This is a genomic window from Tenacibaculum sp. Cn5-46, from assembly GCF_022347705.1.
GTDB lineage: Bacteria > Bacteroidota > Bacteroidia > Flavobacteriales > Flavobacteriaceae > Polaribacter > Polaribacter aiptasiae.
In genome coordinates, this window is the sequence record NZ_JAKRGD010000003.1 from 288,358 (window position 1) to 519,043 (window position 230,686).

The window sequence follows — 230,686 nt, forward strand, 5'->3', positions numbered from 1 at the left end:
TAACTCGCTTAAAAAATGCAGGATTATTAACATATAGATGGGAAGAATCAACCTCTGGACCACCAAGAAAATACTATGTTTTAACAGAAAACGGTGGGATGTTCTTAAAAGAATTAGACAAAACATGGAATAATTTAGTAAATGCAGTAAGCCAAGTAACAAGTACAAAATCAACTAAAAATGAATAAGACAATAAATATAAATTTAGGCGGGTTTTTCTTCCATATAGATGAAACTGCTTATCAAAAACTAAAACGCTATTTAGACGCCATTTCTCGTTCTTTAAGCGATGATCCTCAAGGAAAAAATGAAATTATTTCTGACATAGAAGCACGTATTAGTGAGTTATTATCAGAGAGAATTACTGACGCTCGTCAAGTGGTTAATGAAAGTGATATTGATGAAGTTATTACTATTATGGGACAGCCAGAAGATTATGCTGAAGCTGAAGATAGTTTTAACGATAGCACTTCTTATTCTCAAAGAAGAAACAGAACTAGTAAAAAACTTTTTAGAGATGGTGATGATAAATTTTTAGGTGGTGTTTGTGCTGGTTTAGCTCATTATGCTGGTATAGATGTAATCTGGGTAAGATTATTAACTTTAGTTTTAATGTTTGGAGCTGGATTTGGTTTTATCGCTTATTTTATCCTTTGGATATTATTACCTGAAGCTAAGACCACAACTGAAAAATTACAGATGGAAGGTGAAGCTGTAAATATTGATAACATTGAAAAAAAAATTCGTAACGAGTTTGAAAACCTATCATCAAAGCTAAAAGATGGTGCTAACGACCTATCTGATAAAATTTCAAGTGCAGATTATGAAAAATTAAAGTCTAAAACCTCTTCTGGATTTCAAGATTTTATAGATACAATGGGCAAAATATTACTAGCAGTATTTAAAGTTTTTGGAAAATTCATGGGAGTTTTACTAATCTTTATTGCAGGTATAACAATCATATCATTATTACTAGGAATATTTTCAATTGGAAGTTTAGAATTTTTGGACTTTGATAATGATATGGTTCATTACCCTCCATTCTTCTATGGATCAACTTTACCTAAATGGTTATTATCAATATTCTTATTTGTTTTAATAGGAATTCCATTTATAGTTCTATTTATCTTAGGATTAAGAATCTTATCTCCTAATGTAAAAAAACTAAGCACTCCAGCTATCTTAACTTTATTCGGAGTATGGTTAGTATCATTATTAGCTGTAGGTTTCTCTGGTATAGAATATGCTACAACACATGCATATGAAGGAGCCAATGTAACTAAACATAGTATAACTTATACTAAAGAAGAACCTTTAAAACTACGAGTTGTTAATGATGATAATATATATTACAATCATAATTTACGTAACAGAAGTAATTCTGTAGGTGTATATGTTAACGATAAAGAAATGAAATATTCTAACGACATTAATATTGATGTTCGTAAGAGTGAAACAGGAAATGCTTATATAGAAATTAAGAAAACATCAAAAGGAAGAAGAAGAAGCAAAGCGAACGATAATGCTGAAACAATTCAGTATAACTTTAAATCTGCCAACAACACTATTGTTTTTGATGCATTCTTTTTAAGTGAATATAAAAACATGTGGAAAGATGAAGAAATTAGAGCTACTTTATTCATTCCAGAAGGTACAACAATTTATTTTGAAAATTCAACTCGTAGATTTTTAGACGATGTTAGAAATACTCAAGATATTTATGATAGAGATATGGCTAATCATCATTTCAAAATGACTTCTAAAGGTTTTGAATGTACAGATTGTGACTATAATAACAATGATAGTAACGAAGAAGAAAACGACAGAAATTCAAATAATGATGAAGATATCAGTTTTCTATTCGATAGCACAATTAATGATTTGAAAGCTGAATTTATTATCAGTAAACAAACAACTAAAAATGAATTAGAAAAATTAGTTACATGGTTTAAAAACAAAAGAAACATTGATATTGAAGTTATCAATCCGAAATATGATTTAGACAATATGATAGACAAGGTATTGTTAAAAATAAACTGTAACGATGGATACATTGGAGAAATCAGGATTTCTAACAACACTTTAGAAACTATTCCAAAAGGATTTAGAAGACTTTATAACGAAGACGGTCAATTAGCCTTTAAAACTTGGTAACAATTTAAAATAAAAAACTATGGATGCTATTTTCGATTTCTTTTTTAACGGAAACTTTTTTCTAAAAATCTTAACCTATATATATACGTTTTTTATATCATTTTTTATGAATGGACAGATTAAAGAAATCCCTAAATACAAACCTGCTGATGTTAATTTACATAACCAAATTGTAAAAATGGATAGCATCTATTTTAATGCTTACAATACATGTGATATGAAAACACAAGCAAATATTATAGATGAAGATATTGAGTTTTTTCATGATAAAGCTGGATTAGCTACTTCTAAAAAAGAACTATTAGAAGCTTTAGAAAAAAATATTTGCGGTAAAGTTACACGTACTTTAATAAAAGGAAGCGTAGAAGTATACCCTATTGAGAACTATGGAGCTGTTCAAATAGGATACCATAAGTTTTTTAACAAACAAGAGCCCAACCAAAAATCAATACCAAGCAAATTCATTAATATTTGGAAAAAAGAAAATAATAACTGGAAAATAACAAGAATTATTAGCCTACATTAAAATATAGTTCACGCTAAAAACATTAGTTCATTAGTTAGCTAACTCTAATGATACTAATACTTGGTTTTATTAGTTTACTAGCCAAAGCTTTACAGCTTTGGCTTTTCTTTTTCAATCTATTTCAGTAAGTAATTAGCTAATATTACTCCAAAGACCACTTGTTTTTTGAAGCTGAGTATACGTTTTTAACACCCCTCTGTGTTCTGGTTTAGACAAAGCAGGATCTTCTTGTAAAACCTTTATAGCCATTTGCCTTGCTACATGTAAAATAGGACTATCTTTAACTACATCGGCAATTTTTAAATTAAGCACACCACTTTGTTGAGTACCCATAATATTTCCAGGTCCTCGAAGTTTCAAATCTACCTCTGCAATTTTAAATCCATCTGTGGTATCAACCATAGTTTGCAGACGAGTTTTACCGTCTGAAGACAATTTATAACTGGATAATAAAATACAATAACTCTGTTCTGCTCCACGTCCTACTCTACCTCTTAATTGATGCAACTGACTTAAACCAAAACGCTCAGCACTTTCTATAACCATTACCGATGCATTAGGTACATTTACCCCTACCTCAATAACTGTAGTAGCCACCATTATTTGCGTTTCACCATTTACAAAACGATCCATTTCATATTCCTTATCTGCAGGTTTCATTTGACCATGAACAATACTGATTTGATATTTTGGAGAAGGAAAATCGCGAACAATACTTTCATAACCATCCATCAAATCTTTATAATCCATTGCTTCAGATTCTTGAATTAGTGGATATACTACATATGCTTGACGTCCTTTGGCTATTTCATCTTTTAAAAATTTAAAAACTCCTAAACGATTACTATCATATCTATGAACTGTTTTAATCTCCTTACGTCCTGGAGGGAGTTCATCAATTACAGAAATATCTAAATCGCCATACACAGACATTGCCAATGTTCTTGGAATTGGTGTAGCCGTCATTACCAATACGTGTGGAGGTAAATCGTTTTTTTGCCACATTTTTGAACGTTGAGCAACCCCAAAACGATGTTGTTCATCAATAATAGAAATACCTAAGTTTTTAAATTGAACTTTATCTTCTAAAATAGCGTGTGTACCAATTAAAATATGTAAAGTCCCATCTTCTAACCCTTGATGAATTTCTCTTCGCTTTTTAGTTTTACTCGAACCAGTTAATAACTCTACTTTTATGGAAGTTTCCGATAATAATTCAACAATTCCATTATAATGTTGAATTGCCAAAATCTCTGTAGGTGCCATAATGGTCGCTTGATAGCCATTATCAATTGCAATTAGCATCGATAATAACGCTACAATTGTTTTTCCAGAACCTACATCACCTTGCAATAATCTATTCATATGAGCTCCAGAACCAACATCTTTTCGAATTTCTTTTAGTACTCTTTTCTGAGCATTGGTTAAACTAAAAGGTAGGTGATTATTATAAAAATTCGTAAACTCTTCACCAACATGTTCAAAAACATATCCTTTTATTTTTGATTTTCGTATCAGCTTCTTTTGCAGCAACTGTACTTGAATAAAAAATAGTTCTTCAAACTTTAATCTATATTGAGCTTTTGCTAATAATTCCTGACTCTTTGGAAAATGAATATTTAATAATGACTCTCTTTTTCCTAATAACTGGTTTTCATTTAACATATAAGTTGGAAGCGCTTCTTCAATACTATTATAAACCTGTTGCAACAAGTTTTGAATCATAGTACGCATCATTTTATTGCTAATCCCTTTGTTAGTCAATTTTTCGGTAGAAGGATATACAGGTTGCATAGACATTTGCAACTTACTTTTATATTCTCTTACCGTTTCCATCTCTGGGTGAGGCATACTAGCATTACTATTATACCAGTTTAGCTTTCCATAAATTACATAAGGAGTATCAATTTTTAAACTATCCTTTATCCATTTAGCTCCCTTAAACCAAACTAATTCAATAGAACCAGTTGCATCATAAAATGTAGCAACTAACCTACTCCCTCTTTTTTGCTTTACAGTTTTAACACCTCTTATCTTCCCAACTATCTGAACTTCTGATGAATTTTGCTGTAGTTGATTAATTGTATAAAATTGAGTTTTATCAATATATCTAAAGGGAAAAAGGCTTAATAAATCATTGCAAGTTCTTATACCTAGTTCAGAATATAACAACTCTGCTCTAGCTACACTAACACCTTTTATATATGTTATTGGATGATTTAAATTCATTAAAAACGAAAATACAAAAAGCCATTAAAATCAACTATCTTTGCACTCTTAAATTCATCAAATGAGATTACATAGAAATTTAGTTTACGCAGTAATAGATAGTTTGCGTGACGTTTTTAATGAAGATGTTTATGCTGATAAAGCTGTAGAGAAAGCATTAAAGAGAGATAAGCGATGGGGAGCACGTGATAGAAAGTTTGTTGCTGAAACAATTTATGACATTGTACGATGGAAACGATTATATGCAGAAATTGCCAATGTAAAGGCTCCATATTCGAGACCAGACCTTTGGCGTTTGTTTGTTGTTTGGTGTGTATTAAGAGGTATTAAATTACCAGATTGGAATCAAATTGAAGAAACTCCAACTAGAAGAATTAAAGGAAAATTTGATGAACTTTCTCAGATTAGAAAATTTAGAGAATCTATTCCTGATTGGATTGATGAACTTGGAGTTCAAGAATTAGGAGAGGAAGTTTGGACGAAAGAGATTGCTGCTTTAAATAAAAAAGCAGATGTTATTTTACGTACCAACACTTTAAATATATCTAAAGAAAGTTTACAAAAACAGTTAAAGTCTGAAAATATAGATACTGAATTTGTTAAAGGATGTGATGATGCTTTACGTTTAGTTGAAAGAGCTAATGTATTTAAAACTGAAGCTTTTCATAATGGACTTTTTGAAGTTCAAGATGCTTCTTCTCAGTTAGTAGCTTCTTATTTAGATGTTGAACCAGGTATGAAAGTAGTGGATACTTGTGCTGGAGCTGGAGGAAAAACATTGCACTTAGCTTCTTTAATGAAAAACAAAGGGCAAATTATTGCTATGGATATTTATGAAAGTAAATTGAAAAAGCTAAAAATTAGAGCTCGTAGAAACAAAGTTCACAATATTGATACTAAAGTTATTGATTCTACCAAAGTAATTAAAAAGTTACACGGTAAGGCCGATAGAGTATTAATTGATGCTCCTTGTTCTGGTTTAGGTGTTATTCGTAGAAATCCAGATAGTAAATGGAAATTACAACCTGAATTTTTAGATAACATTAAAGAAGTACAACAAAAAGTTTTACAACAATATTCTAAAATGGTAAAACCTGGAGGGAAATTAGTTTATGCTACTTGTTCTGTTTTACCTTCTGAAAATCAGCAACAAGTTGAATTCTTTTTAGCTTCTGACGAAGGGAAAGATTTTACTTTTGTAAAAGATCATAAAGTCTTAGCACATCAATTTGGCTTTGATGGTTTTTACATGGCTTTATTAGAAAGAAAATAAGAATTAAATTATTTCTACATAAAATAAAAAGGCTCGAGATTTCTAAATCCCGAGCCTTTTTTCAATCAACTATTAAAAACTAACTAATCACTAAACTAACTGTTAAGTAATTACACTTATATGACGACAACTTTTTCAAATTGTTACAGTTATTGTTTTTAGTTTAACACTATTTTAAGATTGATTATTTAACTCTTAATTTTTGTCCAACCATAATAGTTGCTTTTTTTAAGTTATTTAGTTTTTTTAATTCTTCTACCGATAATTTATAATTCATAGCCACTCTATATAATGTTTCTCCTGATAAAACGATATGATACTTAAATCCAACATTTTTTTTCTCTGTTTTATCGTAATATTCATAATCATCGTCGTGATCATGATCATGGTTTAAAACACTAACATCTCCATTATAAAAAGCTTTCTTTTCTTTCTGATTGTGAGCGTATCCTAAAATTACTTCCTCTCCTACTGCTATTTTAGATTTAGAAAAACTATTCAACTCATGAAGCTTTGCAATATCAAAACTATATTTTTTTGCTATTGAAATTAGAGTTTCCCCCTCTTTTACAACATGGATTATTGTTGGATCAAATACAGTGTCTTCTATAGGTTTTAATGCTGGAGTTTTTGGATATCTTTTGGAAATTTTACCTGTTACCAAATTTTTATAAGCTCTTTTTCCATTTTGTTGAATTCTGATCCATCCTTCTGGTAATCCTTTTTTTTGTGCATAACTATTAACCCCTATTAGTAGCAAGAGTATAAAACTCAATTTTATTTTCATTGCTTTATTTTTTAATCCCCTTTTGTTGTTCTTCAAATATATAATAATTTTTAAATTTTGATTTATAGCTCTTTATAAGTATTTTTAGAAATCAACTAACGTAAATTTCAACTTATGACTAATTCAAACAAACCTCAAAAACGATTCTGGGTTATTGCTGTTATTTCTCTACTATGGAATGGTATGGGAGTAAATCAATACTTACAACAAGCATACAATACCGATGCTTTTAAAGCAATGTACCCTGATGAAAAAGTAATGGAAATGGTACAAAACACCCCCTCTTGGGCAATGACTGCTTTTGCTCTTGCTGTTTTTGGTGGCTTTATAGGTAGTATCTTTTTATTACTTCGTAGAAAACTAGCGAAACCTATGTTTTTAATTTCTTTAGTAGCTATTGTAATACAAATGTTTTACAATCTTTTTATGAGTGGAGCTATGGAAGTTTATGGTCCAGGAGCTGTAATTATGCCTATTATGGTTATTGGTTTTGCTTTATTTATCTTATGGTATACTAAAAGATCTGAAGCTAAAGGGATATTATCTTAAAAAATTATAAAATATAAAAGCTGTCTTGTAAAAGACAGCTTTTTTATTCTAGTAAAACAAAAATAAACTCTGCAACACAGGCTGGTTTTTCTTGTCCTTTTATTTCTACTAAACAATCAAAAGTTAGTTTTTTACCATTGTTAAAATCTTCAATTTCCTTTAAAGAACTTAGCAATCTCAATTGACTATTAACTGGGACTGGGTTGGGAAAACGAACTTTATTTAAACCGTAATTCAATCCCATTTTTACACTTTTAATTTCTATTAATTCAGAAATTAACTCAGACAACATTGAAACTGACATAAATCCGTGTGCAATAGTTGTTCCTGTTGGTGAATATTTAGCTGCTTTTTCTTCATCTACATGAATCCATTGTTTGTCTAAAGTAGCATTTGCAAAATCATTTATCATTTGCTGAGTTACTGTAAACCATTCTCCTACTGGTAATGGCTTTCCCTTTAAACTATGTAGTGCATCTAAATTTTCAAATACTAATTTCTCCATTTGTTACAACTAATTATTTACCAAGTATATCCTTTTTTATTTTTGGTAACTCTAACTCATACTTAACAACAACGGTTCTTATTATTATGATAGCTGCTGCCGATAAAATAAATCGCAAATCTTCATTCAGATTAAAATTACCTAAAATTAAATATATAACTCCTCCTGCCAAACAAGCAGAGGCATAAATTTCTTTTTTAAAGATTAGAGGAACTTTTCTAGTAAGAACATCTCTAATAACTCCTCCAAAAACAGCAGATACCATTCCCATAACTAAAGCTACAAACGGATGCAATTCATAGCTCAATCCTTTTTGCAAACCTAATAAAGTGAACACACTAATTCCAATAGTATCAAACAGAAACATTGTTTTACGCAAAGGTGCTATTTTACTTCTAAATAAAAATGTTGCTCCCACAGCAGTTAGAATTGTCCAGATATAATTAATATCACCAATCCAATTTATAGGATGTGCATTAATTAAAACATCACGTATCATCCCACCTCCTACTGCGGTAACAAAAGCAATAATAATAACTCCAAATACATCGAAGTCTTTTTTCATTGCTACCAATGCTCCACTTATAGCAAAAGCAAAAGTTCCTGCGATATCTATAGCATAAATGATACTCATTTATATATTTATTTCAGAAAATTCAATTTTTAGTTTTCTTTCAACTTCTTTAATATTATTTCTTTCATTGTTAAGAATTAATACTAAAGAAACTCCTTTTTTACCAGCTCTGGCTGTTCTTCCACTTCTGTGTGTATAATATTCTAGTTTTTCTGGCAATTGATGATGCAATACAAAGCCTAAGTTTTGTACGTCAATTCCTCTGGCAGCAACATCTGTAGATACAATAACTTGAAGATTTTCCTTTTTAAAAGCACGCATTACTTTATCTCGCTCTTTTTGCTGCATATCTCCTTCTAAAGCTTCAACTGAAAAACCTTCCTCTTTCAACTCTTTTGCTAACTTTTGTGCCCCCGCTTTTGTTCTTGAAAAAATGATTCCTCTTTCCGATTGTCTTTTTTCTAAAAACTTAATAATTACATCTACTTTCTCAGGTATTGTAGTTTGTACAAACTGATGAATTATGTTTGCATTTACCAATGAGTTTTTATTTACTTCAACTTGTTTTGCTGAAGCATTCATATATTTTTTAATTATACTTCTTATCTCATCGGGCATTGTTGCAGAAAACAACCACGTTTTTCTAGTTCCTGAAGTATATTTTAAAATACGATTCAATTCTAATTTAAACCCCATACTCAACATTTCATCAGCCTCGTCAAGTACTAACATTTTAATATCCTTTAAATTTACCTCACCTCGCTCTATCAAGTCAATTAAGCGTCCAGGTGTAGCTACTATTACATGTGTAGTTCTTTGTAAATTTTTAATCTGGCGATCTATTTTCTCTCCTCCATAAACAGCTTCAACAAAAATTTTACCATCTACATATTTAGTAAACTTAAATAGCTGTTTTTTAATTTGCTGAACTAACTCTCTTGTTGGCGATAATATTAAGGCTTGAGTTGTATTTTTTGAAGGATTTATTTTATGCAAAACTGGCAAACCATAAGCAGCAGTTTTCCCTGTTCCTGTTTGTGCTAACCCAATAAAATCTGAATTATTTTCTAATAAATATGGTATCGTTTCTTTTTGAACTTCGGTAGGAGTTGTTATTCCTAACTCTTTTAATCCTTTAACATATTCCTTTCGTACTCCTAAAGCTGTAAATGTTGTCATACTATTAATTTATAAGTGCAAAGATATCGCTTATTTTTATCCTAAAAGTAGGTTTGTTACTTCTTTAGTTATTCTTCTAGGTCTTTTCGTTTCTGCATCTAACAAACAAAATGTTGTTTGCGATTTTACAAGTAATAATTCTTCTTTATAAATTTCAAAATGACGCACCGATTTAATACCTTCAGTCTTTCCAACCCAAGTTCTTACAGTTATCTCATCTCCTAAAACTGCTTGATTTTTATAATCAACTTCATGTCGAATTACAAACCAAACATAATCAGGTTTTGGAACATTTTTTATAAGTTGATTCCAATGTGCATTTGAAGCATCTTGCATCCATTGTACATAAACTACATTATTCACATGATTATACTCATCAATATCTTTTGACGTTACAATAAGTTTTTTTTCGTAAAGATTCATTTAACAAACTTACAAGAATGATGTTAATTATTACTTAAAACTTTGTTTCATTTCTTTCAAATATGATAATATTTAAGATATTCGAATGCTAGATTTTAATTATGAATAAAATAACCAACAAATTTGGTACTGAAAAAATTAGTAAACTTCTTTTAAAGCAAGCTATCCCCGCTTCAATTGGGATTTTAGTAATGTCTTTAAACATGATTGTAGATACCATTTTTGTTGGTAGGTGGATTAGCGTTATGGCTATTGCCGCTATTACTGTTGTATTACCTATTGCTTTTTTCATCTCTTCTATTGGTATGGGAATTGGAATTGGAGGTAGCTCTATCATATCAAGAGCTTTAGGTAGAAAAGACACTTTTAAAGCTTTTGAAGTTTTTGGAAATCAAATAAGTTTAACAGTTGTTTTATCTTTTCTATTTGTTTTAATAGGAACCTTTTTTTGTTTCCCTGTTTTACAATTATTTGGTGCTAATGGAAATATTGTAGCTCCAGCTGCAGAGTATTTTCATGTAATCATATGGGGAGTTCCTTTTTTAGCCTTTGCTATGATGGGAAACCCAGTAATTAGAGCCGTCGGCAAACCTAATTACGCTATGTTTACTTTAATATTTCCAGCTATTTCAAATATTGTTTTAGATATTTTATTTATAAAAGTTTTTAACCTTGGAATGTTTGGTGCTGGACTTGCTACATCTATTTCTTATGGAGTAAGTGGTTTATTCGTTTTATGGTTCTTCTTATCGAAAAACACCGAATTAAGAATTATTCCTAAATTCTTTATAATTAATCCAGTAATTTTAAAAGAAATTGTTGCTTTAGGAGGAATTACAGTTGTACGTCAAGGAGTAATTAGTTTACTTATAATTATTTTAAACTTTACATTATTCAAATATGGTGGTGAAATAGCAATTGCTGTTTATGGTATTATCAATAGAGTAATGATGTTTGCACTATTCCCTGTTTTGGGTGTCACACAAGGTTTTTTACCTATTGCAGGTTATAATTATGGAGCTAATGATTCTGAAAGGGTTAAAGAAACCATTAAAACTTCTATACTATTTGGTACTATTATAGCTTCTGTAATTTTTATTCTAATTATGTTATTTCCTTCTCAATTAGTGGGGCTTTTTACAAACGATAAAGAATTATTAAACAGTACTCCTAATGCTTTAATTATTGCTTTCCTAGCTACTCCTGTTATTACAACACAATTAATTGGATCGGCTTATTTTCAAGCTGCCGGTAAAGCTTTACCTGCCTTAGTATTAACTTTATTAAAGCAAGGTATTTTCTTAATTCCATTAGTATATATTTTACCAAGATTCTATGGAGTAAATGGTGTATGGATGTCGTTTCCAATTGCTGATATTTTATCCACTTTAGTTACTTTCTTTTTCTTACAAAGAGAAATTCGATTAAACCTACAAAATAAAAATTAACACTTCTTTTTAATTTAGTATTAAAAAAACACATATCTTTGAAACGTTCATTTCAAATAAATGCCAAAAGTAGAAACATTTAATAAAGAAGAAGCTATAAAGCAAGCTACTGGAGTTTTTCATCGTAAAAGCTACAGTTTGGCTTCTATGCAAGATTTGGTAGATGCTACTGGTTTAAACAGATCTAGTATTTACAATTCATTTGGTAGTAAGCTCGATCTTTATATACTGTGCTTAAAATATTATCAATCAATATTTAAATGTAATGTTGATGAAGTTACTAGTAAAGCAGCAACTCCAATAAAAGCTATTGAAGCTATTTTTTTATTGAATGTTAGAAACAATATTGATAATAAAAATATAGGTTGTCTTATTAATAATTGTACTTCTGAAATGGCCAATCAGGAAACAGTTATTGAAGGTTTTTTAAATAATAATTATAATAATATGATTCAATTATTAGGAGACCTTATAGAAAAAGGACAGTTAGAAGGCTCTATTAACACTAATAAGTCTTCAGATCAATATGCACATTACTTACTTAACTCTTTACAAGGCTTAGGTATTTCTGGTATCATAATGAATGATTATAGTCGTTTAGAAAGTATCGTAAAAACAACACTTTCTATATTAAATTAATTTTTTTTAACTCAATTTGAAACGAACGTTTCAAATAAAAACAACTAAACATGAATAAATTACAAAACAAAGTAGCAGTTATAACAGGAGCTAATAGTGGAATTGGATTAGCAACAGCAAAATTATTCTTAGAAAACGGAGCTAAAGTAGTATTAGCAGGAAGAAGAGAAAGCGCTTTAAAAGAAGCGACTACAGATTTAAACGGTGACTTTATTACTGTAGTAGCTGATGTATCAAAAGATGAAGATAATACACAACTAATAAAAAAAGCTGTTGATAAATATGGAAGTATTGACATTTTATTTTTAAATGCTGGTATAGCTCCAGTTACTCCTACTACAGATATCACAGCTGAACATTACAATGAAGTTTTTGATATTAATGTAAAAGGACCAATACTAGCTACAAAAGAAGCTTTACCTTTTATGAATGATAAAGGAAGTATCTTATTTACAAATTCTATAGTACATCAGAAAGGCTTTGATGGACTAGCTGTATATTCAGCAAGTAAAGGAGCATTAAGAGCTTATGCTAGAGTTCTTACTTCAGAAGTAAAATCGAGAGGTATACGTGTAAACTCTATTGCTCCAGGACCAATTGACACTCCTATTTATGGAAAAATGGGATTACCACAAGAGGTAGTAGAAGAAATGGGGAAAGGTTTCGCTACACAAGTACCGTTAGGTAGATTTGGAACTTCGGAAGAAATCGCAAATACTGCATTATTTTTAGCTTCTGATGAAGCATCATTCATTAACGGGGTAGAATTAGAAGTTGATGGTGGTTTAAGCCAAATATAATTCTATAAAAACAAAAAGCTGAGATATATTCTCAGCTTTTTCTTATAATAATGACTCTCCATTTAAATTTGTGGTAAGAATATCACTCATCAAATTAAAATAAGGTCGCAATGCTTTAAATGAATTATCTACTTCTTCTGCAAAATTACTTGACAATACCTCTTCATCAGTAAAATTTCTGATAGCTATAAAACCTTTCTTTTTAATTAAATCAATTGCTTTATGCTCTTTATCAAATCCTTTGGGAGCTGTTTTTAACTCATCTCCTTCTAATTTCCCTCCAAAATATTTAACAAATTTCTCTTCAGATAAAATTTCTCTAATTTCACTATCATCCAGTTCAAATTCTTTTCTTATTCGAAACAAGTCTTCTTTTTCTGGTTGCCAAAAACCACCTCCTAAAACAGTATCACCTGGTTTTACTTGTAAAAAATAACCTCCTCTTAATTCTTTTCCATTTCTTGAATACGAAACTGCAAATCGAGGATTGTAAGGTGTTTTATCTTTTGAAAAACGTACATCTCGATAAATTCGATATATTTTCTGTTTAGCTATATCATCATGCATTTCTAAATTTTCATAAATTTTAGAGAATACATCTTTAGCGTTACCAAGAGAGGCATCGTATAATTTTTTATTCTCAGCAAACCAATCTCTATTATTATTAGCTTCTAATTTTTTTAAAAACTGAAATGTTTGTTTTTCAAATTGCATAAATCCTAAATTAAAAAATCTAAGGTACAAAAAAACTCTATCGAATTGCTTCAATAGAGTTTGTAATATTATCTTAAAATTGATTACACATTAAATCTGAAGTGCATTACATCTCCATCTTTAACAATATAATCTTTTCCTTCAATTCTCATTTTTCCAGCTTCTTTTACTTTCGCTTCACTACCGTAAGTTTCATAGTCATCAAAAGCAATAGTTTCAGCTCTAATGAAACCTTTTTCAAAATCGGTATGGATAACTCCAGCAGCTTGAGGCGCTGTAGATCCAACAGGAATTGTCCAAGCTCTTACTTCTTTAACACCAGCAGTAAAATATGTTTGTAAATCCAATAATTTATAAGCCGATCTAATTAAACGAGAAACACCTGGCTCTTCTAAACCGATATCAGCTAAAAACATTTGACGCTCTTCATAATCTTCTAATTCAGTAATATCAGCTTCAGTTCCTACTGCTAAAACAATAACCTCAGCATTTTCATGAGCTACAGCTTCTTTTACTTTAGTTACATAATCGTTTCCAGACACAGCTGAATTTTCATCAACATTACATACGTATAAAACTGGTTTCGATGTAATGAACTGTAATGGCTTTACAAATTCCTCTTCTTTTTCTGTAAACTCAATAGAACGAACAGATTTACCTTCTAATAAAGTAGCCTCTACTTTCAATAAAATTTCTAACTCAACTTGAGCTTCTTTATTTCCAGTTTTAGCAGTTCTTTTTACACGCTCTAAACGTTTTTGAACTGTTTCTAAATCTTTCAACTGTAACTCTATATCAATAGTCTCTTTATCTCTAACTGGATCTACAGAATTATCTACGTGTACAATATTATCATTATCAAAGCAACGTAATACATGTAAAATTGCATCAGTTTCTCTAATATTTGCTAAAAACTGGTTTCCTAATCCTTCTCCTTTACTTGCTCCTTTTACCAATCCAGCAATATCTACAATCTCTACAGTAGCAGGTATTACTTTTTCAGGAACAACTAATTCTTCAAGTTTTTCTAACCTAGCATCAGGTACGTTTACTACTCCTAAGTTTGGTTCAATAGTACAAAAAGGAAAGTTTGCACTTTGTGCTTTTGCATTTGATAAACAATTAAACAATGTTGATTTTCCTACATTTGGTAGTCCTACAATTCCAGCTTTCATTCTATTCTTTTATTGAAAATTTTGCGATTGCAAATATACATATTTGGTTTCTATTTTTATCTAATTATCAATTCTGAATTCTCTTAATTTTAGTTTTAAATATATATCCATTACATTTTTTTTATTTTTTTGTGTACTTTTAACTGCAAACTAACTTCTCTATAATGAAGAATTTATCTGATGAAATCTTATGGAAATCTTTAAAAGATGGAGATTTAAAAGCCTTTGAAGCTCTCTTCAAAAGTTATTATAGTGCGCTTTATTCATATGGTTTAAAAATTTCAAAAGATTCTATTTTAACAGAAGATTCTTTACAAGATTTTTTCATTTACATTTACGAGCATAGACAAAACCTAAGCGATTTAAATAGTATTGCTCCTTATTTATTTGCTTCTTACAGAAGACTGATAATTAAAAAATTACAAAAAAAACAAAAAAGGCGTTTTGTTAGAGATATTGATGAGAAAATGGTTGATATTCAATTTACTGTTGAAGAAACATTAATTCACCAAGAATCTGAATCTTTTAGAGATAAAAACTTAGCAGTGCTTTTAAACAAATTGCCTAAACGACAACGAGAGGTTATTTTTTTAAAATTTCATTGTAATCTTAAAACAGCTGAAATAGCTGACACCATGGAAATTAACTATCAGAGCGTTGTAAACACATTACATAAAGCTTTAAAAAGCTTAAGATATAACATAAAAATTTCTCAATTATTTAATTCGTAAATTTGCCCTCCCAAAAAGAGTATATAATTTATTAGAAACTCTTATTGTAGATGCAGGGAAACTTGTTAAGTTAAGAATATGACAAAAAAAACATTCAATATTATAACAGACTTTATAGAAGATCCTTCTTTTGTAAACTGGGTTAAAAAAGAAAAGCTTTCTGACGAAACTTTTTGGGAATATTGGCTGGAAAACAACCCTGATAAAAGAGAAATTGTTGAAGAAGCTAAGGACATTGTTTTAGGTATTCAATTAAAAAAAGCAGTTGTTTCAGAAGAAAAAATTGATTTTGAATGGAATAAATTTAGATCCGCGATAAAAGAAAAGCAAGAAAAAAATACAGTTAAAAAAGAAACAGTCTCTAAATCTAATTATAATAAGTGGATAGGTATTACTGCCAGTTTTATTTTAATTTTAAGTGTTGTTCTTCTTAAATTTTCAGGTTCTAGTACCATAACTCATGAAACTGGTTATGGAGAAATTTTAGACTTAAAATTAAAAGATGGAAGTTTAGTTACATTAAATGCAAACTCTTCTCTCTCCTACAAAAAGGATAATAGTAGAAAAATTTGGCTGAAAGGTGAAGCTTATTTTCAAGTAGACAAAAAACAAACTACTAATGCTAAGTTTTGGGTAATTACGAACGATTTAGAGGTTGAAGTATACGGAACTGTTTTTAATGTTAATTCTAAAGAAGAAAAAACACAAGTATATTTAGAAGAAGGAAATATATGGTTAGCCTTAAAGAATGGTGACTCCAAAAAAATGCTTCCTGGCAACTTTATATCTTACTCTTTTAAAGAAAATAAAATCTTAGTTGAACAAGAAAATATTTCAGCTGAAGAACAGACTTCGTGGAAGAATGGTACTTTAACGTTTAATAATTTATCATTAGAAAATGCTTTAAAAAAGGTTACTGAAACTTATGGTTATGAAGTAATCTTTAGAGATAATGAAAGTAAGCATAGTTTAATTACAGGAACTGTACCTACAACCAATATTGATATTTGCTTACAAGCCATTAAAAAATCAGTAAATGTTGAAATAATTAAAGAAAACAGTAAATTAGTCGTTACTAAAAAATAATTATGTAACCTATTTAATGTCTTTCAATAAACATTTTTTCTTTTTATTACTTTTAATAGGTTTAAACTCTACTCAAATCTTTTCTCAACAAAAGGTATTAGTCACTCAATTATTAGAATCATTGAGTAAAAAACATAATGTCCATTTCACCTACAAATCAGATTTACTTAAAAATAAAACAGTCAATTTAAATACTTTTAATAATCTGTCTTTAGAGAAATCAATTGAATTACTAAAACAAACTACCTCTTTAACATTAGACTACTTAGGCAACAATTATTATGTTATCTATGCTAAAGAAATTTCAAAATCTAATAATACTTCAAAAGTATACGATACCTCAACATTAAATCAAATAATTAGTGATTCTATTCAAAAAACTAATAGTATTTTCTTAGTAAAGGGGATTGTACTAAACAAAAACCTACAGCCTATTGAAGGAGCTAGTATTATTGAAAATAGTACACAAAACGGAACCATTAGCCTTTCAGACGGAACATTTTCTCTAGCTCTAAAAAATGTAAATAATTTAATAAGAATTAGTCATGTAGGATACCTTAATCAAACTATTGAATTTCAAAAAAAGCAACTACAAATTATTCTTAAAGACGATTTATTTTTAGACGAAGTACATATTGTAGGATCAAGAAATAAAAACAGGTCTAAAAAAGATGCACCTGTTGCTACCGACATTATTAATATTGACAAGACAATAGATAATAGTGGACTCACAGAGGTTAATGAACTCTTAGAATTTGCTGTCCCTTCTTTTAATGCTACTAAACAATCAGGTGCCGATGGTGCCGATCATATTGTTCCTGCAACTTATAGAGGTTTAGGACCAGATCAAACCTTAGTATTAATTAACGGTAAAAGAAGACATCAAGCTTCTTTAATAAATCTATATGGAACAAGAGGAAGAGGAAACTCTGGTACCGATTTAAACGCTATCCCTAGTTCGGCCATCAAACGCATAGAGATTTTAAAAGATGGTGCTTCAGCCCAGTATGGTTCAGATGCCATTGCTGGAGTTATTAATGTTGTTTTAAAAGACACTACTAATGTTTTATCAGCCAATACAACTTTTGGCTTTCATAATGCAAATCCAAACATTCAAAATGTAGCACCTGTAAATACAATAGATGGTCTTACTTATAAAGTAGATGTTAATTATGGTGTTAAAATAAAACAGGAAGGATTTATCAATTTTAGTACAGAATTTCTATCAAAAGACCACACATTTAGAGCTCCGACTGAATTAAGACAAAAATATGGAGAAGCAGCCTCTCAAAATGTTAGTTTATTTTTTAATTCTGAAGTTCCTATTAAAGGAAATACTTCACTTTATGCTTTTGGAGGTTATAACTATAGAAATACAGAAGCTTTTGCTTTTTCTCGAGATGCAGATAGTGAGAGAAATGTTTTAGCTATTTACCCAAATGGTTTTAATCCTTTAATTACTTCTGATATTTCAGACAAATCTATGTCTGTAGGTATCAAAACAAACTTTAAAAATTGGAATATTGACTTTAATAACACCTATGGAAGTAATAACTTTCATTACACCATTAAGGAAACCTTAAATGCTACATTACAAGAAAACTCACCTACAGAATTTGATGCTGGCGGACATCAATTAATGCAAAATACCACCAGTATAGATTTCTCTAGATATTTTATGCAGTCATTAAAAGGTATAAATGTTGCTTTTGGTTTTGAACATCGAATTGAGAATTACCAAATCTTTGCAGGAGAAGAAAGTTCTTACAGTGCTTACGATGTAAACGGAAACCTTGTAAATTCTCTAACCTCAAACTCAGACTTAGTAACTTATAATGGTTTTATAAGACCTGGAGGATCACAAGGGTTTCCTGGGTACTCTCCTATGAATGAAGTTGATGAAGACAGAACCAATTTTAGTTTCTATATTGATACTGAGTTTGACTTTACAAAAAAATGGATGTTAGCCACAGCTATTCGATATGAATACTATAATGATTTTGGCAGCACATTTAATACCAAGCTTGCTACTCGAATAAAATTATCTCCTAACATAAACATACGAAGTTCTTTTAGTACAGGTTTCAGAGCTCCTTCTTTAGCTCAGATTTATTATAATTTAACTTTTACAAATTATCTAGGAAATTTACCCGTTGAATCTTTATTAGTAGCTAACAACAATCCAATCACACAAAAACTAGGAATTGATAAACTGAAAGAAGAAAAAGCGATAAACACTAGTTTCGGTTTTGCTGCAAATTATAAAGACTTTAGTTTTTCTCTAGACTCTTATTATATTTCTATTAAAGACAGAATTATTTTAAGTGGTATTTTCGATGCCACTAATTTAAATGTAGGTAATGTAGATAATATACAATTCTTTGCAAATGGAGTTGATACAGAAACTGTAGGTTTGGATTTAAAAGCTAGATGGTTAAAAAAAATTGGTGATTCAAAATTATCCATAAACTTTAATGGTAATATTAATAGAATGTCTATTAGTAGAATTAAAAATCAAAATTTAGACAAAGAAACTTTCTTTGGAATTAGAGAACAACATTTCTTATTAGCCTCTGCTCCTAAAAGTAAATTCAACTTAGGTATAAATTATCAAAAAAATAAGTTTAGTTCTAATTTGAATATCACAAGATACAGTGGCTTAAAACTTATTGATTGGCAAATTCAAGAACCTATTTACTACTTCAATAATTCTGAAGAAGAGAGAATTGCTGCGGCTACAGATATCTATGAACCTAAATATACTGTTGACATTAATTTTAGATATCAATTATTTAATTTTTTAAACTATCAATTAGGAATTAATAACTTATTTAATACCTACCCTACTGTTCAAGGAAGTCATGTAGATAGTGGAGGTCTATGGGATGCTACTCAAATGGGAACAAACGGTACATTCTTCTATACTAAGGTAAGTTTTAAACTTTAAAATATTTTTTTCATAAAAAAAGAGTATAAAAAAATATTCTTCACTTATTAATAGTATAACGTATAACTCAATTAAGAATAAACTTCTTAAACAACTAACGTTTTTTCTATTAATCAATCATATATTCATGAAAAAAATTACATTACTAATTTTCACAATACTATTTACTAGTGTCACTTGGGCTCAAACAAAAATAACTGGGACAATAAAAGATACTAATAACAATCCATTGCCTGGAGCAAATATTTTAGAAAAAGGAACTCCTAACGGAACCAGTTCAGATTTAGATGGAAATTTTAGCTTAACAGTTAAAGACGGAGCAATATTAATTATTAGTTTTTCTGGTTTTGAAACCAAAGAAGTCCCTGTAAATGGAGAAACTAGTTTTAATATTACTTTAAATGAAGGATTACAATTGGATGAAGTAATCATAGTAGGGTCAAGAAATGCTAAAAGAACTGCTGTTGATACACCTGTACCTGTAGATATTATTGACGTACAAGATCTAGCTACTAAAAATGGTAAGGTTGAAGTAAATGACATTTTACAATTCGCAGCTCCCTCTTTTAACGCTACTAAACAATCTGGTTCAGATGGAGCTGACCATATAGTTCCAGCATCATTACGTGGTTTAGGACCTGATCAGACATTAGTTCTTATTAACGGAAAAAGACGTCATCAATCATCATTAGTAAATATTTTCGGTACAAGAGGACGTGGAAACTCTGGAACAGATTTAAATGCTATTCCTGCGGCTGCAATAAAACGAATTGAAGTATTACGTGACGGTGCTTCTGCTCAGTACGGTTCAGATGCTATTGCTGGAGTTATCAATATTGTTTTAAAGGACAACACAGACGGAGTAACTGGAAGTTTCGGATATGGAGTATACAGTACAAACGTTGGTAGTGGTTGGGAAGCTGCAACAGGAGAAACTTTATACAATGTAAATGGTAAAAACAGATTAGACGGAAAAGATAAAAGTTTTGATGGAGGTACCTTTAAATTTGACTTAAATTATGGAGCTAAATTAAATGACAGAGGTGGTTTTGTTAACTTTACTACTGAATTGTTGTCAAAAGATAGAACCTTGAGGCCTGGATTTTCTTGGAGAAAAGGATATGGTAGCGCAGCTATTGATGGGTTTAACTTCATGGTAAATTCTAGTTTACCTATTAATGACAATACAGAAGTTTATGCTTTTGGAGGCAGAAACTTTAGAGATACTGATGCTTATGCTTTTTCTAGAAGTAGTTTTGCTGATGGAGATAATAGATCTGTTCCTAGTCTATATCCTAACGGATTTACTCCTAGAATTACTTCTAATATTACAGATATTTCTATTTCTGCGGGTATTAAGCATAAATTGAACAACGGATGGGAGGTCGATTTTAATAATACCTATGGAGAAAATAAATTTCATTACTTTATAAAAGATTCAAATAATGCTTCTTTAAAAGATGCTTCTCCAACAGATTTTGATGCCGGAGGTCATAGTTTATCACAAAATACCACAGGTATTAATTTTACTAAATACTTAGAAAATACTTTAAGCGGTATCAATCTTGCTTTTGGTATCGAATATAGAACTGAAAACTTTATTATATTTTCAGGTGAAGAGGCTTCTTACGGACTTTATGACAACAACGGTGTTTTAATCACAAATCCTGCTACTCAAACTGTTGCTACTGATAGTAATGGAAACGATTTACCAGGAGGTTCTCAAGGATTCCCAGGGTATAGTCCAGATAATGAAATTGACAGGTCTAGAAGTAATGTAGGTATGTACTTCGACTCTGAATTTAATTTTTCAGAAAAGTTTTTAGTAGGAGCTGCTCTTAGATATGAAGACTATAGTGACTTTGGAAGCACTTTCAATTTTAAACTGGCTTCTAGATTTAAAGCAAGTGAAAACTTAACTTTCAGAGGATCTATTTCATCAGGATTTAGAGCTCCTTCATTAGCTCAATTATATTACAACTTAAAGTTTACAAATATTGTTAATGGACAATCTTTACCATCTTTATTGTCTGCTAATAATAGTACTGTTACAAGAGCTTTTGGTATTCAACAATTAAAAGAAGAAAAAGCTTTTAACACAAGTTTAGGTTTCACATATAAAATTGGTGGATTTACTGCTACTATTGATGCTTATTCTATTACTGTAGACGATAGAATTATTTTAACTGATAATTTTGATGCTTCAAGTTTAAACTTAGGTGTTGATGCTGCTCAATTCTTTGCAAATGGTGTTGATACAAAAACACAAGGATTAGATATTGTTTTAAACTATAAAAAGAGCTTTAATGATCATAAAATTAACATTGGTTTAGTAGGAAACTTCAACGATACAAAAATCAAAAGCATAAATACTCCTACAACTTTACAAACAACCTTGGGGTTAAGCGCTGAAGAAGCTGAACTAACGTTCTTTAGTCCTTTCTCTCAAGCTTATTTAAGAGCTTCAGCTCCAGATCATAAATTTAATTTAAACTTAGGATACTCCTATAAAAAATTCGATACTAATTTAACTTTTACAAAATTTAGTGAAGTACAATTATATGATTTCCAATGGGTAGATACTCCCCCAAAATCACAAGCAGACGTTGCTGCTTTATTAGATCCTGCAAAAGGTTCAGTAGATACTTATGAATCAGCTATTACAACCGATTTAAGTTTTAGTTACGCTTTTACAGATAAGTTAAAATTTACCATTGGAGGTAATAATATTTTTAACGTATACCCTACTCCACAATTTGATGGATGGACTGACCAAGGAGGTTTAGCAGACTCTGTGCAAATGGGCTCAGATGGAGCTTACTTTTTTGCAAGATTAGGTTTTAAATTATAATCCCCACTTCTCATTTACTTGTGTTATTATATGTAATGAAAAACACCCAAACTAATTAGTTTGGGTGTTTTCTATTATTAGATGGATAATAAATTATCTATTCATTATGCATAAAACTTTGTTTTGCTAATAATTCTTCTTCAGTTTCAACATTATCATCATCAGGCACACAACAATCTACAGGACAAACTGCAGCACACTGAGGCTCTTCATGAAACCCTTTACATTCTGTACATTTATCAGCTACGATATAATAAATTTCATCAGATATAGGTTCTTGTTCTTCATCTGCATTAGCATTTTTACCATTAGGTAACACTATATCTCCTTCCAAATCAGTACCGTCTGCATACTTCCAATCTTCAGCTCCTTCATAGATAGCTGTATTTGGACATTCTGGTTCACATGCACCACAATTTATGCATTCATCAGTTATTATAATTGCCATAATTAATCTGTTTCAGTTTTTGTAACTTTGCAAGCGCAAAAATAGTTCCAAATTAATTTAGAAACAAAATAAATGGATACAATCCAAAATAGAATCGCTGCTTTTGTAAAATTAGGAGAATTTTTAAGTCAATTCACTCAAAAGAATGTAGCACAAAAAGATACAGTTGAATTTAACGACATTTTTTTTGATGGTTTTAAACATCAATTAAAAATTTCTGGAGAAAATAATACTTGGTTTACGAAAGATCAATTATTATTCGCTACCGAAAATTGGTCTAAGGCATTAACTGAAACTTCTATACAAAAATGGATTTCTAATGAAAATTTAGGTCATAATGAAACTAAACAAGTTGCTATTATTATGGCTGGGAATATTCCTTTAGTTGGATTTCATGACTTCTTATCTGTTTTAATAGCTGGACATTCTGTTTTAGTAAAACAATCTTCTAACGATAAGCATTTATTACCTTTTTTAGCTAAATATTTAGAATTTGTTGAACCAGAATTTAAAGGTAAAATTACTTTTACCGAACAAAAACTAACTGATTTTGATGCTGTAATAGCAACAGGAAGCAACAATACTGCTCGTTATTTTGAATACTATTTTAAAGACAAACCAAGTATTATCAGAAAAAACAGAAACTCGGTTGCTATTTTAACAGGAAATGAAACCAAGGAAGATTTTGAAAAATTAAGTGAGGATGTTTTCCGTTATTTTGGATTAGGGTGTCGTTCAGTTTCTAAATTATTTGTTCCTAAAAATTATGACTTTGATTCTTTTTTTAAAGGAATGTACAATAAACATGAAATCATCAACAATGTTAAATATGCTAATAACTACGATTATAACAAAGCGGTATATTTAATGAGTGAATTTGATATTTTAGAAAATGGGTTTCTTATGATTAAAGAAGATCAAAGCTATGCCTCTCCTATTGCTTCAGTTTTTTATGAATATTATGAAAATGCTGATAATTTAAAAATCAAACTTTGGGAAGATAAAGATCAAATTCAGTGTGTAGTTGCTAACAATTTTATTGATAATGAAATTGCATTTGGCCAAACACAACACCCTCAATTATGGGATTATGCGGATGGTATAAATACTCTTGAATTTTTAGCAAAAATTTAAAGATTAAACTCTATAAATTTGCACCTTTGCTATTAACAAACACAACTACAAAATGAAAAAGCATAACTTTAGCGCAGGACCATGTATTTTACCAGAAGAAGTTTTAAAAAAAGCTTCTGAAGCGGTTATAAATTTTAATAACGATAATTTATCATTAATTGAAATATCGCATAGAAGCAAACCTTTTGTTGATGTTATTGAAAATGCAAGAAGTTTAGTTTTAGAATTATTAGGCCTTGAAAATAAAGGATACAAAGCTTTATTCTTACAAGGAGGTGCCAGTAATCAGTTTTTAATGACAGCTTATAATTTACTAAATAAAAAAGCTGCCTATTTAAATACAGGAACTTGGAGTTCTAAAGCAATTAAAGAAGCAAAGTTATTTGGAGAACTAGTTGAAGTAGCCTCTTCAAAGGATGAAAACTTTAATTATATTCCTAAAAATTATACAATTCCTACCGATGTAGATTATTTTCACTGTACTAGTAACAATACTATTTACGGAACGCAAATGAAAAGTTTTCCTGAAACTAATGTTCCTTTAGTTTGTGATATGAGTTCAGATATTTTTTCACGTCAATTAGATTTTTCAAAATTTGATTTAATCTATGCAGGAGCACAAAAAAATATGGGGCCAGCGGGTACTACATTAGTTGTTGTAAAGGAAGAGATATTAGGAAAAGTAGAAAGAATTATTCCTTCAATGTTAAACTACCAAGTATTTATTGATAAAGAAAGTATGTTTAATACACCACCTGTATTTGCAGTATATACTTCTATGTTAACATTAGAGTGGTTAAAAGATTTAGGAGGAATAGAATTTATTGAAAAAGTAAATCAGCAAAAATCAGCACTTTTATATAATGAGATTGATCGCAATCCTTTATTTAATGGTAATGTAGCAAAAGAAGACAGAAGTCACATGAACGCTACTTTTACTCTAGCTGATGAAAAATTAACAGAAAAATTCAACACTATGTGGCATGAAGCTAATATAAATGGTTTAAATGGTCATAGAAGTGTTGGTGGATATAGAGCAAGTATGTACAATGCATTACCCTTATATAGTGTGCAAGCTTTGGTAGATGTAATGCAAGAACTAGAAAGAACAGCATAAAAAGTTATTGGAAGAATTAGGTTAAACTATTTCTCGTAATAACAATATAGATTTAAGATGAAGATATTAGCAAATGACGGAATTTCTAAAAACGGAATAGAAATTTTAGAAAGTAAAGGATTTGAAGTAATCAGCACAAAGGTTGCTCAAAATCAGTTGGAAAACTATATAAACGACAATAATATTGATGCTATTATTGTTAAGAATAATACACAAGTTCGTCAAGAATTAATTGAAGCATGTCCAAGTATTAAATTAATTGGTTGTGCAGGTGTTATTATGGATAATATTGATGCTGATTATGCGGTAGATAATGGTGTTCATGTAATAAACACTCCCTCTGCAATTTCAAACGCAATTGGAGAATTAGTTTTTGCACATCTTTTCGGAATTACTCGTTTTTTACACCAATCAAATAGAGATATGCCTTTAGAAGGTGATTCTCGTTTTAACACCTTAAAAAAACAGTATGCAAAAGGTACTGAGTTAAGAGGTAAAACAATTGGTATTATTGGTTTCGATAGCATTGGACAAGCCGTAGCTAAAATAGCTTTGGGAGTTGGTATGAACGTAATAGCAACAGATTCAAATGTAGAAAGAGCTACAATTAATATTCCTTTTTTCAATGGACAATCAGCAAATATTGAAATAGAAACTACTTCTTTTGATGAAGTTATCAAAGAAGCCGACTTTATCACCTTACATCTTTCTAACCAAGAAGATTATATTCTTGAAGAAACTCAGTTTAACAATATGAAAGATGGTGTAGGAATTATTAATACTTCACAAGGAAATCTTATTAATGAAGTTGCTTTAGTAAACGCTATTGAAAGTGGTAAAGTAAAGTATGCTGGATTAGATGTATTTGATAACGAACCTACTCCTGCAATTCAATTATTAATGAATCCTGAAATTTCATTAACTCCACATATAGGTTCTTTAACTCTAGAAGTTGAAGAAAGAACAGGAGTTGAATTAGCAAACCAAATTATTAAATTACTTTCTGAATAATTTATGGCAATTGTAAAACCTTTTAAAGCAGTAAGAGCTACTCGTGATAAAGTAGCTATGGTTTCATCTAAATCATATGAAATTTATACTTCAGAAATGTTAAAAGCTAAATTAGCGTTTAACCCTTATTCTTTTCTACATGTAATTAATCCTGGATATAAATATCATAAAGAAGATATTAGTGGAGAACAACGCTTTAAATTGGTACACAATCGTTATTTAGAATTTAAAGAAGATAAAATTTTCACTCAAGACGAAGCACCTGCTTTTTATATCTATCAAAAAACAACTCCTACAAATTCTTTTTGTGGAATTATAGCTGCAACCTCTGTTGAAGATTATCATAATGATGTTATAAAAAAACACGAAGGAACTCTTAGAGAACGAGAATTACTTTTTGAAAACTATTTAAAGAATACAGGATTCAACTCAGAACCTGTACTCCTTACCTACCCTGATAATGATGTTATTGAATCTATCATTAAAAAATATCAGGCTGAAAGAGCTGAATATGAATTTTCAACTACCGACAAGGATCATCATTTATTATGGATTGTAAATGATAAAAATGATATTAAGCAAATAACAAAAGCATTTGACAATGTAGATACTTTATATATAGCAGATGGGCATCATAGATCTACTTCTTCTTGTTTACTTGCTAAAAATTTAGCCAAAGAGAATCCAGATCATACTGGTAAAGAAAAATACAACTCATTTATGAGTTACTTACTACCAGAAAGCCAATTAAGTATTTATGAGTTCAATCGTTTTATAAAAGACTTAAATGGTTTAACTCCTGATGAATTTTTAATTGAATTAGATACTTTTTTCAGAATTGAAAATAGAGGTCAAGAATTGTACAGACCTAAAGAGAAACATCACTTTAGCATGTATTTAAATGGCGAATTTTATGCATTATACCTTAGAAAATCTGCATATGAATTTACCGATTCTTTAAGTCGACTAGATGCACAAATTCTTTATACAACAGTCCTAAAACCAATTTTAGGTATTAATGATATTAGAAATGCATCAAAAATTATCTATTCGCAAGATAAATCAGATAGTTTAGAATTAAAAACAAAAGTTGATAGTGGCGATTTTAAAATTTCTTTTGGAATGTTACCAACCACTATTGAAGAACTAAAAAGCATTGTAGATTCAGGAAAATTAATGCCTCCAAAAACTACCTACATTGAACCAAAATTAAGAAGTGCCTTAACTATTTATGAATTCTAATATGATTACTGGAATTAAAGAAAATCTTCAAAAAATAAAAAATAGTATACCAGAAAACGTAACCTTAGTTGCTGTTTCTAAAACAAAGCCTATAACTGACATTCAAGAAGCTTATGAGGCTGGTCAACGTGTATTTGGTGAAAACAAAATACAAGAAATGGTTAATAAGTACGATAACTTACCTAAAGATATTAAATGGCACATGATAGGTCATTTACAACGAAACAAGGTTAAGTACATGGCTCATTTTGTTGATTTAATTCATGGTGTAGATAGCTTTAAAACCTTGAAAGAAATTAATAAACAAGCTAAAAAACACGATAGAGTTATCAATTGTCTTTTACAAGCTCGTATAGCTAAAGAAGACACTAAATTTGGATTATTATTTTCTGATATTGAAGAAATATTATCTTCAGAAGAGCTATCTGAACTAGAACACATAAATATTGTTGGTTTAATGGGAATGGCTACATTTACTAATGATCAGCAACAACTTCAAGAAGAATTTTCATCATTAGCTAATTTCTTCAAGAAAAATCAGGAAAAATACTCTAATCTAAACACACTTTCAATGGGAATGAGTGGTGACTATCAATTGGCTATTGAAAATGGAAGTAATATGGTTAGAATTGGTAGTTCTATTTTTGGAGTTAGAAATTATATTGTTTAAATTTACATTAATCAGCTAAAAAGAGAAAAAGAATTGTACGCAATTTTAGACATTGAAACGACAGGAGGTAAATTTAACGAAGAAGGCATTACTGAAATTGCTATTCATAAATTTGATGGACATCAAATTGTAGATCAATTTGTAAGTTTAGTAAATCCTGAAAGAGAAATTCAAGAATTTGTTGTTAAACTAACTGGTATTAACAATAAAATGCTTCGTAATGCACCTAAGTTTTATGAAGTAGCTAAACGAATTATTGAAATAACTGAAGGTTGCATTATCATTGCCCATAACGCTAGTTTTGATTACCGAATATTACGTACAGAATTTGATCGTTTGGGGTTTAATTACCAACGTAATACCCTATGCACTGTTTCACTTAGCAAAAAATTAATTTCAGAAGCGCCATCTCATAGTTTAGGTAAACTATGTAGATTTGTTGGGATACCAATGTCTGATAGACACAGAGCTAATGGTGATGCTTTGGCTACTGTGCAGCTTTTCAAACTACTATTAGAAAAAGATGTTGATAAGGAAATTATTCAACAGTCTATAAAATATACTGATAACCGACACGAAAAGCAACGTTTCTTAAAAATACTAGATAAACTTCCAGAAAAGCAAGGAGTATTTTATGTTCATAATGAAGAAGGTAAAATCATATATATTGGTCGAGGAAAAAACATAAAACAGGAAGTAAATAAACTCTTTTTAAAAGAAACACCTAAAGCTCAAAAAGTACAAAAGAGAGTTGTAGAGATAACTTATGAAGAAACTGGAAACATTCTTCTTACTCGTTTGAAATATCATACAGAACTTCTTAAATTAAAACCTAAGTTTAATATTATTCGTAGAAGAAAAGTAAATGATAGAAATTTCAATCACGATAATTTTTTAATTGTAGATAAAGGGAGAATACCTGAAGAACATGGTGTTATTTTAGTAGAAAACAATCAAGTAATTGGATATACTTTTACCAATTTGGCTTTTCAAGAAAATCAATTAACTGTTTTAAAATCTATGGTGACTCCTATTGAGGACAAACAGTTAGCTAAAACGATAATTAAAAACTACTTACTTAAAAACAAAGTACCTAAAATAGTAAGACTACAAGTAGAAAATAATTTGTAATATTGTCTTAAATCAACTTTTTTCATTTGAAAACCGAATCAAAAAATTGGAAAGAAAAACTTCATGAAATAATTTATGAAGCGGATACACCTGCAGGAAAATTATTTGACATCGTATTATTAATTGCAATTATAGCTAGTATTGTGTTAGTTATGCTAGAAAGTGTTAATAGCATTAATGAGAAATATGGAGTAATTTTAAACCTTTCTGAGTGGTTGATTACAATTCTTTTTTCTGTTGAATATATAGTTCGTATTGTTTCTATAAATAGACCTCAGAAGTATATTTTTAGTTTTTATGGTATTATTGATTTACTTTCAACATTACCTAAATATTTAGCTATTTTCTTTACTGGCACACATAGCTTAGTTGCTTTGAGAGCATTACGATTACTACGCGTTTTTAGAATCTTAAAACTTGCTCGTTTCATTGGGGAATCTAATAACTTTATGAAAGCACTTAAAGCAAGTAGAGCTAAAATAGCAGTATTCTTATTTTTCGTTTTAATTTTATGTATCATTTTAGGTACTGTGATGTATTTGATTGAAGGAGGAGATAATGGTTTTACAAGTATTCCTAGAAGTGTATATTGGGCCATTGTAACACTTACTACTGTTGGTTATGGAGATATTGCTCCTCATACACCTTTTGGTCAATTGATAGCTAGTATTATTATGATTCTTGGTTATGGTATTATTGCTGTTCCTACGGGTATAGTTAGTTCGGAAATGGTTAAAGTGAATGATATAAACTTAAACACACAATCTTGTCCTAGTTGTTCTTATGAAGGACATGACGATGATGCCTCTTACTGCAATCATTGTGGAAGTAAATTACATGATTAAATGAAAAATACTTTAATTACCATTGTTGGTGCAACAGCTATTGGAAAAACTGCACTAAGTATAAAACTAGCACAACATTTTGGTTGTGATATCATTTCATGTGATTCTCGTCAATTTTATAAAGAAATGAGTATAGGAACTGCAGTTCCTGACACTGAAGAACTGGCTTCTGCAACACATCATTTTATTCAAAACAGAAGTATTTTTGAAGATTATTCTGTTGGACAATTTGAAAAAGATGCTCTAACTAAGTTAGATGAATTGTTTCTTAAAAATCCTATTCAAATTATGGTAGGTGGAAGTGGTTTATATGTTGATGCAGCTTTAAAAGGTTTAGATTATTTTCCTGATGTAGATTCTGCTATTAGAGTTAGTCTTACTAAAGAATTAGAAGAAAAAGGAATTGAACATCTTCAAAGTAAATTAAAAGACTTAGATCCAGAAACATATAATTCTATTGCCATAGACAATCCTCACAGACTTATTAGAGCTTTAGAAATTTGTATTGGCACAAATAAAACATATTCATCTTTTAAAAATAAACCTAAAACACCACGTAATTTTCAATCAATCAAAATAGGATTAACTGCTGATAGAGAAATTATGTATAATCGTATTAATCAACGAGTTGATATTATGATGAACAACGGTTTATTGGAAGAAGCTAAAAAACTGCACCCTCATAAAAAGCTAAACGCGTTACAAACCGTTGGATATAGAGAGCTTTTCGAATATTTTGATGGGAATTTCACTAAAGAATTTGCTGTAGAAGAAATTAAAAAAAATACACGTCGTTTTGCTAAAAGACAAGGTACATGGTTTAGAAAAGACAAAAGTATTATTTGGTTCGATTTTCAAGATGATATACAGCATATTATACAAGAAATAGAAAATAAAATTTAACTACTTTTAAGTTTTTCAATTTATTCTCTTTCATATATTTGTGAAAATTAATTAAAAAAACAATGAAATTTAAATTTATACTCTTTACAATAACATTATTTACAACATTATCGTATGCACAAACTAAAGTAGGTACTGTTAATAGTGACTATATTATTGGTAAAATGCCACAAATGAAAAATGTTATTCGTAGGGTTGAAAATTATGGAAAAAAATTAGATTCTTCTTTTCAATTAAAAGCGAAAGAATACCAAACAAAAATCGAAGCTTATAAAACCGCTGAAAAAACACTATCTGAAGAAGATAAAAAAACTAAAGTTCAAGAAATCGCTACTTTAGAGCAAGAAATTGGAAATTTCAGACAAAATGGTGCTAAATTATTACAACTTCAAAGAGATGATAACATGCGCCCTTTATATAAAAAATTAAGCGAAGTTATAGCTGAAGTTGCAAAAGCAAACGGATATACTCAAATTTTAACAACCAATGGCAACCAATTTGGGTACATTGATAAACGTTACGATATAACTAAATTAGTTTTAGAAAAATTGGGTATTAAAGAATAAGCTCTTTTAATGGATAAAAAATCAAAAGACCTATTATTACAATATAAAGGATTTTTAGAAACACCTTTTCTATGGTATGGAAAAGGTGTTTTTGATTTCATACAGTTTGAAAATCTAAATACAAAAACTACTTCTTTCAACTCTCAAATTACTCAAAAACTTCGTTTAGGAAAACTAGTTGAACGTTTTGTTTCTTTTTATTTACAACAAAATCACAACATAAAAATCCTTACAGAAAACTTACAAATTCAAGATCAAAAGCGTACTACAGGAGAATTAGATTGTATCTTATTAAAAAAAGGTAAACCAATTCATTTAGAAATTATTTATAAATTCTATTTATATGATTCTAATGTAGGAAATACTGAAATTGAGCATTGGATTGGACCTAACAGAAGAGATAGTCTTCATCAAAAACTAACTAAATTAAAAGAAAAACAATTACCCCTACTCTATTCCAAAGAGTGTGCTACTTATTTACAAGATTTGAATTTATCTGCTCATGAAATTGAACAACAAATATATTTCAAAGCTCAATTATTCACTCATTTAAAAAGTTATAATAAAGATGAGTTTCCAATTATAAACAATGAATGTATTGCTGGATTTTATATTCATGCTAATGAATTAGAGCAATTTAAAGATTCAAAGTTTTATATTCCAAACAAACATAATTGGTTAGTAGTACCTCATACTAACATTAACTGGCTAAATTTTGATGATTTTACTTCTAAACTTCAAATCTATTTAGACGAAGAAAACGCTCCGTTATGCTGGCTTAAAAAACCTAATGGTGAACTTTTTAAATTTTTTGTGGTTTGGTGGTAACTTTATTTTTGGCTATTCTTTTCCTAGAAGTAATAAAATATACTCCAGTTAACAATACTACAGAAGCTATTATTGATTGACGAGTTAATTCTTCATCTAACAAACTCCAACCTAACACCAAAGCTATTACTGGATTTACATAAGCCGAAGTTGCTACTTTTTCTGGAGATACCATTTTTAGTAAATAATTAAATGCAGTAAAAGCAACTATTCCTCCAAAAATAATTAAGAATACCATTGACATTTGAGTTTTATATGACCATTCAAATGGAGAGATCCATGTTTCTTTAAAAATTAAACTTGCTGTTCCTAACATTATAGCAGCAAATAACATTTGATATCCTGTACTTACTAAATAGTTTTTAGGCAAATCGGCCTTAGCTACAAAAACACTTCCATAACTCCAACTTAGTACACAAGTTAGCATCATAAAAATTCCTAAAACACTTCCTTCTGAAGTTGAAATTTCTTCCTGACTTACCAATAAATACATCCCTATCATTCCTAACAGAACACCGATCATTGATTTTCTTTGCATTCTTTTCCCATCAATCAAACGCAATAAAAACAATACAAATAAAGGCTGAGTTGAAGCTAACAACGCTGCAAAACCACTATCAACATATTTTAACGCCCATACAAAAACACCGTTACCATATACCAAGAATAAAAAAGCCGCTATTAATGAATTAACAAACTGATTTTTTGATAATTTTGTAGGTATCTTCAGCAACTTAGCTATCAAAATAATTAATAAACCAGCCATTAAAAAACGTATGGTTGCTAAAAATAAAGGTGGAATTTCTGTTACTGCTATTTTATTAAATAAATAGGTAGATCCCCATATAATGTATATAGAAAAAAACGCTCCAATTATTAATAGTTTTGATGTTTTCATATTTGCTTGCCTTCTAGAGATAAAAGTACAATTATACTTTCAATTTATTCAAACAAAAGGAATTTCATTTTCTCTATTAACTATAAACTACAATAAACATTAAACTCGCATGCATATTACCATACATACGAGTTTTCTTAATTAATGATTCCCTTCTTCTCTTTCATTTTCCTTTATATAAGCAATATCCCTTGTATTTTTTTGTACAGATATGGCAGCGAAAAGACTTAATGTAAAAGACATACCATAAAATCCTTTTTCACTCAATAATAAATCTGCATTCCAAAGTCCAACTACTAACAAAACAATAGATGTTATAGTGGTAAACCAACTCATTCCGTAATAAATCTCTGTTACTTGTATTCCCTCTAATTTATCTCTAATTGTTTTCTGTATTGAGATAACCGAGAATAACGCAAAAAGCAATACTGTAAAATAATACCCTTTCTCATTCAATTCCATCTCCGCATTCCATAGTCCAATACAATATGCTGAAATCCCTATTATTAATACTCCCCATGAAGCTCCCACAAATGCCGATGTTGGTTTTTGATCAAAAACTTTAACTGTTTTATTCTTTTTATTTTTAACCTCTTTAGTATGTTCAAAAGTTTCTATTTGGTTATTCATAATTTTCATTTTTAATTACAGGTCAAAAATGCAATGACTATTATTTTTTTTAAAAACAAAATACTCAAAAAACCAACGATATAGTTTAACTCAAAAACTAAAAATAAACTATATTTACTGTATTTTAAAAACAAATAACCAACGATATAATGATAGATTTAAAATCTATAATTTCTACCTTATCTTCCGATGAGCAACATAAGTTTATACTTTACTTAGAGAAAAAGAATAAACGAAAAGATGCAAAAAACATTCAACTATTTAAACTTATAACAAAGGGAGAAACATCGATTTCTATTATTTGTAATGACTTATATAAAAGTCAAAAAAGAGATGCTTATTATACTCTAAAACAACGTTTAATAGATTCTCTAATTGATTTTATAGCCAATAATAAATTACAAGGCGAAAACTCTATTGATATTCAAATTGTAAAATACATTCTTGCTGCTAGAGACTTTTTAATAAACAAAAACTATAAAACGGCTTATAAAATTTTAGATAAAGCTGAAAGTATTGCTAAAGAATATCAACTCTTTACAATACTTAGCGAAATATACCATACTAAAATTCAATATGCATATACAATTCCTAATACTAACATAGATGCTATTGTTAGTGACTTTAAAGAAAATCAAAAGAATCATTTTCTTGAAGAAGAGCTTAACATTGTATACGCTAAAATTAGACAAACTCTAAAAACAATGAACTACGAAGGTGGTAGTCATTTAAGTTTCCAAGAAATTACCAATACTATTTTCAAGGAACATAATATTAGCATCAACAATAGTATGTCTTTTAAATCTTTGTATCAGTTAATAACGATTGCGAGTATTTCAGCTTTTGTAAGTAAAGATTTTATCACTGTTGAAGCTTTTCTTATTGATACTTACGAAACTCTTAAAAAGAAAAAGGAAAATGAAAAACAACTCTACTATCATATTAGAGTACTATATTTAATTTCTAATACCTTATTTAGGAATAAAAACTTTGACAAATCTATGTATTACCTCAATATAATGCATGAGTATATGCTTCAAGGTAAAAGAAAGTACTACAACTATTTTAAGTACAATTATTCGCTATTATTTGCCTTAAATAAAAACTATACGAACAAACAAGCAGAAGCTATACATATTTTAGAAAACCTAATTGACAAAAAAAATACTGATGTAAAAACTATGTTAGATATCCGCTTAAGTCTAATTATGTTTTACTTTCAAAATAATCAACTACAAAAAGCGCTACAATTATTTTCTAAATTTTATCATTCCGACAATTGGTATATTGAGAAAAATAGTATGGAATGGACAATTAAAAAAAATCTTATTGAAATTTTACTTCATTTAGAATTAAATAATATTGACTTATTTGAATCCAGATTATTAAGTTTTAAAAGAAAATACTACGATTATTTAAAAGATATTGGACAACTTCGTGTTATTAATTACCTAGGTTTGGTTGAAAAGATTTATAAAAATCCAGAGTCAGCTACTTCTACTGATTTCTTTAACAAAGTTGAAAACTCTTTTGACTTCATAGGCGCTAAACATGAAGATCTTTTTGTAATGAGTTTTTATGCTTGGCTGAAAAGTAAAATGTATAAAAAGAGTGTATTTGATGTTACTTTAGAATTAATTAATCAGGTTAAAGCTTAAATATAATATTCTTATAAAATCTAAAAATCACCTTTAAAAGGTGATTTTTGTTTTTTTTATATACACATTTATATAAGTGTTTCTAAATAATGATTCTCTATTGAATAAGCATTTTTCAAACTTGAGATTTTGTCTTCAATTTTTGAAACATCATTCTTTTTAGAGGATTTAGTACCAACTAGCATTACATTCTTACGAGTATGCTCATTACTTATAAACTCAAATACTTTAGTATTATAATTATTCTTTTCTAAAATAAGTGCTCTTATAGTATCTGTTACCATTTCAAACTGACGTTCTTTAAAAATACCATACTTTAATAATGGACTTTCTTGCTCTTTTCCTTTTACTTGCTGACGGATTTGTTTATGACAACATGGAGCGCATATAATTAACTCTGCTTTTGAAGACAGTCCTTTATAAATAGCATCGTCAGTTGCAGTATCACATGCATGTAATGCTATCAAAATATCTATCTTATTATTATCGTATTCTTGAATTGGCTGTGCTACAAACGATAAATTTTTAAATTCAGACTTCTTAGCAACATCATTACAATAGGTAACTAATTCCTTTCTTAACTCAATACCAGTTACTGTAGCGTTATACTTTTTTTGATTTACTAAATAATCATACAAAGCAAAAGTCAAATATCCTTTTCCAGATCCCATATCAACAATATTGATTTTCTTTGGAAGTTTTGTTGATTTTAGCAATCCTTCTATAATTTCTAGATACTTATTTATTTGTCGGTATTTATCTGCCATTTTATGAATAACCTTACCTGACTTATCTGTAATACCTAAATACTGCAAATAACTTCCAGCTTCAGCTAATCGTTCTTTTGGTTTATCGTGTGTTTCAGGCAACTTATTTTTAAAACTTGGTCCATTTAATTTATAAGACACCTTTTTCTTTTTTGATATAAACACCAACAAATCATTAGACAATGTAAAAAGTGTTGCTGCTCTAAAATTATCCATTAATAAGATTTCTAATTCTGATATTGCTTCTTTTAATGTATAGTTTTTTACTTTATCATTAGTTGTATAATGATAAGTAAATTGAAACATTTCTGTTCCTTTTATTTTTATCAATCTAACATATACATTTGGCAATCCATCACTTTTTCTAATAGGCTTACTTAAGGTAAGCTTCACAAAATTAGATTCTAAAACACTTTGATTTAGTGTATCTCTTAACTGTTGAAATTCATTCATTTTGCAAAAATAGTCAATTAACTTAGTTAAGTATAAATTGTATTAAAGTTTGAACAAACAAAAACACATAAAACACTCATTTAAAATATTTTAACTAAATTTAATAACATTTAAATCATAGAATTATGAAAAATTTATTGTTAATTATCATTTTCTTAGGGTTTAGTATTTCTTCTTTTTCTCAAAAAGAGAATTTAAAACTAAAGAATATTAAAAACAAGTACGCCAATATTTTCTTTAAATCACCAAATAAATACGATAATAAAGAACAACCTTTTATGGTTTCAAAAATCATCTATTCTACAAGTTTTAAAGAATCAGAATCAAAAAATAAGTATCAAATTTCTATCTACGGTAAAGTAAGCAATAACAAAGAACAAATTCTTTTCAATGCCAAAAACATTCAAGAGTTATCTTATTATAGAAAAGTTTTCAAAGGAAAATATAAAAAAATTCTAGTCTTTAACTATGGATATTATAAAGGGAAAAAGAAATACTACGATACTTCTCTTTCAGTAGAATATTAAATAAAAAGGTGAATATTAAAAATATTCACCTTTTTATTTATGAATTTCTAGAACTTAATGTTTCTTCTATATCTGACAAACTTAAATCTTTAGCTTTTAATAAAATTAAAAAGTGATATAATAAATCTGCTGCTTCATTTTTAAACAATTCTTCATTATTGTCTTTTGCTTCAATTACTAATTCTACAGCTTCTTCACCTACTTTTTGTGCTACTTTATTAATGCCTCTTTTATATAGTTTATTAGTATAAGATGTTTCAACATTATCATCTATTCTATTATTTATAGTCTCTTCTAACTCGTACAAAAAACCTTTTGATGTTTCTTCTGCAAAACACGATGTTGTTCCTTTATGACAGGTATGACCTTGAGGAACCGCTTTTATCAATAAAGTATCTTCATCACAATCAAGTTGAATACTTTTTACTTCTAAAAAGTTACCTGATTCTTCTCCTTTTGTCCACAATCTATTCTTACTTCTACTATAAAATGTAACTCTTTTTTCTTTTTGTGTTTTTAAAAAAGCTGCTTCATTCATATATCCCAGCATCAAAACCTGTAAGGTAAAGTTATTTTGAATAATTACTGGAACCAATCCATTTCCCTTTGCAAAATCTATATTCATCGTATTGCTATGTTTTGTTCTTTTAAATATTGTTTAAGTTTTGGTACTGGTATTTCTGAAAAGTGAAAAATACTAGCTGCTAGCCCTGCACTTGCTTCTGTTTTTGTAAAAACTTCTTTAAAATGCTCTTCTTTCCCTGCTCCTCCTGATGCTATTACTGGTATGTTAACCTTTTTACTTACTAAGTTTGTAATTTCTATTGAAAACCCCTCTTTAGTACCATCACTATTCATAGAAGTTAATAAAATTTCTCCAGCACCTAAACGCTCCACTTCCTTTGCCCAACTAACTGTTTTTAAATCTGTTTCATAAGTACCTCCTTTGGTAAATACCTTCCACTCATCATTTACATTTTTAGTGTCTATAGCTACTACTACAAACTGACTTCCAAAACGATTCTTTAAATCAGTTATTAACTGAGGTTTTTTCACTACCGATGAATTGACGCTTATTTTATCTGCTCCTGCTTTAATCAAAGCTAATGCATCATCTACTGTACTTATTCCTCCTCCTACAGTAAATGGTATATTTATTTCTTTGGCTATTTTCTCCACCAATTCTACCAAAGTTTTTCTATTCTCTAGAGTTGCAGTAATATCTAAAAAGACCAATTCATCAGCTCCTTCTTCTACATATTTTTTTGCAAGTTCTATTGGATCTCCTGCATCTCTAATATCTATAAAATTAACTCCTTTAACTGTTCTTCCATTTTTGATATCCAAGCAAGGAATTATTCTTTTTTTCAACATAACTCTTGTAATTCTTTTAAACTTATTTTTCTTTCATAAATAGCCTTTCCTAAAATAGCTCCTTCGCAACCTATCTCTTTTAGTCTTACCAAATCTTCAATAGTAGCAACTCCTCCGCTTGCTATTAAATTTACTGCACTTTTACTCAAAATCTCTAGATATAAATCTACAGAGGCTCCTTGAAGCATACCATCTTTAGTTACATCTGTACAGATAGTACTTTGTACTCCAATTTCTTCATATTCTTTTATAAAGTCTATCACATCTATCTCCGAAGTTTCTAGCCAACCCTGTGTTGCTATTTTTCTATTTTTACAATCTGCTCCCAGAATAATTTTTTCGCTTCCATACTTTGTTAACCACCCTATAAAAACATCTGGATTTTTAATTGCTATACTTCCTCCTGTTATTTGATTTGCTCCATTTTCAAAAGCAATACGTAGATCATCATCAGACTTTAAACCTCCTCCAAAATCTATCTTCAAATTAGTCTTTGTTGCTATTTCTTCTAATACCTTATAGTTTACAATATGCTTTGATTTCGCTCCATCTAAATCTACTAAGTGTAAATATTTTATTCCATTATCTTCAAACTCTTTAGCTACTTCTAATGGATTTTCGTTATATATTTTTTTGGTTGAATAATCACCTTTAGTAAGCCGAACACATTTTCCTTCTATAATATCTATCGCTGGTATAATTCTCATTATATCTATTTTATAATTCTAAAAAATTCTTTAGCAATTTCTCGCCTATACTAGCCGATTTCTCTGGATGAAATTGCATTGCATAAAAATTATCTCTTTGCATCACAGTACTAAACAACTCTATATAATTGCATGTAGCAACTGTATCTTCTGAGAGCTCTGCATAATAACCATGAACATAGTATACATCATCATTAACATTTATACTTTCTGTTATTTTTGATTCTTTTATTGTTGAAAAATTATTCCATCCCATGTGTGGTACTTTTTTCAACGGAGGAAACTTTTTTGTTTCAGCATCAAAAATCCCTAAACATTTTGTATTTCCTTCTTCTGATGATTTACACATTAGTTGTAGTCCTAAGCAAATTCCTAATACTGGTTGTTTCAATGATATCAATATTCTATCTAGCCCTTTATCTTTAAGATACTTCATTGCTGAACTAGCCTCACCTACTCCTGGAAATATTACTTTATCTGCTTGTTGTATTTCCTCTAAATCGTCGGTTATAATACTCTCGTACCCCAAACGACTAATGGCATTTTGCACAGACCTTATATTTCCTGCATTGTATTTTATAATTGCTATCATTTTATAATGCTCCTTTGGTTGATGGTAAAATCATTTTACTAGAATCTCTCTTAACAGCAACCTTAACGGCTTTAGCAAAAGCCTTAAATATCGCTTCTATTTTATGGTGTTCATTTACTCCTTCTGCTTTTATATTCAAGTTACATTTAGCTCCGTCAGTAAATGATTTGAAGAAGTGAAAAAACATTTCTGTTGGCATTTTCCCTACCATTTCTCTTTTGAATTCTGCTTCCCATACTAACCAATTTCTCCCTCCAAAGTCTATAGCTACCTGAGCTAAACAATCGTCCATAGGAAGACAAAAACCATAACGCTCTATACCTAGCTTATTTCCTAAAGCTTTATTAAAAACCTCCCCTAATGCTATTGCTGTGTCTTCAATTGTATGGTGCTCATCTACCTCTAAATCTCCATTTACTTTTATAGCCAAATCCATTTGTCCATGACGCGCTATTTGATCTAACATATGATCAAAAAAAGCGATTCCTGTACTTATATCACTTTGTCCTGTTCCATCTAGATTTAATTGAATACTTATTTTTGTTTCATTCGTATTTCTAACAATACTCGCTACTCTTTCCTCTAGCTTCAAGAACTCATAAATAGCATTCCAATCATTGCTTTCAAGCGCTATAAATTCATCCAATTCACTTCTTTTTACTGTAATTTCATCAGTCCCTAAAAAAGTTTCGTCGTTTATATAAATTCCTTTGGCTCCTAAATTTTTAGCTAACTCAATATCAGTTAAGCGATCACCAATTACAAATGAATTTGTTAAATCATAGTCCTCTGAAAAAAACTTTGTCAATAAACCTGTATTAGGTTTTCTTGTTGGTTGATTATCTCTTGCAAATGTTTTATCTATAAATTCTTCTGAAAAAATTATTCCTTCTTCTTTTAAAGTATTCATTACAAAATTATGTACAGGCCAAAATGTATTTTCTGGATAAACCTCTGTACCTAGTCCATCTTGGTTAGTTACTAATACCAACTCAAAATCTAACTCCTTTGCTATTTTACCTAAACCTTGAAATACTTTTGGATAAAATTGAAGTTTCTCAAATGAATCTGTTTGTTCATCTGCTGGTTCTTTAATTAAAGTTCCATCTCTATCTATAAATAATACTCGTTTCATATTATAATTCTTGTAATGCGTTGATTAGTTTTTGATTTTCTTCTGGGCTGCCTATTGTTATACGTAAGCAATCATTAATTACACTATTTCTGTTTCTTGTAATTATTTTCTTTTTTACCAAGTCCTTATACAATTTATTTACTTTTTCTACTTCAACCAATACAAAATTAGCTTCGGTAGGATAGATTGTTTTGACCATTGACAATTGAGATAATTGAGTTATTACTTTTTCCCTCTCTATTAAAATGATATTCTTTTCAATTTCGAATTTTGTTTGATTATTCAAACTCACCAAAACCGCATTTTGATTCAAAGAACTTACATTATATGGAGGCTTTACTTTATTATATAAATCAATAATTTTTGAACTTGCATAAGCTATTCCAACCCTAGCTCCTGCTAATCCCCATGCCTTACTAAATGTTTGACTCACAATTAAGTTTGGGTAATTTTTAATTTCAGCAACTAAAGATTCTTTTGTGCTAAAATCAATGTAAGCTTCATCAATAATTACAATTCCATTAAAATTTTCAAGAATGTATTCTATATCTTCTTTATTAATTATATTTCCTGTAGGGTTGTTTGGAGAACAGATAAAAATTAACTTTACTTCATCCATTTCCAAATAAGGCTGTAACTGATTTAAATTGATTTGAAAATCTGCTAATAGTGGTTGTTTAATTAATTCTATATTATTTATCCCTGCTGAAACATCGTACATTCCATAAGTTGGTGAAAAAGTCAAAGCTTTATCTTTCCCTGGTTCGCAAAATATTCTGAATGCCAAGTCAATTACTTCATCACTACCATTGCCTACAAAAATTTGATTCGTATTTATTTCTTTAATTTCTGAGAGTCTCTCTTTAATACTTTTTTGTTGTGGGTCTGGATAACGATTTAAAGTACCAAATGGATTCTCATTAGCATCTAAATACACTTCTGCCTCTCCTTTAAATTCATCTCTTGCAGAAGAATACGCTTTCAAACTTTGGATATTAGGCCTAACTATTTTTTCTAACTCAAACATTCTATATAGCTTTTAATCTTAATGTTACTGCATTTTTATGTGCTTGTAAACCTTCTGCTTCAGCCATTAACTCAATAGCTTTTCCTATTTTAGAAATCCCTTTTGCTGTTACTTCTTGAAAAGTTATTTTCTTTACAAAGCTATCTAAAGAAACGCCACTATAATTTTTAGCATATCCATTTGTAGGTAACGTATGATTTGTTCCACTTGCGTAATCACCTGCACTTTCACAACTATAATTTCCTAAAAACACAGATCCTGCATTAACTATTTTACTTATGTATTGAGTTGCATTATCAGAAGCTATAATTAAGTGCTCAGGTGCATATTCATTACTAAATTCAATAGTTTCTTCAATAGTATTTAAAACAACCGAAAAACTATTTTCTAATGCTTTTTTTGCTATTTCTTTTCTTGGCAACTCTTCTAATTGACTCTCAACTTCTTTTAATACCTCTTCTACTATTTTGGTTTTAGTGGTTACCAATACAACTTGACTGTCTGTTCCGTGTTCTGCTTGCGATAATAAATCTGCTGCTACAAATGCTGGATTCGAGGTTTCATCTGCAATAACCAAGACCTCACTTGGTCCTGCTGGCATATCAATAGCAACTCCTTTCTGTTGTACTAATTCTTTTGCCTTAGTTACATATTGATTTCCTGGCCCTAAAATTTTATACACATTAGGTATGGTCTCAGTACCATAAGCCATAGCTCCTATTGCTTGTGAGCCTCCTATTTTAAAAATTTTAGTAATTCCAACTAACGATGCCGTATATAAAATCGCCGGATTTATTTCTCCCCTTTTATTTGGTGGTGTACACAAAATAATTTCTTTACATCCTGCTATTTTTGCTGGAACTCCTAACATTAGAATTGTTGAAAACAAAGGCGCTGTACCTCCAGGAATATATAGTCCAACTTTATCTATGGCTACACTTTTACGCCAACAAATAACTCCTTCTGATGTTATTACCTCTTTTTCTTCTTCTTTTTGAGAAGTGTGAAAAATCTCAATATTTGATTTTGCTAACTGTATTGATTCTTTTAAATCGTTACTTACTTTTTTCTTAGCAATCTCTATTTCTTCTTCAGTTACTTCAAAAGAAGTGATATCTAATCCATCAAACTTTTTCGCGTACTTTGTTAAAGCTTTGTTTTTATTTCGCTTAACATCTTCCAAAACCTCTTTAACTACTTCGTCTAAATTACTTTCACTTAAAGTAGCTCTCTTGCAAAGGTTTTTCCAATCTTCCCTATTAGGATATTTTATAATCTTCATTTTTATTCCTTAAAATTTAAACTACCATTTTTTCAATTGGACACACTAAAATTCCTTCAGCTCCATTGTTTTTCAACTCATCTATTATTTCCCAAAATTCATTCTTGTCTAATACCGAGTGTACAGAACTCCAGCCTTTTTCTGCTAATGGCAATACTGTTGGACTTCTCATTCCTGGTAAAATATTGATGATTTTATCAAGCTTATTATTAGGTGCATTTAGTAAAATATACTTAGACCTCCTACCCTTTAAAACCGATTGTATTCTGAATTGAAGCTTATTTAAAATTTCTTGTTGCAATGGTTCTAATTTCGGTGAAACTGCTAAAACTGCTTCGGATTTTAGGATGACTTCAACTTCTTTTAAATTATTTTTGAACAGTGTAGAACCACTAGAAACGATATCACAAATACCATCTGCCAAACCAATATTAGGAGCAATTTCTACCGATCCATTAATAATGTGTAACTGAGAATCAATATTGTTTTTGGTTAAAAAGTTTTGTACTGTTTTAGGATATGATGTTGCTATTTTTTTATTCTGAAAAAAAGACAATCCGTTATATTCTTCTCCTTTAGGAATTGCTAGAGACACTTTACATTTCGAAAATCCAAGTTTCTCTATAAACTCGATTCCTTCTCCTTTTTCTATCAATAAATTTTCTCCAACAATTGCTATATCAATAACTCCATCTTTTAGGTATTGTGGAATATCACCATTTCTTAAATAGAAAACCTCTAATGGAAAATTACTTGCTGAAGCTTTCAATTGATCTTTACCATTATCAATAGAAATACCGCAGTCTTTTAATATTTGTAAGGAATCTTTATTTAGTCTTCCTGATTTTTGTATGGCTATTTTTAATTTACTCATTTTCTTAAGTTTGGTTTGAGTAAATCTTTATAGAGAAGATAATTTCCTGGCGCCTATGGAAACAAAAAACCCGTTTGATTTACTCAAACGGGTTTTAAATATATTTTATTTTTAATCAATACATCTTCACTTCGCTTGAGTGCAAATATGATGATGATGATGATGTAATTGATTAAAGTTCATGTCTTTATTTCTGTTTCACAAATATTTGAAATAATTTTTTAATTTTCCTAATTAAATTAATGTTAATTATAAATTACTCAATAAATCGTACAAACTTTCTTCTTTTTCTAATCCCATTTTTTTCTTAATTCTATACCTAACAGTTTCCACGCTTCTAGGAGAAACATTGACCAACTGAGCTACTTCCTTACTTTTCAAATTCGATACAATATAAGTACAATGCTTCAGATCGTTAACCGATAAATTTGGTGCTACTTTTTTTAATTTATTATAAAAATCTGGTCTAGTTTTCTCAAATTGTATTCTAAAATCTTCCCATAATTCTTCTTCTGAGATTAAATTCAGTAATTTTTTATTTATAGTTATAAAGTAACTTGAAGCATCTAAATTGTTCTCCAAATGAGTTTCTAAATCTTTGCATATTTTTCTAATAGCATCGTTATACGTTGAGATTTTTAAGACTCTTGAAAATAACGCTTGTTCATTTAATTTTAATAGGTTCTCTATTTCTTTCTTATTTTCAGAAAGCTCTTTATTCTTACCTTTTAAATCTACTATTAAGCCTGCTAATTCTTTGTTTAACTCCTTAATTTCTCTATTTTTTTCTTTATTCTTCTTCCAATAAAAAATTTGAGTTAGGATTAGAACTACCAATAAAACAATTGTCAAAACACTCCAAAGTATAATTCTATTTTGATCTTTTATTATTTCCTTTCCTTTTTCTTGTAACTCATTTTCTAATTCTAATTCTCGAGTATAAAAATCTTCTATTCTCTTTTCAGTTTCTTTATTTGCCTCTCTTAAGTTATTAGTTACATTTTTATATCGTTCTAAAGCTTTCTTATACTCTTTTTTCTCTTCATGAAGCTTCCCATAAGTTTCATTAATCAAACTTGTAGTAAAACTAAAGCTATCATCTTTAAAAGTAATTCCTTCTGCTATTTTTAAATTCCGAAATGCATCATCATATTTTTTTAGTCTTAAATAGTTATGACCTATAAAATAGTGCATTCTTCTTAAACCTGTTATTTTCTCTTCGTACTTATTTAATAACTTTAAAAACTCAAAAGCATATTTATTAGATTCTTCCCACTTACATCTTCTTTTTGCATTTACTGTTAAGTTATAGTAAGCATCTATCTGTTGAGGAATTTCATTTATTTTTTTATACTCAACTACTGCTTTTTCAAATAAAACTTTCGCTTTTTTGTAATTAGCACTTCCTTTTGTAATTGTTACTCCTCGAGAGTTAAAAATAGTTCCCTTTAGAAGAATATCGTTTGTTTTTTCGGCTAACTCATAAGATTTTAAAAAAGTTTCTTCAGCTTTATCATATCTAGTTAAGAATAAATTCTTAACTCCATTTAGATAATATATTTTACTTTTTATAGTGTCTTCTTCTACGTCAATTTTATTGAGCTTAATAAAACGCAGAATACTATCTAATAGTTGACCATCTTCAGTTCGTTGAAACCTGTAATAGTCTTTTATTACTTTTTCTTTATAATCTTTTACTGTTATTGCCTTTTCTTGGCTTAGTATAGCTAGGGGAGCTATTAAAAATATTATTAAAAAAAATAAAAATGTTTTATTGTTTTTCACTTTAATTAATGGTTTTTCAGGTACTTCATTTATACTACAAGCAATTTATTTAAAAAATTTAGCTTTAATTTTCATCAGATTTTAACTCAAAAATACATCAATTCTACTACAGGCTATTTTGTTCTGTTTTGAATAAATATTTTTGTCTCGAAATTATTAGTTCTTTCCCCTTACTATAATTTTATTTTTGTTCAAAGTTACCAAAGTATAATGATGTTCTTTTTCCCCTTATAGATTTCCTCGTTTATCATTTTGGTAACTTTTCCTTTTCAATACTATTTTAACATTCTTTTGTATTTTTTTTTAGTCTCTTCAAGACTTCTAATTTAACTTTTGTTTATTTTACAACTTGTAAATAAAACGCAATAATAAAAATTTACTAGCTTAATTCAAGGTTTATGACAATCTATTTTTAATTAAATCAAATAAAACAGCTAAAACACCATTTAAACAAACCAATACTATTTTAACATAAATAAAGATTGTTTTAATTAATCAAAATAAAAAAGCCACCTTAATAGGTGGCTTTCATTATAAATAATATTTTGTTGCTTTAAATCTATCTAAAAGAGATTTTACGCATACGTAAACTTTCTGGAGTTACTTCTAAGTACTCATCAGGTCTAATATACTCCATACACTCTTCTAAAGAGAAATCAACTTTTGGTGCAATTTTTACTCCATCATCAGAACCAGAAGCACGTACGTTAGTTAATTTCTTTCCTTTAATTAAGTTTACAGCTAAATCTCCATCTTTTGAGTTTTCTCCAACAACTTGTCCTTTATAAATCTCTTGGTTAGGATCGATAAAGAAACGTCCTCTGTCTTGTAAACGGTCAATAGCATAAGCTGTAGCTTTACCTGTTTCAGAAGAAACAATAGCTCCTTTTAACTCATCACTAAATTCACCTTTATAAGGACCATACTCACTAAAACGGTGGTTGATGATCGCTTGACCAGCAGTTGCTGTTAAAATTTTATTACGTAAACCGATTAATCCTCTTGAAGGAATATTAAATTCTAAATGCTGTAAATCTCCTTTTGGCTCCATTACTAATAAGTCTCCTTTACGTAATGTTACTAAGTTAATAGCTTTTGAAGCTACATCTTCTGGAAGATCGATTGATAATGTTTCGTATGGCTCACTCTTTACACCATCAATATCTTTTAAAATTACTTGTGGACGACCTACTTGTAATTCATATCCTTCACGACGCATTGTTTCAATTAATACTGATAAGTGAAGAATTCCACGTCCGAAAACATTGAATTTATCTTCTGTATCAGTTTCGTCTACACGTAATGCAAGGTTTTTCTCCATCTCTTTAAATAAACGATCACGTAAGTGACGAGATGTTACATATTTTCCTTCTTTACCAAAGAAAGGTGAGTTATTAATAGTAAATAACATACTCATTGTAGGTTGATCTACTTCAATTCTTGGTAATGCTTCAGGATTTTCTAAATCTGCAATTGTATCTCCAATTTCGAAATCATCAATACCAGTTACTGCACAAATATCTCCACTACGAACTTTCTCTGTTTCAGCTTTACCCATTCCTTCAAAAACGTGTAATTCTTTGATACGAACTTTTTTCGTAGTTCCATCAGCTTTACAAAGCATGTAATCTTTATTCTTCTCTAAATCTCCACGGTATACACGTCCGATAGCAATTCTTCCTTTAAAAGAAGAATAATCTAACGATGTAATTTGCATTTGTGGTGATCCTTCTCTGTACGGAGCTTCAGGAATAGTTTCAATTACCGCATCTAATAAATCGATAATATCAGTTTTCTCATCCTTCCAGTCAGTACTCATCCAACCATTTTTAGCCGAACCATAAATTGTTGTAAAATCTAATTGTTCTTCTGTAGCTTCTAAAGCAAACATTAAATCGAAAACTTTTTCGTGTACTAAATCTGGTGTACAGTTTTCTTTATCAACTTTGTTTACAACTACAATAGGTGTTAAACCTAACTCAATTGCTTTACCTAGTACAAAACGTGTTTGTGGCATTGGTCCTTCGAAAGCATCAACTAATAATAAAACACCATCAGCCATTTTTAATACACGCTCTACTTCACCACCAAAATCGGCGTGACCTGGAGTATCAATTACATTAATTTTAACTCCTTTATAGTTTACAGATACGTTTTTAGAAAGAATTGTAATTCCTCTCTCACGCTCTAAATCGTTGTTATCTAACAATAAATCAGTACGTTCCTTACGTTCATCTAAGATTTTTGCCTGATCTATAATTTTGTCTACTAAAGTCGTTTTCCCGTGGTCAACGTGCGCTATAATAGCGATGTTTCTAATTGATTGCATTCGTGCTTATTTTGAAGCTGCAAAAGTAGTGTTTTAAAAATGAATACTATAGGGAAGTTGAATTATTTTTCTTCTTCTGAAGATTCATCGTCTCCTCGGAAGGCACTTGGGAGTATATCTGGAATAAATTTTATTAGTAATGGTAGTAGTAAAGCTCCTCCTGGTAACATAAAAACTGTAAACGCAGGAATAGCTTTACATATATCTAACATTTGCTCTTTTACCTTTATCTTTTCTTCTTCAGATAAATTTGTGGTAAGAGACTTTTTTATCAAAAAAACTAGCTCTTTGCTTTCTTGAAGCTCTTTAGCTAGTCTTTTTTTATTTTTTTGAATAGCTTCTTTTATTTCGTCAACCGTACTCATTACAGTTTACGACGCTTTCTCTCGGTTTTCAATAAATTTAATTCTCTTGAAGTTTGACCTGCTACTGAAGTATTTTCTTCTGCTCTACGAATTAAATACGGCATTACATCACGTACTGGTCCAAAAGGAACATATTTGGCTACATTATATCCTTCTTGTGCTAAATTAAAACTAATATGATCACTCATACCATATAATTGACCAAACCACATACGCTTATCCGTCGATTCTATATTATACTCTTTTGCTAAATCCATTAACAAATAAGAACTTTCTTCGTTATGAGTTCCAGCAAAGATTGCCATGTTCTTATGCTCCATCATAAAACGAACAGCTTCATTATAATTATCGTCTGTTGCTTGTTTATCTACACAAATTGGTGATGGATATCCTTTTTCTTTTGCTCTTTCTCTTTCTTTTTCCATATAGGCACCACGTACTACTTTCATACCTATATGATATCCTTTTTGATGTGCTCTTTGATACAAACCTCTTAAGTATTCTAATCGGTCATGTCTGTACATTTGTAATGTATTAAATACAATAGCTTTTTCTTTATTGTAAATTTCCATTAACTCTTCAATCAAATCATCAGCTGCATCTTGCATCCAACTTTCTTCTGCATCTATTAATAATGGGACATCTTTCTCTGCTGCTGCTTTACATACTATATGAAAACGCTCTACAACTCTTGCCCACTCTACTTTTTCTTCTTCTGTATGCTCTACACCCTCTGTTAATTTTTGGTATAAAGCAAAACGTCCAAAACCTGTTGGTTTGAATACTGCATATGGTATTGACTTTTTTTCTTCAGCAAAATCAATTGTTTTTAAAGTCATTTGTAAAGCATCATCAAACTGTGCTTCATCTTCTTTCCCTTCAACTGAGTAGTCTAAAATACTATGTACATTACCACGATCATACATTTTTTCTATGTTAGGTAAACAGTCATCTTCTGTTACTCCTCCACAAAAATGATCGAAAACTGTTGAACGGATTAAACCTTCAACTGGCAAATGTGCCTTTAATGCAAAATTAGTTACCGCTGTCCCTATGCGAACCATTGGCTGGTTCTGTATCATTTTAAACAAAAAATATGCTCTTTCTAACTCTGAGTCAGATTTTAATTTAAAAGCAGTTTCGGTGTTGTCAAAAAGTCTCATTATCGAGGTAATATTATTATTTGATTTTAAAGACAAATATAACAGACCCATATGATATATTTTAATTTTTTCTATTTAATTTCGCCTTTAAATTATAGATTGAAATGACTTCTATTCAAGCAGCAACATACCCTATCCATTTTGAAGAAAAAGCGTACATCGAATTAGCTAATTTAATTCGCAATAATAACTACTCGTCTATTTTTGTTCTTGTAGATGACAATACCATAGTACATTGCTATACTCGATTTATGCAATTACTAGAAACCGATAAACCCATTGAAGTTATTCAAATTGATGCTGGTGAAATTTATAAAAACATCGATACTTGTATTGGTGTTTGGAATGCTATGACCGAATTAGGTGCCGATCGTAAAAGCTTATTAATTACTCTTGGTGGTGGTGTAATTACCGATTTAGGTGGTTTTGTTGCCTCTACATTTAAACGTGGAATTGATTTTGTAAACATCCCTACCACTCTTTTAAGTATGGTAGACGCTTCTGTAGGTGGGAAAACTGGTGTTGATTTAGGTGTTTTAAAAAATCAGATTGGTGTTTTTGCTAATCCTGAATTGATTGTATTAGACCCTGAATATTTACATACGGTTACTCCTAGAGAAATTAGATCTGGTACTGCTGAAATTATTAAATACGGAATGACACACGATATTCGTTTATTTAATGAAATTAAAGACAACCCTGAGTTAAACATTATAGACTTAATTCATAGATCTATTGAAATTAAAAATGAAGTTGTTTTAGAAGATCCTAAAGAGAAAAATGTTCGTAAAGTTTTAAATTGGGGTCATACCATTGGACATGGTGTTGAATCTTATTTTTTAGAAAGTGATCATAAAGAAAACCTAACTCATGGTGAAGCTATTGCTATAGGTATGGTTTGTGAAGCATATATTTCTTCTGAAACTTTAGGTTTTTCAAAAGACAAACTTGAAGAAATTAAAAAAGCTATTCACACTATATATGGCAAAGTAGAAATTTTAGAAGATGACTTTTCTGCTATTCTTGAATTAATGAAACACGATAAAAAGAATATAGGCGGTGAAATTAACTTTGTTCTTTTAAAGGACTATGAAGATTTCAAAATCGATTGCAAAGTCCCATCAAACTTAATTATAGATAGTCTAAAATACTATAACATATAATAAAAAAGGCGAGAAAATTTCTCGCCTTTTTTATTTATGCTGTTACCGAACAGCTTTTATATATTTCTTCATATACCGGTAAAATATTTTCTAGAGAAAACAACTTTATATGTTCTTTGGCATGTTCTTTAAATTGATTTAATATAGCCTCATCTTTTAAAATCTTAATAGCATTTTTAGCCATATCATCTACATCACCTAAGTCACTTAAATAACCTGTTTTACCGTCTATATTTACTTCTGGAAGGCCACCTGTATTAGTTGATATTACAGCAGTACTTGCCGCCATTGCTTCCAAAGCTGCTAATCCAAAACTCTCTGTTTCTGATGGTAATAAAAACACATCTGAATAACATAATATTTTAGCCACCTCATTACTATTTCCTAAGAATAACACCTTATCCTCTAAACCAAATTCTTTTACTAAGTTCTCTGCTTTTAAACGTTCTGGTCCATCCCCCACCATTAATAATTTTGATGGAATTTCCTTTTGAACTTGATTAAATATTCGAATCACATCGTCGGTACGCTTAACTGGTCTAAAATTACTTACATGCGTTAAAATTCTTTCTTCTGGTTTTGCCAAACCAATACGTTTGCATTCAGCTTGGTGCGCTTTGTCATATTTTTCACCATCAATAAAGTTATACACTACTTTTATATCCTTATCAATATTGAACAAACGTAATGTATCTTCTTTTAAACTATTAGAAACTGTAGTTACTTCATCCGATTTATTAATACTAAACTCTACAGCTGTTTTATACGTTGGGTGACTTCCTACTAAAGTAATATCTGTACCATGTAATGTAGTAACTACTTTTACATTGATACCTTTTTCTTCTAACATCTTTTTAGCCATATATGCTGCATATGCATGCGGTATTGCATAATGTACATGTAACACTTCTAATTGATGCTTTTCAACTACTTCAACCATCTTACTAGACAATGCTAATTCATAAGGCTGGTATTGAAATAAAGGATACTCTTCTAATACTACTTCATGAAAGTGTATTCTGTGTGAAAAAAAGTCTAATCGAACTGGTTGATTATATGTTATAAAATGTACTTCATGTCCTTTATCAGCTAATGCCATACCTAGTTCAGTTGCTACTACTCCACTTCCTCCAAAGGTAGGATAACATACAATTCCTATTCTCATTTATTGGGTTTTATTATTTGGTATTATTGATGACGTAAATTTACGTTTTTACTTACGTTTTAATGTGAAGAAAAACATAAAAAAATCCCGCATAAAAGCGGGATTTTGAATATTATTTTAAAAACTATTTCTTAGTAGTCTCCTAATGTTTCTGGATTTTGTGCTAACGAGGCTTCTAATTGCTCATCGTTTGGAGCTTTACCATGCCATGCATGCGTATGCATCATAAAGTCAATTCCATTCCCCATTTCTGTATATAATAATACACAAACTGGTTTTCCATTTCCTGTACGAGATTTTGCATCAGCCATTCCTTTTAAAATAGCATCAACATCATTTCCTTCTTTAATTTCTAATACATCCCAACCAAAAGCTTCAAATTTAGCTTTTAAGCTTCCCATTGCTAAAACTTCGTCAGTAGTACCGTCAATTTGTTTTTCGTTTACGTCTACAGTAGCAATTAAGTTATCTACTTTCTTTCCTGCTGCATACATTGCTGCTTCCCAGATTTGACCTTCTTGTAATTCTCCATCACCATGTAATGAATATACAATTTTATCATCTCCGTTTAACTTTTTTGCTTGAGCTGCACCAATTGCAACACTCATTCCTTGACCTAAAGATCCAGAAGCAATACGAATACCTGGTAAGTGTTCGTGTGTTGTAGGGTGACCTTGTAAACGTGTATCTAACTTTCTAAATGTTGCTAACTCAGCAACTGGAAAGAATCCGCTACGTGCTAATACACTATAATAAACTGGCGATATATGTCCGTTTGATAAAAAGAATAAATCTTCATTATTTCCGTCCATTTTAAAATCAGTAGAATAATCCATGATTTCTTGATATAAGCAAGTAAAAAATTCTGCACATCCTAAAGATCCTCCAGGGTGTCCTGAGTTTACTGCATGTACCATACGAACGATATCTCTACGTACCTGTTGTGTAAATTCTTGAAGCTGTTGTGTTGTCGACATTATTTTTTGTTTTATCTCGACAAAAGTAATAGTTTAAAAAATAATTGCCAATTACTTTTTCAATTCTTATTTAAAAAAGGGTTCGATAATTTTTAGTCTTAATTTTATCTTCTTTAAACCTTCCTATTTCATCAAAGAATTAAACAAGTAAACACTGCTCATTTTAACTTAAATTAACATAATTAGGTACTACAATTTAGTAGATTGCACAAAAAATTAACTAAATGAAGTACCTATCAATATTATTCGCGTTTTTAACGCTACAGCTATTCTCTCAAGAGAATCCCAATTGGCTGAGACACTCCTCAATTTCGCCAGATGGAAAAGAAATCGTTTTTACTTACAAAGGTGACTTATATAAAGTTCCTTCTACTGGTGGAAATGCAACTCAATTAACTTTTCATAAGGCACACGATTACAAAGCCGTTTGGAGTAAAGACGGTAAAAAAATTGCCTTTGCTTCTAATCGTTATGGTAATTTCGATATTTATATCATGGACGCCATAGGTGGCGAGGCTAAAAGATTAACGTTTCACTCTACTGACGAAGTTCCATTTTCTTTTTCAGCAAACAACAAAGAGGTTATTTTCGGAGCACAACGTCAGGATGAAGTAAAACATAGACAATACCCTACCAATTCTCAACCTGAACTTTATGCTGTACCTGTAACAGCTGGGCGTGTTAATCAATTAATGACGGTACCTGCTGAATATGTACAGGTATCTAAAAATGGTAACACCATGTTATACCATGATAAAAAAGGTGGTGAAAATGAATGGCGTAAGCATCATAAATCATCAATCACTAGAGACATTTGGAGCTACGATACTAAAAAGAAAACTCATAAAATGCTTACTTCTTTTGCTGGTGAAGACAGGCATCCTTTTTTCTCTGATGATGAAAAAAGCATTTATTATTTAAGTGAAAAAAGTGGTTCTTTTAATATTCATAAAATGAATATTGATAATGCTAACCAAGATCAACAACTAACAAATTTCAAATTACATCCTGTACGTTTCTTAAGTGCTGGTAATGGTATATTAAGTTTTGGTTACGATGGTGAATTATATACCATGAAAGAAGGTGAAAAACCTTCAAAAGTGAATGTTATTATAAGAACACAAAGCAAAGACAATAAAGATAAATTCATCTCTATTAATGGAGGTGTTAATGAAATGGCTATCTCTCCAAATGGAAAAGAAATTGCTTTTATTTCTAGAGGTGAAGTTTTTGTAACTTCTGTTAGTGAATCTTTTACTAAAAGGTTAACCAATACAACAGAAAGAGAGCGTTTTGTTACTTGGACTCCTGATGGAAAATCGGTAGTATATAGTAGTGAAAGAAATGGAAAATGGAGTATTTATAAAACAGAAAAAGTACGTAAAGAAGAACCTTTCTTTTTTGCAGCAACTTTATTAAAAGAAACTCCAGTTATTGAAAATAAATTTGATAATTACTTACCTGAGTTCTCTCCTGATAGTTCTAAAATAGCTTTTGTTGAAGGAAGACGTACTTTAAAAGTAATGGACTTAAAAACTAAAAAACAAGTAACCTTATTAACTCCAAAAGATTTATTCCATATGAGAGATGGTGATAAATACTACACTTGGAGCCCTGATAGCAAATGGTTATTGGTTGGATGGAGTAAAACACTAAGCAATAGTGAAGCTTTATTAATGGCTGCTGATGGTAGCAAACGTATAAACTTAACTGAGAGTGGTTATAACGATTACTATCCTAAATGGGTGAACGGTGGAAAGCAAATGTTATGGTTTAGTAACAGAAATGGGTTAAAATCTTATGCTACTAGCGGACGTTCTCAATCGGATGTTTATAGTATGTTCTTTACACAAGAAGCTTGGGATGAATTTAACCTTAGCGACGAAGAGTTTAAATTGATGGAAACAATTAAAGCTATTCAGAAAAAAGAAAAGGATAAAAAGAAAAAAGAAGCTGACAAGAAAAATAAAAAAGACAAAAAGAAAAAGGATAAAGACAAGAAAAAAGTAAAACCTCTTACTTTCGATTGGGATAGTATGAAAGATCGAATTAAAAGATTAACTATTCATTCTTCTAGCCTTGGTGATGCAGTACTTTCTAAAAAAGGTGATGTTTTATATTACTTAGCTCGTTTTGAAGGAAAAATGAATCTTTGGAGTACTAATTTACGTACCAAAGAAACCAAAATGGTTATGCGTTTAAACGCTAATTACGGTTCATTACAATGGGATAAAGACATGAAAAACCTATATCTTTTAAGTGGTGGAAGAATTTCTAAGATAGATCCTGCTAAAAAGAGCAAAAAACCAGTAAAGATTAGTGGTGAAATGATGTTGGACACTGCAGCTGAAAGAGAAGCTATGTTCGATCACGTATGGATAAGAACCAATGCTATTTTTTATCACCCAGATTTCCACGGAACTGACTGGAACAAAATGAAAAAAGAATATAAAAAGTACTTACCATCTATTGGTAATTCTTTTGAATTTTCTGAAATGCTTTCTGAAATGTTAGGTGAATTAAACGTTTCTCATGCTGGAGCTGGATATAGTAACAGTATTAAAAATGCTGATGCAACTGCTTCGCTTGGTATTTTTATGAATTACAACCATAAAGGAGACGGAATTTTAATTGATGAAGTTATTAAAGACGGACCTTTAGATAAATCATCTTTTAACGTTAAAGCAGGGATGATTATTGAAAAAATTGATGGTGTTACAATTGATAAAAACGAAGATGTTGCTAAATACTTAAATAGAAAAGTAGGGAAATTTGTTTTGCTTAATATCACAAATCCTAAAACAAAGGAAAAACAAACCATTACTGTAAAACCTATTTCTTTAGGTCAAGAAAACCGTTTATTATATAAGAGATGGGTAAAAACTAACGAAAAAGAAGTAAATAAATTAAGTAATGGAAAGTTAGGTTATGTTCATATTCCAGGAATGAGCGATGGTCCATATAGAAGTATTTACAAAGATATTATGGGTAAATTTTCTGATCGTAAAGGTATTATTATTGATACACGTTTTAATGGTGGTGGTGACCTAGTTGCTGATTTAGCTATGTTCTTTACTGGAGTTCCTTTTATTTCATACGAAACAGAAGCTAAAGTAGTTGGAGGTGAACCTACTTCACGTTGGACAAAACCTACATTATCTATTTTTAACGAAAGTATGTATTCTGATGGACATTGTTATGCTGCTGGATATACTGATCTTAAAATTGGAAAAACAGTAGGTATGCCAGTTCCTGGTACTTGTAGTTTTGCAGGATGGGAAGGATTACCAAATGGAAGCTACTGGGGTGTTGTTCCTATTAGTGCGAAAGATAAATCTGGAAGATGGATGGAAAACAACCAAACAGAGCCTACCATTAAAGTAAAAAACATGCCTGGTATTATTGATAAAGGTCGTGATCAACAATTAGAGCGATCTGTATCTGAAATGCTTAAAGACATCAAATAGTTTTAAATACATTCAATTTTAAAAAGGTTAAAGTTCATTATACTTTAACCTTTTTTTGTTACAATACATTCAGCTTGCTAAGTATTATAGTTTTTTTTCTTTCAACGAAGCTCGCTGATAGCTCTGCATTAAAACGAAACCATCAGCGAAGCTCGTTGATTGAATTGCACAAAAACAAAACGCTCAGCGAAGTTCGCTGAGCATTTCGTCGAGTTTCGAAACCACCAGCGAGCTTCGCTGATGGTTTCGTTGAGTTTTTATTGAGTCAGCGAACGTCGCTGACACTTTCAACTAAAAAATGTTTAGGTTTTTTGTTTTTTCTTTTTTGCCGCTGGAAAAAGTACATTATTTAAAATCAAACGATATCCTGGAGATGTTGGATGCAAGTCTAACTCTGTTTTTGGATCTCCTACTCTATGCTGATAATCTTCTGGATCATGACCTCCATAAAAAGTAAACATTCCTTTTCCTTTGGTTCCATGAATGTATCTACCTTCTCCATTGGTTTTATTTTCACCTAAAACCATAATAGTAGGTTTGATTGTTTTGCGATCAAAAGAAGTAGTTTGCCCCATAAAGGCTTTTACTAACTGAGTATGGTTTTGTGTTAGCATCGTTGGCACTTGATCCCACTTAGCCGAATATTCTTTTAACGTAAAGTAATCTACTTCCTTTTTTATTCTACGTTTACGAGTCATATCTATAGAAGAAAACTCATATGTTGTTGGATTACGAATTAATTCAAAATCTCTAAAAGCAAAGGTTTTATTAAAATCTATTTTCGATTGATAGTTTGGCTCAGAAGCATCTCCATCAAACATTCCTTCACAAATATCAACTCCATCTGCTGCTAAAGCAATATCAAAACTATCGGTAGCAGAACACATTGCAAACATAAATCCTCCTCCTATTACATAGTCACGTATTTTTTTGGCAACAGCTCCTTTTTGTTCTGAGACCTTGGTATATCCTAACTTTTTAGCCAACGCTTCTGCATCCTTTTTTTGTTGTATATACCACGGTGCTGTTCTAAACGCTCCATAAAAACGTCCATACTGCCCTGTAAAATCTTCGTGATGTAAATGCAACCATTCATATAACAATAGCTTGTCGTCTAATACTTCTTCATCATAAATAACATCAAATGGAATTTCTGCATAGGATAATACCATAGTTACAGCATCATCCCAAGGCATTTTTCCTTTAGGTGAATACACCGCTATTTTAGGGGCTTTTTCTAAAGTTACCGCTTCTTGATTTTTAGATGGTGATGAAATTTCTTCTAATATTAATTTCGATCTGGCATCGGAAATTATTTGATAAGAAACTCCCCTAATTTTACATTCCTTTTCAACAGCCTCATTATTCTCCATTAAAAAAGCACCTCCATCATAATTCAACAACCACTTAGCTTTCAAACCATTTTGTAATGCATAATAAACAATTCCATATGCTTTTAAATGATTCTTTTGGTTATCATGACTCATTGGTACATAAATAAATGATGCCCAAATTGAATTTGAGAATAACAATAATGCTATTATGTATATATATTTTTTCATATGTAAAAACTAAAATACACAATTACTATTTAGCAATTGTGTATTTTAAATTATTTTATGAATTGTTTAATATTCTAGAACGGTACGTCGTCATCACTTGGACCGAAAGCATCTTCTGGTGAAGTGAAGTTATTTGATGAAATTTCATCATTAAAACTTGAGTTCATACTCGACTGGAATTCACTACTAAACCCTTCTTCTAAATCCGAGAATTTTGCTAAGTGTCCAGTAAACTTCAAACGAATATTATCTAAACCACCATTACGGTGTTTTGCTACTATAAACTCTCCTTGTCCCTCACATGGTGAATGATCATCGTCATCCCATTCTGTCATTCCATAGTATTCTGGTCTAAAGATAAACGATACGATATCGGCGTCCTGCTCAATCGCCCCAGATTCACGAAGATCGGATAGTAACGGACGTTTTGAACCTCCACGAGTTTCTACCGCACGTGATAACTGTGATAACGCAATTACTGGTACATTTAATTCCTTTGCTAGTGCTTTTAAGTTACGTGAAATTGTAGAAATTTCCTGCTCACGGTTTCCTCCTGCTCCACCAGCTGTCATTAACTGTAAATAATCAATAATTAAGATACGTACATTGTGTTGTGACACTAAACGTCTTGCTTTTGCACGTAAATCGAAAATTGAAAGTGCCGGAGTATCATCAATAAAGATTGGCGAATCTGATAACCTCTTTACTTTTACGTTTAACTGCTCCCATTCGTGTGGTTCCAAGTTACCTTTACGTAATTTCTCCGAAGTTAATCCAGTTTCTGATGATATCATACGAGTAATTAGCTGTACCGATGACATCTCCAGTGAGAATATGGCTACTGCATGATTAAATTCAATCGCCATATTTTTAGCCATTGAAATTACAAATGCTGTTTTCCCCATACCAGGACGTGCTGCAATAATAATTAAATCGGAAGGTTGCCATCCAGATGTCAAAGCATCTAGTTTGGTAAATCCAGTGGCTAAACCACTCATCCCTTCTTTACCTGATATCTCTTGAATTTTGTTAATCGATTGCTGTACTAAAGAATCTGCTCTTTCTGCTCCTTTTTTAAGGTTTCCTTGTGTTACCTCAAATAACTTTCCCTCGGCGTCATCTAATAAATCGAATACATCTATTGTTTCTGTATAAGCACTCTCTATAATTTCAGAAGAGATAGTAATTAACTTACGTTGTATAAACTTCTCTAAAATAATACGTGAGTGAAACTCAATATGTGCAGACGATGCTACTTTTTGTGTTAATCCTATTAAATAGAAATCTCCGCCAGCGACATCTAATTTTCCGTTTTTCTTCAATTGATTCGATACAGAAAGTAAATCAATTGGCTCTGAGTTTTGGAAAAGCGTATAAATTGCAGAATATATTTCTTGATGACGTTTATCGTAAAAAGCTTCAGGATGTAAAATATCAATTACTTCATCAATCCCCTTTTTATCAATCATCATAGCACCTAAAACTGCCTCCTCAAGTTCTAGAGCTTGCGGTGGTAATTTTCCTTTTTCAAGACTTACTATTCTAGCCTTATCAACTTTTGTTCCCCTAACAGAGTGCGTTTTTTCCATGAGAACAAAAGTATATTTTTATGCTGATATTTATATCAGCATTACCTAAATTTCTTTTTACACAAATTCGCCAATAAAATTGTTATTAACTTGTTGATAACGTTTCAACTTTCTTATTTTTGACACTATGAGGCACTCAAAAAAACATTTAATTCTAGCGTTAACTCTTCCATTTCAAATCATATTCATTCATTTTTTAAGTCAGCAAACGCAATGGATAGAACAATATTACAGTAATGGATTGTATCCTTATATTTCAAAATTCTTTAGAATTCTTCTAGGATGGCTTCCTTTTTCTTTTGGTGATGTACTTGGCTTCTTTTTATTGTTTTTATTTATCAAAGCTATTTATCGTTTGTTCAAAACCAAATTTAAATTCATACTACCTCAGTTAATCAAATTTGTTTCCATTTTAGCAGTTGTTTATGCTTGCTTTTATGCTTTTTGGGGATTGAATTATTTTCGCGAACCTTTAGCTAAAAACCTGAACTTGCAACAATCTACTTATACGACTGATGAGTTAGTTTCAACCACAAAAAAAATTGTTTCTGAATTAAATAGAATTCATTTGCTTATAACTAACAACGACTCTATTGAAGTGAAAGTACCTTATTCTCAAAAAGAAATTTACAAATTAGCACCTAGTGGTTATAATAAGTTAACTAAATCCTATCCACAGTTGGCTTATACAAATCCTTCTATTAAAAATTCTCTGGTAAGCTTATTTCAGTCATACAATACAACTTCAGGCTACATCAATCCAATAACAGGGGAAGCTCAAGTAAATGATATGATTCCTAAAACTGGTTATCCAGCCACTACTTGTCATGAAATGGCACATCAAATAGGTTGGGCTGCTGAAAATGATGCCAATTTTGTTGGCTTTTTGGCTTGCATAGCCAACGACGATTTATACTTTCAATACTCAGGTTACAGAATGGCATACAACTACTGTTTTGGTCAAATATATAAACGTGATAAAGAAATAGCACAGGAAATAAAAAAAACGGTAAACAAAGGAATCTATAAAGATTACCGAAATAGTTATTTACACTGGAAACAATATCAAAACCCTATTGAACCTTACTTTAAAAAAGGCTATAACTCTTATTTAAAAGCTAACAACCAAACAAAAGGAATTGATTCTTACAGCTATGTGGTAGACTTACTAATTGCATACTTTAAACAAGCAAATTAAACTTCAAATTTATTTATAAAATACTATTGAAATAGCTATTTTTGATGCTGATAAAATTAACAACAATGAACAAACAACATATTATTGATAGATTTGTAAAGTATGTAACTATTGATACTGAAAGTGATCCTAATAACCCTGCTTTTCCTAGTACTGAAAAACAATGGGATTTAGCTAGAGTTCTTGAAAAAGAATTGATAGAAATAGGAATGGAAGATGTTGAGTTAGATGAGAATTGTTATTTAATGGCAACATTGCCTAGTAATTTAGATTACGAAGTACCTACTATAGGTTTTGTAGCTCATATTGATACTAGTCCTGATTTTACTGGAGCTAATGTTAAGCCACAAATTCATGAAAACTACGACGGAAAAGACATCGTTTTAAACAAAGAAGAAAACATTGTTTTATCTCCTGATTATTTCGAAGACTTATTACAGTATAAAGGACAAACAATTATTACTACTGATGGTACTACTTTATTAGGTGCCGATGATAAAGCTGGTGTTACTGAAATTGTTTCTGCTATGGAATACTTAATTCAGCATCCAGAAATTAAGCATGGTAAAATTAGAGTTTGTTTCCCTCCTGATGAGGAAGTTGGTAAAGGTGCTCATATGTTTGATGTTGAAAAGTTTGGTGCACAGTGGGCATACACAATGGACGGTAGCCAAATTGGTGAGTTAGAATATGAAAACTTTAATGCTGCGGGAGCTAAAGTTACTATTGATGGTAAAATTGTACATCCTGGTTACGCAAAAGGTAAAATGATTAACTCTATGTTAATTGCTAATGAATACATTAATGCTTTACCTGAAGATGAAGTTCCTGAAAAAACTACTGGTTACGAAGGATTCTTTCACTTACACCACATGGAAGGTTCTGTTGAAAAAACAACATTACACTATATTGTAAGAGATCACGATATGGATCAATTCAATAACCGTAAAAAAGCCATGTTAGATTTAGCTGAAATATTAAATGCTAAAAGAGGTCAAAAATTAATTTCTGTTGATATTAAAGACCAATACTATAACATGAAAGAAAAAGTTACTCCTGTAATGTATATTGTTGATATTGCTGAGGAGGTGATGAAGGAAATGAACATTACTCCAATTATCAAACCTATTAGAGGAGGTACTGATGGCTCTCAATTATCTTACAAAGGTTTACCTTGTCCTAATATTTTTGCGGGTGGTCATAATTTCCACGGACGTTATGAATACGTACCTGTTGAAAGTATTATCAAAGCTAGTGAAGTAATTGTAGGTATTGCTCAAAAAGTAGCTACTAAATTCAAATAAATAGTATATATACTTAATTATAAAAATAAGAACTCTAGCAATAGCTAGAGTTTTTTATTTCTAAATCTATTTTTCAAAAAAAGAAAAGCTCTAGTGAAACACTAGAGCTTTAATTTAATGATATAATCACCCCTTAAAGAAAATATCATTTAACTGCGAAATAAATCCCCTACATTTATTTCACAACAAATATGTCTCTTTTTCAACACATTACATTAGGAAAACCCCCTTTTCAAGATATGTAAATAACCTTTTTTTCACAAAAAGAACAGATATGTTTATTTCTTATATATAATTTGTTAGCACAAACCCATTATCTAATTTTGAGGCATTAAATAATAATAAAAATGGATAGAAAAGCCTTATTAGAGTTAACTGGGAAGTATCAATCCCCACTTTACGTTTATGACACTGAAAAAATTATTAGTCAGTATAAAAAGATTACTGGTGCTTTTTCAAAGGTTAAGAACCTAAAAATAAACTATGCTGCGAAAGCTTTATCTAACATCAACATTTTAAAGGTTTTTAATTCTTTAAAAAGTGGATTGGATACTGTTTCTATTCAAGAAGTAAAACTTGGCTTAAAAGCTGGTTTTGCTCCTGAAAACATTATTTATACACCTAATGGAGTTTCTTTACAAGAAATTGAAGACGTTGCCAAATTAGGTATTCAAATAAACATTGATAACTTATCTATACTTGAGTTATTTGGACAAAAACATCCTAAAGTACCTGTTTGTATTCGTATTAACCCACACATTATGGCTGGAGGAAATAGCAAAATTTCTGTAGGTCATATTGATTCTAAATTTGGTATTTCAATTCACCAAGTACCACACATTAAAAGAGTGGTAGAAAATACGGGAATGCGCATAAATGGTGTGCATATGCATACTGGATCTGATATTTTAGACATTGATACTTTTTTAAGAGCATCAGAAATATTATTCAATACAGCTAAAGAATTTGATAATATTGATTTTATTGATTTTGGAAGTGGTTTTAAAGTTCCATATAAAGAAGGTGATATTTCTACAAATATTGAAGAGTTAGGTAAAAAGCTTTCACAACGTTTCAATAGCTTTTGTAAAGAATACGGTAAAGATGTCACTCTAATGTTTGAACCAGGTAAATTCTTGGTAAGTGAAGCAGGGTACTTTTTAGCTAAGGTTAATGTTATAAAACAAACAACTTCTACTGTTTTTGCGGGTATTGATAGTGGTTTAAACCATTTGATTCGTCCTATGTTTTATAATTCTTACCATCATATAGAAAACATTTCTAATCCAAAAGGAAGAGAACGTTTTTATAGCATTGTTGGTTATATATGTGAATCTGATACTTTTGGTTCTAACAGAAGAATTAATGAAATTTCAGAAGGAGACATTTTATGCTTCCACAATGCAGGAGCTTATTGTTATTCAATGGCTTCAAATTACAATTCGAGATACAGACCTGCTGAGGTTATGATTTATAAGGGGAAAGATTACTTAATAAGAAAAAGAGAAACTTTTGAGGACATCTTAAAAAACCAAGTAGAAGTATCTGTATAAATAAAAACTCTGACTTTAGAAGTCAGAGTTTTTTTAAAATATAATCAACCCCTCAAAGACTATATCTTAAAACGTTGTAATAAAGTCCCCTATCTTTATTAACTGATACAAATATGAAACTTTTTTTTAATTAAATTCATAGGTAAAACCCCCTTTATTAATAAATTTCATTGAAAAAAATAAAAAAACCTCCATGAAATGAAGGTTTCTGTCGTTAAACTGCATCTTTTAAAAGATGTATCGCAATCCTAGTTGCATTTGCCAACGAGAATTTAAGCTCGTATCATATACAAATGTTTCTGTTAAATTTGGATTAAATGAGTATGTTGGTGCTTGAGTATAATCAGGAACATAGTTTGCTGGATTGGTATTTGCTGGATTTACATCTGGAAATCTTACTCCAACTGGCTGTACATTTCCTACTTGTTGAACAACTCCCCAATCTGAATTAATTAAATTACCTACATTTAATATATCTAAACTTACTTGAATCGTATTTTGCTTATTTTCTGAAACATTAAAATTAAAATCTTGTAAGATTTTTAAATCCCATCTTCCTCTCCACGGTGCTAATGCTCCATACCTTTCTACAAACTGACCTCTTCTTGAGCTTAAGTACTCATCTTGGTTTATATAAGCTTCAAAAGCTGTAGCTTCAGCTGCTGAAGCAAAATTCATTTGAGTTAATTCTGATGCAGTTGGAACATATAATAAATCATTTAATGCAGAACCATCATTATTGATATCTCCTCCATATGTATAATTAAATCTTCCTCCTTTAGCATACTCAAAGAATGTAGAAATAGTGGTTGCGTATTTACCTCCACCATAATTAAACTTCTTAGAAGCTACACCAATAATTCTATGAGTATCTCCATATTTAGAGAAAGCTAATACATCGTTATTTGCATTCCCTACTACTGGATTAAAGGCAAAAGCATCTCCTGTAATTTCTGCCTCTATTGAATTTACATCTTTTGAATTTAAATAACTATAAGCAACGTTGGCATACAATCCGTTTTCAAAAGTCTTTTCTATTTTAAATGAAGCATTGAAAGTTCTCCCTTTATCTGAATTTGTAAATACATAGGCATTGTTTCCTTTATCTGAATTTGCATAAATCTCTCTGTTTCCTGTACCTACTCCTTGTAATGTTCCTGTTGGATTACGCAATCCCCAATTTTGAACATGCGCTCCATTAATATCTTTAGTATATGCAATATCACCAGAAATTACATAACCACTTTCAAATTTATAGTCTGCTCCAATATTAGTTCTCCATACTTGTGGAAATTTAAAATCTGGATCTACCATTTGATAGAAAAACACATTAGGATTCGCTATTTGGTTTCCTAACCATACAAAAGGTAAACGTCCTGTAAACACACCTGTTCCACCTCTTAATTGTAATGTTTTATCTCCTTTTGCGTCCCAATTAAATCCAAATCTAGGTGACACTAACCATTGATTGGTTGGCATTTTTCTGTTATCTAATCTTACTGTTTCTCCTGTATTTGGATTAAAATAATCTATATTAGGAGCAAAACAACATGCATTATCTATTACATCCTGTGCTTTCTCTGCAGTATCGAAAAATAATGGCTTATCAAATCTAATTCCGTAAGTCAATTTAAGGTTATCATTAACTTCCCACTCATCTTGAACATAAAACGCTAATTGACCTACATTAGTTTCCGCTAACGCCCAACCTCCAGGGTTTCCTATACCTGCACTATTTAAAGCATTATGAGCTGAAATTGCACCGTTAAATTGTGTTTGAAAATTTGCAACTAATGCTGCTTCTGCTGTTGGGTTTCCTACAGTATTTCTAAAGTCTGATATGCTTCCTGTTGGGAAAAATACTCCTTGTGCACCATAAACACCTAAATTGAATGAATTATCAAATTGAAACTTTTCAAAAGAAAAACCTACCGTAAACGTATGGTCTCCTTTAAAGAAATTCATGTTGTTAGTTAATTGAAATACTTTTTGATCTAATTTATTGTGAATTGAGAACGGTTCGTGTCCTGCAATAATATAATTTGAACTTCCTGTATCATCTAAAATACTTATCGATGGTGCTGGTGAAGATAATGCGTTTCTGAAATCATCAAAATGTGTATACCCTATTTGCAATTTATTTGTTGTTTCATCATTAAAAGATGAATTTAACTCTACTAAGAAAGAGTTTATATTGTTATTGATTTCATATCCTGCATTTTCAAACTGTAAAGTAGTTGCACTTGGTCCTCTAAACCCTAATGCTGTTGGATGAGCTGGTTTCTCTTTTTCAGCTCTTAAAAAGTTATAAATAAAAGCTAAACGATGTTTCTTATTTATATTCCAATCTAATTTAAAAATACCTTTTGTTGATTTAGAATCGTATGTAAAACCTTTATAAGCTCCCGTATTGTAAAATACATTTCCGCCATTAGCATCTTGCCCTACTACAACTTGAGATAGTATATTTTGAACTAACTGTAAATCTGATTCTAAAACTCTTGATTCACTAATTCCTCCACTTCCAGTATTTGGCGTCCACCCAGCAGTTCCTAGGTCCGTACGATCATCTTTTTCAAAGTTTGCGAAAAAGAATAATTTATTTTTGATAATTGGACCTCCTAAACTTACTCCATATTGCGCTTGATTTAATTTAGGTTTTACCACCGACTGTCCTTTAATTTCACCTCCAGTCATGTCTTCATTTCTATAAAAACCATAAACTGTCCCTTTAAATTCATTCGTACCACTTTTTGTTACTGCATTTACAGATGCCCCTGTAAATCCTGATAATGTTACATCATAAGGTGCAGTAGATACAGAAATTTGCTCTATTGCATCTAATGAAACTGGTTGTGAATCTGTTTGTCCTCCTGGTGTTGCTGCATCTAATCCGAATGGATTATTAAAAATAGAACCATCTAAAGAAAAATTATTGAACTGGTCATTTCTTCCCCCAAAAGAATTACCACTTGCTGTTGGTTCTAATCGCGTAAAATCAGAAGCTGAACGCGATATTGTTGGTAATGTTTTTAATTGAACTGAGCTTACACTAGTTTGCGCTCCTGTTCGATCATTATTAAATATTTTACTTTTAGAAGCTGATATAACAACTTCATCTAACTGCTCTCCGTCTTCTGATAATTTACCATCAATATTGGTTGTTTTACCTAAAGTTAGAAATACATTATTTACTTCTTGAGATTTGAAGCCCACATAACTAAACGTAACTTTATATGGCCCTCCTACCCTTAAGTTTGGTATTGTATATCTTCCATTATCTTGAGCTACTGCTCCAGATACGGTACCCGTCGGTACATGAAGTATTACAATGTTTGCCCCGAATAACGGTTCCCCTTGGTTATCGGTTACTGTCCCCTTTATTTTAGATGTTGTTACCTGAGAAAAAACAGATACACTTAGTAAAATAAAAGAAAATAAAATCAATTTCTTCATAATAGTACTAATTTTCATTAAGTTATCTCTCAAATTTACGCAATAAAAAAATCCGCTCAACAGAGCGGATTCATACTTTATTAACATGTATTTAACAATAAATTACTTTTCAGCAACTACTTCAAACACGATGTCAGCTACAACAGTTCTGTGTAAACGTACAGCAGCGTTGTATTTTCCTAATCTTTTTACGTTTCCTCCAGTAACTTTGATAAACTTCTTATCAATCTCAGTACCAGCTTTAGCTAAAGCTTCAGCAACATCAATGTTATTTACTGATCCGAATAATTTATCACCAGAACCTACTTTAGAAGCTATCTTTAACTCATAACCTTTAACAGTATCAGCTAATTTAGTAGCATCTTCAATTAATTTAGCTTCTTTAAAAGCACGTTGCTTTAAGTTTTCAGCTAATACTTTTTTAGCTGAAGAAGTAGCTAAAACAGCATATCCTTGAGGAATTAGGTAGTTACGACCATAACCATTCTTAACAGTTACAACATCATCTTTAAAACCTAAATTTTCTACGTCTTGTTTTAATATCAATTCCATGTTTCTGCTTCTTTATTATTTTAATAAATCACCAACGTATGGCATTAATGCTAAGTGACGAGCTCTTTTGATAGCTTGTGCAACTTTACGTTGATATTTTAATGATGTTCCTGTTAAACGTCTCGGTAAAATTTTACCTTGCTCGTTTACTAAATACATTAAGAAGTCAGCGTCTTTGTAATCGATATACTTAATACCGTTCTTTTTAAAACGACAGTACTTTGCTTCTTTTTTTGTATCAATATCAAGTGGAGTTAAGTAACGTACTTCTCCTTGCTTGCTTCCTTTTGCTTGTTGATCTATTGATGCCATTTCTTACTTTTTTGCAGATTTAACACGTTCTCTTCTCTTCTCAGCCCACGCTGCAGCATGCTTGTCTAACTTTACAGTTAAATAACGCATAACGCTATCATCTCTTCTGAATTCTAATTCAAAAGGAGCGATTGCTTCACCTGCTACTTTGTAGTCGAATAAATGGTAAAAACCACTTTTTTTCTTTTCAATTGGGTATGCTAATTTTTTCAATCCCCAATCTTCTTTAGAAATCATCTCTGCACCTTTAGAAAGTAAATAGTCCTCAAACTTTTTTACTGTCTCCTTTATCTGAGTTTCAGATAAAACGGGATTCAAAATGAAAACAGTTTCGTAATGATTCATAATTAAATTGTTTAAAATTTATTTTTAAGCCTGCAAATATACTTCTTTTACTTCTAATAAAAAAGCAAAATTACTCTTTAATTAAACGCTTCATTTTTAGTATGTTTGTTAGGTAACAAAAACTCTTCATTTCTATGCAAATACCAGATCTTCCTAATTTAATCCATTATGCCATTCCTTTTTTTATCCTTACTATTATCATAGAAGTAATTTTAACTGTAAAAATAAAACTAGAAGATTATGAGTTTAAAGATGCTATGACATCTATTACTATGGGATTAGGAAATGTTTTTATTGGTTTATTTACCAAAGCATTAATATTAGGGTTCTTTACTTTTTTATATAAGTATCGTGTATTTACTATTCCTTTTACATGGTGGGCTTGGTTTATATTACTTTTTGCTGAAGATTTTATTTATTATTGGAATCATAGAATTGCTCATGAAAGTCGTTTATTTTGGGCTAGCCATGTAGTTCATCACTCTTCTACAAAATATAACTTAAGTACTGCCTTGCGACAAACTTGGTCTGGAAGCTTTTATACTTTTATTTTCTGGGCACCTTTGCCTCTATTGGGTTTTCATCCTATAATGATTTTAATGCAAATGAGCATTAGTTTGTTATATCAATACTGGATTCATACTGAATTGATTGACAAGCTACCTAAATGGTTTGAAGCTATTTTCAACACACCTAGTCATCATAGAGTACATCATGCTACAAATCCTCAATATTTAGATAGAAATCATGCAGGTATATTTATCATATGGGATAAGCTCTTAGGAACTTTTGAACCAGAAGTTGAAAAACCTGTTTATGGTTTGGTTAGTAATATTAATACTCATAATCCTATTAAAGTTGCCTTTATTGAATGGTATTATATGTTAAGAGATGTTTTTACGAGTAAAACAAGCTTTAGTAAAAAAGTTTTATACCTTTTTAAACCTCCTGGATGGAAACACGACGGAAGTGGGAAACTTTCCTATCATTTACGACAAGAATGGGAAAAGAATAAAAAAGGAGATGTTTAAAACATCTCCTTTTTTATTAATTAATATCAAATCGAACTCCTAATGAAATATTTCTTGTACTAGTTCCTTTAAACAATGGGTTTAAATCGTACTTAGCATATAAACCACAACCTTTGTAAGATGCATAGGCACTTAATCCATAGTTTATAACATTGGTATTAAAACCTGCTTTTTGTACTTCTTCTACTTTTACACCTTGAGCATTTCTATATTCTAAATATTGGCGTGTTCCTAATTTGAATCCGAAAAAGCCTCCTATTCCAAACTGAAATGAATCATGTGTATTATCTATAACTTCTTTATCGGAATTGGTCTTATTCTTAGATAAATCAAGTTCTATATGCATTGGAAAAGTCATTTGTACATGCCTTAATCTACTTTCTGAAAGATTATTAATATGCGTATTTAAAACAGTCTGATCTCCATTAACCACATGATATTGATTGTTTTTTGCTCTCAGATTATTCCATAAGAATGAAATTCCATATTTGAAGTATAATTTTGATGGATCCTTAGAAAAACGTGTTTTCCAAGTAAAACCTAACTCATAAAAATGCGATTGCCAAAACTTATAATTAGAATCGTTTAAAGAACTAAACTCATTATTAGTCAACACATTATTTACTCCCATAGCAAAAACAAACTGTGTGGTAGTTCTTTTATCTCGCTTCTTTTTCTTTCTTCTTTCTGTTTCTCCTAAAAACTTAAATTTTGCTCCCCCTACTCTGAAAACAAAACTTTCATCTTCTTCAGAGTTACTAGCTATTCTTCCATTGGTTTTATCTTGTACTAGTTGTTGTAACTTACGTTCTTGTACACTTACTCTAGTTTCAATACGAGTTGCATGTAACTCTGCTGCTTCTTTTTTTAATTTTTTAGCATCTTCTTGAGTTATTATTTTCTTCTCTAACTTGTCATTAATTGACTTTACTTTTAGTTTTAAGCTATCTTTTTCTTGCTTTGTTATTTTCTCTATTTTTTTTGCAATTTTACTTACTTCTTCTTCAAAATTTTTCTCTTGAGAATGGGCAATAGTTGTTACAAACAACACTAATAGTAGTATTCTTTTCATTTTTTTATTTTTAAATTAAACAGGTATTAACTTGGAAGTTTAATTATCGATAATTAATAAGCGCTTTTATTTATTTCTATCTGCAATTGCAACAATTACATCAGATAATTTTAATTTTAATTTACTCATGAAGTCTTGCTTAAAATCAGACTCTTGTATGCTAAGCTCAACTTCTGCTAGAATAGTTTCTGGATTTATTTTTAGATTAGATTTTGTTAATTCGTCTTGTATCACATCTAAAACATCTTCCCTATTTATTTCATACTTTGCATAATACTCTTTAACTTCTTCTGGCGAGTGCGTTACTGCATATAATAAATAATCACTATTTACTTTTATTCGTGATTTAACTTTTTGTTCAGGCTTATTTTTCTCTCCTTCTTTAGTTATAGATTTATCAACATTAGGCAGAGGTATTTTTACTTCTTTTAGTTCTTCCTTTACAGTATTAGCAATCAAATTTCCCTTTAAAACACGACTTTTTTTTATGCTCTCTTTTTTAACTTTTTTAGAAATTTCTTTCTTTTTTAAACCTTCATCTATAAGGTTTGCTACAGCTTTTTCATTTACTACTTCTTCTTTGATGTTTACTTCATCTATTTTGAAAGTATCTAAAGGAGCTTCTACAATAGTTTCATTATTAGGAATAATATGCTGATCATCACTTAAAGTTCCTTGATATAGTATACCAATACTAACTAATAAAATAACACTAGCTACATAACTTAAAAGTTGAATTCTCTTCTTCTTCTTTCGAGCCTTTTCTTGATCTAACTGAATACTTAAACGTTCCCAAGCTGAAGCTGATGGTTTCAGTTCTCTGTTTTTCAGTTTATCTTTTATATTTCTATCAATATTATTTGCTTGCATCTTTAATTTCATTCATTTTTATATAACTCTCCTGCAAATATTTACGTGCTTTAAATAATTGAGATTTTGATGTCCCTTCTGAAATATTCAGTTTTTTTGATATCTCAGAATGTTTATATCCTTCTATTGCATATAAATTAAAAACTAACTTATATCCTTCTGGTAATTGATCTATTAACTTTTGAATATCTTCAACTGAAGTATTTTCTAAACTTTCCGTTGCTGCATCATTAAATACAAAATCTTCTTCTGCTAACTGAATTGGATTTTTTTTCCTTAAATAAGTAAGACAAGTATTTACCATTATTCTACGAATCCAACCTTCAAAACTTCCTTTGTTTTTAAACTTATTTAAATTAGTAAAAACCTTAAAAAAACCTTGTAACATCAAATCTTCTGCATGATGTATATCTTTTACATATTGCCTACACACACCTAACATTTTAGGTGAAAACTGTTCAAATAAAGCCTGTTGCGCTTCTCTATCGTCTTTTCTAGCTTTTTTTATCAGTTCTGCTTGCTGATTATGTAAATGAATAATTTTCAATTCAAATTCTCGATTTTGCGTCCTTACAAATATATAGACTACAGATTTTTAAAAATGGTTGCTCGTTTATATATTTTTTGTTTTTTTGTTTTAAATTTTCAAAAAAAAGGAACTATGAAACTACCTAAAAACATCAAACCTATTAGTTTATTTTTACTAAGATTACTTTGTAAATACTATTTAGCCTATTACTTATTCTCATATGCCTTTGCTAAAATTTTAAAAACACAATTCAGTTTTGGACCAGTTTGGGGTGCTGATTATAATGTAAGTAATTATAATGGTTTTATGCTTACTTGGTACTACTATGGATACTCAAGAACATATGGGTTAATAATTGCTGGTAGCCAAATCTTAGCTGGAATATTAATACTATTTAGAAGAACAGAACGTATTGGTGTTATTTTACTTTTATCTTTTATGGTAAATATTCTACTAGTAAATATTTTTTATGAAATAGCTTTTGGTGCTATGGTTATGGCTATTACACTAACAGTTATGGGATTGTTCTTGTTAATTTCAGATTGGCAAGGCTTTAAAAACTATTTCTTTAAAATCCCTAGTAATAAAGAAAACTCATTGGATAATCTACCTAAAATATTTACCAAATATTACTGGCTACCTTTTTTAATACTTCCTATATTACTTTACATTAGATATGATTATATAAATGATCTTGCTAAAAAATATGACAAAACAAACGAGTTGGTTGGCGTTTGGAAAGTTATAGAAAACAAACCTTCACAAGAGCTGTTTAAAATATACTTTGACAAAAGAAGTAGTATTAAAATTAAAGACTTTGATAGAAAAATATATTATGGTAGCTACTCTTTAAATGATAGTTTAAAATCTTTTAGTTATAAAATTAAACATTCTACTGAGGTAGGAGCATTTAAAGTTCAGGACAGTTTAAATAAAATGAATTTGCACAAAGACAGTATTAAACCTTATAGAAAAAAACTGATTGAGCACTATAATAAAGAAATGAATATAATAGAACTTGAAAGTAAATTCAATTATTCTATAAAAAAGGATACTTTAACCTTAACTGATAGTCTAGGTGTAAAACAATACTTTTTAAATATAACAAAAGAATATCCTGCCTTAAAATAAACACCTGTTTTTTGTAAATAAAGAATCTCCGACTTTAAATAAAGTAGGAGATTCATATATCACACTTGAATGATATCCAGGGGTACTTTATATATAGCAAAGTTTTATACCACTGAATTATAATACAAATGTATGCCTTTATATTAAAACGATGTATAGGAAAAACACTTGTTATTTATAAGTCCTACCCTTTTTTTCAACTCTTTTTCAAGCATTTAACCTTCTGAACATAAAACTCTTTACTTATTTATTCAAAAACCTATAAATAATCAAGGTTTAATTAGCTTTAAACATTTCCTTCTAAAACTTGCTCAGTATGTTTGTTTATACTACTTTTATTTTGAAACATATTCATTCAAAAGAGTTTTAAGTGTATGAGTTATAATGCAACGATAGAAGAAGAAAACAAAGAAATAGCTAACAGGTACAAAGATTTATTAAAAGGGACCTATCAAACTTTATCTGATGAAGATAAAAAATTAATACGTAAAGCTTTTGATATAGCTGTTGAAGCACATTCCGAGCAACGTAGAAAAACTGGTGAACCTTATATTTATCACCCTATTGCTGTAGCTAAAATTGTGGCTGATGAAATTGGACTTGGTGCAACTTCTATTGCTGCTGCTTTGCTTCATGATGTAGTTGAAGATACACATTATACGATTAACGATATGGAGCGCTTGTTTGGCGAAAACATTGCGCGAATAGTTAGTGGACTTACCAAAATATCTAATTTAAAGAAAGAGCAAGATTATTCTATACAAGCTGAGAATTTTAGAAAAATGCTACTTACCTTACATGATGATGTAAGAGTTATTTTAATTAAGATTGCCGACAGATTGCACAACATGCAAACCATGGACGCAATGCCAGCTCATAAGCAAGTAAAGATTGCTTCTGAAACTCTATATATCTATGCTCCATTGGCACATAGATTAGGTCTATATAATATCAAAACGGAATTAGAAGACCTAGGTTTAAAATATACTGAACCAGATGTATACAAGGATATTTTAAATAAAATTAAAGATAGTAAAGAAGAACAGCAAAAGTATATAGATACTTTTACAGGTATTTTAAAAGAAGCCTTAGATAAAGAAGGTTTTAAATATGACATTAAAGGACGTTTTAAATCAATTTTTTCTATTCGAAGAAAAATGCGAAAGCAAAATGTAACTTTTGATGAAGTGTATGATAAATTTGCTATTAGAATTATTTACGAACCTAGTTCTGGTGATGAAAAATTTGATGCTTGGAAAATATACTCTATTGTAACAGATTTCTTTAAACCCAACCCTGCTCGTTTGCGAGATTGGATTTCTCAACCAAAATCAACAGGATATGAAGCTTTACACATTACCGTTATTGGTCCAGAAGCTAAATGGGTTGAAGTACAAGTTCGTTCTGAAAGAATGGATGAAATTGCTGAAAAAGGATATGCTGCTCACTTTAAATACAAACAAGGAGCTGTAAAAGAAAACGGTCTTGAAGGGTGGTTAAACCGTTTAAAAGAGACTTTAGAAAATCAAAGTTTAGATGCAGTAGATTTTGTTGAAGATTTTAAGCTGAATCTATATGCAAAAGAAATATACGTATTTACACCTAAAGGAGATTTAAAATCACTTCCAAAAGGAGCCTCTGCTTTAGATTTTGCTTTTTCTGTACACACCGATGTGGGTTTAAAATGTAGAGGTGCAAAAGTAAATGGTAAATTAGTTCCATTAAGCTACGAACTTAAAAGTGGTGATCAGGTAGAAGTACTTACTGCTAGTAACAATAAACCCAATGTTCGTTGGTTAGATTTTGTCTTAACTGCAAGAGCCCGTACTAAAATTAAGTCTGCTTTAAAAGCCGAAGAAAAGAAAATAGCCGAAGAAGGAAAAGCTATATTACTTAGAAAGCTTCGTCATTTAAAAATTGGTTCCAGTGAAAAAGTTATTCACGAGCTAGCTGGTTATTTTGGATTAAAAACTAGTTTCGATTTATTTTTCAGAGTTGGTAACGGAGCCATAGATAATACTCAATTAAAAGAATTTGTTGCGCAAAGAAGTGGGCTTATCATGGGCTTCATTAAAAATACTTTCCGCCGTAACCCTTCTAAAAACATTTCAGAAAAAGAAGAAGTTACTAACAAATTTGACGCTTTAGTTTTTGGTAAAGAAGAACAAACTTTAGATTATACAATTGCTAAATGCTGTTCCCCTATTCCTGGTGATAAAGTTTTTGGTTTTGTAACTATTAATGAAGGAATCAAAATTCATAAAAACGATTGTCCAAATGCTATTTCATTACAATCAAACTATGCTTACAGAATTATGTCTGCAAAATGGATTGATTCTACCAAACAAGAGTTTACAGCAATTTTACATTTATCTGGTATTGATAATAAAGGAATTGTAAATAATATTACCAGAATCATTTCAAACAGTATGGATGTATTTATTCATACAATTAATATTTCTGGAGACGATGGTGTGTTTGAAGGAAAGCTATCGTTGAGTGTAAAAAACAAATCACAATTAACCAAACTAATAGACAATATGAAAAAGGTAGATGGTGTTCAAAAAGTAGAGCGTGTTAATACTTTGTAAATATCATTTTAACATCCTTGTTTTTTTATCAAGAAATAACTGTAAATTTGTCTTTTCGTAAATTTTAAACTAAATGAGTAATTCAGCAGAAAATCAAGAAATTGTAAAAAAAGTTTTCACTTCTTTCTTAGAAGAAAATAAGCATCGTAAAACACCTGAACGTTATGCTATTTTGCAAGAAATATATGATGCTGATGAACATTTTGATATTGAATCTTTATATATCAAAATGAAAAACAAAAACTATCGTGTAAGTAGAGCAACTCTTTACAACACAATGGATTTATTATTAGACTGTGGATTGGTACGTAAGCATCAATTTGACGGGCAATCTATGGCTCGTTATGAAAAAAGTTATTTTGATAAAAACCATGACCATGTAATACTTACAGATTCTGGAGAAGTAAAAGAATTTTGCGACCCTAGAATTCAAATTATCAAAAAAACAATTGAAGATGTTTTTGATATCGATATCCACAACCATTCACTTTATTTCTACGGAACAAAAAGAAACACAAAATAACAACAACAAACACACTTAACAACACACTAAATGGCAGTAGATTTATTACTCGGACTACAATGGGGAGACGAGGGAAAAGGTAAGATTGTAGACGTTCTTACAAAAAACTACGATATTATTGCACGTTTTCAAGGAGGGCCAAACGCTGGTCATACTTTAATTTTTGATGGAAACAAACACGTTTTACATACAATTCCTTCAGGAATTTTTCATGAAACAGCTTTAAACGTAGTGGGTAACGGAGTTGTAATTGACCCTGTTATCTTTAAAAAAGAACTAGAAAATTTAGACGTTCATAACATTGATTACACTTCTAAATTATTAATTTCTAGAAAAGCACATTTAATTTTACCTACGCATAGACTACTAGACGCTGCTTCTGAAACTTCAAAAGGAAAAGCTAAAATTGGTTCTACCTTAAAAGGAATTGGTCCTACTTACATGGACAAAACTGGTAGAAACGGTATGCGAGTTGGAGATTTAGAACTAGACAACTGGAAAGAAAAATATAGAGCATTAACTCAAAAGCATATTAATATGCTTAATTATTTTGATGTTCAAATTGATTATGACTTAGATGAATTAGAAGCTGAATTTGATTTAGGTATTCAAAAACTAAAAACATTACAGTTTATTGATTCTGAAGAGTTTTTAAATAAAGCTATTAAAGAAGGTAAAACTATTTTAGCAGAAGGAGCACAAGGTTCATTATTAGATATTGATTTTGGAACTTATCCTTTTGTAACTTCTTCTAATACTACTGCTGCTGGTGCTTGTACTGGTTTAGGAGTAGCTCCAAATAGAATTAGTGAAGTATTCGGAATTTTTAAAGCTTATACAACACGTGTTGGTTCTGGACCTTTCCCTACCGAATTATTCGATGAGGATGGTGCTACAATGGCTAAAGTAGGTCATGAATTTGGAGCAACAACAGGACGTCCTCGTCGTTGTGGGTGGCTAGATTTAGTAGCTTTAAAATATGCTGTTGATGTAAACGGTGTTACTCAATTAATGATGATGAAAGGAGATGTTCTTTCTGGGTTTGATACTTTAAAAGTATGTACATCATACAACTATAAAGGAGAAAAAATAGAACACTTACCATATAACATAGAACCTGAAAACGTATCTGTAAACTATACTGAGTTTAAAGGATGGGAAGATGATTTAACTAAAATGACTTCAGCAGATCAATTACCTAAAAATTTACTAGACTATGTTGCTTTTATTGAAAAAGAAACTGGAGTTCCTGTAAAAATTGTTTCTGTAGGTCCTGATAGAAAACAAACAATTAATAGATAAACAAAAAGGAGTTCTTTAAAGAACTCCTTTTTTATTCATTGCAAATGATAGAAGAATATTTAAACAATATAACCAAGCAATTTAAGTCTTATAAGGAAGTTGCTGATAAAACATTAAACCAGCTAGAAGAACAAGATTTACATTGGACTTTTAATAATGAAAGTAACAGTATTGCTTCTATTATGGTTCATATGTCTGAAAACATGCTTTCTCGTTGGACCGATTTTTTTACTTCTGATGGTGAAAAAAAATCAAGAAATAGAGATCAAGAATTTGAACCTCAAGATTTATCCAAACAAGAATTGATAATTAAATGGGAAAATGGATGGAATTGTTTGTTCACTGCATTAAGTAGTTTAGACGAAACTAATTTTAATCGTCCTATTTATATAAGAAACAAAGAACATAAACTAATAGAAAGTATAACAAGACAAATAGCACACTATCCCTATCACATTGGACAGATAGCTTATATTGGTAAGATGATTCTTAATGAAAAATGGCAAACAGCATCAATAGCAAAAGGAAAATCAGAAGAATTTTTCAAACAAGAATTTGAAAAAAACGCATAAAAAAAAGGAGCTTAAAGCTCCTTTTTTATTTTCTTTTGTTATCTAAAATCTCTTTTGCAAACTTATTACATAACAACAAAGTTTCTTTCACATCATCCATTGTTGTTTTAGGATTTATTAAACACATTCGTAATACAACTTGTTTATTCAAAATAGTAGTTACCAAAAGAGCTTCTTTAGACTCCATTACTCTTCTAGATATTTCTTGATTCAACGCGTCAATTTCTGGTTCTGAAAAGTTTAAACCTATTGGATTGTATCTAAAGTTAATTACCGCTAATGTTGCTGGTGAAATAATTTCCCAGTTACGACTCTTACGTAAAAGTTTTTCTACATCATCCGCCAACTGAATATTATAAGTTACTGCTTCTTTAAATGTATCTAGCCCATATGTTTTTATCGACATATAAAACTTTAAAGCCCTAAATCTACGTGTTAATTGAACTCCATAATCATAAAAGTTTATTTCAGATTCATTTCCTTCAATATCTCTTAAATACTCTGGTTTTTCACTAAAAGTATTACTCAACCAAGAAGCATCTTTTACCAGCAAACATCCAATTTCATACGGTTGATAAAACCATTTATGTGGATCAACTGTCAAAGAATCTGCACGTTCAATTCCACGTAAAGCTTTTGCTCCTTTTTCAGATAAAATAGCTGCTCCTCCATAGGCACCATCAACATGAAACCATAAATTTTCTTCTTCACAAATATCTGCTATCTCATCAAGTGGATCAACAGTTCCTGTATTAGTAGTTCCTGCAGAAGCAATAAAGCAAAAAGGTTGTAAACCTTCTAACCTATCTTTAGCAATAGCATTTTTAAGTTTGTTAATACTAATTCTAAACTCAATATCTGTTGGTAAAATTCGTATTTGTTCTTTTTTAAACCCTAAAACACGAATTGCTTTTATATTAGATGAATGAGCTTGATCTGATAAATAAATTACCGCTTTTGAAAAATCGTCTCCACATTTAATTCTACGAGCAGTAACTAAAGCTGTTAAATTTGCCATAGAACCACCACTTGTAAAAATCCCTCCTCCTTTTTTCACAGGGAAATTAAACATTTTCAATAACCAATTCATGGTTACTATTTCAAGTTCAGCAGCAGCTGGAGAAACAATCCATCCTCCAGAAAACACATTAAATCCAGTTGCCAAACTATCGGCCATAGTACTTATAAAGTTACTTGGTCCAGGAACAAAAGAATATGATTTTGGGTGTGAAATTACATTACTGTAAGTCATCACATTATTCATCACAAAATCTAAAACTTCATTGGCATCTGTTCCTTTATCAGGTGCTTCTTGTAAAAATAGATTATCCATTTCTTCACGACTAGCAGAAGTAACAGGTTTTTTATCATTAAAAGTATCCCAATGCTCAGCAATTAGGTCTACTATTTTATATCCATAAGATTTCATTTCTTCTAGAGATAAATCAAAATGGGCGCTCATAAGGTTCTTTTTATATTGTTTTTGCAAAATTAACCATTAAAAAAACGACACTCTTGCTTTTTACTTAATAATTTTATTCATTCATTAAGAAATATGGCACGTTCTTTTCATTATTTTTGTCCTCTAAATTTTGTATTTTGAAAAAACTATTTCTTTTAACCCTCATACTCTTTTCAATAGGAAGTTATTCTCAAGCTAGAAAAATTGAAATTATTTCTACGAAACAAAGTATTTCCGATGCTGAAAAATACCCTGGAGCCAAGGTATTAATTGGAGATGTTAAAATGAAGCATGAAGGAGCTACATTAGAATCTAATTTTGCATTATTCTATCAAGAAGAAAACATCTTTAAAGCAGTTGGTGAAGTTGTTATAGAGCAAGGAGATAGTATTATACAGTATAGTGATTTTGCCCTATACAACGGAAATACCAAAAGAGCAAAATCATGGGGACATGTAGAAATTAATGATAAAGAAATGAAGTTGAGTACAGACACACTTTATTTCGACAGAAAAGAGCAAATTTTATTTTATCCTAGTGGAGGAACTATTCGTGATAAAAAAAACACTTTGAAAAGTACAAGAGGTACTTATTTCTTAAAAGACAAAAAGTTTACTGCTAAAACAAAAGTTACAGTTGTAAACCCTGAGAATAATTTAGAATCTGATCATTTAGATTATTACACCAATACAAATTTAGCTTACCTATACGGACCTAGTACCGTAACTAACTTAAAAGACAGCACCAAAATTTATTCTGAGAGAGGATTCTATGATACCAATACTGACATTTCTTACTTTGTAAAAAATGCAAAACTCTTTTTAAAAGAACGAACAGTTTTAGCTGATAGTTTATACTATGATAAACGTAAGGGCTTTGCTTCTGCAACCAATCGAATAAAAGTTATAGACACTGTTCAAAATATGGTTGCTAAAGGTAATTATGCTGAGCTATACGAAAAAAAAGATTCCCTTTTTATTATTGACAAACCTGTAGCTATTACAGTTGTTGATAAAGATTCAATGTATATTGCTGGTGATAAAATATTATTAACTGGAAAACCTGAAAAAAGAATTGCTCGTATTTTTAATAATGTAAAAATATTTAAATCAAACTTACAAGGAAAATGCGATTCTATCCATACAAGTCAAACAACAGGTTTAACCAGAATGTTTGTAAACCCTATACTCTGGTCTGGTAAAAATCAAATTACTGGAGATAGTATTCAAATATTAATGAATAAAAAAACCGAGAAACTTGATTCTTTAAAAGTCTTAAAGAATGCTTTTATGGTTCAAAAAGATTCGCTATCTAAAGATGATTTTAATCAAATTAAAGGTCGGAATATTTATGGAAAATTTAAGGACAATGATTTAAGAATAATGCTTGTGAAAGGAAATGCTGAATCCTTATACCATAATAGAAATGAAGATACTCAAAAGTTAGAAACCATTACTAAAGAAATTGCTAGTGACATAGAGTTTACTCTAATAGAGAATGAAATAGAGCAAACTAAATATTTCAAAAAATCCGAAGGGAAAACCTTCCCTCCTTCTGAGTTTCCTTCTGAAGAAAAAAAGTTCAAAGGATTTATTTGGCGTGCAGATGAACAGCCTAAAACTGTTGAGGATATTTTTGTTAAAGATAAAAGGTCTAAGGTATCGAAACCCGAAAATCCAAATGTAAAAAAAGCTAAACAGAAATTTATAAAGGAAAGCACCAAAAAAGAGAAATCTAAGGTCAAAAAATTCAACCTTAAAAATAACACTCAGAAATAGAAAATATAATGAGAAATGATTTTTTAAAATATCAGGGACAAACTACACCTCACCCTTTAGCTATTGAGATTTCTAAAGCAGAAGGAAGCTATATTTACGATAGTAATGGTAAAAAAATGTTAGACTTTGTTGCTGGTGTTTCTGCGAATAGCTTAGGACATAGTCACCCTAAAGTTACTCAAGCAATTAAAAATCAATTAGACTCTTATACTCATGTAATGGTATATGGAGAATTTATTCAAAAACCTCAGTTAGATTTATGTAAAGCTTTGGCAAATACATTACCTGAAAACTTATCCTCTATTTATCTTGTTAACTCTGGAACTGAAGCTACTGAAGGAGCTTTAAAACTAGCTAAAAGATTTACTGGGAGAAGCGAAATAATTTCTGCTAAAAACGCGTATCATGGAAATACCCAAGGTGCTATGAGTGTTTGTGGTGCCGAACAACAAAATAGAGCTTTTCGTCCACTAATTCCTGGAGTTAAATTTATAGAATTCAACAATGAATTAGATTTAAATAAAATTACTAAACACACTGCCGGAGTTATCTTAGAAACCATTCAAGGCGGTGCCGGATTTATTGAGCCTATAAACGATTATTTAACTAAAGTTAAGCAACGCTGTGAAGAGGTTGGCGCTTTATTAATCTTAGATGAAATCCAAACTGGGATTGGACGTACTGGAAAATTTTGGGGATTTGAAAATTACAATGTTACTCCTGATATAATTATTACGGGTAAAGGTCTTGGTGGTGGAATGCCAATTGGTGCTTTTATTTCTTCATATGAAATTATGAATTGTTTAAAAGAAAACCCTAAACTAGGACATATTACTACTTTTGGTGGACATCCTGTTATTGCAAGTGCTGGATTAGCTACTGTTGAAGAAATTACTTCTACAAAACTTATCGAAGAAACTTTAAGAAAAGAAGAATTAATTCGAAATAAGTTTAAAAATCATCCGGCTGTCAAAGAAATTAGAGGAAGAGGACTAATGTTAGCTTTATTAGTTGACTCTCCTGAAAATGCATCAAAAGTTATTTTAAATTGTTTAGAAAAAGGAGTTATTCTTTTTTGGTTACTTTTTGAAGGTTCTGCAATAAGAATCACCCCTCCATTAACTATATCTGAAGAAGAAATTAATGAAGGATGTGATATTATTTTAAATGAATTGAATAATCTCTAAACCAAAAACTCAAACAAATTAGGTTTATCATTTAAATACTCCCCATAAAAATTACGCGATTTCATTCGTTTAATTAATGGAGCTAAATCTGATTTTTTTTCCAGTTCAATTCCAACAACAGCAGGACCATTTTCTCTGCTTGTTTTTTTAGAATATTCGAAATAAGTTATATCATCATTTTTACCTAAAACGTCAATAACAAATTCTTTTAAAGCACCAGCTCGTTGAGGAAACTGGATAATAAAATAATGTTTCAATTTATTATATAACAAAGCCCGCTCTTTAATCTCTGCCGTTCTTGTAATATCGTTATTACTACCACTAATTACACATACTACATTTTTACCTTTAATTTCCTCAGCATAAAAATCTAACGCAGAAATAGTCAAAGCTCCCGCAGGTTCTACTACAATAGCCTCTTTGTTATATAAATCTAAAATAGTTTGACATACTTTTCCTTCAGGAACTGTAATCATATCGTGTAAATTCTCTTTACAAATATCTAAAGTTAAATTCCCTACTTGTTGTACAGCAGCACCATCTATAAACTTATCTATTTTATCTAATCGTACATTTTTATTCTCTACAATAGATGTTTTCATTGAAGGCGCTCCTTCTGGTTCTACTCCTATTATTTTGGTTGTTGGTGATAATTGTTTAAAAACACTCGACAATCCAGAAGCCAATCCACCTCCTCCAACAGGAACAAACACATAATTTATAGGTGTTTCAAACTGTTTAATAATTTCTAAACCAACTGTAGCTTGTCCTTCAATAATTTTTTCATCATCAAATGGATGCACAAAAGTTTTTCCTAACGTATCGCATACATGTTTTGCAAGTTTATAAGCATCATCAAAAGTATCTCCTGTCAATTCAATATCAACATAATCACCACCAAACATTTTAACTTGTTCTACTTTTTGTTTGGGTGTTGGAGATGGCATTACAATAGTACCATGGATTTTCAACTTTTTACAAGCATAAGCAACTCCTTGCGCATGATTTCCAGCACTTGCACAAATAATTCCATTACGACGCTCTTCTTCCGATATTGAACTAATCTTATTATAAGCCCCTCTTATTTTATACGATCGTACTTGCTGTAAATCTTCTCGTTTTAAATAAATAGAGGATTTATACTTTTCAGAATAAATAAAGTTTTTTAACAATGGAGTTACAGTAGCCACACCTTCTAATGTAGCTACTGCTTCTTCTACAGCTTTTATCGTTGGTCTATATTTTGTTTCTACTTGCATACTTTTAATGAAAAACTACTGCCTCCTTTTTTTCTTCTTGACTGATTACTTTCATTGCTGTCATTGACGCTCTTAATGTTTTTCCTACTTTTTCAATTGGATGACTCTGAATAGATTCATTAACTCTAATTAATTCTAAATTATCTACTTCATTAGAATTTGCATATGATTTTCCTATCACTGAAGTATCAACCTTACTCATGAAATCAACTAATAATGGTTTTGCTGCATGATCAAATAAATAACATCCATACTCAGCAGTATCAGAAATAATTCGATTCATTTCATATAACTTCTTTCTTGCAACTGTATTTGCTATTAATGGTAACTCATGTAACGATTCATAGTATGCCGATTCTTCTTTAATTCCTGAGGCAACCATGGTGTCAAAAGCCAACTCTACTCCTGCTTTTACAAAAGCAACCATTAAAGTACCATGATCAAAATATTCTTGCTCACTTACCGCAACCTCAGTTGCTTCTGTCTTTTCAAAAGCAGTTTCTCCTGTTGCCGCTCTCCATGATAATAGATTTACATCATCATTTGCCCAATCTTCCATCATTGTTTTTGAAAAATGTCCTGACATAATATCATCCATATGCTTATCAAACAATGGTTTTAATATTTCTTTCAACTCTTCTGAAAGTTCAAATGCTTTCATTTTTGCAGGATTAGACAAACGATTCATCATATTGGTAATTCCTCCATGCTTTAAAGCTTCGGTAATGGTTTCCCAACCATATTGAATTAGTTTTGCTGCATAAGTTGATTCTATTCCTTCTTCCAACATTCTATCGAAAGATAAAATCGAAGCGGTCTGTAACACTCCACATAAAATAGTTTGTTCTCCCATTAAATCCGATTTTACTTCAGCTACAAAAGAAGACTCTAAAACCCCAGCTTTATCTCCTCCTGTTGCTACTGCATAAGCTTTTGCTTGCGCCCATCCTTTATTTTCAGGATCATTCTCTGGATGTACAGCTATTAATGTTGGTACTCCAAAACCTCTTTTATACTCTTCTCTTACTTCTGTTCCTGGACATTTTGGTGCCACCATAATTACTGTTAAATCTTCACGAATTTTCATCCCTTCTTCAACAATATTAAATCCATGAGAATATGATAACGTTGCTCCTTTTTTCATTAAAGGCATTACCGTTTTTACAACTCTTGTGTGTTGCTTATCTGGTGTTAGATTCAATACTAAGTCAGCATTAGGTATTAACTCTTCAAACGTACCTACATTAAAATTGTTTTCAGTAGCATTTTTATATGAAGCTCTCTTTTCTTCAATAGCTGCTGGTCGTAATGCATAAGAAACGTCTAAACCTGAATCTCTCATATTTAATCCTTGGTTTAAACCTTGAGCCCCACAACCTATAATAACTACTTTTTTATCCTCTAATGCTTTAACTCCTTCTGAAAACTCTGATGCTTCCATAAATCTACATTTTGCAAGTTGTTCTAATTTTCCTGCTAATGATAATGTATTGAAATAATTTGTTGCCATAACTTATAGTTTTTAGCCTTACGCTTTTTTATGTTGTTTTTTGTAACAGATAAAAGTTTTCATTTAAAATATCTGTTGCGTTTTGGTTTATTTTATTGTTTAATTCTTTAGAATACATAAAGTAATCTTTATGCTCTTTTATAGTATACCTTGGCTGTTTTGTATAAAAACTAGTATCTATTGTTAAGTAATCATCCTCCGATGTTTTTAAAATTCTATCATTAAAAAACTGTAACAATCTTGAAAATACTTTGGTTTCTTTTATTGTATGTTTAAATGAAACACTCCCTATATATTCTCCTGTCTTTTGAACCTTGTCGAAAAAATTAAATATTCTTTTTGCTTGATTCATATCTAGAAAAAACAAGACACCTTCAATTAAAATAAAAGACTTCTTATCTTTCTTTATCGTCTTTATTTTTGTGTATAAGTCTTCCTCATAATTTTGACTGAAATCTGTTCCAATAAAATGAATATCTCTTTGAGGCAATTCACCTTTTGAAATCCAATTTAAAATTTGAGTTTGCTTATTATTAACAATGTCTGGTTTATCAATTTCGATATGAATTATTGATTCGTCTAACAAAAAAGGATACATACTAAAGCCTGCTCCAAAATTAATGAGCACCTCTACTTCATGTAATCGTTCTTTAATCTTTTCTAAGAAAAATCTATTGCGTACACAATGGGTATGGACTTCTTCATTGGAAACTTCTTTCAAATAATCGTCCACCCACACCTTTGTCTTTTTATTATTCCATAGCTTAGAATACGAGTCGTTACTTAACGATTCATTCATAGCTCTAAAAATAGAAGTCATAAAGGCTGTATCGTGTATTTTAATATCTTTTCTCAATTTCTGATTCTAATAATTTGGAAATTCTCATTTCATCTTTTGTTATTGCAATACGTCCTGATCGAACAAACTGCATAATTCCGTGTTTGTCTAATGCATGATATAACTCTTCTATTTCTTCTTTTGTCCCTGACTTTTCAAGTACAAAAAAATCTTTGTTTATATTAATTACTCTCGATTTACTATTATTAATAATTGTTTGAATATGATCGTTTTCTATTAAAGATTCTGAGCTTAACTTAAACAAACAAGACTCTTGATAAACCGTGTCTGTAACTGTATGATAATAAGCCTTAATAACCTCTACTTGCTTTTCTATTTGACCAATAATCTTCTTTATTTGCTCTTCGGTTACCTTGACTAATAATGTAAATCTTGAAACACTTTTTATTTCCGATTTAGAAATATTCATACTTTCAATATTGATATGCCTTCTTAAAAAGATTCCTGAAATCCTATTCAATAATCCCACGTTATTTTCTGTATATACAGAAACTGTAAATGTTTGCTTATTTTCCATAATTATTCTAATCTTATATCTGAAACTGAGGCTCCTGTTGGTATCATTGGAAATACATTATCTTCTTTTTCTACGCATACTTCTAAAAAATACGCTTCTTTAGATTCCATCATTTCTTGAACCGATTTAGCTAAATCTTCTCTTTTAGTTACTCTATTTGCTTTTATACTATATCCTTCAGCGATAGCAACAAAATCTGGGTTTGTCATTTCTGTTGATGCATATCGTTTGTCAAAAAACAATTGTTGCCATTGACGTACCATTCCTAAATATTCATTATTAAGAACCACTATTTTAACGGCTGCTTTGGTTTGTAAAATGGTACCTAATTCTTGAATTGTCATTTGGTAACCTCCATCTCCGGCAATCATAACAACTTCTCTATTCGGAACCCCCATTTTTGCTCCAATAGCTGCTGGTAAAGCAAATCCCATTGTTCCTAAACCTCCAGAAGTAATATTACTTTTAGTTTTATTGAATTTTGCATAACGACACGCAAACATCTGGTGTTGCCCTACATCTGAAACAATAACAGCATCTCCTCCCGAAGCATTATTGATTTCTTTTAAAACCTCTCCCATGGTCAATCCTTCTTTAGTTGGGAACAAGTCGTCTTTTTTTACTTTATCAAATTCAACAGCTTCGAGTTTGCTAAATTCTTCCAACCATTCTGTATGTGTATTTTGATTTACCAATGGTAATATTTCTGCTAAACTCTCTTTAACATCTCCCAAAACTGCAACATCAACTTGAACGTTCTTGTTAATTTCAGCTGGATCTATTTCAAAATGAATAACCTTTGCCTGCTTAGCATAAGTATCTAAACTTCCTGTAACTCGATCGTCAAATCGCATACCCACAGCAATTAATAAATCACATTCATTAGTTAATTTATTAGGCGCATAATTTCCATGCATTCCAACCATACCAACATTTAATTCGTGTTCTGTTGGCAATGCTGATAAACCTAAAATGGTCCATGCCGATGGAATCCCTGTTTTTTCAATAAAAGCTTTAAATTCTTCTTCAGCTTCTCCAAGAATAACTCCTTGCCCGAAAACAATCATAGGTTTTTTGGCTGCATTAATCAACGTAGCAGCCTCCTTAACTTCTTCTAAACTTACTTCGGGCTGTGCTTTATAACTTCGAACATTGGTACATTTTTCATATTCAAAATCGAATGTATCAAATTGAGCATTCTTAGTAATATCAATCAATACAGGTCCTGGACGCCCTGATTTAGCAATATAAAATGCTTTTGCAAATATTTCTGGTATCTCTGATGCTTTTGTTATCTGATAATTCCATTTAGTAACTGGTGTAGAAATACCCACAATGTCTGTTTCTTGAAAAGCATCCGAACCTAATAAATGCTCTGCCACCTGTCCTGTAATACATACCATTGGAGTGGAGTCTATTTGAGCATCGGCTATTCCTGTTATTAAGTTAGTTGCTCCTGGTCCTGAAGTAGCCATAGCTACTCCAACTTTCCCTGTAGCTCTAGCATACCCTTGCGCAGCATGTGTTGCTCCTTGCTCATGACGTGTAAGTACATGATGTATTTTATCTTGATACTTAAACAACTCATCATATACAGGCATAATTGCCCCACCCGGATATCCATAAATCAAATCTGCTCCTTCTTCTAATAAACATCTTACCACAGCTTCTGCTCCTGAAATATGCAATTGCTGTTTTGTTTGTGTTAAAGATTGTGTTTTTGTTTTTGTGGTCATAACTTCAGGTATTAAAATTCATCGGTTACACATCCTTTAGATGCTGATGAAACTGTTTTAGCGTATTTATATAAAACACCTCTGTTTACTTTTAATTCAGGTGCCTTCCATTGTTGTTTTCTTTCTTCTAGTTCTGCTTCTGAAACTTCAAGAGTAATTGAGTTGTTCTCTGCATTAATCGAAATGGTATCTCCATCTTTTACCAATGCAATTACTCCTCCGTCTTGTGCTTCTGGAGTAATGTGTCCAACAACAAAGCCATGTGTTCCTCCAGAGAAACGTCCATCGGTAATTAAAGCAACATCTTTTCCTAGGCCTGCTCCCATAATAGCGGCAGTTGGCTTTAACATTTCTGGCATACCTGGTCCGCCTTTAGGGCCTTCATATCGAATAACAACAACATCTCCTTTGGTAACTTTCCCTTCTCTAATTCCATCATTTGCAGCATACTCACCTTCAAAAACTTTTGCCTTTCCTGTAAAAAACAATCCTTCTTTTCCTGTTATTTTTGCTACTGAACCATCTTTTGCTAGGTTTCCATATAACATTCTAAGATGTCCCGTTGCTTTTATAGGCGCATCTAAAGGCTTAATTACATCTTGATTCTCTGTTAAATCCGGTACACTTTCCAAGTTTTCGGCTAATTTTTTTCCTGTTACGGTTAAGCAATCACCATGCAATAATCCTTTCTTTAATAAATACTTAAGCACCGCTGGTATTCCTCCCACCCGATGCACATCTTCCATCAAGTATTTTCCGCTTGGTTTTAAATCTGCAAGGAATGGAGTTTCATCTGAAATACGCTGAAAATCTTTCAACGTAAACTCAACATTTGCGGCTTTTGCTATTGCTAAAAAGTGTAATACCGCATTGGTTGAACCTCCCATAACTGTTACCAAACGAATCGCATTTTCCATTGATTTTTTAGTAACAATATCAGATGGTTTAATATCTTTTTCTAATAAAACACGTAAAGCCTCTCCTGCTTTTACACACTCATCTTCTTTGTTTTTACTAATGGCTGGATTTGACGAATTATACGGTAAACTCATTCCTAAAGCTTCAATTGCAGAAGCCATAGTATTTGCAGTATACATTCCTCCACAAGCACCAGCTCCTGGACATGCTTTCTCTATAACATTTTGATATTCTTCGTTGTCTATCTTCCCTGCTACTTTCTCTCCCCAAGCCTCAAATGCAGAAACTACATCTAACTTTTTTCCTTCATGGCATCCAGAGGCTATAGTCCCTCCGTACACCAAAACTGATGGTCGGTTTAATCGTAACATTGCCATTAAAGCACCCGGCATATTCTTATCGCAACCTACTACTGTTACTAAGCCATCATAGGACATAGCTTGTACTACGGTTTCCATAGAATCGGCAATAACATCTCTCGATGGTAACGAAAATCGCATTCCTGGTGTTCCCATAGAAATTCCATCAGAAACTCCAATTGTATTAAAAATTAGTCCAACTAAATCGGCATTTTGAGTTCCCTCTTTTACCAACTTAGCTAAATCATTTAAATGCATATTACACGGATTACCTTCATACCCTGTGCTTGCAATTCCAATTAGTGGCTTTTGTAAATCTGAATTTGACAAACCAATCGCGTGCAACATTGCTTGTGCTGCTGGTTGTGTGTCGTCTTGTGTAACTTGTTTACTGAATTTATTCAATTCCATTCTAACTCGCTTTTCTTTTTTGACGTAAGCCTAGTACTTCGTCTTTATATAATTTCATTAATTGATATCCGTGTGATTTTTCCCATGCAAGAGGAAATTCATAAGTATCTAGAGATTGTAATCCTACTACTTCAGCAGCGGTTCCTGTAAAAAAACATGCATCTGCATTCTTCAATTCTTCTAGTGTAAAGTGCTTTTCTTCAATAGAAACCCCTTCTTCTTTACATAATTCTATAACCGTAGATCTTGTAATTCCAGCCATAATATGCCCACGTGGTGGCGTATACAACTTTCCATCTTTTTCCATAAAAATATTAGCACCAGAACATTCAGCTACATTTCCATTCATGTCTAACAACAAAGCTTCATCATAACCATTTTGTTTAGCTTCATTTGTTGAAAGAATAGAATTGATATAATGTCCAGTAACCTTTGCCTCTACAAAACATGCTTTTGGATTTGGTCTTTGAAATGAAGATGTTTTAACACGCAATAACTTATCTCCCATATATTTTCCCCATTCCCAGCACTGAATAATTAAATTCGTTTCATTAGAAGTTACCAAACTCATATCTGCCCCAGTGGTGATTAACGGGCGTATATATGCATCTTTCAACCCATTTCTTTCTAACAATTCATATGTTATTTTAGTAAGTTCTTCTTCTGTATAGTTGAACTGAATATTCATTACTTCAGCTCCATATTTTAAGCGTTTATAATGGGCTTCTGATTTAAAAATTCTTGTACCGTTCGGAGTATTATAAGCTCTTATTCCTTCAAAAACGCCATTTCCATAATGTAAACTTTGGCTATATGGATTCTCTGTAGCTTCCGATGCTTTGATAAATTTTCCGTTATAAAAAATGATACTATCCTCTTTGTAATACATTCTTTTTAGTTGTTTTGCTGTTCGAAATTATTTTATTGTCTTTTTAGTTAATTCTTATTTTTCTGTGATTTAATGATATCTACTTGACGGATTTAAAACTCATTTTATTGATTTTTAATTAGTTACATATTTAAAACTCTAATATTCAGTACAAAAAAAAGCCTGCATCTAAATTGACACAGGCTTTATTGTATAGCAATAATTATCTGTATCAACTCGGCGGTGAGCTAATAATGACAATAATTAATACTACTACGATATTTAAGTTTCTACTCATATCTTTTGTTAACTAAAAAAGGCTTCCTAAATTTAGGAAGCCTTTTCTTATACTACATTATAATTTAAACACATCCCTTCTATCCTTGTGAAATAATCACAATGACGATAATAGAAATGATATTTAAAATCTGTTTATTCATTCGTTCTATGCCACAAATATTTAGAATAATTTTTTAATTATCCTAATTTATTTCGAAAAAAAGTAAAAATTATTTTATATGTTTGCGGCATGAATTCTTTAAAAAATAAAATACGTAGTACTGTTCCCAGTACATTTGTTCGCTTTCGCCGCCGCCGCTAAAAGCTAACAAACCATACCCTATATACGTAATTTTTATTTTTTATTTCTTGTACAATTTCAACTACATATCGGTTTTTCCTATAGCTATTCTTTCGAATAGTCCAGTTGTTGTACGCCCTATTTTCCGCCGTCGCCCGTCAGGGTGTTAGTCGGTTATTGAACCTAGGTGAGTCCGGTTCTTCTTTTCAAAAACAATCCATTTTACAATCATTTTAATTTAAAATCAAGAACAATGAAAATTGTTATTGCAGATAAATCGCATGCAAAGTATGCCGATATCATTTGTCGAACAATTGATGAAGCTGCTCAAGTTAGAGGTACAGGTATTGCCAAACGTAAACCTGAATACATCATTACTAAACTAGAAAACAACAATGCTGTTATTGCCTTAGATGGCGATAAGTTTGCTGGCTTTTGCTATATCGAAGCATGGAGTCACGGTAAGTTTGTGGCCAATTCTGGATTAATTGTTCATCCAGATTACAGAGGAATTGGACTTGCTAAAAAAATTAAAGCAACTGTTTTTAAGCACTCTAGAACTAAGTTTCCAAACGCTAAAATCTTCTCTATTACTACGGGATTGGCTGTTATGAAACTAAATAGCGACTTAGGCTACAAACCCGTTACTTTTTCAGAATTAACCAATGACGCTTCTTTCTGGAAAGGTTGTCAGACTTGCAAAAACTACGATGTTTTACAGCGAACAAAACAACAAATGTGCTTGTGTACGGGCATGTTATACAATCCATCAACAACAAATAATAACAAGGTAAAAATCAAAGAAAAGGTGTTTCAAAGATTAAAGAGAATTAAAGAAAGCATCTATTTAAAAAAAGATAAAAAATGAAAAAATTAGTCATTGCATATAGTGGAGGATTAGATACTTCTTATTGTGCTGTTAGCTTATCTAAAGCTGGATACGAAGTACATGCGGTTAGTATAAACACAGGAGGTTTTACACAAAAAGAAATCACAACTATTGAAACCAATGCCTACAAAATGGGCGTTTCAACTTATAAAAATATTGATGCCATTTCTACCTTTTATGAAAAAGTAGTGAAGTATCTCATTTTTGGAAATGTATTAAAAAACAACACCTATCCTTTATCAGTTAGTGCAGAAAGAATAGTTCAAGCAATTGAAATTGCTAATTATGCTAAAAGTATCGGAGCAGAATATATTGCACATGGTAGTACTGGTGCAGGAAACGATCAGGTAAGATTTGATATGATTTTCCAAACTATTGCTCCAGAAATCAAAATTATAACCCCAATTAGGGAACAACAATTATCGAGACAGGAAGAAATTCAATATTTAAAAGACAATGGTATTGAACTCTCTTGGGAAAAAGCTAAATACTCAATAAACAAAGGACTTTGGGGAACCAGTGTTGGTGGCGACGAAACCTTAACATCTCATAAAGCATTACCTGAACAGGCCTATCCTTCTCAATTAGAAAAAACAGGAGAAGAAACAATAAAACTAAGTTTTAAAAAAGGAGAATTTATAAGCTTAAACTCCATTAACGATACTCCAGAAAACAACATACAAAAGCTAAACAAACTTGCAAGTTCTTATGCCATTGGTAGAGATATTCATGTAGGTGATACCATTGTAGGGATTAAAGGACGTGTTGGTTTTGAAGCTGCGGCTGCTTTGATACTTATTAAAGCACATCACTTGTTAGAAAAGCACACCTTAACCAAATGGCAATTACAACATAAAGAATACATGGCCAGCTTTTACGGAATGCATTTACACGAAGGACATTATTTAGATCCTGTAATGAGAAATATTGAAGCTTTTTTAAACAGTAGTCAAGAAAAAGTAACAGGCGACGTGTTCGTAACCTTAAAACCTTATCATTTTCAATTAGATGGTATTGGTTCTAAACACGATTTGATGAACCCTAAGTTTGGTAGTTATGGTGAGGAAAATAACAGCTGGACTTCAGACGAGGCCAAAGGATTTATCAAAATCTTAGGAAATCAGAATAAAATATATCAACAAGTAAATTCTTAACAACATGATACAAGTAGGAATTATAGGAGGTGCAGGTTATACCGCAGGTGAACTAATTAGATTATTACTACAACATCCAAAGGCTACATTGAACTTTGTATACAGTACATCCAATGCAGGGAATAAAATTAGTGCTGTTCATCAAGATTTAGAAGGCTCTTTAACTATGGAATTTACAGATACCATCAACCCAAAAGTAGATGTGTTGTTTTTATGTTTGGGACACGGAAATTCTAAGAAGTTTTTAGACAGTCATGTCTTTTCTAACAAGACTAAAATCATTGATTTAGGAAACGATTTCAGATTAGCTAAAGACAAAGCTTTTCAAGAGAGAGAATTTGTTTATGGTTTACCAGAATTACAAAAAGAGAACATTCAAAAGGCCAAAAACATTGCAAATCCAGGCTGCTTTGCCACAGCAATTCAACTCGCTTTATTGCCATTAGCTAAATCAGGATTACTTAGTAAAGATGTACATATTAATGCAGTAACAGGAGCTACAGGAGCTGGAACTTCTTTATCTCCAACTACTCATTTTACTTGGAGAGATAATAACTTTTCCTATTACAAACCTTTTACACATCAGCATTTAGGAGAAATTACTGAGTCTATCAAAACCTTACAAACTAGTTTTGATAATGAACTCGTTTTCATGCCTAACAGAGGTGACTTTTCAAGAGGAATTTTCGCCACAGCTTACACCTATTTTGAAGGAAGTTTGGAAGATGTAAAAGCTATGTATCAGGAGTATTACAAAGAAGCTCCATTCACTTTTGTTTCAGAGAATCAAATACACTTAAAACAAGTAGTAAACACCAATAAATGTTTGATTCATTTACACAAACACAACAACAAACTTTTGATTACAAGCATTATTGACAATCTATTAAAAGGAGCTTCAGGGCAAGCCATTCAAAATATGAATTTACTATTTGGTTTTGAGGAATCTGAAGGATTACAACTAAAAGCAAACTTCTTTTAACAACAAAACACAAATACATGAAAATAGCAATTATAGGTACAGGAAACTTAGGTAAATCTATTGCTAAAGGACTTATTAATACGAAGGCAATTAGCAGTTTATACTTAAGCAAAAGAAACATAGCAGCTCTTAAAGAATTCGAAACTATTGACAATGTCTTCTTAACAAGTAACAACACAGAAGCAATTCAAAATTCAGACATTATTCTTTTAGCTGTTCAACCAGCACATTTAACAAAGATATTAGCCGAAATACAAGCAGAATTAAAATCACATCATCTGGTTATTTCTACCATTACAGGTTTTTCAATTGCTAAGATTGAAGAAATCATAGGTACTGAAAACAGCATCATCAGGGCTATGCCAAATACCGCAATAGCTGTAGGAAAATCAATGACTTGTTTATCTGGTAATGCTAAAGGATTAGAAAAAATAAGTACTGCAGAGACTATTTTTAACAAATTAGGGACTTCTATCATTATTCCAGAATCGCAAATGCAAGCAGCTACCGTTGTTTGTGCTAGTGGTATTGCTTTTTGGATGCGAATGATTAGAGCTACTACTCAAGCTGCTATTCAATTAGGTTTTGATGCTCATGAAGCACAGGAGCTAGCCATGCATACCTGCGAAGGAGCTTCTAGCTTACTAATTACCAATGGCAATCATCCAGAGCAAGAAATAGACAAAGTAACTACTCCTAAAGGCTGTACTATTGAGGGACTAAATGAAATGGAACACCAAGGATTAAGTTCATCACTTATCCAAGGAATGGTGGCATCCTACCAAAAAATTAACACTATAAAATCGGAACAATTATGAGTTTATTTAATGTATATCCTTTGTTTGACATTACCCCAGTAAAGGCAGCAGATGTTTTTGTATACGATAAAAACGGTATCGAATATTTAGACTTATACGGAGGGCATGCTGTTATTTCTATTGGGCACTCCCATCCTACTTATGTACAAAACATTAGAAAACAATTAAGCGATTTAGGGTTTTATAGCAATTCTATTCAGAATCCATTGCAAGAAGCTTTGGCTAAGAAATTAACACAACAAGCTAATTGTAAGGATTACCAATTGTTTTTATGCAATTCGGGAGCCGAAGCCAATGAAAATGCCTTAAAGCTAGCTTCCTTTCATACGGGTAAAAAGAAAGTTCTTTCTTTCTCAAACTCTTTTCACGGAAGAACCTCAGCTGCTGTTGCTGCTACTGATAACACTAAGATTGTAGCACCTATCAATGCACAGCAAGAAGTTGAATTCTGCCAATTGGGCGATTTAATAACCTTAGAAAAAGCATTGCAAAAAGGCGATGTATGTGCTGTTATTATTGAATGTATTCAAGGAGTTGGTGGTTTGGACGAAAGTTCTACTCCTTTTTACCAAGGTTTGTCTGACTTATGTAAAAAGTACCAAACAGTATTGATTGCAGATGAAGTGCAATCGGGATTTGGAAGAACTGGTGATTTCTTTGCCTTTCAAAAACACGGAATTCAACCCGATATTATTTCTATGGCAAAAGGTATGGGTAATGGATTTCCTATTGGTGGTATCTTAATTCACCCAAGCATCAAAGCATCTTATGGTTTGTTGGGAACTACTTTTGGTGGTAATCATTTAGCCTGTGCAGCTTCGTTAAGTGTTTTAACTGTTTTAGAGCAAGAACAATTATTAGACAATGCCAAGCATATTTCAGCTTACTTTCAACAAAAAGCAGCAACAATCCCTCAAATAAAAAAAGTAAAAGGAAGAGGCTTAATGCTAGGACTCGAATTCGACTTTCCGATAGCAGACTTACGAAAGAACCTCATCTTTAAGCAACACATATTTACAGGAAGTGCCAAGAATCCGAATTTATTAAGAATCCTTCCGCCATTAACATTGAAAGAGCCTCAAGTCGATTTCTTTTTTGAAGGACTAATAACCGAGTTAAACAAACAATCATGAAAAAATATACCAACATAAAAGACCTTGAAAGTATTCCAAATACCATTCAAGAAGCCATTGCTTTAAAGAAAAACCCGTATCAATATGCAAGCATTGGAAAACATAAAACCTTAGTCATGCTATTTTTTAATGCAAGTTTAAGAACGCGATTAAGTACTGAAAAAGCAGCCAAGAACTTAGGAATGGATGTAATGGTATTAAACGTGAACGATTCTTGGAAGCTTGAGTTTGAAGACGGAACTATGATGAATTTCAATACTGCTGAACATATCAAAGAAGCTGCACAAGTAGTTTCTCAGTATGCCGATATTATTGCAGTAAGGGCTTTTCCATCATTAAAAGATAAAGCAAAAGACAGTAACGATTTTGTCTTGAATAGTTTTGTAAAGTATGCCACTGTTCCTGTTATTAATATGGAAAGTGCGGTTGCGCATCCACTACAGGCCTTGGCAGATGTCATTACTATTGAAGAGTTGAAAACCATACAAAAACCAAAAGTAGTATTGTCTTGGGCACCACATCCCAAAGCATTGCCTCATTCAGTTGCCAATTCTTTTGTAAAAATGATGTCGGAAATAGACATTGATTTTTCCATCACACATCCTGAAGGTTATGAATTGAATCCTCAAATAACTAAAGATATTCCCATTGAATACAATCAACAAAAAGCCTTACAAGATGCTGATTTTGTTTATGTAAAGAACTGGAGTAGTTATTCTGAATACGGAAAGATACTTTCGGAAGATTCTGATTGGATGCTTAGCAAAGAAACTTTAGGCAACGCCAAATTTATGCACTGCTTGCCTGTAAGAAGAAATGTAGTTGTAGAAGATGCTGTGTTAGATAGTGATGCTTCTATAGTTATACAACAAGCCAATAACAGAACCTATGCAGCTCAGATAGTATTGAAGAAAATTATAGAAAACCTATCCTCATGAAAACACTTAAAATAATAAAAATAGGCGGCAATATTATTGACGATCCAAAAGCCTTGGACGACTTTCTGTATCACTTTTCAACTATAAAAGGTCCGAAAATACTGGTACATGGAGGAGGTAAACTAGCAACCAAGCTTGCCGAACAAATGAATATTAAGGTACAAATGACCGATGGGAGAAGAATTACCGATACTCAAACCTTAGATCTTATTACCATGGTATATGCAGGAAAAATCAATAAGAACATAGTTACAACACTCCAAAAGAATGCTTGCAATGCTCTTGGTTTTACGGGAGCAGATGGAAATACGATTCTTTCAGTAAAAAGACCTGTAAAAGATATTGATTATGGCTTTGTGGGCGATGTGGTTAAAGTAAACACCACTGTTTTAGAAAGCTTATTAGCCCAACATATTACACCTGTTTTTTGTGCCATTACACATTCTACAGAAGGACAATTGTTAAATACCAATGCCGATACCATAGCAGCTGAGCTAGCCATAGGCTTTGCACAACAGTATCAAACGGAACTCTATTACTGTTTTGAAAAAAACGGAGTATTAATCAATGTAGAAAACGACGATTCTGTGATAGAACATCTTACTAAAGAAACCTACCAAGACCTACTATCACAGCAAATTATAGTCAATGGGATGTTACCTAAACTAAACAATTGTTTCTATGCTATAGACCATCAAGTACATAAAGTATGTCTTGGAAAACCAGCCATGCTATACAAACAAAATTCTAAATTTACTACCATACAAGCTTCATGAAAACACTAGATATATTAACCACTGAAGCCATTGAGCTTTTAGAAAAGCTAATTGAAACACCTTCTTTTTCTTCTGAAGAAGATGCTACAGCTGCCTTGCTTGAAAATTGGTTTGTTAACCATCATATACCTTTTCAAAGAAACCAACACAATGTTTGGGCAGTAAACCAACATTTCGATGCACAAAAGCCTAGTTTATTACTTAACTCTCATCACGATACGGTAAAACCTAATAAAGGCTATACCAAAAATCCGTTTGAAGCACAGGTTGAAGACGGTAAACTATACGGTTTAGGAAGCAACGATGCTGGTGGATGCTTAGTTTCTTTATTGGCTACTTTCACTCATTTTTATGCACAGGAAAACTTAGCTTATAACTTGGTATTTGTAGGCTCTGCTGAAGAAGAAAGCAGCGGAGCTAACGGATTAAACAGTATGTTATCTAGTATTCCAGAAATCGCTGTGGCTATTGTTGGCGAACCTACGCAAATGCAATTGGCCATTGCCGAAAAAGGTTTAGTTGTTTTTGATGCAATTGTTAAAGGAACTCCGAGTCATGCTGCTCATCCTAACACTAACAATGCTATTTATAATAGTATAGATGTGTTACAATGGTTTAAAGACTATGAATTTGAAAAAACTTCTGAGGTCTTAGGTCCTGTAAAAATGACGGTAACTCAAATCAATGCAGGGAAACAACACAATGCTGTACCTGCCGAAGTTTCCTTAGTGGTTGATGTTCGTGTAAACGACCAGTACACGAATCAGGAAATTGTCGATTTACTTCAAAAAGAAGCGCCTTGTCATAGTATTGTTCCTCGTAGTACGCATTTAAATTCTTCTTCCATTCCTATACATCACGATTTGGTTCAAGCTGGTATTTCTTTAGGTCGAACTACTTATGGTTCTCCTACGCTTTCTGATCAGTCTGTATTGAGTTGTCCTTCTTTAAAACTAGGACCTGGAGATAGTAAGCGTTCGCATACCGCTGATGAATTTATTTATCTCCATGAAATTGAAGAAGGGATTGAGTTGTATGTGGAGTTGTTGGGGAGAGTATTGAGATGTTAGTATTGAGTAGTTAGACAAAAGACGAAAGACGGGAAGACTTAATTGAGTATTAATAACTGTTAACTGATAATTGTTAACCGATAATTGAAAAAAATGAAACTTTGGGATAAAGGAACCAATATAGACCATAAAATAGAACTGTTTACCATAGGTAACGACAGAGAAATTGACCTGCATATTGCGAAATACGATGTACTTGCTTCTATAGCACATGCTAAAATGATACATAGCATCAACATCATAACCGCTGATGAACTTCAACAATTGCTTTCAGGATTAGAATCCTTGCTTGTGCAAATCAACAACAACTCTTTTACCATTGAAGCACACTTTGAAGATGTACATTCTAAAATAGAATTTGAACTCACCCAACAATACGGCGATGTTGGAAAGAAAATACATACTGCTCGTTCTAGAAACGATCAGGTGTTAGTCGCTCTGCATTTATATTATAAAGAGAGCTTACAGGAAATCAACCATTTGACTAAATCTTTTTTTGATACGCTGCTCCAATTGGCTGATACTCATAAAGAAGCTTTACTACCTGGTTATACGCATTTGCAAGTAGCCATGCCTTCTTCTTTTGGCTTATGGTTTGCTGCCTATGCTGAACTTTTAATTGATGATGTGCATCTTTTAAATGCAGCATTAAAAGTAGTAGATCAAAATCCATTAGGCTCAGCAGCTGGCTACGGTAGCTCCTTCCCTATCGATAGAGTTTTTACTACCCAAGAACTTGAATTTGCTACTCTAAAATACAATGTTGTAGCCGCTCAAATGAGCAGAGGAAAAAGCGAACGTACCGTTGCCATGACTGTTGGTAGCTTAGCCAATACTCTAGCTCGTTTTGCCATGGATATTTGTTTGTATATGAGTCAGAATTTTGACTTTATTTCCTTTCCTGAAGCGCTTACCACTGGAAGTAGTATTATGCCACATAAAAAGAATCCCGATGTTTTTGAACTCATCCGTGGTAAGTGTAATAAGATTCAAGCCTTGCAATCCGAAATGCTTTTAATTACCAATAATTTACCTAGTGGTTATCATAGAGATTATCAGTTATTAAAAGAAAACATGCTACAGGCTTTGGAAAGTATGAAAGAAATTCTGTTCATCTTTAACTATGCCATTGAGCAGATTGTTATCAAAGACATTGATTTAACTTCAGAAAAATACCAGTATCTATTTACGGTAGATAATATCAATACTTTGGTAGAAAACGGAATGCCTTTCCGTGAGGCTTATCAGAAAATAGGAAATGAGGTAAACCAAGGAAGCTATGTTCCCGACAGGTCTAAACAACACAGTCATTTAGGTAGTATGGGAAATTTAGGTTTGGAATTGATACGTCAGAAAATGGAAAATAGTTAACGAGTAATTTAAAATATCGTCTTAAAAGCAGATAATTGAAGTTATCTGCTTTTAAGGGGATATACCATCTGGTGTTTATTCTATTTTTTGTCGGCTTTCATCATACAAACCAACCAAAAGACTGTTTCCTTGTGTATCTACTTTGATTCCTCCATACTTAGCTTTTTCATACTTTTTAGCATCACCTTCTTGAAAAAAGTAAGATTCAGCACCAATGCTTAGTCTTCCCCATTTCTTTAAGTTGTATCGTATTAAAAACTCTCCTTCGTTTATTGGCTCTTTACCATCTTGCATACGTACTTTCTTTGCAATGCCATTCTCGGTAAGTTTTATTACACAGAATCCTCTTTTAGCAATACTATCAGTATCTATATTGTTTGAAATCGCATAATTCAATCTCATATAATCTCCTTGCATTAAAGAACGAGGATCTACAGGAGCTAATTCAAACAAAACCAATTGTCCGTTTTCTAATAAGGCTTCTTTCTGAAAAATTGATCGATTAAACAATACTAATAAAATAGCAAGGTTTAAAAGAATGAGTATCCATTTATATTTCTTCATTATTTCCTAGCATTTCTGTGGTGAATACATAGCATGCTAAAAACAGCACACCCGATACAAATAATAGTATAGACTTAGTTAGTAAAGTAAAGCTCAAGTCGTAATAATATTGCGAAACAAAATAGATTAAAGCTACGATTCCTATAACCAGTCCTGTTTTATAATTAACTAAAAAGCTAAGTAACAACAATATGATAGCTCCCGATATTGCTGGTGAGAATAAAGTTGACAGTAATATTAAAAAGCTTAACACATATAGTAGCGCCTTGGTTTTAGCTAGTGTTATTTGGTGAACTTTGATAATCACATGTACAATATACATTCCTATGATGATAAATAATACTGAGGAAATCCAAATGTAATTTTCATTCAATGCTATTGCTCCTTTCTTCCCCAACATACTCAAACCTATTAGAAAGGAAATAACCACGCCAATCCTAAGTGGATTGTATAGTTTCGCTAGCTTTTTTGTGGATGATAATATTCTTGCCTCTTTTAAAAACACATAGCTTAGCATTAAAGCCATCACTCCAACATATATATGGATAAAATCGTAAACCTCTGTATTTAACAATAAAGACAAAAAGCTTCCATTTACGGTAAGTATAGCTATAAACGATAAGATATAATTTTGTGTAATTACTAAAGTACTAAAAGCTATTAATCCTACGAGTATGGATATCATATCTTCATTCATTCGCATACCAAACAAGCCAAAAACAAGCATTACAAATCCCGTTATATATATTGTAACACTAAAAGTATCCCAAATAAGATTATCCTTTACTACATTAGTTACAACAGCAAGTACTATAAACAATCCTCCTAAAAATATCATAGCAGCTTCAGAACTGTAAAAACCAGCTATTCCTAAAAAGGCTATAAATGCTAACATTGCTACAAAACTTCCTAAAATGGTAAGTATCTTAATTGCTAAGCCCGATTTGTTTTCTTCTTTTTTTAAATAACTGTCTAAAATCGCTTGTTCGTTATAGGTAAAATCTTTGCCCTCCGCCAAACGAATACTTTCTAACAGTTCCTTTTTATTCGCTAATTCTTCCATTTCTTTTTCAAATCTGTTAAGGTTTTAATCACAACACTTACACTTGCAATAACAAATAGACTCAGGAAGAAAAACATTCCTTCCCCATCTGTTATTTTTAAAAGTAGTGCACAACAAATAATAATACAGCTAAACGCAATTATTGAAAGGTAAAAAACACTTCTTTCCTTCAATCCATATCGAACTCCTATTCCATACAGCCCTGTTGCTAATAGTAATAACACCCAAAAAGCTTCCGAGTTTCTTTCAAAAATTCCTGTTGCAATCCCTACGGTGCTAAAGAATACCACTGCCAATGCTAATACATTGGTAAACCAACTAGGTACACTAATGCCCTCATTTATTTTCTTTACCAATAAGAATGCTATTAAAAACAATGCATTGATACAAAACAGCAAAGCAAATACAAAAATTTCTGACCAGTATTGAGCTACTTGCTCTGCATATAAAATAAGCGTTGTGTTGATGAGCGTTATAAACACCAACCACAAAGGAGCAAAATTTGAAATGACTACCCAAATAACAATAGCCATAGTCCAGCCCAAGAAAAAGTCGTAGGCATTGGCACCCGTTTGATAAATCTGGCCAAATACTGCAAACAGTACTCCTACTAATATAGAAACTCCTGTTATTATTATTTTCTTTATATCTAACGGTATTTTAGCCACTACTAAAACTAGGGTGAGTAGTAGAATTCCCCCTTCTATTAAACCTAGTTTAAAAAATTTGTGCATACTTGCCCAGTTATAGGCAAAGAAGAAAATAATTCCCGCGGTTGTAAAACCAACACCCAAACTCATAAAAAACAATCTTAGAAACTGTTGCCAAGATGTTTTATCGTGATACACCTGTGTATTCAATATCTTTTGAATACTGCTTTCAGACCAATTGCTATGCTGGGCAATTATCTGAATATCTTCTCTATCAATATCTTTCATTCAATTTTTTTTAATGTTTTCCCTCCCCTATTCCTAGGGTTAGTAAATACTAAAAGTAGTCAATTTTTAACTAAACTCCTTTTTTTGTTTTATTCAGTTCTATACTCCTTAAAATAGTTAAGTAATTCCGTTAGCCTAAAAACAAGGTAAGCCCTTACTTTATGTACGGCTTTTTATAAGGTTACCATCCTATTTAATGCTAAGTTTGTTTGTACTCTAAAAAGTATTGCAACACAACAAACATTTATTTAACTAACTTTTAAATCTTTAACTATGAAAAAATTACTGTTATTATTAATCATCTTTTCTATTTCTTTTTTTTCTTCTTGTAGTTCAGAAACTTCCGATATTGAATTAAAACCTCAAACAATTGAAGCATCTGATAACAACCAAGTATTCTTCCCTGGAAAAATTCAAGGTAAAGCATCACAATCAAAAAATGCTAAAGGTTTTTCCAACATAGCTGGATGTGGAGTAAGTGGTCCAAAGTGTGCTTCTTCAAATCAAACATTAACCTATACCTATGCTGGCTCTAATAATGTAACATGGACAGTAACTAGCGGTAATATTTCTGTTGTAGGAGGGCAAGGAACCAATACAGTTTCTTTAAATTTTGGAAATAATTTTACAGGAGGCGTTATTACCGCTGTCAATTCTGAATCTCCAACTTGCACAGTGATACTCGAAATATTAAAATGTGGAGGCACTCCAACTCCAACTTGTGGTATTATGGCCAATGGTATCTATGACGCTAATCTTTTGGATGATGAAAATGTTATCTTTTACACAACTACAACTACAAATCTAGGATGGCTTATAACAAGTTCTTTCTTTACGGTAACTTACCAAAACGGGGATACTTCTCATCATGTAGGTTATACAAATCAGCAAGGATATCAACAAATTATAATTCCTGTTAGTTGTTCTAATAAGGTAAGAAAGGTTAAAACAACTATTTATGGAGGAAATATCTCTAATACTCTTTGTTCTGATTCCATAACACGCGATTGGGGATCAATTGGTGTTTGTGGAACCGATGGATTTAATTAATCCTCTTACAAAATACTTATTAAGCGGGTTCTTCTACCCGCTTTTTTTATTTAGAAACATATCGAGTTCTCTTTTCATACCAATTGCTATATTGAGCAACTACTCGAATATTTTCTTTCTTCTCCTAAAGGAAATAGGTACTAAAAAACAGTCAATTTTTATATCAATGTTAAATTGATACTTTTATTTATCTACATATCTATTAAATTCAGGAAAACCTATATTTGCTTTTATCATTGCACATATCTGTGTATTTTGTAGCTAAACAAAACAACACACTTTATAAAGCCTTAAAAATTGTATATGAAGAATCTAAGTTTAACCTTCCTATTATGTTGCTGTATTTATACTGTTACTGGACAGAATATTACTATTGGTAAAATTAGCAGCATCCATTCTAAAATACTAAATGAAGAAAGGGAACTATGGATTCATCTTCCTAAAGGCTATGGGTATCATAATTCAGCTTCGGAAAAAGAAAGATATCCTGTGGTGTATCTTTTAGACGGAAACTCACACTTTTATTCGTTAGTTGGAATACTTCAACATTTAAGTATTATAAATACTATTTGTCCAAAGATGATAGTTGTAGGAGTGGTAAATACCAATCGGACAAGAGATTTAGCACCAACGAAAATAGACGACTCTTTAAAAAACGGACACTCAGACTCTAGTGATGGAGATAAGTTCCTTTCTTTTATTGAAAATGAATTAATTCCCTATATCGATTCAACCTATGATACTGATTCCTATCGTACATTCATTGGTCATTCTTTAGGAGGACTTACCGTTTTGAATGTTTTAGCGCATAAACCAGAACTATTTAATGCTTATGTATCTATTGATCCTGCAATGTCATGGGATAATAAAAACTTATTAAACAAAATTAAGAACATACAATTTGACAAAAAATATTCTCGAAAGTCGCTCTTTTTAGGAATTGCAAATACCATGAACAAAGGATTGGATACGCTAAGCGTTCAAAAAAGCAACTCTAAAAACACTAAACATATAAGAGCTCTTTTAGAACTTAATGCTTTTCTAAAGAAAGACACACTAAACAACTTATCCTACAAAGCAAAGTACTATAAAAACGATACGCATCCTTCAGTTCCTTTAATTACCAAATACGATGCTTTTCGTTATATTTTCGATTTTTATAAACCTACTATTACTCAGCAAGAGCTTTTAAATCCTAAAAGCAATAGCTTGTACAAACTAACAAAACACTACCAACGTTTATCTGAACATTATGGTAGAGAAGTAAAACCTAGCATACACTATGTAGATAGTAAAGGATATGAACTAATGGCTGCCAAGCTTTACAAAAAAGCAGAGCAATTTTTTAAACTAAACAGTATCAATTATCCAACAAGCTTTAGGGTGTATAATTCATTGGGAGACTTATATCTAGCCATGGGTAAAAAGGACAAAGCTTTAATAAACTTTAAAAAATCATACTCTTTACAAAAAACTCCTTATGCAAAGAGTCAATTAGACCAACTACAAAATAAATAGAAAAGAGAATTCATGGTACTTTATCCATAAAACTCCTTTAATAAACTCTTAATATCTGCTTAAAAACGGATAACTTAAATTATCTGCTTTTCAGCAGATATTCTTGTATATCTGCTTAATTAAAGATATATTTGAAAAAAACAACCAATGAAAGCTGTACTTACAGGAGACATTATAAACTCTAGACAAGGAACCATTGAAGATTGGATTCACCTTTTAAAAGACATCTTGAACAACTATGGTGAGGAACCCAAAAGTTGGGAGATTTTTAGAGGCGATAGTTTTCAGTTAGCCTTAGATCCTAAAAAAGCCTTGCTTGCTGCGATCCATATCAAGTCTGCCATTAAGCAAACCAAAACCTACGATGTTAGAATTGCTATTGGTATAGGCGAAGAAACCTATAGTTCGCCTAAAATAACAGAGGCTAATGGTAGTGCCTATATCCATTCAGGTGAATGCTTTGAAGGTTTAAAAAAACATTCTTTAGGGATAAAGTCGGGAAATACTTTACTAGACGAAACCTTGAATACCATGTTTAAACTTTCGCTTTTAGTTACCGATAATTGGAGCAGCGTGGTTTCGAAGGTTATCAAAGTAGCCCTAGAAAACCCTGAAAAGAATCAGAAAGACTTGGCCAAACTTCTCGACAGATCGCAAAGTAATATTAGCGAAGCTTTAAAAAGAGGTGGTTATGACGAACTACTAACCATGAATGAATTTTATACACAACAAATTGCTCAATTATGATAACCCTTCTACTTAAATTATTAATTGCTCATGTTGTAGGAGATTTTGTACTACAACCTACTCATTGGGTAGCTGCTAAAAAAGAAAAGACCTATAAATCTAAATATTTTTACCTGCATGGATTGGTACACTTATTAGCATTGATTGTTATTTTAGGATTCGATGCCTCGTATTGGCTCTCTATCCTAGCCATTGTAATTAGTCATTTAGGAATTGATTTATTAAAACTACGATTAGAAGGAAAATTTAACCACAGTTGGTTATTTGCTGCCGACCAATGCTTACACTTGTTGGTTATTTTCTTAGTGGTATATGCAAATACTTCTTATACCATTGACTTTTCAACACTGTATGCACCTAAGTTTCTCTTACTTATCCTTGCCCTGCTTACGGTTTCGTTTGTATCGTCTATACTGATGAAAATATTGATGAGTAAATGGGTATTGGAAGAAGATAAGTCGGAAGACTCTTTAGAAAACGCTGGGAAATACATTGGTATTTTAGAACGTTTGTTTGTTTTTGGCTTTATTTTGTTAAACCAATGGAGTGCTATAGGTTTGTTAATCGCTGCTAAATCTGTTTTTAGGTTTGGCGACCTTTCTAGAGCTAAAGACCGTAAACTAACAGAATACATCCTTATAGGAACTCTTATTAGTTTTGGCTTGGCCATTTCTATAGGACTTGCTTACCAATACATCAGTAAGCTTATATAATTACTACTTTCTACAGTATAAAACAATACCGCTCAATTCATTATAGGATTGAGCGTTTTTTATGTGTTCTTATTTAAAAATAGGGAAAAACCTTACTTAAAGTAGGGTTTTCCGTAAAGTTGTTTTGTTATTAAATGGTAGGTTTGTTAAGACCTATAGAAATATAATACAATGGGAATATATTTAATATAGGATAATATGTATTGTATATATGAAAAGAATTTTTTCATTAAAATAATTATTACTCCTCTAAAATTAATACTTCCTTAAATTATAAACGTTAAACTATGATTTTAAAACTTTTCAAGCACCCCTTATTTATTGCTGTTTTTAGTGGTTTAATTCTAGCATTCATTGGTAATCATCTGGAAAAAAATAGAGAAAAAATTGAAAGAGAATTTCAAATACAAAACCTTTCTAATGAAAAAAAACTATTGAAAGTCAAATCTAAAATTACGCAATATGAAAAATACATTGAGGAGTTAGCATCTGGTACAGCTAATTTTTATAACTCAGTAGAAAATTATATTCTTGACCTAAACGAATATCATAAAAACAGAACTTTATTAAACGAAGAAAGAGTTTGGAAAGATATTCAAAATGTTAATTATTCAAGAACTCCTATTTTTGCTGTATTCGAAAAGTTATTAGTAACAGATATCGGGAAGAAAATGGAAAAAGAAATCAGGCAATATTACTTACTTATTATTGAAATTGCGAAACTTACTCAAACAAGAAGGTTTGATAAAAAAAATGTAATTAGAAAATTACTGGACGAAAAATTTACTACAAAGCAAACTTGGTTTTTATATAAAATACAAACAGAAATAAACAATTTAACAAGTTATTAATTACATCTCGGATAATTTTGATTGTTCACACTTTCATAATACATAAAAACATTTATTCATTATTTTAATTAAAAATTATTTAATTTAAGTTTTAGTAAATAATAAAAGATAGATTACTAAATATTAAAACCAACATTTTAATCATAAATAACAATGTCAGAAATCACGCCCTATAAAGAACAAAATAACCATAGAGAACAAACAATTATTATACAACAAAAAGAAACAAATGGAATTGGAATTGCTGGATTTGTACTTGCTATAATCTCATTATTTCTTGGATGGATTCCATTTTTTGGATGGTTCTTATGGTCTTTTGGATTGATTCTTTCATTTATTGGCATATTCAAAAAACCAAAAGGACTTGCTATTGCTGGACTTATTATCTCTTTAATTGGGTTTATTCTTTGGGTTTTACTTTTCCTAGGTCTAGTTGTGTTAGGAAGTACTATCTAAACATAAAATTTTATTAAAAAACTTACTATTCCACCACTCTAACTTCTTTCATATATGCAATCCCTTAAAATTGGCAAAGGCTATAATAAAGTAGAACTTGCACAACTAATTAACGAACCACAAATCAGCAAACTACAAGCTGGATTACATTATTGTAAAAATCGTAATGCAACAATTTTTTTCGTTACACTTGATAAAAAAGCTAAAGAAGAACAACTTCACTATAATGATTTTTTTAGTGATAACTATTTTGAATGGGATAGTCAAAATAGACAATCTTTTGATGACCCAAGAATTCAAGCCATCTACAAGGGAACAGTAAATGTTTATTTAATGGTTAGAGTTTATGATAAAATTAAAGGAAAAACCCAACCTTTTATTTACTGTGGTGAACTAAAATACTACAGTCATGATGTAACTACAAGCAAACCAGTACATATAACTTTCCTATGTAAAGACTACCAATTTGAAAGTCAAAATGAAAAATTAATAGAGCTTTATAATTGGAAACCTAAAGACATAAATACATCATCTTTTAAACCTGATTATAAAAAACCTATTACACCTAAAAGAAAAGCTACTTATAAAAAGCCAGATATTACTGAAAGGAAAGGCATGGTAAACTCAAGAGTTGGTCAAGGGTATTACAGAGAGCAAATACTTGAAAAATGGAATTATAAATGTGCTATAACAGAATCTAATATTTATACCGTACTAATAGCTTCTCATATTGTACCTTGGAAAGATGCTACTGAAGAGGAAAGATTAGACCCTGAAAATGGTATTCTTTTAAGTCCAAATTATGATGCTTTATTTGATAAACATTTGATTACATTTGAAGAAAATGGTTCTATTCTATTTTCTTCAAGTATTGATATAGAAGAACTAAAAAAGTTAGGTATTCAAGCCAATGCTAAAATTAAGGTAAACGATGAAATGAAACCTTATTTAAAAAAGCATAGAGCATTATTAAAATAATATGTTGGAAGTAGTTTGTGGTATTATTTACCAAAACGATAAAATATTTATAGCTAGAAAAAAGAAAGGAAAGTCATTAGCTGGTTATTGGGAATTTCCCGGAGGGAAAATAGAACAAAATGAGAATCCTAAAAAAGCCTTAATCCGTGAATTAAAGGAAGAATTAGGAATGTTAGTTTCTGTAGAAAACCAAGTAGGAGAACATCTATATCAATATCCAGACAAGATGATTAAATTAATTGCTTATTCCTGTAATTTTATTGAAGCTACGTTTAATTTAACCGACCACGATACATATGAATGGGTAACTATAGAAGAACTATCAAATTACCAAATTGCTCAAGCTGATTTGTTCTTTGTAAAAATGATTACAAAATGAAAAAGAAACTACTCATATCTACTATTAGCCTTGGTTTTATAGGGCTTCTCTTCTATTATTTCGCTTGGTCACTATCACCAGGAAGTTATGCCAAATCTGAAACTTACCTATTGGCAGTTCCTGAAGATACCTTGATTGCTATTATACAAGAGGTAAAAGCTGAACATAAAGATATTGCTCCACAACCAGAGAGGTATCCAGATGGGAAGCATCGTTATTGGTACTCCATCTATTTTCAATACCAAGACAACCAACAACACATACATACTTGGACTAGGAAAAAAAATAAAACTCATACTACTTTTGCTTTTGCGGGTTATAAAGATGCAAATAGTACGGAAGGGTGGATTGCTGCCAATCAATATTTTTGGTGGTGGAAAAACAGCGATGCTAAAACCAAGTTTGAAACTAGCATCCTTAATAAAATAAAAGCCAAAATAAAAGAACGAGGCCTATAATTCTTTTAAAACAAAGACACTAAAAAAAGCACCTTTTTAGCCTGTTCCGTCAAAAAAACGTTAAAAACTCGTACAAAATCAGTCATTTATATATTTTTTTCATTACATTAGTACCGCTATAGAAATTGTATGTACATGCTAATTTGCTATGTCCCTTACTAAAATTACCCTTCGTACTACATTCAATTTTTAAATAACCTTACATACAACTGTGCTATTAATTAGCCAAAAAAATGTAATTATTAATTTAAAAATTCTAGGAAATGAAGTACTACTTATCTGAAAACAAGTTAACAGACGAAGACAACTATTTAGCACGCGTATTAGTAGAACGCACTATTGATCAGGACATGCTAATTACCAAAATGCTACGCAAACGTAACTTGGTAAGTAAAACAGACATTGTTGCTGTATTAAACTCTTATTATGAAGAAGTAATCCAATGTATTAATGACGGTGATAATATTACCTTACCTATTGCCAATATCAGTTATTCTATAACCGGTGTTTTTGATACAGATGAAGACAGTTTTACAGACGACAAACACAAACTGCAAATCAACCTCAACGGTGGTCGATTGATTAAGGATTTAGCAGAAAACATACCTTTAAAAAAGGTATCTCCTCCACCTGCAAGTACAGAAATTACACATGTAAAAGATATTAAATCGGATACCGTAAATACCTCCATTACCTCGGAGGGAGTTTTTGAGTTGAGAGGAAGTCGTTTAAGAATAGATGGTGAACATGCCGACATAGGACTGTACTTTGTTGCTGAAGACAACACCGAAACTAAAGTAGAACACTTAGTAGTAAACGGTCTTACTAAAATTATTGCCCAAGCTCCTACGCTAGCCTCGGGCGATTATCGAATTCGAATAAAAACTCAAGCTACTGCAAACAGTGGAGTGTATTTAAAAGAAGTACGAATAACTGACACTACTTTTTCGATCAATGTAGCCTAAATAAAGGCTTCATGAACCCAATTGCTTATGGTAATTGGGTTTCTTTTTTATACCTACTTATAATTTTACTGTACAATCTTTATAAAATTCACTCGTACGGGTGAGCTTTAGTCACTCACTCGAGTGAACTCTGCTCACTCGTACCTGTGAGCAACACTCACTCGTACGAGTGAGTTAATCCAACAAGAAAACCGATTGTTTTAACAAGTATTTTTAGGAGATTCTTGTAAAAAAGGGTACTTTAAAGATTTCTACATAAAAAAAGTAAGGTAAAACCTTACTTTAAGTACGGGTTTTCTCAAAAAACCTTTTTTATAAAATGGTAGGTTTGTTTCCCCTTAGTTAAGAATACTATTTTTATTATCTAAACTAACACACATCATGAAAACAAGAAGTATCAAACTAGTAGCTTTTAGCATACTCTTTGCTCTATTGGGTAGTTGTTCTTCTATCCCCCCAGAGTTTGCCATGGCAATGCAAAAAGAAAAAGAAGGGATTCAACTCTTAAAAAAGCGACATCAACAAACTGTTGTTGAATTGACCGAAAACTGGTACAACGAGCGTCGTAATAGGTTGCTTTTTATAAAAGAATTGGAAATTAAAAAAATCACTTTACAAGTGAATGATCCTTCTGGAAAAGGCAATATTACTGTGTTAAAAAAGGACGCCTTTGCTAAAATCAATCAGCAATTTAACGAGGCAATGGAAATGGCTGGTAAAATAAAGCAAGAATTAATCAAAGGCTATGCCGACAGCGACAACTGGAACAAGCTGGTAAAGCTGAATGCTATTAATTTAGAAATGACCCGATCGCTTACAGATTTAAATACCTCGCAAAGAGCTTTTTATTTAGAATTGGTTGAACAAAACGTTCCCTTTCCTAGCGATTTTATAAACGAACAAACACAAGAGCTTCTCAACCGCGTAAAAAAATAGATTATGACACCTCAAGAAAAATATGTCAAGGCTTTAAAAGATTTATTACAAGCTCAAAAAGAAGTGCAAGCAGCGGAAAGCAATCCTTTTAACTTAGGACTCCCTACTCACCTTGGACTTTCTGACGAAACTTTTATTACCAACGAACAACTAGCGGAACTAAGTACCATTATTGGCGAAGCTAGTGAAGACAACCAAAAGTTTGCAAAAATTTGGAATCTAGGAACCGATATTATTTTAAAAGCTAAATCGATATTCCTGTAAGTATTTACTAGCAATGCTTTAGAACACATAAAGATACTTTTCTATCAATTAGAAAGGTATTTTTTTTATTGGGTATTTCTAATAAACTGATATAACTCAACTGGGTTTTGCTTTCCTTTTAAACTTACCTTCCCAAAACATTTCATCGTTGATAAAAACTTATTTTTTGGTTTTAATAAATCTAAAAAGTCATTCGTTAACAACAATTCAGCATTGTAAGTATTACAAAGTCCTTGAACTCTAGAAGCTGTGTTAATAGCATCTCCATGATATGCTATTTCCGATTTATGTTGCCCCACTTGAGCTACCATTACTTTTCCTGCATGCAAACCTGCTTTAAATACTGGGAGTAAATGGTAATGCTCTTGATAGTATTCCTTTTTTGAATTTAGAAGATTTGTAAAGTCTATAAAAAACTGAATACATTTAGCAGCATCAAAATGTTTATTAATTTGCCAAGTAAGCACCACCTCATCTCCTACAAACTGATGTATTTGCGCCTTGTTTTTGTTAATTGGAATAGACAATTGATTAAAACAATCTTGTGCCAATCTTGAATATTTAAAATGTCCTAACTTCTCTGCATAATAGCTAGAAGATTTTAAATCCATAAACAAGAAAACTCTCTGTTCTTCCTTGGGTTTATGATAACGTCCTAAAAGAAACTTTAGCAATACTCCTTTCCCTAACTTACGATCCATTTCGTACACAAAATGGTATAACAACGCTACAATAAAAGTGTAGGTTAATAGTACATAAAAACTATTAGAATTGTAAAACTCTGGTAATTCGTTAATGGTTTCTGGAATTTCATGTAGTCTTATAAGCTTGCTTAGAAAAAACAATGAAAAAACCAATAAAATTGCACTCAAGAAAATAGTAGCTAGCGTAAACACTACTCTACTTAAATACGTTGGTAATCGGTTTCTAAAATAAATACTAACTTTAAAAATAACTCCCCAAATAAGTCCAATAGACACTCCTCCTAAAATACAGTAACTTACAATATCTATTAATGATAAAGTTTTATTTTCAAATTGTAAAAGACTCAATATAACATAGGCTACAATCCAGATTATAATATTAATTGCATAATACTTAAGTAAACTAAATACTCTTTGTGTTTTCATGACGTATCTTATTGGCAGTAACTAAGATATAAAATTTAGTTTCAGGAGGTGTTCAAAGAATAAAAAGTGAATTTAAAACCTTTTATATTTATTACAATCTTATCCTAGGTATGAATTTATTCTATCCCACCCCCCAAAACACAATTTTAATACAATCAATCTTTCTCTTTTCTTAGCAATATTATAAACACACTTAATCTTTAGAAATAATAAATTAAGGAAGCCTTTACAAAGTCGTCGTTACGCAACTGATATAAAAACTCATTCGTTGATACTTTTGGAAAACCAGTAGCTTGTATATTTACTTTCCAAGTATCACTCAATCTTCTATTAAATTTTATAAAATAATTTTGCGTTTTGCTACTCAGATCATAAGTGTAACCTCCTAAAAACTCTGTAGCATTTGTATCGTTTCCTGTAATTCGAATACCTGTATATATATCGTTATCAAAACCAGTAATTAGTTCATTTCCTCTATCGTCAAAGTTGTATTCTGTTAGAAAACCTAAATCGGCACCTGTATTAAAAATATTACTAATCGTATATTCTTGCCCCACAACAAAAGCTGTAATTGTTTTACGCTTGCTTACACGTCGTATCGCTTCTAACTTCCACAAAACTGGTCCTGTTGCAGCTTGAAGTTCCAACCCTGTTTGATTAATTCGTTCGTAGAAAATTTCTGGCAAAAAGTTTCCTGTACTTCTAAACAAAGGTGCTCTGGAAGTTCCATAAAAGTGTGACAAACCAATATCAAAACCTACATTGCCTAAGTTGAAAGAATGCGACCAACGCACTGCCAACTCTGGTTGGTATCTTTTATGACTACTTTCATATGTTACCTTCGAATAATCTAAAACACCTGCTGGACGTGGACGACCTTCTGCTCCTGGATATAACAAAGGTCTATGATAGGTCATTCCAAAAATATCTAGCGTTCCCCAATTAAAGTATTTTGATAAATGAATCATTGGTTGTCCTAATTTTTCTTCAATATCTACTCCTTCCAATCCGTCTGACTGGTTGATTATATCTACCAAATGATTTGCTTCCATAACTCCCCAGAATATTTTCTTTAAACCTACTGACAGTTCCCAATCTTTAATAATGGTTTGCCAGTACAGCTCTCTAATATCATAATGCGTACTCTCTGCATCATGCTGATCTATTCTTAAAAAACCTTCGAACTTTAAAGTATTCTCTGTCTTTTTTCCCCATTGCATACTAAACTCAGGTCTGTAGTAGGCTGATAAATACGCTGTATGTTGTCCTACATACAAGGCTTTTTTAGGAAAATAGCGTCCCGTTAAGCCAATCCTTCCAGAGAAATCATAACTTATGGAAGGATTTTGAGTACTATCTTGTGCATACCCTTCTTGCCATCCTAAAAAGATGCTTAGAAATAATAAGTATGTACTAATTTTTGCTTTCATTACTTAGCGCGCTTTAATGCATTTTGAGAAAAGTCATTTTCATCAATGTCAACTCCAAACTTTAAGTTTGAAAACTCTAATAAGGTTTGTTTTCCATTTTGGTGATTTACCATATTTAACTTTCCCGCACGCCAATACTTGTTTAAATACTTTTTATAATCAGCATGTGTTAGTGTTTTTAAAAGCGCATCTTTTCTGTCGTAAAATTCTATTTTTTGTGGTCGGTAATTTTCTTTATTATACCACACTATGTTTCGTTTATACCCTGAGCTTTTTGAAACTGGATAACGTTCTATTTTAAAACACATATTCCCATTAACCTCTTCTTCTCCAATGTATTTATACGTATATTTTTCTACCTCTTCCGATCCTATGTCTTCAAAAGCAAACTCACTTCCCAAAAATGGTCCTGATTTAGTAGATGAAGAAATTCTCTTTACTCTACGAATGGCTGGTAAATACAACCACTGATCATCGTCCTTCATTCTGTGCGTAAATGTCATACTTACTGTGCCTTTTACATCTCTTGGTGTATCGAAAATAGTCATGGATTTATCTCCATCATTTGCTACTTCCATATTATAACCGTGCATCTTACGCACCGTTTTTTGTCCATTTCTATTGGTTAACGTCATCGTCATTGTTTGCGATGCTGTTTGCCAACCCGAACTTGCTTTTTTTGCTGCCTTAGCAATGTCTAATCCTCTATTAGTTTGTCCAAAGGTAGCTGCTGATAACAGCAACAATCCTATAGTTGTTATGTTTATAATTGATTTCATTTTATTATTTTTTAATTATTATTTTTTTGTTGTTGAAACGTCTAAAAGTGTTGGTTTGTCTAGTAACAATAGCAATGCAGGTAATAGAATTAAATCCAAAACTAATGCTGCTATAATGGTGATAACTGATAAGACAGCCATGTCAGAATTCAGTCCAAATGATGATTGCATTAATACTGAAAAACCTGCTACCAAGATGATCGTTGTAATTACAATAGCTCGTGCTACTGAAGAAAAGGCATACTGAATTGCTTCTTCTGGCGATTTTCCCATCTCTCTACGTGCGCTAATGTATTTTGAAAGGAAGTGAATTGCATCGTCTACCACAATTCCTAAAGTCATTCCTAAGGTAGCTGCCATTCCCATATTGATTTCTCCATTGAAAATATACCAGAAACCAAAGGCCATTGTAATTGGTGCTATGTTAGGTATGATACTAATGGCTCCATAGCGGAAACTCTTTAACACAAACATTAGTAAAATAGAAATTAGAAATAATGCTCCAATTCCACTAACCATCATATTGTTTAAGTTGCTCTTTGCGATTCTCGAAAAGATAATTGACGGACTTACTCCTGGGGTAAACATTTCTTTAGGTGCATTGTCTTTTAACCATTGTTCTGCTTTTTCATTAAAAGCTAATAAATCGTTAGATGAAATGTTTTTAAGTGTTGCTGTAAACCTTGTTTCCGATTTATCTACATTAATTTGATTGTTTAAATCCAAACCAAATGGTAATGACATTTCATAAAGTAATAAGTATTGTGAGGCCTCATCCTTTGCATCTGGAATTTTATAATAACTAGCATCATCTCCATGCATTGACTTATTTACTTTTTTAAATACTTCAGAAAAAGAATTAACATGAACAACTTCTTCTTGGCTTAAAAGCCATTCTTTAAACTCATCAACTACTTTTAAATAACTAGGAGTTGTTATTCCGTCTTCTTCTCCTGCTCCTAAAGAGAAATCTATATTGTAAATACCTGTTAAGTTTTTACTTATATAATCCGTATCCGTTCTAAAGTCAACCGACTCATCAAAAAACTTTACAAACTCATTATTCAATTCATTTTTTACAGATATAAAACCTAATCCTAAGATTACTACCATTGAACCAACCAATATTGGTTTATGCTTGTTTATTACTACATTTCCAAACTTATCAAACCATCCTTTTCCTTTCTTTTCATCATTAATAGGTTTTACTTTCATTGGTAGTATAGCTATTAATGCAGGTAATAAGAATAAAGAAAATAACAGCGCAAAAAAGACTCCCATTGCTGTGATATTTCCTAAGTCTTTATAAGGTGATCCTTCAGAAAAATTTAAGGTTAAGAATCCTAAAATAGTTGTAATACTGGTAAGTAATACTGGTTTAAAGTTTAAAGAAACACTCTTTTTTATTGCCTCGCGTTTAGATAATCCGTTACGCATTTGTTGAATAATAGTAACTAATACATGTATACTATCGGCAATAGCCAATGTCATTATCATTGTAGGTGCCGATGATGAAGGTCCTGTAAGTTCTATCCCAATCCAACCAGCCAATCCCATAGCTGCCATGATAGAAAAGATTAATACAAAAAAGGCTGAAATCATTCCACTTACACTTCTTGTAGTTATCACCACCGCTATTATGATAATTAAGAACATAATAGGAATTAAAGTACTCATATCGTTCATTGAACTCTCTGCAAATGCAGTATTCATCATTACCACTCCAGAAAGGTAAGTTTTATGACCTGGGTAATCCTTTTCCCATTTCTTTACCATTTCTCTAACATTATTGGCTACTTGTAAAGCTCCATCGTCTTTATCTGCTGGTATTTGAACCGTAATATTTACCGAAGTTATAGAAGCTTCTTTATTAATAGACCTATTTAGTAACAAAGGCTCATGCAAAGCAATATTTTTAATTGCTTCTAAATCTTGATTAGAAAGTGCTTCAACATCCGTATATAAATTTTCTACATACATATCGTCGCCTTCTGCTCTGGTATGCTGAAAGTTTGATAATGCATCTACTCTAGATGACCAAGGCGTTTGCCAAGCTCTCTTTTCTAACTCTTGAATAGCTGCTAGGGTTTCTTTTGTAAATACTTTACCATCTTCTGGTTGTACAGCAATAAGTACGTTATCGTTTTTTACATACTTTTCTTCTATAGCATCAAAGGCCATTATTTGCGGATCGTCGCTATCAAAATACACATGGTAATCGTTATTAAACCTTAGGTTTTCTCCTCCCCAGCCTAATAATACTGTAATAAAAATGGAGCCTAAAAGGATAAACCATCTGCGCTTGATAAGCCATTCTCCAAATTGAGTTATTTTATCGTTGTTATTCATTTTATGTTTATTTAATTTTTTCAACTGTTTATTGGAGTGCGTTTACATACTCTTTTATTAATGCCACACCTTCTTTATCTATAATCGTAGTTCCTATCAAAGGCATTTTTTTAGTTTCCATTTGTTCTAAAATTGCTTCTTTGTTTTCAGCAATGTTAGATTCTTGAAAAGACACTTGATTGTTCAAATTCAAATCGAGCCAAAAAGCATAATTGGTTGCAGCTCCTCCTGTACGATGACAGTGTGCACAGTTTATATCTAAATAAGCTCTTCCTCTTTCTTCTATAGGAATGGAAGTATTTAAATAATTAGGAGTTTGTGCTATTTTTGAAGGATCAACATTGTGAAGCATTCCTATATCTTGCAAGTGTTTTAATTGGTTTACCTCAACTCCATCAATACTCACCATACGATTAAGCATTCTTAACTTAGGTCCAATAGGCACTACCTCTTTATCTATTTGATGACAAGTAGTACACGCTGTATTATCTGGAACTTGATAGTTAATGGTTCTAAACACTCCATTTTTATCGTTCCATTTTACCACAGTTTCATAGCCATCTTCAATGAGTTTCGCATCTGTTTGTTCTTTGTTCCATAAATAAACTGCTACATTCCAAACATCATTTTTCTTTTCTAAAACTCTAGTTTCAATAACTCTTTTCCCCTTTTCTGGAGCTAATTCATCATTTAAATAGTAAAAAGTTTTTGCGATAATGGTTCCATCAGGGAAATTAGGAAGATCATCTCCTAAAGAGTTTAGCTTCTCTCCATTTGGTAATTTTATCAGACGTTGCTTTTTTGCATAGTCTGTAAACAAAGGAGAAGTTAATTCGTATTCATAATAACCGTTTTTGGGTTCTAAGTTTTTAGGAGCTCCCTTATACATGTTGTACGAAGACAAATAAGGTTGAAAAGAAATTTTATTCTTTACATAAACATCACTATCCCCTATTAATAAACCATACCCTACAAATACAACTACTAGTAAAATAAGAACAAAAAGAAATACTTTTAATACCTTCATTATCTAATGTTTAAAATTTAGTGATGCAAAATTACTGGGGCACTAGCATCCCTTTCATATTGTTTTTAAGGTAAAAACTGTAAAAAATAAGGTATCTTTGAATATCTAATAACTTTGGGGAGTTTTAATGTTAAAAAAAGAAACATACGTGGTAAAAAATATTGCTGAAATATTAGAAGTATTAAACCTTTCTAAATATCAAAAGTGTGAGCATTTTCATATTGTTAGATTCAAAGATCATTATCATGAAATGCCTCATCAAATTTCAACGAAATCTAATGGTATTTTTGAAGTCACTGTATCTTCTGGAGATGAAACCAATATTAGAGTAGACGGTAAAGATTTAGACTCTTTTAATGATCATTTATTTTTTCTTGCTCCTGGACAAACTATTGATGTTGATGTGCAAAGCGATGGAATAGATCCTAAAGGGTATATGATTTTCTTTACTTCAGAGTTTTTAAATTTTGCTACTTCTAGCTTTAGTGTTATTCAACGATTTCCATTTTTTAGTATGAATTATTCTCCAATGTACTTTATGAATAAAAAGGATGGCGCACTGTTTATGGGATATATGGAACGGATTTATAAAGAGTTTCAAAACATGAATGAGAATACAATTGAAATTATTCGTTCTTTATTAACTATTATACTTTTTGAAGCCAAAAGATCCTTAGACGAAAATGCTTTTAAGAATACCATAAGTTCCAGAGCTGAGGAAATTACTTTCAATTTCGAAACCCTGCTAAAAAACACCAAACAAACAAAACGAAAACTGAGTTATTTTGCCGATAAACTTAGTATTAGTCCTATTTACCTTTCTGAATGCATTAAAAAAACTACTGGTAAATCTGCCAAGAAATTAATTACCGATTATATTATTATGGAAGCTAAATCATTGTTAACACATTCATTGGACACTATAGATCATATAGCAGATCACTTAGGCTTTGATGACACTTCTAATTTTATAAATTTCTTTAAAAAGAATACTTCTAAAACGCCTAATCAGTATAGAAAATTGAAGTTAGATAGATAAGAGTTCCATTTAAACTCCTTTGAAGATCTATAGCTTTTAAAAATGTTTTTCTTTTTGGTATATTAGCACTGCGCTAAGAAAAAGAACTACATGGAAAAACTTTATACCCAAAAACACACTAAGGATAGCTTATACTACGCTATATCAATAATGCTTGAAAGAGCCTCTTATTATGGGCTTCGTGTTTTAATAGTTCTATATTTAACAGAAGGTGTTCTAAAAATGGACAAACTTGCAACCTCAACTATCTACGGCTTGATTGCAGGTTCATTAATGTTTAGTAAAATCTTAGGAGCACTATTAGGTGATTTACTATTAGGAAATAAAAAAACAATTATTATTGGAGCTATTCTCCATGCCATTGGTGCATTTTGTTTATGTATTCCCTCTCTCTCTGGACTTTATGTAGGATTGATTCTCATAGCCATAGGAGGTGGTTTCTTCGTCCCTAATATTACCTCCAATTTTGGTAAACTATATTTAAACAAACCTAAGCTTATAGATGCTGGTTTTACATTGTATTATTTAATTATAAATCTAGGTGCTTTCTTCGGTATTATGTTAATGGGATATTTAGGAGAAACCATAGGTTTTAATGTTGGTTTTATTACTGCGGGAACCTTAATGTTGCTATCCATTATACCTGTACTTCTTTCTAAAGAAAAAACACCAGTAAGATTAAAAAAATCTTCATTCTCTATAAGCAAAAGAGTTTTAATCATTTTAACTACTTTTTTTCTTGTTGGGTTGTTTTGGGGAATCTATAAAATAGCTGGTGCTCGTATTTTTGATTTACATGCATTATTATGCAAATTGCCTTCTTTAAGTGTTTCTAATTCTTTTCTATTATCTATAAATAGTTATTTTTCTATCGCAGGCTGTTTAATTACCGCTGTAATTTGGACCTATTTTTATAATAGTCGATTCTTTAAAATGCTTCTTGGGTTTGTTTTCGGAGTTCTATCATACGGGATTTTATTATTTATTCCAGAAATTCCAACCGAACAACATTTATTCATTTACATCGCTTCTATGTTTTTTATAGCGCTTTCTGAAGTACTTATTGCTCCCACAATTTTTGGAGTACTTTTACAATATTCAAATCCTAAATATTTGGCTATTTTAATCAGTCTTATGTTTATTCCTACAAGACTTATGGCACTATTATTTGGATTGTTTGAGAATCATTTTGAAGAGAACTCTATGTTGGGGCTAAAATTTAGCATCGTTGCTATGAGTATTATTGCCTTGGCACTGATGGGATATTTATTATGGAATAGGAAGGCAAACACCTATGAACTTGAGCAATAAAAGTTTAAAACATCACAAATTATACTCTTAAAAAATGAAAAAAGTATTCAAAACATTAATAGCAGTTTTTATTGTACAAATAGGATTTAGTCAAGAATATCAAACTGAATTTTTAAAGCATTTAAAAGCGAATGATACCATTAATCAACTAAAAGTATTGACCAAATGGGAATCTATAAATCCAAAAGACCCTGAGCTTTACACAAGCTATTTCAACTATTATTTTATGAAATCTCAACAGGAAGTTCTTATGATGTCTTCAAACAGAACAGCAGCTGAAAGTCTTGTTTTAAAAGACAGTTTAAATCAAACAGCTGGTTATATCGAGAGTAAAATTCATTACGACCAAATAGAATTAGAAAAAGCCTTTCATAAAATCAGTGAAGCTATAGAGCTATTTCCTAACAGATTGGATATGAGATTTGGAAAAATATATGCCTTAGGAGAAGTCTTAGATTGGAAAAATTTCACTTCTGAAATTATTAAGACTATAAAATATTCAATTACAAACAACAACAACTGGACATGGACTAATAACGAAAAATATAATAGTACAACTGATGAATTTCTTCTAGATATTCAGAATTACCAATTACAATTATATAATACAGGTGAAGTTGAACTGCTAAATAATATGAGAGAAATTGCTGAAGAAATTCTAAAACATTATCCAAATCATATTCAAAGTTTGTCTAATCTTTCTATTACATATTTGTTAACTGACCAATATGATAAGGCTATTGAAGTACTTTTAAAAGCCGAAAAAATAGATCCAAAAGACCATATTGTTTTAGCAAACATTGCTCAAGGATATAAATTAAAAGGGAACAAGAATAAAGCTATAGAATACTATAAAAAGACTATAGAATTTGGAGACCAAAACGCTAAAGAATATGCTAAACAACAAATAATAGAGCTAAGAAAATAAAACAATGTAACCTGATTTAATTTCAAGTCGTCTAAACAGAAAACTTAGAAATTAATCATGAAAAAAACATTCCTTTTCCTTGCTTTATCTGGTGTTTTACAAAGTAACCTCCATCAATTGCAGGCGCAAGAAGCAACTCCTACTACTACCCTATTTTCGAGAATAGACAACTATTTTACTGCTGGAACCAAAAATGGTTTTTCTGGCGCTATTGCTGTTGTTAAAAACGGTAAAACAATTATTAATAAAGGTTATGGTATTGCCAATAAAGAAACCAACAGTCTTAACAATCCGAATACTATTTTTGATATTGGTTCTAATACCAAACAGTTTACTGCTACTGCTATTTTAAAACTAGCTGAGTTAGGCAAACTAAAACTTAACGATCCTTTAAGTAAGTATTTTAAAAACCTTCCTGCCGACAAACAAAACATTACAATTCATCAATTACTTGCTCACTCTGCTGGTTTTACAGATTCTATTGGTCGTGATTTTACTGAAATATCTCAAAAAGACTTCTTTGAAAAACTTTTTGCTACACCTTTATTATCCAAACCTGGAGAAAAATACTCCTACTCTAACGTTGGCTATAGTGTGCTTGGGAGAATTATAGAACTTACTTCTGATCAACCTTATGAGGTATTTTTAAACAACTATCTTTTTACACCTGCGGGAATGTCACAAACCGGATATCTTTTACCAAAATGGGATACCAATCAAATCTCTCGCAGTTATAACCGAGGAATTATTGAAGGGAAATCACCTATTTTTCGTTATCAAAAAGACAAAGGAGTTAACTGGCATTTGAAAGCCAATGGCGGAATCAATTCTACACAAAACGATATGCTTCTTTGGCATAAAGCCTTAAAGGAATACAAAATTTTATCGAAAGCTTCTTTAGAAAAACTACTTACTCCTGCGATTCATTATTCAAGAGGAAAATATAAATATGCCTATGCTTGTGGTTGGGGAGTTAGAATTTTAGAAAATAATATTAAAAGAGTAGCTCACAACGGATCTAATGGTTCATATTCACATTCGCTCATATGGTTTCCAAAAGAAGATATTTATATTGTATATTCAACCAATGCCAATAGCGACCGAGTTGAATTTGCTGCTTATCCTGTTGCTAAAATACTATTGGATGAAAACTATGTTCCTAAACCAATACAAAACAACATTTTCTCATTTATATTGGAGTATACAAAGCAACATCCTTCTAATAAACACGAAGAATTAATTGCTATTTTAAAAGAGCAATACAAAGATGACTTTACCCATTCGGGGGTTTTAAATACTACTGCTTACCTTATCCTTAAATCGAATAAGAATCAAGATTGGGCATTGGAATTATTTAAAGAGAATGTAAAACTATATCCAAAAGACGGCAACCTTTGGGACTCTTTAGCCGATGGATATAAAGCTCATAATTTAACTAAGGATGCTATTAAAAGTTATCAAAAAGCCGTTGAGTTGGGCTATACCGATTCGCAAAAAAAACTTGATGAGTTAAAAAAGAGCTAAATCATTTATTATTCTCTCAATCTCATACAATTTTAAAGCTACTTATATAGTAGCTTTTCTTTTTACTAATAAAATTATATCTGAAATATGCGTATACACTACAACAGGAACTATGACTCCCGCTAACAAAATTATTGGAAAATAAGCTATTCCTCTGTTAGGTACAGCATATCCATATCTTTGGTATAACATTTCTTGAGATAATACACCGTTGATAAAAACAAATAGCACTAAGCACACTCCTACAATATTCCAACCTATTAAAAGTTGCCTATTGATTGTTTTATAATGCATCCAAACAACTAATAGAATAGCCGTTATTCCTGGTATAATATCGAAGTTCCAACCTTTATAAGTCATTTCCATAGGAAGCCATTCTCTTATTGCTAATTGAAATAATAACAGTTCTACGGGAAACCTGACAATATGAAGTGCTGTACTCCAACGAATGTCTCTATTATTATAAACTGTTTTAGTTCTAAGTAAATACATAATAAATACTGTAGTTGGTATAATGATAAGGCCAAATCGAGAAATACTATCTCCTTCTTTAAAATGATAAACTCCTATATAAGACAAAATAGAAATAAGGACAATCCAAACTAGGGAAATAGTTAAAGTGATAATTGATAGTTTATTGGACTTTATAAACATAAAAACTGTATACACCGTAAGTAATATAAATGAAATTGAAATGTATAATGGTAAGTTTGGAATCATCTTTTTTAAGTTTTACTCAAAAATACGTTCCGCTATCTGTTAAAAACTTGCCATATGACAAGAAATACTATTGAATGATTTCTTTTCTAATTCTACTTAGTGAAGTGTCGGTAATTCCTAAAAAAGAAGCAATGTGTTTTAAGGAAGCTTTTTGAATAATTTCTGGAGAGTTCTCTACCAAACCTTGATATCGTTCTTTGGCCGTTTCTGTAATCATAGCCAAGCTCCTCTGTTTAAACTCAAAAAAGTTTTTTGATAAATGAGCTCTTCCCCATTCTCTATATTTTTCTGAGAAATTAAAATGTTCTTGAAATGTATCAAAATCTTTAGTCCACAACTCAGCATCTTCCATTACTTGTATATACTCTTTGGTGGGAGTTCTTAAGAAAAAAGAAGTTTCCTCCAAAACAATAGCCCCCTTACCATAAAAGTTAGTAGTTACTTCATTACCTTTTACATCTATAACAAACGAACGTAAAAATCCTTTTTCTACTAAATAATAATGATTGACTACTTTTCCTGAATTGATTAAGAAATTGCCCTTTTTTACTTTAATAAGCTGATATCCTGAAAAAATTACTTGTTGCTCCTCTTTAGATAATAACAAATCTTTAAACTCATGAGTAAGCACAGTAATTGGTTCCATTAATGTAAAATTTTAAATAACAACTCTTTTAAAATATCAGCATGCGATTGGTTAGCCCCTACTCCTTTACTCTTTACATCAGCTTCTCTTAATAAGGCTATGATTTGTGATACTTTACGCATTGGGTAGTTGCGAGCTGCTGAGCTATAATCATCAACAAAGTAAGGATTAACTCCCAAGTTCTTTGCTACCGATGCTTTTGATTTGTCTTGTAATCCATGATACATTAATAACTGTGTAAAAAAGCTATTTAATAATGAAATAGTCATTACCAATGGATTGTTCTTTGGGTTCTGTGCAAAATAGTTGATTATTCTATTCGCTTTTACTACATCTTTCTGCCCTACTGCTTTTCGTAACTCGAAATTATTGAAGTCTTTTGAAATTCCTATATTCTCTTCAATATGCTTATCGGTTATAATCGTTTCTTTAGGTAAAACTGAGATTAATTTATCTAACTCATTAGATATTTTACTCAAATCAGTTCCTAAAAACTCCACCAACATTTGAGAAGCTTTTGGTTCTATATTGTACTTCTTCCCCCCTAAAACCTTACGAATCCAATCAGCTACTTGGTTTTCATACAGTTTTTTGCTTTCATATATCAATCCATTTTTAGCAATGGTTTTATATGATTTCTTACGCTTGTCTAGCTTCTTGTATTTATAGTTAAATACCAATACCGTTGTAGGTTGTGGATTCGCTGCATAAGCTTCAATCTTATCTATTGTACGACTTAAATCTTGTGCTTCTTTTACTATAATTACTTGACGCTCTGCCATCATTGGAAAACGCTTTGCTGAAGAAACAATTTCTTCCATAGAAACGTCTCTACCATACATTACTACTTGGTTAAATCCTTTTTCAGATTCTTCAAGTACGTTTTCTTCTATATAATCAGAAATTTTATCAATATAATAAGGTTCTTCTCCCATTAAAAAGTAAATAGGCTTTAAGTTTCCTTCTTTTATATCAGATATGATGGATTTTATTTCGTTCATTTTCTTACTTTTGATTTATGCAAAAGCTCAATCTTCCTAGCTATACATTCAAGACCAAAAGTAACGAAAATAAGATGCTTATTTTCGATAATTTGAGAAAAAAATATGTCGTATTAACTCCCGAGGAATGGGTGCGTCAACATTTTGTTGAGTACTTAGTTAAGGAAAAAAACTACCCTGTTTCTTTAATAGCTATTGAAAAACAGCTTACTATAAATAATAGAAAGAAAAGAACCGATATTTTAATCTTTAATTCTAACGGTAAACCCAATATTATTGTTGAATGTAAAGCACCATCTGTTAAAATAACACAAGATACTTTTGACCAAATAGCTCGATACAATCTTAAACTAGATGCCAACTATCTTGTTATTACCAATGGTTTGGAACATTATTATTGTAGTTTGGATAAAGAAAACGAAACCTATGTGTTTTTAAGGGATATTCCTTCTTATAATTAACAAATTATTGCATCACTTAATCACTTTAAAAGTGTATTTTTGCCGTCTTGAAAACTGCAATCGTCATATTAAATTGGAACGGTAAAAAATTGTTAGAACAGTTTTTACCATCAGTCGTAAATTTTAGCTCTAATGAAGCTGAAGTTTATGTTGCTGACAATGCTTCTAGTGATGATTCTATTGCTTTTGTAAAAGAGCATTATCCTAACGTTAAAATTGTTGAAAACAAAGAGAATGGCGGATACGCTAAAGGGTATAATGACGCTTTACAACATATAGATGCAGATATTTATTGTTTGCTAAACTCTGATATTGAAGTTACCGAAAATTGGTTAACTCCCGTTTTAAAAACTTTTAAAGAAGAGGAAAATACTGCTATTATTCAACCTAAGCTATTAGATTTTAAAGACAAAACTAAATTTGAATACGCTGGTGCTGGTGGTGGTTTTATTGATTTATATGGTTATCCTTATTGTCGTGGTAGAGTTTTCAATCATTTAGAAACTGACAGCGGTCAGTTCAACGATACGACTTCTATTTTTTGGGCTTCTGGTGCTTGCTTATTTATACGTTCTGAAGTATACCATCAATTACATGGTTTTGATGAAGACTATTTTGCTCATCAAGAAGAAATTGACTTATGTTGGCGTGCTCAAAATGAAGGCTATACTATTAAATATGTAGGTAGTTCTACAGTTTATCATGTTGGTGGAGCTACTTTACAAGAAAGTAATCCTCATAAAACTTTTTTAAACTTTAGAAACAGTTTACTTAACATTGTTAAAAATGTACCTAAACAATGGTTTTTGTTTGTTGTTTTTTCTCGTTTAATTTTAGATGGTGTTGCTGGGCTAAAATTTATGCTTGAATTAAGACCTATACATACATGGGCTATTTTAAAAGCGCACTTTAGTTTTTACAAGAACTTTTTTAAGTTTTTAAGTAAACGTAAAACACTTCAGAAAAAGTCTACCTACAATTTACACACGTCAATCGTTTGGCAATACTTTGGTTTAAGAAGAAAGAAATTTGAAAACCTGCGTTAGGTTTATTCTAATATTTTATTTCCTTCTAAATTAGATAGCCTAAAGTCCTTAACTTCTCCTACTCCTTTAAACCTAAAACGAACTCCCACAATTGTTCCTATAGACTCTTCATAAGCTTTTGTATACACTTGAGTACTATCAATAAAAACACTTACTTTTTTATTTTGATTCAGTACCTTAATTTTTCTGAAATCTGATAAATCCGTGCCTAATGCAGACAAGTCGTTCTTTTTACCTTCCAAGTACACATCACTCAACATTAAATTCATTTCTGAGGCACAGCCTGTAATTGAAAACGGAATTAAAAAAGCGCTTTTTGTACCAATAATAATCAGGGTTGTTTTCTGACAAACGCCCCATTTCTCATTAAATGTACTTTTAATTTCACTTTCCAATTGAAAATTATCTCCCGAGAAATCTCCTAAATCATCTACAAAATGAAAAGTAGAATTTACCGGTTTTTCATTGCCACTAATTTCTTCAAACACCTCTTTTGAAAAGGCTAATGTGTTTTTGACTTTTACTTCCCCTTGCTCAAAATACTTTGGTATAGGCTCATAATCTATAGTACCCATCCAACCTTTTGTTTTTATAAATAAATCGTGCTCTCTAACAATTTCTTTATCTATTAACAACTTAGCTCTAAAATAACCTGGATAATAGTATTGTCCTGTAGCTTGTGTTTGATCTTTATTAATTTCTATTGTTTTAGAAGTGTCCCAATATTGTTGAATTAAAATATTATTAGAAGTGACTCCTTCTAAATTGAAATCGAAAATTACTGAATTAGGTAAACCTTCAACAATTGGTTTACTTTTAAAAAGGATTTTAGAATAATCTTTAGCTTCTGCACTTTTATTATTTGACATAGCTAGTATTGATATAAACAATACAGCAATAATAAATGCTGAAAACATAATAACTCGAAAGTTAGCAGAAACTGTTTTTTGATAAAAGGTAAGTTTCGATTCTTTTTTAGCATTCTTAAAGTCTCTCCAATTTGTATAACCTGCAAATTGAGCCAAAGCATTTAGCGTACTAATACTTGGAGTGCTCTTATAATTAACTCTTCCCCAAACTCTTTTTAAGGTAGTGGCACTTAATAACACTTTTGTCTCTTCATGAATCTTTTCACTTAATTCTGTAAAAACATCATTATGCCATAATTTAGAGTCTCCCCAATTTAGCTTCTCTTCTATGAGACTCAAACACTTTTGTAATTCGGTATGTTCTTTAAAGGTATTCATTCACTACAAAAATCACCAAAAAATACCACTTGAACAACTATGAATGAACTTGAACATGTTTGTTTCTCTCTGAAAAATAACTTTTTAGACTTTTGAGTAAAAATTAAACACATTAATCATGAACTCAATATTATTAGCCATTCTATTATTCGTTACCTACTTTGGATATTCTCAAAATCACATTCCTTTAGACACTATTAATTGGGATATCAAAGCGAAGTCTTATATTATTGAAAACTACAAAGGCAAAGATGCTATTTACTTACAAGCTGGATCTATAACTCTAAAAGATAAAACCTTCTTAAATGGAACTATAGAATTTGACATTTTCTTAAAAGAAGAACCTGCTTTTCCGGGTGTTTATTTTAGAACTACCAAAAGCTTAGATTCTGAACAATGGTATATGAGACCACATTTATCTGGAAAATCAGATGCAAATCAAGCTGCTCCAACTACAAAAGGAATTAGTCCTTGGCAATTGTACTTTGGTAAAAAGTATTCATTTCCTCATAAATACAAATTTGACGATTGGACACATGTCAAACTTGTAGTAAATGATAACAAAGCACAAGTATATTTAGATTATTCCGACAAGCCTAACTTATCCTGGAACTTGTTTAACCCAACTCAAGAAGGAGGCATTAGTTTTAGGGGTGGAAATTCAAGTGGTTTGCATTTGGCTAATATTAAAATAACTCCTAATAAATCTGAGATTATCGATTTTTCACCATTAGATAGAAAACCTATTAAAAACCTTGTTTCTAAATGGAAAGTATCTAATAAGCTTGAAGAAAAGCAACTTGATAACTTAAACAACTTTAAATCACTTTTAAATTCTAGAAAATGGATTGGTACTACTGAAATCGAGGAAGGTACCGCTGCTAATATTTCTAGAATAGTTCAACTAAGGGATGGAAAACTAGGTAATACGGTTTTTACTAAAATTGACATCCATTCTGATAAAGCCCAAACTAAAATTTTCGAATTTGGCTATAGTGATCGTGTTGTTGCTTTTCTTAATGGAAAGCCTATATATAGAGGAACTAATAGGTGGCGATCTAGAGACTACAGATATTTAGGAACTGTAGGACTTTTTGATGCTATTTACTTGCCTCTTAAAAAAGGAAAAAACACCTTAGTTATGGCTGTTTCTGAAGACTTTGGTGGTTGGTTAATTACCGGACGATTTAAAGATAGTAAGCATGTTAAGGTTATTGAGTAATAGAATTCTCGACTTTATGCTAAGCCTTCTTCATCTTTATAGATATAATAAAGTAAAAAGAATACCGAAATACCTCCAAATGTATGCCATAGCCAATGAGTCCCCATAGGTAATATGATAGCTAGGTTATCTAAAGTTCTAAAAAACACTGCTATCAAAAATATAACACATGCCAATATCATTAGTTTCGCGTGTTTCCAATGAGTTAAATATAAATACCAAAAAATTGGGCCTACTAGTGATATGGCTGTGATTAAATAATTTACTGACGAGTCATACTCTTCAGGAATTGGTAACATCCTTGGTAAAATGGATAATACTATTATTGAAGTAATAATTAATAATCGGGATTTCCATCCTTTCTTTACTTTAAAGATAAAAAAGACTACTCCCATTAAGCTTAATAACATAATAGGAATCCAATCTAACATAATCCAAAACTCATGGCTTCTAGTTGCATGATAAACAGTACCTCCTACCCAACTTATAAAAATAATAGGCAAACAGCTTAGTAAAAACAAGTGCTGTTTTTTACTTTCATATATTTTCTTACCTAAATAATATATGATTGCTAAAAAAATTAGGTTGCTAAACGTGTTGAAAGGTTCAACAGGCATTCTGCCTGCTATTGTTTCTTGGTAAATTGGCCCGCTATCATTTGGAAATTGCTCTAGTAAACAGTAAAGTATCGTCATAAATAAACATCATCTATCTCATTTACAACAAGATAAGAAAATAATCGTTTATTTACAAAATGTCTAAACTTCCTTTTCCTTCACGAATAACCTCTGGCTCACTGGTAGTTAAGTCAATAACAGTAGATGCATAATTATCTCCATAGCCTCCATCAACTACTACGTCTACTATGTTTTGCCATTTTTCATAAATCAATTCAGGATCTGTAGTATATTCTAATACTTCATCCTCATCATGAATAGATGTTGATACAATAGGATTTCCTAAAGCTTCAACAATAGCTCTTGCTATGTTGTTATCCGGAACACGAATACCCACTGTTTTTCTTTTCTTAAAAACCTTTGGTAAAGAATTACTTCCAGGTAATACAAAGGTATAAGGCCCTGGTAAAGCTCTTTTTAAAATTTTATAAGTTGGTGTATCTATTTGTTTTACATAATCTGATAAATGACTCAAATCATTACAAACAAAGGAAAAATTTGCTTTTTCTAATTTAACACCTTTAATTTTTGCAACTTTTTCTAGTGCTTTTGTATTGGTAATATCGCAACCCAATCCATAAACAGTATCTGTTGGATAAATTACCAAGCCTCCTTTTTGTAGTACATCTACAACTTTTTCTATTTGTTTTGGACTTGGGTTATCGCTATATAGTTTTATGAATTGTGCCATATTTTTTAATAATTATCAAAATCGAAATCATCTAAACTTTCAAAATCATTAAACTCGTCGTCTAAATCTTTTGTCAAATCATCCGCTTTAAATTCTTTATCTGGTGCTTCTGCTGGTACTTCTCCTACCGACAAAATTGTTTTTGCTTCATCAACCACTTCATTAGACTGTTCTATTACTTCAACATAGAAAGTCCACATTTGTAAAAAATCATAAACATAAATTAGCTTATCATTATTACTTGGTAATTCCTCTTTTAAAACACAAGTAGCCATTGACAATCCTTCTCCAGCTTCTGCCATGTTAAATAATGGAATTTCTTCTCCTTGGTTCCAACCTTCATCTGTACGGTAAAAAGAGGCCATTTCCTGACCATCAAAACCAAATGATTTTGATATTTCAAAATGTAAATCTTCTAATGATTTTCCTTCGTTAACTGTTAAGGTTCTGATTACATCTTCTTCTGTATCTAAAATTACGCGTACTTTATACATTCTATCATTTTTAGTAGCCACAAAAATACGTATTTTTGAATGATAATTTTAGTAAAATGAATAAGCAAGAATCTCTAAATATACTTAATAGCTACAATAAGAACACCTTAATGGAAACTTTAGCTATTGAATTTATTAATTTTGGTGATGATTTTATTACCGCTAAGATGCCTGTAAACCCAAAAGTTCATCAACCTTATGGATTATTGCACGGAGGAGCCACTGCTGCTTTAGCTGAAACTGTTGGTAGTTCTGCTTCTGCTTTTTTCTTAAGAGATCCTAATAAAATAGTAAAAGGGATTGAACTAAGTATTAATCATTTAAAAAGTAAAAAAACAGGAACTGTTTTTGCCACTGCAAAAGCTATTCATAAAGGAAAAACTACTCATTTATGGGAAGTTAGAGTGGTAGATGAAGAAGATACTTTAATTTCTTTATGTAAAATAACCAACATTGTTTTAGATAAAAAGTAAATGACATTATTAAAAAAAATATTAAAAATTATGGGAGCTATTCTTTTTGTAGCTCTTTTAGTTCTTTATTATTTATTTTCAAGTTTTACAGCTCCTAAGTCTGATGAAGAAGTTACAGACAGTTTTAAAAGCAGTAGCGTAAAGCCTGTTATTTCTTACGATACATTTAAAAACTATAAATTCCGAAAACTAACTATACAAAAGGATACTACTTTACCTACACTTGTATTTGTTCACGGAACTATTGGTTCGTCTACCGATTTTATTGAGTATATGAAAGATAGTTTACTTTTAAGTAAGGTAAATATGATTTCATACGATAGAATTGGATATAACTATAAAGATGCAAATCCTGTACAAGAAAGTATTGCTTTTGAACGCGATATGCTACAGCATATTATTCAGGGCTTAAATCATCAGAAAACAATATTAGTTGGTTATTCTTACGGTGGACCAATTGCTTTAGCTATTAAAGAAAAAATTAATAAAACAATTTTATTAGCTCCAGCCGTTTACAGCAAAGTAGAACCAATGCCTTGGGCTGTTAATTTATACAAATCAAAATTAACTAGATGGTTAATTCCTGATATATGGCAAGAAGCTTCGAAAGAAAAAATGTCTCATCAAAAAGATTTACAAAAGTTTGAAAACAATTGGAAATCTTCTCCTAATAAAGTTATAAGTATTCATGGATCTAACGATTGGATTGTTCCTTATGAAAACTCAACTTTTTTAGAACAACAATTCCCCAAAGAACAATTTAAATTAATTTCTATTAAAGATGCTGGACATGGATTTATTTGGAGCAACTTTAACGAAATTAAACAACAACTACTAAATCAAATAGATTGAATATATTCTCAGCAACAAAAAAAGCATTAGAAAACGGGCTTCCTTTTGTTATTTACAGAAAATCAGGTACTACAATACTAAAAGCTTGGTTTCAAAAAAACGATACTTTATACACTTCTGAAAATTACAGAGAAAGTGGTTTTGTTTTTGCTCCTTTTGACAACAACAACTCTGCTATTTTAATTCCTGAAACAGAATCGTCTTTTTTTCAAGAAGAAATAGATTTAGATATTAAAGTATCTCAGCAAAAAGAGTTTGATTTAAACAATTCTTCTAAAAAAGAACATGTTGAATTAGTTGAAAAAGGTGTAAAAGCTATTAGTGATAACTTGTTTAAAAAAGTTGTTTTATCAAGAAAAGAAGAAGTTAAACTTAATTCTTTTAACGCTATTGAAACTTTTCAGAAACTTTTGGTAAACTATCCTAGCGCTTTTACTTATTTATGGTATCATCCTAAAGTTGGTATGTGGTTAGGTGCAACCCCTGAAACATTAGTTAAAATTGAAGGTACTCATTTCAAAACAATGTCACTAGCAGGAACACAAGTTTTTAATGGAACTACTGATGTTACTTGGAAAACAAAAGAAATAGAAGAACAAAAATTTGTAACAGACTATATAAATGATAGAGTTTCAAAAATTTCTAAGGAGATTAAAATTTCCAAAACTGAAACTATTAAAGCAGGAAATTTATTACACTTACGTTCAATAATTAGGGGAACTATAAATGCTGAAAACTCAACATTAATAAAAGCCTTACACCCTACTCCTGCTGTTTGTGGTTTACCTTTAGAGCCTTCAAAAAAATTCATTTTAGATAATGAAAATTACAACCGAAGCTTTTATACTGGCTTTTTAGGTGAATTAAATTTAACCAACAATAACCAAAATACATCGGAACTCTTTGTAAACCTAAGATGCATGGAGATTAAAAATAATTCAGCATTTGTGTTTATTGGCGGTGGAATTACATTAGATAGTAATCCTGAAAATGAATGGAAGGAAACAGTTGCTAAAACTTCAACCATGAGGAAAGTTTTATAAACTTACTTCCTTTTGGCAAAAATAAAAACCACCTATTGATGTTGATTTCAATGGTGGTTTTCGTGTGTAAATTGAATTTGAATTGATTTTTTTAAGCATTCAATTAAAAGCATAAAATTTCTTTACGCTAAATATTAAACGCTAAACAGTTTCTTCTGCTTAAATATCTTCGAAAGAAACGTCAGTAAAGCTTTCTGTAGATGCTTTTGCTTCTGCTACTTCTTCTTTTTTATAATCTTTCTGGTGACGCTCACTAATTACTTCAGAACCTTTTTCGTTTACGATAAAGTCAGTTGCTTTGTTCAACATTTCTTTAAAGTCAGAAAAGTCTTCTTTATATAAATAAATCTTGTGCTTTTGATAGTGGAAAGAACCATCATCATGAGTAAATTTCTTACTTTCAGTCACAGTTAAATAATAATCATCCGCTTTTGTAGACCTAACGTCAAAAAAGTACGTTCTTCTCCCTGCTCTTAAAACTTGTGAAAAAATTTCTTCTTGTTCTACTCTCTCGCTCATAATTCGTTTCTTAAATAATAGTTGTTTACTTAGAATTGCTCAACAAATCTAACAAAATATTTGACTTGACAATACGAAACACTACATTTCTTTTTCTAAAAGTTGTTGTTCGTATAATTCTTTATAATATCCTTCTTCTTCTATTAATTGATTATGAATACCTTGCTGAATTATATTTCCTTCATCTAAAACTATAATTTTATCTGCATTCTTAGCTGATGAAACTCTGTGACTTATAATAATTGTAGTTTTATCGCTAGATATTCTTTCTAAGTTTGATAAAATTTGTTCTTCTGTTTCTGTATCTACTGCCGATAAACAATCGTCAAAAATTAAAATCTTAGGATCTTTTATAATGGCTCTTGCTATAGAAGTACGTTGTTTTTGTCCTCCTGAAAGCGTTACCCCTCTTTCCCCTAAAATAGTTTTATAACCGTCTTTAAAACCAATGATATTATCGTGAATTACAGCATTTTTGGCTGCTTTTACAATTTCTTCTTCAGAAGCATTTTCTTTACCAAACTTTATATTGTTTTCTATTGTATCTGAAAATAAAAATGGATCTTGAGGTACAAAACCTATTTGACTTCTAATATCATTTAGATTACGAGTTTTAATATTTTCTCCATCTATTAATACTTCACCTTCTGTTACATCATATAAACGTGAAATCAGATTTATTACTGTAGATTTCCCACTTCCTGTTTTTCCTAATATAGCTAAGGTTTCTCCTTTATTTATAGTAAAATTTACACCTTTCAACGCGGTAATGCCTGTATCATCATAAGTTAATGATACTTTTTTAAACTCTACTTTTCCTTTTATTTCTGTAGGTTCTTCAACTGTATTTTCTATTTCAGGAACTTGCTCTAAGAATTCATTAATCCTTTGTTGTGAAGCTTCTGCTTGTTGCACCATAGAAGTAACCCAACCAACTACCGCCACTGGCCAAGTAAGAATATTTACATACATAACAAAAGCTGCAATAGCCCCTACTTGAATTTCTCCAGCAATGTATTGTGTTCCTCCTATGTACAATACAATAATATTACTAATTCCTATTAACAATATCATAAGAGGAAAAAACAAAGCTTGAACTTTATACAAATCAATATTCTTTTCTTTACTTTGGTTTGCAATCTCATCAAATGAAGTAATCACTTCTTTTTCTATTCCATATGATTTCACAACATTAATTCCTGAAAAAAACTCTTGATTAAACGTTGTTAACTTCGATAAATACTGCTGAACAATTGTACTCCTTTTATTAATTTGCTTGCTCAATATAAAAATTGATATCGATAATACAGGAAATGGAATCATTGTATAAAAAGTAAGCTTTGGCGAAATTGCATACATTTGAGTAAAACCAATAATAAATGATATAATCATATTTAATGAATACATAATAGCTGGACCAAAATACATACGTACTTTAGATACATCTTCGCTAATACGATTCATTAAATCACCTGTTCTATTCTTTTTATAAAAGTTAATCGATAGGTTTTGATATTGCTGATAGATCTCGTTTTTTAAATCAAACTCAATCATACGCGACATTACAATAATGGTTTGTCTCATTAAGAAAGTAAAAAAACCTCCTAGTAGAGTTACTCCAACAATCAACAATATATTATTAAGTAGTATAGTTTTAACCTCAGATAGCTCTGTTAACTTATCCAACTGATAATCTTCTACTACATTAAGAGAGTCTCCAACAAAATCTGGAATTTTAAGTGTTAAAATTTTAGATAATATTGTAATTAACACTCCTAAAAGTAATCTCCATTTATATTTTACAAAGTATTTATTAAGATATTGTAATGCTTTCAATTTTAAATTTATGTTTAAATAAAAAAATTAAACTAACAAATGCTTTTTGTTAATAATAACATAATTTAGTTCTCTTTTTTTGCTTATGTTTTGACGATTTCTTACTTTTGCACTCGAATTTTTGAGATTTATAAAACAGTCTCAAATTAAAAAACAACTAAAAATGACATCAGAAATCATTGATACTAAAGATCTTAAGAACGACCCAGTATTTGGTCAACTTTCTTTCGATAATCACGAGCAAATTGTTTTTTGCAACGACGAAGATACAGGATTAAAAGCAATAATTGGTATTCATAACACAACTTTAGGACCTGCTTTAGGTGGTACTAGAATGTGGCAATATAAAAGCGAGTGGGAAGCATTAAATGATGTTTTACGTTTATCTCGTGGGATGACATATAAATCGGCTATTACTGGATTAAATCTTGGTGGTGGTAAAGCTGTTATTATTGGGGATGCTAAGACTCAAAAGAACGATGCTTTAATGCGTAAGTTTGGTGAGTATGTAAATTCTTTAAGTGGAAAATACATTACTGCTGAGGATGTTGGAATGGAAACTCGCGATATGGATATTATCCGTGAAGTTACTCCTCACGTAACTGGTGTTTCTGAAGCAATTGGTGGATCTGGAAATCCTTCTCCTGTTACTGCTTACGGAGTATATATGGGAATGAAAGCTGCTTCTAAATATAAGTTTGGTTCTGAAAACTTAGACGGTAAAAAAGTATTAGTGCAAGGTGTTGGTCACGTTGGAGAAACTTTAGTTAAGCACATTACTGATGAAGGTGCTCAAGTTATCTTAAATGATATTAACGAAGCTCGTTTAGAGGAGTTAAGCAAAAAGTATGGTGCAAACGTAGTATTAGGAAACGATATTTACGGTTTAGATATCGATATCTATGCTCCATGTGCTTTAGGTGCAACTGTAAATGATGAGAGTATTTCTCAATTAAGAGCTAAAGTTATTGCTGGTGCTGCTAACAATCAATTAGCAAACGAATTAAAACACGGTAAATTATTACAAGAAAAAGGAATTGCTTATGCTCCTGACTTCTTAATTAATGCTGGTGGAATCATTAATGTATATGCAGAAGTAGTTGGTTATGACAAAGCTGAAAGCTTAAAAAGAACTGAAAACATTTACAATACAACATTAGAGATTTTCAATTTAGCAGAAAAAGAAAATATCACTACACATCAAGCTGCTTTCAATATTGCACAATCAAGAATTGATGCACGTAAAAAAGAGCAAAATAGCTAGATAAAAAACAAAAAAGTTTTACTTTTGCAGAGCGTTAGAAACAATTTCTATCGCTCTTTTTTTTAAAGTTCTTTAAAATGATTAACAGAAGACACATTCGAGTTAAAGTAATGCAATCGGTTTATGCGATGCAACAATCACACAGTGATGATTTGGTGAAGGAAGAAAAGTTTTTAAAACACAGCATACAAAAAATGTACGATTTGTATGTTTTAAACCTTCAGTTATTAGTAGAAGTACAAAAATTAGCTCGTAAAAGAATTGAACTTTCAAAAAAGAAAATACTTGCGACTAAAGAGGATTTAAATCCTAACGAAAAATTTATCAACAACAGACTTATTAATCTATTAAACGAAAGCGTTAGCTTAGAAGGTTATGTAGAATTAAATAAGCTTAACTATTGGGAACTTGATGATGAGTACATCAAAATCCTTTTAGATGAACTTCAGAATAGCGACATGTATAAAAAATACATGAACACTGTTGAAGATTCATATAATGTAGATAGAGCTTTTGTAATTGAATTTTTTAGAGAAATAGTAGCTCCTAATGAAAAGCTAGCTGATTACTTTGAAGACAAAATGATTTCTTGGATTGATGATATTCCTTTTGTAAACACTTGGATTATTAAATCTTTAAACAAACAAAAACCACAAAATCCTTTTATTTTAGGAAGTCTTTATAAAGACAATGAAGATAAATTGTTTGTATCTAACTTGTTTACAAAAACAATGCTTAATCAGCATAAATATGAAGAAGATATTATAGACAAAACTCCAAACTGGGAAGCTGATAGAATAGCAGATATTGATATGATTATTATTAAAATGGCTATTACTGAATTTTTACATTTCCCCTCTATACCTAGTAGAGTAAGTATTAATGAGTATATCGAGTTAGCCAAAGATTATTCTACAAACAAAAGTGGTTATTTTATAAATGGAGTTTTAGATAAATTAGCAAAAGACTATTTAGCCTCTGATAAGATGGTTAAAATAGGTAGAGGTTTGTTATAATTTATTATTTTTACAACAGAATAAATTAAATATTTTTTAAAATGAAAAAAATAGCAATAGCAATAGCATTATTCGTTTCAACAGGAATGTTAGTTTCTTGTGGTCAAGGAAATGCATCATCAAAAGTAAAAAAGGAGAATGTTGAGAAAGCAGAAAAAAGAGATACTTCTATAAGCTTAGGTGCTCCAACTGTTTCTTTTGATAAAGAAGAGTATGACTTTGGTACCGTTAATGAAGGAGAAGTTGTTGAGACTACTTTTGTTGTTACAAACACTGGTAAATCAGATTTAGTAATCACTAATGCTCAAGCTAGCTGTGGATGTACTGTACCTGTTTGGCCAAGAAACCCTATTGCACCTGGTAAAACTGGAGATATTAAAGTAAGCTTTAACACTAACGGAAAACCAAACAAACAATCTAAGTCAATAACTTTATCTACTAACACAGAAAAAGGAAGAGAAATTCTTAAAATTTCTGGTATGGTAACTCCTAAAAAGAAAGCTTAATGTTTACAACCATTTTCTTACAAGCAAGCTCACAAGAAAGTATTATGAATATGCTTCCTTTTATTGCTATGATTGGTGTTTTTTACTTTTTGATTATTCGTCCACAAATGAAGCGTCAGAAAAAAGAAAAACAATTCCAAACCACAATAAAAAAGGGAATTAAAGTAGTAACATCTAGTGGAATTCATGGTAAAATTACCGAAATTAACGATTCAGATAATACTGTGATTATAGAAACTGGAGCTGGTAAAATTAAGTTTGAACGCTCAGCTATTTCAATGGAGCTTAGTAAAAAATATAATACTACAGAGAAAAAATAGTATTCCTATATTTTAAAAAAGTGAGCTTATAAGCTCACTTTTTTGTTTTTTATGTAGATTGCATAATATTTAAATTTTGAATAAAACTTTCAACATACCTAAAACCTTTTTTGGTTTTTTAATAGCTTCTATCCTTTTTTGGCTACTTATAAACCTATCTAAAGAATACACTTCTATTTCAAACTTAGAAATAGTATATACTGATTTACCTCAAAAAAAAATATTACTCTCCCCTCCTCTAAAAAAACTACCTGTACTTATAAAAGGAACTGGGTTTAATTTAATTTCTACTAAAATTGCTAATAAACCCATTAAGCTTAGCCTAAAGAAGCTTTCTAAAAAAAGCAGAAATGATTACTATTTTTTATCAAAAAATATATTTCAAGATATTCAAGATCAATTAAAATCCGGAACAGAATTAACTCTAATTCAAAAAGATAGCATCTTATTAAAAATAGGAACATTATATTCAAAAAAAGTTCCATTAATAGCGAATCTTAACACTACTTTTCAATTAGGTTATGATTACTCTAGTCCTACTACTATTACTCCTGATAGTATTTTAATTTCTGGGGATGAAACTTTTTTAAAAAACATCAACTCATTGATGCTTGAAAAAATTAACTTAGAAAACATTTCAGAAAATAAAAGTATTCAATCTGCTATTTTATTCCCAAAAGAAGGAAAGATTAAAACAAATATCACTTCCGCAAAAGTTAACGTTTATGTAGATAAATTTACAGAAGGTGAAGTTGAAGTTCCTATTTCTGTTAAAAACGCCCCTAAAAGCATTAACATCTACCCTAAGAAAGTAAAATTAATTTACAAAGTAAGTTTAAATAACTTCAATAAAGTTACTCCAGATTTATTTAAAGTTGAATGTAATTATCATCAAATAAAAAACAACGGCACTAACTACCTTACTCCAAAATTAATCATCTCTTCAGACTTAGTTTCTTCTGTAAGAATTACTCCAAATAAAATAGATTTTTTAATTCATAAATAATATGGTTGTAGGATTAACAGGCGGCATTGGTAGCGGAAAATCAACTATCTTAAAAATGTTTTCCAAATTTGAAAACGTTGCTATGTATATTGCTGATGAAGAAGCTAAAAAACTAATGACTTCTTCTCAAGAAATTAAATCCCGTTTAATTACTGAATTTGGAGAAGAAACCTACCAAAACAATCAATTAAACAGACAATATTTAGCTAATATTGTTTTTAAAAACAAAAGCAAATTAACTAAATTAAACTCTATCGTTCATCCAGTTGTTAACAAGCATTTACAAAACTTTATTGATAACAATTCAAAAAAGAAATACATACTTTATGAAAATGCTATTCTTTTTGAAAATGGCAGCAATCATATTTGCGACAAAATAATCACCGTAACTGCTCCTGAAAACATTAGAATTGAGCGTGTTCTAAAAAGAGATAATTCAAATATAGAGGATGTAAAAAGTAGAATAAAAAATCAGTGGAATCAAACTAAAAAAACACTACAATCCCACTATATAATTGAAAACCTGACAATTAACAAAAGCAACGAACAGGTCTTCAAAATCCACAATAATTTAACAAAAAACCTGTGGTAATTTACGTTTAATTAATGTTTTTTCTTAAAATTGTCTTAATTTTACACTAACTTTGTTAATCTAAGTTAAAAGAAAACATCCCTTCACTTTATTGATTTATTTTTGAATAATGGGTAAGAAAATTTTCATGCTTATTGTTGTTTTAATGAGTATTTCATTAATAGGAATAATCTCTGTTCAAGTATATTGGATTAAAGATGCTATTAGAAACAAACAACAACAATTTAACAATAATGTAATTATTGCTTTAGCTGGTACTTCTGAAAGTATAAAAGATAGAGAGTACACGGAATTTGTTCAAAATAGTAAAGATTTTTTTGAAAACAATAAGTTTAGAACAGATGCTGAAATAAAGACTTTCTTATTTCAACAGATAGATACAACCAACAAGAAAAAATTCTCTTTTGGTAGTACTATTTTAGAGGAAAACTTTAAAATACCAGGAGATTTTGTTAATAATGATTCTATAATTGTTAAGCGTTACACTGGTAAAGAAGACATTTATTTTTCTCAAATTATAAAATCTGAAAACAAAGATTTTAGAAGATCTAATAACGAAAGTCAATTTTCAACTTTCAAGCTTTACAATAATTGGAACAAGCAACAATTAGAACATGTATTTAGAGAGAGTAAAAGAATATACCCTATTAACCAAAGAATTAGCAACAAACAGCTAAACGAAACTATAAAACGGGAATTGGCAAAAATGAATATAACCCAAGATTTTAAATATTGCGTATATGAGGATGGGTTTGCTACGCAATTAAAATCTGGTTATTTCAATATTAAACCTAACGACACTAGTTATCCTCTATTTGAAGATGATGATGGAAACAGTAAATATAAACTATACATAAGATTCCCTAACGAACGTAAGAACTTACTTTCAGGGATGGTGAAAATTTTAGGTTTATCATTGTTATTTATTGGTATAATTATTGCAGCTTTCTCTGCTTCCTTGTATCAACTAATTCGTCAGAAAAAAATATCTGAAATCAAAACAGATTTCATAAATAATATGACTCATGAGTTTAAAACACCTATTGCTACTATAAACTTAGCTTTAGATGCTATTAAAAACCCTAAGATCATATCGGATCAAGACAAAGTAAAACGCTATGTTCAAATGATTCGTGACGAAAACAAACGTATGCACGGACAGGTTGAAAATGTTTTACGAATTTCTAGATTAGAAAAAAATCAAATAGAAATTAGTAAGGATGCTATTGATGTTCACGACATTATTGAAGAAGCTATAGAACACATTCAATTATTAATAAATGATAAAAAAGGAAGTGTAACAACACATTTTAAAGCTATTTCAACAGAAATATTAGGAAATCAATTCCACTTAACAAACGTGGTAGTTAATATGCTTGAAAATGCTTTAAAGTATTCTGATGGTGCACCAAAAATTGATGTTTATACAGAAAGTACAAATAAATACTTTATCTTTAAGATAAAAGATCAAGGTATAGGAATGAGCAGGAATGCTCAGAAATATGTTTTCGATAAATTTTATAGAGAGCATAAAGGAAATATTCACAACGTAAAAGGTCATGGTTTAGGATTAGCCTATGTAAAAGAAATTGTAGACAACCATCAAGGAACCATACACGTTGAGAGTGAAAAAGGCAAAGGAAGCTTGTTTACGGTTAAATTACCATTAATATAAATTTAAAATAAGATGGGGAGTAAAAAAATACTATTAGTAGAAGACGATCCAAATTTCGGAACTGTCCTAAAAGATTACCTAGCATTAAACGATTATAATGTTACACATGCTAAAGACGGTATAGATGGGTTAATCATGTTTAAAAATGCAGAATATGATTTATGTATTTTAGATGTAATGATGCCTCGAAAAGATGGATTTTCATTAGCTCAAGACATTAGAACAACCAATAAAGAAATCCCAATAATTTTCTTAACAGCTAAAACTTTAAAAGAAGATGTTTTAAGAGGTTATCAAGTGGGTGCTGACGATTATTTAAATAAACCTTTCGATTCTGAAGTTTTATTACACAAAATCAAAGCTATCTTACAAAGAAAAGAAAATGAAAAGTCAAACGAAACTGATGAGTTTGAATTTAAAATAGGTGGATTCGATTTTAACTCTAAATTACGTCATTTAACTTTTAATGGTGGGGAAACTCAAAAATTATCTCCAAAAGAAAGTAAACTTTTAAGGATGCTAGCTATTCATAAAAACGACTTAATGCCTCGTGAATTAGCTTTAACTAAAATATGGAGAGATGATAATTATTTCACTTCTCGTAGTATGGACGTTTATATTGCTAAGCTTAGAAAGTATTTAAAGAATGATGAGAATGTTGAAATCTTAAACATCCACGGTGAAGGATTCAGGTTAATAGACAAGTCTTAAAAAAACATCAAAGAAAACAAAAGAGAAAAGACTTCCTTTCATTAGGAAGTCTTTTCTTTTTTTATAAATTGTAACAATAATTCTGATTAATCGTCAAATACATATAATCAACAAACTCAAACAAATTTGGAAACAATTTTATCTATAAAAAACCTTGATAAAAAATATGGGAACGTCCATGCTGTTAACAACCTATCTTTTGACATAAAAAAAGGGAACGTTTACGGGATTTTAGGACCCAACGGAAGCGGTAAATCAACAACTCTAGGTATTATTTTAAATGTAGTAAACAGAACATCTGGAGAATTCAGTTGGTTTGACGGTAATTTATCAACTCATGATGCTTTAAAAAAAGTTGGAGCAATTATTGAACGCCCTAACTTTTACCCATACATGTCTGCTGTTCAAAATTTACAGCTAATTTGTAAAATAAAAGGTGTTTCTCATGATAAAATTGAAGAGAAATTAAAAGTTGTAAATCTTTTTGACAGAAAAGATAGCAAGTTTAAAACTTACTCTTTAGGTATGAAGCAACGATTAGCTATTGCTTCTGCCCTACTAAATGACCCTGAAATTTTAATTCTAGATGAACCAACTAATGGATTAGATCCACAAGGGATTCACGAAATTCGTCAGATAATAAAAAAGATAGCTAAAAATGGAACTACAATACTTTTAGCCTCTCACTTGCTTGATGAAGTAGAAAAAGTTTGTTCACATGTTTTAATAATAAGAAATGGTGTAAAACTTTATAGTGGTAGAGTTGATGAAATGACTACTTCTAATGGTTTTTTCGAATTAAACTCAGAAAACAACGAGTTCTTAATTAATTCCTTAAAAAAGCACCCAGCAATAGGTAACATTAAAGAAGAAAACGGTCATATCATTGCTTTATTAAATAATGAATTATCTTCTTCTGAAATTAATAAATTTCTTTTTGAAAATAATATAACACTTTCTCATTTAGTAAAAAGAAAACCTAGCTTAGAACAGCAATTCTTAGACTTAACAAACAATAACTAATCCTACTACACAACATACTATGTTACGACTTTTATATATAGAATTTCATAAATTAAAACACAATAGAGCCAGTAAGGTTCTTTCAATCATATATTTTGGACTATTAACTTCCATAGCCTTAATTGCAGCTATTAAATTTGACATTGGCCCTATAAAATTTCATTTAGCAGAGCAAGGTATATTCAATTTCCCGTATATATGGCACTTTAACACTTATATGGCTGCTATTTTCAAGTTCTTTTTATTACTTGTAATAGTTTCTATGATGGCAAACGAGTACAGTTATAAGACATTAAAACAAAACTTGATTGATGGATTAAGTAAAAAAGAGTTTATACTTTCTAAGTTTTACACAGTAATAGTTTTTGCAGCTGTTTCAACACTTTTTGTCTTTGTTGTCTCATTAATTCTTGGAGCTATATATTCAGATTTTAATGAACTATCAATTATTTTCTCTGATCTTAGTTATTTGGTAGCTTTCTTTGTTAAACTAGTTGGATTCTTTTCTTTTGGGTTATTCCTGGGTATTCTAATAAAAAGATCCGCATTTGCAGTAGCTGCGATGATTGTATGGTTAATTATTGAAAGTATTTTTAAAGGCTATTTATTTTGGAGTTTTAAAGATTTAAAAACAAGTACCAGTGAAGCAGTAGAATCAATCATGCAATTTTTTCCTTTAGAAGCAATGGCTAATCTAATTAAAGAGCCTTTTACTAGATTAGGAGCTGTTAAATCTGTTGCTAATCAAATAGGTGAAAACTTTACAAAAGATTACTCTGTTAGCTTTTTAAACATTTTTATTGTATTAGTTTGGACCTCTATTTTTATATATGCTTCATATTTTTTGTTAAAAAAACGAGATTTATAATACGTTTTAAGTAGTTTAGTTGTTCTATATTAGCGGAAAATTACTTAAAAGAATGAAAAAAACTCCATTACTACTACTCTTTTTATTAGTTTCAATATCAATTTATTCTCAAAAAGAAGCAAATTTTTGGTATTTTGGTAACAATGCTGCGCTTGATTTCAACACAGGCACACCTGTACCAGTAAGTAATAGTCAGTTAAATACTACAGAGGGTTGTTCTTCTTTTTCAAATGCTAATGGAGAATTATTATTTTATGTTGGTGCTCCTAGCCCTAATGCGAGAAATTTAACCATATGGAATCGAGATAATGTTCCAATGCCTTTTTCTGACGTTACTAGTGGTGGACAAACATTAAAAGGAGATTCATCAAGTTCACAATCTGCTTTAACTGTACCAGCACCTAAAAAAAACGACATCTATTATCTTTTCACTGTAGGTGCTCAATTAGGAACAGCTGGTGAAAAGGGGTTTTGGTATTATACCATTGACATGACCAAGGATGGTAGTTTTGGGGATATTGTAGACGGACCAGTAGTATTACATACTCCTTCTTTAAAAAGTCAATGGAGTGAAAAAGTAACTGCTGTTAGAGGAGACGAATGTAATACCTTTTGGGTTATTTCCTTTTCTACAAGTGGTAGTTTTTTTGCTTATAAAGTTGATGAAAATGGTGTAGATAAAGCAAACCCTGTTATTTCTACTATTAATAATTTAACAGTTAATGATCCCAGAGGTTACTTAAAAGTATCACCTGATGGAACCAAATTAGCTTTGGCTAACATGACTAGTGGAGCCTATTTATTTAATTTTGATGATAAAACAGGAAGAGTTACAAATTATAATAATGAAACAACTCCGCAACTAATAAGAACTAATTTTGAAAGTGCTTATGGTGTGGAGTTTTCTGCTTCAAGTAGAAGAATGTATGTTTCAACTGGTGAATTTAGTAGTGCTACTGAAAACTTATACCAATTTGATGTTACAAAACCAACCATGAGTGAAGTTAATAACTCTAGATTTACTGTACATACATATTTTAACGCCAGAGGAGCTTTACAATTAGGACCTGACAGTAAAATTTATTGGACTAGTCATCAAAACAATAGAATAAGTGTTATAAATAAACCAGAAGAATTAGGCGCTGCTTGTGATTATTCTCATTTATCAGTTTCATTAGGAGGAGCTACAGCCAGTCAAGGGTTACCTCCTTTTCTATCTTCATTATTATTACCTATAGAAATAACAGATAACGCTACTGGTGAAATCCTTAATAATACAACTGAACAAAATTGTATCGGAGAATCTTTAATAGTTGTTCCAGAAAGTATTACAGCTCAAACAGGAACTACTATTGATTACGAATGGTACTTTAATAATGGAGCCACTCCAATAGCCACAACTAGTAATTTAACACTACCTAGTTTAACTCCAGCTAATGCTGGTGATTATAGGTTAAGTGTTAGCTTAACAGATAATTGTGGAAATGCGACTACTTTGGAAGGAGTTTTCAAGCTGGAAGTTTACCAACCTACATCGGCAACTCAACCGAATGATATTTTCTATTGCGATACAGATAACGATGGATTTAACACTTTTGATTTACAAGCTACAGTTACTCCACAAGTTTTAAACGGTCAAAGCAATGCTATTTATGAAGTAAAATACTTTCTATCTCAAGCTGATGCTAATTCTAATAGTAATGCCATAGCAAATCCATACACAAATCCAACTGCATTTAGTAATCAAACCATTTATGCTAGAATGCATAATATAATAGCTCCAAATGCTTGTTTTGATGTTAAATCTTTTCAATTAGTGGTTACAGGAAATCCTAATCCGCAAACTCCAGTTGATTACGAAGAATGTGATGATACTGCCAATGGTGGTGATACAGATGGCTTCTTTAATAATTTCTTATTAAATTCTAAAGACAATGAAATTTTAGGAACACTTCCTTCTAGTGTTTATGAAGTTTCTTATCATACCACTCTAGCTGGAGCCAATACTGATAAAAACACTGATGTTATTGATAAAAATACTCCATATAGGAATGCTACAGCTAACTCTCAAACAATTTACGTCAGAGTAGAAAACAGAAATAACTCTGTCTGTAATGATACTTCTAAATCGTTTAATTTAGTTGTAAATCCATTACCTGTTATAGTTAATGACCCAGTAATTATTAGACAATGTGATACTGATGCGGATTTAAATACGAGCATCAACCTTACACTATCTCAAATGAATATTTCTGCTAATCATGCGAATGAAACATTTAAGTATTACCCTACTCAAAATGATGCCATTAACGATACTGCTGAAATAACAAACATTACTGCACACCCTGTTACTAATGGAGATGTTATATGGGTTAGAACAATTTCTAATAAAAATTGTTATCGTATTTCTAGAGTAGAAATTATTGTTGGGTTCTCTGCTGATGTTGCTTACAACACTCCTTTTGAAACTTGTGATGACTTTTTAGATGCAGATGGTAATGATAATGCCAACAATGATGATACTGATGGAATTACAACGTTTAATATCAGTTCTGTTGTTAACGATGTGAAAGCTTTATTCCCTGCTGCAATTCGTCCTAACTTAGATGTTTTAATTTTTGAAACTATTGCTGATAGAGATGCTGTTTTAAATGCTATCCCTGATCTGACTAACTATAGAAACAAAAATGTTCCTGCTCAAACTCCACAGCCTTTATATATCAAGATTATAAATACTGTCAATAATGATTGTACTGGTATTGGTAGTTTTACTATTTGGGCACAACAACCTCCAATTTCTAATAAACCTTTAGATTTTGAGCTTTGTGACGACTTTAATAGTGGTGCTTTTGATGATGGAATTAATGTTGGTATTAATTTAAGAGATAGAGTTAATACTATTTTAGGACCTACTCAAACAACAGGGTTTACAGTAACTTTCCATACAAGTGCTGCTGACGCTAATACAGGAAACAATCCTATTCCTAACGATACTAATTACACAAATCAAACTAAAGATAGAGAAACTATTTATGTTAGAGTGGTAAATAATACTACTGGTTGTTTTAACGACCATGTTACTTTTGATATTATCATTAACCCTCTTCCTACAATAGCTAATACTATTCCTAACTTAGAGGTTTGTGATGTAGCTACTCCTAGTGATGGTGACCCTAGAAATAGATTAGCTCAAAATATCGATTTATCGCAAAGAGATGCTGATATCTTAAATGGTAGAGATCCGAATTTATTTGAAGTTTCTTATCACAGAACACTACAAAATGCTATTGATGGGGTGTTACCTTTATCAAAAACCAATTACTCTAACGATCCTGCTACAACTAATTTTCCAGCTAATTTACTAAGTGATGATCCTGCTACAGAAATTATACACATTAGCTTATTAGATAGAACTACGGGATGTAGATATGGCATTGCAACATTACAGTTAGTGATAATGCCTGAACCTAATATTCCTTTGAATATTGTAAATTATATTGATTGTGATAATGAATCAGACGCTAGTAATGATGATACCAATGGTGTTAATGGAGATATTACTCTGAAAAATAAAATCCCAGAAATTTTAGCTAATTACCCTACAACTGATCATGGTAATTACAAAGTAACATTTCATAGTAGCTTAGCTGATGCTCAATCGGGAAGTAATCCTTTAGATGAGAATAAGTATGAAAATACTGCTAATAATCAAACAATACACGTAAGAGTTGTTAATACTAAAACTTCTTGTGTTCATGATGATTTGAACTTCAATATTGTTATCAACCCTCTTCCTGCTTTTATTGTAGATACTCCTGTGATTGTATGTTTAAACAATCCTCAAACAAGATTAGAACCTATTAATCCTAATGCTACTTATAGCTATGAATGGACTATAAAAGGAGATCCTAACGTGCTTAGTACTGATGCATTTTTAGATGTTTTAAAAGGTGGAACTTATGTAGTAACTGCAACAATGCAAGATGGAACTGGTTGTTCTAGAAGTAGAGAAATTATAGTAAACGAATCTATTGCTCCTACTTTAAACGATGATGATATAGTGATTGTTGACGACACTAATAACAATGGTCTTGATAACTATTCGATTAAAATAATTACAGAAAATCAAAACTTAGGGATTGGAGATTATGAGTTCGCTATTGTTGATGAAGATAACAATATGACTGGTTTTCAAGATGATCCTTTATTCAACAATATTTACGGTGGTTTTTACAACGTTATTGTAAGAGATAAAAATGGTTGTAAACCAGATGCACAATTAAAAGTTTCTGTTATAGAATACCCTAAATTTATTACTCCTAATGGAGACGGTAAAAATGATACTTGGAAAATTAAAGGAGCTGACTCTAGCTTTTATCCCTCTAGTAATATTACCGTAGTAGATAGATATGGTAAAATTGTAGCTATCATCCCTATAGATAGCCAAGGTTGGGATGGAACTTATAAAGGAAAAGTTCTTCCTTCTAGCGATTACTGGTTTAAGATTCAACTAGTGGATAGAAAAGGAAAAATGCACCAACATCAAGGACATTTCTCTATCCTAAGAAAATAAATTTATTAGTTCAGTTTTCTCTTTTTTATTTCATTAAAAGTAGGGAAAACTGAATTTTAATTGTTTTATTTGTTACATACTTTTTTTTAAAATATGAAGTCAAAACTACCTCTAAGTATTATATTATTATTTATTGCTTCTTTTTCCCTAAAAGCGCAAACAATTGATGTAAATCCAGCTGGACAAGCAGAAGCAGAATACACCCCTCAAGATCTTATTGAAAAAGTTCTAATTAGCAATAGTTGTGCTACAGTTACAAATATAACGTCATCCGTTTTTGGAACTCCGACAGATACACAAAATAAAAGTTATGGATACTTTAAGGCTAAACCTGGAAGTAGCTTCCCTTTTAAAGAAGGAATTGTTATTTCAACAGGTAAAGCTTTTTCTATAGGACAAGCTGGTTCTACAAGCTTAGATTCTGGTACCACTGGAAATAATGATGCAGATTTAGGTGCTTCATTAGGTGAACCTAATTTACTTGATGCCAGTGTAATTGAATTTGACTTCGTCCCTAAATCTGATGAAATAAGTTTCCGATACTTAATGGCTTCAGAAGAATATCAAAATAATTATCCATGTAGTTATGCCGATGGATTCGCGTTCTTATTAAGAGAATCCGGTACAACAACTTATACAAATTTAGCTGTATTACCTGGTACCACAACACCTGTAAGTGTAACAAATGTACACGGTCCTATTCCTGGAGGTGCAGGTTGTGCTGCTGTAAATCCTGCTTATTTTGCTGGTAATAATTTGGGAGATACTAATTTTGATGGAAGAACAGTCGTTTTAACAGCAAAAGGAAAAGTTAAACCTAATGTTACTTATCATATAAAATTAGTAATTGCTGATAATAGAGATAGTAGACTTGATTCAGCTGTGTTTTTAGAAAAAGGAAGTTTTAATTTAGGCTTAAACCTTGGAACAGATTTCCTAACAGCAACAAATACTTCTGTTTGTGGTACAGAAAAATTATTATCTTCAAATGTCACCGCAGATTCATACCAATGGTTAAAAGATGATGTCATAATTCCTGGAGCTACAAACCAAAGTTATTTAGCTAATTTAGGTAACGGAAAATATACCTGTAAAATTACTACTGGAACTTGTAGTGATGAAGATGATGTTACCTTAGAATTTTCTACCCCTCCAGTAAACAATACTGCTATAGCACCTCTTCTAACTTGTAGTAATAATTTAGCTACTAATATAGATTTAACAACTAAAACAAATGAAATTTTAGCAGGTCAGAGTAATACAACATTTGAAGTATTATTTTACTCAGATGCAGCATACACTACTCAAATTACAACACCTTCTACTCATGTAAATAATACAGCAGATGACACTATTTATGTTAGAATAAGAAATAGAACTGCAACAAATTGCTTTGTTGATTCTTCTTTTAAATCACAAATTTTTGGTCAACCTATTCCACAAACACCTGTTGATTATGAAGAATGTGATGATACTGCCAATGGTGGTGATACAGATGGCTTCTTTAATAATTTCTTATTAAACTCTAAAGACAATGAAATCCTAGGAACACTTCCTACTGCAACTTATGAAATTTCTTATCACACTACTCTAGCTGGAGCTAATACTGATAAAAACACTGATGTTATTGATAAAAATACTCCATATAGGAATGCTACAGCTAATTCTCAAACAATTTACGTTAGAGTAGAAAACAGAAACAACCCTGCTTGTAATGATACTTCTAAATCGTTTAATTTAGTTGTAAATCCATTACCAGTAGTGAATAACCCTATAGTTGTTAGGCAATGTGATACTGATGCTGATTTAAATACGAGCATCAACCTTACACTATCTCAAATGAATATTTCTGCTAATCATGCGAATGAAACATTTAAGTATTACCCTACTCAAAATGATGCCATTAACGATACTGCTGAAATAACAAACATTACAGCACACCCTGTTACTAATGGAGATGTTATATGGGTTAGAACAATTTCTAATAAAAATTGTTATCGCATTTCTAGAGTAGAAATTATTGTTGGGTTCTCTGCTGATGTTGCTTACAACACTCCTTTTGAAACTTGTGATGACTTTTTAGATGCAGATGGTAATGATAATGCCAACAATGATGATACTGATGGAATTACAACGTTTAATATCAGTTCTGTTGTTAACGATGTAAAAGCTTTATTCCCTGCTGCAATTCGTCCTAACTTAGATGTTTTAATTTTTGAAACTATTGCTGATAGAGATGCTGTTTTAAATGCTATCCCTGATCTAACTAACTATAGAAACAAAAATGTTCCTGCTCAAACTCCACAGCCTTTATATATCAAGATTATAAATACTGTCAATAATGATTGTACTGGTATTGGTAGTTTTACTATTTGGGCACAACAACCTCCAATTTCTAATAAACCTTTAGATTTTGAACTTTGTGATGACTTTAATAGTGGTGCTTTTGATGATGGAATTAATGTTGGTATTAATTTAAGAGATAGAGTTAATACTATTTTAGGACCTACTCAAACGACAGGGTTTACAGTAACTTTCCATACAAGTGCTGCTGACGCTAATACAGGAAACAATCCTATTCCTAACGATACTAATTACACAAATCAAACTAAAGATAGAGAAACTATTTATGTTAGAGTGGTAAATAATACTACTGGTTGTTTTAACGACCATGTTACTTTTGATATTATCATTAACCCTCTTCCTACAATAGCTAATACTATTCCTAACTTAGAGGTTTGTGATGTAGCTACTCCTAGTGATGGTGACCCTAGAAATAGATTAGCTCAAAATATCGATTTATCGCAAAGAGATGCTGACATCTTAAATGGTAGAGATCCGAATTTATTTGAAGTTTCTTATCACAGAACATTACAAAATGCTATTGATGGTGTATTACCATTATCAAAAACTAATTATTCGAATGATCCGGCCACTACTAATTTCCCTGCGAATTTATTAAGTGACGATCCTGCTACAGAAATTATACATATTAGCTTACTGGATAGAACTACAGGTTGTAGATATGGAATCGCTACATTACAATTGGTTATAATGCCTGAACCTAATATTCCTTTGAATATTGTAAATTATATTGATTGTGATAATGAATCAGACGCTAGTAATGATGATACCAATGGTATTAATGGAGATATTACTCTGAAAAATAAAATCCCAGAAATTTTAGCTAATTACCCTACAACTGATCATGGTAATTACAATGTAACATTTCATAGTAGCTTAGCTGATGCTCAATCGGGAAGTAATCCTTTAGATGAGAATAAGTATGAAAATACGGCTAACAATCAAACCATATATGTAAGAGTTGTTAATACTAAAACTTCTTGTGTTCATGATGATTTGAACTTCAATATTGTTATCAACCCTCTTCCTGCTTTTACGGTAGACACTCCTGTGATTGTTTGTTTAAATAATCCTCAAACAAGATTAGAACCTATTAATCCTAATGCTACTTATAGCTATGAATGGACTATAAAAGGAGATCCTAACGTGCTTAGTACTGATGCGTTTTTAGATGTTTTAAAAGGTGGAACTTATGTAGTAACTGCAACAATGCAAGACGGAACTGGTTGTTCTAGAAGTAGAGAAATTGTAGTAAACGAATCTATTGCTCCTACTTTAAACGATGATGATATAGTAATTGTTGACGACACTAATAACAATGGTCTTGATAACTATTCGATTAAAATAATTACAGAAAATCAAAACTTAGGGATTGGGGATTATGAGTTTGCTATTGTTGATGAAGATAACAATATGACTGGTTTTCAAGATGATCCTTTATTCAACAATATCTACGGTGGTTTTTACAACGTTATTGTAAGAGATAAAAATGGTTGTAAACCAGATGCACAATTAAAAGTTTCTGTTATAGAATACCCTAAATTTATCACTCCTAATGGAGATGGTAAAAATGATACTTGGAAAATTAAAGGAGCTGACTCTAGCTTCTACCCTTCTAGTAATATTACCGTAGTAGATAGATATGGTAAAATTGTAGCTATCATCCCTATAGATAGCCAAGGTTGGGATGGAACTTATAATGGTAAACAGCTTCCTTCTAGCGATTACTGGTTTAAAATTCAACTAGTAGATAGAAAAGGGAAAATGCACCAACATCAAGGGCATTTCTCCGTTTTAAGAAAATAATTTATTAAATTAGCTGGAGAATCATAATAATTCTCTAGCTATGAATAAATTAACTACTACATTTCTCCTTTTATTTCTCCCCATATTTTGTTTTTCACAAAACGAAACTAACAATTGGTATTTTGGAAATAAAGGTGGGATAAGCTTTAATAACGGAACTCTTAACGTAAAAAATGATGGTGAAATGGAAGCACCTGCAGGGTGTTCTTCCATTTCTAATTCTAATGGAGATTTACTATTTTATACCAATGGTGAAACTATATGGAATAAGAATCATCAAATAATGGATAACGGTAATGATTTAGCTGGAGAAATTGATAATTCACAATCTTCATTAATTATACCTAAACCCGGTGACCCAAATATATATTACGTAATTACAACACGTAAACAAAGATCATCAAAACTTTTAATAACAGCAGGAATATATTATTCTGAAGTAGAGTTTTCCAGTTCTAACCCATTAGGTAGAGTTACAACTAAAAATAGACTCTTAAGAAATACAGCTTCAGAGAGAGTTACAGCAGTACATCATGCAAATGGTAATGATATTTGGCTAATTACTTTTGGTAATAAAAATTCACTTCCATCATCACCAATTAATACTTTTATGTCATATAAAATAGACAATACGGGTATTAATACAATACCCGTTGTTTCTGAACAAGAAGAAACTACAACTTCATTAGGATATATGAAAGTTTCACCTAATGGGAAACATATTGCTATAGCCGAATATCAACTTTTTGTTTATGTATATGATTTTAATTCTACAACAGCAGAAATTACTTACAGAAAAAAAGTTAGTTCTTCTCCACAAATTTTTGTCTTTGGTAAAAATTATGGAATTGAATTTTCTCAAGATTCCAAAGTGTTATACTTTTCTTGTGATGGAGGAGGTAAAAGTTATATCTATCAATTTTTCTTTCTAGATACAGTAATATCAATTAAAACAAGAACATTACTTGTTGAATCTGCTCAATATAATTTTCGCGCTTTACAATTAGCAAGTAATGGTAGGATTTATGTTGCAAAAACAGTTAATGAAAATAATTCCATTAACCCCAGTCAATTTCTAAGTGAAATTACCTTTCCCGAAACGCAAGGTCATGACGCTAATTTTATAGAAGACGCTATAGATTTAGGCGGAAAAAAGTCAAATGATGGTTTGCCTAATTTTATTCAATCCTATTTTAGAAACAGAATAGACGTACAAAATGGGTGTGTTTCTGATTCTTTCGATTTCTCTGTCGATTCTTTTTTACCTGTTAATTCAATAGCTTGGGATTTTGGAGATGGTAACACCTCAAATGCCATTAATCCAAATCACACCTATAATTTACCTGGAAAATACATTTCGAAGGCAGAAGTTGAACTAAGCAACTTACAAAAAATTACACTTTATAAAGAAGTAGAGGTTTTTAGTTTACCTAAACTTGAAATAAATACTAGTTTAATACAATGTGACGTTGACAATGACGGTACTGATTATTTTAACTTAAATAATATAAGTAGTAAAATATATTTAGCTAATGATCCTATAGAATATCATTTCTACGAAAATCAAACAGATGCTATTAATGATACTCAAAGAATAAATACACCCGAAAGTTATCAAAACCTATCTCCTACGCAAACAATATATGTAAGAGCCATAAACGAAAATGGATGTTACTCTATTGGTAGTTTTGAGATTATATCTTCATTTATAAATGTCAATGATATACAACCTATAATAACCTGTGAAGATTCTGATGATATTATAGGGAATAATATTGGTCGTTTTGATCTTAAACAAGCAGAAACAAATATTATAAATCAACTCAATTTAACAAACATTATTGGTTTAAGCTTTTATAAAACTCTTATTGATGCTCAAACCACTAATAATAAACTTGATGATTCATATGATTCTGATTCATCACAAATTTGGTTAAGAATAGATAATAACCTTGGTTGTGGTGGTATTAAACCTGTTGATCTGGTAGTTAATTCTTCACTCAATATAAATCTTCAAGACACTTATACTATTTGTGTTAATCCAACTATTCATCCTCCAGTAATACTAACAGGAGGAAGTCAAAATGACAAGTTTGAATGGAAAGATAGTAACAATAATATTTTAAGTACAAATAGTCAATTTACTCTAACTAAGACAGGAACTTTTTCGCTTACAGTATACAAAACTGAAAACGGAATAGAATGTTCTACTAGTAAAGAGTTTACTGTTGAAAACCCTTCTCCTCCTACCGTTGTCAATTTAGATATTAATTTTCAGGACGAACAAAACAATAGCATTTATATTAGTGTTGATGGTAACAGTTCTTATGAATTTTCTTTAGATAATATTAATTATTTTGGTAGTGGAACTTCTCATACCTTTAATCAAGTAACTCCAGGTATAGGTATCGTTTATGTGAGAGATTTAAAAAAATGTGAACCAGTCATATCTAAAGATGTCAGTGTTATAGGCTATTCTAACTTTTTTACTCCAAATGGTGATAATAAAAATGATACTTGGATAATTTACGGTCTTAAATCGAAGTTTTTTAAGAATATAGAAGTACAAATTTTTAATAGATTTGGAAAAGTTTTATATTCTTTCAATGATCAAAATGCTGAACATGGGTGGAATGGAACTTTTAATGGTAAACCTCTTCCTCCAAATGATTATTGGTTTCATGCAAAATTAACTGACTTAAAAGGAAATATCATTGAGAAAAAAGGTAATTTCTCTCTTCAAAAAAACTAAAAACAAACACATAAAAACATAGTAAACAAATAGTTAAGGAAAAAACCTGTATTATAAACTTTCTTTTTTAAGTAAATTTGCATTTAGCTACAAATTATTAAAATGAAGAAAGTAATTATCACTTTTTTCCTGCTTACCTCTCTAATAACATCTGCGCAAAATGAAGCTAATATTTGGTATTTCGGTAGAAATGCTGGAATTGATTTTGGTGCAGGAGACCCAACTGCGCTTTTAAATGGACAATTAAATACTTTTGAAGGTTGCTCTACTATTTCTGATACAAATGGAAACTTATTATTCTATTCAGATGGTACAACAGTTTGGGATAGGAATCACAATGTAATGCCTAATGGTACTAATCTTTTAGGTAATAGCTCTAGTACACAATCTGCTTTGATAGTTCCAAATCCAACAATTAATAATATTTATTATCTCTTTACTGTCGATGCACAAGAAAATAATATGCATGGAGTTAATTATTCAATAGTAGACATGAATTTGAATGGTGGTAATGGAGATATTACTACTAAAAATACTCCTTTAGTTAGTACAGCAACCGAAAAAATAACAGCCGTTATTGGTAAAAGCTGTGATGCTATTTGGGTGATTACAGCAGATACAACTGATTTTTATGCATATGAAGTTACTACTGCTGGTGTTAATACAACACCTGTTCAATCTAGCCTCATAAATACTTTAGGAGCAATGTTTAGTAGAGGCTATTTAAAAGCTTCTCCTGATGGAACTAAACTAGCAATGGCAACAGCTGAATCTGGTACTTATATATACGAATTAGATACAAACACTGGTATAATAACCAATGGTAGGCGTCTAGATTTAGATTTAAATGATGGTTATGGTGTTGAGTTTTCAATAACAGGAAATAAATTATACGTTTCTACAGGTATTTCTTCAAATGGAGGAACTGCTAACCTATATCAGTTTGATGTATCTTCTCCAGATATTAATGATATTAACGATTCAAGAGGTACTCCTTTTTATACCTATCAAGGTTCCAGAGGAGCTTTACAGATAGGTCCAAATGGTAAAATTTATCATGCCGTAAATAGACAAAACTTTTTGGGAGTTATTAATTCTCCAGAAAACCCGAAAAATGCAATAAACTATGTTCATAATGGAGTAAACCTAAACGGAAGAGAATCATCACAAGGACTTCCTCCATTTATACAATCTTACTTTTTACCAACAACGATTTTAAATGCAGCTAACGATTTAGTAATTAGTAATGAAAAACAGTTTTTTTGCTCAGGAAGAGATTATGACTTAAAAGCTGGTAGAATAGAACCTGGAGCAACTTATACTTGGGTTAAAGATGGAAACGTTATTGGAACAAATTCTATATTAACAACAAATGATGTTAATTTTGGACCAGGAATTTATGAGCTTACTATCGAACTGAACGATGCATGTAACACTACGTTAACTGCTGATGCTGATATCGAATTTGTATCACAACCAACAGTTGTTAGTATCCCCGATTTTGAACAATGTGATAATGATTCAAATCCATCTGATCAAACAACCACTTTTGATTTAACCTCTAAAGAAGCTGAACTAACTAATAACGCTACTAACGTAACTGTAGATTTTTTTGATCAAACTGATGTTAACTTCTTAAATCCGCTACCCAAAACTAATTATATAAACACTACTAACCCTGAAACAATTGTTGTACGAGTTAGTTTTAATTCTTCTAACAATAATAATTGTTTTGCTACTGGCTCATTAACTCTAAGGGTTATAAATTCTAATTCAACTAGTAATTTAGCAGATGTATATGTATGTGAAACTGATCTCAATGCTAACAATCAAAATGCAACAAATAGTCAGGGGTCTGGGAATGGCTATTATGATTTTTCAAAAAAAATAAATGAAATAACTACATTAAACACTTCAGTTTCAATTAATACTCATACTATTAACTTTTATAGAACTTTTAATGATGCTAATAATAATATTAATGCATTAATCCCTCCTTATGAAAACCACTTATTCACCAACAATTCAGATGTTTATGTAAGAATAACACCCAATTCTGCTTCTTCATGTTTTACTATAGCTAATTTTAAAATATTTATAGAATCTATACCTGTTCCTAAAGGTAATCCCTCTCCCATTCTCTTATGTCTTAGTGTTCCTAAAGAAAATACTCCTACGACTACGGTAGATTTAGATGCTTCAACTGGTAATGCTTTAGATAGTTATCAGTGGTATAGAAATGGAGAACTCATTCCAAATGCTACAAATTCAATATATAAAGCTTCAGATGCAGGGACCTACAAAGTGGAAGCTTTTACAAATAATTCATTAACTGAAGCTCCATGCTCTGGATATAATACTTTTACTGTTACAACCTCTAGTAAAGCACTAATTGTAAATATTGTTCCTATTGATGATACTTTAAATGACAATAGTATAACAATAACAGTTGAAGGAGATGGCAATTATGAATATGCTTTAAACAACTCTAATAGCTACAATACTGGTATTGAAAACTTAACATATACTTTCTCTAACTTAGCTATAGGTATATATACTATAAGTATAAGAGATAAAAACGGATGTGGAATTACAAATTCTGATGAAATACCTATAATTTTTTTTCAAAAACATTGTACTCCAAATCAAGATGGCATCTATGATACCTGGAAAATATTGGGTATTGATAATGACTTTTTCCAATCTGTATCAGTTAATATTTACAATCGTTATGGAAAAAGGGTTGCTGTAATACCTAGTAAAAATCATAAAGGTTGGGGAGGTATTTATAATGGCAAACAACTTCCTTCAACTGATTACTGGTATCATGCTACTTTAGTTGATAAATATGGTAAAACTCGAATAAAAAAGAGTCATTTTGCTCTATTACGGAAATAAATTTTCTGAAGTTGACTATAACATAAAACAAATAGTATTTCAATAAAAGTATACGTATTTTTGTTGTATGAACTTTGAACTACACTCAGAATTTAAGCCTACAGGAGATCAACCTTCAGCCATTAAACAACTTGTAAACGGGATAGAATCAGATGAAAAATACCAAACTCTTTTAGGGGTTACTGGATCTGGTAAAACATTCTCCGTTGCAAATGTAATTTCAGAAGTTAACAGACCTACTTTAGTTTTGGCACATAACAAAACTTTAGCTGCCCAATTATATTCTGAGTTCAAACAGTTTTTTCCTAACAACGCTGTTGAGTATTTTGTTTCATATTATGATTACTATCAACCAGAAGCTTATATTCCAGTTACGGGAACTTATATTGAAAAAGATTTATCTATCAATGATGAAATAGAGCGTTTGCGAATTAGCACCTCTTCTTCCCTATTATCAGGTCGTAGAGATGTATTAGTAGTAGCTTCAGTATCTTGTTTATATGGTATTGGAAATCCAAATGAATTCAAGAAAAATGTAATACCAATTAAAGTAGATCAACAAATATCAAGAACAAAGTTCTTACACTTATTAGTTACTAGTTTATATGCTCGTACAGAAGTTGAAATTAAAAGTGGAACATTTAAGGTAAAAGGAGATGTTGTTACTATTTACCCATCTTATGGAGATAGTGGTTATCGAGTTCACTTTTTTGGGGATGAAATTGAAGAAATTGAAACTTTTGATATCGAAACAAATCAAGTAGTTGATAAATTAGATGAACTAACAATATACCCTGCCAATCTATTTGTAACATCACCTGACATACTACAAAATGCTATCCATAAAATTCAAGAAGATATGGTAAAGCAGGTAGACTATTTTAAAGAAATAGGCAAACATCTGGAAGCTAAAAGACTTCAAGAAAGAACTGAATTCGACTTAGAAATGATTCGCGAATTAGGTTATTGCTCTGGAATAGAAAATTATTCGCGTTACTTAGATGGAAGAGATCCGGGAACACGTCCTTTCTGTTTACTAGATTATTTTCCAGATGACTATTTAATGGTAATAGATGAAAGTCATGTTACCATTCCACAAACACATGCCATGTATGGTGGAGATAGAAGTAGAAAAGAAAATTTAGTAGAATATGGTTTTAGATTACCAGCGGCTATGGACAATCGACCATTGAAGTTTGACGAATTTGAATTACTTCAAAATCAAGTAATTTATGTATCTGCAACCCCTGCTGATTATGAATTAGAAAAAACAGAAGGTGTTTTTGTAGAGCAAGTAATCAGGCCAACAGGACTGCTAGATCCAGTAATTGAAATTCGTCCTAGTTTGAATCAAATTGATGATTTAATTGAAGAAATTCAAATTCGTGTAGAAAAAGATGAACGAACATTGGTTACAACATTAACCAAACGAATGGCGGAAGAATTAGCAAAATATTTAACTAGAATACAAGTTCGTTGTCGCTATATTCACTCTGATGTAGACACTCTAGAACGTGTTCAAATAATGCAGGACTTACGTAAAGGTTTATTTGACGTACTTATTGGAGTTAATTTATTACGTGAAGGTTTAGACTTACCTGAAGTATCTTTAGTAGCTATTTTAGATGCCGATAAAGAAGGTTTTTTACGTTCGCACAGATCACTTACACAAACTATAGGAAGAGCAGCTCGTAACGTAAATGGAGTTGCTATAATGTATGCTGATAAAATTACTAATAGTATGCAACGTACTATTGATGAAACGAACCGAAGAAGAGAGAAACAAATTAACTACAATACAGCTAACGGAATTACTCCAACTCAGATTAATAAGAAAATAGATGATACTCTATCGAAAGATACAGTTACTTCTTATCATTACGATAATGCTACTCAAAAAGCAGCTGAGCAAGATTTAGAATTTTTACCTAAAGAAGAAATAGAAAAGCGAATACGTGACAAACGTAAACAAATGGAAGAAGCAGCCAAAGCATTAGATTTTATGGTCGCTGCACAGCTACGTGATGAGATTAAAGTCTTAAAAGATAGTTTATAACTACTCGCTACTAATAAAAATTAATTCAAAATAAAAAACGCTTTACAATTTTGTAAAGCGTTTTCAATATATAACTAAGAAATTAATTTTAAGCTCCTAAAACTTCTTGAACTTTATCAGCTGCTTCTTGGAACTCAGTAGCTGAGATAATTTCCATTCCGCTATTATCAATTAATTCTTTTGCTTCTTTTGCATTTGTTCCTTGTAAACGGCAAATAATAGGTACATTAATTTTGTCTCCCATATTCTTATAAGCATCTACAACACCTTGAGCAACACGATCACAACGAACAATTCCTCCAAAGATATTTACTAAGATAGCCTTTACGTTTGGATCTTTTAAAATAATTCCAAAAGCAGTTTCAACACGTTGAGCATCTGCAGTACCACCAACATCTAAGAAGTTTGCTGGATCACCACCTGCTTGCTTAATTAAATCCATAGTTCCCATTGCTAAACCAGCTCCGTTTACCATACATCCAACGTTACCATCTAAATCTACATAGTTTAAACCTGCAGCTTTAGCTTCTACTTCAATTGGGTTTTCTTCACGAATATCACGCATTGCTGCATAATCTTTATGACGATATAAAGCGTTTTCGTCTAAAGTTACTTTAGCATCTACAGCCATAATTTTATCATCAGATGTTTTTAACACTGGGTTAATTTCAAACATTGCTGAATCAGACTTAATGTAAGCTGTATATAAAGCTGTAACAAACTTTACCATTTCTTTTAAAGCCGCACCACTTAAACCTAAGTTAAAAGCAATCTTACGAGCTTGGAAAGGCATTAATCCAGTTGCAGGATCAATCTCTTCAGTAAAAATTAAATGAGGAGTTTCTTCTGCTACAGTTTCAATATCCATACCACCTTCTGTAGAGTACATAATCATGTTTCTACCAGTAGCACGGTTTAATAAAACCGACATATAAAATTCATTCGGTTCACTATCACCAGGATAATAAACATCCTCAGCAATTAAAACTTGGTTTACTAATTTACCTTCCGCTGAAGTTTGAGGAGTAATTAACATCATTCCTAAAATATCATTAGAAATACTTTTTACCTCATCTAAGTTTTTAGCTAACTTAACTCCTCCACCTTTTCCACGACCACCTGCGTGTACTTGTGCTTTAATTACGTGCCAACCAGTTCCAGTTTCTTCAGTTAATTTTTTTGCTGCTTCAACAGCTTCTTCTGGTGTATTTGCAACAATCCCGCGTTGAATACGAACGCCAAAACTGCTTAATATTTCTTTACCTTGATATTCGTGTAAGTTCATTAGATATGAATTTTTAAAAGTCGAACAAAAATACAAATTCAAATGATATTACATTACATTTTGCCCTTTAATTTGTAGTATTTCATATGATATTCTTAGAATTATGCTTTCACATATCTTTAACGTTTAAATTGTAACGTTAAGTTTTTTAACATGTCTTTACTCTAATTAACATGATTTTATGATTTGGTTCATGAAATCATAAATAATTTAGCTCAACCTTATTACTCTATCAATCAACTATGTATAAAATCGCGACATTAATAAGCGCTATTCTTCTTATCTCTAATGGGATAAGTGCTCAAGAAGTTAACAAAAACAGAAAAAAAATTAATGCTACACGTGTTGATTCACCACCTAAAATAGATGGTATTTTAGACGACAACGCATGGAATAATACTCCAATTGCAAAAGATTTTGTAATGATGCGACCTAATAATGGGGAAGCTGAACCAAATACACACAAAACTGAAGTTAAATTGGTGTATGACGATGAAGCTATTTATGTTAGTGCTGTAATGTATGCTCCTGATCCTTCTAAAATCCCCGCAGAATTTAATAATAGAGATCGAATTGGGAACTCAGATTTTTTTATGATGCTAATTAATCCAAATGACGATGGGCAAAACCCTAATATGTTTGTGGTTACAGCATCTGGAGTACAAGCCGATTCAAAAGTTTCTACCAATAATGAAGACTTTAACTGGAATGCTGTTTGGGATAGCGCCATAAAAATAAACGAAGATAATTGGTCTGTAGAAATGAAAATACCATATAGAGCTTTGCGTTTTGCTAATAGACCTGTACAATCTTGGGGATTTAATTTTCATAGAGATGTAAAAAACCTAAATGCCCGTTATACTTGGAATCATATAGATAACACACAAGGAAATTGGACTCAATATGATGGTTTAGTTGAAAACTTTAAAGATATAAAACCTCCTACTCGATTGAGTTTTTATCCTTATGCTTCTACAACGGTAACTTCATTTGATGGAGATACGGATTTTGATTGGAGTGTAGGTATGGATGTAAAATATGGAATTACAGAAAACTTTACATTAGACGCTACTTTAATTCCAGATTTTGGTCAAACCGCTTTTGATAATGTTACACTAAACCTAGGACCATTTGAACAACAATTTAGTGAACAGCGTCAATTTTTTACTGAAGGAACAGAATTATTTACGAAAGGGCGATTATTTTATTCAAGAAGAATTGGAGGAAGTCCTATAGATCAATTCTCTGGTGAAAGGAATTTAATTGACGACGAAGATTTTACTAATGGTAGAAAGGTTAATGAAGAAATCACAGATTACCCTGATGTAAAAATGCTAAATGCTATAAAAATATCAGGAAGAACTAAAAAAGGTTTAGGGATTGGTTTTTTCAATGCCATAACTGATAAAACTGAAGCAACTATTACAAAAACAGAACAAATAATTAATGGAACGGAAACCATAAAAAATGTTAGTAGCTATAAAACAGTTACAAGTCCGTTAACTAATTATAATATCATTGTATTCGATCAACAGTTTAATCAAAATTCTTCAATAACATTAATAAATACCAATGTTACTCGTGATGGTCGATTTAGAGATGCCAATGCTACTGGATTATTATGGCATGTTGAAGATAAAGGTAGTAACTACAATATAGACGGTTCTTTTAAAATGACAAACATCACTGATGATGTAGATAACCCTAATACTGGATATTCATTTGATACAAGTATTGGAAAACAATCTGGAAACTGGAGAGGGGAAATTGGTTATAATTTTGAAAACAAAGATTACAATCCTAATGATTTAGGTATTTTATTCAGAAATAACAGACAAAGAATCTATGGTTTTGTGGGATATCGATTATTAAAACCAAAAGGAATCTTTAATAGTTATAGAGTAAACCTATATTACAATGTAAACTTTTTACATACCCCAGGTACTTATACTGGTACCAATGCTGGTTTATCTTTTTCATCACAAACAAGAGGTCGTTTTGGTTTTGGAGGAAATTTAAATTTCGGTACCGAATCAAAAGACTTTTTCGAACCAAGACAAGGAACACAAAGTGGTATCTTTTTTAATAGACCTCAAAGATTAAATATTAACCATTGGGGGTCTACAGATTACCGAAAAAAGTTTGCTATTGACTATAGCTGGTACTATACTTTTTTCAGAAACAATCCAAGAGAAGGATATGGTTTTAGAGTTTCACCAAGATACCGTTTTAACAACCAGTTCTCACTAATCTATGGCTTTAGATTTAATAAATCGAATAGCGATCAAGGTTATGTAACTACTTTAGATAATGATGATATTATTTTTGGGCAAAGAGATCAATCTTCTTACAATAATTCTCTTTCTGGGAAATATAGTTTTAGCACCAAATCATCCTTATCATTAACATTCCGTCATAACTGGAGTAAAGTTCCATATCAAGATCAATTCTATAAACTAAATACTGATAATGGTTTGTTAGAAGCTAATTCTTATTCTGATAATCATGATGTTAATTTTAACAGTTGGAATTTAGATCTTAATTATGTTTGGCAATTTGCTCCAGGTAGTCAACTAATAGCTTTTTACAGAAATTCTATTTCTAATTTTAATGATAATGCCAATCAAACATTTTTTAATAATCTAGATAGTTTATTTGATGAGGCAAACAGACATACATTCTCTGTTCGATTGGTTTATTTTATCGATTACAACAATCTTAAAAATATATTATAATAGGGTTTATTATATATAGATTGAAATAAGATAAGCTTTAAAGTTTATCTTATTTCTTTTTTATACTTTCGTTACATTGAATTCAGAATTATGATTATTACTAAAAACATCCATAAACATTATGGTAATGTTGAAATTTTAAAAGGTGTAAACCTTCATATCAAAAAAGGAGAAATTGTTGCTATTGTTGGTCCTTCTGGAGCTGGAAAAACAACATTGCTTCAAATCTTAGGTACTTTAGATAAACCTCTAAAAGAACAAGATTATGATCTTTTAGTTGATAATGTATCTATTAAAGATTTAAATGATAATGAAATATCTTCTTTTAGAAATAAAAACATTGGTTTTGTTTTTCAATCTCATCAGTTACTTCCGGAGTTTACTGCCTTAGAAAATGTATGCATACCAGCATATATTGGAGGTAAATCAAAATTAGCTACTGAAAAAAGAGCCAAAGAACTATTAGAGTTTTTAGGATTATCGCATAGAGAAAATCACAAACCTGGTCAATTATCAGGAGGAGAACAACAAAGAGTTGCTGTGGCTAGAGCTTTAATAAATGAACCTTCTGTTATTTTTGCAGATGAACCTTCTGGTAATTTAGATTCGAATTCAGCTAAAAAATTACACGAACTTTTCTTTGAACTTAGAGATAAATTTGGGCAAACATTTGTTTTAGTTACTCACAATAAAGAACTAGCACAAATGGCTGATCGAACTTTAACTATGAAAGACGGAATTATAATTAGTTAGTGTAACAAATTTATGTTTTAAGCTACTTATTAGCAAATCAACTAGAACATGATAGAAACATTTAACGAACTAATTGCTTTTTTAAAAAATCCTGTGTTAGAAAAAGATGCTAATCAGAATAGTACATATCGTTTAAAGAAATTCTTACACATACTTATTATAAGTATATTAACTGGAGCAGCTTTATCACCTCTTTTTGTATTAATAGAACATTTAGGTTGGGTAGATATGAGTAATCATGCCATGGAAAGGTTGATAAAAAGTTTCTCTAAACTTCAAATTTTCCTTTTTGCTGTGATTGTTGCACCTTTGTTAGAAGAATCGATTTTTAGAGCTCCAATAACCTTATTTAGAGGAGAAAAAGTATTTAAAATAGCTTTTTATGTATTCGCAGTTGCTTTTGGTTTAATTCACTTAAGCAATTTTCCAATAACAAATAATGTACTTATCCTCGCTCCTATCTTAGTAGCTCCTCAAATAATTTTAGGAGGCTATTTAGGTTTCATTAGAGTTCGTTTTGGATTAATTTGGAGTATTCTTTTGCACGCTACTTATAACGCTTTCTTTGTTTTTATTAGTTTTGCGGGAGATTCAATATAAAAATGACAAAAGCAGAACTTAAAGAATTCTTAGACGAAAAAGTTTTAAAATATAATAATCTAGACTTTATTGATAGTGATCCAATTCAAATTCCGCATCGGTTTAGTTTAAAAGAAGACATAGAAATCATCGGTTTTTTAGCAGCTACAATAGCCTGGGGAAATCGTAAAATGATTATTAAAAATGCTTCAAGAATGACAGAACTACTAGGTAATTCTCCTTACGATTTTGTCATGAATCACACCGAAGATGACTTAGATAATTTTGATGGCTTTGTTCACCGCACTTTTAATGCTGAAGATTTTAAATTTTTCATCAAATCTTTAAAAAACATCTATAAAAATCACAATGGATTAGAAGCTGTTTTATCTACTAAAGAAGATGATAATTATAAACTAGCCATTCATAATTTCAAGCAAATATTTTTTGAAATCCCTTATTTAGATAGAACACTCAAACATGTTTCTGATCCTTTAAAAAATTCAGCTTCTAAAAGAATTAATATGTTCTTACGCTGGATGGTTCGAGATAACAAAACTGGGGTAGATTTTGGAATTTGGAAAACACATTCTCCAGCTCACTTACATTGCCCATTAGATGTACATTCTGGCAATGTTGCTCGTAAACTTGGTATTTTAAAAAGAAAGCAAAACGACTGGAAAGCTTTAGTTGAATTGGATACAACCTTACGAAAGTTTGACAAGCATGACCCTGTTAAATACGACTTTGCATTGTTTGGATTAGGTGTTTTTGAGAAGTTTTAATACTTTTAACTTTCATAACTAACAATACTATGAAAAAAATCATCTTTTTATTTGCCTTATCATTTTCAATTATTGCAATTGGACAAGACAATAGAGTTCCAATTGACTCTACTGTAATTACTACTAATTCTGTTGTAATTAAAGGTAAAAGGATTCAGTATAAAGCTCAAACAGGAACACAACCTGTATACGATAAAAATGGTGTTATAAAAGCAACTCTTTTTTATACTTACTACAAAAGAACAGATGTAAATAATAGCGAAAAAAGACCGCTAATCATGTCTTTTAATGGTGGACCTGGTTCTGCCTCTGTTTGGATGCATATTGCTTATACTGGACCTAAAATTTTAAAAATTGATGATGAAGGAAATCCTATACAACCTTATGGTATAAAAGACAATCCGTATTCAATATTAGATGTAGCTGATATTGTTTTTGTAAACCCAGTAAACACAGCTTATTCTAGACCTATAGTAAAGGAGAAAAAGAAATTAGATAAAAAATACTTTTTTGGTGTAAATGCAGATGCTAAATACTTAGCTGGTTGGTTAAATACTTTTATAACAAGGAATAATAGATGGAATTCTCCTAAATATATTATTGGAGAAAGTTATGGTGGTACCCGTGTAATGCAATTAGCTTATGAATTACAAAATAGCCAATGGATGTATTTAAATGGTGTAATTATGGTATCTCCAGCAGATTACCAACTTTTAAGAACTAAAAATTCTGAAGATTACGCTATTAACTTCCCTTATTTTACTGCAGCTGCATGGTATCACAAAATGTTACCTCAAAAATTACAACAGCAAGATTTATTAGATATTTTACCAGAATCTGAAAGTTTTGCAATTAATAAATTACTTCCAGCTTTAGCAAAAGGTGGTTATGTATCTAAAGAAGAAAAAGAGGCTGTTGCTGAAAAAATGGCATATTATTCTGGAATTAAAAAGGAAGTAATACTTAAACACAACTTAGAAGTGCCAAACCGTTATTTTTGGAAAGAATTATTAAGAGATACATCTGGAAAAACTATAGGGCGTTTAGATAGCAGATATTTAGGTATTGACAGAAGAGAAACTGGTAGTTCTCCTGATTATAGTCCAGAATTAGTTTCTTGGTTACATTCATTTACACCAGCAATCAACTATTACATTCAAAATGTTTTAAAATTTAAAACAGATGTAAAGTATAATATGTTTGGCTCAGTTCATCCTTGGGACTTTAGTAATAACGATGCTAGAGAAAACCTACGTAAATCTATGGCTCAAAACCCATATTTAAATGTATTAGTACAATCTGGTTACTATGATGGTGCTACTACTTATTCTGCTGCTAAATACACAATGGGAAAAATAGATCCAAGTGGTAAATTTAAAAATCGTTTAAGTTTTAAAGGATATAGAAGTGGTCATATGATGTATCTTAGAAAAGAAGACTTGGAAAAAGCAAATGACGATTTACGTGACTTTATAAAAAAGAGTTCAGAAAATATTGGCCCAGCAAAATATTAAAAGACAAGTATAGTTTTATGAAGAATGATTTAAATGATATGATGTGCTTAGATACCTATTTATCTTCTTTAGATGATGATAAATACAAAGAAGCTAGCTCTTTAATTACACAAAATAAAACGCAAAGTGTCAATTTGCTAAGCTGGGGGATTCAAGATTTATTTACAGTTAATACATTTGCTGACGATCTTAAACAGATACATAAACTAGCCAACAATTTTGATTGGGGAAACAATTTCAATTCTATTTTAAAAGAAAACTCTTATGAATCTTTAGTTATCACAAACAGTGATAAGCAAATTATTTGGGTAAATAGTGGCTTTAAAAAGATGACCGGTTATGATAGAGAATTTGCTATAGGAAAGTCACCTGTATTTTTACAAGGAGAAAAAACTACTGATGCTTCTAGAGAAAAGATTCGTAAAAAACTATTAAAAAACAAACCGTTTAAAGAAATTATAATCAATTATAAAAAAGATAAATCAACATATAAATGTGAACTAAAAATTTTCCCTTTATATGCTCAAAACGAAACCACACACTTTTTAGCACTAGAAAAAGAAGTTGTTTAATGCAAACATTTATCCATTACTTTTTACATTTCGGTTTCCCTTTTATTCTAGCTTATGTATTCTTTAGAAAAGAATGGAAAAAAGTAAGTTTAATTCTATTAGCAACTATGCTTGTAGATTTAGATCATTTATTAGCTACACCTATTTTTGCACCAAATAGATGTAGTATTAATTTTCATCCTTTGCACACCTATTATGCAATGATTGTATATGTGCTTCTTCTCTTTTTTAAAAAACCTTTTAATATTATAGGAATTGGTTTATTATTACACATGCTAACAGACTATATTGACTGTTTATTTATGTAGTTAGTTAAAAACGAATCAACCAAAAATTTAGACCTTTCATCTATACATAAATACCTTTCATCTAATTTCACATTTTCTCTCTCTAACTTAAAAGTATATTTATAATAGCTTAACTTATTAAATATGCTTCACTTAACTACAACCAACATAGATGAAATAACTTTAGAAATAAAAAATTTAGTAAAAAACAATACTGCTTTAATTTCTATTGGTGAACACACAGACATAAATATTGATAATCTTGTAAGCTCATTAAATGAGGCTGATATTAATTTTATTGGTGGAATTTTCCCTATGGTAATCTGGAAAAACGATGTTCAAGACAAAGGAATTATTGTTCATGAATTGACTAATGTAGTTCAAACATATACAATCAGAAATATTAGTCAAAAAGAATTTAAGATTCCAAAAACTAATTTTAAAGAAAATACCAATTACAGTTTAATCACTTTTGTAGATGGTTTAACTTCAAGTATTTCTAATTACTTAAGTAGGCTTTATCAAGAATACGGAATGAAAACCAATTATTTTGGAGGAGGTGCAGGTAGCTTAACTTTACAACAAAAGCCATGTGTTTTTTCTAAGGAAGGCTTTTTAGAAGATACTGCTGTGGTTGCCATTATAGAAATGAAATCTTCTATTGGTGTAGAACATGGATGGCAAAAGCTAGATGGACCATACATCGTCACAAAAACTAGTGGTAATTCTATTGAAGGAATCAACTGGGATGCTCCTTATGATTTATACAAGAAAGTAGTTGAAAACGATTCTGGAATGAAATTTAGTGATACTGGATTTTTCGAATTAGCCATGAGGTATCCTTTAGGTGTTATAAAACAAGGAACAGATTATATTATTCGAGATCCTTTATCTACAGACGAAAATGATTCATTAGTATGTGTTGGTGAAGTTGAAGAGAATACAATGATTAATATTATGAAAGGAGATAAAGAGCAATTAATTAAAGCGGCTAGAAAAGCTGCTGAAAGTATTGCTGATCAAGCTCAAAAACCAAAATTTGCAATGGTTATTGATTGTATCTCTAGAATTTTATATTTAAAAGATGATTTTAAACATGAATTAGAAAATGTTTCCGAAGCAATTTCAAATCAGCATCCTACTATTCCAACTTGTGGTGCTTTAACACTAGGAGAAATATCTTCTTACGGAAATGGCTATATCGAATTTTATAATAAAACTATAGTAGTTGGTTTATTTGAATAAATGGAGCAGGACAATAAAATATTAGATATTTTAAGACTTTATGAATACTCAATGAGCATAGGAAAATCGCTAGATTACTATGAAAATTGTAATTCTTTTTTAAAACTTCTTCTTACTAGAAGAAATCTAAATGCTTGTTGGATTCTTAACTTGAATGAAAAAGATCAATTAATAAAAAAATATTCAATTCCACATGGGAACGATATAAACCCTGTATTAAGTCCAAACTTAAAATCATTTTTAAACTCTATAAACAATTATATTATAATTGAATATAGTCAAGATTTTAAGGAACTAGTACCTATAAAAGTAAATGAAGGTACTATTGTAATTTATAAACTTTATCAAGGAAATTATTTATTCTTATATACGAATACATCTAATATTTATAAAAAAAATTCTGAGCAATTATTACCTGTAATAAATAAGTTTTCACATACTTTGGAAGCTTGTATGGTTTTTGAGAAAAAACAGAAATTACTAGAACAACTTGAAGAAAAAAACAAAGACCTTAGTAATTATGCACATATCGTTTCTCACGATTTAAGATCGCCTTTAAGAAATATTGAAACACTTGTTACCTGGCTAAAAGCAGACCATGTAGAAAATTTAAATAATGAAGCTGTTCAATTTCTTGACTCTATAAGTGATAATATTCACATCATGGAATCTTTAGTTAAAGGAATACTAGAATATTCAACAATTAATAGAAATGATTTCAATTTTTCTAAACTAGACTTAAATCATATTATCAATAAAATTCTTCAATATACCAATGTACCAGAAAACATAGAAATAACAGTTTCTAAAGACTTTCCTTCTATTTTAGGAAATGAACATAGAATACAACAGTTGTTTCAAAACCTTATTGGAAATGCTATTAAATATAACGATAAGGAAAAAGGTCTTATCGAAGTTGGTTTCTTTGAAGAAGATGAAAAAACTGTTTACTACGTAAAGGATAATGGAAAAGGTATTGAAAAAGAATACCATTCAAAAATATTCAATGCTTTTCTAAAACTAGAAGACACAAAAGATTCTATTGGTATTGGCCTCTCTATAGTTAAAAAGATAATAAGTAACTATGGAGGTAAAATCTGGTTAACTTCTGAACTTGGTAAAGGAACTACTTTCTTCTTTACTTTAGAAAAGTAATTTTTCTATATTTTTTTTAAATCGCAATACCAAAAACTAGTATCGTAGCTTTTTACTTTTTCTTTGGTAGAAGAATGACAGTTTTGAGAATTATCTTTATTTAAAGTATATGATTTTAAAACCTTCTCTCCTATTTCAAACGCTACTGGATTTTTAAAGATTGGGCCATCAAAACAGAAGGTATGGAACTCTCCATTCTCTCCACAAACATCAATATTATCAGGTAGTTCATTAATAAATTCTTCATCAATAATTCTTCCTACAAACTCTTCTCCTAATAACTTAGCATTTACACAAACTGTAATAGTTTTAAAACCCAATGCTAAAAACTCTCTTAGTAAATCTTTGGTGTTTTGTTTCCATAATGGATATACACCAGTAATTCCTACTTCTTTAAGCTTAGAGTCTCTATAATTTTTTAAATCTTCTAAGAAAATATCTCCGAATATAGCGTGATTTAAGCCTAATGATTTCAATTCAGACGTTTTGTCTTTCATTTTCTCATTGTATAAATCCATAGTTACATCAGCAGGAAAATAAATTTTCTCTAAAGGAATACCAATACTTTCCGCTTGAGCATCTAACAAATTTTCATGAAGTCCATGCATAGAAACTCGTTCGTAATCTTGATTTACGTTTGTTACAAGTTTTTCAATGTTATATTCACCTTGTTGTAATATTTTATACAAGGCATAAGCCGAATCTTTTCCTGAACTCCAATTAAAGTATGCTTTCTTCATGTGGCAAATATGCATAAAAAATCCTGCAAAAGCAGGATTTATATATTAGTTTATTTTATCACTTGAGTGAAAATATAATGTAATTATAATTATTTTTTCTTTTGATGCATTGGAACTGGTCTTTCTTGTTTTACTACTGGTGTTCCGTATAAATCAAAGTCCCCAGCATCATATATTTCTATATCAATAAATTCTCCTAATTTGATATAGTGCTCACGAGCATCAACAATAACGTCATTATCTACATCTGGTGAATCAAACTCGGTACGTCCGTAATAATATTCTCCATCTTTTCTATCAAATAAACAACGGTAAGTATTCCCTATTTTTTCCTGATTTAATTCCCATGAAATTTGAGACTGTACCTCCATGATTTCATTTACTCTTCGGAATTTAACATCAGCAGGAACATCATCTTCTAAAACAAAAGCTCCAGTATTTTCTTCATGAGAATATTCGAAAGCTCCTAAACGTTCAAAACGCATTTCTTCAACCCAATCTTTCAATTCTTGAAATTGCTCCTCTGTTTCTCCTGGATATCCAACAATTAAAGTTGTTCTAATTGCCATGTTAGGTACATACTCTCTAAACTTATGAATCAAAGCTGTGGTTTTTTCATGCGTAGTACCACGCTTCATTGATTTTAAAATTTCAGTATTAATATGCTGTAATGGAATATCTAAATAGTTGCAAACCTTAGGTTCCTCCTTCATTACATCTAATACATCCATTGGAAATCCAGATGGAAAAGCATAATGTAAACGAATCCATTCAATTCCTTCTACTTTTACCAACGCTCTCAATAAATCAGCCAAAGCCCTCTTTTTATATAAATCCAACCCATAATAAGTTAAATCTTGAGCTATTAACATAATTTCTTTAATACCTTTTTCAGCTAACTTAGTTGCTTCAGTAACTAAATCTTCTATTGGAGTAGACTTGTGCTTTCCTCTCATTAATGGAATTGCACAAAAAGAACAAGGTCTATCGCAACCTTCAGCTATTTTTAAATACGCATAGTGTTTAGGTGTTGTTGTTAAACGTTCACCTATTAATTCATGCATATAATCTGCTTCTAAAACCTTTAATAAAGCAGGTAAATCGTGAGTACCAAAATACTGATCTACATTCTTTATTTCATTTTCTAAATCTGGCTTATAACGTTCGCTTAAACAACCAGAAACAAATACTTTATCTATTTCTCCAGCTTCTTTACGTTGTGCATAATGCAAAATAGTATCAATACTTTCTTCTTTAGCCTTACCTATAAACCCACAAGTATTAATTACTACAATATTACCATCATCATTTTCATCTTCATGAACTACGTCTTTACCATTAGCTTTTAATTGTCCCATTAAAACTTCACTATCGTAAACGTTTTTAGAACATCCTAAAGTAACTACATTAATTTTATTTTGCTTTGTTGTTTTAGTACGCATCTTATTTAACTTTTAAGCGACTGCAAAAATACTGTATTAATAATTGCTATTGATAGTTTTTTGGCATTTTTCTAACCTTTGTTAATTGTTCAAAAGCATAGGCCAATTTTAATAAATTAACTTCTGAATAAGGCTTCCCTATAAATGTTAAACTTTTAGGTTCTCCTGATTCATAGCCCATTGGGACTGTTATAGTCGGATATTTAGCTACAGCAGCAATTCCTGAATCAAAATTATCAATTGACAAAATTGCATCTAAATTCTGATTTTCGATTGCCTGCAAATACTTTTTACCCTCTGCATTTAATTTATTTTTTACAACTTCTAATTCTTCTAAAGTAGTTTCATCCTTTACAATACCATCCAATAATTGCTGACCATATGGTGCTCTTAATATTGAATCTTTTAAATTAAATGAAATCACATCTTGTACAGAAGCAATCTTTACATTTTTGTCTGAATAGTTTTTTAAAAATTTAGGCAAATCATGCTTCATATCGATATTCAACAAAGTTAAAAAACCATCAAATGAAATTGTAGGTGGTTCAACTTCTATAAGTTCTGCTCCTTCTGCTTTAATTTTCTCTACTGATTCTTTATAAATTTTATTTTCTAATAGTGACTTCAAAACGCCAAATTTCTTTCCTTTTAAACTAGCATTCACTAGCTTATTATCAAGCTCTAAATCTAAAGAAGTTGCTTTTGTCGAAGCTACATCAGTACTATCAACTCCAAGCATTGCATTATACAAAATAGCATTGTCGATTACATTTTTTGTCATAGGGCCAGGTGTATCTAAGGTGCTAGAAATTGGAACAATTCCACTTCTACTTAACACTCCTATAGTAGGTTTTAATCCTACAACAGAATTTTTACTTGATGGAGAAGTTATAGAACCAGCTGTTTCTGTTCCAACAGCAGCAGCAGCAAAATTGGCAGCTATTGCTACACCACTTCCTGCCGAACTTCCACCTGTTTCAAATACTTTTCTTCCATATGGATTTAACGTTTGCCCTCCTACTGCTGAATATCCTAACGGACAGTCTGAACAAAAGAAATATGCCCATTCACTTAAATTTACCTTTCCTAAAATTAAAGCACCATTTTCTTTAAGTCTTTGAACAATAAAAGCGTCTTCAGTTTTTCTATTATTTGCCAAAGCTATTGCTCCAGCAGTTGTAGGCATATTGTTAGTATTGATATTATCTTTTAAAAGAATTGGCATTCCATAAATAGAAAATTCAGAAACATTTTCTTTTCTTAAATCTTTCTCTCTAGCTTCTTCTAATACATTTGGATTTAACGCTATAATACTATTCAATGAAAGCTCAGAGTTCGTTTCTACTTTTCTCATTCTATACAAATAGAATAATGTTAGTTTTTCATAGCTCAATTTCCCTTCTTTAATGCTTTTTTGAAGTGACGGGATGTCTTGTTCTAAAATTAATGGTTTAAGTGTATTGTATTCTTCTTCTGAAAAAGTAGACAAACTACTTTCAAATGGTTTAAAAACATCTTCTATATTTTGATACTTTGATGCTATAAGTTTGAATTGCATTCGCACATTTACTTCTTTTTCTTCTTTACAAGAAATAAATACTAGAACTATGGCTAATAAAAAATATACTCTTCTCATTTTTTAATTATTTGAAAACCAAATATAATTCTTTTAAAAACGAAAAACTCCTTTCAACTATGAAAGGAGTTTTTGTTATTATCTATCTAGTTCTCTTATTTAAAGAAACTATCTACAAATTCGTATTTATTAAAGACTTGTAAATCGTCAATTCCTTCACCTACTCCAATATATTTTACTGGAATTTTAAACTGATCAGAAATACCTATTACAACTCCACCTTTTGCTGTACCATCTAATTTAGTTACTGCTAACGAAGTTACTTCTGTTGCCTTAGTAAATTGCTTTGCTTGTTCAAATGCATTTTGTCCTGTAGAACCATCTAGTACTAGTAATACATCATGAGGTGCATCTGGAATAACTTTTTGCATTACACGTTTAATTTTAGTTAACTCATTCATTAAGTTAATCTTGTTATGTAAACGTCCAGCTGTATCAATAATAATTACATCAGCATCCTGATTTACTCCCGACTTTACAGTATCAAATGCTACTGAAGCTGGATCTGACCCCATTTCTTGGCGAATTATTGGTACATCAGTTCTATCTGCCCAAACTTGTAATTGATCAATTGCTGCTGCTCTAAAAGTATCTGCTGCTCCTAAAACTACTTTTAAACCTTGTTTTTTAAATTGTGAAGCTAACTTACCTATCGTAGTTGTTTTTCCTACACCGTTAACTCCTACTACCATTAAAACATAAGGTTTTTTATTGGCTGGTATTGTAAATTCAGTTTCGTCTCCAGTATTTGTTTCAGATAACAAACCTGCAATTTCTTCACGTAAAATTTGGTTCAATTCATCAGTCCCCAAATATTTATCACGAGAAACACGAGCTTCAATTCTATCAATAATTTTTAAAGTAGTTTCAACACCTACATCAGACGATACTAATACTTCTTCTAAATCATCTAAAACATCATCATCAACTTTGGCTTTACCTGCTACTGCTTTTGATAACTTAGAGAAAAAACTTGTTTTAGTTTTTTCTAATCCTTTATCTAAGGTTTCTTTTTTCTCTTTCGAGAAGATTTTTTTAAAAAAACTCATCGTTAAATTTTATAATCGCTTATATAGGTTAAAAACTATACCAAACTTATTATATGGTCAAATTGTCATTATTTTGTTTTTCTCTTCCTTTTTTTGAAAGAGCAAAGCTCAAAAATACAGTTTTTTAACACATAAAAAAAGCTACCTTCTATCAGAAAGTAGCTTTAGTTTAAACTGTATATACAAGTCTTAGTTTTTCGCGATGAAATCGTTTACTTGTGAAGGATCCATAATAGCTTCAACGAAAGTATAAGCTCCTGTTTTTGGAGATTTTACCATTTTGATAGCCTTAGTTAATCTTTTTGCTCCTGTTTGTAACGATGCTACTGATTTCTTTGCCATGTTCCTATAGGTTATAAAGTTTTATAAAAAACTTTTAATTATTTAATTTCTTTATGAACTGTCATCTTCTTTAAGATTGGATTAAATTTCTTTAATTCCATTCTATCAGGAGTGTTCTTTTTGTTCTTTGTAGTGATATAACGTGAAGTTCCTGGTTTTCCAGTCGCTTTGTGCTCAGTACATTCTAATATTACCTGTACTCTGTTTCCTTTTTTTGCCATCTCTGTAAAATTTTATCTAAGTAAGGAATTATTTAGTTAAGAAACCTTTTTCTCTAGCTTCTTTAATCACAGCAGAGATTCCTTTTTTATTAATATTTTTTAATGCAGAAGCAGATACTTTTAAGGTAACCCATTTATCTTCTTCTGGGATATAGAAACGCTTAGTCATTAAATTAGCGTTAAACTTTCTTTTAGTTCTATTTAAGGCGTGAGAAACGTTATTCCCTACCATTGCTTTCTTTCCTGTTAATTCACAAACTCTAGACATCTTCTTGACAGTTTTATAGTGTTATTTCTAAACGAGGTGCAAATATACGAACTTTTAAGAGAAATAAACAAAATATTACTAGTAATTTTTTAAAATATTTTCAGTTAATAATTCTAAAGCTTTTGTTACAGTTCTGTTTATTACTTTCTCTCTTGGCTGACCAAAATTAAACTCCTGAATCTCAGCACCATTTTTCGATACAATGGCTATATACACCAAGCCTACACTTTTATCGTTATGATCTGTGGTTGGTCCTGCATTACCTGTTACAGCAATAGCATAATCGGTTTTTAGTCTTTCAAAACATCCTTTTGCCATCTCCAAAGCAACTTCTTTGCTTACTACAGTATTATCTTCAATCGTTTGTTTAGATACACCTAATAATTCTTGTTTCAATGCTGCCGTGTAAGTAATAAAGCTTCCCATATAGTAGGCAGACGAACCTGGAATAGCAACTAATGTTGAAGCTATTTTTCCACCTGTCAAACTTTCAGCTGTACTTAAAGTTTGGTTTCTCTTTTTTAATAAATTCCCTACTCGTTGTTCTATAGAAGCTTCATCATCATACCCTACTATAATATCTGATATTAATAAACTCAGACTTTCTATTTTTTCTGCTACCTCTTTTTCTAAAACTTCCTTATCATTTCCTTTTGCTGAAATCCGTAATCTAACCTTTCCAAACGAAGGCAGGTAAGCTAACTTTATATGCTCTGGTAAATTATTTTCCCACTCCTCTATTCTTCCAGCAATAACACTTTCACCTGTACCCACTGTCATTACTGTTTTATGAAGTATAAATGGAAGTTTAAATTTTTGTTGAATTCTAGGTAGTACTTCATAAGTAATTAACCCTTTCATTTCATAAGGCACACCTGGTAAGGAAACAAAAACAGTTTCATTTTCATAAAACCACATTCCTGGAGCAGTTCCAAAACGATTGGTTAATAATGTTGCTTTAGAAGGTAATTGCGCTTGATACTTTTGTGCTTCATTAAAAGGGTGGTTTACTTTTTTAAAGAGCTCTTTGATGTTTTCAATTACCTCAGGGTATTCAACAACATCATGATCATTAAAGTACTCAGCTATTGTTTTTTTGGTAATATCATCTTTTGTAGGCCCTAGTCCTCCTGTTATTATAACAATATCGGCTCTACTTTCTGCTTCTTTTAAAGCATTTAATATATGGTTTCTTTCATCTTGAATTGACGAAATTTGATATACCGATACTCCTATTTTATTTAATTCTTGACCTATCCACTGCGAGTTCGTATCAACTATTTGTCCGATTAAGATTTCATCTCCAATCGTTATTATTTCTGCATTCATTTAATCTTCTTAAAAAAGAATCCCGCTTATACAGCGGGATAATAACTTATTTTACTTTTATTTGAAAAGCTTGTTTACCTTCTATCATTCCAGTTAACACATCATTTTCATCAACTTTTCCAACTCCTGCTGGTGTCCCTGTATAAATAACATCTCCTTTTTTTAAGGTAAAATATTGAGAAACATAGCTAATTAACTCATCTACTTTCCATAACATACTAGAGGTATTTCCATCCTGAACTACTTCTTCATTTTTTTTCAGTTGAAACGATAAATTATCTAAATCAAACTCCTCTTTAGGAAAAAACTCTCCTATTACAGCACTACCATCAAAAGACTTTGCTTTTTCCCATGGTAACCCTTTTTCTTTACACACTGCTTGTACATCTCTGGCTGTAAAATCAATTCCCAGTCCAATAGTATCATAATACTTATGTGCAAACTTTGGAGAAATATGTTTCCCTACTTTATTTATCTTAACCAATACCTCAACTTCATAATGTATATCATTAGAAAATGGAGGTCTAAAAAAAGGCATTTTCTTTGGAAGAATTGCAGAATCTGGTTTTAAAAAAATCACAGGACTCTCTGGCTTTTCATTTGCCAATTCTTCTATATGTTTAGCGTAATTACGCCCTATGCATATTATTTTCATAACTTTTTATTAAGGAATCCAAGTTTTAGGGAAGTTTGGCTTACGCTTTTCTAAGAAAGCATCACGCCCTTCTTTAGCTTCATCTGTCATATACGCTAAACGTGTAACTTCTCCTGCAAATACTTGTTGTCCTACCATACCATCATCAGTTAAGTTCATGGCAAACTTTAACATTTTAATTGATGTTGGCGATTTCTCTAAAATCTCTTGTGCCCAATCAAAAGCTGTTTGTTCTAATTCGTCATGAGGAACTACTGCATTTACCATTCCCATTTCATAAGCTTCTTGTGCTGAATAATTTCTTCCTAAGAAAAATATTTCTCTGGCTTTCTTCTGCCCTACCATTTTAGCTAAATATGCCGAACCATATCCTGCATCAAACGAAGTAACATCGGCATCAGTTTGTTTAAAAATTGCATGCTCTTTACTTGCTAAAGTTAAATCGCAAGTAACATGTAAACTATGCCCTCCTCCTACTGCCCAACCAGGTACTACACAGATAACTGCTTTTGGCATAAAACGGATTAATCGTTGTACTTCTAATATATTTAATCGGTGATAACCATCTTCTCCTACATATCCTTGGTGTCCACGAGCATTCTGATCTCCTCCTGAACAAAAACTCCATACTCCATCTTTTGTAGATGGTCCTTCGGCAGATAATAACACAACACCAATATTTGTATCTTCATGAGCATCTTTAAATGCATCTAACAATTCTGAAGTAGTATGCGGGCGAAATGCATTACGTACATTAGGTCTGTTAAACGCTATTCTAGCTACGTTATGCGATTTCTTATAGGTAATATCTTTATACTCTTTGGCAACTTTCCATTGAGGTTGTATCATAATTCAATAATATTTTCGTTATTAACAAAGCAAAAATAACATAATAACTTTATTTTTCTTTTCTATATTTGAACGATATAATATATTCCCTTATGAAACAACTATTTTTCTTATTTACCGTATTATTCAGTTTACAGCTTTTTTCTCAAAAAGTAATTACTGAAAAGATTAATTCTAAAGAGTTTAATAAAGATAGAATTGTAAAAATTTACATTCCTAAAGATTATGACAAAGAGGAAGCCATGAGTTATCCTGTAGCAATTGTTTTAGGTGATGGTTATCTTTTCGACTTATATGTGGGTAATGCTAAACTATATGCTAATGTAGATAAAGCTCCTAAACAAATTGTAGTTGGAATAGGTATGAAAAACTCTTATAATAAAGATGTTTCTATTATTCCTTCAAACAATGCATTAACAAGTCACTCTACTAAGTTTTTCAACTTTATACAAAAAGAGTTAATCCCTCATATGGAAGGTAATTATAGAACTTCTCCTTTTATGACTATTGTTGGTCAAGGTATTGGAGCTAACTTCATTACTCATTTCTTAAAAGCACAAGAACCTATTTTTAATTCTTTTATATGTATTACCCCTAATTTTTCTGAATTAGCAGCAAACACTATTGCTTCTTATTCTTTAGGAAGATTAGCTTCTGTAGATAATTCATATTTTTTCTACGCAAGTAACAATAAAAAGTATATTAGAAAAGAAGTAGACGACAGATACAATCAGATAGCGACTTACCTATCTTCTTTTGAAGCTAAAAACCTTCATTTTACTTTTAATGAATTCAAAGACGCACCAAATCATTTATCTGTTATTAGTGAAACTATTCCAAGAGCATTTGCTAAAATGTTTTCTATATATTCTAAAATTACGAAAGACGAATTTGACAATAATATTAAAGATTTAGGGCCTTTAGAAGCTATCAAATATGTTGAACAAAAATATTTAGACATTGAATATTTATATGGTACTAACCTAAATGTTCGTTTAGATGATATTTTTGCTATTGAAGGAATTGTTATAGACAAATTAGACGGTGATTACCTTAGAGTATTAGGTGATTTTGTAATGATCAAATATCCAAACTCTCATATTGGTGATTTCTACGTAGGTAAATACTACGAACTTGGTAAAGACTACGAAAAAGCAGATTTCTATTACAAAGCTGCTTACGGTAAGATGGATCCTTCTGACCCAAATGCGAATGCTTTTTATGAAAACATTAAACGTGTAAACGATTTAAAAGATAGTCAACCAAAAGAAGCACCGCTTGAAGATCTTCCAGAAGAAGATCAAGAAAATGAAGACAAACAAGAAGAGGATAAACAATAATCTCTTCTCTACTCAAAATAAAAAAGCACGTCAATTAGACGTGCTTTCTTTTTATATGTTAATTGGTTTATTTCTTCACCAACTCTATTCTGTCTTCTTTTAAAACTATCTTTTTACTTTTATATAAATTCCCTACCGCTCTTTTAAACGCTTTCTTACTCATTTGTAATCGGAATTTTATCGATTCTGGTGAGCTTTTATCAGTTAACATTAAATAACCTTTCTCTTGTAATTTCTGAAGAACTACTTCTGCATCCGAATCAATTACATTTCTAAAACCTTGAGGTCTTAGAGAAACATCTATCTTTTCGTCTTCTCTAATTTTTTTAATATAACCTACTGTTTTCATTCCTTCTTCTAAATCTTTAAAAACTTCGTTATTATATAACAAGCCTTCATATTCTTCATCGATTAAAACAGTATATCCTAATGCAGTTTGCTGACCAATTACTAAGTCTACTTTATCACCTTCTTGTAATTCCATTTTATAAGTTTTTAAAATAGTTCTTTAAAACTACATCATTAATTTCTTTAGGAGTAAAAACCTCCATTATTTTTGGTTGATTTGATACTGCATAAAAAGCAGGCAAGTTATTATGTAACTCCTCCAAATCCTTTATTGAAACATATTCAAAATTAAACATCTTTGCTAAATGCTCAGCTGTCAAATTGTGAGGAGTTTCAAAATATTCAGTTGCATTGGTGGTCAATGGCCCTGGTATAAATCGAAATATTCCTCCACCAGCATTGTTTAAAATAATAATTCTAAAATCATTTGGTATACAAGTATTCCATAAAGCATTACTATCATAAAAGAAACTCAAATCTCCTGTTATAAAAGTTGTTTGACTCTTATGAGCATAAGCAGCTCCAATAGCAGTACTTGTACTTCCATCAATACCACTCGTCCCTCTATTACAAAATACTTGTAAAGTCGGATTTAAATTAAACAACTGCGAATATCTAATAGTAGAACTATTACTTATTTGAAGTTGAGAGTTATCTGGTACCGCTTTTAAAACAGCTTCAAAAACTTTTAAGTCTGAATATTCAGTATTCGCTAAATACTCTTTATGCTTTATTGAACGATCTTGATTTTTAGTCAACCATTTATTTTGATAAGATACCTCTTCATTTTGAGATAAGTTTTTTTCAGCTGCTAATAATTTTCTTAAAAAAGAAACTGGTTTTTCTTTTATGTGTTCTGATAAACAATGATAAGTATTCATTGCTCTCAATTCATCAATATGCCAATGCTCTGCAGGTTGATGCTTCCTTAAAAGTTGCTTGATTTTTTTAGAAATAACCATTCCACCTAAAGTTACTAGGACTTCAGGCTGCAAATCTAAAAACGCAGTAGCATCTAAAGGAAAAATAAGTTTATCTATAGAATTGATAAACTTCGGATTGTATAAGTTTGAAGTCGTTTCTGTTAAAACTACAACAGTTTCATCTTCAATCAACTCATCTAAAACATTCTGTAAATCTGCATCTGGAAAATTACTACCTACTAAAATCATTTTTTTAGCAGTAGTTTTCCAAGTCGTTATTAATTGTTGATAATCACTTTTTAGCTCTGTAACTGTGTTTAAAGTGTTATCAGGAAATTCAAAGGACTTTAATATTTCAACCGTTTCATATAAAGGCTCATCAAATGGCACATTAATGTGTACAGGGCCTTTTTTAGAAACAGCAGTTTCTAAAGCATTAATTAATAACGTTGTATTATTTTCTAGCTGATGCTCTTCGTCAATCAAGTTTGCAGAATATAAAATATGATTGTCAAAAACATTTTCTTGACGAATGGTTTGACCATCTCCTATATCAATTAAATGTTTAGGTCTATCAGCAGAAATTACAACTAAAGGAATGTTACTATAAAATGCTTCAGCAATGGCTGGATAATAATTTAGCAATGCCGAACCTGATGAACAAACAATTACAACAGGCTTTTGTTTTTGCTGGGCGATTCCCATAGCAAAAAAAGCAGCACACCGCTCATCAACAACACTTAATGTTTCTATGTTAGGGTGATTTGAAAACCCAATAGTTAACGGAGCATTTCTTGATCCTGGCGATATAACAACTGTATCAATTTCAAATTGATTACAAGCTGTAACTACTAATTGTGCGAGTTCTTTTTTTGGGAACATTCTTTTAGTTTAAAAATGTCATTCTAAAGCAAAAACTTTAAAATGACATTTTATAATAAAATCAACAATGTTGATTAATTTCCTTTTTTATAATCTGCTAAAAACTTAGCTAAACCGATATCAGTTAAAGGGTGCTTTAACAATCCTTCAATTGCACTTAAAGGTCCTGTCATTACATCAGATCCAACTTTAGCACAATCGATAATATGCATTGTATGACGTACAGATGCAGCTAAAATCTCAGTATCAAACATGTAGTTATCATAAATCATGCGAATTTCTTCGATTAAGTTTAATCCATCTGTAGAAATATCATCTAAACGACCAATAAATGGAGAAACATAAGTAGCTCCTGCTTTAGCAGCTAATAACGCTTGACCTGCAGAAAACACTAATGTTACATTCGTTTTAATTCCTTTATCAGAAAAATATTTACAAGCTTTTACACCATCTTTAATCATTGGTAACTTTACCACAATCTGTGGATTTAAAGCAGCTAACGCTTCACCTTCCTTTACCATTCCTTCAAAATCAGTAGAAATAACCTCAGCAGAAACATCACCATCTACAATATCACAAATAGCCTTGTAGTGATTGATTATGTTTTCCTCTCCAGTAATTCCTTCTTTAGCCATTAAAGATGGGTTTGTAGTTACTCCATCTAAAATTCCTAAAGCTTGCGCCTCTCTAATTTGATCTAAATTAGCTGTATCAATAAAAAATTTCATTTATATAAATTTAAAAAGTTGTGTTCAACACTTATCTAAAAAACTATGTTTTCTAAAACGTTGCGAATTTACAACTTATAATGGTTCATTAACAATTTTTCATATACTTTATCAGGTAGAATTCGTTTCAACACAATAGAAAACTTCTCCATAAAGCCTCCAATTTTATAATGTATTCTTGGATTTTTATTCTCTATAATTTGATGAATCGCCTTTGCCATAATTAATGGATCAGCCCCAGAATCTACATGTTCATCCATTAACGCTAAGTTTTCGGCATATTTTTTCTTGTAAGCAGACTCTTCAAATACTGGTGTATGATATCTTCCTGCTGCTATATTGGTAGCAAAATCACCAGGTGCAGCATTCACTACTCGAATACCAAATTGTTTTACCTCCATACTCAAGGCTTCTGTAACCAGTTCTAAAGCACCTTTACTTGCTGAGTAAATTCCTCTAAATGGTAATCCCATATAACCAGCAATAGAAGTAGTATTGATAATTAATCCACTTTTCTGCTTCCTCATAGTTGGCAAAACAGCCTTCATCACTTCAATAGCACCAAAAAAGTTAGTTTCAAAATTAGAACGCATTTCACTAGTTGGTGTATCTTCAATAGGTCCCGTAATTCCTTTCCCCGCATTATTAATCAATACATCAATCTTACCTTCTTCATCAACTACTTTAGCTATTGCGCTTTGTATTGAAACTTCATCAGTAACGTCTAAAGCAACCATTTTAAATGGTAGTGTTAACTTATCAGGATTCCTACTAGTACCATAAACAGTATATCCTTTTGTATGTAAATAAGTGGCAATTGATTTTCCTATTCCAGAAGAAGCTCCTGTTATAAATATAACTTTAGACATTGATATAATTTTAAGCAAATATCTAAAAGATACCTTCAATAAAAAAAACTTTAAACACTTATATTAGCGCTTTAATTAGTGATCATGTTCAAAAAACACCTCCTTCTTACCTTAACTTTATTAAGTTCTTATTTGTCTTTTTCGCAAACTTCTCTTTTTGACCACTCAAAAAACTTTACACGTCAAGATTCTTTAAGAGGAAGTATTACTAAGGAACGTGCTTGGTGGGATTTAACTTACTACGATTTAAATGTACAAGTAGATCCTGATAAAAAATTCATTCAAGGAAAAAACACAGTACAATACAAAGTATTAAAGCCTCACAATGTTTTACAAATAGACTTGCAAGCGCCCTTAAAAATAACAAAGGCTACACAAAACGGAAAAGAGTTGGAAATAATCTCTGAAGGTAATGCTCATTTTATTCAGTTAAAAGAAAAGCAAAAAAACGGAAGTATTAACTCAGTAGATATATACTATAAAGGAAAACCAAGAGAAGCAAAACGCGCTCCTTGGGATGGTGGTTTTTCATGGAAAAAAGATAAAAACGGAAAACATTTTGTAGCAACATCTTGTCAAGGATTAGGAGCAAGTATATGGTGGCCAAACAAAGACCATATGTATGATGAAGTAGATAGTATGGCTATCAATGTAAGAGTACCAAAAGGATTAATGAATATTTCTAACGGACGTTTACGTAAAACTGAACATCATAAAGACAATACAACTACTTATCATTGGTTTGTAAACAATCCAATTAATAACTATGGAGTAAACATTAATATTGGTGATTATATTCATTTTTCAGAAAAATATAATGGTGAAGATGGTGAACTAGACATGAATTATTATGTTTTACACTACAATTTAGAAAAGGCAAAAAAACAGTTTAAAGATGCTCCAAAAATGATGAAAGCTTTTGAGCATTGGTTTGGAAAATATCCTTTTTACGAAGACGGATTTAAACTAGTTGAAGTTCCTTATTTAGGAATGGAACACCAAAGTTCTGTTACTTACGGAAACCAATATTTAAACGGATATTTAGGTCGTGATTTATCTGGTACGGGATGGGGATTAAAATTCGATTTCATCATTATTCACGAATCAGGACACGAATGGTTTGCAAACAATATTACCTATAAAGATATAGCTGACATGTGGATTCATGAAAGCTTTACAGCCTATTCTGAAAACTTGTTTTTAGATTATTACTACGGAAAGGAAGCTGCAGCAGCCTATGTGATAGGAACGCGAAGAGCTATTCAAAATGACATTCCTATTATTGGGCAATACGATGTTAACAATGAAGGTTCAGGAGATATGTATTATAAAGGAGCTAATATGTTACACACTATTAGACAATTGATTAATAATGATAAAAAATGGAGAAAGATTCTTCGTGGATTAAATAAAACATTCTATCACAAAACAGTAACTACTAAAGAAATAGAAAACTATATGATTGAAAAATCTGGTTTAGATTTAACGAAGATTTTCGATCAATATTTGCGTACTGTTAAAATACCTGTTTTCGAATACAAAATTAAAAACAACAAACTATCGTATCGTTGGACTAACGTAGTTAAAGACTTTAATATGCCGTTGAGTGTTAAAGTAAACAATAATACACTAGTGTTAAAGCCAACAGAAAATTGGCAAACAAAAACAATCAAATCAAACGATATAGAAGTTGATATTAATTTTTATATAAAAACCAAAAAAGTAAATTAATCACAATCCCCCGTAACAAAAATGACTGAAGTAAAAATTGCAAAATTTGAGGAGCTTTTAAAAGAATTTGAACGCGAAAAAGAGAATCAAAATTTTGTTTTCAGAGGCCACTCAAATTCCGAATACGAATTAAAAACATCTTTAGGAAGATGTGATTCATTCTACGGAAGAACAACACAACAACTAGAAAAACGATTATTAAAATTATTTAAAGAGTCTTCACTCCCCTACTTGGAACACAGACCAAGTTCAGAGTTAGAATGGTTAGCTGTAGCCCAGCATTTTGGACTCCCAACTCGTCTTTTAGATTGGTCATACAATCCATTGGTAGCAACATATTTTGCTGTTGAAGACAATCCAGATACAGATGGAGCCTTGTTTTTACTATCGGGATGTAGTACAATTCAAAATCCAGACACTTTTAAAATAGAAAGTCTTAACAAAGTCAAAAAATACAGGCCTCCTTATATCTCTTCAAGAATACAAAATCAATCAGGTTTATTTACCATACATAATAACCCAGAGGAAGTGTTTACACATGAAAAAATGAAAAAAGTAATCATTCCAAAAGAAGTAAAAAGAGATATTAAAAGAACACTATTCAAGTATGGAATAAACCAACGAATGATTTATCCAGGTTTAGAAGGAATTGCTAAAGATTTAAAATGGTTGGAAACTAGTATTTATTAGGGGGTCATTTTTTATAAAACCATATAAGTTATAGAGTTGTTAAACATCTCATAACGCTTTATAAAAAAATCTATTTGGCGTATATTGCCACCCCATTAAAAGGCACTAATTATGCAAGAAAACAAAAGGTTAAACTACATAAAAGATGTGATAAAAAATATGCCAACAGGATGGTTGAGCATAACCACACATCGACTAGATATATACAACGAGGAGTTAGCAAAAACTCAATTCATAGAGCAGTTTGAAGCTTTATGTGAAAACAATAATTCAGACACAGCAACTCTAAATGAATTACCTACAGCTTACGATTATATAAGACTAGGACATCCATTATCATGTGTATTAGAATGGGGTGTAGCGAGTATTAACAATCTGAACTCAGAAAATGTAATCAGTTTTTCATCACAGGTTGTTCCTATTTTAGCTGTTTTAAGAAAAAACTTATTAGAAAATAAGCAAACTCAAATCCTTTACACAGGAAATCTACCTAGTTCGTTTGATGCAGAAATCATTCGAAATGTATATGGATACCAATTCGACTTAAAACAAGTTGAAAATTCAAATGAAGTTACAGAATTTGACGGTAGTACTGTTTTCATTTCAGAGCAAGAAAAAGTTGAGGCACTTGAGCTAAATTCAAATATTGATTTTTACATTAGTCTTTATCCACATTTAGGAAGTATCTTATTAGTTAACGGAGCTCAAAACGAATCGTACATTTCAGAAATACAGCATGTACGAAGAAGAGAAACTGTAGCTATGACGCCAGCAAATTGCTTGGAGACATTAAAAATGTTAGTAGAAAATACTACCTACACACATACCGACAACAATACGGCTAACAACAAACAATCAGTTTTAAATTCAATAGCAACTATTACAGGTTCTAACACCAAAGCATTGGTAGGTTCTAGTGGATTGTCTATACAATATGCTATTTTAATGGGACTTGTAGATTATGCACAAGAAAACCACAAAGGGAAAGCAATCAAGTTTGTAGTACCACCAAATTGTTATGGAGGAACTAACGACCAAGCAAGACGTGTTGCTGCTTGTTTAGATAATGTAGAAATCATGGATTTACCAGTAGATAGCGGTAACGATATGGTACAAAGTATAGAAGTAGTTTTAAATAAAATTGCTAGTGAAGATGCCGTACCATATATCATTGCAGAGATTCCTACAAACCCAAGAGTAGAAGTTCCAAATCTTGTAAAACTACAAGAAACACTTAGTAAAAAGCGCACAACACCATCAGGAGAAACAGCTATTGATCCAGTATTTATATTAGATCAAACATTTTGTCCAAACGTACACTTTTTAGGAGAAGGAGAAATACTTTCAACGGTAAGAACTATCTCTTTTGCTAGTGGATCAAAATTCCCTAGTGGAGGAAAATGTACAGCGGGTTACTGTGTAGGAAATAAAATGACTGATGCTTTACTAGATAAAGTAGAAGCACATTTAAATCTTTGCGACAATGAAGCTACACATCTTCAATATGAAATACTAGCAGAACAAATGCCTTCCATGGTACAAAGAATTGCAGGAGCTTATAAAAATACTCGTGAGTTTGTTAGCTTTATTGAAGAAACATTACCAGGAGCTAAAATCAACTTTGTATCGGAAGAATTAGCAGAACAAGGATTTACACCGTCAGTTTTTTCACTAGATCTTCCTACAAAAGGAGATACAGCAGAAGAAAAGGAAACTTATAAAAGAGCATTAAATCATAAGTTAATCAACTTAATGATTACAGAAATTCCAAACGAAAGTAAATACTGTGTAAGTTACGGACAGTTAAAAGGATGCTATTGGACTATTCCGGCAACTTCAACACAAGGAACTACTAAAGAAGGAGACAAAGATTATATTGCTCGTGTAGCACTTTCGCCTGACATGGATTTAGAATTACACAAAAAAGTATTTTTAGATTTCGTTAAAAGTATATAAACCTGAGATATAATAGTATAAATTTATGGCTGTATGTAAACTTTAAAATAGTGCATACAGCCATTTTTTTTCTAAAGTTTAAATATGATAACGATAAAAGAAGCATTAACAAATACCGAATTTAAAGTAATTGAAAAATTAGCAAACATCATTTTACATGAAGTTTATGACCCAATAATTCCTGCTGAACACACTCGTTATTTTTTAGAAAGATTTCAATAAGAAAAAGCAATTGAAAACCAAGTAAAAAAAGAAAACTATCAGTATTACCTCTTACAATACAAAAACGATAATGTAGGATATTTGGGCATTCAAAAACTTGATAAAAAACTAATTTTAAGCAAACTGTATATCTTAAAAGCATTTCGTGGTTTAAAAATAGGAAAGAGTGCTTTAAATTATGTTCACCAGTATGCTAAAGAAAACCATATCGAAAACATTGAATTGATTGTTAATCAACAAAACCAAAACACTGTAGAAATTTATCAAAAAAATGGATTTAAAATAATCGATTCAATAACAAACTCTTTTCCAAACGGGCACTCTGTAAACGATTATAAAATGGAGAAAAAACTAGTATAAAAAACAAACTCTTATACACTTCGACACAAATTCGTATCTTGCCCTCTGCATTATGATACAATTTATACTTAACAATCAGATTATCAAAACATCCGAAAAATCGGGTGTTACTTTACTCGATTTTATTCGAGAACAACAACAGTTAAAAGGTACAAAAATAGGATGTCGAGAAGGAGACTGTGGAGCCTGTACTGTTTTAGTTGGAGAATTAAATAATAACAATGTTGCTTATCAAAGTATTACCTCTTGTATTTCACCATTAGGAAATGCAAATGGAAAACATATAGTTACCGTAGAAGGAACCAACTTACCAAAGGAATTAAACACCGTTCAAAAAGCAATGACCGATAATTATGCAACACAATGTGGTTTTTGTACACCAGGTTTTGTTGTTTCTATGACTGGGTATGCTTTAGACGATAGTAAATCAAATACTTGTAATGATGCTATTAGTGGTAACATTTGTAGATGTACAGGATATAAATCAATAGAAAAAGCTGGTTTAGAAATAGAAGAAAAGCTTGAACAAAAAGATAAAAATCACCAAATAGAATGGTTAATCAACGAAGGATTTATTCCGAATTATTTTAAAACCATTCCAGAAAAGTTAGCACAATTACAACCAAAAGTTTTTGAAAAAACTGGTGTAAAAGTAGCCAACGGAACCGATGTTTATGTACGTCATGCAGATAAAATGGCAGAAGAAGATGTACATTTATTAACAGATCAAAATGCTTTAAAAGGAATTTCATTTACAGAAGGAATTTGCACCCTTGGAGCGAATACTACGGTTACTGAAATAGCAGAAAACAAAAAACTTCAAACCTTGTTCCCAAAACTTAAACAGTTTTTAAAATTAGTTTCTTCAGAACAAATTAGAAACATGGGAACTATTGGAGGAAACTTTGTAAACGCTTCTCCTATTGGAGATATGTCTATTTTCTTTTTGGCGCTAAATTCAACTTTAACAATTCAGAAAGAGGACGATGCTTCAGAAAGACAAATCCCTTTCCAAGACTTTCATCAAGATTATAAAAAATACGATTTACAAGAAGGGGAAATTTTAAAGAGTATCTCTTTTAAAGTTCCACAATCAAATGATTATTTCAATTTTGAAAAAGTAAGTAAACGTACACATTTAGATATTGCAAGTGTAAACGCAGCAGGAAGAGTTACTGTAGATAACAATATTATTACAAGCGCACACTTTTCAGTGGGAGGTGCAGCAGCAACTCCAAAATACTTGGAAAAAACCAATGCATTTCTAATTGGAAAAACAATCAATTCAGAAACAGTAAAAGAAGCGGAAACAGTTTTACAGTCTGAGATTTCACCTATTAGTGATGTTAGAGGAGCTTCAGAATACAAACGCTTGTTAGCAAAACAATTATTCTTTGCTCATTTTATAGAGTTATTTCCTAATGAAGTTGAACTAAAAAAACTGATTGCCTAATGAAGACGATGAAAAATATTGACAGTTTTACACACGTTCGAGGAGAATCGTTATTTGTTGACGATTTAATGTTACGACAAGATGCTTTATTCGGATTGTGTTTCGATTCGCCAAAAGCACATGGAAAAATAAAATCGGTAGACTATTCAAAAGCAGAAGCACTAGATGGTGTTGTAAAAATATTTACCTACAAAGATGTACTAGGAGAAAATCAAATTGGAGGAATTATTCCAGATGAGCCTCTTTGGGCAGAAGATGAAGTACACTTCTGGGGACAACCTATAGCATTTATCGTAGCAAAAAGTGAAGCCATAGCTAAAAAAGCGAGAGCCTTAATTACTATAGATATTGAAGAACTACCTGTAATTACCACAGCAAAAGAAGCTAAAGAGAAAAAGAGTTTTATCAATGCTCCACGTTCTTTTAAATTAGGAGATTCAGAAAATACATTTGCCAATTGTGATTATGTATTTGAAGGAGAAACTTTTTCAAACGGGCAAGAACACTTATACCTAGAAACACAAGGATGTTATGCGATTCCACAAGAAAATGGAAACATTAAATTAGTATCATCTACACAAGGTCCAACTGCTGTACAAAAAACAGCTGCCAAAGTATTGGGAATTCCAATGCATAAAATAGAAGTAGATGTTATCCGTTTAGGAGGTGGATTTGGAGGAAAAGAGGATCAAGCAACACCTTGGGCTGTTATGGCTGCAGTGGCGGTACAACACTTAAACCGTCCGGTAAAGTATATGTTAAATCGTCATGACGATTTACGTATGACAGGTAAGCGACACCCCTACTCTTCTTTTTATAAAATTGGATTAACAAAAGATTTAAAAATAAAAGCGTTTGAAGTAGAGTTCTTACAAAATTCAGGAGCAGCTGCCGATTTATCACCTGCCATTGCTGAAAGAACATTATTTCACGCAACCAACAGTTATTTTATTCCAAACGTTAGCACAACCGTATATAGTTGTAAAACAAACTTACCACCAAACACGGCTTTCCGTGGTTTTGGAGGACCGCAAGGGATATTTGTAATAGAAAGTGCAATTGCAGATGCAGCTGATCAAATAGGAGTTAATAGAAGACGCATACAAGAAGCAAACTTAATAGATGAAAACGATGAGTTTTCGTATGGGCAAATAGCCAAGCAAGTAGAAGCTAAAAATACTTGGTTTACAGCTAAAGACAAATTTGAGTTAGAAAAGTTAGAAGAAGAAGTAACTAACTTCAACAACGAAAATAAGCTGTATAAAAAAGGAATTTCGTTAATGCCGATAACCTTCGGAATTTCATTTACCAACACACCAATGAATCACGCACGAGCATTGGTACACATCTACCAAGATGGAAGTGTGGGAGTATCAACAGGAGCTGTAGAAATGGGACAAAGTGTAAACACAAAAATGTTACAAGTAGCCCAATCAGTTTTTGGTATTTCTGCATCGAAATTAAAGTTAGAAACAACCAATACTACACGTGTTGCAAACACCTCTCCTACTGCAGCAAGTTCAACAGCCGACTTGAATGGTAAAGCAGTAGAAATGGCTTGTAATTCACTAATAGAAAGATTAACATCGGTAGCTTCAAAAATGCTTTCAACCGAAGAAAAAAACATTTCTTTTAGAGAAGATACGGTTTTAGTAAACGGAGAAAAGTCAACACTTACTTGGGAAGCATTAGTTGCAGAAGCAATGTTACAACGTGTAGCATTATCAGAAAATGCCCATTATGCAACGCCAGTGATTCACTTTGATAAGACCAAAGAAAAAGGACATCCATTTGCATATCACGTATACGGTACGGCAATTACAACGACAACGGTAGACTGTATTAGAGGTACTTATGAAATTGATTCTGTAAAAATTGTACACGACTTTGGAAAGTCAATGAACATCGGAATTGATTTAGGTCAGATAGAAGGAGCACTTGCACAAGGAATTGGTTGGATGACAATGGAAGAAATCGCTTATAACAAAGACGGACGTTTGTTATCAAATGCTTTATCAACATACAAAGTACCAGACATCTTTTCGGCAGCAAAAACAGTAGAAACCATTCCAGTAGAAACAGCAGGTAATGATATGGCAATTCAAAAATCAAAAGCTGTAGGTGAACCACCTTTAATGTACGGAATTGGAGTTTATTTTGCCATACAACAAGCCGTTAAGGAGTTCAATCCAAATTACAAATTAAAATTTCACTCACCATTCACACCAGAAAAAGTGTTAATGGGATTGTATGAAAAATAATACGGAACATATTATAAACGAAACAATTTTCGAAAAGTTTCCAGAGCTAGAAAGCGAGCGTCTTCTTTTTAAAGAATATCAAAAAGAAGATGCTGCTAGCTTGCTTTATATTCGATCGCATCCAAAAGTTTCCAAATACATGGATTCTGAAATTCCTAAAACAGTAGAAGATACTGAGAAAAGAATTGAAGGTATTCAACAGGCATTCTCAGAAAAGAAAGGAATTACTTGGACAATTATCGATAAAAACACCAATACTCTTATTGGTGATTTTGGGATTTGGAAATTGGACAGGCAAAACTTTAGAGGTGAAATAGGTTATGTCTTAAGCCCAGATTATTGGGGAAAAGGCTATATGAAAGAAAGCATGGTTACGCTAATTAATTTTGCTTTCAACACCTTGAACCTACATAGCCTAGAAGCCAATGTAAATCCAGAAAATGAAAACTCAAAAAGAGCACTTTTAAAGTTTAACTTTAAAAAGGAAGCCTATTTTAGAGAAAACTATTACTACAATGGAAAGTTTTTAGATAGCGAAATATACTCGCTATTAAAAACAGATTTGTAGTCCAAAAAAGCTATTAAATAAGAACACTCCAAAATCAATTGTCATGAAAAACAAATTAACCTTACTACTAATCCTTTTAGTTTTTAGTTTACACACCTATTCACAAAGTAAAAAAGCCATCGCAGGTCAATTTATGTTTTACTTTGAAGAAAACTACAACAAAGAACTATACGGTAAAATTTATAACCGATTTACAGCTCCTTTTCAAAAAAAAGTTTCAAAAGAAAAATGGAACTCAATCTTATCAGAGTTCCAAACCAAATATGGTAAGGTTAAGTATTTTAACTTTATTGAAGTTTCACAAGCAGCAGTACGCTTTAATGTAAAGTTTGAAAGAGGAAATCAACGATTTAAAATTTATCCAAGTGAACAAATTTTAAATAAACTAGATGCTTTTTTATACAGAGACAATCCAGTTTTAGAAAAAAACATTTCAAAAATAACACTGCCTTTTAAAGAAGGAAAATGGTGGGTTATGCAAGGAGGTGATACTAAAAAGCAAAATAATCACCAGACCATAAACTACCAAAAAAATGCTTTCGACTTTGTTTTATTAAATAAAGACAGTAAACGATACACAGGTAATAGACGTCAAAACGAAAACCACTTTTCATTTGGCAAAGAAGTTATTGCTCCAGTAGAAGGAGAAATAGTATCGGTTATCAATGGAATAAAAGATAACATTCCAGGGCATATCAATCGTTATTATTATTCAGGAAATACGGTTATCTTAAAAACAAAAAATAATGAATTTCTATTTTTTGGACACCTAAAAAACCAATCGATCAAAGTAAAAGTCGGTGATAAGGTTACTAAAGGACAAACCATAGCACAAATAGGAAATTCAGGAGCTTCCTATTATCCACAATTACATTTTCATGTACAAAATATCGAGGATATCAATGGAGCCGATGGAGTAAAATGTTTCTTTGACAAAGTAAACGTTAACGGAAACGAAAAGTCTAACTATTCTCCAGTAAAAGGAGACATCATTTCAAACTAGTCGCTATCAAATTACAATATACAAAACATAATATCATAAGAGGCGCTATTATTTATAGTGCAGGAGATACCATTGCCGCTTTATTATTAAACGAGTTTTCTATGTATAGATTACTCGGAATAGTTTTAGTGGGAGCCACTATTTATGCATTTGAAATCCCTAATTATTTTGCTTGGATAGATAAAAAAACAGCGGCATATTCAGGTATAAAAAAAACATTAGCAAAAACAGGTTTAGCAATAGCTTATTTTAATCCATTGTGGATTTTCAGGCATTTAGCTTTTATTAAGTTATTTACAGGAAATTATGATTTGATAAATAGTCAATTGCTAATCATAGCATGTTGGTCGTTTTTAGCAAACATACCAATATCATTTATCGCTAATTATTTGATTCAAAACAAAATTCGTTTAGATTGGCGATTTATGGTTAGTGCTATATTTTCGGCATTAATGGCAATATACTATGCTTTAAGCGAAACCATTTTTAATTAAACTATCAATATACAAAGTGGAATTCTGGAAACACGTATTAGAACAACTACAAAACAATCAAAAACTATATGTCTTAACAGTCATAGAAAATTTTGGGAGTTCACCAGGTAGAAAAGGGTTTAAAATGCTAGTTACCCAAAACAAATTCATTTATGGTTCAGTAGGTGGAGGTGTTATGGAATTCTCTTTGGTAGAAGAAGCTCAGGAGTTACTTCAAAAAGAACACTCCCCTACTTTTATAAAAAAACAAATACATAAAGGAAACATCAAAGATGGATCTGGAATGATTTGTTCAGGAGAGCAAACAGTAGCATTTCACTGTTTACATAGTGAGCACATAACTACAATTCAAGAACTACTTAATTGTTTACAAAAAAGAGAAAAAGGAAGTTTACAATTAACCCCTAACTCTTTCACATTTACAAAAGAAACCATTGAAAATCAATTCGATTACCTAATCAACACTAATAACGATTGGTATTTTAAAGAACATATAGGTTTTAAAGAAACCTTATATATTATAGGAGGAGGTCATGTAGGAGTAGCCGTTTCAGAACTATTTATAAAACTTGGCTTCCATGTTGTTATATTTGACAACAGAGAAAACCTCAACACTTTAGAAAACAACAAATTTGCACATCAAAAACAAGTAATAGACTACAACAATGTTAGTGATTACATTATTAAAGGTAATACTAGCTACGTAGCTATTATGACGAATAAATACACAGATGACAAATTAGTATTGAGTAAACTTTTAAAAAACAACTATAAGTTTATGGGAGTTTTAGGGAGTAAAGCCAAACTAAAAACAATGTGGGATGTGTTATTACAAGAAGGATTTACACAAAAAGAGCTAAACACTGTCCATGCTCCTATTGGTATTTCAATAAAAAGTGAAACGCCAGAAGAAATTGCTGTAAGTATTGCTGCACAAATTATACAAGTTAAAAATTTAGGAAAGTAAGATTATATTGATTTTTTATTTTAATTCCACTATCTTTCAAAAGCATGGACAATAATACAATCAATACACTATTTCTAGAGCTTGAAAAAATTGGAACACCAATTAAATTACAAAGCCATAAAACATTAATAGAATTTAATGAAATAGCACAAAAGTTATTTTTAGTAAAAAAAGGAGGTGCTGTATTGTATCATGTACATCCAACAACAGGAGAAGAAAGAGCTATTAATTTTTTCATTCCCAACTATCATCCTATAGCGACAGTAGCTCAATCATTTACTTATAACACTCCTTCCAAATATCGACTTGCTACTTTTACCAACACCGAATTAATAGAGCTTACAAAAGAAACAATTACGGAATTTAGAGCTAGCTCAGAATTAGCAGAAGTTTTTCAAAACTATGGAATCATGAGTTTATTAGATAAAAACGAATTAAGAGCCATGTTAATTAGTTTGACTAGTGAAGAAATGCTAAAACACCTTCATCAAAACTTGCCACAAGTTGTACAACAAGTACCCTCAAAATACATTGCAAATTTCCTCGGAATTACACCACAATGGCTTAGCAAACTAAAGCACAAACTTTGATTTCTGAAATTAATTTCAGATTTGAAAAACTTATTAGTCACAATTTTGCATTGAGTTTACAAAAGGTAAAAAAGAAATTATGGCAAAGTGGGACGAAAACAACATACCAAACCTTAGTAATAAAGTAGCGATTATAACTGGAGCTAATACAGGGTTAGGGTATCAAATAAGCTTAGAGTTAGCACGAAAAAACGCAACAATTATAATAGCTTGTAGAACTATTGACAAAGGATTTATAGCAATAAACCAAATAGAAAAAACACTGAACAAAAAAATTGATGCAGATGTAATTCGTTTGGATTTAACCGATATTAATTCGGTAAAGGAGTTCGCCAAAGAGTTTACTAAAAAATACAATCGTTTAGACATCCTGATTAATAATGCAGGAGTCGTAAGTCTAGAAAAACATCAACTTACTAAAGATGGTGTTGAAATGCATATGGCTACAAATCACTTAGGACATTTTGCCTTGGTTGGATTGTTATTACCACAAATTAAGAAAACGCCAAATGCACGAGTTGTAACCATGTCTAGTGGAGCATATCTTTTTGCAAATCTCGATTTTGATGACATCAACTACGAAAAGCGAGCATACAAAAGAACCAAATGTTATGGAGCAAGTAAATTAGCCAATTTACTTTTTATGGTAAGTCTCGATAAATTATTCAAAGCACATAATTATTCAGCAATTTCAGTAGGTGCACATCCAGGACTTTCAGCAACCAAAGGACAAAAAGGAAGAGCAAAAGGACTCTTTTATAAAACCATGGCGCAGTCGGTTAAAATGGGTGCTTTACCTGCCTTAATGGGTGCAACAGATGAAAACACCAAAGGACAAACTTATTTTGGTCCTAGATGGTTTATTAGAGGAAATCCAAAGCCAACAAAACTAAAAGAAATAGTATTTGATGAAGCTTTAGCGCAAAAACTATGGGAATATAGTGTAGAAACAACAGGCGTTAATTATCAATTTTAAAACAGTTAAGGTTTAAGAGTTTGAATCTAAAAAACAAACTAACATTTAAATAAAACAAAACCTTATTCTTAACGTTCTTATTATAATTTGAAAAAATATACTACATACATATTACTTCTTTTTTCAGCTCTTTTTTTGTCATGCTCTACTAATGTAAAAAACAAAAGTCTTGATAAAAAAATGTCATTAGAGTTTATAACTCAATTACTACAAAAAGAAAGTTCATTAAAAGATAAAAGTTTTCTTTCAGTAAATTCATTAATGGAACAATCTACATGGAACTTGGATTTAATTGATAATGAATACAAAACATATCTAGAAGAACATCTAAAAATTAAAGACACAACTTTTCTTAATTTTCAAATTGACTTATTGAACAGCTTCAAAATAACCAAAGAAATAGCACCTCAAAAAAACATCATTACAAACAATGATTATATTGAATTTAATAAATCATTTGAAATTAATGAATTTGCTTATTTAGATTGGCTAGAGAAAAACAATTGTAAAAGAGGCTTCTCCTCTATTTCTAAACCTATATTTAACGAAACTTATAACTTGGCTATTATCCATTTTGAACAAATTTGTGGTCCCCTTTGCGGTGGTGGTCTAATTAGACTTTATCAGTTAAAAGATAAAAAATGGGTTCTTAAAAAGGTTATAGATCATTGGATACGATAAAACATCTTAAGTGTAAAACTTTTATAACGTCACAGTTACTTAATCTAAACCTAGTTGACAAATAACTTTATTTGATACTTTACCATATTTCCGGTATCTTTCGATAACTATGAAATTATATCCTTATAATAAGTATTTAATAAAGACATCTTTATTAATAGTACTTTCAGCTATTTTACTATCATGTAATAAGAAAAAGAAACAAATATCAAAAAAATGCCCCCCCCAATCATTATTGATTCATTACCTATTGCTAAAAAGTATTTTGATACTAAAAACACCTCTCTTCCTTATAACCGATTAATATTTATTGGCACAAAAGAAGATTCAATCTGGATTACTAAAAAAAACATAAACCCTAGCTATGAATTTAGAAGCCTTAAAAACGATAATAACAAACATACAGAAATTGAAATCATACCAGACATAACACAAAATTTGAGTATTGATATAGAGCAATTTTCTTTTCCCCCTTCTCCTGTTTTTCTTAATAAAAATGATTCTGAAATCGATAAACACAAAAGTGATTCAATATTGGATATATGGAAAAATAGACCTAGAAAATATGTTAAAGCATATCCTATCTTCATAAGAAATAAGTCTAAAGACACAATTAAAATTGAGCATCAAGATGGTGTTATAATTTTAATACAAGAAGCAAAAAACAAACAAGGAAATTGGAAACCAATAGAAAAGTGGCTTTATTCTTTTTGTGGTAATAGTTATGGAGACTATTATTTAGGAAAAAATGATATACTTGTTATAAAAAAAGCGCATTATCAAGGCTCTTTCAAAACAGATATCAGACTCAAAATCAAAACTAATAATAAAATAATATATTCAAAACCGTTTAAAGGTTCTGTAAACCCAGAACAGTTTAATTAAATAACAAAGAATATTCTATATACATTTTTAAATAATACTTTCACTAAGTACACTTCTAAATGATTGAAAAAATTGAAAGAATAAAAGAAAAACTTAGCTTACTAAAAAAGTTAGATAAGAACTACAAAGTTTTTGGTTCTGAAAATCATAAATACAAACTCAATAAAAGAAAAACAGAACAAGAGTTAATTGCTTATGAAAAAGAATATTCAATAACACTTCCAAAAGAATATAGAGTTTTCTTAAAAAATATTGGAAATGGTGGTGCAGGGCCTTACTACGGGCTTGAACCTCTAGAAAATGGAAGATTTTCTGACTTAGATTATAAAAGAAAAGATGACTTAATCGACCTTACCCAACCTTTTCTACACACTACCCCATGGAATTTCATCGAAATAACAACAGAAAACGAAGAAGAATATTTTGAAAATAAATGGATAAACGGACTTTTACGAATCTCAAATTTTGGTTGTGGTGTTTCTATAAATTTAGTCGTTAACGGAGCAGAACATGGAAATTTATGGGTTGATGATAGATGTAACGATCAAGGAATTTCCCCTGAAACTTACTCTAATAACAACAAACGAATTCAATTCCTAGATTGGTATGAAGCTTGGCTAGATAAAGAATTAAAAATGTCTTTTTAAATAAAGATTTATTACCAGCTAAATTGCCACCATTTCTTTTTTTTAATTTCAAAAACTGATGGAATTACAGAAAAAAAAAAGAATAAACAGAATCTTGTAATCCGTTTTCAAATTGCTTTTCAACTTTAGCAAAAGGATAAGCTATATTTTTATTATCAAACTTTACACATGTTACCCCATTAGAATCCTTTCCCCATTCTCCTTCATAATTTTTAATTATAGTTTCTCCAAGGAAAGCTCCGCATGATGTGATTAGCCCTTCTCTTTCTTCTTTCCCGAAATTCATTTTTACTCTTTCAATAAAACCTTCTAAAAATTTTATTGATTTAGAATCATATTTAAGTTTTAACTGTTGTCTTGTGTCTTCTGCTAATTTTTTAATTCTTTCCATTTAAATATTTTTATCATATAAATCACATCTTCTAAACATTATAAATTGCTTTTGACCTAAGAACTCACCATCATCTTTCCAAGTCTTAGCATATTCTTCAAGCAAATAATAACCTTTCTCCCAAACAACATTATTTAAAAGACATTCTCCAGAGACTTCTCCATTAGGTTGTCTTGATATATACAATTTCAACCAATTAAACTTATTATCCAAAAGATTATTCTTAATCTCAGTTTCTATAATAGAATATAAACTTGTTTGATCATCAGTTTCATTCCAATTTCCTTGAAAAAAATCATTACTCATATTTGGGTGCCATAAAACTTCTCGATGATTAAGAATTGATCTAAAATCAAACTCCTCAGAGTGCATATCATTAAAACTATCAATAATTGTTGAATAAGTTGTACTAATATAATTATCTATAGCAGACTCTACTTTTTCTTCTACAGTAGTACCAGCTCCCATTAAACTAGATTAAATACCCTCAGGAAAATAATTCTTATGAATAGTAACAGTTAACAAAGGCAAAATTGAAGAATGGAAATCACCTGGTATAATAGCCGTAGCAATCTCTATTTCTGAATTGACTATTAAGCCTGCATATTCAGTTGAAAACACTACAGTATGTCCCCTCTCTTCAATTCTTTCTTTCAATTTAAGAAGCAAATAAGAATTAATATCTATTGGTTCTTCTTTCTTTTTAGATTTTAAAAAATTAAATATTCCCATGCTGTTTAAAATCTATATTAAGCTTTTGAAGTTACAGATTTAATTTTTACAGGAGTTACTAAAAAACCTTCGTTTTTTAGCTTTTGTAATAATCCACATTTATTCTTCAAATGCAAAAAACCAACCGAAACAAAACAGTTTTTAACTCGAATTAAATCTGGTAATATCTTTAACCAATTTTCATTTCTTTTAGAGATTAAAAAGCTAGGAGGACATTCAACATCCAAATCATATCCCAACTTATTTTTCTTATAATTCTCAAGTAAAAGACATCGTTGTTCATCATAAGAGTTAGTTGCTAATCTTTCAATTAAAGTCTGAATAGATTTCTTTCTTGATTTCCAAGTAGGCTGCTCAAATTCTTTATCAATAAACATCAATTGTTCTTTAAAAGTTTCAAAACCTAAAACAGGAATTCCCCTATCATCAGCTAACGATTGTAAATAAAAATCGAAATGTTGCCATTTATCATTCTCATTTACCGATTTACATATAGTTTTATAAATCTCTTGACTTAATCTAAGTTCTAGTTCAATTGCTTTAAACTTGTGAATATCTAACTCCCAATTTTTAGACAATTCAACCAATTTAGTATATGATTTCTTACCTAACTTTCTTTTAAGGTTAATAGCTTCTCTTTTTGTAAAAACTTCTTTTTTTTCTTCATTGTTAATTCTTTCAAAAATTGCTAATTCAGAACTATAAAGAGACTCCTTAATTTCAGGAATAGAATCTACAAAAGAATTACCAAGTTGATGGAGAGTTCCAACAATATATGAGGTTTTACTATTTATAGTATCAGTTACTTTCCATAATATGGTATCCTGACCAATAGCCCAATTAGAAATTATTAAAAACAAAAGGATACTGAATTTCTTCTTCATTATTTAGCTTTTTTTATTTGTATTATACTTTAACATAACATTGTAACGATTACAACATTAAGTATATAATTATTCATTTAACTGATTAAAAAACACATTAAAGATGAATTTATTTTATAATTAAACTCTTAATATTCATTTTTTTCAATTGTACCATCTTCATTAAACCAAATTTTTATCTTAATCCTTTCTTTTATAGGTTTTCCTTTTCGCTTTATAATATCAAACTGTAATTTCGATAAAGATTTTTTCATCGATTTAACACAATACTTATATTCTCTTCTATCCCAAAACTCTTTGATTAATTCTTTCGTTTGATAGTCAGTCATTTCTACATCAATTATTTTTCCATTTTTTCCTATTTCAACTGTATACAACTCAGAACAATCACATTCATCATTTTTTTTAGTCCATTTATAATTCTTTATATGGTTAAACAAGATATTACTTATGGAGTCTTTCACTTTTCTATCTACACCCTTTTTTAAATCTTCGTAATTCTGTTGATTTTTTATTTCAAGTATCCTTCCTTCTTTTACTTTTATTATTTTTTCAAATAAGTAAATTTTTTCAAAGACTCCATCCCAACGTAACATTTTGTTGTTTTTAGATTTTAAAGGGTAGCTTATATCTCCACTAAACCAATCAATAAACACCTTACCTTGTTTTACTTTATTTCCAAAAACCTTTGTTATATAATTTTTTGGTGCTTCAGTTTTATCTTCTAAAGAATAACAATTGATAATTGCATCAACAAACAAACTATCATTTTCTATTTTATAAACTGCTTGATAGCCCCTCCAACAATTAAATGATGAACCACCAAACCCATCAACCGAATTCCTAAAACTTAAATTAAATAACTTCCCTTTATCTTTTTTTCGTTTCTGAAGATATTGTTCAACTAGCAAATTGTACGTTAAAATAGTATCATTTTTATATATCAAATAATCAGGAACCTGAGGACTAGTAGCAAAAGAGCTAAATACACAAGACATAATAATTAATAAAGTCAAAACTTTTTTCATAGCATTTTAAAATTATATCTAACTTAATTTAATAACAAAAATAAGAGACCTTAAGTTTCATTTACTCATTTTCAACCCAATTTTCCCATTCATAAAACTCAACTCTGCCATTATTAATCTCTTCTATAAGCTTTTCAAATTCTTCTATTTCATTTTGAGATATTGGATTCTCTTCCAAATCACTAGGATTATCTCTATTCTTTGAAAGTTTCTTTAAAAAATTAATGATTTCAAAATATTTACTCACTGAAATGGCAATTAAATCAGGATTCCAGTCTCCTTCTCCATGCATTGCTGTATAAACTTTTTCTGTCTTTAAATCGACAAAATGAGGTTCACCCAATTCATCTAAACTTATTACAACCCAATCTTTATTCCAATCACCCTCTTCTTCTCCTATCAATGATTCTCCTTCAGGATCAACACTATACCCCAACTGAAAATCAGCCAAATTTTCATTAGTTGCAAAAGTCAATTCATTATAGCCTATAGACAAACTATTAGACTTTAAATTTTCTATTTCTTTTTTTAGTTCTTCTATTTTCATAAAACATTTTAAAGTTTAATATAACTCAAAGTATACAGGTCTAAAATTAATAATTTCTAAAATACCATATAAACAAAAAACACCCTACGCTACCTTTTACTTTTGGTAGATATAGGATGTTAATACTTTTATAAAAATAAAATAAACTTATTCAGTTAGGTTCAATTGCCAAGAAACACCAAAGCGATCTTCAACAAAAGCAAACTTTTTACTAAATCCATAGTTATCTAAAGGCATCATAACCTTGCCACCTTCAGAGAGTTTTTCAAAAGTACTAGCAATACTTTCTTCAGACTTAAGATCTACAAATAAAGAAACACCAGGAGTAAAAGTCCAATCGTGTTTAATATAACTATCGCTACACATAAAAAGGCTTCCGTTCAATATAAAACGACCTACTTTTACCTTACCTGCACCAGGTTCATTTTTTTGATTATGTTGAATATCAACAATTTTTGAGTTTTCAAATAAGTCTACATAAAAATTCATTGCTTCTTCTGCATTACCATCTTGAAAAGTCAAAAAACTTGCAATTCCATTTTCAGCATTCGATTTGTTTTGATTTAATAAAGCTAACATACTATCCCTTTCTTGTTTTAAATGATTTAATTCTTTGTTTAAATTTCCTTCTGCCTTGAAATTTTTACAACAAACAGTAATAACTCCAAGAATTACAAATACAATAAGTTTTCTCATACCTAATAATACAACTTATAAGATTTCAACAATCTGTATATGATTACCACAGGTATCGTTAAAAACAGCCAATTTCGCAGTTCCCATTTCAGTAGGCTTTACACTAAAAACCACACCAAGATCAACCAATCTATTGTATTCTTTTTCAACATCCTCAACATTAAACTGAGTATAAGGAATACCAGCATCAAAAAGAGCTTTCTGATAAACTTTAGCAGGTTCAAAATCTTTAGGAGCAGGCTCCAATAACAACTCAGGACCATCTTGCTCCTCACCAGAAACTAATGTTAACCATCGATTACCACCACCAACTGGAACATCAATTTTCTTAACAAAATTTAGTTTTTCAGTATAAAACGCAAGAGCTTTCTCTTGGTCATGAACAGGCACACTTACAATTCTAATTTTCATCTTCTATAATTTTAAAATGATTTGATACTGCAAAGTTTCGAATTATAAGCCAAAGAAATTTATCGAAAATTGCGCTTTCGATAGGCACTAGGAGAAAATCCCGTTTTTCTTTTAAATAAATTACTAAAAGAACTTAGACTTTCAAATCCAACTTCAAAACAAGTATCAGACACCGACAAACCATTGTTTATGTATTCTTTAGACATTTCAATCCTCCTATCAATCAAATATTGATTAGGAGTTTGTCCATAGTATCTTTTAAACAAACGCAAAAGGTGATATTTAGAAACAAATCGAATACGAGAAAAGAGATCAAGATTTAAATTTTCTTTAAAGTTGTTATTTATATAATTCCTCAGACCAATAACAGTATCAATTTGCCATTGATTTGCATAACAATCAGCTTTAATTCGTAATATCTCTTTTTTATAAAAACTCATTTACCTTTCCAGTGTCAGTATATAAATATAACAAGATTTAAAAATATGAATATTATTTAATAATAATTTCTTATCCACAAGCACCGTGGCAATTCAAAGGAATATGGATGTGAACTTTACCAATTTTTGAATGTCTTCTTTCTAAAATTGTTTTTTTAGAATCTTTACCAACTAAAACTCCATTAACAGGATTCATTATAAAAGCTAATTCATCATTAACTACAACAGAAATTTCTTCATTTAATTTAGTAGCGTTTAAAAAGGAAGAGTCTATTAATTTAGGTTCAGAAGCTAAAGCAATATTAATAACTTCATTTTTAGCTAACTCCTTATAGTTACCAATATCAAAACTTTCCATTCTTTTTAACCACTTTTTAATATTAGATAGACCTTTATCATACTTTAAATTGTTTAATCTATAGGAATACCAAATATGAGTATATGCAGTAAAGTCAATATAACTAGGAACTGAGTTTTCAGATAAGAACTGATGATTTTCAAGAATCCCATCAATCATTTTTAAGTAATAAATTAAAATACTTTTCCACTCATCTTTCGATTTCTCTTCTAATGGATTTTTACCCTTAGTATTTTTTTTAACTTGAAGCCTATCTACAATAAACTCATAAGCGTCCTTTATAGGAATGTGCTTAAAGTAACTAGTAATTATTTCAATAGGATTTAGCAAACCCATAACAGCTTTTCCAAACTCAAACTCTAATTGATCAGAAAACACTTGTTGCTCTTCTGTTAAATGATAATAACTCAATACTTTATTTCCAGAAATTTCAGCTATTTGATGACAAATCTCTTTAGTATCACAATAAATATCAGAGCCAATTTGCAAAATAGGAACTCTTCTTGAATAATTTCCTGCCAATATCTCTTGAGTAGGTCTTGGCATACCTTTACTAGTAAGTTCAGAAAACCAATCTAATTTACAATAACCAAGCATGGCTATTATTTTCTGGCAATAAGGAGAGCCATAGTTTCTATGTAAAATTATTTTTTCCATTTGTTAATTTAACCACAACCACCAAAACAATGTTTTGTTAATTTTAATTTTATAGGTTCATTTTGTTCATTTACTACATCCAGCTCATATTCACCACTTCCCTTTTCATAAATATCTTCAAGTTCAACTTCAGACTTTAGATACTGTTGAATTTCCCCATTCTTTTTAAATAAATAATTAGTTGCAGTTTCATCTTCTAACAAACCAATTCCTAAAATTTGTTTTGGGTTGTTTTTCGACAATACTTTATATATTCTTTTCATACTTCATTATTTTAAATATGATTTTTTCATTAATAACATCTTAAAGTAAAACTTTACTATTGGTGTCATATATTTAGGCATATCACTCTTAGTATTATATGAAGGTCTGCGTCTAACCTTTTCTACCCAATTAACAACCTTTGGGTATTTAGAAAAATCAAAGTTTAGATATTGCAAAAACATTACATTGGGTGCCCAAGCAATATCAGCTACAGATATTTTATCTCCTAAAATATAATCTTGTCCTTCTAAAGAGTCTTCAAGTCGTTGCATCTGTAATTCATTTATAATTAAAGCTTCTTCTTTTTCTTCAAGACTCATATGATATCCTTTATCAACTAAAAATCGATACTTTTCATAATTACACTCTTTATAAAAATGAAGTTTATCTTTTCTAGCAGGTCTTCCAAACCCTTGAGCATATAAATAATATACAATAGAACTAATATGAGTTCGTGTAGATGCTTGTACCCATTCCCACATTTCAGCTTCTTTAGCTGGAAAAGGAGTAAAACTATTTTTAGAAAATACAGCTTCTAAATACCTCAATATATTTTCACTTCCATTAATGGGAGTTCCATTATGTAATAAAGTAGGCACACTTCCTTGAGAATTTAACCTTAAAAACTCAGGAGAAAATTGTTCAAATTTATTTAAGTGAACAATATGACTTTGCCAAGGAATCTGTTTTTCTTCTAATAAAAGTCTTACTCTTAAAGCATTATTTGAAGCAGGATGATGAAATAAATGTAATCCTTTAATTTCTTCCATCTTTTTATTTTTCAAAATATCGAATGCCATTATTAAACTGTTTGAATAGTGCAAAACTAGAGCAAACTCTTTTTGAAAAAGTTAACCTATGTGACAATCACATATAATGAAAAAAATTATTTAGCTGCTCTAATTCGGCTAAGGCTTTGCCTTTTCATTCCAAGATAAGTAGCAATGTGATTCAAATTAACACGCTGAAAAATAGCTGAGTGTTCATTTAGGAGATTCTCGTATCGTTCTTTAGCAGTTTTAGTTTGAATATCCACCAAACGATTTGCAACTTTAATAAGAGTAGAAATAATCAATTTTTCTATAATTACTGTTACTTCACTAGAAGCTTCTTTAAGTTTAATAAAATCATCAAACTGAATTACTCTAACACTGGTAGCTTCCTCTAAAGCTTGTAACCCATATGGGCTTACAGATTGATTTAATGCACTAGAAAGAACTGTTACAATATCATTTTCAAATGAAAACCAATGCGCTATATCATCACCTTTAGAATCGTAATAAAAAGTCCGAATAGCACCTTTTTCTATTAATAAAACGGACTTATATATTGAGTAAGGCTCAATAATAATTTCATTTTTAGAAAATGATTGTAAAGGATAAGAAGAAAACAATTCTTTTATCAGTTTTATTTCATTATCAGTGTTACTATGAACATTCATTCTTTAATACCTTGAAGACTAAAATGTAAAAATAATAAAGAATGTGGTTACACATTTCAGCTTTGTTATTTAAATAAATCTCATTAACTACTTAACCTTCTTTAAACAAAGAAACTTTTAAACTTGTAAATATTTCTTTGACATGTTTAAATATAATTAGATGTCCTTCATCTGGATACTTTTTTAGTTCAGCATTACTTATTTTGCTTGTCATAAATTCAGCCCATTCAAAAGGAACATTATTATCATTTCCACCTTGATAAAAAGTAACAGGTATTTGAACTTCACTTAATTCAAAACCCCAATCACATACCAATATATTAGAAACCTCATAAGCTACACCGCTACTACCATTTCTAAAAGCTTCCTTAAACATACTTTCAATAACTTTCATAACTTCTTCATTTTTGAGAACTTCTTGATCAGGTTTACTCATAATTTTCAAAAAGTTGTAAAGTGCTTTTTTAGGATTCTTAGCAACTTGCTTAGCTTGAAACTTCAACATTAGTTTTAACAAAAAAGGAAACGATTTAGCTAAGTTTAGCATTACTCTAACCTCTTTAGATAAATATTTCTTAGTCTCTTTAACAAAAGGAGCAAATCCACTAATAATAGCAACACTGCATGTGTTTTTAGGAAATATATAAGCAATTCCTAAAGCAAAAGGAGAACCAGCTGACATACCAGCAACAGAAAATTTATCAATTCCTAAATACTCTATTAATTCTTTAACATCATTAGCAAAACTTAAAATAGTGCCTTTTGGATTAATATCAGAAATCCCATGACCAGGTCTATCAATAGTGATAATTCTTAAATCGTTATTTACAGCAAAAGAAAGGTCATAATGCATTTCAAATCTAGAACTCTGAGAGCCATGACAGTAAATAATAGGAAAACCATCGTGTTTACCATACTCAGCAAAACCTAATTTTCTTGTATCCTTCAATACTAAATACTGATTCTTCTTATCCATAACTATTTTAATATTATATAAACATTTGAAATATGAAACGTTACAAATAAAAAAACATTTTATCTAGAGTTCTATACATAAATCTCTATTCTATATTGAATAATTTAACTTTATCTCCCAATATGAATCATTAGCAGTATCGCTATCTATTATTTTAGTTCCAACTACTGCCATTTTGCTTTCTTCTTACTATTCATAACAATTTTATAATCCAACATAATCAGCTTCTTTAATAATTAACTCACCAAGTCCATCTCTTTCTATATTTATAGAGTACCAGACCCTCCATTGATTATCCGTATCAGGAACGGCTAAATCAGAATTTAAATAAATTACATTCCCCTTTATACTATCCATTTCAGTTGAAAAGAGATTACATTCAGTGTAAAAATCAGGATCTAATATTTTTTTAAAGCTAGTTCTATCAATCTCTTTAGTACTAAAAATTGAGTCAGTTAAAAGTTTAAAATCAGATACCATTTTATGAGAGTGATCTAAATAAACTGACTCTCCATCTTGAGATAAATTCCTAACAATAGAACTATCATTTAAACTATATGTTTTTATTTCAAGTTGATGTTTTTTATTAGAAATTACAAACTCTTTTTTATCAGAAATGGTATCAAGAACTAAAGCCCAATAATTATAAATAGTGTCTTTTCTTTTTTCTTGTTTCATTTCAATTTTTGACTCTTTTTTAATATTTAAGTCAGACTGTTTTTTTTGCTTATTCAAATTATCACATGAGGACAATAAAACTAAAAATGTTAGAAGTACTATTTTTTTCATTTGTTGCAATTAATTTTTAAAATTATTTATACTCCATTCGTATTCTAAATTCTTTAATTCATATTCTGAAAAATTGAGCTTTTTAATAATTCCTTTATAAGCTTTATCAGGGTTACTTCTCAATGCTTTCCAAATATATTTGAAATGAAATTCCCTTTGAAAACCTTCTGTTTTTTGAATTGACTTTTCTAATAAATCTCTTGACTCAATGTTTTTATAACTTACTATTGCCTCATATAATAATCTAACCACAAAGTAGTCATCGGCGTTTTTCTTTTTAAGCTCTTGCTCATGTATTGTTACCACTTTTTTAAAAAAAGCTTTATCGGTGAAACTTTTAACAGACATCAAACCAAATCTTTGTACTTCAGTATTATTACTACCAAGCAATTTATCAATAATTGAGATATCTTCTTTTTTGTTAAACTTTGATAATGCTACAATTGCTTCATAATTTCCAGATAAAGCCAACTTTTTAATTCTAGAATAAAAATTCTTGTTAGGTTCTATTTTTTTTAAAAGTCTATTCTTATAATTTAAAATTAAATTTGGAGTAAAAATCACTAAACTATCCAGTTCCCTTTTTTCTTTTTTTAAAGTATCACTTCTCAAAAAAACATTGTTTAAAAAAGAATTTATCAAATAATCATTAACCTGTGTATCATTCATTAAACAACCAAAAGATGTTGTAACACTAGTTGAATCTTTTAATCTTGACTTTAATATATTATAACAATACTTATTTTTTTTACTAATCAAGATATCAAAACTATAACATTTAACAACTGAGTTTGGATGCTCCATGAGAACCATTAATTCTTGTTCTGTTACACTTTTTTTTAATTCAATAAAATTATCCCATTGCTTTGTTTTTACTCCTAACTCACCAACAAATGGTCCAGTGACTATACCATAGTCAATTAATCTAGAAACAATTGTTTGAGTCTTTAAACTTAACTTGTTTTTATTTTTAAATTCTATTTTCTTTCTTTTCAAATTATCACAAGACGATAATAAAACTAGAAATATTAGAAGTACTATTCTTTTCATTTTTTGCAATTAATTAATTCAAATATATATATAACCTGAGACTTGAATTGTAAATATAAAAGAATTAAGATTACCTTTTAATAACAAGAATAACTAACATTAGATAAAAAAATAGTACTATTGAATAGAAAATATAATTAAGAAGATTAAAAAAAACTAATGGGTATAATACTACTTCCTTTTCTACTTGGAGCAATTGTAATAGGATTACTTTCTTTAATCAAGTCAATAAAGCTTATTAGATTAAAAGAAATAACTGTAAAAGAATTAATTCTTGGACTCATTGTGTCTTTAATACTTTTTGGATTAATTACATTAATATATTATATAGAAGGGCAAGCTTGGGCATTAAGTCCTGCTTTTAGAATACCAATTTTTATGATATTCTTACCTTTCGGAATACATCTTTTATTCCAAAAAAATAAAAACCTAAACCTAGTTTTTTTATCAAAAATACTTTTAGTAAGTATTTCATTCACTTTAATTCTAGGAATTATTTTCAATAATTTACTTTTTAACTTAATAGAGTACATAGGAATTAGAAGTTACTATTAATAAAAATATTTACAATTAAATAATCCGTAATTCTACCACTCTAATTTATAAAACTAGCGTCCTAAAGTATAAAACTGCCAATCCCATTGTATATTCTAACACCCTAATTTATAAAACTAGCGTCCTAAAGTATAAAACTACCAATCCCATTATATATTCTAACACCCTAATTTATAAAACTAGCGTCCTAAAGTATAAAACTACCAATCCCATTGTATATTCTAACACCCTAATTTATAAAACTAGCGTCCTAAAGTAGAAAACTGCTAATCTCATTATAGATTTTAACAATCGGTTCGAGTATTTTAACAACCTTTTTAAGAAAACTAGCAATCACATTTAGAAAACTACCACCCTAAAGTAGAAAACTCCCAATCTCATTATAGATTTTAACAATCGGTTCGAGTATTTTAACAACCTTTTTAAGAAAACTAGCGGTCTCATTTAGAAAACTACCACCCTAAAGTAGAATTCTAGCGGTCTATTTTAGAAAATTCTTAATTTTAAAAAGACCAATATCTTCATTAAACAAATATTTTTTATAGACAACATTTATTTAAGTTGTAACTTTAAAGAAAAAAATAAGCTAAGACTAAATGAAAAGTAAAGACTTTGAAACAAATCAATATCCTTCTATGAAAACCATTTTAAAATATGAAATAAGTCCTTCCATAGAAACACTATTAAAAGCAGAAATTAAAACTGGTAATGAAGTTGCAGAAATTAGCAAAGGCTGGCCAAAACAGAATTCAGTTTTAATCATTATGAAAAAACCATTTATAAAAAAGTATATCATAGAAGGTTTAGAGTATAGGGATATAAATGATCCACATTATTGGAAAGAAGAATATTCCGATAAAACATCCATGCAAATGATAGCTTGTAGATTTTAACAACTTATATATTTGATAATAGACTTCTCCTACACATCAATAATATAATTATCCAAAACATATAAAACTTTAAAAAGTAAGGATTTACCTTACTATAAGTAAGGTTTTTTATCATGATTCAAAAACCAAAAGCACTAGTTTTGAGAAACTTAAAAAACTACATCATGTTAAAAAACATTTCTAACTTAGGAACAGAATTAAGTAAAAAAGAACAAAAACAAGTTCATGGAGGAAGATGGGGAACTTGTAACACTGCATTAGATTGTAAAAAAAGATGGGCTAACCATCCAATATTTGCTAATGAAGGATTTAACTGTTGGTTAGGCTATTGTGAAATATTATAATGAATCACACAAACGAACTTCGGTTCGTTTTTTTATTTCATCATCTTTTAAGGAAAGAATTTACTTTTGGTAAGAATTCACCACATAGTCACCCCAATCGGCAATAGCTTCAATTACAGGAATCAAGGTTTTACCAAAATCAGTCAAAGAATACTCAACTTTTAAAGGAGGCTTAGAAACATATACTTTCCTTTTAATAATACCATCCTCTTCCAATTTCTTCAATTGCAAACTCAAAGTACGCTCGGTAACCGTAGGCATTTCTTTACGAAGCTCATTATAACGTAGGGTTTTATCTTTTAAGTAATATAAAATTACCGTTTTCCACTTTCCTCCTATCAATCCCATGGTTAAGCTAGTACAGCATGGGTATTTAGTACCATTAAACGTATGCATAAAAAAAAAATTTAAACTATCCTTTTTGACCGTTATTGCAAAGATAAACAACTATACTTAATTTTGCTACTATAATAATTATAGTATAAAAAAACACACAAATGAATATCACTAAAGAAAACATTATCAATGCATTTAACAACAGACATGCTTGTAAAGAATTCGATAGCACAAAAAAAATAACAGAAGATGATTTTAATTTTATCTTAAAAACAGCACAGTTATCACCAAGCTCTTTCGGATTTGAACCATGGCATTTTGTAGTAGTACAAGACAAAGAATTAAGAGAATTACTAAAACCAGTAGCTTGGGGAGCACCTTTAAAATTAGATACAGCAAGTCATTATGTATTAGGATTAACCATGAAATCGCCAATGACCAAATGGAACAGCGAGTACATAACACATATGATGAAAGATGTAAAACAGTTTCCAGAAGATGTAATAGAAACCTACACAAAGTTTTACAGAGAGTTCCAAGAAAGAGACTTTAACTTAGATACTGACAGACATTTATTCGATTGGGCATCAAAACAAACCTATATTCCATTAGCAAACATGATGACCTCAGCGGCATTAATAGGAATAGACAGCTGTCCAATAGAAGGGTTCCATCAAGAAAAAACAGAAGAAGTATTAAAAGATAAGTTTGGAATAGATACAGAAAAATATGGACTTTCATACATGGTAGCATTTGGATATAGAAAAAATGAACCAAGAGAAAAGTCAAGAAGAACACTAGAAAACATAGTAACTTGGAAATAAGAAACTCGATTAAAAGAAAAAAGAAAACAGAAAAGAGGAGAAAAACACATTCACCTCTTTTCAGTTATCTTTGTTACAAGTCCAATTTAGAAAAAAGTTAGTCTTGAAAAGAATAATCGTACTCATCGTTACATTAATACAAGTATCAGTAAACGCACAAAGAATAATGTTTGTTGGTAATAGTTTAACTTACTCTAATAATATGCCGCAAATATTAGAATACATAGGTAAACAAAATGGAACAACCATAAGTACCACAAGTATATGTTTACCAAACTATGCAATTATAGATCACTTACACGATGGGAACGTGCAAAAACAACTTAACAAGAAACAATACGATTATATTCTAATACAACAAGGACCGTCATCGCAAGCAGCGGGAAAAAGAATGTTAGAAGAAGATGGAGCAAAAATGAAAACCTTAGCAAGCAAACACCAAGCACAGTTAGGATATTTTATGGTATGGCCATCGGTACAATATTACTATACATTTAATAAAGTAATCCTAAATCATGAAGCTGCAGCAAAGAAAAATAACGCCTTACTATTTCCAGTAGGAAAAGTATGGAAAGCCTACAATACAAATAAAAAATTGTCAAAACTATATAGCCTTGACAATTTTCATCCGTCAAAAACTGGAAGTTTCCTAGCAGCTTTGACAATATATCATAAGTTACATCCAGAGAAAAGCCTAAAAGAATTAAACTATAAAGACTATTCACAATGGATTAGCGATCCTACATCATTTCATAAAATGATAGAATACATTATAAAAGAAGCAAACTAAACAAGCTCCTTACTCAAATCATATTTGATTTCAGAAAAACTAGTAACAATTTTCTGAGCTAAACTATAGTCTTGTCCTTTAGAATGAGTGCTTTTATAAGCAACACAGAAAATACCACCATCATAGGCTGCTCTAATACCATTAGTAGAATCTTCAATAACTATACATTCTTCCTTAGCATAACCAGCAATTTCTGCTGCTTTTATAAAAATTTCAGGATGAGGCTTTGAAGCCTTTAAATCGGCACCACTAATTTTACCTTTAAAGTAAGGGTTCAATCCAAATTTATCAAAAACATTGTTGATTGTAACCATAGAAGCCGAAGAAGCTAAAACCAAGGTAACATTGTTATCGTAATAATCTTTAATTAAATCGAAAACGCCATCTAATAATTGTAAATCATTATCCTCAGAAAAAAAGAGCTCTTTAAAAAAGGCTCTTTTATAAGCCACCAATTCGGTAGCTGCTAACGATAAGTTAAATTTATTGACTAAATCCTTACATATTTCAATAGTAGATTGTCCGGTATAAGAATTGTATAAATCTTGGGAAACATCAATTCCTACTTTTTCGAACATTAAAAAATATGCTTGTTTGTGTAAAGGCTCAGTGTCTACAATAACACCGTCCATATCAAATAATACTGCTTTTAAAGCCATTAATTTTAGTTTGTGTTGTGGACTGTAAAAATAGCTATTTGATTATGAACTTTATGTTATTTTTTCTCACATTGTTTCAACACACCCTCAGCCCTTTTCATCATAAACCTTGGATAAAATTTCTGACTATTTTTTTCTTTCTTAGCAAGTTCAATAGCTCTTTTAACATCTTTACAAAATGGTTCAGTAGACTGTCCAAAGAAACGAGCCGCTCCCATATCAGATTCCGCCTTACTTAAAACAACTCTTGGATTATTAGGAGCTAACTCAAAAGCCTTAGCATATAAACTAGCATTTGCCATAGACTTAGTCATTCCATATTTTTTTCCATCAAAAGCCATGTAGCCAACATTTAAAAATGCTTGAGTAATTAAAATCTCAGGATTGTTAGGAGAAACAGCTTTTGCCATATCTAAAAACTCTTGAGCTTTCGTAAGCTTTGCGATTAACTTAGCCTCTTCTTTAATTTGAAAACTTCCTAAAATTTCAATGGTAGCTGCATAGTATGGAGGTAACCAATTATCTTTTTCAGCTTTTGCAATTCTTTCAAATAATTGAGAAGCTTCAGCTGTTTTTTTATTTTCCCAAAGATCAAAAGCCTTGGTCATTCCTTTTTCATACTGACTTTGTGCGAACATATTAGTAGCGAAAACCAATATGATTATTGTAATTACTTTTTTCATGTTTTATTATTTTACGTTAATTGATAGTGTTATGTCTTTGTTTACTTCAAACTTAGCATCCTTATATTTTGGAGGCCCCATAAACCCTTTGGCATCGTTAGAAATTCCTATAGGTTCTTTAGGAATACCAATAAAATTAGTATCCATTTTTTTGTTATCATTTTCATCGTGAAAAGAAGAAACAGCGTAAGTACCAGAAGGAACATCTTTAAATTGTACAGTGGCTTTCTTTTCGTTAATCTTAACAATTTCTCCTTTATAACCATTCTTTAAAAAAGAATCTTTAGAATTGTATAAGGCTACAAACAAACTTCCTTTATCAGATTTCATTCCTGTGAAATCAATAGTTATCGTGTGATTATCTTGTGCTAGAGTACTTAACATTCCTCCAAAAATTAGCACGGTTAGTAAAATGATTCTTTGCATAGTATTGGTTTTTAATTGTGTGTTCAAATATCAATAACTTCTTTAGTATGATACAATAAATTATTCTGAGTTGTTAAATTATAATACTGAACTGTAAAACTTATAAATTATTTAATTGATTATCTTTTTTATTATCGCTTATCGTCCAGAAAAATCCAACAAAGAAAAAGGTATCAGCATTAGGAGTAATAGCTTGTCTATCAAAAGTTCCGTTAACATTAGGCGTATTTTTATAATTATATCCAAAAACATTTTGAGTACCTAAGACATTGTTTACAGAAAAATACAGAATTTTTTGTTGACTCAATAAATATGCCCAGTTTATACTTACCGAATTATAATTTTTTGTTTTATTATTTAAGAATCCTGGTTCATTAGGGTTCGTATAAGTTCTACCAGAAGCAAAATTATAACTAAAACCAACTTGACTTTTCCAATCGGCAATCCAATGTTTAGCAACGACAGAAACATTATGTGAAGAAGCGAAATTAGGAGTTGCCTTCGTAGGATAATTCTTATAATCTCTTTCAGTATCTAAAAATGAGTACGAAATCCAATAGTCGGTATTCTTAATATTTTTATTGTCTCTCCAAAACACATCAATCCCCTTAGCATAACCTTCACCCAAGTTAGAATAATTAGATGTAGGCAAGGCAAAATTCGTATCGTACTTCACTAAATCATTATACTTTTTATAATAACCATCAACTCTAAAAATCTGCTTGTTTTTCACATACTGAAAGTTCGCAATAAAATGAGAAGTATTTTCAGCTTTAAAATTGGTATTAAACTTTAAGTAATCGTTTTTAGGGTTCTGATAGAAACGACCATATGCTAAAGAGAATTGAGAACTTTCACCAGACTTATAGGCTAACGATACTCTTGGAGAAACCGTAAACTCATTTAACAATTCAGAATACTCACCACGAACCCCAATCTTAGAACCTAACTTTTTAGAAAAGAAGATATCAGCTTCAGCATAAGTGGCAACAATATTATTATCAAAACCATAGTTAAAGTTTCCGCTAGTAGCTCCTCTGAAATCTTCAGCAAAGTCTGTAATAAAATACTCAGCACCAAAGTTTAATTTAAACCTGTTAGAAAAACGTTTTTGCAAAGCAACTTTCATATGAGCAGAGTTTTCTTCATCAATAACTTTATCATCTAAAACATTGATATCAGAATGATCATTGGTAAAACTGAAACCAGTTCTAATTTTCCATCCATTTCCAAAACTATTTTTATAAGAAGAATTAAAGTATAGATTTCTATTTCTTAAGCCAAAACGAAAACCATCAACATAGTTAATATCATCCTGAATCATATCAAAATCAGTGTAACTAAAAGCACCATATAATTTTAATATCGACTCATCTTCAAACTTAAACCTATACACAGCTTCTCCACTTAAAGCTTGAACAGGTCTGTTCCATTTATTTCTGTCAGGAAATAAATTTTGATATGGAGCTAGATTAATATAAGAAGCATTAACACTTAAAGAGTTCTTTCCGAAAATTTGAGTATTCCCAACGCCTAAACCAACAGTCATAAAAGACAAATCAGTTTTTTCTTCTAAAGCCTCATCATTTGTATTTAATAATAGTACACTCGACAAAGCTTGACCATATTCAGCAGAGTAACCACCAGTAGAAAAGTTAATACCTTTAAATAAGAAAGGAGAAAAACGACCACGAGTAGGAATGTTTCTTGCTGAAGGAGCATATGGAGTAAACACACGAATACCATCAACAAAAATTTGAGCTTCATTAGCATCACCTCCACGAACAAACAAACGTCCATCTTCTTCATTAGCAGAAGTACCAGGAAGCGTTTGTAAAGCACCTACGAAATCACCCAAAGCACTAGCCGTAGTGACAATATCTAAAGGTTTTAAAGCAGTAACTTTAGCATTATCTCCAGCTTCAAAAGTTCCTGCATTAATGTTAACAGCATCTAAGGTATTAACATCTTCTCTTAATTTAACTTTTACATTTTTTAGTTGTGTAACATCTGCAGTTTTAATAAACGTTTCAAAAGAAATAAAAGAAATGGTTAAAACTTGAGTACCCTTTTCAGAAGTTTTAAAAGAAAAATTTCCTTCAGTATCAGTAGAAGTACCATCATACGTACCATCTAAGTATACATTTGCTCCTTCAATTGGAACCCCCTTTTCATCTACTACATTTCCAGAAATAGTAGTTTGAGCAAATATGCTGCACTGAATAAATAAAGCTAAAATAAATAATAGTTGTTTCATTGTTTTGTTATTTGATAGGACAAAACTGCGCTCTTTTTAATTTTTAAAGTAAAAAACAATACCCAACTGTATAATTATATTGACGAACTGTTTTTCTTGCACAAAACTAACTCACACTTCATGTTTCAAACTTGACATTTCTTGCTTTCTATTTTCCAAATCTTGCTAAATTTTACAAACGAAAAAGCCACTAACACTATATAAAATCGTACTTTTACACTGTATAAAAATTTATAATGTCACACGATTTAAGCGATTATAGAAAATCATACGAGAAAAAGGAATTATTAAAAGAACATTGTCCAGAAAACCCAATTGAACTATTTAGAGATTGGTTTTTTGTAGCCGATGAATCAGAAATGGTAGATGAAGCCAATGCTATGACCATTTCATCATTAGGATTGGACAGTTTTCCTAAAAACAGAGTTGTTTTATTAAAAAAATACACTTGGGAAGGCTTTGTATTCTATACCAATTACAATTCAGAGAAAGGAAAGGCAATAGTAAAAAACAATAATGTATGCTTATCGTTTTTCTGGGCAGGCTTAGAGCAGCAAATAATTATAAAAGGAAAAGCAGAAAAGTTAGCAGAGAACTTATCGGACGGTTATTTTGAATCAAGACCAGATGGTAGTAAATTAGGAGCTTGGGCTTCAAATCAAAGTGAAGTAGTAGCTTCTCGTGAAGAACTAGATAATAAATTAAAAGAAACCGAAGAAAGGTTTAAAGGTAAAGAAATTACACGTCCTCCACATTGGGGAGGATTTATGGTAAAACCTGTTTCTATAGAATTTTGGCAAGGACGCCCCAATAGAATGCACGATCGCATTCGATATACCTTGCAAAAAGATTTTTCTTGGAAACTTGAACGTTTAGCCCCATAGTTTTATATTTACAAAGCTTTTATTAAATTAAATGAAAACACTTTATATCGTTCGTCACGCCAAGTCTTCTTGGAAATATGACAGTGTAGCAGATATTGACAGGCCTTTAAAAGAGCGTGGTATTAATGATGCACATCTATTATCTAAATATCTTTCTGAAGAAATAAATAAACCAGATGTTTTTGTTTCAAGTAGCGCAAACAGGGCTCTTCATACCGCAGTAATCTTTTGTGAAAACTTTGGTTACCCACTTTCAAACTTGCAAATTAAACGACAATTGTATAGTTTTAGTGATGGTTATTTAGTTAAAACCGTTAAAGCACTAGATGATAGTTTTAATAGTGCTATAATATTCAGTCACGACCATGGTATTAACAGTTTTGTTAATAAATTTGGTGACAAACCAATAGCACATGTAGCAACCTGTGGAGTTATTGGTATTCAATTTAATGAAAAACATTGGAAAAACATTAAGAAAGGTGTTACTACCTTAGTTGAGTTTCCAAAGAATCATAGATAAAATTATATATTTTGAAAATAAAAAAATATGGCGCTATAGATATAGGATCTAATGCAGTAAGACTCTTAGTTGCCAATGTTATAGAACAAAAAAATAAAGAACCCTTATTTAAAAAATCTTCTTTAGTTCGTGTTCCTATTCGTTTAGGAGCAGATTCTTTTGTTTCTGGAGCTATTTCAGAAGAAAATACCAGTAGAATGATTGATGCCATGGAAGCTTTCAAATTAATTATGAAAGTACATGGAGTTGAAAGATACAAGGCTTGTGCAACCTCAGCAATGAGAGAAGCTGAAAACGGAGATGAAGTAGCCAAAACCATTTTAGAAAAAACTGAGGTAGAAATTGATATTATTGATGGTAAAAAAGAAGCCGCAATTATATTCTCTACTGATTTAAATGAACTAATAGAATCTGACGCAACTTATTTATATGTAGATGTTGGAGGTGGTAGTACTGAGTTTACTTTGTTTTCTAAAGGAAAGATTATCAATTCAAAATCGTTTAAAATTGGTACTGTTCGATTGATTAATAATAAGAAATCTGAGAACAAACTTCTTTTTAAGAAAGTACAACAATGGATTGAGGAAAATACTCAAAACTATAAGCGAATTGCCTTAATAGGTTCAGGAGGAAATATTAATAAGTTGTTTAAAATGTCTGGTAGAGATGCTGGAAAACCTATTTCATATATTTACTTAAATGCTCAATACCAATTCTTGAAAAAGATGAGTTATAAAGAAAGAATATCTGAATTAAGTTTAAACCCAGATAGAGCCGACGTTATTGTTCCTGCAACTAAAATATACCTTTCAGCAATGAAATGGAGTGGCGCTAGAAAAATTTATGTTCCTAAAATTGGATTGTCAGATGGTATTATAAAAAGCTTATACTTAAATAAATTATAATTTTTTGTGACTTTTCAGTTATGGAAGTGTCATAAGGTTAGTAGTAAAATAGATTAAAAAATTGATGAAAGATTAGTCGTCTTTGTTTTCACATCGATTAACAAAATAATTCTAAAACTACTTTACTTCTAACAAAGTAAATCAAAAGAAAAACCGAGCTTACGCTCGGTTTTTTATTTAATAAATTCAACATTTTATTTTTTTACTAAAGCTAAACAAACATATAAATCTGGTTTATTTGCTGTATACTGTTTTAACCAAATAGTCAATTCTTCAATCTCGTAAGGTAGCAGTCTATTAAGTGCTTTTTCAAGTTCTCTACAAAATAAATCAGTATTAAAACTTACTTTCTTTAATACTGTTTTTGTGTATTCGTACATTGCTCTTGCCATAATAAGGGGATAAAATAGTTGTTTATAACAGAACGTAATTTACAATATTTTATTCCTTCTTGTATGTTAAAATTTACAAAAAAAAGCGAGACTTATTAAGATCTCGCTTTTCTAATACTTTAACTTACTATCAATTATAAGTTATTTACCTTCTCTAATAAAGCGTTTGCTTTTTCTTCTAACTCGGCATTTACAGCTTTAAAATGAGCTTTTCTATTCTCTACATTTTTAGCATTCACTTTAGCAATTAATCCGTCAAAAGTTTCAATCACCTCATCAACAATTGCATCAGCTTTTACTTTATCTGCTTCTGGATTTAATTGTGCGTATACTTGACATATACCAATAATATCTCCTAACGTGTAGTTAATATCTTTCTTTAAATTTTTTATGCTTGCCATAATTATTATTTTGCTGCAAAATTAGTTGATTTTATCTAATTCAGCCTGAAATTTTTCAAAAAACTGTCCTACATCATATCCATCAATCAATGCATGATTTACATTTACTGCAATTGGCATTAACATTTTACCATGTTCTTTTTTAATTTTTCCAAAAGCTAACTGCGGAACACTATCGTTTTTATTTCCTGAAAAAGGTTCTTTATGACTCGAAAAACTTACCCAAGGCAATGCTGAACAATGTATACATCCTGGTGAGTATTTTGGTGGAAATAAATTATTTGAATTTATAATTCTTTCTTTCTCTTCTAAAAAATTACGATTAAACTCCTCAATATTCTCTGAAAACTCTATATAAGAAAAACCAAAGGTATTATCTGGTCTTGCAATAGTTGCCGAGGCATTTATAACATCATAAATAGCCACTCTACCGTCTTCTTCTATTCTATACTTAAAACTTTCAACTGCATTTAAAGCAATTAGACAGGCATGTAAATACTTAACAAAAAAAGACTGTCCTTTTTCTTTAGCTAATTGATAAGCTTTAGAAACTTCTACATCTGCTACAAGTCCAAAAGTTGGATCAGCTAAAGTTCTAAAATGTTCAAAGTGTTGTTTTCTTTTCCAGTTCTCTATATCTAAATACTTCATTCTACAAATACGTTAAAACATCAGAAATTTTAGCTACTGTTTTATACTTATCGGATTTTTGCTCTTCAGATACTTCTTCATGTGCCCAAGTAGTATGGAATGGAATATGAATTGCAGAAGCTCCAATTTCAATCAATGGTAGAATATCTGACTTCAAAGAATTTCCTATCATCAAAAACTCTGACGGATTAATATCTAATCTTTTAGTCAACTTTTGATAGTCTAGCTTTTTCTTTTCACTCATTACTTCAGTGTGATGAAAATATTTTAAAATTCCAGATTTTTCTAGTTTTCTTTCTTGATCTAATAAATCACCTTTAGTAGCTACAATTAATTTATAGTTTCCATGTAATTGTTGTAAAACTTCCTCTACCCCATCTAATAACTCAATAGGCTTTTCTAACATATCTTTACCTATATCAAGTATTTGAGTTATTTTTTGCTGACTTATTTTATGATTTGATAATTCCAAAGCACATTCAACCATAGATAACATAAAGCCTTTAACTCCATAACCGTAAATTCTTAAATTATCAATTTCTTTTTTAAATAATTCTTGGTGAATTTTATTTTCAGTCTCAAAGTCCGATAGAATTTTTGCAAATTCATTTTCTGCTTCACGAAAATAAGTTTCATTTACCCAAAGGGTATCGTCTGCATCAAATGCAATTACTTTTATATTATTCATTTCCTATTAGCTTTATGGCTTGTTCTAAATCTTCTGGGGTGTCTATTCCAATACTTTCAACAGAGGTTTCTATCATTTTAATCTTCTTCCCTACTTCTAAATATCGTATGCATTCTATTTTCTCTGCTGCTTCTATTGGAGTCATTGGTGTATGATAAAAATCAATCAAAGCTTTTTTTCTAAAAGCATAAACTCCTTTATGTTTAAAATAAGTTACTTCTAACTCTTTATCTCTGTGATATGGAATAACACTTCTTGAAAAATAAATTGCAAAATTATTGACATCTGTAATTACCTTTACATTATTAGGGTTTTGAACAGCTTCCATATCGGTCATTGCAACTTTTAACGATGCTAAATCTATTTCCTCGTTAGCATCTTCTTCAAAAGCTTGAATTAACTTAGACAATGAAGTTGTATCTATAAAAGGTTCATCTCCTTGGACATTTACTACTATATCTACATCTAAGTTTTCTACAGCTTCTGCAATTCTATCAGAACCGCATTCATGCTCCTTTAAACTCATTATTGCTTTTCCTCCCGCTTCTTCTATTGTTTTATAAATAACATCAGAATCAGTTACTACATAAACTTCATCAAATAATTTTGCTTCTACTGCTGCTTCATAGGTTCTTACAATTACCGGTTTACCTCCTAAATCTTTCATTAATTTACCTGGAAAACGAGACGCGCTATAACGAGCAGGTATCATTGCAATAATCTTCATAAATTCTTTTCTATAATATACATCAAAGATACAATTTTATGCTTCTTAAAAAGAATTAAAAAAGCACGCTCTAATAAAACTTTAACACTAATATTTTTAGATTCTCTTTGTTTTCAGAAAACTTTTACTACATTTGGTACTCTTATGAAGTTATTTACTTATACATATACGACCATTTTAAACGCAATCGGCATGATTACGTATAATAACTGTATGCGTAAACAATATGTATATATTAAAAAAAGCACTTCTCAAAACAGATATAATAAACGATTTTAAAAATCGATAAATCATATAAACTACAAAAGGTGCTTTTTTACAAAAAGCACCTTTTTTTATTTAGTAACATTTTAAATTTTAACCATTATGAACACAGTAAAAAACACAAAACGAATTGGCATGTATTATTCAACAATTAACTCAAAGCAAAATCACTTTTTTAGAGAACCTAAGTTTCCACCTTTAAACCCATAATACAATGCACACACATATAGCACCTCAAAAAAATGCTTCACAATTTGTTGTTAGCAAAAAACAAGTTTGTAAAAACAAAACATTAAAGACTTCTATTTTATATAATAAAATTGAGTCGAGCTTACACTCTTCCCTTAGTTTTTATAAAAACACTTCTCGTTTAAATTTTAAAAGCATTGAATTCGACATTCTTAAAAATGCTTATTTACATGATAAACTTATCATAAAAAATAATGTCAAAAAATTGAGCGATACTGAAATTGTTTTAAACATAACCGTATCAAAGAAAGAAGAAAAACAACAAAATATTATATGTAAAGCTGTATTTGGTTACAGTCTTTTAAAAGCTTCTTAACTCGTTAAGTTGATTTAGTTTGTTTGCAGACTCTTGGTTTTACCTTGAGTCTGTTTTTACTTTATATAAACTTCTAAAAGCTTTACATTGTCTGTTACAATGTTCATTTTCTTTAAACAGGCTGGCATTAAAATGGTCTCTCCCATTTCTAATGTTTCTTGTTTATCGTTATACAGAAATGTAGCTGAACCTTCTACACACATATAAATTACAAAGCTATCTTTATCGAAATGATCTACCGGTAAATCTTTTGTTAAGTGTAAAAAGTTTGTGGTAAAATACTTACAATCTACAATATTAGATGGTGCATTTTTTTTCTTAATATACTCAGCTTTATAATTGGATTTTGCCGAATAATCAATTGCATCAACTGCTAAATCTAAATGTAATTCTCTTTTATTTCCTTCAGCATCTCTTCTATTCCAATCAGAAATTCTATAAGTAATATCAGAAGTTTCTTGAATTTCAGCTAATAAAACACCTTTTCCTATTGCATGTATTCTTCCTGCTGGCACTAAAAAAGTATCTCCCTTTTTTACATAATCAACATTCAATAACTCTAATTCATTTTCAGATTCAATAGTTTGAAGAAAAGATTCTTTATTCGTTTCTTCAGAAAACCCTATGATAATTTTAGCCTTTTTATCAGCATTAACTATATACCACATTTCGGTTTTCCCAAGAGAATTATGTCTCTTTTGTGCTAAAATATCATTAGGATGCACTTGCAAACTTAATTTCTTCTTAGCATCAATAAATTTAATAAGTAATGGAAATTTATCTTGAAAAATTTGATAAACCTTTTCACCTACAATGTCTTGTTTATGCTCTTTTATAAGAACATTTAAACTTTGTCCTTTTAGATTACCATTGGTTACTATTGAAACATCTCCTTCAACGTCGGAAATCTCCCAACTTTCTCCAATATTACTCTTATCTGTTTCTTTGTTAAGTATTGTTTGTAGTTTATTTCCTCCCCAGATTTTTTCTTTTAAAATCGGGGTAAATCTTAATAACTGGTTTATCATATATTATTCTCCTCTGTAAGTGACGTAATTTCTAGGGGTTTCATATAACGTTATTTCTAAGTCTAAATTCTTAGGAATACTTACACGTAATTTATTATAAATTACAATTGATATATTTTCAACTGTTGGATTCAACTCTTTAAAAACCTCTACTTCAACATTTAGGTTCTTATGATCAAAAGCTTCTTCTACTTCTGATTTTATTAATTCTTTTAACTTTCCAAGATCATAAACATATCCTGTTTCTTTATCTACTTCACCTGTTAAAGAAACTATTAATTCATAATTATGCCCATGATAATTAGGATTGCTACATTTTCCAAAAACTTCATAGTTCTTCTCATTTGACCATTTAGGATTAAACAATCTGTGAGCAGCATTAAAATGAGCTTTTCTATGTACGGTTACCCTTGGCATATTATATAAATTTTGATATTTTTTCGTAGGATTCTTTAAATATTATTTTGAACCATTCAGTATAAATCTCTGGTTGCTTTTCTATATCATTTTTAACATCCTCTAAAGGCATCCATTTGTATGCTTCTACTTCTTCTTTATTTATTTCAGGTTCTCCTTCAAACTTTCCAACCATTACATGGTCTAATTCATGCTCTGTTAAACCATTATCAAAAGGTGCTTTATAAATAAACCAAAATACTTCTTCTAGTTCACATACAAACCCCATTTCTTCTTGTAATCTACGCTTACCTGCTTCTAGAGATGTTTCTCCATCTCTTTGATGAGAACAACAAGTATTTGTCCATAATAATGGAGAATGATATTTTTCTGCAGCTCTTTGCTGTAGCATCAACTCTCCTTTTGAATTAAAAACAAAAACAGAAAACGCTCTATGTAATAACGCCTTTTCATGCGCTTCTATTTTTTCCATCAATCCTATAGGATTGTCTTGTTCATCTACTAATATTACTTGTTCTTTCATTCTAAAAATATACGAGAAGCAAACTTACAAAATAGAAGTCAGTTCAACAATTAAACCTTTGAACAGTTCCACTTTAAAACGTATCTTTGCAGCCTTAAATTTTATAGATGAGTTTTTTAGAAGAAATACAAAAAAGACGTACGTTTGGAATTATATCTCACCCTGATGCTGGTAAGACTACTTTAACTGAAAAATTATTATTATTTGGAGGAGCTATACAAGAAGCTGGTGCTGTAAAGAATAATAAGATAAAAAAAGGAGCTACTTCCGATTTTATGGAAATTGAGCGTCAACGTGGAATTTCTGTTGCTACTTCTGTATTAGCTTTCATTTATAAGGACAAAAAAATAAATATCCTAGATACTCCTGGGCATAAAGATTTTGCTGAAGATACATTTAGAACATTAACTGCTGTTGATAGTGTTATTGTTGTAATTGATGTAGCTAAAGGTGTGGAGCCTCAAACAGAGAAATTGGTAGAAGTTTGCCGTATGCGTAAAATACCAATGCTAGTTTTTATTAATAAATTAGACCGTGAAGGTAAAGACGCTTTTGATTTATTAGATGAAGTTGAGCAAAAATTAGGCTTAAAAGTAACTCCTATGAGTTTCCCTATTGGAATGGGATATGACTTTAAAGGAATTTATAATATCTGGGAGAAAAAAATAAACCTATTTTCTGGAGAAAATAAAACAACCATTTCTGAGGGAGTTGAATTTGATGATGTAAACAATCCTGAATTAGATAACATTATTGGAGAGGCTGCTGCTGAAACACTTCGTGAAGAATTAGAATTAGTATACGAAGTATATCCTGAATTTGACCAAGAAGAATATATTAAAGGTGATTTACAACCTGTTTTCTTTGGTTCTGCATTGAACAATTTTGGAGTAAAGGAATTACTAGATTGCTTTATTGATATTGCTCCTAACCCTCAACCAAAACAAGCAGAAGAACGTTTAGTAGATTCTAAAGAGGAAAAACTAACTGGATTTGTATTTAAAATCCATGCTAATATGGATCCAAAACACCGTGATCGTTTAGCCTTCGTAAAGATTGTTTCTGGTACCTTTAAGAGAAATGCTCCTTACTTACATGTTCGTAATGGAAAGAAAGTTAAATTCTCTAGTCCAAATGCATTTTTTGCTGAAAAGAAAGAAATTGTAGATGAATCATTCCCTGGTGATATTGTTGGTTTACACGATACTGGAAACTTCAAAATTGGTGATACTTTAACAGAAGGAGAAAAATTAAACTTTAAAGGGATTCCTAGTTTTTCACCAGAACACTTCCGTTATGTAAACAATGCAGACCCTATGAAATCTAAACAACTATATAAAGGTTTAGATCAACTAATGGATGAAGGTGTGGCTCAATTATTTACTCTAGAAATGAACGGTCGTAGAATTGTTGGTACTGTAGGTGCTCTTCAATATGAAGTAATTCAATATCGTTTAGAGCATGAATACGGTGCTAAATGTACCTATGAGAATATTGCAGTACATAAAGCTTGTTGGGTACAACCTGAAGACCCTAAAAATGAAGAATTCTTAGAGTTTAAACGAGTAAAGCAACGTTATTTAGCTAAAGATAAACAAGGTAAATTAGTCTTTTTAGCTGATTCTGCCTT

General features: G+C 30.7%; 223 protein-coding genes (2 of these 223 running past the window's edge). 119 read left to right on the forward strand and 104 right to left on the reverse strand.

Annotated elements, in window-relative coordinates; translation table 11 throughout:
* The 3 genes in view from MHN29_RS07990 to MHN29_RS08000 are tightly spaced (at most 19 nt apart) and all read left to right on the forward strand, a layout consistent with a single transcriptional unit that may run on beyond the window.
* On the forward strand, positions 1-188 hold the 3' portion of the coding sequence (locus MHN29_RS07990) for a PadR family transcriptional regulator (protein ID WP_150899139.1). It extends 157 nt beyond the left edge of the window; the window shows 188 of its 345 coding nt (coding positions 158-345); the start codon falls outside the window, past its left edge; the stop codon is at positions 186-188.
* The gene (locus MHN29_RS07995; RefSeq protein WP_235273987.1) at positions 181-2,154 is read left to right on the forward strand and encodes a PspC domain-containing protein; all 1,974 of its coding nucleotides are present in this window, start codon (positions 181-183) and stop codon (positions 2,152-2,154) included. The genes MHN29_RS07990 and MHN29_RS07995 overlap by 8 nt, the downstream gene beginning before the upstream one ends.
* A 19-nt stretch (positions 2,155-2,173) precedes the next feature.
* Complete coding sequence (locus MHN29_RS08000; RefSeq protein ID WP_235273988.1) at positions 2,174-2,680, forward strand: nuclear transport factor 2 family protein; 507 nt, start codon at positions 2,174-2,176, stop codon at positions 2,678-2,680.
* Between the two features lie 132 nt (positions 2,681-2,812).
* Here the strand turns inward: MHN29_RS08000 and recG are convergent, their stop codons facing one another.
* Complete coding sequence (recG, locus tag MHN29_RS08005; protein ID WP_235273989.1) at positions 2,813-4,909, reverse strand: ATP-dependent DNA helicase RecG; 2,097 nt, start codon at positions 4,907-4,909, stop codon at positions 2,813-2,815.
* A gap of 61 nt (positions 4,910-4,970) precedes the next feature.
* On the opposite strand from recG, the gene MHN29_RS08010 reads away from it, so the two are divergent.
* Positions 4,971-6,182, forward strand: a complete 1,212-nt coding sequence (locus MHN29_RS08010) for an RsmB/NOP family class I SAM-dependent RNA methyltransferase (RefSeq protein WP_235273990.1) — start codon at positions 4,971-4,973, stop codon at positions 6,180-6,182.
* Positions 6,183-6,366: 184 nt separating this feature from the next.
* Here the strand turns inward: MHN29_RS08010 and MHN29_RS08015 are convergent, their stop codons facing one another.
* A complete protein-coding gene (locus MHN29_RS08015; RefSeq protein WP_235273991.1) occupies positions 6,367-6,969 on the reverse strand; it encodes a LysM peptidoglycan-binding domain-containing protein in 603 nt (200 codons plus the stop codon).
* A gap of 114 nt (positions 6,970-7,083) precedes the next feature.
* Between MHN29_RS08015 and MHN29_RS08020 the strand changes: the two genes are divergently transcribed.
* Positions 7,084-7,518 (forward strand): hypothetical protein, encoded by a 435-nt coding sequence (locus tag MHN29_RS08020; protein ID WP_235273992.1) that lies wholly within the window; start codon positions 7,084-7,086, stop codon positions 7,516-7,518.
* A 43-nt stretch (positions 7,519-7,561) separates the two neighbouring features.
* On the opposite strand, the gene MHN29_RS08025 is transcribed toward MHN29_RS08020, so the two are convergent.
* Genes MHN29_RS08025 through MHN29_RS08040 form a run of 4 tightly spaced genes read right to left on the reverse strand, consistent with a single transcriptional unit; the run spans position 7,562 to position 10,199 of the window.
* Positions 7,562-8,023 (reverse strand): MaoC family dehydratase, encoded by a 462-nt coding sequence (locus tag MHN29_RS08025; protein ID WP_235273993.1) that lies wholly within the window; start codon positions 8,021-8,023, stop codon positions 7,562-7,564.
* A gap of 13 nt (positions 8,024-8,036) precedes the next feature.
* Entirely contained in the window at positions 8,037-8,657 is a 621-nt protein-coding gene (locus MHN29_RS08030; protein ID WP_235273994.1) for a trimeric intracellular cation channel family protein, read from the reverse strand.
* Positions 8,658-9,776, reverse strand: coding sequence for a DEAD/DEAH box helicase (locus MHN29_RS08035; RefSeq protein WP_235273995.1), 1,119 nt, complete (start codon positions 9,774-9,776; stop codon positions 8,658-8,660).
* A 36-nt stretch (positions 9,777-9,812) separates the two neighbouring features.
* The gene (locus MHN29_RS08040; RefSeq protein WP_235273996.1) at positions 9,813-10,199 is read right to left on the reverse strand and encodes a thioesterase family protein; all 387 of its coding nucleotides are present in this window, start codon (positions 10,197-10,199) and stop codon (positions 9,813-9,815) included.
* A 101-nt stretch (positions 10,200-10,300) separates the two neighbouring features.
* Between MHN29_RS08040 and MHN29_RS08045 the strand changes: the two genes are divergently transcribed.
* The 3 genes from MHN29_RS08045 to MHN29_RS08055 are packed head-to-tail and all read left to right on the forward strand — an operon-like array spanning position 10,301 to position 13,086.
* Positions 10,301-11,647: an MATE family efflux transporter gene (locus MHN29_RS08045; protein WP_235273997.1), complete on the forward strand. Its 1,347-nt coding sequence runs from the start codon at positions 10,301-10,303 to the stop codon at positions 11,645-11,647.
* 60 nt (positions 11,648-11,707) lie between these two features.
* Positions 11,708-12,286 carry a TetR/AcrR family transcriptional regulator gene (locus MHN29_RS08050; RefSeq protein WP_235273998.1) on the forward strand — a complete coding sequence of 193 codons (579 nt, stop codon included), beginning with the start codon at positions 11,708-11,710 and terminating at the stop codon, positions 12,284-12,286.
* Positions 12,287-12,336: 50 nt separating this feature from the next.
* Entirely contained in the window at positions 12,337-13,086 is a 750-nt protein-coding gene (locus MHN29_RS08055; RefSeq protein ID WP_235273999.1) for an SDR family NAD(P)-dependent oxidoreductase, read from the forward strand.
* Between the two features lie 42 nt (positions 13,087-13,128).
* Here the strand turns inward: MHN29_RS08055 and MHN29_RS08060 are convergent, their stop codons facing one another.
* Complete coding sequence (locus MHN29_RS08060; RefSeq protein WP_150899152.1) at positions 13,129-13,800, reverse strand: DUF2461 domain-containing protein; 672 nt, start codon at positions 13,798-13,800, stop codon at positions 13,129-13,131.
* Between the two features lie 83 nt (positions 13,801-13,883).
* Positions 13,884-14,975 (reverse strand): redox-regulated ATPase YchF, encoded by a 1,092-nt coding sequence (gene ychF / locus MHN29_RS08065; RefSeq protein ID WP_235274000.1) that lies wholly within the window; start codon positions 14,973-14,975, stop codon positions 13,884-13,886.
* A 164-nt stretch (positions 14,976-15,139) separates the two neighbouring features.
* Here ychF and MHN29_RS08070 point away from each other — a divergent pair, with 164 nt between their 5' ends.
* From MHN29_RS08070 to MHN29_RS08085, 4 genes are all read left to right on the forward strand, one after another.
* Positions 15,140-15,706 (forward strand): RNA polymerase sigma factor, encoded by a 567-nt coding sequence (locus MHN29_RS08070; protein ID WP_235274001.1) that lies wholly within the window; start codon positions 15,140-15,142, stop codon positions 15,704-15,706.
* A 78-nt stretch (positions 15,707-15,784) separates the two neighbouring features.
* Entirely contained in the window at positions 15,785-16,792 is a 1,008-nt protein-coding gene (locus MHN29_RS08075; protein ID WP_235274002.1) for a FecR family protein, read from the forward strand.
* Positions 16,793-16,808: 16 nt separating this feature from the next.
* Positions 16,809-19,739: a TonB-dependent receptor domain-containing protein gene (locus MHN29_RS08080; protein ID WP_235274003.1), complete on the forward strand. Its 2,931-nt coding sequence runs from the start codon at positions 16,809-16,811 to the stop codon at positions 19,737-19,739.
* 127 nt (positions 19,740-19,866) lie between these two features.
* Positions 19,867-22,590 (forward strand): TonB-dependent receptor, encoded by a 2,724-nt coding sequence (locus tag MHN29_RS08085; RefSeq protein ID WP_235274004.1) that lies wholly within the window; start codon positions 19,867-19,869, stop codon positions 22,588-22,590.
* Between the two features lie 97 nt (positions 22,591-22,687).
* Here the strand turns inward: MHN29_RS08085 and MHN29_RS08090 are convergent, their stop codons facing one another.
* On the reverse strand, positions 22,688-23,038 hold the full coding sequence (locus tag MHN29_RS08090; protein WP_150899158.1) for a 4Fe-4S dicluster domain-containing protein: 351 nt from the start codon (positions 23,036-23,038) through the stop codon (positions 22,688-22,690).
* Positions 23,039-23,110: 72 nt separating this feature from the next.
* Between MHN29_RS08090 and MHN29_RS08095 the strand changes: the two genes are divergently transcribed.
* The 10 genes from MHN29_RS08095 (at position 23,111) to MHN29_RS08140 (ending at position 32,485) form a co-directional block, all read left to right on the forward strand.
* Positions 23,111-24,172, forward strand: a complete 1,062-nt coding sequence (locus MHN29_RS08095; protein WP_235274005.1) for an acyl-CoA reductase — start codon at positions 23,111-23,113, stop codon at positions 24,170-24,172.
* Between the two features lie 52 nt (positions 24,173-24,224).
* Positions 24,225-25,289 carry a 3-phosphoserine/phosphohydroxythreonine transaminase gene (gene serC, locus MHN29_RS08100; RefSeq protein WP_235274006.1) on the forward strand — a complete coding sequence of 355 codons (1,065 nt, stop codon included), beginning with the start codon at positions 24,225-24,227 and terminating at the stop codon, positions 25,287-25,289.
* 57 nt (positions 25,290-25,346) lie between these two features.
* Entirely contained in the window at positions 25,347-26,300 is a 954-nt protein-coding gene (locus MHN29_RS08105; protein WP_235274007.1) for a D-2-hydroxyacid dehydrogenase, read from the forward strand.
* 3 nt (positions 26,301-26,303) lie between these two features.
* Entirely contained in the window at positions 26,304-27,542 is a 1,239-nt protein-coding gene (locus MHN29_RS08110) for a DUF1015 domain-containing protein (protein ID WP_235274008.1), read from the forward strand.
* Positions 27,532-28,212, forward strand: coding sequence for a YggS family pyridoxal phosphate-dependent enzyme (locus tag MHN29_RS08115; protein ID WP_235274009.1), 681 nt, complete (start codon positions 27,532-27,534; stop codon positions 28,210-28,212). Before MHN29_RS08110 ends, MHN29_RS08115 begins: the two co-directional genes overlap by 11 nt.
* Before the next feature lie 33 nt (positions 28,213-28,245).
* Positions 28,246-29,343, forward strand: a complete 1,098-nt coding sequence (locus MHN29_RS08120) for an exonuclease domain-containing protein (protein ID WP_235274010.1) — start codon at positions 28,246-28,248, stop codon at positions 29,341-29,343.
* A 26-nt stretch (positions 29,344-29,369) separates the two neighbouring features.
* Positions 29,370-30,188 (forward strand): ion transporter, encoded by an 819-nt coding sequence (locus MHN29_RS08125; RefSeq protein WP_235274011.1) that lies wholly within the window; start codon positions 29,370-29,372, stop codon positions 30,186-30,188.
* Complete coding sequence (miaA, locus tag MHN29_RS08130) at positions 30,189-31,091, forward strand: tRNA (adenosine(37)-N6)-dimethylallyltransferase MiaA (protein WP_235274012.1); 903 nt, start codon at positions 30,189-30,191, stop codon at positions 31,089-31,091. It abuts the gene before it with no gap.
* Between the two features lie 62 nt (positions 31,092-31,153).
* Positions 31,154-31,657, forward strand: a complete 504-nt coding sequence (locus MHN29_RS08135; protein WP_235274013.1) for an OmpH family outer membrane protein — start codon at positions 31,154-31,156, stop codon at positions 31,655-31,657.
* Between the two features lie 9 nt (positions 31,658-31,666).
* The gene (locus MHN29_RS08140) at positions 31,667-32,485 is read left to right on the forward strand and encodes a DUF1853 family protein (RefSeq protein ID WP_235274014.1); all 819 of its coding nucleotides are present in this window, start codon (positions 31,667-31,669) and stop codon (positions 32,483-32,485) included.
* On the opposite strand, the gene MHN29_RS08145 is transcribed toward MHN29_RS08140, so the two are convergent.
* Both MHN29_RS08145 and yiaA read right to left on the reverse strand, forming a co-directional pair.
* Positions 32,460-33,383 carry an EamA family transporter gene (locus MHN29_RS08145; RefSeq protein ID WP_235274015.1) on the reverse strand — a complete coding sequence of 308 codons (924 nt, stop codon included), beginning with the start codon at positions 33,381-33,383 and terminating at the stop codon, positions 32,460-32,462. The genes MHN29_RS08140 and MHN29_RS08145 overlap by 26 nt on opposite strands.
* Positions 33,384-33,524: 141 nt before the next feature.
* A complete protein-coding gene (gene yiaA, locus MHN29_RS08150) occupies positions 33,525-34,013 on the reverse strand; it encodes an inner membrane protein YiaA (protein WP_235274016.1) in 489 nt (162 codons plus the stop codon).
* Positions 34,014-34,162: 149 nt separating this feature from the next.
* Between yiaA and MHN29_RS08155 the strand changes: the two genes are divergently transcribed.
* Positions 34,163-35,671, forward strand: a complete 1,509-nt coding sequence (locus MHN29_RS08155; RefSeq protein WP_235274017.1) for a hypothetical protein — start codon at positions 34,163-34,165, stop codon at positions 35,669-35,671.
* A gap of 68 nt (positions 35,672-35,739) precedes the next feature.
* On the opposite strand, the gene MHN29_RS08160 is transcribed toward MHN29_RS08155, so the two are convergent.
* A complete protein-coding gene (locus MHN29_RS08160) occupies positions 35,740-36,891 on the reverse strand; it encodes an SAM-dependent methyltransferase (RefSeq protein ID WP_235274018.1) in 1,152 nt (383 codons plus the stop codon).
* A 125-nt stretch (positions 36,892-37,016) separates the two neighbouring features.
* Between MHN29_RS08160 and MHN29_RS08165 the strand changes: the two genes are divergently transcribed.
* Positions 37,017-37,418: a hypothetical protein gene (locus tag MHN29_RS08165; protein WP_235274019.1), complete on the forward strand. Its 402-nt coding sequence runs from the start codon at positions 37,017-37,019 to the stop codon at positions 37,416-37,418.
* Between the two features lie 37 nt (positions 37,419-37,455).
* Here the strand turns inward: MHN29_RS08165 and hisIE are convergent, their stop codons facing one another.
* The 12 genes from hisIE to MHN29_RS08225 all read right to left on the reverse strand — a co-directional run bounded on the left by hisIE (position 37,456) and on the right by MHN29_RS08225 (position 50,051).
* Positions 37,456-38,043, reverse strand: coding sequence for a bifunctional phosphoribosyl-AMP cyclohydrolase/phosphoribosyl-ATP diphosphatase HisIE (hisIE, locus tag MHN29_RS08170; RefSeq protein WP_235274020.1), 588 nt, complete (start codon positions 38,041-38,043; stop codon positions 37,456-37,458).
* On the reverse strand, positions 38,040-38,792 hold the full coding sequence (hisF, locus tag MHN29_RS08175; protein WP_235274021.1) for an imidazole glycerol phosphate synthase subunit HisF: 753 nt from the start codon (positions 38,790-38,792) through the stop codon (positions 38,040-38,042). Before hisF ends, hisIE begins: the two co-directional genes overlap by 4 nt.
* Entirely contained in the window at positions 38,786-39,499 is a 714-nt protein-coding gene (gene hisA, locus MHN29_RS08180; protein ID WP_235274022.1) for a 1-(5-phosphoribosyl)-5-[(5-phosphoribosylamino)methylideneamino]imidazole-4-carboxamide isomerase, read from the reverse strand. Before hisA ends, hisF begins: the two co-directional genes overlap by 7 nt.
* A 10-nt stretch (positions 39,500-39,509) precedes the next feature.
* Complete coding sequence (hisH, locus tag MHN29_RS08185; protein ID WP_235274023.1) at positions 39,510-40,091, reverse strand: imidazole glycerol phosphate synthase subunit HisH; 582 nt, start codon at positions 40,089-40,091, stop codon at positions 39,510-39,512.
* Between the two features lies 1 nt (position 40,092).
* Positions 40,093-41,226 (reverse strand): bifunctional histidinol-phosphatase/imidazoleglycerol-phosphate dehydratase HisB, encoded by a 1,134-nt coding sequence (gene hisB / locus MHN29_RS08190; protein WP_235274024.1) that lies wholly within the window; start codon positions 41,224-41,226, stop codon positions 40,093-40,095.
* A 1-nt stretch (position 41,227) separates the two neighbouring features.
* Positions 41,228-42,253: a histidinol-phosphate transaminase gene (gene hisC / locus MHN29_RS08195; protein ID WP_235274025.1), complete on the reverse strand. Its 1,026-nt coding sequence runs from the start codon at positions 42,251-42,253 to the stop codon at positions 41,228-41,230.
* A gap of 1 nt (position 42,254) precedes the next feature.
* On the reverse strand, positions 42,255-43,535 hold the full coding sequence (hisD, locus tag MHN29_RS08200; protein ID WP_235274026.1) for a histidinol dehydrogenase: 1,281 nt from the start codon (positions 43,533-43,535) through the stop codon (positions 42,255-42,257).
* A gap of 16 nt (positions 43,536-43,551) precedes the next feature.
* Positions 43,552-44,409, reverse strand: a complete 858-nt coding sequence (hisG, locus tag MHN29_RS08205; RefSeq protein ID WP_235274027.1) for an ATP phosphoribosyltransferase — start codon at positions 44,407-44,409, stop codon at positions 43,552-43,554.
* A 249-nt stretch (positions 44,410-44,658) separates the two neighbouring features.
* Positions 44,659-46,194 (reverse strand): hypothetical protein, encoded by a 1,536-nt coding sequence (locus MHN29_RS08210; RefSeq protein ID WP_235274028.1) that lies wholly within the window; start codon positions 46,192-46,194, stop codon positions 44,659-44,661.
* 559 nt (positions 46,195-46,753) lie between these two features.
* Positions 46,754-48,523: a translational GTPase TypA gene (typA, locus tag MHN29_RS08215; protein WP_150899182.1), complete on the reverse strand. Its 1,770-nt coding sequence runs from the start codon at positions 48,521-48,523 to the stop codon at positions 46,754-46,756.
* 62 nt (positions 48,524-48,585) lie between these two features.
* A complete protein-coding gene (locus MHN29_RS08220) occupies positions 48,586-48,888 on the reverse strand; it encodes an LETM1 domain-containing protein (protein ID WP_150899183.1) in 303 nt (100 codons plus the stop codon).
* Entirely contained in the window at positions 48,888-50,051 is a 1,164-nt protein-coding gene (locus tag MHN29_RS08225) for a proline dehydrogenase family protein (protein WP_235274184.1), read from the reverse strand. The genes MHN29_RS08220 and MHN29_RS08225 overlap by 1 nt, the downstream gene beginning before the upstream one ends.
* Before the next feature lie 104 nt (positions 50,052-50,155).
* On the opposite strand from MHN29_RS08225, the gene aroB reads away from it, so the two are divergent.
* On the forward strand, positions 50,156-51,214 hold the full coding sequence (aroB, locus tag MHN29_RS08230; RefSeq protein ID WP_235274029.1) for a 3-dehydroquinate synthase: 1,059 nt from the start codon (positions 50,156-50,158) through the stop codon (positions 51,212-51,214).
* 34 nt (positions 51,215-51,248) lie between these two features.
* Here the strand turns inward: aroB and bshA are convergent, their stop codons facing one another.
* The gene (bshA, locus tag MHN29_RS08235) at positions 51,249-52,379 is read right to left on the reverse strand and encodes an N-acetyl-alpha-D-glucosaminyl L-malate synthase BshA (RefSeq protein WP_235274030.1); all 1,131 of its coding nucleotides are present in this window, start codon (positions 52,377-52,379) and stop codon (positions 51,249-51,251) included.
* Positions 52,380-52,510: 131 nt separating this feature from the next.
* Entirely contained in the window at positions 52,511-53,356 is an 846-nt protein-coding gene (locus MHN29_RS08240) for a transketolase (protein ID WP_150899187.1), read from the reverse strand.
* 224 nt (positions 53,357-53,580) lie between these two features.
* Between MHN29_RS08240 and MHN29_RS08245 the strand changes: the two genes are divergently transcribed.
* Complete coding sequence (locus MHN29_RS08245; protein WP_235274031.1) at positions 53,581-56,823, forward strand: S41 family peptidase; 3,243 nt, start codon at positions 53,581-53,583, stop codon at positions 56,821-56,823.
* A 302-nt stretch (positions 56,824-57,125) separates the two neighbouring features.
* Here MHN29_RS08245 and MHN29_RS08250 read toward each other — a convergent pair whose 3' ends face one another.
* Together MHN29_RS08250 and dnaB are read right to left on the reverse strand one after the other, a co-directional pair.
* Positions 57,126-58,385 carry an asparagine synthetase B gene (locus MHN29_RS08250; protein WP_175578669.1) on the reverse strand — a complete coding sequence of 420 codons (1,260 nt, stop codon included), beginning with the start codon at positions 58,383-58,385 and terminating at the stop codon, positions 57,126-57,128.
* Between the two features lie 74 nt (positions 58,386-58,459).
* The gene (gene dnaB / locus MHN29_RS08255; RefSeq protein WP_150899189.1) at positions 58,460-59,974 is read right to left on the reverse strand and encodes a replicative DNA helicase; all 1,515 of its coding nucleotides are present in this window, start codon (positions 59,972-59,974) and stop codon (positions 58,460-58,462) included.
* Positions 59,975-60,101: 127 nt separating this feature from the next.
* On the opposite strand from dnaB, the gene MHN29_RS08260 reads away from it, so the two are divergent.
* The 3 genes from MHN29_RS08260 to lysA all read left to right on the forward strand — a co-directional run bounded on the left by MHN29_RS08260 (position 60,102) and on the right by lysA (position 64,029).
* Positions 60,102-61,172, forward strand: coding sequence for a DUF3810 domain-containing protein (locus MHN29_RS08260; protein ID WP_235274032.1), 1,071 nt, complete (start codon positions 60,102-60,104; stop codon positions 61,170-61,172).
* A gap of 65 nt (positions 61,173-61,237) precedes the next feature.
* Positions 61,238-62,476, forward strand: coding sequence for a peptidase T (gene pepT, locus MHN29_RS08265; RefSeq protein ID WP_150899191.1), 1,239 nt, complete (start codon positions 61,238-61,240; stop codon positions 62,474-62,476).
* Between the two features lie 347 nt (positions 62,477-62,823).
* Positions 62,824-64,029 carry a diaminopimelate decarboxylase gene (lysA, locus tag MHN29_RS08270; protein ID WP_235274033.1) on the forward strand — a complete coding sequence of 402 codons (1,206 nt, stop codon included), beginning with the start codon at positions 62,824-62,826 and terminating at the stop codon, positions 64,027-64,029.
* A gap of 228 nt (positions 64,030-64,257) precedes the next feature.
* On the opposite strand, the gene MHN29_RS08275 is transcribed toward lysA, so the two are convergent.
* The 4 genes from MHN29_RS08275 to rpsF all read right to left on the reverse strand — a co-directional run bounded on the left by MHN29_RS08275 (position 64,258) and on the right by rpsF (position 68,694).
* Positions 64,258-67,485 (reverse strand): carboxypeptidase regulatory-like domain-containing protein, encoded by a 3,228-nt coding sequence (locus MHN29_RS08275; protein WP_235274034.1) that lies wholly within the window; start codon positions 67,483-67,485, stop codon positions 64,258-64,260.
* A gap of 102 nt (positions 67,486-67,587) precedes the next feature.
* Positions 67,588-68,037: a 50S ribosomal protein L9 gene (gene rplI / locus MHN29_RS08280; RefSeq protein ID WP_235274035.1), complete on the reverse strand. Its 450-nt coding sequence runs from the start codon at positions 68,035-68,037 to the stop codon at positions 67,588-67,590.
* 15 nt (positions 68,038-68,052) lie between these two features.
* Positions 68,053-68,349, reverse strand: a complete 297-nt coding sequence (gene rpsR / locus MHN29_RS08285) for a 30S ribosomal protein S18 (RefSeq protein ID WP_150899195.1) — start codon at positions 68,347-68,349, stop codon at positions 68,053-68,055.
* A 3-nt stretch (positions 68,350-68,352) separates the two neighbouring features.
* The gene (gene rpsF, locus MHN29_RS08290; RefSeq protein WP_150899196.1) at positions 68,353-68,694 is read right to left on the reverse strand and encodes a 30S ribosomal protein S6; all 342 of its coding nucleotides are present in this window, start codon (positions 68,692-68,694) and stop codon (positions 68,353-68,355) included.
* A 134-nt stretch (positions 68,695-68,828) separates the two neighbouring features.
* Here rpsF and MHN29_RS08295 point away from each other — a divergent pair, with 134 nt between their 5' ends.
* Positions 68,829-69,725 carry a sterol desaturase family protein gene (locus tag MHN29_RS08295; RefSeq protein ID WP_235274036.1) on the forward strand — a complete coding sequence of 299 codons (897 nt, stop codon included), beginning with the start codon at positions 68,829-68,831 and terminating at the stop codon, positions 69,723-69,725.
* Positions 69,726-69,741: 16 nt separating this feature from the next.
* On the opposite strand, the gene MHN29_RS08300 is transcribed toward MHN29_RS08295, so the two are convergent.
* The 3 genes from MHN29_RS08300 to MHN29_RS08310 all read right to left on the reverse strand — a co-directional run bounded on the left by MHN29_RS08300 (position 69,742) and on the right by MHN29_RS08310 (position 72,214).
* Positions 69,742-70,797 (reverse strand): hypothetical protein, encoded by a 1,056-nt coding sequence (locus tag MHN29_RS08300; protein ID WP_235274037.1) that lies wholly within the window; start codon positions 70,795-70,797, stop codon positions 69,742-69,744.
* A 66-nt stretch (positions 70,798-70,863) separates the two neighbouring features.
* On the reverse strand, positions 70,864-71,679 hold the full coding sequence (locus tag MHN29_RS08305) for a hypothetical protein (protein ID WP_235274038.1): 816 nt from the start codon (positions 71,677-71,679) through the stop codon (positions 70,864-70,866).
* The gene (locus tag MHN29_RS08310) at positions 71,654-72,214 is read right to left on the reverse strand and encodes an RNA polymerase sigma factor (protein WP_235274039.1); all 561 of its coding nucleotides are present in this window, start codon (positions 72,212-72,214) and stop codon (positions 71,654-71,656) included. The genes MHN29_RS08305 and MHN29_RS08310 overlap by 26 nt, the downstream gene beginning before the upstream one ends.
* 114 nt (positions 72,215-72,328) lie before the next feature.
* Here MHN29_RS08310 and MHN29_RS08315 point away from each other — a divergent pair, with 114 nt between their 5' ends.
* The 5 genes from MHN29_RS08315 to MHN29_RS08335 all read left to right on the forward strand — a co-directional run bounded on the left by MHN29_RS08315 (position 72,329) and on the right by MHN29_RS08335 (position 78,315).
* Entirely contained in the window at positions 72,329-73,327 is a 999-nt protein-coding gene (locus MHN29_RS08315; protein WP_235274040.1) for a hypothetical protein, read from the forward strand.
* 374 nt (positions 73,328-73,701) lie between these two features.
* On the forward strand, positions 73,702-75,918 hold the full coding sequence (locus MHN29_RS08320; RefSeq protein WP_150899201.1) for a bifunctional (p)ppGpp synthetase/guanosine-3',5'-bis(diphosphate) 3'-pyrophosphohydrolase: 2,217 nt from the start codon (positions 73,702-73,704) through the stop codon (positions 75,916-75,918).
* A gap of 73 nt (positions 75,919-75,991) precedes the next feature.
* Positions 75,992-76,441: a Fur family transcriptional regulator gene (locus MHN29_RS08325; protein ID WP_235274041.1), complete on the forward strand. Its 450-nt coding sequence runs from the start codon at positions 75,992-75,994 to the stop codon at positions 76,439-76,441.
* A 30-nt stretch (positions 76,442-76,471) separates the two neighbouring features.
* Positions 76,472-77,743 (forward strand): adenylosuccinate synthase, encoded by a 1,272-nt coding sequence (locus MHN29_RS08330; protein WP_235274042.1) that lies wholly within the window; start codon positions 76,472-76,474, stop codon positions 77,741-77,743.
* 44 nt (positions 77,744-77,787) lie between these two features.
* Positions 77,788-78,315, forward strand: a complete 528-nt coding sequence (locus MHN29_RS08335; protein WP_235274043.1) for a DUF1572 family protein — start codon at positions 77,788-77,790, stop codon at positions 78,313-78,315.
* A gap of 25 nt (positions 78,316-78,340) precedes the next feature.
* Here the strand turns inward: MHN29_RS08335 and MHN29_RS08340 are convergent, their stop codons facing one another.
* On the reverse strand, positions 78,341-79,777 hold the full coding sequence (locus MHN29_RS08340; protein WP_235274044.1) for an aspartate aminotransferase family protein: 1,437 nt from the start codon (positions 79,775-79,777) through the stop codon (positions 78,341-78,343).
* Between the two features lie 137 nt (positions 79,778-79,914).
* On the opposite strand from MHN29_RS08340, the gene MHN29_RS08345 reads away from it, so the two are divergent.
* Both MHN29_RS08345 and MHN29_RS08350 read left to right on the forward strand, forming a co-directional pair.
* A complete protein-coding gene (locus MHN29_RS08345; RefSeq protein WP_235274045.1) occupies positions 79,915-81,555 on the forward strand; it encodes an OstA-like protein in 1,641 nt (546 codons plus the stop codon).
* 8 nt (positions 81,556-81,563) lie between these two features.
* Positions 81,564-82,742: an aspartate aminotransferase family protein gene (locus MHN29_RS08350; protein WP_235274046.1), complete on the forward strand. Its 1,179-nt coding sequence runs from the start codon at positions 81,564-81,566 to the stop codon at positions 82,740-82,742.
* Here MHN29_RS08350 and ilvA read toward each other — a convergent pair.
* The 7 genes from ilvA to MHN29_RS08385 are packed head-to-tail and all read right to left on the reverse strand — an operon-like array spanning position 82,739 to position 91,200.
* Positions 82,739-84,001, reverse strand: coding sequence for a threonine ammonia-lyase IlvA (ilvA, locus tag MHN29_RS08355; protein WP_235274047.1), 1,263 nt, complete (start codon positions 83,999-84,001; stop codon positions 82,739-82,741). The genes MHN29_RS08350 and ilvA overlap by 4 nt on opposite strands.
* Positions 84,002-84,005: 4 nt before the next feature.
* Positions 84,006-85,511 (reverse strand): ketol-acid reductoisomerase, encoded by a 1,506-nt coding sequence (gene ilvC / locus MHN29_RS08360; protein ID WP_235274048.1) that lies wholly within the window; start codon positions 85,509-85,511, stop codon positions 84,006-84,008.
* Between the two features lie 28 nt (positions 85,512-85,539).
* Positions 85,540-86,367, reverse strand: coding sequence for a class I SAM-dependent methyltransferase (locus MHN29_RS08365; RefSeq protein ID WP_235274049.1), 828 nt, complete (start codon positions 86,365-86,367; stop codon positions 85,540-85,542).
* Positions 86,351-86,887, reverse strand: a complete 537-nt coding sequence (gene ilvN, locus MHN29_RS08370) for an acetolactate synthase small subunit (RefSeq protein ID WP_235274050.1) — start codon at positions 86,885-86,887, stop codon at positions 86,351-86,353. Before ilvN ends, MHN29_RS08365 begins: the two co-directional genes overlap by 17 nt.
* Positions 86,888-86,889: 2 nt before the next feature.
* Positions 86,890-88,623, reverse strand: coding sequence for a biosynthetic-type acetolactate synthase large subunit (gene ilvB / locus MHN29_RS08375; RefSeq protein WP_235274051.1), 1,734 nt, complete (start codon positions 88,621-88,623; stop codon positions 86,890-86,892).
* A gap of 11 nt (positions 88,624-88,634) precedes the next feature.
* Positions 88,635-90,311 carry a dihydroxy-acid dehydratase gene (gene ilvD, locus MHN29_RS08380; protein ID WP_235274052.1) on the reverse strand — a complete coding sequence of 559 codons (1,677 nt, stop codon included), beginning with the start codon at positions 90,309-90,311 and terminating at the stop codon, positions 88,635-88,637.
* 1 nt (position 90,312) lies between these two features.
* A complete protein-coding gene (locus MHN29_RS08385; RefSeq protein ID WP_235274053.1) occupies positions 90,313-91,200 on the reverse strand; it encodes a branched-chain amino acid transaminase in 888 nt (295 codons plus the stop codon).
* Between the two features lie 812 nt (positions 91,201-92,012).
* Between MHN29_RS08385 and MHN29_RS08390 the strand changes: the two genes are divergently transcribed.
* The 9 genes from MHN29_RS08390 (at position 92,013) to argH (ending at position 100,890) form a co-directional block, all read left to right on the forward strand.
* Positions 92,013-92,627 carry a GNAT family N-acetyltransferase gene (locus MHN29_RS08390; RefSeq protein ID WP_235274054.1) on the forward strand — a complete coding sequence of 205 codons (615 nt, stop codon included), beginning with the start codon at positions 92,013-92,015 and terminating at the stop codon, positions 92,625-92,627.
* Positions 92,624-93,802, forward strand: a complete 1,179-nt coding sequence (locus MHN29_RS08395) for an argininosuccinate synthase (RefSeq protein ID WP_235274055.1) — start codon at positions 92,624-92,626, stop codon at positions 93,800-93,802. Before MHN29_RS08390 ends, MHN29_RS08395 begins: the two co-directional genes overlap by 4 nt.
* Positions 93,803-93,806: 4 nt before the next feature.
* Positions 93,807-94,784 carry an N-acetyl-gamma-glutamyl-phosphate reductase gene (gene argC / locus MHN29_RS08400; protein ID WP_235274056.1) on the forward strand — a complete coding sequence of 326 codons (978 nt, stop codon included), beginning with the start codon at positions 93,807-93,809 and terminating at the stop codon, positions 94,782-94,784.
* A gap of 17 nt (positions 94,785-94,801) precedes the next feature.
* Positions 94,802-95,602, forward strand: coding sequence for a pyrroline-5-carboxylate reductase (proC, locus tag MHN29_RS08405; RefSeq protein ID WP_235274057.1), 801 nt, complete (start codon positions 94,802-94,804; stop codon positions 95,600-95,602).
* Complete coding sequence (locus MHN29_RS08410) at positions 95,599-96,735, forward strand: aspartate aminotransferase family protein (protein WP_235274058.1); 1,137 nt, start codon at positions 95,599-95,601, stop codon at positions 96,733-96,735. Before proC ends, MHN29_RS08410 begins: the two co-directional genes overlap by 4 nt.
* Positions 96,732-97,673 carry an N-acetylornithine carbamoyltransferase gene (locus MHN29_RS08415; protein ID WP_235274059.1) on the forward strand — a complete coding sequence of 314 codons (942 nt, stop codon included), beginning with the start codon at positions 96,732-96,734 and terminating at the stop codon, positions 97,671-97,673. The genes MHN29_RS08410 and MHN29_RS08415 overlap by 4 nt, the downstream gene beginning before the upstream one ends.
* Positions 97,670-98,449: an acetylglutamate kinase gene (argB, locus tag MHN29_RS08420; RefSeq protein ID WP_235274060.1), complete on the forward strand. Its 780-nt coding sequence runs from the start codon at positions 97,670-97,672 to the stop codon at positions 98,447-98,449. The genes MHN29_RS08415 and argB overlap by 4 nt, the downstream gene beginning before the upstream one ends.
* Positions 98,446-99,519, forward strand: coding sequence for a M20 family metallo-hydrolase (locus MHN29_RS08425; RefSeq protein ID WP_235274061.1), 1,074 nt, complete (start codon positions 98,446-98,448; stop codon positions 99,517-99,519). Before argB ends, MHN29_RS08425 begins: the two co-directional genes overlap by 4 nt.
* A gap of 93 nt (positions 99,520-99,612) precedes the next feature.
* On the forward strand, positions 99,613-100,890 hold the full coding sequence (argH, locus tag MHN29_RS08430) for an argininosuccinate lyase (protein ID WP_235274062.1): 1,278 nt from the start codon (positions 99,613-99,615) through the stop codon (positions 100,888-100,890).
* Positions 100,891-100,965: 75 nt separating this feature from the next.
* On the opposite strand, the gene MHN29_RS08435 is transcribed toward argH, so the two are convergent.
* The 3 genes from MHN29_RS08435 to MHN29_RS08445 are packed head-to-tail and all read right to left on the reverse strand — an operon-like array spanning position 100,966 to position 103,455.
* On the reverse strand, positions 100,966-101,454 hold the full coding sequence (locus MHN29_RS08435; protein WP_235274063.1) for a GDYXXLXY domain-containing protein: 489 nt from the start codon (positions 101,452-101,454) through the stop codon (positions 100,966-100,968).
* The gene (locus MHN29_RS08440) at positions 101,441-102,517 is read right to left on the reverse strand and encodes a DUF4401 domain-containing protein (protein WP_235274064.1); all 1,077 of its coding nucleotides are present in this window, start codon (positions 102,515-102,517) and stop codon (positions 101,441-101,443) included. The genes MHN29_RS08435 and MHN29_RS08440 overlap by 14 nt, the downstream gene beginning before the upstream one ends.
* On the reverse strand, positions 102,505-103,455 hold the full coding sequence (locus tag MHN29_RS08445) for a DUF2157 domain-containing protein (protein ID WP_235274065.1): 951 nt from the start codon (positions 103,453-103,455) through the stop codon (positions 102,505-102,507). Before MHN29_RS08445 ends, MHN29_RS08440 begins: the two co-directional genes overlap by 13 nt.
* 273 nt (positions 103,456-103,728) lie before the next feature.
* Between MHN29_RS08445 and MHN29_RS08450 the strand changes: the two genes are divergently transcribed.
* From MHN29_RS08450 to MHN29_RS08505, 12 genes are all read left to right on the forward strand, one after another.
* The gene (locus tag MHN29_RS08450) at positions 103,729-104,505 is read left to right on the forward strand and encodes a hypothetical protein (protein ID WP_235274066.1); all 777 of its coding nucleotides are present in this window, start codon (positions 103,729-103,731) and stop codon (positions 104,503-104,505) included.
* A gap of 303 nt (positions 104,506-104,808) precedes the next feature.
* Positions 104,809-106,023, forward strand: a complete 1,215-nt coding sequence (locus tag MHN29_RS08455; RefSeq protein ID WP_235274067.1) for an alpha/beta hydrolase-fold protein — start codon at positions 104,809-104,811, stop codon at positions 106,021-106,023.
* Positions 106,024-106,170: 147 nt separating this feature from the next.
* Positions 106,171-106,770, forward strand: a complete 600-nt coding sequence (locus tag MHN29_RS08460) for a SatD family protein (protein ID WP_235274068.1) — start codon at positions 106,171-106,173, stop codon at positions 106,768-106,770.
* Positions 106,767-107,483 (forward strand): DUF3307 domain-containing protein, encoded by a 717-nt coding sequence (locus MHN29_RS08465; protein WP_235274069.1) that lies wholly within the window; start codon positions 106,767-106,769, stop codon positions 107,481-107,483. The genes MHN29_RS08460 and MHN29_RS08465 overlap by 4 nt, the downstream gene beginning before the upstream one ends.
* A 287-nt stretch (positions 107,484-107,770) precedes the next feature.
* Positions 107,771-108,334: a hypothetical protein gene (locus MHN29_RS08470; protein WP_235274070.1), complete on the forward strand. Its 564-nt coding sequence runs from the start codon at positions 107,771-107,773 to the stop codon at positions 108,332-108,334.
* Between the two features lie 153 nt (positions 108,335-108,487).
* Positions 108,488-108,790: a hypothetical protein gene (locus MHN29_RS08475; protein ID WP_235274071.1), complete on the forward strand. Its 303-nt coding sequence runs from the start codon at positions 108,488-108,490 to the stop codon at positions 108,788-108,790.
* Between the two features lie 54 nt (positions 108,791-108,844).
* Positions 108,845-109,768 carry an HNH endonuclease gene (locus tag MHN29_RS08480; RefSeq protein ID WP_235274072.1) on the forward strand — a complete coding sequence of 308 codons (924 nt, stop codon included), beginning with the start codon at positions 108,845-108,847 and terminating at the stop codon, positions 109,766-109,768.
* Position 109,769: 1 nt separating this feature from the next.
* The gene (locus tag MHN29_RS08485; protein WP_235274073.1) at positions 109,770-110,147 is read left to right on the forward strand and encodes a (deoxy)nucleoside triphosphate pyrophosphohydrolase; all 378 of its coding nucleotides are present in this window, start codon (positions 109,770-109,772) and stop codon (positions 110,145-110,147) included.
* Positions 110,144-110,605 (forward strand): hypothetical protein, encoded by a 462-nt coding sequence (locus MHN29_RS08490; protein ID WP_235274074.1) that lies wholly within the window; start codon positions 110,144-110,146, stop codon positions 110,603-110,605. The genes MHN29_RS08485 and MHN29_RS08490 overlap by 4 nt, the downstream gene beginning before the upstream one ends.
* 263 nt (positions 110,606-110,868) lie before the next feature.
* Positions 110,869-111,570 (forward strand): DNA-binding domain-containing protein, encoded by a 702-nt coding sequence (locus tag MHN29_RS08495; protein ID WP_235274075.1) that lies wholly within the window; start codon positions 110,869-110,871, stop codon positions 111,568-111,570.
* 381 nt (positions 111,571-111,951) lie between these two features.
* Positions 111,952-112,506, forward strand: a complete 555-nt coding sequence (locus tag MHN29_RS08500) for a hypothetical protein (protein WP_235274076.1) — start codon at positions 111,952-111,954, stop codon at positions 112,504-112,506.
* Between the two features lie 3 nt (positions 112,507-112,509).
* Positions 112,510-112,770: a hypothetical protein gene (locus tag MHN29_RS08505; RefSeq protein ID WP_150899235.1), complete on the forward strand. Its 261-nt coding sequence runs from the start codon at positions 112,510-112,512 to the stop codon at positions 112,768-112,770.
* Positions 112,771-112,835: 65 nt separating this feature from the next.
* Here the strand turns inward: MHN29_RS08505 and MHN29_RS08510 are convergent, their stop codons facing one another.
* The 5 genes from MHN29_RS08510 to MHN29_RS08530 all read right to left on the reverse strand — a co-directional run bounded on the left by MHN29_RS08510 (position 112,836) and on the right by MHN29_RS08530 (position 119,485).
* Complete coding sequence (locus MHN29_RS08510) at positions 112,836-113,900, reverse strand: adenylate/guanylate cyclase domain-containing protein (RefSeq protein WP_235274077.1); 1,065 nt, start codon at positions 113,898-113,900, stop codon at positions 112,836-112,838.
* 200 nt (positions 113,901-114,100) lie between these two features.
* The gene (locus tag MHN29_RS08515) at positions 114,101-115,330 is read right to left on the reverse strand and encodes a hypothetical protein (protein ID WP_235274078.1); all 1,230 of its coding nucleotides are present in this window, start codon (positions 115,328-115,330) and stop codon (positions 114,101-114,103) included.
* Positions 115,330-116,109: an outer membrane lipoprotein-sorting protein gene (locus MHN29_RS08520; RefSeq protein ID WP_235274079.1), complete on the reverse strand. Its 780-nt coding sequence runs from the start codon at positions 116,107-116,109 to the stop codon at positions 115,330-115,332. Before MHN29_RS08520 ends, MHN29_RS08515 begins: the two co-directional genes overlap by 1 nt.
* 18 nt (positions 116,110-116,127) lie before the next feature.
* Positions 116,128-118,458 (reverse strand): RND family transporter, encoded by a 2,331-nt coding sequence (locus tag MHN29_RS08525; protein ID WP_235274080.1) that lies wholly within the window; start codon positions 118,456-118,458, stop codon positions 116,128-116,130.
* Positions 118,459-118,486: 28 nt separating this feature from the next.
* Positions 118,487-119,485 carry a hypothetical protein gene (locus tag MHN29_RS08530; protein WP_235274081.1) on the reverse strand — a complete coding sequence of 333 codons (999 nt, stop codon included), beginning with the start codon at positions 119,483-119,485 and terminating at the stop codon, positions 118,487-118,489.
* 127 nt (positions 119,486-119,612) lie between these two features.
* Here MHN29_RS08530 and MHN29_RS08535 point away from each other — a divergent pair, with 127 nt between their 5' ends.
* The 4 genes from MHN29_RS08535 to MHN29_RS08550 all read left to right on the forward strand — a co-directional run bounded on the left by MHN29_RS08535 (position 119,613) and on the right by MHN29_RS08550 (position 124,287).
* Positions 119,613-120,524, forward strand: coding sequence for an AraC family transcriptional regulator (locus MHN29_RS08535; protein ID WP_235274082.1), 912 nt, complete (start codon positions 119,613-119,615; stop codon positions 120,522-120,524).
* 90 nt (positions 120,525-120,614) lie between these two features.
* The gene (locus tag MHN29_RS08540) at positions 120,615-121,835 is read left to right on the forward strand and encodes an MFS transporter (RefSeq protein ID WP_235274083.1); all 1,221 of its coding nucleotides are present in this window, start codon (positions 120,615-120,617) and stop codon (positions 121,833-121,835) included.
* A gap of 34 nt (positions 121,836-121,869) precedes the next feature.
* Positions 121,870-122,763, forward strand: a complete 894-nt coding sequence (locus tag MHN29_RS08545) for a tetratricopeptide repeat protein (RefSeq protein ID WP_235274084.1) — start codon at positions 121,870-121,872, stop codon at positions 122,761-122,763.
* Positions 122,764-122,820: 57 nt separating this feature from the next.
* Positions 122,821-124,287 carry a serine hydrolase domain-containing protein gene (locus MHN29_RS08550; RefSeq protein WP_235274085.1) on the forward strand — a complete coding sequence of 489 codons (1,467 nt, stop codon included), beginning with the start codon at positions 122,821-122,823 and terminating at the stop codon, positions 124,285-124,287.
* 42 nt (positions 124,288-124,329) lie between these two features.
* Here the strand turns inward: MHN29_RS08550 and MHN29_RS08555 are convergent, their stop codons facing one another.
* The 3 genes from MHN29_RS08555 to holA form a co-directional block, all read right to left on the reverse strand.
* Entirely contained in the window at positions 124,330-125,007 is a 678-nt protein-coding gene (locus MHN29_RS08555; protein WP_235274086.1) for a hypothetical protein, read from the reverse strand.
* A gap of 67 nt (positions 125,008-125,074) precedes the next feature.
* Entirely contained in the window at positions 125,075-125,653 is a 579-nt protein-coding gene (locus MHN29_RS08560; RefSeq protein ID WP_235274087.1) for a Crp/Fnr family transcriptional regulator, read from the reverse strand.
* Positions 125,653-126,654, reverse strand: coding sequence for a DNA polymerase III subunit delta (holA, locus tag MHN29_RS08565; protein ID WP_150899249.1), 1,002 nt, complete (start codon positions 126,652-126,654; stop codon positions 125,653-125,655). Before holA ends, MHN29_RS08560 begins: the two co-directional genes overlap by 1 nt.
* Before the next feature lie 17 nt (positions 126,655-126,671).
* Between holA and MHN29_RS08570 the strand changes: the two genes are divergently transcribed.
* Together MHN29_RS08570 and MHN29_RS08575 are read left to right on the forward strand one after the other, a co-directional pair.
* Positions 126,672-127,115, forward strand: a complete 444-nt coding sequence (locus MHN29_RS08570) for a type I restriction enzyme HsdR N-terminal domain-containing protein (protein WP_150899250.1) — start codon at positions 126,672-126,674, stop codon at positions 127,113-127,115.
* Between the two features lie 47 nt (positions 127,116-127,162).
* Positions 127,163-128,161 carry a glycosyltransferase family 2 protein gene (locus MHN29_RS08575; protein ID WP_235274088.1) on the forward strand — a complete coding sequence of 333 codons (999 nt, stop codon included), beginning with the start codon at positions 127,163-127,165 and terminating at the stop codon, positions 128,159-128,161.
* A 2-nt stretch (positions 128,162-128,163) separates the two neighbouring features.
* Here the strand turns inward: MHN29_RS08575 and MHN29_RS08580 are convergent, their stop codons facing one another.
* Entirely contained in the window at positions 128,164-129,369 is a 1,206-nt protein-coding gene (locus MHN29_RS08580) for a hypothetical protein (RefSeq protein WP_235274089.1), read from the reverse strand.
* Positions 129,370-129,526: 157 nt separating this feature from the next.
* Here MHN29_RS08580 and MHN29_RS08585 point away from each other — a divergent pair, with 157 nt between their 5' ends.
* Positions 129,527-130,630, forward strand: a complete 1,104-nt coding sequence (locus tag MHN29_RS08585) for a hypothetical protein (RefSeq protein WP_235274090.1) — start codon at positions 129,527-129,529, stop codon at positions 130,628-130,630.
* Between the two features lie 14 nt (positions 130,631-130,644).
* Here the strand turns inward: MHN29_RS08585 and MHN29_RS08590 are convergent, their stop codons facing one another.
* Genes MHN29_RS08590 through MHN29_RS08600 form a run of 3 tightly spaced genes read right to left on the reverse strand, consistent with a single transcriptional unit; the run spans position 130,645 to position 132,492 of the window.
* Positions 130,645-131,325, reverse strand: coding sequence for a ceramidase (locus MHN29_RS08590; RefSeq protein ID WP_150899254.1), 681 nt, complete (start codon positions 131,323-131,325; stop codon positions 130,645-130,647).
* A 52-nt stretch (positions 131,326-131,377) separates the two neighbouring features.
* Entirely contained in the window at positions 131,378-131,998 is a 621-nt protein-coding gene (locus MHN29_RS08595) for an L-threonylcarbamoyladenylate synthase (protein WP_150899255.1), read from the reverse strand.
* Positions 131,999-132,003: 5 nt separating this feature from the next.
* A complete protein-coding gene (locus MHN29_RS08600; RefSeq protein WP_235274091.1) occupies positions 132,004-132,492 on the reverse strand; it encodes a plasmid pRiA4b ORF-3 family protein in 489 nt (162 codons plus the stop codon).
* A gap of 56 nt (positions 132,493-132,548) precedes the next feature.
* Between MHN29_RS08600 and MHN29_RS08605 the strand changes: the two genes are divergently transcribed.
* The 3 genes from MHN29_RS08605 to MHN29_RS08615 are packed head-to-tail and all read left to right on the forward strand — an operon-like array spanning position 132,549 to position 134,860.
* A complete protein-coding gene (locus tag MHN29_RS08605; RefSeq protein WP_235274092.1) occupies positions 132,549-132,965 on the forward strand; it encodes a PaaI family thioesterase in 417 nt (138 codons plus the stop codon).
* Positions 132,966-133,817: an alpha/beta fold hydrolase gene (locus MHN29_RS08610; protein WP_235274093.1), complete on the forward strand. Its 852-nt coding sequence runs from the start codon at positions 132,966-132,968 to the stop codon at positions 133,815-133,817. It begins immediately after the preceding gene.
* Complete coding sequence (locus tag MHN29_RS08615; RefSeq protein ID WP_235274094.1) at positions 133,814-134,860, forward strand: isochorismate synthase; 1,047 nt, start codon at positions 133,814-133,816, stop codon at positions 134,858-134,860. The genes MHN29_RS08610 and MHN29_RS08615 overlap by 4 nt, the downstream gene beginning before the upstream one ends.
* Before the next feature lie 159 nt (positions 134,861-135,019).
* On the opposite strand, the gene MHN29_RS08620 is transcribed toward MHN29_RS08615, so the two are convergent.
* Both MHN29_RS08620 and MHN29_RS08625 read right to left on the reverse strand, forming a co-directional pair.
* Positions 135,020-135,379, reverse strand: a complete 360-nt coding sequence (locus MHN29_RS08620) for a PUR family DNA/RNA-binding protein (RefSeq protein WP_150899260.1) — start codon at positions 135,377-135,379, stop codon at positions 135,020-135,022.
* 81 nt (positions 135,380-135,460) lie between these two features.
* On the reverse strand, positions 135,461-137,215 hold the full coding sequence (locus MHN29_RS08625) for an ABC transporter ATP-binding protein (RefSeq protein ID WP_235274095.1): 1,755 nt from the start codon (positions 137,213-137,215) through the stop codon (positions 135,461-135,463).
* A gap of 163 nt (positions 137,216-137,378) precedes the next feature.
* On the opposite strand from MHN29_RS08625, the gene MHN29_RS08630 reads away from it, so the two are divergent.
* The 15 genes from MHN29_RS08630 (at position 137,379) to uvrB (ending at position 162,645) form a co-directional block, all read left to right on the forward strand.
* Positions 137,379-138,479 (forward strand): Glu/Leu/Phe/Val dehydrogenase, encoded by a 1,101-nt coding sequence (locus MHN29_RS08630; RefSeq protein ID WP_235274096.1) that lies wholly within the window; start codon positions 137,379-137,381, stop codon positions 138,477-138,479.
* 77 nt (positions 138,480-138,556) lie between these two features.
* A complete protein-coding gene (gene nusB, locus MHN29_RS08635; protein WP_150899263.1) occupies positions 138,557-139,495 on the forward strand; it encodes a transcription antitermination factor NusB in 939 nt (312 codons plus the stop codon).
* A 41-nt stretch (positions 139,496-139,536) separates the two neighbouring features.
* On the forward strand, positions 139,537-140,001 hold the full coding sequence (locus MHN29_RS08640; RefSeq protein ID WP_235274097.1) for a DUF1573 domain-containing protein: 465 nt from the start codon (positions 139,537-139,539) through the stop codon (positions 139,999-140,001).
* On the forward strand, positions 140,001-140,321 hold the full coding sequence (gene yajC / locus MHN29_RS08645; RefSeq protein ID WP_235274098.1) for a preprotein translocase subunit YajC: 321 nt from the start codon (positions 140,001-140,003) through the stop codon (positions 140,319-140,321). The genes MHN29_RS08640 and yajC overlap by 1 nt, the downstream gene beginning before the upstream one ends.
* Positions 140,322-140,397: 76 nt before the next feature.
* Positions 140,398-141,327: a CdaR family protein gene (locus MHN29_RS08650; RefSeq protein WP_235274099.1), complete on the forward strand. Its 930-nt coding sequence runs from the start codon at positions 140,398-140,400 to the stop codon at positions 141,325-141,327.
* Position 141,328: 1 nt separating this feature from the next.
* Positions 141,329-141,919, forward strand: coding sequence for a dephospho-CoA kinase (gene coaE, locus MHN29_RS08655; RefSeq protein WP_235274100.1), 591 nt, complete (start codon positions 141,329-141,331; stop codon positions 141,917-141,919).
* Between the two features lie 109 nt (positions 141,920-142,028).
* On the forward strand, positions 142,029-143,594 hold the full coding sequence (locus MHN29_RS08660; protein WP_235274101.1) for a sensor histidine kinase KdpD: 1,566 nt from the start codon (positions 142,029-142,031) through the stop codon (positions 143,592-143,594).
* Between the two features lie 12 nt (positions 143,595-143,606).
* Complete coding sequence (locus MHN29_RS08665; protein ID WP_150899269.1) at positions 143,607-144,305, forward strand: response regulator transcription factor; 699 nt, start codon at positions 143,607-143,609, stop codon at positions 144,303-144,305.
* A gap of 126 nt (positions 144,306-144,431) precedes the next feature.
* Complete coding sequence (locus MHN29_RS08670; RefSeq protein WP_235274102.1) at positions 144,432-145,328, forward strand: ABC transporter ATP-binding protein; 897 nt, start codon at positions 144,432-144,434, stop codon at positions 145,326-145,328.
* 19 nt (positions 145,329-145,347) lie between these two features.
* Entirely contained in the window at positions 145,348-146,196 is an 849-nt protein-coding gene (locus MHN29_RS08675) for an ABC transporter permease (protein WP_235274103.1), read from the forward strand.
* 52 nt (positions 146,197-146,248) lie between these two features.
* Positions 146,249-150,769 (forward strand): T9SS type B sorting domain-containing protein, encoded by a 4,521-nt coding sequence (locus tag MHN29_RS08680; protein WP_235274104.1) that lies wholly within the window; start codon positions 146,249-146,251, stop codon positions 150,767-150,769.
* Between the two features lie 93 nt (positions 150,770-150,862).
* Positions 150,863-154,939, forward strand: a complete 4,077-nt coding sequence (locus tag MHN29_RS08685) for a choice-of-anchor L domain-containing protein (protein ID WP_235274105.1) — start codon at positions 150,863-150,865, stop codon at positions 154,937-154,939.
* 40 nt (positions 154,940-154,979) lie between these two features.
* On the forward strand, positions 154,980-157,691 hold the full coding sequence (locus tag MHN29_RS08690) for a T9SS type B sorting domain-containing protein (RefSeq protein WP_235274106.1): 2,712 nt from the start codon (positions 154,980-154,982) through the stop codon (positions 157,689-157,691).
* 102 nt (positions 157,692-157,793) lie between these two features.
* Positions 157,794-160,589 (forward strand): T9SS type B sorting domain-containing protein, encoded by a 2,796-nt coding sequence (locus tag MHN29_RS08695; protein WP_235274107.1) that lies wholly within the window; start codon positions 157,794-157,796, stop codon positions 160,587-160,589.
* 67 nt (positions 160,590-160,656) lie between these two features.
* Positions 160,657-162,645, forward strand: a complete 1,989-nt coding sequence (gene uvrB, locus MHN29_RS08700) for an excinuclease ABC subunit UvrB (protein ID WP_235274108.1) — start codon at positions 160,657-160,659, stop codon at positions 162,643-162,645.
* 88 nt (positions 162,646-162,733) lie between these two features.
* On the opposite strand, the gene sucC is transcribed toward uvrB, so the two are convergent.
* Entirely contained in the window at positions 162,734-163,930 is a 1,197-nt protein-coding gene (sucC, locus tag MHN29_RS08705; protein WP_150901211.1) for an ADP-forming succinate--CoA ligase subunit beta, read from the reverse strand.
* 242 nt (positions 163,931-164,172) lie between these two features.
* Here sucC and MHN29_RS08710 point away from each other — a divergent pair, with 242 nt between their 5' ends.
* The 9 genes from MHN29_RS08710 to MHN29_RS08750 all read left to right on the forward strand — a co-directional run bounded on the left by MHN29_RS08710 (position 164,173) and on the right by MHN29_RS08750 (position 173,555).
* Positions 164,173-166,665, forward strand: a complete 2,493-nt coding sequence (locus MHN29_RS08710; protein ID WP_235274109.1) for a DUF5916 domain-containing protein — start codon at positions 164,173-164,175, stop codon at positions 166,663-166,665.
* Positions 166,666-166,755: 90 nt separating this feature from the next.
* Complete coding sequence (locus MHN29_RS08715; protein ID WP_235274110.1) at positions 166,756-167,418, forward strand: ABC transporter ATP-binding protein; 663 nt, start codon at positions 166,756-166,758, stop codon at positions 167,416-167,418.
* Positions 167,419-167,466: 48 nt separating this feature from the next.
* A complete protein-coding gene (locus tag MHN29_RS08720) occupies positions 167,467-168,018 on the forward strand; it encodes a CPBP family intramembrane glutamic endopeptidase (RefSeq protein WP_235274111.1) in 552 nt (183 codons plus the stop codon).
* 2 nt (positions 168,019-168,020) lie between these two features.
* Complete coding sequence (locus tag MHN29_RS08725; protein WP_235274112.1) at positions 168,021-168,782, forward strand: TIGR02757 family protein; 762 nt, start codon at positions 168,021-168,023, stop codon at positions 168,780-168,782.
* Between the two features lie 29 nt (positions 168,783-168,811).
* Positions 168,812-170,296 (forward strand): S10 family peptidase, encoded by a 1,485-nt coding sequence (locus MHN29_RS08730; protein WP_235274113.1) that lies wholly within the window; start codon positions 168,812-168,814, stop codon positions 170,294-170,296.
* Positions 170,297-170,313: 17 nt separating this feature from the next.
* On the forward strand, positions 170,314-170,868 hold the full coding sequence (locus MHN29_RS08735; protein WP_235274114.1) for a PAS domain-containing protein: 555 nt from the start codon (positions 170,314-170,316) through the stop codon (positions 170,866-170,868).
* Positions 170,868-171,176, forward strand: coding sequence for a DUF6122 family protein (locus MHN29_RS08740; RefSeq protein WP_235274115.1), 309 nt, complete (start codon positions 170,868-170,870; stop codon positions 171,174-171,176). The genes MHN29_RS08735 and MHN29_RS08740 overlap by 1 nt, the downstream gene beginning before the upstream one ends.
* Before the next feature lie 123 nt (positions 171,177-171,299).
* Positions 171,300-172,400 (forward strand): FIST signal transduction protein, encoded by a 1,101-nt coding sequence (locus MHN29_RS08745; protein ID WP_235274116.1) that lies wholly within the window; start codon positions 171,300-171,302, stop codon positions 172,398-172,400.
* Positions 172,401-173,555 carry an ATP-binding protein gene (locus MHN29_RS08750; protein WP_235274117.1) on the forward strand — a complete coding sequence of 385 codons (1,155 nt, stop codon included), beginning with the start codon at positions 172,401-172,403 and terminating at the stop codon, positions 173,553-173,555.
* Positions 173,556-173,560: 5 nt separating this feature from the next.
* Here the strand turns inward: MHN29_RS08750 and MHN29_RS08755 are convergent, their stop codons facing one another.
* The 10 genes from MHN29_RS08755 to MHN29_RS08800 all read right to left on the reverse strand — a co-directional run bounded on the left by MHN29_RS08755 (position 173,561) and on the right by MHN29_RS08800 (position 182,086).
* Entirely contained in the window at positions 173,561-174,295 is a 735-nt protein-coding gene (locus MHN29_RS08755) for a diphthine--ammonia ligase (protein ID WP_235274118.1), read from the reverse strand.
* A gap of 89 nt (positions 174,296-174,384) precedes the next feature.
* Positions 174,385-175,737 carry a 30S ribosomal protein S12 methylthiotransferase RimO gene (gene rimO / locus MHN29_RS08760; protein ID WP_235274119.1) on the reverse strand — a complete coding sequence of 451 codons (1,353 nt, stop codon included), beginning with the start codon at positions 175,735-175,737 and terminating at the stop codon, positions 174,385-174,387.
* Positions 175,738-175,783: 46 nt separating this feature from the next.
* Positions 175,784-177,373, reverse strand: a complete 1,590-nt coding sequence (locus MHN29_RS08765) for an amidase family protein (RefSeq protein WP_235274120.1) — start codon at positions 177,371-177,373, stop codon at positions 175,784-175,786.
* Positions 177,374-177,468: 95 nt separating this feature from the next.
* On the reverse strand, positions 177,469-178,422 hold the full coding sequence (gene ftsY, locus MHN29_RS08770) for a signal recognition particle-docking protein FtsY (RefSeq protein WP_150901224.1): 954 nt from the start codon (positions 178,420-178,422) through the stop codon (positions 177,469-177,471).
* Between the two features lie 189 nt (positions 178,423-178,611).
* Positions 178,612-178,764, reverse strand: a complete 153-nt coding sequence (locus tag MHN29_RS08775) for a DUF4295 domain-containing protein (RefSeq protein ID WP_150901225.1) — start codon at positions 178,762-178,764, stop codon at positions 178,612-178,614.
* Between the two features lie 38 nt (positions 178,765-178,802).
* Positions 178,803-178,985: a 50S ribosomal protein L33 gene (rpmG, locus tag MHN29_RS08780; protein ID WP_029034962.1), complete on the reverse strand. Its 183-nt coding sequence runs from the start codon at positions 178,983-178,985 to the stop codon at positions 178,803-178,805.
* A 28-nt stretch (positions 178,986-179,013) separates the two neighbouring features.
* A complete protein-coding gene (gene rpmB, locus MHN29_RS08785) occupies positions 179,014-179,253 on the reverse strand; it encodes a 50S ribosomal protein L28 (protein WP_020082122.1) in 240 nt (79 codons plus the stop codon).
* 78 nt (positions 179,254-179,331) lie between these two features.
* On the reverse strand, positions 179,332-180,582 hold the full coding sequence (locus MHN29_RS08790) for a competence/damage-inducible protein A (RefSeq protein WP_235274121.1): 1,251 nt from the start codon (positions 180,580-180,582) through the stop codon (positions 179,332-179,334).
* Positions 180,583-180,628: 46 nt separating this feature from the next.
* Positions 180,629-181,237: a fumarylacetoacetate hydrolase family protein gene (locus tag MHN29_RS08795; protein WP_235274122.1), complete on the reverse strand. Its 609-nt coding sequence runs from the start codon at positions 181,235-181,237 to the stop codon at positions 180,629-180,631.
* A gap of 9 nt (positions 181,238-181,246) precedes the next feature.
* Positions 181,247-182,086: a 1,4-dihydroxy-2-naphthoyl-CoA synthase gene (locus tag MHN29_RS08800; RefSeq protein ID WP_150901228.1), complete on the reverse strand. Its 840-nt coding sequence runs from the start codon at positions 182,084-182,086 to the stop codon at positions 181,247-181,249.
* A gap of 92 nt (positions 182,087-182,178) precedes the next feature.
* Here MHN29_RS08800 and MHN29_RS08805 point away from each other — a divergent pair, with 92 nt between their 5' ends.
* Entirely contained in the window at positions 182,179-183,426 is a 1,248-nt protein-coding gene (locus MHN29_RS08805; RefSeq protein WP_150901229.1) for an alpha/beta hydrolase, read from the forward strand.
* A gap of 67 nt (positions 183,427-183,493) precedes the next feature.
* On the opposite strand, the gene MHN29_RS08810 is transcribed toward MHN29_RS08805, so the two are convergent.
* The 4 genes from MHN29_RS08810 to MHN29_RS08825 form a co-directional block, all read right to left on the reverse strand.
* Positions 183,494-183,910: a DNA-binding protein gene (locus MHN29_RS08810; protein WP_150901230.1), complete on the reverse strand. Its 417-nt coding sequence runs from the start codon at positions 183,908-183,910 to the stop codon at positions 183,494-183,496.
* 1 nt (position 183,911) lies between these two features.
* A complete protein-coding gene (gene menD / locus MHN29_RS08815) occupies positions 183,912-185,579 on the reverse strand; it encodes a 2-succinyl-5-enolpyruvyl-6-hydroxy-3-cyclohexene-1-carboxylic-acid synthase (protein ID WP_235274123.1) in 1,668 nt (555 codons plus the stop codon).
* A 74-nt stretch (positions 185,580-185,653) separates the two neighbouring features.
* The gene (gene fsa / locus MHN29_RS08820; RefSeq protein WP_150901232.1) at positions 185,654-186,307 is read right to left on the reverse strand and encodes a fructose-6-phosphate aldolase; all 654 of its coding nucleotides are present in this window, start codon (positions 186,305-186,307) and stop codon (positions 185,654-185,656) included.
* Between the two features lie 68 nt (positions 186,308-186,375).
* Entirely contained in the window at positions 186,376-187,176 is an 801-nt protein-coding gene (locus MHN29_RS08825; protein WP_235274124.1) for an SDR family oxidoreductase, read from the reverse strand.
* An 84-nt stretch (positions 187,177-187,260) separates the two neighbouring features.
* Between MHN29_RS08825 and MHN29_RS08830 the strand changes: the two genes are divergently transcribed.
* The 16 genes from MHN29_RS08830 to MHN29_RS08905 all read left to right on the forward strand — a co-directional run bounded on the left by MHN29_RS08830 (position 187,261) and on the right by MHN29_RS08905 (position 202,660).
* Positions 187,261-188,907, forward strand: a complete 1,647-nt coding sequence (locus MHN29_RS08830) for a M1 family metallopeptidase (protein WP_235274125.1) — start codon at positions 187,261-187,263, stop codon at positions 188,905-188,907.
* Between the two features lie 21 nt (positions 188,908-188,928).
* Positions 188,929-189,597 (forward strand): FRG domain-containing protein, encoded by a 669-nt coding sequence (locus MHN29_RS08835; RefSeq protein ID WP_235274126.1) that lies wholly within the window; start codon positions 188,929-188,931, stop codon positions 189,595-189,597.
* 111 nt (positions 189,598-189,708) lie between these two features.
* Positions 189,709-191,553 (forward strand): PLP-dependent transferase, encoded by a 1,845-nt coding sequence (locus MHN29_RS08840; protein ID WP_235274127.1) that lies wholly within the window; start codon positions 189,709-189,711, stop codon positions 191,551-191,553.
* Positions 191,554-191,637: 84 nt separating this feature from the next.
* Positions 191,638-191,775 (forward strand): hypothetical protein, encoded by a 138-nt coding sequence (locus MHN29_RS08845; RefSeq protein ID WP_235274128.1) that lies wholly within the window; start codon positions 191,638-191,640, stop codon positions 191,773-191,775.
* A gap of 9 nt (positions 191,776-191,784) precedes the next feature.
* Positions 191,785-192,135: a GNAT family N-acetyltransferase gene (locus MHN29_RS08850; RefSeq protein ID WP_235274185.1), complete on the forward strand. Its 351-nt coding sequence runs from the start codon at positions 191,785-191,787 to the stop codon at positions 192,133-192,135.
* Between the two features lie 52 nt (positions 192,136-192,187).
* Positions 192,188-193,588, forward strand: a complete 1,401-nt coding sequence (locus MHN29_RS08855; RefSeq protein ID WP_235274129.1) for an FAD binding domain-containing protein — start codon at positions 192,188-192,190, stop codon at positions 193,586-193,588.
* Positions 193,588-195,849 carry a xanthine dehydrogenase molybdopterin binding subunit gene (locus tag MHN29_RS08860; protein ID WP_235274130.1) on the forward strand — a complete coding sequence of 754 codons (2,262 nt, stop codon included), beginning with the start codon at positions 193,588-193,590 and terminating at the stop codon, positions 195,847-195,849. The genes MHN29_RS08855 and MHN29_RS08860 overlap by 1 nt, the downstream gene beginning before the upstream one ends.
* Entirely contained in the window at positions 195,839-196,417 is a 579-nt protein-coding gene (locus MHN29_RS08865) for a GNAT family N-acetyltransferase (RefSeq protein ID WP_235274131.1), read from the forward strand. Before MHN29_RS08860 ends, MHN29_RS08865 begins: the two co-directional genes overlap by 11 nt.
* A 43-nt stretch (positions 196,418-196,460) precedes the next feature.
* A complete protein-coding gene (locus tag MHN29_RS08870) occupies positions 196,461-197,420 on the forward strand; it encodes a M23 family metallopeptidase (protein WP_235274132.1) in 960 nt (319 codons plus the stop codon).
* Positions 197,421-197,521: 101 nt separating this feature from the next.
* The gene (locus tag MHN29_RS08875) at positions 197,522-197,914 is read left to right on the forward strand and encodes a hypothetical protein (RefSeq protein WP_235274133.1); all 393 of its coding nucleotides are present in this window, start codon (positions 197,522-197,524) and stop codon (positions 197,912-197,914) included.
* 16 nt (positions 197,915-197,930) lie between these two features.
* The gene (locus MHN29_RS08880) at positions 197,931-198,881 is read left to right on the forward strand and encodes an XdhC family protein (RefSeq protein ID WP_235274134.1); all 951 of its coding nucleotides are present in this window, start codon (positions 197,931-197,933) and stop codon (positions 198,879-198,881) included.
* A 44-nt stretch (positions 198,882-198,925) separates the two neighbouring features.
* Positions 198,926-199,471 carry a Crp/Fnr family transcriptional regulator gene (locus tag MHN29_RS08885; protein ID WP_235274135.1) on the forward strand — a complete coding sequence of 182 codons (546 nt, stop codon included), beginning with the start codon at positions 198,926-198,928 and terminating at the stop codon, positions 199,469-199,471.
* Between the two features lie 79 nt (positions 199,472-199,550).
* Positions 199,551-200,447 (forward strand): oxidoreductase, encoded by an 897-nt coding sequence (locus MHN29_RS08890; protein WP_235274136.1) that lies wholly within the window; start codon positions 199,551-199,553, stop codon positions 200,445-200,447.
* A 180-nt stretch (positions 200,448-200,627) separates the two neighbouring features.
* Positions 200,628-201,128 (forward strand): hypothetical protein, encoded by a 501-nt coding sequence (locus MHN29_RS08895; protein ID WP_235274137.1) that lies wholly within the window; start codon positions 200,628-200,630, stop codon positions 201,126-201,128.
* Positions 201,129-201,344: 216 nt separating this feature from the next.
* Positions 201,345-202,013, forward strand: coding sequence for a hypothetical protein (locus MHN29_RS08900; protein ID WP_235274138.1), 669 nt, complete (start codon positions 201,345-201,347; stop codon positions 202,011-202,013).
* Positions 202,014-202,072: 59 nt separating this feature from the next.
* On the forward strand, positions 202,073-202,660 hold the full coding sequence (locus MHN29_RS08905; protein WP_235274139.1) for an SMI1/KNR4 family protein: 588 nt from the start codon (positions 202,073-202,075) through the stop codon (positions 202,658-202,660).
* A gap of 64 nt (positions 202,661-202,724) precedes the next feature.
* Here the strand turns inward: MHN29_RS08905 and MHN29_RS08910 are convergent, their stop codons facing one another.
* The 16 genes from MHN29_RS08910 to MHN29_RS08985 form a co-directional block, all read right to left on the reverse strand.
* Positions 202,725-203,051: a hypothetical protein gene (locus MHN29_RS08910; RefSeq protein ID WP_235274140.1), complete on the reverse strand. Its 327-nt coding sequence runs from the start codon at positions 203,049-203,051 to the stop codon at positions 202,725-202,727.
* Positions 203,052-203,519, reverse strand: coding sequence for a DUF6348 family protein (locus tag MHN29_RS08915; protein ID WP_235274141.1), 468 nt, complete (start codon positions 203,517-203,519; stop codon positions 203,052-203,054). It abuts the gene before it with no gap.
* 9 nt (positions 203,520-203,528) lie between these two features.
* Complete coding sequence (locus MHN29_RS08920; RefSeq protein WP_235274142.1) at positions 203,529-203,783, reverse strand: hypothetical protein; 255 nt, start codon at positions 203,781-203,783, stop codon at positions 203,529-203,531.
* A gap of 17 nt (positions 203,784-203,800) precedes the next feature.
* Positions 203,801-204,667, reverse strand: coding sequence for a TraB/GumN family protein (locus tag MHN29_RS08925; RefSeq protein WP_235274143.1), 867 nt, complete (start codon positions 204,665-204,667; stop codon positions 203,801-203,803).
* A gap of 128 nt (positions 204,668-204,795) precedes the next feature.
* The gene (locus MHN29_RS08930) at positions 204,796-205,695 is read right to left on the reverse strand and encodes a hypothetical protein (protein WP_235274144.1); all 900 of its coding nucleotides are present in this window, start codon (positions 205,693-205,695) and stop codon (positions 204,796-204,798) included.
* A gap of 61 nt (positions 205,696-205,756) precedes the next feature.
* Positions 205,757-206,242, reverse strand: coding sequence for a hypothetical protein (locus tag MHN29_RS08935; RefSeq protein WP_235274145.1), 486 nt, complete (start codon positions 206,240-206,242; stop codon positions 205,757-205,759).
* 147 nt (positions 206,243-206,389) lie between these two features.
* Complete coding sequence (locus tag MHN29_RS08940; protein ID WP_235274146.1) at positions 206,390-206,938, reverse strand: VOC family protein; 549 nt, start codon at positions 206,936-206,938, stop codon at positions 206,390-206,392.
* A gap of 15 nt (positions 206,939-206,953) precedes the next feature.
* On the reverse strand, positions 206,954-207,349 hold the full coding sequence (locus tag MHN29_RS08945; protein ID WP_235274147.1) for a VOC family protein: 396 nt from the start codon (positions 207,347-207,349) through the stop codon (positions 206,954-206,956).
* A 59-nt stretch (positions 207,350-207,408) separates the two neighbouring features.
* Positions 207,409-207,789, reverse strand: coding sequence for an AraC family transcriptional regulator (locus tag MHN29_RS08950; RefSeq protein WP_150901248.1), 381 nt, complete (start codon positions 207,787-207,789; stop codon positions 207,409-207,411).
* A 70-nt stretch (positions 207,790-207,859) separates the two neighbouring features.
* Positions 207,860-208,804 (reverse strand): glutathione S-transferase N-terminal domain-containing protein, encoded by a 945-nt coding sequence (locus MHN29_RS08955; RefSeq protein WP_235274148.1) that lies wholly within the window; start codon positions 208,802-208,804, stop codon positions 207,860-207,862.
* A gap of 8 nt (positions 208,805-208,812) precedes the next feature.
* Positions 208,813-209,067: a hypothetical protein gene (locus tag MHN29_RS08960; protein WP_235274149.1), complete on the reverse strand. Its 255-nt coding sequence runs from the start codon at positions 209,065-209,067 to the stop codon at positions 208,813-208,815.
* Between the two features lie 6 nt (positions 209,068-209,073).
* Positions 209,074-209,868, reverse strand: coding sequence for a glutathione S-transferase family protein (locus MHN29_RS08965; protein WP_235274150.1), 795 nt, complete (start codon positions 209,866-209,868; stop codon positions 209,074-209,076).
* Between the two features lie 86 nt (positions 209,869-209,954).
* Positions 209,955-210,509, reverse strand: coding sequence for a Crp/Fnr family transcriptional regulator (locus MHN29_RS08970; RefSeq protein ID WP_235274151.1), 555 nt, complete (start codon positions 210,507-210,509; stop codon positions 209,955-209,957).
* A 91-nt stretch (positions 210,510-210,600) separates the two neighbouring features.
* A complete protein-coding gene (locus tag MHN29_RS08975; protein ID WP_235274152.1) occupies positions 210,601-211,485 on the reverse strand; it encodes an alpha/beta fold hydrolase in 885 nt (294 codons plus the stop codon).
* 204 nt (positions 211,486-211,689) lie between these two features.
* Complete coding sequence (locus MHN29_RS08980) at positions 211,690-212,274, reverse strand: hypothetical protein (RefSeq protein ID WP_235274153.1); 585 nt, start codon at positions 212,272-212,274, stop codon at positions 211,690-211,692.
* 9 nt (positions 212,275-212,283) lie between these two features.
* A complete protein-coding gene (locus MHN29_RS08985) occupies positions 212,284-213,324 on the reverse strand; it encodes a hypothetical protein (RefSeq protein ID WP_235274154.1) in 1,041 nt (346 codons plus the stop codon).
* A 159-nt stretch (positions 213,325-213,483) separates the two neighbouring features.
* Between MHN29_RS08985 and MHN29_RS08990 the strand changes: the two genes are divergently transcribed.
* The 3 genes from MHN29_RS08990 to MHN29_RS09000 all read left to right on the forward strand — a co-directional run bounded on the left by MHN29_RS08990 (position 213,484) and on the right by MHN29_RS09000 (position 215,116).
* The gene (locus tag MHN29_RS08990; RefSeq protein ID WP_235274155.1) at positions 213,484-213,879 is read left to right on the forward strand and encodes a hypothetical protein; all 396 of its coding nucleotides are present in this window, start codon (positions 213,484-213,486) and stop codon (positions 213,877-213,879) included.
* Between the two features lie 596 nt (positions 213,880-214,475).
* Entirely contained in the window at positions 214,476-214,772 is a 297-nt protein-coding gene (locus MHN29_RS08995) for a hypothetical protein (protein ID WP_235274156.1), read from the forward strand.
* A 164-nt stretch (positions 214,773-214,936) separates the two neighbouring features.
* Positions 214,937-215,116 (forward strand): hypothetical protein, encoded by a 180-nt coding sequence (locus MHN29_RS09000; RefSeq protein WP_150901252.1) that lies wholly within the window; start codon positions 214,937-214,939, stop codon positions 215,114-215,116.
* Positions 215,117-215,176: 60 nt separating this feature from the next.
* On the opposite strand, the gene MHN29_RS09005 is transcribed toward MHN29_RS09000, so the two are convergent.
* Positions 215,177-215,512, reverse strand: a complete 336-nt coding sequence (locus MHN29_RS09005) for a helix-turn-helix domain-containing protein (protein ID WP_150901253.1) — start codon at positions 215,510-215,512, stop codon at positions 215,177-215,179.
* Positions 215,513-215,613: 101 nt separating this feature from the next.
* On the opposite strand from MHN29_RS09005, the gene MHN29_RS09010 reads away from it, so the two are divergent.
* Complete coding sequence (locus tag MHN29_RS09010) at positions 215,614-216,276, forward strand: NAD(P)H-dependent oxidoreductase (protein WP_235274157.1); 663 nt, start codon at positions 215,614-215,616, stop codon at positions 216,274-216,276.
* Between the two features lie 103 nt (positions 216,277-216,379).
* Positions 216,380-217,066, forward strand: a complete 687-nt coding sequence (locus MHN29_RS09015) for an SGNH/GDSL hydrolase family protein (RefSeq protein WP_235274158.1) — start codon at positions 216,380-216,382, stop codon at positions 217,064-217,066.
* On the opposite strand, the gene MHN29_RS09020 is transcribed toward MHN29_RS09015, so the two are convergent.
* The 4 genes from MHN29_RS09020 to MHN29_RS09035 form a co-directional block, all read right to left on the reverse strand.
* On the reverse strand, positions 217,063-217,725 hold the full coding sequence (locus tag MHN29_RS09020; protein WP_235274159.1) for an HAD family phosphatase: 663 nt from the start codon (positions 217,723-217,725) through the stop codon (positions 217,063-217,065). The genes MHN29_RS09015 and MHN29_RS09020 overlap by 4 nt on opposite strands.
* 56 nt (positions 217,726-217,781) lie before the next feature.
* The gene (locus MHN29_RS09025; RefSeq protein ID WP_235274160.1) at positions 217,782-218,408 is read right to left on the reverse strand and encodes a hypothetical protein; all 627 of its coding nucleotides are present in this window, start codon (positions 218,406-218,408) and stop codon (positions 217,782-217,784) included.
* A gap of 6 nt (positions 218,409-218,414) precedes the next feature.
* Positions 218,415-218,834, reverse strand: coding sequence for a DUF2141 domain-containing protein (locus MHN29_RS09030; RefSeq protein WP_235274161.1), 420 nt, complete (start codon positions 218,832-218,834; stop codon positions 218,415-218,417).
* A gap of 100 nt (positions 218,835-218,934) precedes the next feature.
* Positions 218,935-221,091 carry a TonB-dependent receptor gene (locus tag MHN29_RS09035; RefSeq protein ID WP_235274162.1) on the reverse strand — a complete coding sequence of 719 codons (2,157 nt, stop codon included), beginning with the start codon at positions 221,089-221,091 and terminating at the stop codon, positions 218,935-218,937.
* A 236-nt stretch (positions 221,092-221,327) separates the two neighbouring features.
* Here MHN29_RS09035 and pdxH point away from each other — a divergent pair, with 236 nt between their 5' ends.
* Genes pdxH through MHN29_RS09050 form a run of 3 tightly spaced genes read left to right on the forward strand, consistent with a single transcriptional unit; the run spans position 221,328 to position 223,400 of the window.
* Positions 221,328-221,975: a pyridoxamine 5'-phosphate oxidase gene (gene pdxH, locus MHN29_RS09040; RefSeq protein ID WP_235274163.1), complete on the forward strand. Its 648-nt coding sequence runs from the start codon at positions 221,328-221,330 to the stop codon at positions 221,973-221,975.
* A gap of 31 nt (positions 221,976-222,006) precedes the next feature.
* Positions 222,007-222,495: a histidine phosphatase family protein gene (locus MHN29_RS09045; protein ID WP_150901261.1), complete on the forward strand. Its 489-nt coding sequence runs from the start codon at positions 222,007-222,009 to the stop codon at positions 222,493-222,495.
* 8 nt (positions 222,496-222,503) lie between these two features.
* Complete coding sequence (locus MHN29_RS09050; RefSeq protein ID WP_235274186.1) at positions 222,504-223,400, forward strand: Ppx/GppA phosphatase family protein; 897 nt, start codon at positions 222,504-222,506, stop codon at positions 223,398-223,400.
* Positions 223,401-223,594: 194 nt separating this feature from the next.
* On the opposite strand, the gene MHN29_RS09055 is transcribed toward MHN29_RS09050, so the two are convergent.
* The 5 genes from MHN29_RS09055 to kdsB form a co-directional block, all read right to left on the reverse strand.
* Positions 223,595-223,792: a hypothetical protein gene (locus MHN29_RS09055; protein ID WP_150901263.1), complete on the reverse strand. Its 198-nt coding sequence runs from the start codon at positions 223,790-223,792 to the stop codon at positions 223,595-223,597.
* Between the two features lie 134 nt (positions 223,793-223,926).
* Positions 223,927-224,193, reverse strand: coding sequence for a hypothetical protein (locus MHN29_RS09060; protein ID WP_235274164.1), 267 nt, complete (start codon positions 224,191-224,193; stop codon positions 223,927-223,929).
* A 21-nt stretch (positions 224,194-224,214) separates the two neighbouring features.
* Entirely contained in the window at positions 224,215-224,844 is a 630-nt protein-coding gene (locus MHN29_RS09065; protein WP_235274165.1) for a CatA-like O-acetyltransferase, read from the reverse strand.
* Position 224,845: 1 nt separating this feature from the next.
* On the reverse strand, positions 224,846-225,532 hold the full coding sequence (locus tag MHN29_RS09070) for an HAD family hydrolase (protein ID WP_150901266.1): 687 nt from the start codon (positions 225,530-225,532) through the stop codon (positions 224,846-224,848).
* Positions 225,525-226,259, reverse strand: a complete 735-nt coding sequence (gene kdsB / locus MHN29_RS09075; protein WP_235274166.1) for a 3-deoxy-manno-octulosonate cytidylyltransferase — start codon at positions 226,257-226,259, stop codon at positions 225,525-225,527. The genes MHN29_RS09070 and kdsB overlap by 8 nt, the downstream gene beginning before the upstream one ends.
* A gap of 478 nt (positions 226,260-226,737) precedes the next feature.
* Here kdsB and MHN29_RS09080 point away from each other — a divergent pair, with 478 nt between their 5' ends.
* Positions 226,738-227,088: a hypothetical protein gene (locus MHN29_RS09080; RefSeq protein ID WP_235274167.1), complete on the forward strand. Its 351-nt coding sequence runs from the start codon at positions 226,738-226,740 to the stop codon at positions 227,086-227,088.
* Between the two features lie 56 nt (positions 227,089-227,144).
* Here MHN29_RS09080 and MHN29_RS09085 read toward each other — a convergent pair whose 3' ends face one another.
* The 3 genes from MHN29_RS09085 to idi are packed head-to-tail and all read right to left on the reverse strand — an operon-like array spanning position 227,145 to position 229,056.
* On the reverse strand, positions 227,145-228,116 hold the full coding sequence (locus MHN29_RS09085) for a type I phosphomannose isomerase catalytic subunit (RefSeq protein ID WP_235274168.1): 972 nt from the start codon (positions 228,114-228,116) through the stop codon (positions 227,145-227,147).
* A gap of 3 nt (positions 228,117-228,119) precedes the next feature.
* On the reverse strand, positions 228,120-228,533 hold the full coding sequence (locus tag MHN29_RS09090) for a 6-carboxytetrahydropterin synthase (protein WP_235274169.1): 414 nt from the start codon (positions 228,531-228,533) through the stop codon (positions 228,120-228,122).
* Between the two features lies 1 nt (position 228,534).
* Entirely contained in the window at positions 228,535-229,056 is a 522-nt protein-coding gene (idi, locus tag MHN29_RS09095; protein WP_235274170.1) for an isopentenyl-diphosphate Delta-isomerase, read from the reverse strand.
* Between the two features lie 107 nt (positions 229,057-229,163).
* Here idi and MHN29_RS09100 point away from each other — a divergent pair, with 107 nt between their 5' ends.
* On the forward strand, positions 229,164-230,686 hold the 5' portion of the coding sequence (locus MHN29_RS09100) for a peptide chain release factor 3 (protein WP_150901271.1). The gene runs 67 nt beyond the window's last position; 1,523 of the gene's 1,590 nt are visible here — the first part of the coding sequence; it begins with the start codon at positions 229,164-229,166; the stop codon falls past the right edge of the window.

Excerpts from the sequence above, each read along its gene's own strand:
- hisA (WP_235274022.1), bottom strand. The coding sequence starts at position 39,499 with ATGAGAATTATACCAGCGATAGATATTATAGAAGGAAAATGTGTTCGG.
- MHN29_RS08830 (WP_235274125.1), top strand. The coding sequence starts at position 187,261 with ATGTTCAAAAAACACCTCCTTCTTACCTTAACTTTATTAAGTTCTTAT.
- MHN29_RS08720 (WP_235274111.1), top strand. The coding sequence starts at position 167,467 with ATGATAGAAACATTTAACGAACTAATTGCTTTTTTAAAAAATCCTGTG.
- ychF (WP_235274000.1), bottom strand. The coding sequence starts at position 14,975 with ATGAAAGCTGGAATTGTAGGACTACCAAATGTAGGAAAATCAACATTG.
- MHN29_RS08295 (WP_235274036.1), top strand. The coding sequence starts at position 68,829 with ATGCAAATACCAGATCTTCCTAATTTAATCCATTATGCCATTCCTTTT.
- MHN29_RS08495 (WP_235274075.1), top strand. The coding sequence starts at position 110,869 with ATGAAGTACTACTTATCTGAAAACAAGTTAACAGACGAAGACAACTAT.
- MHN29_RS08925 (WP_235274143.1), bottom strand. The coding sequence starts at position 204,667 with ATGAAGAAGAAATTCAGTATCCTTTTGTTTTTAATAATTTCTAATTGG.
- MHN29_RS08875 (WP_235274133.1), top strand. The coding sequence starts at position 197,522 with ATGTATAGATTACTCGGAATAGTTTTAGTGGGAGCCACTATTTATGCA.
- MHN29_RS08935 (WP_235274145.1), bottom strand. The coding sequence starts at position 206,242 with ATGAAAATAGAAGAACTAAAAAAAGAAATAGAAAATTTAAAGTCTAAT.
- MHN29_RS08725 (WP_235274112.1), top strand. The coding sequence starts at position 168,021 with ATGACAAAAGCAGAACTTAAAGAATTCTTAGACGAAAAAGTTTTAAAA.
- MHN29_RS08805 (WP_150901229.1), top strand. The coding sequence starts at position 182,179 with ATGAAACAACTATTTTTCTTATTTACCGTATTATTCAGTTTACAGCTT.
- MHN29_RS08275 (WP_235274034.1), bottom strand. The coding sequence starts at position 67,485 with ATGAAGAAATTGATTTTATTTTCTTTTATTTTACTAAGTGTATCTGTT.
- MHN29_RS08070 (WP_235274001.1), top strand. The coding sequence starts at position 15,140 with ATGAAGAATTTATCTGATGAAATCTTATGGAAATCTTTAAAAGATGGA.
- hisB (WP_235274024.1), bottom strand. The coding sequence starts at position 41,226 with ATGAAACGAGTATTATTTATAGATAGAGATGGAACTTTAATTAAAGAA.
- MHN29_RS08555 (WP_235274086.1), bottom strand. The coding sequence starts at position 125,007 with ATGATTCCAAACTTACCATTATACATTTCAATTTCATTTATATTACTT.
- MHN29_RS08395 (WP_235274055.1), top strand. The coding sequence starts at position 92,624 with ATGAAAAAATTAGTCATTGCATATAGTGGAGGATTAGATACTTCTTAT.
- MHN29_RS08535 (WP_235274082.1), top strand. The coding sequence starts at position 119,613 with ATGTTAAAAAAAGAAACATACGTGGTAAAAAATATTGCTGAAATATTA.
- MHN29_RS09070 (WP_150901266.1), bottom strand. The coding sequence starts at position 225,532 with ATGAATAATATAAAAGTAATTGCATTTGATGCAGACGATACCCTTTGG.
- ilvC (WP_235274048.1), bottom strand. The coding sequence starts at position 85,511 with ATGGCAACAAATTATTTCAATACATTATCATTAGCAGGAAAATTAGAA.
- MHN29_RS08620 (WP_150899260.1), bottom strand. The coding sequence starts at position 135,379 with ATGAGCGAGAGAGTAGAACAAGAAGAAATTTTTTCACAAGTTTTAAGA.
- MHN29_RS08960 (WP_235274149.1), bottom strand. The coding sequence starts at position 209,067 with ATGAAAAGAATATATAAAGTATTGTCGAAAAACAACCCAAAACAAATT.
- MHN29_RS09090 (WP_235274169.1), bottom strand. The coding sequence starts at position 228,533 with ATGCCAAGGGTAACCGTACATAGAAAAGCTCATTTTAATGCTGCTCAC.
- MHN29_RS08750 (WP_235274117.1), top strand. The coding sequence starts at position 172,401 with ATGGAGCAGGACAATAAAATATTAGATATTTTAAGACTTTATGAATAC.
- miaA (WP_235274012.1), top strand. The coding sequence starts at position 30,189 with ATGAAAAATACTTTAATTACCATTGTTGGTGCAACAGCTATTGGAAAA.
- MHN29_RS08335 (WP_235274043.1), top strand. The coding sequence starts at position 77,788 with ATGATAGAAGAATATTTAAACAATATAACCAAGCAATTTAAGTCTTAT.
- MHN29_RS08910 (WP_235274140.1), bottom strand. The coding sequence starts at position 203,051 with ATGGAAAGAATTAAAAAATTAGCAGAAGACACAAGACAACAGTTAAAA.
- MHN29_RS08055 (WP_235273999.1), top strand. The coding sequence starts at position 12,337 with ATGAATAAATTACAAAACAAAGTAGCAGTTATAACAGGAGCTAATAGT.
- holA (WP_150899249.1), bottom strand. The coding sequence starts at position 126,654 with ATGAACGAAATAAAATCCATCATATCTGATATAAAAGAAGGAAACTTA.
- MHN29_RS08480 (WP_235274072.1), top strand. The coding sequence starts at position 108,845 with ATGCAATCCCTTAAAATTGGCAAAGGCTATAATAAAGTAGAACTTGCA.
- MHN29_RS08220 (WP_150899183.1), bottom strand. The coding sequence starts at position 48,888 with ATGAGTACGGTTGACGAAATAAAAGAAGCTATTCAAAAAAATAAAAAA.
- rpmG (WP_029034962.1), bottom strand. The coding sequence starts at position 178,985 with ATGGCAAAAAAAGGAAACAGAGTACAGGTAATATTAGAATGTACTGAG.
- MHN29_RS08885 (WP_235274135.1), top strand. The coding sequence starts at position 198,926 with ATGGACAATAATACAATCAATACACTATTTCTAGAGCTTGAAAAAATT.
- MHN29_RS09045 (WP_150901261.1), top strand. The coding sequence starts at position 222,007 with ATGAAAACACTTTATATCGTTCGTCACGCCAAGTCTTCTTGGAAATAT.
- MHN29_RS08475 (WP_235274071.1), top strand. The coding sequence starts at position 108,488 with ATGTCAGAAATCACGCCCTATAAAGAACAAAATAACCATAGAGAACAA.
- MHN29_RS08460 (WP_235274068.1), top strand. The coding sequence starts at position 106,171 with ATGAAAGCTGTACTTACAGGAGACATTATAAACTCTAGACAAGGAACC.
- MHN29_RS08570 (WP_150899250.1), top strand. The coding sequence starts at position 126,672 with ATGCAAAAGCTCAATCTTCCTAGCTATACATTCAAGACCAAAAGTAAC.
- MHN29_RS08145 (WP_235274015.1), bottom strand. The coding sequence starts at position 33,383 with ATGAAAACATCAAAACTATTAATAATTGGAGCGTTTTTTTCTATATAC.
- MHN29_RS08305 (WP_235274038.1), bottom strand. The coding sequence starts at position 71,679 with ATGAAATTAAAGATGCAAGCAAATAATATTGATAGAAATATAAAAGAT.
- yiaA (WP_235274016.1), bottom strand. The coding sequence starts at position 34,013 with ATGAATAACCAAATAGAAACTTTTGAACATACTAAAGAGGTTAAAAAT.
- MHN29_RS08050 (WP_235273998.1), top strand. The coding sequence starts at position 11,708 with ATGCCAAAAGTAGAAACATTTAATAAAGAAGAAGCTATAAAGCAAGCT.
- MHN29_RS08840 (WP_235274127.1), top strand. The coding sequence starts at position 189,709 with ATGCAAGAAAACAAAAGGTTAAACTACATAAAAGATGTGATAAAAAAT.
- MHN29_RS09035 (WP_235274162.1), bottom strand. The coding sequence starts at position 221,091 with ATGAAACAACTATTATTTATTTTAGCTTTATTTATTCAGTGCAGCATA.
- MHN29_RS08490 (WP_235274074.1), top strand. The coding sequence starts at position 110,144 with ATGAAAAAGAAACTACTCATATCTACTATTAGCCTTGGTTTTATAGGG.
- MHN29_RS09055 (WP_150901263.1), bottom strand. The coding sequence starts at position 223,792 with ATGGCAAGAGCAATGTACGAATACACAAAAACAGTATTAAAGAAAGTA.
- MHN29_RS08105 (WP_235274007.1), top strand. The coding sequence starts at position 25,347 with ATGAAGATATTAGCAAATGACGGAATTTCTAAAAACGGAATAGAAATT.
- MHN29_RS08995 (WP_235274156.1), top strand. The coding sequence starts at position 214,476 with ATGAAAAGTAAAGACTTTGAAACAAATCAATATCCTTCTATGAAAACC.
- MHN29_RS08155 (WP_235274017.1), top strand. The coding sequence starts at position 34,163 with ATGATAGATTTAAAATCTATAATTTCTACCTTATCTTCCGATGAGCAA.
- MHN29_RS08085 (WP_235274004.1), top strand. The coding sequence starts at position 19,867 with ATGAAAAAAATTACATTACTAATTTTCACAATACTATTTACTAGTGTC.
- proC (WP_235274057.1), top strand. The coding sequence starts at position 94,802 with ATGAAAATAGCAATTATAGGTACAGGAAACTTAGGTAAATCTATTGCT.
- MHN29_RS08990 (WP_235274155.1), top strand. The coding sequence starts at position 213,484 with ATGGGTATAATACTACTTCCTTTTCTACTTGGAGCAATTGTAATAGGA.
- MHN29_RS08755 (WP_235274118.1), bottom strand. The coding sequence starts at position 174,295 with ATGAAGAAAGCATACTTTAATTGGAGTTCAGGAAAAGATTCGGCTTAT.
- hisD (WP_235274026.1), bottom strand. The coding sequence starts at position 43,535 with ATGAAGATTATAAAATATCCTAATAGGGAAGATTGGAAAAACCTTTGC.
- MHN29_RS08165 (WP_235274019.1), top strand. The coding sequence starts at position 37,017 with ATGAAAAATTTATTGTTAATTATCATTTTCTTAGGGTTTAGTATTTCT.
- MHN29_RS08735 (WP_235274114.1), top strand. The coding sequence starts at position 170,314 with ATGAAGAATGATTTAAATGATATGATGTGCTTAGATACCTATTTATCT.
- argH (WP_235274062.1), top strand. The coding sequence starts at position 99,613 with ATGAAACTTTGGGATAAAGGAACCAATATAGACCATAAAATAGAACTG.
- MHN29_RS09025 (WP_235274160.1), bottom strand. The coding sequence starts at position 218,408 with ATGAAAAAAGTAATTACAATAATCATATTGGTTTTCGCTACTAATATG.
- MHN29_RS08710 (WP_235274109.1), top strand. The coding sequence starts at position 164,173 with ATGTATAAAATCGCGACATTAATAAGCGCTATTCTTCTTATCTCTAAT.
- MHN29_RS08730 (WP_235274113.1), top strand. The coding sequence starts at position 168,812 with ATGAAAAAAATCATCTTTTTATTTGCCTTATCATTTTCAATTATTGCA.
- MHN29_RS08435 (WP_235274063.1), bottom strand. The coding sequence starts at position 101,454 with ATGAAGAAATATAAATGGATACTCATTCTTTTAAACCTTGCTATTTTA.
- MHN29_RS08080 (WP_235274003.1), top strand. The coding sequence starts at position 16,809 with ATGTCTTTCAATAAACATTTTTTCTTTTTATTACTTTTAATAGGTTTA.
- MHN29_RS08560 (WP_235274087.1), bottom strand. The coding sequence starts at position 125,653 with ATGGAACCAATTACTGTGCTTACTCATGAGTTTAAAGATTTGTTATTA.
- MHN29_RS08485 (WP_235274073.1), top strand. The coding sequence starts at position 109,770 with ATGTTGGAAGTAGTTTGTGGTATTATTTACCAAAACGATAAAATATTT.
- MHN29_RS08765 (WP_235274120.1), bottom strand. The coding sequence starts at position 177,373 with ATGAGAAGAGTATATTTTTTATTAGCCATAGTTCTAGTATTTATTTCT.
- ftsY (WP_150901224.1), bottom strand. The coding sequence starts at position 178,422 with ATGAGTTTTTTTAAAAAAATCTTCTCGAAAGAGAAAAAAGAAACCTTA.
- lysA (WP_235274033.1), top strand. The coding sequence starts at position 62,824 with ATGGATAGAAAAGCCTTATTAGAGTTAACTGGGAAGTATCAATCCCCA.
- MHN29_RS08440 (WP_235274064.1), bottom strand. The coding sequence starts at position 102,517 with ATGGAAGAATTAGCGAATAAAAAGGAACTGTTAGAAAGTATTCGTTTG.
- MHN29_RS08905 (WP_235274139.1), top strand. The coding sequence starts at position 202,073 with ATGATTGAAAAAATTGAAAGAATAAAAGAAAAACTTAGCTTACTAAAA.
- typA (WP_150899182.1), bottom strand. The coding sequence starts at position 48,523 with ATGCAATCAATTAGAAACATCGCTATTATAGCGCACGTTGACCACGGG.
- MHN29_RS08465 (WP_235274069.1), top strand. The coding sequence starts at position 106,767 with ATGATAACCCTTCTACTTAAATTATTAATTGCTCATGTTGTAGGAGAT.
- MHN29_RS08915 (WP_235274141.1), bottom strand. The coding sequence starts at position 203,519 with ATGGGAGCTGGTACTACTGTAGAAGAAAAAGTAGAGTCTGCTATAGAT.
- MHN29_RS08330 (WP_235274042.1), top strand. The coding sequence starts at position 76,472 with ATGGCAGTAGATTTATTACTCGGACTACAATGGGGAGACGAGGGAAAA.
- menD (WP_235274123.1), bottom strand. The coding sequence starts at position 185,579 with ATGTTCCCAAAAAAAGAACTCGCACAATTAGTAGTTACAGCTTGTAAT.
- MHN29_RS08790 (WP_235274121.1), bottom strand. The coding sequence starts at position 180,582 with ATGAATGCAGAAATAATAACGATTGGAGATGAAATCTTAATCGGACAA.
- MHN29_RS08865 (WP_235274131.1), top strand. The coding sequence starts at position 195,839 with ATGAAAAATAATACGGAACATATTATAAACGAAACAATTTTCGAAAAG.
- MHN29_RS08860 (WP_235274130.1), top strand. The coding sequence starts at position 193,588 with ATGAAGACGATGAAAAATATTGACAGTTTTACACACGTTCGAGGAGAA.
- MHN29_RS08955 (WP_235274148.1), bottom strand. The coding sequence starts at position 208,804 with ATGGAAAAAATAATTTTACATAGAAACTATGGCTCTCCTTATTGCCAG.
- MHN29_RS09020 (WP_235274159.1), bottom strand. The coding sequence starts at position 217,725 with ATGGCTTTAAAAGCAGTATTATTTGATATGGACGGTGTTATTGTAGAC.
- MHN29_RS09010 (WP_235274157.1), top strand. The coding sequence starts at position 215,614 with ATGAATATCACTAAAGAAAACATTATCAATGCATTTAACAACAGACAT.
- MHN29_RS08680 (WP_235274104.1), top strand. The coding sequence starts at position 146,249 with ATGAAAAAAACTCCATTACTACTACTCTTTTTATTAGTTTCAATATCA.
- MHN29_RS08985 (WP_235274154.1), bottom strand. The coding sequence starts at position 213,324 with ATGAAAAGAATAGTACTTCTAATATTTCTAGTTTTATTATCGTCTTGT.
- MHN29_RS08675 (WP_235274103.1), top strand. The coding sequence starts at position 145,348 with ATGTTACGACTTTTATATATAGAATTTCATAAATTAAAACACAATAGA.
- rpsF (WP_150899196.1), bottom strand. The coding sequence starts at position 68,694 with ATGAATCATTACGAAACTGTTTTCATTTTGAATCCCGTTTTATCTGAA.
- MHN29_RS08505 (WP_150899235.1), top strand. The coding sequence starts at position 112,510 with ATGACACCTCAAGAAAAATATGTCAAGGCTTTAAAAGATTTATTACAA.
- MHN29_RS08715 (WP_235274110.1), top strand. The coding sequence starts at position 166,756 with ATGATTATTACTAAAAACATCCATAAACATTATGGTAATGTTGAAATT.
- MHN29_RS08550 (WP_235274085.1), top strand. The coding sequence starts at position 122,821 with ATGAAAAAAACATTCCTTTTCCTTGCTTTATCTGGTGTTTTACAAAGT.
- MHN29_RS08660 (WP_235274101.1), top strand. The coding sequence starts at position 142,029 with ATGGGTAAGAAAATTTTCATGCTTATTGTTGTTTTAATGAGTATTTCA.
- hisG (WP_235274027.1), bottom strand. The coding sequence starts at position 44,409 with ATGAGTAAATTAAAAATAGCCATACAAAAATCAGGAAGACTAAATAAA.
- MHN29_RS08920 (WP_235274142.1), bottom strand. The coding sequence starts at position 203,783 with ATGGGAATATTTAATTTTTTAAAATCTAAAAAGAAAGAAGAACCAATA.
- rpsR (WP_150899195.1), bottom strand. The coding sequence starts at position 68,349 with ATGGCATCAATAGATCAACAAGCAAAAGGAAGCAAGCAAGGAGAAGTA.
- MHN29_RS08630 (WP_235274096.1), top strand. The coding sequence starts at position 137,379 with ATGACATCAGAAATCATTGATACTAAAGATCTTAAGAACGACCCAGTA.
- MHN29_RS08825 (WP_235274124.1), bottom strand. The coding sequence starts at position 187,176 with ATGTCTAAAGTTATATTTATAACAGGAGCTTCTTCTGGAATAGGAAAA.
- sucC (WP_150901211.1), bottom strand. The coding sequence starts at position 163,930 with ATGAACTTACACGAATATCAAGGTAAAGAAATATTAAGCAGTTTTGGC.
- MHN29_RS08640 (WP_235274097.1), top strand. The coding sequence starts at position 139,537 with ATGAAAAAAATAGCAATAGCAATAGCATTATTCGTTTCAACAGGAATG.
- MHN29_RS08020 (WP_235273992.1), top strand. The coding sequence starts at position 7,084 with ATGACTAATTCAAACAAACCTCAAAAACGATTCTGGGTTATTGCTGTT.
- MHN29_RS08950 (WP_150901248.1), bottom strand. The coding sequence starts at position 207,789 with ATGAGTTTTTATAAAAAAGAGATATTACGAATTAAAGCTGATTGTTAT.
- MHN29_RS08965 (WP_235274150.1), bottom strand. The coding sequence starts at position 209,868 with ATGGCATTCGATATTTTGAAAAATAAAAAGATGGAAGAAATTAAAGGA.
- pepT (WP_150899191.1), top strand. The coding sequence starts at position 61,238 with ATGAACAAACAACATATTATTGATAGATTTGTAAAGTATGTAACTATT.
- MHN29_RS08010 (WP_235273990.1), top strand. The coding sequence starts at position 4,971 with ATGAGATTACATAGAAATTTAGTTTACGCAGTAATAGATAGTTTGCGT.
- MHN29_RS08040 (WP_235273996.1), bottom strand. The coding sequence starts at position 10,199 with ATGAATCTTTACGAAAAAAAACTTATTGTAACGTCAAAAGATATTGAT.
- ilvN (WP_235274050.1), bottom strand. The coding sequence starts at position 86,887 with ATGGAAAATAAGCAAACATTTACAGTTTCTGTATATACAGAAAATAAC.
- MHN29_RS08455 (WP_235274067.1), top strand. The coding sequence starts at position 104,809 with ATGAAGAATCTAAGTTTAACCTTCCTATTATGTTGCTGTATTTATACT.
- MHN29_RS08115 (WP_235274009.1), top strand. The coding sequence starts at position 27,532 with ATGAATTCTAATATGATTACTGGAATTAAAGAAAATCTTCAAAAAATA.
- MHN29_RS08340 (WP_235274044.1), bottom strand. The coding sequence starts at position 79,777 with ATGAGCGCCCATTTTGATTTATCTCTAGAAGAAATGAAATCTTATGGA.
- MHN29_RS08015 (WP_235273991.1), bottom strand. The coding sequence starts at position 6,969 with ATGAAAATAAAATTGAGTTTTATACTCTTGCTACTAATAGGGGTTAAT.
- MHN29_RS08385 (WP_235274053.1), bottom strand. The coding sequence starts at position 91,200 with ATGTATTACAAAGAGGATAGTATCATTTTTTATAACGGAAAATTTATC.
- MHN29_RS09065 (WP_235274165.1), bottom strand. The coding sequence starts at position 224,844 with ATGAAGTATTTAGATATAGAGAACTGGAAAAGAAAACAACACTTTGAA.
- MHN29_RS08415 (WP_235274059.1), top strand. The coding sequence starts at position 96,732 with ATGAAAAAATATACCAACATAAAAGACCTTGAAAGTATTCCAAATACC.
- MHN29_RS09060 (WP_235274164.1), bottom strand. The coding sequence starts at position 224,193 with ATGGCAAGCATAAAAAATTTAAAGAAAGATATTAACTACACGTTAGGA.
- MHN29_RS08695 (WP_235274107.1), top strand. The coding sequence starts at position 157,794 with ATGAAGAAAGTAATTATCACTTTTTTCCTGCTTACCTCTCTAATAACA.
- rpmB (WP_020082122.1), bottom strand. The coding sequence starts at position 179,253 with ATGTCTAGAGTTTGTGAATTAACAGGAAAGAAAGCAATGGTAGGGAAT.
- MHN29_RS08870 (WP_235274132.1), top strand. The coding sequence starts at position 196,461 with ATGAAAAACAAATTAACCTTACTACTAATCCTTTTAGTTTTTAGTTTA.
- MHN29_RS08350 (WP_235274046.1), top strand. The coding sequence starts at position 81,564 with ATGAGAAATGATTTTTTAAAATATCAGGGACAAACTACACCTCACCCT.
- MHN29_RS08945 (WP_235274147.1), bottom strand. The coding sequence starts at position 207,349 with ATGAAAATTAGAATTGTAAGTGTGCCTGTTCATGACCAAGAGAAAGCT.
- MHN29_RS08605 (WP_235274092.1), top strand. The coding sequence starts at position 132,549 with ATGAATAAGCAAGAATCTCTAAATATACTTAATAGCTACAATAAGAAC.
- MHN29_RS08690 (WP_235274106.1), top strand. The coding sequence starts at position 154,980 with ATGAATAAATTAACTACTACATTTCTCCTTTTATTTCTCCCCATATTT.
- MHN29_RS08890 (WP_235274136.1), top strand. The coding sequence starts at position 199,551 with ATGGCAAAGTGGGACGAAAACAACATACCAAACCTTAGTAATAAAGTA.
- MHN29_RS08600 (WP_235274091.1), bottom strand. The coding sequence starts at position 132,492 with ATGTATAAAGTACGCGTAATTTTAGATACAGAAGAAGATGTAATCAGA.
- MHN29_RS08095 (WP_235274005.1), top strand. The coding sequence starts at position 23,111 with ATGGATACAATCCAAAATAGAATCGCTGCTTTTGTAAAATTAGGAGAA.
- MHN29_RS08300 (WP_235274037.1), bottom strand. The coding sequence starts at position 70,797 with ATGAAAAGAATACTACTATTAGTGTTGTTTGTAACAACTATTGCCCAT.
- MHN29_RS08030 (WP_235273994.1), bottom strand. The coding sequence starts at position 8,657 with ATGAGTATCATTTATGCTATAGATATCGCAGGAACTTTTGCTTTTGCT.
- MHN29_RS08450 (WP_235274066.1), top strand. The coding sequence starts at position 103,729 with ATGAAAAAATTACTGTTATTATTAATCATCTTTTCTATTTCTTTTTTT.
- MHN29_RS08975 (WP_235274152.1), bottom strand. The coding sequence starts at position 211,485 with ATGGATAAGAAGAATCAGTATTTAGTATTGAAGGATACAAGAAAATTA.
- MHN29_RS08390 (WP_235274054.1), top strand. The coding sequence starts at position 92,013 with ATGAAAATTGTTATTGCAGATAAATCGCATGCAAAGTATGCCGATATC.
- MHN29_RS08140 (WP_235274014.1), top strand. The coding sequence starts at position 31,667 with ATGGATAAAAAATCAAAAGACCTATTATTACAATATAAAGGATTTTTA.
- MHN29_RS08795 (WP_235274122.1), bottom strand. The coding sequence starts at position 181,237 with ATGAAAATAATATGCATAGGGCGTAATTACGCTAAACATATAGAAGAA.
- bshA (WP_235274030.1), bottom strand. The coding sequence starts at position 52,379 with ATGAGAATAGGAATTGTATGTTATCCTACCTTTGGAGGAAGTGGAGTA.
- pdxH (WP_235274163.1), top strand. The coding sequence starts at position 221,328 with ATGTCACACGATTTAAGCGATTATAGAAAATCATACGAGAAAAAGGAA.
- recG (WP_235273989.1), bottom strand. The coding sequence starts at position 4,909 with ATGAATTTAAATCATCCAATAACATATATAAAAGGTGTTAGTGTAGCT.
- MHN29_RS09085 (WP_235274168.1), bottom strand. The coding sequence starts at position 228,116 with ATGATAAACCAGTTATTAAGATTTACCCCGATTTTAAAAGAAAAAATC.
- MHN29_RS08525 (WP_235274080.1), bottom strand. The coding sequence starts at position 118,458 with ATGAATAACAACGATAAAATAACTCAATTTGGAGAATGGCTTATCAAG.
- MHN29_RS08545 (WP_235274084.1), top strand. The coding sequence starts at position 121,870 with ATGAAAAAAGTATTCAAAACATTAATAGCAGTTTTTATTGTACAAATA.
- MHN29_RS08060 (WP_150899152.1), bottom strand. The coding sequence starts at position 13,800 with ATGCAATTTGAAAAACAAACATTTCAGTTTTTAAAAAAATTAGAAGCT.
- MHN29_RS08410 (WP_235274058.1), top strand. The coding sequence starts at position 95,599 with ATGAGTTTATTTAATGTATATCCTTTGTTTGACATTACCCCAGTAAAG.
- MHN29_RS08260 (WP_235274032.1), top strand. The coding sequence starts at position 60,102 with ATGAGGCACTCAAAAAAACATTTAATTCTAGCGTTAACTCTTCCATTT.
- MHN29_RS08160 (WP_235274018.1), bottom strand. The coding sequence starts at position 36,891 with ATGAATGAATTTCAACAGTTAAGAGATACACTAAATCAAAGTGTTTTA.
- nusB (WP_150899263.1), top strand. The coding sequence starts at position 138,557 with ATGATTAACAGAAGACACATTCGAGTTAAAGTAATGCAATCGGTTTAT.
- MHN29_RS08325 (WP_235274041.1), top strand. The coding sequence starts at position 75,992 with ATGAGTAATTCAGCAGAAAATCAAGAAATTGTAAAAAAAGTTTTCACT.
- MHN29_RS08445 (WP_235274065.1), bottom strand. The coding sequence starts at position 103,455 with ATGAAAGATATTGATAGAGAAGATATTCAGATAATTGCCCAGCATAGC.
- MHN29_RS09005 (WP_150901253.1), bottom strand. The coding sequence starts at position 215,512 with ATGCATACGTTTAATGGTACTAAATACCCATGCTGTACTAGCTTAACC.
- MHN29_RS08590 (WP_150899254.1), bottom strand. The coding sequence starts at position 131,325 with ATGACGATACTTTACTGTTTACTAGAGCAATTTCCAAATGATAGCGGG.
- MHN29_RS07995 (WP_235273987.1), top strand. The coding sequence starts at position 181 with ATGAATAAGACAATAAATATAAATTTAGGCGGGTTTTTCTTCCATATA.
- MHN29_RS08745 (WP_235274116.1), top strand. The coding sequence starts at position 171,300 with ATGCTTCACTTAACTACAACCAACATAGATGAAATAACTTTAGAAATA.
- argB (WP_235274060.1), top strand. The coding sequence starts at position 97,670 with ATGAAAACACTTAAAATAATAAAAATAGGCGGCAATATTATTGACGAT.
- MHN29_RS09030 (WP_235274161.1), bottom strand. The coding sequence starts at position 218,834 with ATGCAAAGAATCATTTTACTAACCGTGCTAATTTTTGGAGGAATGTTA.
- dnaB (WP_150899189.1), bottom strand. The coding sequence starts at position 59,974 with ATGGAAAAAACGCACTCTGTTAGGGGAACAAAAGTTGATAAGGCTAGA.
- MHN29_RS08110 (WP_235274008.1), top strand. The coding sequence starts at position 26,304 with ATGGCAATTGTAAAACCTTTTAAAGCAGTAAGAGCTACTCGTGATAAA.
- yajC (WP_235274098.1), top strand. The coding sequence starts at position 140,001 with ATGTTTACAACCATTTTCTTACAAGCAAGCTCACAAGAAAGTATTATG.
- hisC (WP_235274025.1), bottom strand. The coding sequence starts at position 42,253 with ATGTTTGAGTTAGAAAAAATAGTTAGGCCTAATATCCAAAGTTTGAAA.
- MHN29_RS08900 (WP_235274138.1), top strand. The coding sequence starts at position 201,345 with ATGCCCCCCCCAATCATTATTGATTCATTACCTATTGCTAAAAAGTAT.
- MHN29_RS08240 (WP_150899187.1), bottom strand. The coding sequence starts at position 53,356 with ATGTCGACAACACAACAGCTTCAAGAATTTACACAACAGGTACGTAGA.
- MHN29_RS08135 (WP_235274013.1), top strand. The coding sequence starts at position 31,154 with ATGAAATTTAAATTTATACTCTTTACAATAACATTATTTACAACATTA.
- MHN29_RS08855 (WP_235274129.1), top strand. The coding sequence starts at position 192,188 with ATGATACAATTTATACTTAACAATCAGATTATCAAAACATCCGAAAAA.
- MHN29_RS08315 (WP_235274040.1), top strand. The coding sequence starts at position 72,329 with ATGAAACTACCTAAAAACATCAAACCTATTAGTTTATTTTTACTAAGA.
- MHN29_RS09000 (WP_150901252.1), top strand. The coding sequence starts at position 214,937 with ATGTTAAAAAACATTTCTAACTTAGGAACAGAATTAAGTAAAAAAGAA.
- hisIE (WP_235274020.1), bottom strand. The coding sequence starts at position 38,043 with ATGAATATAGATTTTGCAAAGGGAAATGGATTGGTTCCAGTAATTATT.
- coaE (WP_235274100.1), top strand. The coding sequence starts at position 141,329 with ATGGTTGTAGGATTAACAGGCGGCATTGGTAGCGGAAAATCAACTATC.
- MHN29_RS08930 (WP_235274144.1), bottom strand. The coding sequence starts at position 205,695 with ATGAAAAAAGTTTTGACTTTATTAATTATTATGTCTTGTGTATTTAGC.
- MHN29_RS08250 (WP_175578669.1), bottom strand. The coding sequence starts at position 58,385 with ATGAAAAAATATATATACATAATAGCATTATTGTTATTCTCAAATTCA.
- MHN29_RS08540 (WP_235274083.1), top strand. The coding sequence starts at position 120,615 with ATGGAAAAACTTTATACCCAAAAACACACTAAGGATAGCTTATACTAC.
- MHN29_RS08740 (WP_235274115.1), top strand. The coding sequence starts at position 170,868 with ATGCAAACATTTATCCATTACTTTTTACATTTCGGTTTCCCTTTTATT.
- MHN29_RS08665 (WP_150899269.1), top strand. The coding sequence starts at position 143,607 with ATGGGGAGTAAAAAAATACTATTAGTAGAAGACGATCCAAATTTCGGA.
- MHN29_RS08075 (WP_235274002.1), top strand. The coding sequence starts at position 15,785 with ATGACAAAAAAAACATTCAATATTATAACAGACTTTATAGAAGATCCT.
- ilvB (WP_235274051.1), bottom strand. The coding sequence starts at position 88,623 with ATGACCACAAAAACAAAAACACAATCTTTAACACAAACAAAACAGCAA.
- MHN29_RS08090 (WP_150899158.1), bottom strand. The coding sequence starts at position 23,038 with ATGGCAATTATAATAACTGATGAATGCATAAATTGTGGTGCATGTGAA.
- MHN29_RS08835 (WP_235274126.1), top strand. The coding sequence starts at position 188,929 with ATGACTGAAGTAAAAATTGCAAAATTTGAGGAGCTTTTAAAAGAATTT.
- MHN29_RS08045 (WP_235273997.1), top strand. The coding sequence starts at position 10,301 with ATGAATAAAATAACCAACAAATTTGGTACTGAAAAAATTAGTAAACTT.
- MHN29_RS08425 (WP_235274061.1), top strand. The coding sequence starts at position 98,446 with ATGAAAACACTAGATATATTAACCACTGAAGCCATTGAGCTTTTAGAA.
- serC (WP_235274006.1), top strand. The coding sequence starts at position 24,225 with ATGAAAAAGCATAACTTTAGCGCAGGACCATGTATTTTACCAGAAGAA.
- MHN29_RS08515 (WP_235274078.1), bottom strand. The coding sequence starts at position 115,330 with ATGAAAGCAAAAATTAGTACATACTTATTATTTCTAAGCATCTTTTTA.
- MHN29_RS08225 (WP_235274184.1), bottom strand. The coding sequence starts at position 50,051 with ATGAGACTTTTTGACAACACCGAAACTGCTTTTAAATTAAAATCTGAC.
- MHN29_RS08940 (WP_235274146.1), bottom strand. The coding sequence starts at position 206,938 with ATGAGAAAACTTATTGTATTTGTAATTCTTGGAGTTATTACTGTTTGT.
- fsa (WP_150901232.1), bottom strand. The coding sequence starts at position 186,307 with ATGAAATTTTTTATTGATACAGCTAATTTAGATCAAATTAGAGAGGCG.
- MHN29_RS08895 (WP_235274137.1), top strand. The coding sequence starts at position 200,628 with ATGTCATTAGAGTTTATAACTCAATTACTACAAAAAGAAAGTTCATTA.
- MHN29_RS08970 (WP_235274151.1), bottom strand. The coding sequence starts at position 210,509 with ATGAATGTTCATAGTAACACTGATAATGAAATAAAACTGATAAAAGAA.
- rimO (WP_235274119.1), bottom strand. The coding sequence starts at position 175,737 with ATGCGTACTAAAACAACAAAGCAAAATAAAATTAATGTAGTTACTTTA.
- MHN29_RS08595 (WP_150899255.1), bottom strand. The coding sequence starts at position 131,998 with ATGGCACAATTCATAAAACTATATAGCGATAACCCAAGTCCAAAACAA.
- kdsB (WP_235274166.1), bottom strand. The coding sequence starts at position 226,259 with ATGAAGATTATTGCAATGATACCTGCTCGTTATAGCGCGTCTCGTTTT.
- MHN29_RS08000 (WP_235273988.1), top strand. The coding sequence starts at position 2,174 with ATGGATGCTATTTTCGATTTCTTTTTTAACGGAAACTTTTTTCTAAAA.
- MHN29_RS08025 (WP_235273993.1), bottom strand. The coding sequence starts at position 8,023 with ATGGAGAAATTAGTATTTGAAAATTTAGATGCACTACATAGTTTAAAG.
- hisH (WP_235274023.1), bottom strand. The coding sequence starts at position 40,091 with ATGATAGCAATTATAAAATACAATGCAGGAAATATAAGGTCTGTGCAA.
- MHN29_RS09080 (WP_235274167.1), top strand. The coding sequence starts at position 226,738 with ATGCACACACATATAGCACCTCAAAAAAATGCTTCACAATTTGTTGTT.
- MHN29_RS08510 (WP_235274077.1), bottom strand. The coding sequence starts at position 113,900 with ATGAAAACACAAAGAGTATTTAGTTTACTTAAGTATTATGCAATTAAT.
- hisF (WP_235274021.1), bottom strand. The coding sequence starts at position 38,792 with ATGTTGAAAAAAAGAATAATTCCTTGCTTGGATATCAAAAATGGAAGA.
- MHN29_RS08470 (WP_235274070.1), top strand. The coding sequence starts at position 107,771 with ATGATTTTAAAACTTTTCAAGCACCCCTTATTTATTGCTGTTTTTAGT.
- MHN29_RS08035 (WP_235273995.1), bottom strand. The coding sequence starts at position 9,776 with ATGACAACATTTACAGCTTTAGGAGTACGAAAGGAATATGTTAAAGGA.
- MHN29_RS08320 (WP_150899201.1), top strand. The coding sequence starts at position 73,702 with ATGAGTTATAATGCAACGATAGAAGAAGAAAACAAAGAAATAGCTAAC.
- MHN29_RS08245 (WP_235274031.1), top strand. The coding sequence starts at position 53,581 with ATGAAGTACCTATCAATATTATTCGCGTTTTTAACGCTACAGCTATTC.
- MHN29_RS08500 (WP_235274076.1), top strand. The coding sequence starts at position 111,952 with ATGAAAACAAGAAGTATCAAACTAGTAGCTTTTAGCATACTCTTTGCT.
- aroB (WP_235274029.1), top strand. The coding sequence starts at position 50,156 with ATGACTTCTATTCAAGCAGCAACATACCCTATCCATTTTGAAGAAAAA.
- MHN29_RS08610 (WP_235274093.1), top strand. The coding sequence starts at position 132,966 with ATGACATTATTAAAAAAAATATTAAAAATTATGGGAGCTATTCTTTTT.
- MHN29_RS08980 (WP_235274153.1), bottom strand. The coding sequence starts at position 212,274 with ATGAAAAAAATAGTACTTCTAACATTTTTAGTTTTATTGTCCTCATGT.
- MHN29_RS08520 (WP_235274079.1), bottom strand. The coding sequence starts at position 116,109 with ATGAAATCAATTATAAACATAACAACTATAGGATTGTTGCTGTTATCA.
- MHN29_RS08530 (WP_235274081.1), bottom strand. The coding sequence starts at position 119,485 with ATGAAGGTATTAAAAGTATTTCTTTTTGTTCTTATTTTACTAGTAGTT.
- MHN29_RS08685 (WP_235274105.1), top strand. The coding sequence starts at position 150,863 with ATGAAGTCAAAACTACCTCTAAGTATTATATTATTATTTATTGCTTCT.
- MHN29_RS08845 (WP_235274128.1), top strand. The coding sequence starts at position 191,638 with ATGATAACGATAAAAGAAGCATTAACAAATACCGAATTTAAAGTAATT.
- MHN29_RS08775 (WP_150901225.1), bottom strand. The coding sequence starts at position 178,764 with ATGGCAAAGAAATCAGTAGCATCGTTACAAACAGGAGCAAAAAGATTA.
- MHN29_RS08800 (WP_150901228.1), bottom strand. The coding sequence starts at position 182,086 with ATGATACAACCTCAATGGAAAGTTGCCAAAGAGTATAAAGATATTACC.
- ilvA (WP_235274047.1), bottom strand. The coding sequence starts at position 84,001 with ATGCAAGTAGAAACAAAATATAGACCAACGATAAAAGCTGTAGAAGAA.
- idi (WP_235274170.1), bottom strand. The coding sequence starts at position 229,056 with ATGAAAGAACAAGTAATATTAGTAGATGAACAAGACAATCCTATAGGA.
- ilvD (WP_235274052.1), bottom strand. The coding sequence starts at position 90,311 with ATGGAATTGAATAAATTCAGTAAACAAGTTACACAAGACGACACACAA.
- uvrB (WP_235274108.1), top strand. The coding sequence starts at position 160,657 with ATGAACTTTGAACTACACTCAGAATTTAAGCCTACAGGAGATCAACCT.
- MHN29_RS08585 (WP_235274090.1), top strand. The coding sequence starts at position 129,527 with ATGAACTCAATATTATTAGCCATTCTATTATTCGTTACCTACTTTGGA.
- argC (WP_235274056.1), top strand. The coding sequence starts at position 93,807 with ATGATACAAGTAGGAATTATAGGAGGTGCAGGTTATACCGCAGGTGAA.
- MHN29_RS08810 (WP_150901230.1), bottom strand. The coding sequence starts at position 183,910 with ATGGAATTACAAGAAGGTGATAAAGTAGACTTAGTAATTGGTCAGCAA.
- rplI (WP_235274035.1), bottom strand. The coding sequence starts at position 68,037 with ATGGAATTGATATTAAAACAAGACGTAGAAAATTTAGGTTTTAAAGAT.